A 229,641-nucleotide genomic window follows, 5' to 3' on the forward strand; every position below is an offset into this window, starting at 1 on the left:
CGCAGTACGCCGCGGGGATGTAGTATTCGCCTTCGTAAGCGTCCTCACAAGCGCGCAACTACGTAAGCCGGCTACGTATTACTACGTAGCCAACCGGCCGTTTTTTCAACGATGAAACTCAAAGCCAAGATTGTTCTGCTGGCGATCGTGCCTTTTCTCGCGGCTATTGCCAGCATCGAGATCGGTGTGCGCCGCGAAGCGACCGCGCTCGCGCAAACGCAGCACGCGACGACTCAGGCTGCGTACATGGCCAGCAAGGAAATCGAGCTCAAGCATTACGTGGAACTCGCTACTTCCGCAATCGCACCGCTTTATGAAGCGGGCGAGGACAATGCGCGCGACGATGCGCTGCGCCGCACACGAGCGCTCGACATCCTCGAAAAGATGGATTTCGGCAAAGACGGTTATTTCTTCGTCTACGACATGCACGGCCGTTCGCTGATGCATCCGCGCGAGCCGGATCTGGTGGGGCGCGATCTATCGGAGTTGCGCGATCCGCAAGGCGTGCCGACGATCCGGAAACTGCTCGCCGCGGCTTCGCAAGGCGGCGGCTATGTACGTTACCTGTGGCATCGTCCGTCGACGGGCAAGCTCGCGTCTAAACTCGGCTACGTCGTGCCGCTCGAGCGCTGGGGCTGGATGATCGGCACAGGCATTTATCTCGACGACGTCGACACGACGCTCGCGCATATCGACGAACGGGCAGCGATCAATATCGACCGCACGATGATGTGGATCGACGCGATCGCGCTGGCCGGGCTCGCCGCGATTGCATTGTGCGCGCTCGTGCTCAACGTCACCGAATATCGCAGCGCGGACGCAAAGCTGAAGCGGCTTGCGCAACAGGTAGTCGAGTCGCAGGAGAACGAACGCGCGCGGCTTTCGCGTGAATTGCACGACGGCATCAGCCAGATGATGGTGTCGGTGAAACTGCTGCTCGAGTCCGCGCTTGCTCGCTTCGAGCGCAGCGAAACCCGCGTGCCCGCCGCCGAAGCCGCACTCTCAACGAGCCTCACGCGTCTCGGCGATACCTTGCGTGAGGTGCGCCGCATTTCCCATGCGCTGCGCCCGTCGATGCTCGACGACCTGGGCGTCGCGGCAGCAATCGAACAACTCACCCGCGAACTGAGCGAACAGTCGGGCATTGAAATCGGCTTCACGCAGATTGCTCACACTCATGCACCGTCTTTACCCGATGCGGTCAACACGGTGCTGTTTCGCATCGCGCAGGAAGCGCTGACGAATATCGTGCGCCATGCGCACGCGTCGAGCGCGGCGCTCGCATTGGAAATCTCCCACGATGCAGTCACGCTGACAATCGCGGACAATGGCTCGGGTTTCGACGTCACGCACGCCTTCGTCGGCCGCCGCTCGGGCGTGGGCCTGCGCAACATGCGCGAGCGCGTGGAAGCGCTTAGCGGAACGCTTGCGCTCAGTTCCCAGCCCGGCCACACGCTGGTCACGGCGTACGTGCCGCTCGGCATCGGCACAACGGAGCTTCATACCAAGAGCCTGCAGGAGACCTCTTCATGAACGACATCTCGCGCGCACCGGCCCGCCTTATTCTGGTCGACGATCACCCACTCGTTCGCGACGGTCTGCGCGCGCGGCTCGAAGCTGTGCGCAACATCGAAGTCGTCGGCGAAGCGGGCAACGCGCAGGAAGCACTTGCGCTCGCGGCGAGTCATGAACCTCACCTCGTTTTGATGGACGTCGGCATGAACGGAATGAACGGCATTGCGCTCGCCGGCATGTTCCATGAGCGCTTTCCGGCAATTCGAGTGCTGATGCTGTCCATGCACGACAACCTCGAATACGTCACGCAGGCCGTGCGTGCAGGTGCGAGCGGTTATGTACTCAAGGATTCGCCGGCAACGGAAATCATTCAGGCGATCGGCGCGGTGCTCGACGGCAAGACGTATTTCAGCGCGGGACTCGGCGCGCGGCTGATTCATGCTTCGGCCATGCAATCGCCGGTCGAGCGGCTCACGCCGCGCGAACGCGATATTCTCGATGCACTCGCCGAGGGCTTGTCGAGCAAGCAGATCGCTCAACGCAACGATCTGTCGGTGCGCACGGTGGAGACGCATCGTCTGAATTTGAAGCGCAAGCTCGATATCGAAGGTCAGGCCGAATTGATCAAGTTCGCGGTTGAGAACCGGCGCGCGAGCCGCTAATACTAAACAATGTCTCGCTGTGCGCCGAGTGGAGACAAAGACAATGAGACGATTAATGCGGAGGCCGGCGAGTGCATTGCAATGCGCGGCTTTATGTTTGTGGGTGACGTTGGCTTCAGCGTTGCTTTCATTTTCACCTCGCGCTCACAGCGAGGAAGCGCGCATTAATCGCGGACACGATCCGTTCTTTCAGATATCTAAAGCGATTGACGGATGCCCCGTGCCGCTGGGACCGCTCGAAACAGAACAGGAATGGCTGGCCGATAGCCATTACCGCATTGAACGCGGCAACAGTTGCTGGATAGAAGGCCGCTGCCGTTTATCGAACGCCTATTTGTACGATGCCGAAATCGCAGAGGCCGTACAGCGGCGTCTGGCCAATATCAATACCGCGACGCATTGGCGCGAGCAGTCGACGCTGTGGCTCACGTTGCAACGCCGCTTTATCTATGTGCAGGGTTGCGTTGCGACGAGTTTCGACAAGCAGACGTTCCTCTCCGAACTCGCGAAAACCGCGGACGTTGACCGCGTGATCGACGACACGACCACTCATCCGCATGCCCCAAGGCTGCCGTATAAAACGCTTGCGGACCCGGACCGGCCTGTAACCAATCCGGGCAACTAGCGCGAAGAAAGGTGAGTCGCCCTGCACGCGACATAAGTGCAGCGGCTGATTGCCTACCGCACCAACGCAAATGCTTCGCGGCTGGCGATCTCTGCCGCGCCATACACGCCGACCACGGTGTAATCAGACGCAACGCATTCGAACGTTGATTCCTGAAACGTAATGACGAAATGGCGCCTCGTGAGTTCCGGCGACGAAACTGCGGAAAGCTCTTCAGCAAGAGACGAATTGATGACTTCGTGGACCGAATAAGCAGCCAGACCTTGCGACGCAAGCGGGTGAATTTGCATATCGTGCTCGCCCGGCGGCCCAAGTCGATGAAACAGGGTGTCGGGAAACAGCACCGCGCAGAAGGGATCGTCGCCCGGATCGAATGGACCAAACCGCTCGAAGTCGGATTCCGCAATGGGATAAGCGAGAATCACGCGGCGGTCGCTCGCGACAATGAACGGTTCGGCAGCGTCGGCTGCCGGATGAGGAACTGAGTCCAGCAGAAGAACCAGGTCCTCCTGCTGGGATGATTCAAGCGCGTTGGTCATGTACTTCGCTATTCCAGTACGCTTACGCGCCGGCTTGCACGGTGGAAGCGAGCGGTGCGGACGCGCTTACTGGGGCCGTTTCCGCTTTTGCCGCCCTCTTGCGGCCTGGCGCCTTGCTAGCGGCTTTCGTTGCAGCTTTCGTTGCGGCCTTCGCGGTTGCCTTTTTCGCGGTTGCCTTTCGCGCGGTAACTTTCTTTGCGGCGGACTTCACCGCGGCTTTCGTGGCCGTTACCGATTGCGCTCCCGCCTTCGCCTTTTTCGCCACGACTTTTTTCGCCGCGGCCTTTTTACTGATCGCGCCACTCGTGGCTGCTGACTTCACCTTGCCTGCCGTTTTCTGGCTGGCCGCGCTACCCGCGCTACCCGCCGGTGCTGCACTGCTGTCGATAAGGAACCTGGTGCGATCTTTGACCGATGCGAGCCATGCGGGCGCAGGACCGCGTCCGCTCCATGTCGCGCCGGTGGTCGGATGGCGATACTTGGGCGGTTGCGCGCCTTTGGGCTGACCTTTGCCTTTCGCGCCAGTAGCGACAAGCTTGGTGAATCCGTTCGATTCGCTTGCGCCGTCGATCAGAAACACGCTCCGGTCTTTCGCACTAACAATCCAGCCCGGCGCGCGACCGTGTCCAGTCCAGGTCGCGCCTGTTTTATGGTCGCGATACTTGGGTACTTTCTGGCCGGCTACGGCAAGCTTTGCATTGCCGCTTCCAGTAATGCCATTAAGACGATTGGCTGCGCGCCGTGCTTTTGCTTTGGCTTCGATATCCGCGGTGGTCAGGCCGTGCTTGAGCATCAGATCGCGAATCTGGTCGATTGCGACTTGTGCTTTCCTTGCAATCAGGATGTCAGCTTGCGCCTGGAGCTTCTTAAGCTTTGCCTGGATCTGCTCTAACGTGGGCATTGAATTGCTCCTTATGTGGTAATCGATCGAACTATGCCATGAATAGCGTCAGAAAGGCATAGTCGAGTGGCCGTAAAAACCCCAGTCTATTTCCGCTATGAGTGCCGGAGTACGAAACTTTTCTTTGATGCACTCCATAGACGCCTTTTTCCAGCCTTCGTTCTTTGCCCTCAACGTTTTTTCATCTCCCTATGGGCTTACTGTTTTTTGCTTATTCGCCTTATCTTTTATCTTTCCAATTGTTGCAGGACAGATCAGGTCGGCGTAAACACAACAACCTGGCGGTCGGCAATGTATCTGACGCCGCGCAAGAAGCGGTACTGCTGGTCGTCGGCGGTGATCCGGTTAAGCCCGATTCTCGTCAACGCCAGGATCTCGTCGGCCTGCTGGGCAGGTATGACGCCTTCGTCGCGCAGGTCCTCGAAAACGCCGGACGGATCGCCGACATAAACGCTGCGCACCTGCGTTCCGATCCGCATCAGGACCACGCTTTCGCCCTCGTCAAGCGCGAGTTCCAGGTAGCCCGCCAGCGTTCGCAACGACTCGGGCGTGCAGGTCTGCGGCTGATAGATCGCGGCATTCGATGGCGTCATGTCTGTACCCCGTCACCCATATAAAGAAAAAGCCGCCACTATGCGTCGCGGCAATACTCGCTTCTACCATAGGCAAGCATTGGAATATTCAAAGGCTTCCAGTCATTTTTTAACGCCGCTTTGGCCGGTAACCGTGCGTTAACTTGTCTTGCGGTGCCGTTTTACCGGCGTCCGGGGCCGGTAAGCCTGGCAAACGTGTGCTTTGCAAGTGCACGCGTCACGCAATCCGCAGGCCATAGGCGGGCAGAACTTCCTGGGTCGTCAAGAAACGGTGCTGTTTGACGGCGTCGTGAAAGAGCCGGTAATCGCTCTTCTCGAATGCCTCGGTCCATATCGGTTTGTCGCCGGAGTCGTCGTCAGAACGAAGACCGGTGGCTTTGTATTTCCATGAGCCGACGCCCTTGGCGATGTAGTCGGGAATGGGCTCTTTCAAGCCGGGAATGCCACCGTTTCTGACCACTTCGCACACAGCACGCAGGCGCTCGTTGTCGTCCATGATCCGGTTCGTATCGAGCAATTCCGTAACCGCCTCTTTCACATTTTCCGGCATCCCCGCCTCATTTTCGAAGTCTTCGCGCCCGGCCACATACGCACGCACCGCGCGGCACGCCATATCCGCGGCCGCGACGAAATCGGGCAGGTTATGCCTGTGTATCAGCGCGTTCCTGCCGTCGATGTAATGCCACTTTGCCCACGGCTGATCCGGATAGTGCAAGGCAGCACCGTGTCCGACGGGCAGTGCGAGGGTAAGCACATCTTCCTCGACGTGCTGGATCAGATGCTGCATAGCGAGCGTGAGGTTGGCAAGCCAGCCATTACGCGTGCAGTCCTGCGCCACGAGTGAATGAACCCGGTTCCCCGGACTTTCGATCCCGGCAAATCCCTGGTGCGCCCATGTATCGACATACGTATGAAGCGTGACTCCGAGACGATGCAAGCCCATTTCCGTGCCGCGCTCACGGATCGCTCGCCGCACGACTTCGCGCGCGACTGCGCTGTCCGCACGGCACACTGCTTTTTCCTCGAGTGTTGCGCCCTCTCCTGCCGGCAAAAAATGAAATGGCGCCCACACGAGCCGGTTCTGGTCGTTCTCGGTATTGGCGTAGTCGAACGTCTTATGGGCGGTGGCGAAGCGCTCGAACGTTTCTCCGCCCTGAAAACGGAGGATGCCTGGTGTGGTCGCGTCGTCGACATACTGGCACGCATGGGCGACGGTCAGCGCCTGGTCGGGCGTCATACCGCCAACTCGGGCAACGATATAGACCACGCCGTAGTGAAAGTCGATGTTCATGGCAGACGCTCCTCATGCACGATGAATCACAACAACAGCATTGGTAAACGAGCGAGTGGGCGGTGAGTTAAAAGCATGCCGCTGCTTGCTGGCGTTCTTGTTATTGTTTGAAGTTCTCTTCCTGTCTCGTCGCCCCGACTGGCATCGTCCAATGCCATGCCCATAAAAAAACCCCGCTGCGTTGTCCGTAGCGGGGTCCGTTTTTCAGCGCATTGTGCGCCGCCTTATTTGACTATGTCGACCAGCTCGACTTCGAACGTCAAGTCGCTGTTCGGCGGAATAACGCCCACGCCGCGGCTACCGTAAGCGGTGGCGGCTGGGCAGGTCAGTTTGGCCTTGCCGCCCACTTTCATGGTCTGAACGCCCTGCGTCCAGCACGGAATCACACGGTTGAGCGGGAATGTCGCGGTGCCGCCGTGCTTCGCGGAAGCGTCGAATTCAGTGCCGTTGGCAAGCGTGCCACGATAATTGACCTTGACGACATCGGTGGCCGCGGGCTGCGCGCCGGTACCCTGCACGAGGTGCTCGACGATCACGCCTGAAGGCAGCTTCTCCGTAGCCGGAGCGGCGGCCATTGCCGTGGATGAAAGTACAGTGGCAGCGAGCAGAGCAACGATAGATTTCAAAACGAATCTCCAGATGGGTAGTACAGCTCATTCTAGCGCAACGACTGTTGTGTGCCGTTAATCTATCCGTCTTATTGCATGGTCGCCCGCCGGCGCTTCCACATGCGCGACGAAGTCCGCAAGTGCTGTTTCGCGTTCGCGGACATCGGCAAGAACCGCGGGGTCGAGCAGAGCACTAATCACTTCTTCCCGTTCGCGGCCGGCTTCTGCAATCACGTCGCCATACGGACTCCAGATCGCGCTCGCGCCACACGTGTCCCAGCCGCCTGTGGTACCGATATGGTTGGACAAGAGAACATACATCGTGTTGTCGAACGCGCGTGCCGGGAACCAGATACGCGACTGGTGATAGCCGGACTTGACGCTGAATAGCCCGCTCACCAGATAGGCATGCGCACCGTTTACAGCCGCATGACGTGCATGCTCGGGAAAGCCCGAGTCGTAGCAGACACCGAGCGCGAGCCGCCATCCGTCCAGTTCGAGCATGCAGCCTCGCGTGCCTGGCCGGTAGATTTCCGCTTCGCTTTTATACAAATACTGCTTGTGGTAGGGCTCGGCGTCTTCGCCGCGACGATCGAACACGAGCGAAGAGATGCGCAGTCCACCGGCATCGCGCGTGGCCGCGCCCACAACCGCCGCAATGGCGTGGCGGTGGCACGCTTCGCGAATCGGGTCGAGGCGCGAATCTGATTGGTCGAACGCGTATTCCGACGGGTCGGCCGCGATCAGACCGGGTTCATATCCGCTCAGGAACTTCTCGGGAAAAACCACCAGTCCTGCGCCGCGGTCAGCGGCTAGACCGGTCAATTCGACCGTCTTCGCTATGTTCGCCGTCACGTCCCCGCAAACCGGTTGCGCCTGGGCAGCGGCAATTTGCAATGGCACATGAGGTAACGACGCGAGTTTGTTATCCACCGTAGACTCCGTTATGAAGGCACATGTAAAGCCACGGCATTTAATCACGGACGGCTACAAAGTGGGAGTGCGAGGATATGGTGAACCAGCACGGTACATGCACGGTCCACAGAGAACTTGCACTGCCAGAACCTGCACTGCGAACAATCGCCGCGATGCGAACCTGATGCTAATGAGCGCTCCCGATGAATGAACCGGTCGACCCCGACAACCGCGAAGTTCCTCCGCCAACGGCCATGCCGGAGCGGCGCCGCGCGCCCCGTCCGCGACGCATTCCGCGCAGCCGCGAGCAGCAGGCGCGGCTTGACGCGCGCGAGCCGGCATTCGAGCCGCTGCCGTTCGCCATCGACGAAGATGCGTTGCGCCGCCCTTTCGCCGACAAGCTTCACGCGTGGTTCGAGGCGCGCCGCTGGCAGCCTTTCGACTTTCAGCGCAAAGTCTGGCGCGAAATGGAACGAGGTGCGAGCGGATTGCTGCACGCGACCACCGGCGCGGGCAAAACGTGGGCCGTATGGTTCGGCGCGCTCGCCGCCTTCGCTCCGAGCGTGCCGTCCGCACCCGCGGTCACACGGAAACGAGCGGCAGGCACTCAACCGGAGCCGCTCACTGTTCTCTGGATCACGCCGATGCGCGCACTCGCGGCCGACACCGCGCGCGCATTGCAAAGCTCGGCGACCGAACTGGCCGTGCCATGGACAGTGGGCCTGCGAACCGGCGACACATCCACCGCAGAACGCGCGCGGCAAAACCGGCGCATGCCGTCGGCGCTGATTACCACGCCCGAGAGCCTGTCGCTCGTCCTCACGCGAGCTGACGCACGTGAAGTACTGTCGCACCTGAAACTCGTGATCGTCGACGAATGGCATGAGTTGCTCGGCAATAAGCGCGGCACGCAAACGCAACTCGCGCTTGCGCGGCTCGCGCGTTGGCGGCCGGAACTGCAGGTGTGGGGTTTGTCGGCGACACTCGGCAACCTTCGGTTCGCAGCCGAGGTACTGCTCGCGCCTGTCAGAACGCCGCGCGTGAGCGTGCACGGCAAGCTGCCCAAAGCATTGATAGTCGATACGGTTATTCCGGAGACCATCGAGCGATTTCCGTGGGGCGGTCATATGGGCATGCGGCAGGTCGAAGCGGTCGCCGACGCCATCGGCGAGGCGCATACGTCGCTCGTATTTACGAACACCCGCTCGCAATGCGAGGTCTGGTATCAGGCACTGCTCGAAGCGCGGCCCGAATGGGCGGGTGCAATTGCATTGCATCACGGTTCGCTCGATCAGGAAGTCCGCGAGTGGGTCGAGCGCGGCTTGAAGAGCGGCATGTTGAAAGTAGTTGTATGCACATCGAGCCTGGATCTCGGCGTGGACTTTCTGCCGGTGGAGCGTGTGTTCCAGATCGGCTCGCCCAAAGGCGTCGCGCGTTTGATGCAGCGTGCAGGCCGCTCCGGCCACGCGCCGGGGCGTCCGTCGCGCGTGACGATCGTGCCTACGCACGCGCTGGAACTCGTCGAAGCGGCCGCGGCGCGGGAAGCGGTTGAAAAGCGGCAAATAGAAGGCCGTGAAACGCCGGAGAAGCCGTTCGACGTCCTGGTTCAACACCTGGTGACCGTGGCGATCGGAGGCGGCTTCAACGCGCGCGAGCTTTACGACGAAATTCGCACCGCGTATGCGTACCGGCATCTCACGCAAAATGAATTCGATTGGGCATTAGGCTTCGTGGAGGGCGGCGGCACTGCGTTGCGCGCGTATCCGGACTACCATCGCGTGGTGCGCGAAAGCGACGGTTTATATCGCGTGCCACGCGAGGACCTTGTGCGGCGGCATCGCAACAACGTCGGCACTATCGTCGCAAACGGCACACTGAACGTCGCTTATCTGGCAGGCGGACGCATCGGCGCAATAGAAGAGTCCTTTGTTTCGCGGCTTAAACCGGGCGATATCTTTACCTTTGGCGGTCGCGCGCTGGAATTGATTCGTGTGCAGGACATGACCGCGTGGGTCAAGCGCGCGGCGTCGGGACGCGGTGCAATGCCGCAATGGGCGGGTAGCCGCATGCCGCTCTCTTCTGAACTCGCCGAGGCGACATTGACGATGCTCGCGCGCGCCGCGGTCGGCATCTATGACGAACCGGAAATGCGCGCGGTTCGGCCGCTGCTCGAACTGCAGCAGAAGTGGTCGGCGTTGCCGGAGCCCGGCGTGCTGGTCGCAGAAGTACTCAAATCGCGCGAAGGGCACCACTTTTTCTGTTATCCATTTGCAGGGCGCACCGCGCATATCGGTCTGGGCGCATTGCTCGCATGGCGAGTGGCGCGCGAGAAGCCGGGCACGTTCTCCATTTCAATGAACGACTACGGTTTCGAGCTGTTGTCCGCGCAACCATTCGATTGGGCTGCGGAACTGGAGAGCGGTTTGCTGTCCCTTGAAGAACTCGACCACGACATACTCGCGAGCCTCAATTCGTCGGAGCTCTCCAAACGGCGTTTCCGGGAAATCGCGCGGGTGTCGGGACTCGTGTTTCAGGGGCACCCCGGCCAGCAGAAAAGCGCGCGGCAATTGCAGGCTTCCAGTGGCCTGTTTTACGATATTTTCCGCAACCACGACAGCGGCAATTTATTACTCAATCAGGCGGACGCCGAAGTGCTATTGCAAGAACTCGACGCTAAACGCATTCGCTCCGCGCTCGAACGGATGAATGAAAGCCGCCTCGTTCTCACGCGCCCGAAAAAGCCGACGCCGTTCGCGTTCCCGCTCATTGTCGGACGCTTACGCGAAAAGGTCAGCACGGAGAAGCTTGCGGATCGCGTCGAGCGAATGCTCGCGGAACTGGAAAAGGCGGCTCGCGCATGAAGCCTGCTTCGTTGCCGGTCGAAATCGCCGGTCAGGCACTCGTGCTGTCGAGCTTGCGCGCGGCGTTCGATCCTGCGCTGCGCTGTCTTTTCGTTGCGGATGCGCATTTCGGCAAGGACGCGGTATTCCGTGCGCGCGGCGTTCCGGTGCCGGTCGGCTCGACTGCCGACAACCTGATGCGCCTCGACATTCTGATCGCCGAATTCGAACCGGCCACGCTCGTATTTCTCGGCGATCTGCTGCATGCGCGCGAGGCGCACGCCGACGAAACACTCAATGCGTTGCACGTCTGGCGCGCCCGGCATGCGGCGTTGCGGGTCGTGCTGGTTGAAGGCAATCACGATCGGCATGCGGGCGCCTTGCCCATTACGCTCAACGTCGACTATGTGCAGGAGCCCTGGCGCATGGGACCGTGGGCATTGTGTCATCACCCGCAGAACGTCGAAGGTGCTTACGCACTCGCCGGCCATTTGCATCCCGTCTATCGAATCGCAACGCGCAACGACTCCGTTCGCGTGCCGTGCTTTCGTTTCGGCCCGCAATATGGCGTATTGCCCGCGTTCGGCAGCTTTACCGGAGGTGCGCGCGACGACGGCCGCGTCAGCGGAGAAAGAGTCTTTCTAGTGGCTCACGAGAAGGTCATCGAGGTGCCTCGCTGATCATGCACGCAGCGCACTGCTGCGTCGCTTTTGTCATATGTGTCGTAGTGCAACGCTCGCACATCTGCCGACCCAACACTTTCAAACACGATCTTTTCCGCAAGCACATGCACCATTGACCGCGCAAGCGCCGCTGTAGTGCCGTCTTGGGTCCGCGGAAGCCCGCGCTACGGGCATCCGCGCGAGCGTTGAGCCGCACGCGGGTTTACGTGTGTTTGACTAAATCAGACAGCCCCGTTTACTGGACGCTGAACCAACCTGTCAAGAATCTTGCGATCTACCTGGTCAGTCAACGGTGCTCAACGAGCGCCCTCACCAAACCTTGGAGACAAACCATGGCTCAAGTGTCGAACAGCGCCATCGAGGAACTAAAAACCGCTGTACGTGGGCAGCTCCTGCTGCCCGACGATGCCGGTTTTGACGAAGCACGCAGCATCTGGAATGCAATGATCGACCGCCGCCCTGCGATGATCCTGCGCTGCGCCGGCGTCGCCGACGTACGGCGCGGCGTGGCCTTCGCGCGCGACAACGGTCTGCCGCTGGCGATTCGCGGCGGCGGTCATAACATTGCCGGCAGCGCCTTGTGCGACGATGGCCTTGTGCTGGATTTCTCGCTGATGAAATCGGTGCGAATCGACCCGTTCGCGAGACACGCGTACGTCGAACCGGGCGCGACGCTCGCTGACTTCGATCATGAAGCGCAGGCCTTCGGGCTTGCAACGCCGCTGGGCATCAATTCGACGACTGGCGTGGCAGGCTTGACGCTTGGTGGCGGTTTCGGCTGGCTTAGCCGCAAATACGGCATGACGGTGGACAACCTGATTTCAGCCGACGTGGTCACCGCCGATGGCGAATTGCTTCGCGCTAGCGCCGACTCGAATGAAGACCTGTTCTGGGCGATTCGCGGCGGCGGCGGCAACTTCGGCGTGGTCACGTCATTTGTGTTCGCGTTGCATCCGGTGGGACCGATGGTGTACAGCGGACTCGTCGTATTACCGCTCGATCAGGCGAGGGACGCCCTCGTCAAATATCGCGCGGCAGCCGCGGACATGCCGGACGAACTCAGTGTGTGGGCCGTTCTCCGGCTCGCACCGCCGCTGCCGTTCCTGCCCTCCGACGTGCACGGCCAGCCAGTCATCATCTTCGCGATGTGCTACACCGGGCCCACCGCGGACGGCCCTTCGGCGGTGGCGCAAGTGAAGACCTTCGGCACGCCGGTCGGCGAACATCTCGGCGAAATGCCGTTCGCAATGTGGCAAAAGGCGTTCGACCCGTTGCTCGCGCCGGGATCGCGCAATTACTGGAAGTCCCACAACCTCGCCGGCATCGACGATGGCCTGATCGAGGCACTGCTCCAGTCGATCCAGAATCTGCCGTCTCCGCAGTGTGAGATTTTCTTTGGACAGATTGGCGGACAAACGCAGCGCGTACCTGTGAACGCAACAGCCTATTCGAGTCGCGACACTCAATACGCCATGAACGTGCACGGCCGCTGGGAAGATCCCGCCGACGACGACCGTTGCATATCGTGGGCGCGCGCGTTTTTCGATGCATCGGCGCCGTTCTCGCTCGGTAGCGTCTACGTCAACTTCATGACGCAAGAAGAAGCGGGCCGCGTCGCCGACGCGTACGGTCCGAACTATGAACGGCTCGTCGCCGTAAAAAGCCGTTATGACCCGCACAATCTCTTCAGTCACAACCAGAACATTCGCCCGGCCGTGTAGCGCCGGAACGTGACAATTCGCCAGACCCGCGTGCGCAAACTCCTTGCCACGCGGGCCGCCATGCCGTCTTTGCGCGGGCGACATGCGCAGGCACGGGAAATGCTCCTTTATCATTGACATCGGTCTAACGGCCGACGTCACGGCATTACCGTTTCATCGATAAAGAAAAACCACCTCGATAACGTAAAAGGACAAATAACATGCGCAGACGACAATTCATCACGACGGCCGGCGCGGCTTTCGCTACCGCGAGTCTCGGCCTCGCCGGTTGCACCACCACGTCCTCGTCTTCGAACGGGTCGGCGTCCGCCAACGCCAGCAAGCGCGATACGATCAACGCGGGTGTCGACTCAACGCTTTCGCGTCTGTACGCGAACGTCAGTGGTTCGCGCGAACTCGTGGCGAAAGCGCGCGGCGTGCTGGTGTTTCCGTCGGTGATTTCCGCGGGCTTCTGGGTTGGCGGCCAATATGGCGAAGGCGCGCTGCGCGTGGGTGGCCGCACGAGCGGCTACTACAGCACGGTGGCCGGCTCGTTTGGCTTGCAGATCGGCGCACAGTCGAAAGCGCTCGTCTTCCTCTTCATGACGCAGGAAGCACTCGACAAATTCCTCAACAGCCAGGGCTGGGCAGCCGGCGCTGACGCGACCGTTGCCGTGCTGAAGGTCGGCGCGAATGGCGCGATCGATACGTCGACCGCGACGAGCCCGGTCGAAGCATTCGTTCTGACGAACGGCGGCCTGATGGCCGGCGTATCGCTCGAAGGCACTAAGGTCTCGCGCCTCATCATCTGATTGACGTCAGAAGCCACGCGGCCGCCTTGCGGACCGCGTGGCGATGGTTCTTGCGCTTCTCTGCGCGATCAAGCCAAGACGCTGCGGGCGCTGCCGGTCAAAACCACTGACCTGCTGTAAAATCCACCCCTTTCGCAAACGCCCGGCCCCCGAAACACCTCAGGCCAGGACGCTCACGTTGCCAGGCATCTGCATCTCCCGATGCAGCGTTCGCCGCGGCAAACCACCTCGCTCAAGATGAATACCGCTAGCCCTACTCACGGTTGGCCCGCAAGGCTTTCCGGCATCCGCGCCAATGTGCTCGCGGGTCTGACCTCGTCGTTCGCGCTCGTTCCCGAATGCATCGCGTTCGCGCTCGTCGCGCACCTCAATCCGCTCATGGGACTGTACGGCGCATTCTTCATCTGCACGATCACTGCGCTATTCGGCGGCCGCCCAGGGATGATTTCGGGCGCGGCCGGTTCGATGGCGGTTGTTATCGTGGCGCTGGTCGTTCAGCACGGCGCGCAGTATCTGCTCACTACCGTAATACTCAGCGGCGTTCTGATGGTGCTGTTCGGCGCATTGCGGCTCGGCAAGCTGATCCGCATGGTCCCGCATCCGGTGATGCTCGGCTTCGTCAACGGACTCGCAATTGTGATTGCCACCGCGCAGCTCGCGCATTTCCGGCAGAGCACGCCGCAAGGCGAAGCATGGCTGCACGGCAGCGCTCTCGCGATGATGTGCGGCCTCGTCGCGTTCACCATGCTGATCGTTTATGTACTGCCGCGTCTCACGCGGGCAGCGCCGCCCGCGCTGGTGGCGATCGTCGGCGTGGGCGTATTTGCGCAACTGCTGCATCTGCCTACGCGCACGCTGGGGGATTTGGCGCACATCGCGGGCGGGCTGCCGAGTTTCAATCTGCCTGACGTCCCGCTGAACGTGGAGACGCTGCAAGTCGTGCTGCCGTATGCGGTCCTGATCGCGATTGTCGGTCTGCTGGAGACGCTGCTGACCTTCAATCTGACCGATGAAATCACCGGGACGCGCGGCCAGCCGAATCGCGAGTGTCTCGCGTTGGGCGCGGCGAATATCGCCTCGGGTCTGTTCGGCGGCATGGGCGGTTGCGCGATGATCGGTCAGACGATGATCAATCTGAATTCGGGGGGACGCTCGCGGCTTTCGGGCATTGTCAGCGGCGTGATGATCCTGATGTACATCCTGTTCCTGTCGCCGCTCATCGAACGCATTCCTCTTGCCGCGCTGGTCGGCGTGATGTTCGTGGTCGCGCAGCAAACTTTCGCGTGGGGTTCGCTGCGCGTGCTCGGCAAGGTGCCGCGCAACGACGCACTCGTGATCGTCGCGGTCACGCTCATCACAGTGTTTTCCGATCTGGCGATTGCCGTGTTGTGCGGCATCGTGATTGCGGCGCTCAACTTCGCGTGGCAGCACGCGCGCGAAATTCACGCGCATGTCGAAGATCGTGCCGGCGACAGAATCTATGTGCCGCGCGGCACGCTGTTTTTCGCTTCCACCACCCGTTTTCACGAGTTGTTCGATCCGCAACAGGATCCGGCGGATGTCACGATCGACTGCAGTCATCTGCTGCTCGCGGATCATTCCGCGCTCGCGGCGCTGCAGGGTCTTTACGAGCGTTATCGCAAAGCCGGCAAGCAGCTTCGCGTAAAGAACCTTTCCGAGCGCAACCAGCGCTTGTTGAGCCGCGCGGGTGTCGGGTTCGCCTGAGGGGTGGCTTGAGGGTTCTGAAGGTTCTGAGGGTTCTCTGGCCCCCGCGCTCATGCGGCGTGCTCCTGAGCGGGCACGCCAACGACATTCACTCCGCGGGCAACGTCAGGTCAGCCACCTCGCAACGCGGCCACTGGCGCAACACGTCGGGTGCCAGCAAAAGCTTCGCCGCGCGGATGCCCGCTCCCATGACGATCTGCGCACGCTGCATCACGGCGGCATCGACGAGAATGCGCCAGTCCGCCGGCAACCCGAAAGTCGTAATGCCGCCGAACTCCATTCCGCTCAGTTCTACCGCGACCTCGCGCTTGGCGAACGAGAGCCGCTGCGCGCCGAGCGCCGCCTTCACCGCGCCATTGACGTCGAGTCGCAACGACCCTAGCGAAACGAGCGCCGCGTAATGCTCGCCGCCGTCTTTCTTATAGCGCACCACGATCGTATTTGCGCAGTCTTCGAGACCAAAGCCGTAGCGCGCGCTGAATGCGGCGGTGTCCGAAGCGTCGTCGGTCACGGAAAAAACCGTTACGCCTTGCAGCGGCAACTGCGCGAGAACATGCGCGGGCAAATGCGCGGCGAGTTCTTCCGCGGGAATCACGTCCAACTGCGTTAAGGCTTCGTGCGAATGCATGGCAGTCTATAAAAGTAGATGAGGTAAGCCATCGCATTCTAGCGGCAACACGCATGGGCGCGTGGCAGAGCCGCTCGCAAACTAACGCGCTTGCTATAGTCACAGGCACAAGGTTTGCGAAAGACAGCGATACGAGGCTGCGCCTCGCTGGCCGAGCGGCTCGCGCGTGCCGGCCGGCGCCCGTACCCATCGAGACTTCGACCATGGACATCGACACGCTTTCCGCCGAGAACCTCCAGCATGCGGCTCGCAAGCAGGCCAACTGGGCAATCGGAGCGCTCAAGCAGTTCTCCGAAGACCGCTGCACGGCAATGGCAGCGAGCATTGCGTTCTACGCCGCCTTTTCTCTCGCGCCGACGCTCGTGATGGTGATCGCAGTGGCCGGCTGGTTCTTCGGCGCCGAGGCCGCGCGCGGCGAACTGTTCGACCACATTCACGGGCTGCTCGGCGACCAGGCCGCGGCGGGCGTGCAGACCATCGTCGAGAACGCGCACCACAGCGGCAGCGCGGGCGGCGTCGCGGCCATCATCTCGTTTTCGATGCTGGCGATCGGCGCGTCAGCCACTTTCTCGTCGCTCAACAGCGCGCTCAACGTCGTATGGCCGAACACGGGTCCACGCACATCGAGTGTGATCGCACTGGTGCGCGTGCGGCTGATCTCGTTCGGGCTCGTGCTCGGCGTCGCCTTTCTGCTGATCGTCTCTCTCGTGCTCGATACGGTGATCACGTTCATCGGCAAATGGCTGTGGGGCGACTCGCCGTATGTCGTGATCGGCAATCTGCTGCAACTCGGCGTGGGTTTGCTGGTGCTCGCGTTTGCGTTCGCCGGCTTGCTCAAATTCCTGCCGGACGCGAAGGTGCGTTGGCGCGACGCGCTGGTCGGCGGGATCGTCGCGGCGGTGCTGTTTTCGGCCGGCAAGAAGCTGTTCGCGCTGTATCTCGCGCATGCCGGCATGGCAAGCTCGTTCGGCGCGGCGGGTTCTCTCGCCGTACTGCTGATGTGGCTGTATTTTTCGGCCGCCGTGCTGCTGCTCGGCGCTGAGTTTTCGGCCGCGCGGGGCCGACTTAGCGACCCGCGCGGCGGCTGGGGCATGCAAGGCGACTCGCCGCCGGGCAGCCGCGCGAAACTCGCGTCGGTGTTGGCGGCGTCGACGGTTCCGGCAAACGCGGCCTTGCACGCCGACGCCGATGCGTTCCGCAGCGACGCGCCGACGGCTGCCCTCGGCACCGCCCACGCGGAAACGGGAGCCGCAGGATCGGCGGCTTACGACCCACGGCGCTTGCAACTACGTAAAAAGGCGTCGGCGCGCGCGACCGCGCTGAACGTCGGACGCTCGGTGATATCGGCGGAAGCCCAGGCGACCCATCTCGCCGCGGTCACGTTACTCGGGGCTAGCCGCAAAGCGGTCCAGGCAGATCGCTACGTGCGCGAGCATCCGTGGAAATCGGTAGCACTGGCCGCGGCCGCCGGCCTCGCGGCGGCCACCATCGCGCGTCACAACCGTGACGACGACATCGCGCAAAAGTAGGCAACGGCTGCGGCCACCGTTTTGCCCCTCGATGGTGCGCGTTGATCACAATCGGCGGAACATGTCTAGTCCGCTTTTCGGCGGAGGCGCGCCTCGCCCGCCAGCACCCACTCCAAAACCCTTAGTCCGCGCTTAGACGACTTCATTACAGATTACTTACGCATAAATGCTGAAACGGCCCGTTCTGATTGGGTCTCAGTCAACAAAACAACAATAATGCGAATGCAACGAATCAATATTGCGAAAAAAGAAACAATCCCGAACCCGCTTTAAATACAAGGCTTTGCGACGATTGTCGGTTTTTGGCGACACTCTTTTTTTTCCAGTTCTTACCGATTGACGCCCTGAGCTATTCTCCTTTCCGCAACAAGTAAACTAATCATCTGCGTGGAGAAATGGATGAAACGAATCGCACTGTCTACCCTCTCGCTGGCGCTTCTTGGCGCCACCGGCGCCGCACATGCTCAAAGCAGCGTGACCCTGTATGGCTTGATCGATGAATCGATCCAGTTCGCGCACAACACTGTCGACGCGACGGGCAAAAACACGAACCAGGTGGGCCTGGTCGCTGGCAACCTGCAGGGCAGCCGTTGGGGCTTGAAGGGTACGGAAGATCTGGGCGGCGGTCTGAAGGCGATTTTCCAGTTGGAAAACGGCTTTGATCCGAACAACGGCCGTCTGAACCAGGGCGGTCGCCTGTTCGGTCGTCAGGCGTATGTCGGCTTGACCGGCGATCAGTGGGGTACGTTCACGTTGGGTCGCCAGTACGACCCGCTGGTCGATCTGGTTCAACCGCTGACGGGTGACAACTTCTTCGGTTCGACGTTCACGACGCCGGGCGACGTGGACAACAACGACAACTCGTCGCGTACGAACAGCGCCATCAAGTACACCTCGCCGGTGTGGGGCGGCTTCCAGTTCGAAGGTATGTACGCACTTGGCGGCGTCGCCGGTCAAACGGGTTCGGGCCAGTCCTGGGCGGGCGCTGCAACGTACGGAACGGGTCCGTTCAGCATTGCAGCCGGCTACTTCCACATGAGCAACGGCAACACGCTGGCTAGCCGCACGGCTGGCACGCCGCCGACGGCTGGCTGGAATGGCAGCACGTCGGACGGCACGTTCGACAACCAGGTCAACGGCGCATACGCCGCGGCCAAGTCGATCGGCATCGCTTCGGTTGCTGTTCAATACGTGGCAGGCCCGTTCACGGCCAACCTGCGCTACAGCAACGCACAGTACAAGCCGGACGCGTTCTCGGGCTTCGGTTCGACCCAGAAGTACAACGTCGGCGGCGCATACCTGGGCTACCAGGCAACGCCGGCACTGCTGGTTGGCGTTGGCTACATCTACACGAAGTCTAGCGGCGACGCGAGCGCAACGTACCACCAGGTTTCGCTGGGCGGCGACTACAACCTGTCGAAGCGCACGGACGTCTACCTGGTCGGTGCTTACCAGCACGCCAGCGGCGATCAGCGCGCTTCGAACGGTTCACTGGTCAGCGCAGGCGCGGCAATCGGTTCGTACGGCTACAACTCGGCTTCGAGCTCGCAAGAGATCGTCAGCCTGGGCATCCGCCACAAGTTCTAATCGAGCTTGACGGACTGCTGAAGCTTACGCAGTTCAAAACCAGCCACGGGCGAAAGCCGGTGGCTGGTTTTTTTTCGCCCGTTGCTTTTGGCCAAGGTCATCAAGGGTCGAGCGGCACACCAAAAAGAAAAGGCCGCCGACGCACCCGCAAAGCGAGCTTGTGACGACCTCTACTTCGATTAAATCGCCCGCTATGAGCCGCGCCGATTCCGGCACGCTGGCGTAAGCAAACGCTATATTCCTCGACGGCTACCTGCGCTGCGCCTTGCCCTTTTCCGCCTGCGCCAAAGTCTGCGCGGGCTTGACGTCGAGATCATGTTCGATGCCGTCGGCACCCACCGGCGCGCGGTGCATCACAAGCGCGCGCTCGCGCTGCAGCATCGGCACGTTGGGCGATTCCTGCCAGTCGGGATCGGGGATCTCGCCGAACACTTGACGCAGCCGCTCGCCCCACGTGCGATGAATCATCTCGAAGTAAGCGTTGTCGTGATCGATCGACACAAAACGCGTGACACGCAGCGAATCCTTCTCATAGACCAGCAGATCGAGCGGCAGTCCGACCGACAGGTTCGAGCGCAACGTCGAGTCCATTGAAATGAGCGCGCACTTTGCGGCTTCGTCGAGCGGCGTGGATGGCGTGAGCACCCGGTCGATAATCGGCTTGCCGTATTTCGCCTCGCCGATCTGAAAATACGGGTTGACCGCGGAGGCCTCGATGAAGTTGCCCGCCGCATAGATCATGAACAGCCGCGGCCGGTTGTCGGCAATCTGACCGCCGAGAATAAAGCTGCAATTGAAGTCGACGCCGAATTCCTGCAGCGCTTCCGCCTCCCGCTGATGCACGCAACGCACCGCGCGGCCGATCACACGCGCCGCGTCAGCCATGGTCGGCGCGCTCCAGAGCGTGGGCTGCGTCGGATCGCTCGGCTCCGACAGTTCGTGCAACACGGCCTGCGTAAGCGACAGATTGCCTGCGCCCAGCAGCACCAGCATGCGCTCACCCGGCTGCTCGAACACCGACATCTTGCGGGCGGTGCTGATGTGGTCGACGCCCGCATTGGTCCGCGTGTCCGAAAGGAACACGAGGCCCTCGTCGACGGACATCGCTACACAGTAAGTCATAAGAGAGGATACCCGCGAAAAACGACTGAACGGCGCTATTGTAATGCGGCGCGGATGCGCCTCTATACCGTATTACGGCCCCGGCGGGTTTGTTCTTGATAGTGGCGAACACTGGCACGAGCGGACAGCCGCGGTGGGCGCTACGCGAAACGTCACGCGTGAAAGCGCAGGCGCTCGACAAGCGCCCGCACAAAAGAGACTCGTGTACCCGGCAGTCGCGGACCTAACGCTAACGCGGGCGAATGCAGCCTACACCGCCAGCTTCCGCACGCTGCCGTGCCCTGCCGCAATCTACTGCGACATCTGCGCGCTGACCGTCACGGAAACTTCCAACTCTTCTTCCCTGCCGCCGATCCGCCGGCCGCGCACCGGCGCCGCGGCCTCGTAGTCGCGCGCGACCGCCAGCCGGCAGTAGATTTCGCTCGCGAAGGCCGCATGCGTGACGTCGATCGAGACCCAGCCCGTGCCGTCTAGCCACACGTCTACCCATGCATGGCTCGCCGCATGCGGCACGTCGCCAGGCTCGATATAGCCGCTCACGTAGCGCGCCGGAACGCCGCGCGCGCGGCAGCATGCGAGCATCAGATGCGCATGGTCCTGACAGACACCGTTGCCGAGCGCGAGCGCCTGCGCCGCCGTGCTGGTGACCTCGGTGATGCCGGGGTGGTACTGCACGCGCTCCACGATCCGCTCGGACAGCGCGATCAGACCCGCCGAACTGGTGAGGCTCGGGACTGCCCCCGCCAGTTCGCGGATCGCCGCGTCCGCTTCGGTCAGACGCGTCGCGCAGGTGAAGTGCTCGAGCGGAATCGGGCCGACGTCGTCGAGCAGGCGGCCGTCGAGCAGCGCAATCGTCTCGACCTCGCCCGACACCTGCAGCCGGATCTCGCTGTGCGGCTTGTTGATGACGAGCGTATGCAGCGCGTTGCCATAGGCGTCGAAGGTCGCGTCGAGCTTGCCCGGCGTGTCGATACTCCAGCGCCGCACCATCTGCGAAGCGCCGTTGGCCGGCGTCAGCCGCAATTGCTGGATCGAATAATGGACAGTCGCTTCGTAACGATAGGACGTGTCGTGGCGGATCGTCAGATACATAAGCACTCCGTCAGGCGACTGGCAGCATGAGATAAGTACGCGCGACGAGATTGCCCAGCTCGAACACGCGAGCGAGGAACTGCGTCAGGTAGGCGTGCAGGCCGGCTTCGAAGATCTGCCGGATGTCGGAGTACAGCAGTTCGGCACGCAGCTTGCCGGCAAAACGCTCGCACTGGTTCGAGCCGGACGTTCGCAGCATCGCCAGATTCGCGCAGACCCCTTCGAGCGAAGCCAGCAGCGAACGCGGCATCTGCTGGTTCAGGATCATCAGTTCGACCACGCGGGCCGGCGTGACGACATCGCGATACACCTTGCGGTAAATTTCCAGCGCGGACACAGAGCTCAGTATCGAAGTCCAGTAATAGAAGTCTTCGAGCTGACGCGCGGCGTCGCGTGAATTCGGCTCGACGTCGGCAAAGCGCACGTCGAGAATGCGCGCGGTGTTGTCGGCGCGCTCCAGAAAAGTACCCAGCTGCGTGAAGAAAAACGCGTCGTCCTGCAGCGCCGTGCCGATCGTCACGCCGCGCGAAAGATGCGAACGGAACTTCACCCACTCGAACAACGCGCCCGGATTGGCGGCCGCCTGGCCAGACGAAATGCGCTCGTGGAATTCGAGCCACGTATCGTTGATGGTCTCCCACCATTCGGTCGTCAACGTACCGCGCACGGCACGCGCGTTTTCGCGCGCCGCCTGCAGGCACGAGTGGATGCTCGAAGGGTTGTTCGCGTCCGCCACCATGAAGTCGAGCACGTGTTCGCGCGTCGGCTCGTCGTAGCGTTGCGCGAACGCCGTTTCGAGTTCGGAAATGCGCAGCACCGAACGTTGCGCGCGCGCCTCCTGCTCGGGTGTCTGCGGCAGCAGAAGCGCCTTCAGGTTGATGTCGAGCATGCGGGCGGTGTTCTCCGCGCGCTCCATGTAGCGGGCCATCCAGAAAAGGTGATCGGCGGTGCGGCTTAACATGACGGCGTTCCGTATCTGATGACGCGAAGCTATATGAAGTGAAAAGCTCGCGCTGGTTATCCGTATGCGCCGGCGGCTTCCTGATAAATGCCCCGGCGCGCTGGGTTGCGGGCGCGGTGGTTGCAGCCGCGCAGCAACTGCGTCAGTCGACCATCCACGTGTCCTTGGTCCCGCCTCCCTGCGACGAATTGACGACGAGCGAGCCTTCCTGCAACGCGACGCGAGTGAGTCCGCCCGCAACCATCGTGACGGTCTTGCCCGACAGCACGAAGGGACGCAGATCGATATGGCGCGGCGCGATGCCGGCCTCGACAAACGTGGGGCAAGCGGACAGCGCCAGCGTGGGTTGAGCGATATAGCCCGCTGGCCGCGCGATCAGACGCTCGCGAAACGCTTCGATTTCGGCCTTCGTCGAAGCAGGTCCGACAAGCATGCCGTAGCCACCCGCGCCGTGTACTTCCTTCACGACCAGTTCCGGCAGATGCGCAAGCGTGTACGCCAGATCGTCCGGCTTGCGGCACTGGAACGTGGGAACGTTGTTCAGAATCGGCTTCTCGCCCAGGTAGAACTCGATCATTTCCGGCACATACGGATAGATCGATTTGTCGTCGGCGATGCCCGTGCCCATCGCGTTCGCGAGCGCGACGCGTCCCGCGCGATACGCGGTCAAGAGGCCAGGCACGCCGAGCGCCGAATCGTTACGGAACGCTAGCGGGTCAAGAAAATCGTCGTCCACGCGGCGATAGATCACGTCCACACGCTTCGGTCCCTGCGTCGTGCGCATGAACACATAGTTGTCGTCGACGAAAAGATCTTTGCCTTCCACCAGTTCGACACCCATCTGCTGCGCGAGGAACGTGTGCTCGAAATACGCGGAGTTGTACATGCCCGGCGTGAGTACCACCACGACCGGATCGTCGACGCCTTCGGGCGCCACCGAGCGCAGCGTATCGAGCAGAAGATCGGGATAATGCGCGACCGGCGCAATGCGGTTCTGTACGAAAAGCTCGGGAAAAAGCCGCATCATCATCTTGCGGTTCTCGAGCATGTACGACACACCCGACGGCACCCGCAGATTGTCTTCGAGCACGTAGAACTCGCCTTCGTCGCCGGCGCGCACCACGTCGACACCGGCAATGTGCGCGTAAACACCGAGCGGCACATTCACGCCCTGCATTTCCGGCCGATATTGCGCGTTGGTATAAACCTGTTCAGCGGGAACGATGCCGGCGCGCACGATCTTGCGATCGTGGTACACGTCGTGGATGAACAGATTGAGCGCCCGGACCCGCTGACGCAGACCCGCTTCGAGCGTCTTCCATTCGCTGCGCGGAATGATGCGTGGAATCAGGTCGAAGGGAATTAGCCGCTCGGTTCCCGACAGGTCGCCGTTCACCGCAAACGTAATACCGACCCGGCGAAACAGCAGGTCCGCTTCGGCACGCTTGCGTGCGATCGCTTCGTTTCCCTGCTTCGAGAGCCACCGTTCGAAGCGCGCGTAGTGTGGCCGCACGGCATCGTCATGATGACGCATCTCGTCATAGCATCGCATGTCACGCCCCGCTCTTGTTGTCGGATAGAAGGCGAATGCGCTGCGCATTCGGTGTTCGATATTCGTTCAAGCAAGCGCTATGCCATTCGGCTTTTAGCGCGTGAAACCGCAGACGTGCACACGAACAGCGCATAGCGGGGCGGAGGGTCTCGTTGTCATCGTACTGCGGCAGCACACGATGCGCTAGTACAGTGCACGCACGCATTGCCGATGCACCGCGTCGCGCTTTCGGGCGCCTGCGGCGCGCAAAAACGGGCGCAAAAAAATCCCCGTGGATTTTCATCCACGGGGATTCATACGACTTGCAGAGCGGAATTGCAGTGCGCGAGGCCCGGAGGTCAACCAGGGCGAACTGTGGTCAACCGCCTCGCCGACGCACGATGCGCAATTAGCCTGCTGCAGCGTCCTTCAGCTTCTTCAGCGGGCGTGCCTTGATGCGCACGCTAGCCGGCTTGGCCGGGAACCAGCGCTCTTCGCCCGAGAACGGGTCTTTGCCGAAGCGCTTTTTCTTGGCCGGCACAGCTTGCACGACGATCTTCAGAAGACCCGACAGCGTGAATTCGCCAGCGCCCTTCTTGTGAACTGCGCCGAGGATCGTGTCTTCGAGCGCGGCCAGGACGGCCTTCGCAGCCTTCGGTTCCACAGCGGCGCGTTCAGCAACGTGTGCAGCCAGCGAGGCCTTCGTGAAGGTGTCCTTGATCGGCGACGGTGCGCTGGACGCCTTCACGGCGACCTTCTTAGCTGCGGCAGCTTTCTTCGCAGGGACTTTCTTTGCAGCAACCTTCTTGGTCGGTACCGGGGCAGCAGCCTTCTTGGCCACCTTTTTTGCGGAAGTCGGCATGTTTCTCCTACCTGTTGTGGTCAGTGAATTGCACGAAGCGCATACGGTATGTGCACGCTTCAACGCCGGATTCTACAAGCGCTAATGCGATTTGCGCGACTCTTTTATGTATAACAGCGCAGGTTTGTTGCGCGGCGCAGACTGCGCGACACGTTTTGATGCTTGTTTCAGGGGGTAAACTGGTTCAGCGGGTCCGGCAACACCGACACGTAAGTTGCGTTACAAGCGGTTTCAGTGCGTGTATAGCGGCACATTCTGCACGGCACGATGGATCGACGCGTGCCATCGCCTGGTCGTTTTTAGCGCCGCTCACACCGCGTTTCGATGTGCATTGGACGGCGCTGGCCTTATCTTCGATTCGCGACGTAACAGGCAACGGTGCTTCGGGTAACTCCGCATTGGCCGCGCCGCGTGAATCTTTGCAGCCATCGCGTCACATCCGCAGTCTCATTTCCCGGGCTATGAAGCGAGGCCCGCGAGGATGCCCGCAAGCTTCTTGAGCGACGTGTCGATATGTTGCTCGGCAATGTTGCCGTAGCCGAAAATCAGACCGGCCTGCGGTTTAACGCGCTGATAAAACGGCGCGAGTCCATAGAGACCGATTGACGCCTCGCGCGCGGCCATCACCACTGCCTGCTCCGTCAGCGGCGCTCGCAGGCGCGCCGCCATGTGGATGCCGGCGGTCGGCACGATCGGCTCGAACCAGGGTGAAAGACCTCCTTGCAGATGTTCGAGCAGTCGCGCGCGCCGCGCCGCGTAGGTCTTGTGCATGCGCCGCAAGTGCTTGGCGAAATCGCCGTTGAGCATGAACGACGCAAGCGCGGTTTGGGTGAGCGTGCAGCCGTGCCAATCCGCAATCTGCCGCGCCTTGTAAAGCGGCCCGTAAAGCGACGCGGGGGGCACCACGTAGCCGACCCGCAACTCGGGAAAGATAGTTTTCGAAAACGTGCCTACGTATGCAACCAGGCCGGCACGGTCGAGGCTTTTCAACGGCTCCATCGGCCGGCCTTCGAAACGGTACTCGCAGTCGTAATCGTCTTCGATGATTACGGCACCGCGCTTCTGCGCCCATTCGAGCAGTTCGACGCGACGCTCGAGACTCATCGGCATGCCCAGCGGAAACTGATGCGACGGCGTCACGTAGACCAGCCGCGCGTTCTCCGGCAGCTTGCCGACGATCAAACCTTCACGGTCGACGGGCACGTGCGCCACACGCGCACCGGTCGCCGTGAAGCACGCGTGCGCCGGCGGGTAACCGGGATCTTCGATGGCCGCGACTTCGCCCGGGCCGAGCGTCACACGCGCGAGCAGGTCGAGCGCGTGCTGCGCGCCTTGCGTGACGATCACCTCTTCCCAGTTGCTCGACACCGCCCGGTTGAACGCGAGGTAGCGTGCGATCGCGAGACGCAACTCCTGTTCGCCGGCCGCGTCGCGATAGGTCCCCTGTCCGCGCGCCTGCGCACGCAACGCGTGATTCACACAGCGGCGCCAGACGTCGAATGGAAACAGTGTCTTGTCGGTGGCGCCGCCGACGAAATCGTATGGCGACGGCACCGATGGCCGCGGCACCGGCAAGCTGTCGGGCATCCGCTCCCACAGCGGTTGTGCGCGCGCGGCGTCCCGCCTGTCCTTCGCACGTTCGCGCGACGAATCCGCCACGCGCGCATGCGGCGAGCGCTCCACCGGCAAGCGCTCAAGACCGTCGGCGACGAACGTGCCCGATCCGGCCCGCGCGGTGAGATAGCCTTCGGAGAGAAGCCGCTCGAACACGTCGAGCGTGGTCTTGCGCGACACGCCCAACTGCGTCGCGAGATCGCGCGTGGACGGCAAGCGCGTGCCGCCGGCAAGACGCCCTTCGAGTATGCCGGCTCGCAACTGTCGATAAATCTGTCCGGACAGATCGTGATGCCCTTCTACGGCGATGTGGATTTCCATTTGACCGGCTACCTGAGATGTCCGCGCCATGATACTTCGGCGAGGCCAAACGGCAGCCGCAAACTGAACCCATCGCGTTCCGGCGAGCTCGCTTATTCCGTCACCGCGCCGCCGGGCGTAGCAGACCGCGTTGCGCCGTCGCGCGCCTCGTCGCTGCATCGCTGATGTTCACGCGACAGTTTGCGCATCAGCGGCAACAGCAGTACCGCGACGAGCGCACCCGCGGCGGCAAGCCAGCCGAGACCGGTGAAGAGCTTCGTATAAAGCGGCAACGACACGAGCGGGTCCATGTCGCCGGCCGGCATCTGCGCGAAATTCGCGACCACGCTGCCCAGATACTGCGACACACCGGTTGCGACGAAGTACGCGCCCATCATGAAGCCGCTCATGCGAGCGGGTACGTAGCGGGCGATCATCGCGAGGCCCAGGCCGCTCACCAGCAGTTCGCCGAGCGAATACAGGCCGTAGCCGCCGACCATGAACCACGACGACACGCGTCCGTTCACAGCAGACTGACCGCTTGCCGCATAGACGAAGAAGCCGGCCGCCACCACCGCGAAGCCGAACGCGTATTTGACCGCGACCGGGACGTCGTTGCCGCTCTTCGCGAGCCGCGTATAAAGCAGCGCAAGCAACGGGCTCAGCAGCATGATCCAGATCGGATTGAGCGCCTGGAATTGCGCCGCGCTCCACGTAAAGAGCGTCATGCCGAACAGCGAGAACCGCGGATCGACATTGCGCAGCGCGAACAGCGTGAGCGACGTGGACATCTGCACATAGAACACGAAGAACAGAATCACCTGAGCCGTGAGGATCAACGCAGCCACGAGACCCGCACGCTCCGAGCGTTCGCACTTGAGCAGCATATAGCCGAAAATAGCCAGAATCGCGACGCCCGCCGCGTACACGCAGGCGACCGCGATCGCCTTGTGCTGCAGCACGAACATGGTCGCCGCGCCCAGTGCGATGCCACCAGCCGCGACCGCGCAGACGCGCCGCCAGCGTACCGGCTCGGCGTCCGGCGCGGAGCCGATATGCGCGAGCGTGCGAAACATCACGAAGTAGTTCGCCACCGACAACAGCATCCCCGCGCAGCAGACGCCAAAGGCCGTATGCCAGCCCCAATGATCCTTGATCCACGGTGTGGCGAGCATGGACACCGTCGAGCCGATATTGACCGCCATGTAGTAAATCGTGAACGCGCTGTCGATGCGCGCGTCGTCGCCTTCATAGATGCGCCGCACGAGATTGGCCGCGTTCGCCTTGAAAAGACCGTTGCCCACGACGATCACGCCAAGCGACGCGTACATGAACGCAAGCTGGTCGTTGGGCAGCGCCAGCATCAGATAACCGGCGGCCAGCACCACGGCGCCGAAAATCATCGTGCGGCGCGCGCCCAGAATCTTGTCGCCGATCCAGCCGCCTATAGACGGCGACGCGTAGACGAGCGCGGTGAACGCGCCCCACGTGAGCGTCGCGTGGCTGTCCGCAAAGTGCAGCTTGTCGATCATGAACAGCACGAGCAGCGCGGCCATGCCGTAGTAGCCGAAACGTTCCCACATCTCGATCAGGAAGACCGTCGAAAAGGAACGCGTCTGCGAAACATGCGCGCCAGCGCGTTTGGATAAATCCATCATTACCTCTTGCTTGAAACAGTTGTGTGCGGCGGCGAGAACTTGTTAGTCGCCGCGAACCATCGAATTGCGGAAAACGGCCCGACGGCCAGGAGTTATCGGCCCAGGCGTTTGGGCTTGCATCTCGCTAGCCCATACTTGGGGATTCGGGAGCGGCATCAACCTGGCTCGCGCGGTCGCGCGTGCGTGAGTGGATGCATGAGTCCGCGCCTGAGTACATGCCCAAGTACATGCCCATGTGCGTACGCGGAGATTGTCCTTCGTGTCATGCCTTTGTCGTCTTGATATTCAATTTGCATAGCGTTGCAAACGGCCGAAGCCTGGCGCGATCCTGGAGGAAGAGACGCTCGGCTTTCGCGGCGTCATCGGTCAAATTGGCCGGAGGTCGTGTGGCTTCTGGCAACATAGCGTGCTGTCTTGAAAAATGCGGCGCGTATCCAACCGGGGCTCCAGGCCCGCAGTCCCGGCAAGGCGTCATCAAACCATATTTGTATATATCAAACAAATTTTGACGGGCTAATTTCCTCCTGCTATGGTCACGACAATTCATAAGAGCAATGCGGCACTCGAAATAGGCAGCAAGATCCGCGCGTTGCGGCAACGACTCAAGCGAACGCTGGACGACACGGCAACCGCGGCGGGAATTTCCAAGCCGTTTTTGTCGCAGGTGGAGAGAGGTTTGGCGTCGCCCTCCATCACGTCGCTTGCCGGTATCGCTCACGCGCTGGGAGTGACGGTGCAGTATTTCGTCGACACGCCTAGCGAAGAGCGGTCCGTGAGCCGCGGCGATCAGTTGAAGTTTTTCGGTTTCGCGGACTCGGCCAATCTGTTTGCCCGATTGACCAATGTGACGGGCGGCCGTCAGCTCGAGGCGATCCTCGTGAGAATGCCGCCGGGGCAAAAGCGCTCGGAAGTCACGACGCATGCCGGTGAAGAGTTCATGTATGTGATCGACGGCGAAGTGTCGTTGACGCTGGAAGGCAAGACGTTTGTGCTGCGCGCGGGAGACCGCGCGCATTACGAATCGACGGTGCCGCACAGCTGGGTGAACACCGCTCGCGTGGAGTCGGTGGTTGTCTGGGTCGGCACACCGAGACTGTTTTAAAGAAGCGGGCTACTTTTCCGGTTCATCCGGCAGGGACAGCCTGCATTACCAAATGTAAGGATTCCTGCATGTCGGACAAACAACAAGGGCCGCCCCGGCCCGAATAAGACAGATAGCCGGGCGCTCCCGCGTCAGCGCGTTTCTCTCTCGACCTTTCCTGCGATTCTGAACCGATGAAAACCCCGTTTGCCTATGCGACGGCGCTGAGCGCGCTCGTCCTTACATTTGCCTCTTCCGCGTTTGCCGTCACGGTGCCGCCCGGCGTCACGCTCGCCGCCAGCCAGGAGATCACCCGCCAGGTGCCGGCGGAAACCGAATCGCTCGACCCCGCTCATATCGAATCGTGGACCGGCAACACCATTGCGCTCGACCTGTTCGAGGGCCTCACGCGCATCGACGCGGCCGGCGCGGTCGTCCCGGGCGTCGCGCAATCGTGGACGCGCACCGCGCCCGACACCTGGGTCTTCAAGCTGCGTCACGACGCGCGCTGGAGCAACGGCCAGCCGGTCACGGCGGCGGACTTCATTTACGCATGGCAACGCGTGCTCGATCCGAAAACCGGCTCGAAATATACGGTGTTGGTCGAATTCGTGAAGAACGCGAAGGCAATCCTCGCGGGCAAGGCACCGCTCGCGAGCCTCGGCGCGCGAGCCGTCGATCCGTACACGCTCGAAGTCACCACCGAAGTGCCTGCGGCCTTCTTCCCGCAACTCGCCGCGATGCCGACCATGGCGCCGGTCAACCGCGACGTCGTGGCGAAGTTCGGCGGCGAGTGGACGCGGCCGGGCAACTTCGTCGGCAACGGGCCTTATACGCTCGCCGACTGGCAACCCAACAACCGTCTCGTCGGCGCGAAGAGCAAAACCTACTGGAACGCGAGCAAGGTCGCGATCACGAAAGTGACCTATCTGCCGATCGAAAACGATGAAACGGCCATGCGCATGTATCAGGCCGGCCAGTTCGATTACACGTATTCGATTCCGTCGGGCATCTATGCACAAGTGAGCAAGCAGTTCGGCCCCGAGCTCAAGACCGGCCTGCAAATCGCGACTTACTACTACAGCCTGAACAACGAAGACCCGCTCTTCAAGGACAAGCGTGTGCGTCAGGCGCTTTCGATGGTGCTCGACCGCGATCTGCTGACGCAGCGCCTGACCGCCGACGGCGAGTTGCCGATGTACGGCCTCATCTCCAAGGGCACACAAGGCGCGGCTGTATTCAAGCCGGACTGGGCAGGCTGGCCGATGGCAAAGCGCGTCGACTACGCACGTAATCTGTTGAAGAGCGCCGGCTATTCCGACGCGAAGCCGCTCACTTTCACGCTTACGTACAACACGAACGACCTGCACAAGAAGGTTGCGCTTTTCGCGACGTCCGAATGGCGTACCAAGCTCGGCGTGACCACGAAGCTCGAAAACGTCGAATACAAGGTGTTGCTCAAGCAGCGGCATGACGGCAAGGTGCAGGCCTCGCGCGACGGCTGGTTCGTCGACTACAACGACGCGATGTCGTACTTCGACCTGATCCGCTGCAACAGCGTGCAGAACGATCAGCGCTACTGCAATCCGCAAGTGGACAAGATCGTCGACGAAGCCAACCAGCAACTCGACGACGCAAAGCGCACCGAGCTTCTCACGAAGGCGCATGACACGGCAATGAACGACTACCCGATGGTGCCGCTCTTCCAGTACTCGGCGGTACGGCTCGTGAAGCCGTATGTGGGCGGCTATACGTCGACCAACTACGTCGATCAGCGCGCCACGCAAGACATGTATCTGATCAAGCACTAAGCGCGGAGCACCGACATGCTGGCCTATACGCTGCGCCGCACGCTCTGGGCGATCCCGACGATTCTCGCCGTGATCACCGCGTGCTATCTGCTGCTGCATCTCACGCCGGGCGGGCCATTCGACACCGAGAAGCAACTCTCGGCAGCCGTACTCGCGAATCTCAACGCCAAGTATCACCTCGACGAACCGTTGTGGCTGCAGTACCTCCACTACCTCGGTTCGCTGCTGCACGGCGATCTCGGGCCGTCGTTCCGCTACGCCGACTGGTCGGTCAACGACCTCGTGTGGAAAGCGCTGCCGGTGAGCCTCGGCGTGGGCGGCGTGTCGGTGCCGATAGCAGTCGTAATCGGCGTCACGCTCGGCACGCTGGCGGCCGTGCGCCGCGACCGTTTCGTCGATCACGCGGTGATGGTGCTCGGCAATATCGGCAACGTCGTGCCGCCGTTCGTGCTCGGGCCCGTGCTCGTGTGGATCTTCGCGATTCTGCTGAAGACTTCGGAAGGCCATGGCTGGCTGCCCGCGGGCGGCTGGGGCGAAGGCGAATGGCGCTATCGCGTGCTGCCGATCGTGCTGCTCACGTTCATCAACGTAGCTGCGATTGCGCGGGTGATGCGCGGCAGCATGATCGAAGTGCTGTCGGGCAACTTCATTCGCACGGCGCGCGCGAAAGGCTTGCCGGGCCGCACGATCGTGTTGCGTCACGCGCTAAAGCCGGCGCTGATGCCTGTCGTGTCGCTGCTCGGCTCGGTCTGCATTTCGTCGATCACGGCGGCTGTCGTGACCGAGTCGGTATTCGCACTGCCGGGGCTCGGTCAACTGGTGGTGAACGGCGCGATCAATCGCGATTACACGCTCGTGCTCGGCCTCGTCGTGCTGACTACCGCCGTTGCGGTGCTTTTCAATCTGCTGGTCGACCTCGCATATGCGTGGCTCGATCCGCGCATCCGGTACTGATCATGGCCCGCTCCATTCAATCGACTGCCGCGGCGCTCGATCCGCTCGCGGCCATTGCCAGTGCGCCGCGTTCGCGCGGCCCGCTCGCTACCGCCGCCGCGCGCTTCGTGCGCAACCGGGCGGCATTCACCGGTTTTATCGTGCTGTTGTTGATCGTGGTCGCGTGCGTGGCCGGTCCGTGGCTGCTGCCCAACGGTCCTGTCGACAGCGACTGGTCCGCGATCAGCCTGCCGCCCACGTTGCAAAACATGCACTGGTTCGGCACCGACGAACTCGGCCGCGACCTGCTCGCGCGCACGCTGCAAGGCGGACGCGTTTCGCTCGAAGTCGGCCTGCTCGGCACGCTCGTGTCGGGACTGATCGGCGTTGCATATGGCGCGACCGCGGGTTATCTCGGCGGCCGCGTGGATGCGGTGATGATGCGCATCGTCGACATGATGTACGCGATTCCCTACATGCTGATCGCCATTCTGATGATGACGATGTTCGGCCGCGCGTTCTATCTCGTCGTGCTGACCATCAGCGCGTTTTCGTGGCTCGACATGGCGCGCGTGGTGCGCGGGCAGACGCTGTCGCTGCGCTCGCGCGAGTTCATCGACGCGGCCAGAGCCATCGGCGTGAGTTCGAGATCGATCATCGCGCGTCATATCGTGCCGAATCTGTTCGGCGTCGTGGTGGTGTACGCGAGCGTGACCGTGCCCAACATCGTGCTGACGGAGTCGGTTTTGTCGTTCCTCGGCCTCGGTGTGCAGGAGCCGATGACCAGCTGGGGCGTGCTGATTCAGGACGGCGCGCAGAAGCTCGAATCCATGCCCTGGCTTCTGCTATGCCCGGCCGTGATGCTATGCGTGACGCTCTACTGCGTGAATTTTGTCGGCGACGGTTTGCGCGACGCTTTCGATCCGAAGGACCGCTGACATGCCGCTACTCGAAGTCAAAGACCTGAGCGTGCGCTTCACGCGCCGCGAAGGCGCACCGGTCGACGCGGTGCAACGTGTGTCGTTTTCGCTCGAAGCGGGCCGCACCCTCGGCATTGTCGGCGAGTCCGGATCAGGCAAGAGCCAGACGGTAATGGCATTGCTCGGCCTCCTCGCTGGCAACGGCAAGGTGTCCGGCGAAGCGCTCTATCGCGGCGAAAACCTGCTTGCGATGAACGAAGCGGCGCTCAACAGAATCCGCGGCGACCGCATCGGCATGATCTTTCAGGACCCGATGACCTCGCTCAATCCGTTCCTGACCATCGAGCGGCAAATGACCGAGACGCTGCAACTGCATCGAAAGATGTCGCGCCGCGACGCGCGCCGCCGTGCAATCGAAGCGCTAGAAGCGGTGCGCATTCCCGATGCCGCGCGCCGCATCGGCATGTATCCGCACGAGTTTTCCGGCGGCATGCGGCAACGCGTGATGATCGCAATGGCGCTGCTCTCCGAGCCCGAAATCCTGATCGCCGACGAACCCACCACCGCGCTCGACGTGACCGTGCAGGCGCAGATCATCGAGTTGCTGCGCGAACTGAACCGGGAGCGCGGCACGGCGATCATCCTGATCACGCACGACATGGGCGTCGTCGCGGGCCTCTGCGACAACGTGATGGTGATGTACGCCGGCCAGACCGTCGAACAGGCGAGTGCCGCAGCGCTCTTCGCCGCGCCCACGCATCCGTACACGCGCGGGCTGCTCAACGCATTGCCGCGCCTCACCGACAGCCCGGACGACGACCGTCCGTTGCAAACCATTCCAGGCAATCCGCCGCTGCCAGGCGAAGTCGGCGCGGGTTGCGCGTTCGCGCCGCGCTGTGCGTATTGCAGCGATCAGTGCCGCGAGTCGCGTCCTGCGCTCATCGCGGCGGATGGCTATCCGGAAGCACTGCGCGCCTGCCATCGTCCGGTGGGAGAAATACTCGAGGCACAACACGTATGAACGCGACTTCCATTGCAAGCGGCGAAGCAACGACCTTGCTCTCGGTCGAGCAACTCAAGGTGCAATTCGGTGTGCCACGCGGCGGCTACCCGTGGTCGGGCAAGACGACACTGCGGGCCGTGGACGGCGTGTCGTTCAGCGTGCGGCGCGGTGAGACGGTCGGCCTCGTCGGCGAATCGGGTTGCGGCAAGTCGACGCTCGCGCGCGCGATCATCGGGCTCGCGCCGATCGCAAGCGGCAGCGTGCGCTGGCTCGGTAAAGAAACCGTGTTACCCGACGCGCGCCGCGATACGACGCTGTTGCGCCGTGACGTGCAAATGATTTTCCAGGACCCGCTCGCATCGCTCGATCCGCGCATGACGATCGAACAGATCGTCGCCGAACCGTTGCTCACGCACGGCAAGGACATCGCGCGCGCCGACGTGCAGCGCCGCGTACTGACCATGCTGGAGCGCGTCGGACTGAACGCGCAGCATCTGCGCCGCTATCCGCATGAGTTTTCGGGTGGCCAGTGTCAGCGTGTGGGCATTGCGCGCGCGTTGATCGGCGAGCCGCAACTCGTGATCTGCGACGAACCGGTATCCGCACTCGACGTGTCGATCCAGGCGCAGATCGTGAACCTGTTGCGCGATCTGCAACGCGAGTTGTCGCTGTCGCTACTGTTCGTCGCGCACGATCTCGCGGTCGTCAAGGCAATCAGCCATCGCGTGCTCGTGATGTACCTGGGACGCGTGATGGAGTTCGGCGACAAGCGCGATGTCTACGGCACGCCGCGCCATCCGTACACGCGCGCTTTGCTGTCCGCTGTGCCGGTGCCCGATCCGGCGATTGAGCGCGCGCGCCGCCATCTGCTGTTGCGCGGCGAAATCGCTTCGCCGCTGAACCCGCCGTCGGGCTGCGCGTTCCGCACACGGTGCCCGGACGCGATCGACGCTTGTGCGGCTCAGATTCCCGAACCCGTGACGCACGGCGCGAACGCGACACGTGTGGCGTGCATCCGCGTTAGCAACGACTAGATCCCGGACGCTTTAACCAGCGGCCCCACATTCACCGGCGCGGCGTTCACGCCACGCCGTGGGATTCGCTCGTCATGTCATCAGCATGACGAGCGATCAGCATGGACTGGCTAAGCGCCAGCCAAAGTTTCAATAACAACTGTCGAGACATTCCCAATGAAACATAACCCAACAAAAAACCGGTCAAAAAAGTCCGGACTCACTGCCGCGATTTGCTGTGCAATTACCCTCCCCGCCATGGCCGTTGCCGCGAATGCGTACGCTGACGACAGCGTAGCGCAGCCCTCGACCGGCACGGCTAACTCTCCGACTGCCGCGCAAACGTTGTCGTCGCCCGCGCAAGTGTCGCAGGCTCAGCCTGCGAACAAGCGGCGCGCGGATCAGGGCGGTCAGATTCGTAACGATCAACCGGACACGACGAACGCCATCGTCAACGCCGAGGCCTCGCAAACCGTCACACCGCCCACGCCGCCATCGAGCCAGGCGGCGAGCAAAGGCTTCATCGCGGATAGCCATCTGAACCTGCAATTCCGCAATTACGCCGACTACTTCGAGGCGCCGACCACGATCTACCGCCATGCGTGGGTGCAAGGCATGCAGGCCAACTATGAATCCGGCTTCACTCAGGGCCTGATTGGCTTCGGCGTCGACGCGTCGCTGTTCGCGGCGCTGAAACTCGACGGCGGCAACGGCGCGGGCAACATGGTGCACGTTGGGAAAAGCGGCGGCGGGTCGGAGCAACTTGCGTGGGCGTACCCGGGCATGTACGACATCAAAGGACGCATTTCAGAAACCGTCGTGAAATACGGTCTGCAGGACGTGACGAATCCGTTTCTCGAACCGCACGACAACCGCGCGCTGCCGCCGACCTTCCTCGGCGTATCGCTCGTCAGCAACGATCTTGCTCACACTACCCTCGAGGCCGGCAGCTTCACCAAGGTCAATGCGCGCGGTCACACGAATCTGAGTAATCTGACCACGTCGTATGGCGGCACGCGCATCGACCGGCTGACCTATCTCGGCGGCACCTGGCACTACGCGAAGAACGGCGAGATGGCCCTCTACGTCGATCAAGCCGACGACGTCTGGCGCCAGTACTACGGCTCGGTCGCGCAGTCGTTCGGCGATCCGACCACGATCAAATGGAGCGGGCTCGCCAATATCTACTCGACGCACGACACGGGCGCATCGCGTCAGGGGCACATCAACAGCAACGCGTACAGCGTGTCCGTGTCCGCGCAACACGGCCCGCATGCGCTGCTGCTCGGTTATCAGCAAATACTAGGCGACCAGTTCTTCGACTACGTGAACGAAACCAACGGCATCTACCTGACGAACTCGATGGACGTCGACTACAACGCGCCGCATGAACAATCGCTGCAATTGCGCTATACGTTCGACGGAAAGTACGCGGGCGTGCCGGGACTGAAGGCGATGTTCTGGGGCGCGTATGGTTGGGGCGCAGATGGGTCGGCGGGTGCTGCGGAAAACGCGTCGCCGTCAGCCGCGCTGCACGATCTCTACTGGAAGAACGGAGAGCCGGTGCACGGCCATCATCACGAGTTCGGTTTCATTCCGAGCTATACGCTGCAAAGCGGCCGCTTCAAGGACACCAAGGTCACGTTCATCGCGATGTGGCACAACGCCAGCTATCACTACTCGGACGGTAACAACATGGAATACCGTCTCGTCGTCAACGTGCCCGTGAAGGTCTTTTAGGCGCTGCGTTCGTGGCCAATGCAAAGGCGTCGCGTTGCGCGGTTCGCGAGCGACGCCTTTCATAGCGCGCCTGGGCCGCTTATTCCTGGTCCGAGCCCGCAATGCGCGCACTGGTCATGGCGCGCGAGAGGCCATGCATGGGCCGTCGCAGCGCGACATCGAACGGATTGGTTTGCGGGCCGATCGCTTCCGCCTGACGGCGCAGCAGTTCGACGACCATGGGTAAGCGGTCGTCGCTCAAACGCGCCGCCAGCGTGCCCACGCTCAATGCCGCGACCGCCACGCCGGCGCGGTCGAGAATCGGCACAGCCACGCCTGCCATGCCGTCGAGTACGCCGCTATTGCGGCCCGCGTATCCCAACTGCCGCACGCGTTCAATTTCGGTGCGCAAGTACACTTCGTCCAGCACGCCATAGCCGCGAATCCGCGGCACATTGAAGCGAATGATTTCCTCGCGCTCCGCCTCGGGCAGGAACGCGAGAATCGCGAGACTTCCCTGCCCCACGCCCAACGCCACGCGTCCGCCAATATCGCCAGTGAACGAGCGAATTGGAAACGGCCCCTCGCAGATGTCGAGACACACCGCGTCGAAACTGCTTTTGACGAGCAGGAAGATCGTGTCGCCAAGACTCGCGCAAAGCCTCAACAACGCGGGGCGGCATAACGTGCGCATGCCGCTCGGGTTTCCTGCTTGTGCCGCGAGCGCGAAAAAATTCACGCTAAGGCGGTAAAGCTTCGAATTTTCATCCTGTTCGACGATGCCTTCCGCGATCAGCGCATGCAGGATGCGATGCACCGTGCCCTGCGTCAGGCCTACCGCTTTCGCGAGACGCGTGACGCGACCGCCATCGGGCTGCGCTTCCGACAGCGCGCGAATCACGGCGAAAGCGCGTTCCAGCATGCCCGTGCCTGGCGCCGCGCCGGTTTCGGCGGTTTCCGGGGCCTTGCTCCTGGTATCTCGCCTGGCGGCAGCATTCATGTGTTTGGCCCGTTTGTATTTCAATGACCGGAATACTATAAAGCGTTTGGCCGGTTAGTGGAATCGCGCCCCGGTGCCCCTCTTTGCGACGCTACAGCCGCTTCATAGGGTTTTTCCCACTGTCACGCAGTGAAACACCTGGCGTAACAAGTGGGGGCGACGTTCCGTTCACCGGAATGTTTTGGAATCTTATATCGGCAAATGGAATTTCAATTTGACGCCACATAATTTGGCTGGCTAGAGTCAGCGTCATCGAGGCATCCAAAGGCCACATCATGTCGTTCCTCACACTCACAGACGTCACCAAATCGTTCGGCGACCTCCAGGCGGTCGCGGATGTCAATCTGTCGGTGGAAAAAGGCGAGTTTGTTTCGCTGCTCGGGCCCTCCGGTTGCGGCAAGACGACGACGCTGCAGATGATCGCCGGCTTCCTCGAAACGACACGTGGACGCATCACGCTCGACGGTCGCGACATCACGCATATGAAGCCGAACAAACGCGGCCTGGGCGTGGTGTTCCAGAGCTACGCGCTGTTCCCGCACATGAGCGTGGCGGAGAACGTCGGCTTCGGACTCGAAATGCGCAATGTCGACAAGGCGGAGCGCAACGAACGCGTGCGTGAAGCGTTGTCGCTCGTGCGACTCGATCAGCTCGCGCACCGCTTTCCGCGCGAGCTGTCGGGCGGGCAGCGGCAGCGCGTGGCGATTGCGCGTGCAATCGTGATCGCACCGCCCGTGCTACTGCTGGATGAACCGATGTCGAATCTCGACGCCAAGCTGCGTGAAGACATGCAGTTCGAACTGCGCGGCATTCAACGCAAGATCGGCACGACGACAATCATGGTCACACACGACCAGTCAGAGGCGCTGTCGATCAGCGACCGCGTGGTGGTGATGGAAGCCGGCCGCATTACGCAGATCGACACGCCGTACGAGGCGTACGAGCGGCCGGAGAATCGCTTCGTCTCGCAGTTCATCGGCAAGGCCAACATGCTGCCGGGCACGGTGATCGCGCGCGACGGCGACGCGATCCGCATCGACCTCGGACACGACCTGTGCGAGACCGGCCGAACCGCGCAATTGCCGATGCGCGAGCGCGTGGTCGGCGTAGGCGACGCGGTAACGCTGTGCATTCGCCCGGAAAAACTCCGCCTGTGTCCGCCGGACGCGGGACGTGTGCCGGCCACGGTAACCAGCCGCTTCTTTCTTGGAAGCCAGTGGCTGTATCGTCTCGACAGCCGGCTCGGCGAAGTACTGGTGTGCTGTCAGAACGAAGGCAATGAGCCGTTGCCCGAAGGCGCGGCGGTCGGCGTCGACTGGAACAGCGAAGCGATCCGCTTTATTCAACGGGATGCGCATCATGGATAGCACGCTGCCTGCAACGGAGAACGGCAAGACCGCATCCGCAGGCGCAAGGCGTGCGCCGTGGCGCGCGTTTCTGCCGCTGTGGCTAATGTGCCTGCCCGCGTTCCTGCTGTTCGTCGCGCTCGTGCTCGTGCCGCTTCTGATGACGCTCGTGTTGAGCTTCTATCGTTTCGATCCGGCCAGCGGCCCGCTCGCCGCGTTCCAGCTCGGCAATTACGCGGAAGTGCTGGGCTCATCGTATTTCCACACGATTTTTCTGCGCACGTTCGGCATTGCGTTTCTCGTCACGCTGCTGTGCGTCGTGATCGGCACGCCCGAGGCGTATGTGCTGTCGCGCATGCGCGATCCGTATCGTTCGATGTTCCTGCTGGTGATTCTCGCGCCGCTGCTTGTCTCGGTCGTAGTGCGCACGTTCGGCTGGAGCATGCTGCTCAACAGCAACGGTCTCGTGATTCAGGCGTTCGGGCTCGTCGGCCTCGGTCCTTACAAGCTCGAGTACACGACCTTCGCGATCGTCATCGCACTGGTGCACGTCATGCTGCCCTTCATGGTGATTCCCGTGTGGACCGCGTTGCAGAAACTCGACCCGCAAACGGAGAACGCAGCGCTGTCGTTGATGGCGTCGCCCGCAACGACGCTGCGCCGCATCGTGTTGCCGCAACTCACGCCCGGCATTCTGTCGGGCAGCCTGATGGTGTTCGGTTTGTCGGCAAGCGCATTCGCGATCCCCGGACTACTCGGCGGACGCCGGCTGAAGGTCGCCGCGACCGCCGTCTACGACGAATTCCTCGGCTCGCTGAACTGGCCGCTGGGCGCCACCATCGCGCTGCTGTTGCTGGTTGCGAATCTGATCGTGATGCTCACTTACTACCGGGTTCTGGAACGCAGGTACACCAGAAGCCTGGGTTGACACAGCGGTTCATCGCGCGAAAACATCATGAGAAAGAACGGTCCCATTGCGTTGATTTTCCACACGCTCGTCATTGCGTTCGTGCTCGCGCCGCTTGTCATCGTCGTGCTGGTCGCCTTCACGCCCGACGAAACGCTCACGCTGCCCACGCACGGTGTCTCGCTGCGCTGGTTTCGCGCGATTCTTAACTACCCCGACTTCATCTCGGCGTTTTTCAACAGCCTGAAGCTTGCGTTTGCATCGGCGACGCTCTCGCTGATCGTCGCACTGCCCGCCGCCCTCGCAATCGGCCGCGCGCGTTTTCCAGGCCGCGCTTTTCTGAACGGCTTGCTGCTCTCGCCGCTGGTCATTCCCGGTCTTGTACTCGGCATCGCACTGCTGCGGTTTTTCGCGCTGATCGGCGCGACCGGCTCGTTCGCGTGGCTGATCCTCGCGCACATGATCATCATTACGCCGTTCGTCATGCGGCTCGTGCTGGCCTCGGTAAGCGGACTCGACCGCAGCGTTGAACATGCGGCGCATTCACTCGGAGCCGATGCGTGGACCGCGTTTCGCCGCATCACCTTGCCGATGATTTTGCCCGGCATAACCGGCGGCTGGTTGCTGGCCTTTATCAACAGCTTCGACGAACTGACGATGTCGATCTTCGTGACGTCGCCGCAAACCGTCACGCTGCCCGTTCGCATGTATATGTACGCGACGGAATCCATCGATCCAATGATGGCCTCCGTCTCCGCGCTCGTGATCTTCATTACGGCGGGCGCAATGCTGCTGCTCGATCGCGTGTATGGCCTCAACCGCATTCTGATCGGCCAGCACTGATGTCTTCTTCTGTTCACGCCCTCATGCAATCCAATTCGTCGCCTTCGGACGCCGTCTCGCCCACGTGCGAGGCTCAGTTCGTCCGCATCGCCGAAACGCGGCGCGAACCGCTGCACTTTTATCTCGACGGTCGGAAAGTGTCCGCTCTGCAGGGCGATACATTGCTGACCGCCGTGCTGATGCAACAGCGCCGCGTGCGCGACAGCGAATTCAGCGGCGCGCCGCGCGCCGGCTTCTGCCTGATCGGCGCGTGTCAGGACTGCTGGATGCGCACCGAAGACGGCAAGCGTCTGCGCGCCTGCTCGACGCTCGTCACCGCGGGACTGCGTGTGCTCACGCGTATCGAACCCGCGACCGCGCCAGCGAAAAGCCACAGCGGAGACGCGCAATGAGCGACGATCGCCGCGTTGTGATTGTCGGCGCCGGACCGGCCGGCGTGCGCGCAGCCGAGACGCTGGTCGCGGCAGGCGTGCGTCCCATCGTTGTCGACGAAAATGCGCGCTGGGGTGGGCAGATCTATCGGCAGCCGCCGGAGCATGGCGGCTTTCAGCGCTCGAAGAAAACGCTCTACGGTTTCGAGGCGCGCAAGGCCGACGCGTTGCATACGACAATGCAAGCGCTCTTGCCTTACATCGACTATCGGCCCGACACACTCGCGTGGGCTTGCGAAACCGGTCGCCTCGACACTCTTCAGGCGGGACGCGAAATCAGCGTGCCGTTCTCGCATCTGATCATTGCGAGCGGCGCGACCGACCGGATTCTGCCTGTGCCCGGCTGGACCTTGCCCGGTGTCTATACACTCGGCGCGGCACAGGTCGCGTTAAAGGCGCAAGGCTGTGCAATCGGCCGACGCGTGGTGCTCACAGGCACAGGGCCTTTGCTGTATCTCGTCGCATATCAATACGTAAAAGCCGGCGCGCAGGTAATGGCCGTGCTCGACACGAGCCCGCTCTCGCAACAGATCTCAGCCGTTTCAAAGTTGGCGCGGCTTCCCTCGACATTCGCCAAGGGTTTGTATTACGTCGGCTGGCTCAAGGCGCATCGCATACGTATCGAACGAGGGGTGAAGCTCGTTGGTATTTGCGGCACGCGCAACGTCGAGGCAATCGAATGGCGCGCCCCTGATAATAGTTCGGTTACCGAATCAATTGCATGCGACGCGGTGGGCATCAGCTTCGGCCTGAAGCCCGAAACGCAGCTTGCGGATCTCGCCGGTTGCCGCTTCCGGTTCGACGCGCTCAACCGTTGCTGGCTGCCCGAACTCGACTCTGCCGGACGCAGCACCGTGCGCGGCCTCTATCTGGCCGGCGACGGCGCCGGCATTGCGGGCGCCGACGCTGCCGAACTCGCGGGACGCCGCGCCGCATTAGCCTTGCTCGACGACCTCGGCGTCCGTCACCCACGCGGACCCGGCATGCTCGATGCCGCATCGCTTGAACGCAAGCTGCAACATATCGCCGTTTTCCGTGCCGGAATCGAGACAGCTTTCGAACCGCCCCTGGAATGCGCCGCGCAATGGCCCGACGACATGACCGTCTGCCGCTGCGAGGAAGTCGACGCGGGCACGTTACGGCGTTGTATCCGCGGCAGCGAAGCGAACGAGATCAACCGTCTGAAAGCGCTCACTCGCGTCGGCATGGGTCGTTGCCAGGGACGCATGTGCGGCGAAGCTGCGCTTCTCTTGCTCGCCGAAGAAACCGGCCGCCCGCTCGAATCAGTTGGCCGCCTGCGCAGCCAGCCGCCGGTCAAACCCATCCCGCTGTCGCCCGCGATGTATGCCGGCGACGTCGCTGCGATTCCCGAGGAGGCCCGCGATGAGTGACCCGCTGCACTACGACGTGGCGATCGCAGGCGGTGGTCTCGTCGGTTCTTCGGCGGCACTCGCGCTTGCCACGCGCGGCTTGCGCGTGGGCCTCTTCGAGCGGCGCTTTTGCGGCGCGCAGGCGAGCGGCGTGAATTACGGCGGCGTACGCTGCCAGGGCCGCCCGGTCGAGCAGATGCCGCTCGCGATGCGCGCGCGCCGTATCTGGGACCGCTTGCCGGAACTGATCGGTATCGACGGCGAATTTACGGTGTCGGGACATTTGCGCCTTGCTCGCAGCGAGAGCGACCTTGCCGCGCTTCAGCAATGGGCGGACATGGCGCGCGATTACGGACTACATGCGCAGTTGCTCAGCGGCGCGCAGTTTCGCGAGCGCTATCCGTGGCTCGGCCCGGCGGCTGTCGGCGGATCGCTGTGCGCGAGCGACGGTCATGCCAACCCGCGTCTCGTGTCGCCCGCATTCGCACGCGCCGCGCGTGCCGCGGGCGCGGACGTGCGCGAGCAAACCGCATTGAGCGGCATTCATCACGACGGCAAGCGCTTCCACATGCGTGCGGGCGACACGCAGATCACCGCGGACTGGCTCATCAATTCCGCCGGCGCGTGGGCGAATACGGTCGCGGGCTACTTCGGCGAAAGCGCGCCGATGAAGCCGATCTATCCGAACATGTGGGTCACCGAGCCGCTGCCGCTTTTCATCACGCACAACCTGGGCGTGTATGGCGGCGGCATCTATGCGCGGCAAGTGGCGCGCGGCAATTGCGTGATTGGCGGCGGGCGCGGACATGGCGACGGCGAATACGGTCAACCGTCGACGGAAACCACGCGCGCCGTAATGCGCGACGCGTGCGCGCTGTTGCCCGCGTTGCGCGAGGCGCTACTGATTCGCACATGGAGCGGTGTGGAAGGCGAGACGCCCGACAGCAATCCGATCATCGGGCCGAGCCGCGCAGTGCCGCGTTTGTTGCATGCATTCGGCTTTTCGGGCGGGGGCTTTCTGCTCGCACCCGGAGTCGGCGAGGTGCTCGCCGATCTCGTTATCGACGGCGCCACGGCCACGCCTCTCGACGCTTTTTCGATTGACCGCTTCGCTCAGCTTGCTACTTCATCCGTCGCTTAGATCACGTTTATGAAACTCAGGAGCTCTTCAATGAAATTATTCAGGACGATCGCGGCACTGGCCGCATTGTGTGCATTCGGCGCGGCAGCACCCGCATGGTCGCAGACGAAGACGATTTACATCGGCATGAACGGCGGTCCGATGGAAAAGGCGTATACGAGCCAGGTGCTGCCCGACTTCGAGAAAGCGAACAATGTGAAAGTGGTCGTGGTGCCGGGCACGTCGTCGGATATTCTCGCGAAGCTGCTCGCAAACAAGGCGAGTCCGCAGATTCACGTGGTGTTTCTCGACGACGGCGTGATGGCGCGAGCCATCAGCATGGGCGTGTGCAAAAAACTCGATGACTCGCCGGTGCTCAAGGAACTCTATCCGTTCGCGCGCATGAAGGACGACATGGGCGCGGGCGTGCAGCTCGGCATGACCGGTATTGCGTACAACAAGAAGCTGTTCGCTGAAAAGGGCTGGGCGCCGCCTACGTCATGGATGGATTTCGCCGATCCGAAATACAAGGGCAAGGTGGTGTTCCAGTCCGCTTCGAGCAGCACGTTCGGCCTGCACGGCTTTCTCGCGATCAACCGTTTGATGGGCGGCACCGAGCAGAACGTCGAACCGGGCTTCACGAAATGGGCGAGCACGGTGGGCCCCAACGTCGTGGAGTATGTGCCGAACTCGGCGAAGATTTCGGAAATGGTGCAGACCGGCGAGGCCGGCCTCTTTCCGCTGACGCCGACCGCCGTCGGCGATCTGTCCGACAAGGGCATTCCGGTCGGCTATGTGAATCCGAAAGAAGGTCCTGTGCTGCTGCTCGTGGATCTGTGCGTGGTCAACAACAGCCCCGATCCGCAACTTGCGCAAAAGCTCGCGCAGTTCCTGCTGTCTGCGCCGGCGCAGACGAAAGCCGCTGAAGCCGGCCGCCAGATTCCGACCAACCGTCTCGCGAAAATGACGCCGCCGATGCAGCAAAGCCTCGGCAACGTGGAAGACCTCGTGCGCAAAGTCACGGTGGTGGATTGGGACACCATCAATGCGCATCGTGCGCAATGGGACACGCGCTGGAACCGCCAGATCGAACGCTAGGTTTCCTGGCTTCGCCTGAATGAAACGCGCGCCTGACTGCTACGAGGCGCGCGTTTTTACGTCATGTGAGTGGCGGCTCAGAAGATCACCGAGACCGCCACCGCGAGCCAGATTGCCATGACGCCCGCAAGAAACAGATGACGCGCAATGCGTATCCTGGCGTCGCTCGTCTCCGGCTCCACAGGGCTCGTGGCCATCCACGGTACAAGCCCGAGGCAACCAAAACCGATCAGCGCGAGTATGAACACAATGACATCGACAGCGCGCCATCCGGTCGGCTCATACATTCCCCAATAGCCGAGGAACGCGATACCGATCGAGAAGATCGTGGCCGATGCGGCGCTGAGGGCGGGCACTGATCCGATTGGAGCCGGCATGTTCACCTCCGGTCATTGAGCGGTTACGGCAACCTCTACTCACACGACTCGCAACTCACGACTTACGACGTGCGCGTTTGCCTCGCTTCATACGTCTTGAGATGGCTATAGGCGATGCGCAACAACGTCAAAGCGTGTTCGCCGTTTTGCGCTTCGCCGCCGCGCGAGATCAGATCGCCGAGAATGTGATCCGCCTCGGTATGCGAGTGATTCTCCACGTCGCGCAACATGGACGCAGTGAGCGGCGACGGTGTGAAGAGCGTTTGCGTTGCGCGCGCATCGAAGTCGGGCGCCATCGTAAAGCTGTTGTGTTCGGCAACCGCGCGGCACTCGCCGAGCAGGCTTTCGATCACGCGCTTGCCGTCAGGCGCGGACAGTATGTCGCCGATCGAACCGCGCATCAAACACGTGCTGGCCGCCAGCGTGGCCAGGAACACCCACTTTTCCCACATGCGCAACAGGATGTTCTCGCTAACGGTGACGTCGAAGTTCGCGCCGGCCATTGCATCGGCAATTGCTTGTACGCGTTCGGAGACGCCGCCCTCCAGTTCCCCGAAAGTAACCGCATGCATTTCGTTCAGGTGCACGATCTGCTGATCCGCGTTGAGCGTCGCCGCGATCACGCATTGGCCGCCGAGCACCCGCGATTCGCCGAATTTCTCCGTGAGCACGTCGATATGGCGCATGCCGTTGAGCATCGGCAATATCAGCGTGGATTCGCCCACGAGCGGAGCAAATGAATCGATTGCGTCGTCGAGACTGTATGCCTTGCAGCTTAGCAGCACGAGATCGAACGGCTCGGCGTTCACGCCGGCCAGAATCGTTTTGACGTCGCGCTGCGTGAGGTCGCCGCGCGGGCTCCTGATCACCAGTCCGTCGCGCTGGAGCTTGTCCGCCCGGCCCGCGCGCACGAGGAATGTGACGTCCTGCCCTGCTGCGGCGAGCCGTCCGCCGAAGTAGCCGCCCACCGCCCCCGCTCCCACCACTAGAATTCGCATCTCTGGCCTCTCGAGTGAATGTCGTCGCTCGAAGCAATGTAGCAAAGATTGACACAACGCATCGGACAAGCGCACGTGCCGGGCGTGGCGTGATCGCGCGTTCTTCGTCCGGTCAACGGCACAAACCTTTTAACGCTTTGCGCAAACGGTGCTCTCGTACAGCGCCAGCATGCCGGGCGCGTCGACGCCGACGCAGACCTGGCACTCCGGCCGCTCGTCCCAGTCCGGCGCGGGCACCGGCATCGTGGAAGGCTTCTGAATGGTTTGGCCGACCGCGATGCCGTCCGTCAGCACACGCACAGGACCGCTGCGCGTGGTGTACAGCTGCGGCGCCAGCACATAAGCGACGGCCGACGAATCGTGCACATAAATGCCCTGGAGCTGCGCGCTTTGCTGATGAAACGCCTCGTAATGCCGCGACACGTCCCATACAAACTGGCCTGCCGCGCCGCCACGATCGCGGATCGACGCCAGATAGTCCTGGCTCATGATGGTGCGCTCTGTAACGTCGAGCCCGACAATCGCGACGGGCCACGGCGCGCCGAACACAATGTCGGCGGCATCGGGGTCGCCGAGAATGTTGGCCTCGGCTGCGGGCGTGACGTTGCCGAGTACGCCGCCGGTGCCGAATGCGCCGCCCATGACCACCACCTGCTTGACGAGCGGCGCGATCTGCGGATCGTCCGCAAGCGCCAGCGCAAGGTTGGTCAGCGGGCCGACTGCAAGCAGCGTGACTTCGCCAGGATGCGCACGCACCGTGTCGACGATGAACCGGTGCGCGGGCCGTGCATCGAGCGGCGCATGTTCGGAGGCGCCAAGCGCGATGTTCCCGAGTCCGTTGTCACCGTGAATCCATGCGAGCGGCTGCGGCGCGGCGCGCTTGAGCGGCGCCGCCGCGCCACGCGCGACCGGCACGCCCGGCGCGAACCGCCCCGCAAGAAAGCGCGCGTTGTGCGTGGTGGTCTCGATTGTGGCGTTGCCGAATACGCTTGTCAGTCCGAGCAGTTCGATATCCGGATGCAGCGCCTGAAACACGAGCGCCATGGCATCGTCCACGCCGGGATCGGTGTCGTAGATCAGCTTATGCCTGCTCATAGATAGAACGCGTCCGGCAGTTGGTCGCGTGCGGTCGTGTCGCGTGTCGCGCCGTGCAGATTGCCGAGGCGAATCGGCAACTCGGGACCGCCCAGTTCGATGATCACCTGGCGGCACGCGCCGCATGGTGCAATCGGTCCCTCCGTATCGCCGATCACGGCGAGCGCGGCAAACTGGTCGCGCTGATAGCCCGCCGCAATCGCACTGAAAAACGCGGTACGTTCCGCGCAATTGCACAAACCGTATGAAGCATTCTCGACGTTGCAGCCGTCGAATACGCGGCCGTCTTTAGTCAGCAACGCCGCGCCGACCTTGAATTTCGAATATGGCGCGTAGGCCTTTTCTCGCGCCACACCCGCACGTTCCAACAGCTGTTCTATGTTCATGCAAGACATCCTCGATTCAATTGAGCGTAATGAACATGCCCGCGATGGTCGCGCTCATCAGATTGGAGAGCGTTGCCGCGAGCACGACACGCAACCCGTAGCGCGCGACCTCGGCGCGGCGTTCCGGCGCCACGGCGCTAAAGCCGCCGGTGAGCACCGCAATCGACGCAAAGTTCGCGAAGCCGCATAACGCAAACGACAGAATAGCAATGGTACGCGGATCGAGCGCTTGCATGCCCGCCGCGGTCACGCTCGCGGCATCCCTCAGATACGGCGACAACGATGCATACGCAACGAACTCGTTCAGAATGATCTTCTGCCCGAGGAAATTGCCGGCAATCGCCGCCTCGTTCCAGGGCACGCCGATCAGCCATGCGAGCGGCGCGAACACCATGCCGAGGATCGATTGCATCGACAGTTGCGGGTGGCCGAACCAGCCGCCTATGCCGCCAACGAGGCCGTTGAGCAACGCAATCAGACCGACGAAGGCGATCAGCATTGCGCCCACCATAACCGCGATCCTGAGGCCCACGGTCGCGCCCGAACTCGCGGCCTCGATCACATTCGCGGGACGCTTCTCGTCGAAGTTCAGGTTGTCGAGATGAACGCGGCTCGGCTCTGTTGACGGATGAATGATCTTCGCGAACAACAGCCCGCCCGGCACCGCCATGAACGACGCCGCAAGCAGATATTCGATCCGCACGCCAAGACCTGCATAACCCGCAAGCACCGAGCCGGCAACCGCGGCCATGCCGCTCGACATCACCGCGAACAGTTCGGCGCCCGTCATGTCGCGCGTAAACGGTTTGACGACCGCGGGCATTTCGCTTTGACCGAGAAAGATCGTTGTGACGGCGGAAAACGATTCGAGCTTCGACACGCCGAGCAACTTCTGAAACACCGTGCCAAGCACGATCACGATCCAGCGCATCACGCCCAAGTAGTACAGCACGGAAATCAGCGCGGTCACGAAGATAATGGCCGGCAGCACGCGCACAGCGAAGACGAAGCCACCGTTGCCGAACACCTGGAACATCTTGGCCTGCACGAGTCCGCCGAACAGAAACTCGATGCCGGCATTGCCGTAGCCGAGCACGTTATTCACGCCCGCGGCCGCCGCCGCGAGAATCGTCTTGCCAAGCGGCACGAAGAGAATAAAAGCGCCGATGCAAACTTGCGCGAGCAATGCGCTACTTACAGTCCGTAAGCGAATGGCGCGCCGGTTCGTCGAAAAGATGAAAGCAATGAAGAGCAGTACGGCAATGCCGAGTACGTTGCGTGCGATGAGTGCCATGTCTCGAGTTCTTCATATGAATGTGGCACTGATGCTAAACGAAACGGCTGCTGGAGAGAAATGTTTAAAGCAGGAATTAATGCGATTTGGAAAAGAACACGAGAGCGCCTTCCTCCGGTGTCAGGCCGAGACTGAAATAGCCTTCGAGCCGCTCGGCGTCAGCGTCGTTCAGCGCGAAGGGCGCGCGGATGAAGCCGGACACGACCGCATGGTCGTACCACACGCTCATCCACATGCGCAGCGCCAATACTTCCGGCGATCCGGAACCCCATTCGTCGTGGGTCATGATCCTGCCTCCGTCGCGCGTATTGCCGCCTAGGCGGCGGTGGTTACCCTCATGGCGGGCCGTTCGTCGGGCGGGAATACGTGCCACAAACCGTCGCCATGACGGAAGAAAAAGAGCGTCAGGATGCCCGTCTCACATTGTGCCTCGACACATATGCAGCGTCTGTTCCCCTGGCGCGCGCCGGGCTGCAACTGGATTCGGGCCGATGCCGCGCCGCTCGCGTCCAGCCACTTCTCGATAAGCTCGCGCAATGATCGCTCTGACGCCGCCATAACTCCTCCGCCCATTCGCATAGTGCATCGTAGAACGACGGTGGCAACGTCTCCATCGGCGGCGGCGGAATGTCAGATCAGGAATGCCTGCTTTAGGGTTCAGGTTTTCCTGACACGATCCCACGATCTATTCGGCGACCAGTCCGTGCCTTATCGCATAGCGAATCAGGTCCGCATTATTGGCAAGGCCAAGCTTCTGCATGAGCCGCATCTTGTGCGTGCTGATCGTTTTCGCGCTGAGCGCGAAAGCGTCGGCAATTTCATTCAGGCTCTTGCCGAGCGCGAGCATTTGCAGAACCTGAAACTCGCGGTCGGAAAGAATTTCGTGCGGCGGCGCATCGCCCGAGTAGGTTTCGAAAACGATTCCCTCGACCAGTTTCGGGTCGATGAAGCGTCCGCCTTCGGCGAGCTTGCGAATTGCAGCGAGCAGCACGTCGGGATTACTGTCCTTCGTGACATAACCGGTTGCGCCCGCACGCAGCGCGCGAGAGACGACCTGTGCCTCGTTATGGATGCTCAACACGAGCACCGGCAGCGACGGACGTTCCGCACGCACGCGCCGAATCAGATCGACACCGCTGATGCCCGGCATCGTCATGTCGAGCAGCAGCAAATCAACCTGACATGTGCGCAGTTTCTCGATTACTTCAGAACCTTGCGCCGCTTCGCCCGCCACCACGATGTCGGGCGTCGTTTCGATTATTTGCTTGAGACCTCCGCGCACCAGCGGATGGTCGTCGGCAATCAGAAGCCTGATCATGTCTGAACCCCGTCCTGAAGCGGTATATGGATCGAGACCGCGGTGCCCGTTCCCGGCGCACTGTCGATCAGCAGCGAGCCGCCTATCAGACGTGCCCGCTCGCTCATGCCGAGCAATCCGTACGAATAGTCGCGTCGCACCGCGTCCTGGTCGAAGCCGCAGCCGTCGTCGCTGACATGCAGGTCGAGTGCCGTCGACGTATTGGTCAACGTGACGTCCGCCCGCGTCGCGCATGCATGTCGCGCGACGTTCGTGAGCGAAGCCTGCACGATGCGAAACATCGCGGTTGCATGCGCATCGGAAAGCACCGGCTCGCTGCCGTTCAGACGAAACTGGCACGCGAGCCCGCTGCGCCGCCCGAAATCGTCGACGAGCCATTCGAGCGCCGACACGATACCGTAGTTGAGCGCTGCTGGCCTCAAATGGCTCGCGACATTGCGCACCATCCAGATGGTTCTTTCAACGAGTTCACGCATATCGTCGGTTCTTTTCGCGACTTCGAGATCGCCGGAAAGACGCATTTTAAGCAGTGACACGTCCATCTTTAGCGCTGTTAGCAACTGGCCCAATTCGTCGTGAATTTCCATCGCGATACGCTTTCTTTCCTCTTCGCGAATGGCCTCCATATATGCGGACAATTCGCGCAACTGCTCGCGCGACTCCACCAGTTCCTGCTCGATCCGCTTGCGCTCCGTAATGTCGTTGAGGCCGACGAAAATCGCGGGCGCATCGTCGTAGGTCGCGACACGCGCAGTCGCGATGGCCCAGAACGTCGAGCCGTCCGCACGCCTCAGCCGGACCTCGGTGTTGCGAAAACTTCCTTCATGGCGCAGTTGTTCGACGAGCCGGTCGCGATCCGCGATATCCGCGTACAACTCTGCGATGTTGGCGATATGCGTGGTCACGTAGTCGATGCCGAAGAGTTCGCGCAACGGCTTGTTCGTGTACAGGACGTGCCCTTCCGGCATGGACGTGATGCAAAGCGGCACGGGACTCGTCTCGACGATCGTGCGGAAACGGAACTCGCTCGCGACGAGCCGCGCCTCGGCACGCCTGCGTTCCTCGATCTGCGACTGCAGCGTCGCATTCGCGCGTCCGAGTTCGTCCGTGCGCTGCGCGACGCTTGCTTCGAGCCCGTCGCGCACACGCGACAACGCGGCCTCGGCTCGCTGACGCACGAGCACTTCGTCCTGCAATTGCCGGTTCTGCGCAATCAGTTTCTGATGCATGCCTCTGAGCGCAAGATGCGTGCTGATGCGTGCCATCATTTCGTCGACGTGGACGGGTTTCGTCAGGTAATCGACACCGCCCGCCGAGAAACCTTCCACCATGTCTTCGCTGCCGGTCAGCGACGTCATGAAGATCACGGCGATATTGCGCGTGCGCTCGTCGGACTTGAGGCGCCGGCAGGTCTCGAAGCCGTCGATGCCCGGCATCCTCACATCGAGAAGAATCAGGTCGGGCTGCGAGAATTGCGCGCGTTGGATCGCCTCCGGGCCATCTAGCGCGACGAGCACCTTGAAGCCGCGCGCCACCAGACTCTCGACGACTATCGCCAGATTGGCCGGGTTGTCGTCCGCGATCAGGACCGTGGGCGAGTCGTCGGCGGGAAGCGTCGCGCCGTTCATCTGACCGCCCTGCGTTCGAGTTGCTCCTCGACGAGCTGCAGTAATGCTTTCGATTGATAGCCTTTCGCGAGACTCAGAATCCGCGCGGCGAATGCGCGGTAATGGGGATCATGCGTCGCAACGCGTTCGGCCCACAGCCGTATCTCCTGCATATCGCCGCGGCGCGCGAGCAGATGCAATTCTTCCAGTTCCTCCTCGGGCACCGCGACAAGCGGCCCAGCGGGTGCATCCGGCACGCCGGCAGTAGCGCCGGCAGTAGCACCCGCAGGCGCGTAGATCCATTCGAGATCTAGCAGGCGCGCGACATGCGCGAGCAGTTTGCCGAAGTCGATCGGCTTGGAGAGGAACGCATTCGCGCCGGCTTCGAGGCTGCGCTGTTCGTCGGCGCCTGAAGGACTCGCGGAAGTCGCAATCACCGGCACGTGCGAAAAGCCCTGAATCTGCCTCAATCTGCGCGTCGCTTCGAGTCCATCCATATCAGCCATTACGATGTCGGTCACGATCAGCGCCGGTCGCTCGCTCAACGTTTTCGCGAGTCCCTGGCGGCCGCCTGTCGCTTCAACAATCTCGAACCCGAGCCGGCCGAGAAATTCGACCAGCACCGCGCGGTTCATCGCGACGTCGTCGGTCACCAGCACCTTGCGGCGCGCTCCCTTGTAACCCGTCGCCATGCGCGTATCGGCAATGACCGGCCCGGCGGGGAGCGCACCCGATGCCGCCGCCAGTTCGAACCAGAATACACTGCCGCGGCCAGGCTGGCTCTTCACGTGAATCTCGCTGCCCATTGCGCGAAGAAACTGCTGACTGATGGTCAGCCCGAGCCCTGTCCCGCCCGCGCCGCGTTCCGAATGCGCGATCTGTTCGAACGGCTCGAAAATGGTCTGGAGTTTGTCGGCGTCCATGCCGATGCCTGTATCGCGCACTTCAAAACACACTGTGTTCTCCGCACTCATTTCGACCAGCAGGCTCACACTGCCTTGATCCGTAAAGTTGAATGCGTTCACGAGCAGGTTCAGCAGCACCTGACGCAAGCGCCGTTCGTCCGCGCGAACGGCATCGGGCACGTCGGGCGCCACATGCCAGACAAACTCGACATGCTTCTGTGCGTTCTTCACTTCGATGATTTCGCGGATGGCATCGAGCGTGCCGGCAAGCGGCACGTCGCCCATCTCGACGCGCAGTCGGCCCGCCTCGATCCGTGCGAAATCGAGCGCATCTCCAATCAACGAGAGCAGGTGTTCGCCACTGCGTTGAATGACGCCGACGCCTTCGCGGTGTCTCTCGCTCAGGCTCGTGTCGCGCCGCAAGATCTGCGCATAGCCGAGAATGGCGTTCAGCGGCGTGCGCAACTCGTGACTCATATTGGCAAGGAACTCGCCCTTCGCGCGATTTGCCGCTTCGGCTGCGCGGCGCGCCTCGCGTTCGGCAGCGGCCTCGCGCTCGTCGAGATACGCGCGATGCAGCCGTGCGCCCATCGAATTGAAGGCCGTCACCACGCGTTCGAGTTCGTCCGGCTCGTGGGGCGCGCGCCGGTTTAGCTTCAAAGGTTTGGCGGGCTCACGAAAGTCGTAGCCGTCTACAGTACGAGCAAGCACCGCCAGATGGCGCGTTACGAGCCGCGTCAGAATAAAAACGATGAAGAGCGATACGAGGAAAATGTTGGCGGCTTGAGTGACGAGAATCAGCAGCGCCGTGTGCTTCAGATCGCCGTACAGATCGCTCAACGTCGCCTGCACGTACAGCGTGCCGATGCGCTGGTCGGTGCCGAGCACGCGATGCATGAGCGGGTATTCACGCGCCAGCGCCGGCCCGTTGACGGGTCTGCCCGCGCTCACGAGCGTGGGGGTCGCACCGCTGCCCGACTGGCGCACCTCAGCCACACTGATATCCGCCAGACGCACAATGCCGCCCAGTTCGAGCCGCAGTTGCGCCTCGTCGAGCCGCCACAGCGCCTCGCCGAGACTGTCGCGGTAACTTTTGTCGATGTCCGAGAGGCGGTTTTGTATGTGCGCGATGCCTTCGTTGTAATCGCGATGAATCTGCAGTGCGGTCAACAATAAGGTGAGCACGCAACTAAACAGTATCGCGATCGCAAGAAGCCGGAGCACGATACTGTGCCGCAACCGCCTGAGCGGATACCACCACTCCCCTATGAGGTTGACAGCCATATTGCCCCGCAAGCATGGTGATGTCGGTACTTGTTTCGTGCTGGCGCCGCGACTGCAGTTTTCTGGCGCCCGCGTGGAAGACGCGGTTGTTGCTGCGTTATGACGCCATGCGCGCGTTGCCCCGTTCTTTGCCCTGTTCTTTGCCCTATTGCCTACTCTATTGCTTATTCCGGTGCGCGCCAATCTCCCGCATTCGGCTCAGGATGACAGCCGGATTCCGATTACGCCTGGCGGCTCATGAACCGCACGAAGCAGCAGATCGTCGACGCATTCGGTCAGCTCGCGAAGCATTTCCGTCGCCTCGCCATCCAGTTCCATTGGATGCGATTGCCGTAGTTCACGCAGCGTTTCTCCGACTCGCCGGATCGCCTTCGGTCCGCTATCGACCAGCGGCCAGCAATGCATCAGATAACCCAACGGCGTGATGCTGCGTCGTTCGCACCAGATATCGAAAAGACGGAAGCAGATTGAGTTGATATGCTCCACCTCGTTTTCACGCTGCGACGGATAGGGGATCATCTCTGTTACCCGGTTAGGCCATTTTGATTCATCAATGATAGAACGATAGTCACCGTGGGACAGTCAGGCAGCGCGGATGATCCGCCAGGGGTATCCTGATTCGAGGGTAAGGAAATCCTGACCCCGCTCGCCGGTTCTCGTCAGCGACGCGGCGTTCCCTGCTCTCCCCGCTACGGAGCGCGCGCGTGCGGAGACTGGCCACTGCGCCCAATACTCTTCCGGAATCTTTCGGTCAGCAGCGGACAGATAGCGGTTGTCCAGTTCTATCACTTTCCTCTCGACCAAGTTGGCTTGCGCCAGCGCGCCCTGAATGTACGGGTGCGAATCGAAGAGCCGCATATACGAACCGTTTTTGTAAGCCGCTATGAAGCCGCGCTCTATCGCTATGGCCAGCTTAGGATCGCGGCGAGCCACATAAAAAAGAAAGTCCGACCGGTACTTGAGCAGCAAACGTTTTTCGACCGTCAGTTCGGGCTCCGCCTGCTTGCGCGCTTCGAGTTCAGGGAATGCCTCGATCACGCCTCGCGGGTAATAATCTATTCGTCCCGCGCGCGTCATTGCGAATAACGTGTCGGTGCTGGACGTTTCCACTTTCAGGCCGGCGTCGAGCAGGATATCCGTGTCGACCCAGCCGAGCCCCTGGCCCGCCGTCAACCGGCGCAGATCTGCCACGTTGTCGACCTTGTCGAAGTCGGCCTGCCGGTCTTTCCTTATGATAAACACGCGGTAGCCGATCAAGCCGCGGTTCACCGGAATATGGACCACGTTCAGCCCGCTTTCCGCGCGGCTATCCATGCTCGTCCAAAGAAGATTGATGGAGCCGCCGTCGACCAGTTCAGCCAGCGCGCGGCCGCGCTCCATGGCCAGATCGGCCTGACGAATCGTATACGTGACTCTGGCCGATCTCATCGCGAGGTCCAGCACCGCGAGGGCAAATGCCGCATGAACCTCGCCTCCAGTGCGGATTCGCGGATGCACAATGTCGAAATCGGCAGTCGACATGGCATGCGACCGGCCGAGCATGCCGGCTGTGCTCAATGCCGCGAGTACAAAGCTCCTGCGCTGCATGATCGTATCGACATATGGTGAAATCTGCTTTGGCGCCCCCGTTGGCGCCCGCTATGCAAGCATCCTGTCACTGTGATGAAAGCTTTGCAATTGGGGGAAGCAGGCCGAACTTGCGCGGTGGTTGCGGCGGCAACGTCGCTTGCCGGGCATTCGATTCTCATGGAAAACCCTCAACGCACGCCGATGTGCTGATTCCGAAAAAGGTCCGGATAGCTAACTGTAAATTAGCCGGGTCACTGTCAGGACGGCGTCGGGTCCCGCGACAGAATTCTTTCTCGCGGCACGAATGATGCTCGGTAAAAGGCATCCAGGTTGTTGCAAGGAGTCAACGCCATGACGCTCTGGAGCCTCTTGCGTTCGCCTGCGGAACAGCAGATCGCCGGCATGCCGATACCCTGCTCCGTGGCCCTGCCCGACGGTCAGCGCATCGGCGCGCGCGAGCCGCGTCTGTCGTTCGAAATACGCGACACGAGGGTGCTGCTGCATCTGACGCAGGGCGCGATCGGGCGACTGGCGGAAGACTATGTGGAAGGCCGTCTGGAAATAGACGGCAGCATGCACGACCTCATGGCTGCGGCGCCGGCTTTGCTGCGCAGCGATCCCACACAAGAAACGCATGGGTGGCTGCTGGAGCACGTGAACCGCGCGCGCCGCGCGATCTGGGAGCGCACGCATCATAGCCGCGCGAAAGACGCCGCTCAAATACAGCATCACTACGACGTATCCGACGATTTTTACGCGCTGTGGCTCGACCCGCTGCGCGTGTACTCATGCGCCTACTTTTCATCACCGGACATGTCGCTTGCCGACGCCCAGCAGGCCAAACTCGACCACATCTGCAGGAAACTAATGCTGCGCTCCGGCGAGCGCTTTCTCGATGTCGGCGCGGGTTGGGGCGCGCTGTTGCTGTGGGCCGCCGAACACTACGGGGTTGCTGCGACCGGCGTCACACTTTCCAGGAACCAGCACGCGTACGTCAACCGCATGATCGAGCAAAAAGGACTTGAGAGCCGCGTGAGAATGCTCCTGCAGGACTACCGGGACGTCGATGAATCCGCGCCGTTTGACAAGATCGCGTCGGTCGGCATGTGCGAACACGTCGGCCGTCCGAACCTGCCGGCGTACTTTGCGAAGATGCGGCGGCTGCTCAGACCCGGCGGTCTCATGATGAATCACAGCATTACCGCAGGCGGCACCGACAACGCGGAAGTCGGCGGCGGGATGGGCGACTTCATCGACAGATACATTTTTCCGGGCGGCCAACTGGTACACGTGAGCGTAGTGATGGATGCAATGACGCGCGGCGATCTCGAACCGGTGGACGCGGAATGCCTGCGCCCGCATTACGCACGAACGCTATGGCTTTGGGAGGATGCGCTCGAAGCGCATCTCGATGAAGCACGCGAAGTGCTCGGCAAGGACTCGGAGAAAATCATTCGTGCGTACCGGCTGTATCTGGCCGGATCGGCAATGGGCTTCGAGCACGGCTGGACGTCGCTGTTCCAGATTCTCGCCTCGCGCCCCGCGGAGTCCGTAAAGACCGATGATGGTTCCACCGGCCGCATGCCATGGGCTCGCAGCGACTATCCGTTCAATCGCAAGTACATGTATGCGCGCAACCCTGCTATTGATCGGGTCAACGAGGTCGAACGCGTGAACGGTGGTCACGGAGCACACTTTTGACCGAGCCACCGACCATGTCGCGGAGGCATGTTGCCCTTCCCGGGTTCCGTCGTAACAGAGAAGAATGCGGTTAAAGACCAACATGTCGTTCCCCCTTGCAACTGTTTTCGCAGACTCCGGGAAATGCGACTGACGCCTCCTGTAGCCATAGCCTGTTTGCGCGGACGCCCACGCACCGGCGTCCTTCACCCGTGTGGCCGGCGTTTTATATCATATTGAAATATAATAATGACCACACGGTATTCGCGGTGCCCGCGGTTTCCCGGGTATCTTTTGCAGCCCAGCACAATCGACTAACTCCCGTTCGCATCTTGTCCCGCTCCATCGTCCTGCGCTGGTTTTCCAGCTTCATTCCCGTTCCGGTCACCGTCAAATGGCAGGAGCGCGCGCGCTCATGTCTGGGCGCGCTGCTGGGTATCGCGTTCACCGGCGGCTCCATGTACCTGCTGTTGGGACCCGGCGCGAACGTTCCGCTGCTGGTTGCGCCGATGGGCGCTTCCGCCGTATTGCTGTTCGCCGTGCCTGCAAGTCCGCTTGCGCAGCCATGGTCGATCATCGGAGGAAATCTCGTTTCCGCGACGATCGGCGTGACCTGCGCGAACGTGATTGCCGATCCCACCCTGGCGGCCGCGCTGGCCGTCGCGCTTGCTATTTGCGGCATGTTCGCGCTTCGCTGCGTGCACCCGCCGTCGGGCGCAGTCGCGTTGACCGCCGTGCTCGGCGGCCCGGCCATTCATGCGCTCGGCTATCGTTTCGTGCTCGAGCCGATCGCGATACAGTCGGCCGCGCTGCTCGTGGCCGCGATCGCCTATCACGCCGCCACCGGCCACCGTTATCCGCATTCGGCACGCGCGGCGCGCGGCGCGGCGGGCAGTGCCGCGGACTCCGCCTCGCGCGCCGGCTTCACGCGCGCCGATCTCGAAGCCGTGCTGAAGCGCCGCAGCGAAATGCTCGACATCGACCCGGACGACCTCGAATCGCTGCTGCGTGAAACCCAGCTTCAGGCCTTCTCACGCAGTTTCAACGAATTGACCTGCGAGAACATCATGTCGCGTCATGTGGTGTCGGTGTCGGCCACCACGCGCGCGGTCGCCGCATGGGCGCTGTTGAAACGCAACAAGGTGAAAGCGCTTCCGGTAATCGACGCAAGCCACGGTCTGATCGGCATCGTCACGCGTGCAGATCTCGTGGATAAAAGAATCTTTGGCCAGTTCGTGCCGTTCATTGCTTATATAGACGGCTGGCTGCGCGGCGATGCACTGCGTGCGCCAACCGTGGGCAGCGTAATGACCACCGACGTCTGCACCGTCAAGACCAGTGCGCCGATTACCGACCTCGTGCCGATGTTCGCGAACTACGGTCACCACCATATTCCTGTGCTGGATACGGCTGGACACGTGGTCGGCATGATCACGCAAGTGGATCTGATTTCCGGGCTCTATCGGCAGACCGTGGTCAAGGCGCAGCAGGCCGCATGATCGCGGCATCGCATTCCGCGTGATTGCGCGTGATCGGGCGGCGAACCGCAACGGGCAATGTCTGCCCAAGCGTTGCGCCCGCACATTACATCATCTTGTGATATAATTTTTGCTTATTTACATGGCGGATGAGCAATGAAAGAACGGGCTTCAGGACTGCGTAAAGCCGACTTTGAGCAACTGTCGGAGTTTCGCTATCAGATGCGGCGCTTCGAGCGGTTCTCGGAACAAGCCGCGCAGAGCGAAGGCATCACGCCGCTGCAGTATCTGTTGCTGCTGCATATCAAGGGATATCCGGAGCGCGACTGGGCGACTGTCGGCGAGCTGGCGGAGCGGCTTCAGGCTCAGCACCATGGCGTCGTCGCGCTGGTATCGCGCTGCGAAGCACTCAGTCTGGTGCGCCGTCAGACAAGCGAGACCGACCGTCGCCAGGTCGAAGTACACATTGAAAAAGCCGGCGAACGGGTGCTTGCAAGACTTGCCGAGCTTCATCGCGCCGAACTGAAATCGCTCAAGGGCGCCTTCCAGGTTCCGCAGATCGACCTCGACTAATCATGAACATTGACTCCCACAAGCGGGACTTCTCCGCGAACGCGCGACTACCGGGCATTTTCGCGCTCGCCGCGTGCATCGGCGCGGTCAGCACGCTCGCAGCCGTCGTGTTGCTGAACCTGATTCATCTGTTCACGAACCTGTTTTTCTTCGGCACATTGTCGTTCGTCGAACATTCGCCCGCCCATAACAACCTCGGCATCTGGGTCATTGGCGTGCCGATAATCGGCGGATTGATAGTCGGCTTGATGGCGCGGTTTGGCTCGGAAAAGATTCGCGGGCATGGCATTCCCGAGGCGATCGAGGCGATCCTGTTCGGCAAAAGCCGGATGTCGCCCAAGGTGGCTGTGCTCAAGCCGCTGTCGTCGGGCATCGTGATCGGCAGCGGCGGCCCGTTCGGCGCCGAGGGGCCCATCATCATGACGGGCGGCGCGCTCGGATCGCTGATCGCGCAATGCTTCAAGGTCACGTCCGCGGAACGGAAGACGCTGCTCGTGGCGGGCGCCGCCGCCGGCATGACCGCCGTGTTCGGCACGCCCGTGGCGGCGGTGCTGCTGGCCGTGGAATTGCTGCTCTTCGAATGGCGGCCGCGCAGTTTTCTGCCCGTGGCCGTAGCCTGCGCGGTAGCCGGTTTTGCTCGCGCGGCGTTCTTCGGCACGGGTCCGCTGTTTCCGCTCGAAACAGCCGCGCCAGATGGATGGTCGCTGTTTTCTTGCCTGATTGCAGGGCTTTTGTCCGGCGCGCTCGCGTCGGGGCTTTCCGCCGCGCTTTACAAAACCGAAGATCTGTTCGGCAAGCTGCCCATTCACTGGATGTGGTGGCCCGCGCTCGGTGGCGTTGTAGTGGGTATCGGCGGATGGCTGGAGCCGCGAGCGCTCGGCGTAGGCTACGACGTGATCGGCGACCTGCTGCATCAACACATTGCATTGCAGATCGCCATTGTGCTGCTCGCGGTGAAAGCCATCATGTGGGTCGTCGCGCTCGGGTCGGGTACATCGGGTGGCGTGCTCGCCCCGCTGCTGATGCTCGGCGCGGGACTCGGCACCGTCCTCTCACACTGGCTGCCGGGCAATCAACCCGCACTGTGGCCGCTCGTCTGCATGGCCGCAACGCTCGGCGCGACACTCGGTGCGCCGTTGACCGCCATCGTCTTTGCGTTCGGCCTCACGCACGACAGCAATGCGCTGTTGCCCTTGCTCACTGCTACGCTGGTCGCTCACGGCTTTGCCACGGTCACCATGCGCCGCTCGATCATGACCGAAAAAATCGCGCGACGCGGCTATCACATCTACCGCGAATACGGCGTGGATCCTCTTGAGCGCCATCATGTGGATGAGGTGATGACAGCCTCCGTCGAGTCGATCGAAGCCGACATGACGGTCGGCACGGCGCTCGACAGATTTTTCGGCGCAAAGCAGACCCGTCGCGCGTACCCGGTGGTGCGTGGCGCCGTGGTAATCGGCGTGGCCGATCGCGCGTTGCTCGAACAGTTTCGCGACGAGGACCCGAACCTGCGGCCCGCCATGAGCGTCGCAGACGTCTTCGCTCAGCGCTCACTGGCGTTCGCCTTGCCCTCCGAGACCTGCCGTCTGGTAGCGACGAGACTGGCGGTGCACGGCCTCGAACGATTGCCCGTTGTGGCCGATGCAATGTCGATGCGTCTCGTCGGCATCGTCTCGCGCAGCGATCTCGTCAAGCCGTCGCTCAGTCACTTCGAAGAAGAGCACAAGAAAGAGCGGTTCCGCCGTCTGACGCCGGCGCGCGGCAAACGGCGATTTGCGCCCATAGGCAAAGCGGGCTAATTGAGGCCGGTCCGCTTCAATGTGAAGCGGACTGCGCCGGATAGACGAGCAAACCATCGGGCTGCGCGTTTGCGCCCGGCGTGATGGTCGCCGGGTTCACGTGGTGCGCATCCATGATGTGCATTACCGTTTCGCCGTGCATCAACAGGTAATCCGTAATGATGCGCCTGTGACAACGCCACCACACTGCTTCCGAGCACATGATCGCGCAACGCCTGCGATGTCCCAGTTCACGAAGTTCTGCCAGACCCTTTTGAAAAGGGTCCGTCATGGCGTAATCAGCGTAGTTACGAAACGCGGGATGCGTCCAGTACCCGTTCACGGATGGACCCTCATCTTTGCGACGGCCACGGCGCCCGCCGAGTTCCGCCAGATGAACGTAGTCGATATGTGCCAGTGCCAGCGAGTCCGGCAGCGTATCGCGGTTGAACTGCGGGTTGGTACGAGAACGCGGAATGCTGCGCACGTCGACTAATGTTTCGACCTCCGAATTATTGAGCAACTCAATCAGTTCGGACAGCGTGCGCGTGGAGTGCCCGATCGTGAAGAATGGCCGTGCCATCATGACCTCGTCGGCTTCGTCGTGTCATCGGATTGTATCGCCAGTAAGGCGTCAACCAACCGCCCCCCGCCTGCACTTTCGCCACGCATTCTGCATGCCCGCACGATCCGCCACCCGCAGCGCATCGGTCACATAGCAGATCAATTGTTCGCCGAGACCGCTGTCACCGCTTCAGGAACATCCCAGCCGCCGCCCAGCGAACGATACAAGGCAACGGCAGCAAGCGCATGCTCGCGCCTTGCCTGGTTCAGCGATTCAGCGTCGCGCAAGTACGCCTCCTGCGCTGCGAGCACATCGAGGAAACTGGACGCACCACCTTTGTACAGTTCACTCGACAAACGCAACGCATGATTCGACGCATCCAGCGCGCCGCCAAGCCGCTCCACTTGTACGGCGCCGTTCACCAGCTCGCTGCGAGAGTCTTCGATCTCCTTTAGCGCCTGCAGCATCGTCTGCTGCAAGCCGAGTTGCGATTCACGCATGCGGCTCTCGCTCGCATCGATATCCGCGGTGATTCGGCCGGCGTTGAAGATCGGGCTCGTCGCGCTCAACGCGGCGCTAAACAGGTTGTCGGTCAGCGTCGGCAGCCCGAGATACGAAGAGGCCAGCAAACCATCGGCGAGACTCAACTTGAACTTGGGATAACGCTCCGCCTTCGAGACGCCCACTTCCGCCGCGCGCCGCTCGACGGTGGCATACGCTGTGCGCACGTCGGGCCGCTGCAATAGTGCTTCCGAAGGCAGCACTTGCGGCACACGCTGTGCCGGCACGGGAATGTCGCGCGCATCCGCGAGCAGCAGGCTATCGACGCTCTCCGGCGTGCGCCCCGAATACACCGCGATCAAACTGAGTTGATGCTGCACGGCGGTCTGCATGCGCGGAATCTGCGACTGCAAGTCCTGCAACTGATTCTGCGCGCGCGCGACATCGAGTTGTGACGACAGGCCGTAATGCAGACGCTGCTGCGTGAGTTTCAGCGCGCGAGCGCGTATCTGTTCGTTCTCGCTGAGGATCTGCAACTGCTCCTGTGCCCAGCGCAAATCGATATAGGCCGCTGCAGCATTGGCGGCGAGCGCAAGCCGCACCTCGTTCAACGCGGATTGCCGGCCCGACACTTGTGCTTGCGCCGCCAGAACGGCCAGACGTTCGCCGCCGAATACATCCGGCGCCCAGCTGGCCGTGAGGCCGGCACCCGCTTGACGCACGTATCCGAGCGGCGGCGGTGTGTTTTGCCGCGAATACGATGCGTTGGCGCCGGCATTCAGCTCAGGGAGCAAGGCAGCGCGATTCTGCGTAACCAGGTCCTGCGCCTGCCTGACGCGCTCTACTGCCGCCTGCACGTCGAGATTGCCGGTCAGTACCGACTCGACCAGCCGATGCATGACAGGGTCGCCAAACTGATCCCACCACACATTGGCGCTCACGCTGTCTTGCGGCGCGTCCACGCTCCATGCTTGTGGCGCGAGTGTGCTCACCGTCTGCGGCAGATCCGCGTGTGTCGCCGGCTGCACGGCGCACGCAGCAAGCGCCAGCGCTAGAGCGCTGGTCAGTACTTTGAGAGCGGTCGTTTTCATCATCAGGTCCTCAATGAGCATCGGGCGGCGGCGCGGTATTTCCGAATGGGCGCGAGAAAAGCACGCTCAGCAAGCCCACCACGAAACACAGCGACACGGCGAGAAAAGTGTCGGAGAAAGTGAGCACCAGGGCTTCACGCGTCAGAACCGTATGCAATGCGCCAAGTCCCGCATTGGCTGCATTGAGCGCGTTTCCACCGAGTGCCGCGAAATGCGCGGCTTGCTGCTGCAAGATCGATTCGACTACCGGACGGCCCGCCGTCAAATGTTCATCGAGCCGCTCGTAGTGCAGATTGAGCCGGTCGTTCAGCATCGTGCTGCTCACTGCAATGCCGATTGCGCCGCCCAGATTACGCATCAGATTGAAGAGGCCGCTCGCGGACCGAAGTCGAGACGGTGGTAGTGAACCGAGCGCCATCGTGACGATTGGGGGAATGCAGAACTGTTGACCGATGCCCCGCAGCGCCTGCGGAATCAGCAACTCCTGCCAGCCCCATTCATGAGTGAGGGGCACATACAGATAACAGCCAACGCCGAACAACGCGAGGCCAAACACCATCAAGAGGCGCATATCGACAAAGCGTGCAAGCGTCGAATACGCGACGAGCGCCAGTAACTGGAAACAGCCTACCGACAACAACGCAAGGCCGATCTGCAACGAGTCGAAACCGCGCACGCGAGACAGGAATACCGGCGTCAGGAAAACCGTGCAGAAGATCCCAATGCCTGTGATAAACGACAGCAAACTGCCGATGCCGAAATTGCGAACCGCCAGCGCGCGCAAGTCGACAATCGGTTCCTTCGCGGTAAACGCATGCACCAGGAAAAGAAATCCGCAAATAGCCGATATCCAGGTGCACAGCACGATCACGTCGTCGCCGAACCAGTTCTTGCGCGGCCCTTCTTCGAGCACATATTCAAGGCAGCCGAGAAAGCCCGACATGAGCGCAATGCCCAGGTAGTCGCCTTTTTTCAACAGCGACAAATCAGCTTTGTCCACATGCACGTACTTCGGCACCGTCAACGCGACGGCAAGACCAGGCGCCAGGTTCAGATAGAACAGCCAGTGCCAAGACCATTGCGACGTAATCCAGCCGCCGATTACAGGCCCCACGGTCGGCGCGAGCGACGCGAGCGCACCGATCGTGGTCGACGCGATCAGGCGTTGCTTGCCCGGAAACAACACGAACGCCGTGGTAAACACGGTCGGAATCATCGCGGCGCCGAGCGCGCCTTGCAGGCCGCGAAACAGGATCATCGAATTGATGTCCCATGCGAGTCCGCACAACATGCTCGTGACGGTAAAGCCAAGTGCCGAGAACGCGAACAGCCAGCGCGTGGAAAACACGCGAGTAAGCCAGCCGGACATCGGAATCACGAGGATCTCAGCGATCAGATACGAGGTCTGCACCCACGACAACTCGTCCTGACTAGCGGACAAGCCGCCGCCGATATCTTTGAGCGACGACGCGACGATCTGGATATCGAGCGTCGCCATGAAAAAGCCGAGGCACATCAGCGAGAATGCGAAGACCTTCGTGCGCGTCGGCTGATCGGCGGGATTGGCGAAAATGTCGGTCATGATGGTTTATCCGCGAGCCGGCGCGGTTTGAGCGCCGACTTGGCCGACGTGATCGAGGTGAACCTTTACTGTCGCCGAGAGACCGGGGCGCAGCACGCCTTGCATGTCCTCAGGCACATTCAGGCGCACGCGCACCGGCACGCGCTGCACGATCTTCGTAAAGTTGCCGGTCGCGTTTTCGGCGGGCAGGACACTGAATGTTGCGCCGGTTGCCGGAGCGAGGCTCTCCACCACGCCGTGAATGCGTGCGCTCGAAGCATCCAGATCCACGTCGACGGTGTCGCCGACGCGCATCTTCTTCAACTGGTCTTCCTTGAAGTTCGCGTCGATCCACAAACCGCTCGCTGGCACCACCGTCAGCAGCGAAACGCCGGTGTTCGCAAGCAGTCCGACCCGCGCGGTGCGGTTGCCCACGTAGCCGTCGATCGGGGAACGAATGGTGGTGTATTCGACGTTCAGCGCCGCCACGCGCTGCGCCGCCTCCGCGGTGGCAATGCGGGCCAGTGCGTCGCCGATCTGCGCGTCGAGCACGGCTATTTGCCGCTGCGCCGCGATCAATGACGCGCCGCTGCGATCCACCGCGGCATGCGCCTTCGTGAGATCGGCATTGGCACGCTCCACGACCTGATTCGATACTGCGTCGTCTTTCACGAGCTCGCGATAGCGTGCCTGATCCGCTGCGCTGCGTGTCAGTTCGGCGCCGGTGGCGCGAACTTCTGCGGCCTGTTCGTTGATCGTTGCAAGCTGCAACGATTTCTTAGCCTGCAATTCGGTCACTGCGGCTTGCGCGCTGCGCACCTCGGCTGCGGCTTGCGCGAGGCGTGCGTCGTAGTCCCGCGAGTCCAACCTGACGAGTACTTGGCCCGCGTGCACGAACTGGTTGTCCTTCACCAGCACGTCAGCCACGAAGCCATTCACCTTCGGCGCCATGACCGTGACATCGCCACCCACGTAGGCATCGTCCGTCGTTTCGACGAAGCGTCCCGCGAAGAACCAGTACGACGCGGCGAGCGCCAGCACGGCAAGCACCGTGATGATCGCGAGCAGCATCCACGGAACGCGCCTGGCCGGTTTGCCGGCCTGCGCGGCGCCCGCTGGCGCAACAGTCGAAGGTGTAGTGGACATGATGTTTGTATGTGTGCGTATGCACTGGTGAAGTTGAAAAAATAGCGCCGATTGATGGCGCCCGTTCATTGCGTAATTTGCTACCAGTCTGTCATTGCCTCGCGCTCAATTCACAAGTGCCCGGTGATTGCGAACAACTCGCCGCGCAACGCTTGCGCACGTTGCCCGCCAAAGCTGTGCTCGAATTCGGCCTGCGCGGCATGCCAGTGCTTGCGCCCCGCCTCGAGCCGCGCTTCGCCTTCTGTTGTAAGCGTGACTGACAGCGCTCGTGCATCCGCGCCGTGCGCCTCGCTCAACAGGAGCCCGCTGCGGCGCAGCGGCTGGATCGTGCGGACGAGCGTGGTGCGCTGCATGCGCATGGCGTCAGCCAGTTGCTTCATTGTCATTGGGCCAGTGCGTTTGAGGCGGCCAAGCAGGGAGAATTGTGTGATCGTCAAACCGACACCCGCCAGATGGCGGTCGTAGATCTGCGAGACATAACGCGCCGCCTGGCGGATGGCAAAACAATCGTCGTCGAAGGGCTCTTCCATTGCTGCGACTCCTCATGAGTGCATACGCACACACGTAGATATAAAAAAGCTCGCAAACGAAACTATTCGCGAGCTCATGCGCCGGCGTTAGCCGGTAATAGTGAACAACTCAGCGCGTAACGCCTTGGCACGCCCGCGTCCGAACTTCTCTTCGAACTCGTTTTGCGCGGCACGCCATGCGATAGCTGCCTGGTCGAAAGTCTTCTCGCCCTTCTCCGTCAGGCTGAACAGATAGGTTCTGCCGTCGTGTTCAGCCGATTCTGCGACCACCAGACCGTCGCGTTGCAACGGTTTCATGGCGCGCACGAGCGTGGTGCGCTCCATCACCATTGCGTCTGCGAGATCCAGGATCGGCAAATTGGGCGTGCGCGCGAGTTTGGCGAGAATCGTGAATTGCGCTGCCGTGACCCCCACCGTGCTGAGATGGCGCTCATACAGCTGCGTGATGTGCCGCGCCGCCTGGCGCAGCGCAAAGCAGTTGCATTCGTCGTAGGAGAGAGGACGGTTCATGCTTCGCAGTTTATGTGTGCATATGCACTTCGTCAAGTATTTTTACGCAGCAAACGCTCAGCGCTAAAGCGCGAGAACCGTCACGCCCACTTCCACGCGATGCGCGCCCCCACCGAGGATCATGCCGCGCAACAAAGACACGTCGCTGTAATCGCGGCCGATTGCGAGCGTAACGTGGTCGGTATCGGCGAGCACGTCGTTGGTTGGGTCGAGGTCGATCCAGCCGCTGCCCGGACAATACACAGACACCCACGCATGCGACGCGTCCGCGCCGATCAGACGCGGCTGCCCCGCTGGCGGATCATTACGCAGATAGCCGCTCACGTAGCGCGCGGGCAAACCAAGCGAGCGCAAGCAGCCGATCATCACCTGCGCGAAGTCCTGGCACACGCCGCTCTTGAGTTCGAACGCACGCTCGGCAGGCGTATCGAACATCGTCGCCGACGGTTTGTACGCGAAGTCTTCGTGAATGCGGTGCATCAGATCGATCGCACCAGCGGCAACCGGCATGCCGGGCGGAAAACTCGGCAGCGCATAAGCGCGCAACGACGGCCACGGCGCGATATTCGGCGACGCGAAGCAGAACTCGGCCTCGGCCCGGAACTGCCCGCCCACGCGAAACTCGAGCGCGTCGGCCACTTCTTCCCACGCCGGTGTGGCTTGGGGATCGAGATTAGTCCAGCGCGGCGTGAGCGCCACGGTCGTTTCGCTGACCAGTTGCAGCCGCTCATGCGGCGCGTCGAGCGCGAAATAGAGGACGTCGTTGCCGAACGCATCGATACGACTATTCAGATACGAGGGCTGCGGCTCGATGCGTTCGTCGTGCGACACGACCCGCTGCCACTCACAGACGATAGGCCGGATAGTTGCAAGATGCTGCGCGGTCTCCACATACGTCGAGTAGTGGTACGTGGTGCGGTGCGAAACCGACAGCACGACAGGCGGGGTTTTCATGACCACACCTGCGATGCGACCGTGCTCGCGTGGCTGAAATAGCGCGCACTGATTTCATGCGCCGCAGCGCCGGCAAAACCGCCAATCTGATCGCATACCGCAGCCAGATTGCAATACGCGCCTTGCCCGTCGACGTCGCATAGCGACGCAAGCGTGGGCAACGACGCGGCAGGCGGCATCAATTCCGCAAACGGACGATGCCGCGTGCTGCCCGCAGCCACCGCGATTTCATCGAGCTTCTTGCGCAAACGCTCATACACACCATAAATTCCGCGCGGATTGGTCGGCTCGATCACCAGCAGATCGAGCAGAGCCGGCACTTCGAAACGTCCCGGATAAAGCGAGCGATACGTAAGCGTGCTGTCGAACAATTGCAGCAGCAGGTCGAAACCGGCCGGCGTTGCAAGCTGGCCTTTGTCGGCGGCCACACGCACAAACGTGCTCATGGCCGACACGCGTTCGATATGCCGGCCGACGAACAGGAGCCGCCACGCCTCGTCGCGCGTCATGCGATCGCCTTGCGCGCCGCTGATCGCCGACAATTGCACCGACAGCCGTTCAAGCGCGTTCATCAGCGTGACACGGTCGTAACGGCTGCCGCCATTCGTAGCACGGCCGTTCACCGCTGCCGGTGGCGAAGCATCGTTCGAACCGGCAGCCGGCATCAGCGTCTGCAACGCGTCGCGGAAGTCGTTGCGCGCGGCAAGAATGATGCGCCAGTGATCGTTCGACAACCGCCCGCGCACTTCGCCATTCGAGCGAGCCTGACAGGTCAGGTTCTGACCGATGCTCGCGGCGCCCGTGCTCTCGCTCAGATTGGCGACCAGCGCGCGTTCGAACGCTTGCGGCGTGTGCGACACGGACATGTCCCCCGACTGCAGGAGCCCGCAGTGCAGCGCAAGTTCGACAAGCGTCGGGAACATCGTGTCGGCATCGTTGCCTTCGAGCGAGCCCAGAATGAAGCGCAGCAGACGCACGTTGTTTTCCGCGCGTTCGCCGTAACGTCCGGCCCAGAAAAGGTTCTCCGCAGCGCGGCTCGACACGGTGCGATGTTTTCGCGCGAGGTCCGCAGGCTGCATCGGCGAAGGCAGTAGCGTAAAGGTCGACGTGGGCTGGCTCGACAGCACCCACGTGTCGACGCTGCTGCCGCCGTACTGCATGGATACCGTTGCCTGCCGCTCGGCGCCCATGCGCGTGAAGCCGCCGGGCATGACGTGCCAGCCGCCGTTCACATCGGCGATCGCATACGCGCGCAACACGGACGGACGCCCGCCGATCGTGCCGTCTTCGTAACGCGGCGTGCAGGAAAGACGCTGGGCCTGCTGGATCGTATAGTTGCCGGGCGTCGCCTCGATACGCTCGCGCCACGCCGACAGCCGCTGTCTGCCCTGCTCGACGCCCGGCGGCGCGTCGCGGGCCGCAACCGGCCACGTGGGCACGATAAAGGCTTCGTCCATGCGCGCGAACGCGTGCTCGCGCGCCGCCTGCTCGCCGCACCACCAGGTGGCCACGCTCGGCAAAATAAGGTCTTCGTCGAACAGCACTTCGGCTATGCCGGGCAAAAACCCGTGCAAAGCGGGCGACTCGACAAAGCCGGACCCTGGCACGTTCGAAACGATCACATTGCCGGCACGCATGACCTGCAGCAGGCCCGGCACGCCGATGGTCGAATCGGCTCGTAATTCCACGGGATCGCAGAACGCATCGTCCAGTCGCCGCAGCACGACATGCACGCGCTCCAGACCGGCGAGCGTCTTCAGATAAAGCATGTCGCCGCGCACCGTGAGGTCCTTGCCTTCCACCAGTGTCACGCCCAGATAACGCGCGAGGAACACGTGCTCGAAGTAAGTCTCGCTGAACGGCCCCGGCGTAAGCAACGCAATATGCGGCGAAGCATCGGCGCGAGGCGAATCGTGGCGCATGGTCGCCTGCGCCGCCTGAACCAGCGTCGAAATCAGTTGCGAATAGGTCGGCGCGAGGCGGCTTACGTGCATCGAACGAAACAGATCGGCAAATAACGCCGAAACGATCAGCCGGTTTTCCAGCGCATAGCCGAGGCCGGAAGGCGCTTCCGTGCGGTGCGCCATCACCGTCCACTCGCCGTTCGGCGCACGCGCGAGGTCGACCGCGACCACTTGCAGAAACTGCCCGCCAGGCGGCGCATAGCCCTTTACGGGGCGCAGATAGCCGGGATGACCGAACACCAGCGCGGGAGGCAACTGTCCGCGTTGGAGCAAGGTTTGCGACCCATAGACGTCGGCGACGATTGCATTGAGCAGATGCGCGCGCTGCGTGACGCCGCGCTCGATATGCGCCCACTCGGCTTCGCTGATCAGGAACGGCAGCAGATCGAGCGCCCACGCGCGCGGCTCGCCGTTATCCGCGTACACGTTGTAGCTGATGTCGTTGTCGCGGATCTGCTGCGCGACCGAAGCGCGGTGACCTTCCAGCCGCGCGATGCCGTCTTCGCCGAGCCGCTCGAAGAACTGCCGCCAGGGGGCGCGCAGTGCGCCGGAGGCGTCGCGCAACTCGTCCCAGTGTCCCTCGTGAGCGGGCAAAAGCCGCAACAGGGACGAAGCGTCCGCACGGGTCGCGGACGTTTCGAAGGGAAAAGTCGATTGAAAAGCCAAGGTCGTGTCGTTATTGAAGGTGAGCTGTCTTACCAGTAGCGCAGATCGAGCGTGAACGGAAACTCGAGGCTACGTTGCGGCGCATCGGCTGCAAGCGGCCCCGGTGTATGGCCCGACGCGAAAAAGCGTGCGCGCCGCCGGCTTTCGGCTTCGTAGGCGTTCACCGGGAACGTCTCGTAGTTGCGCCCGCCCGGATGTGCGACATGATACTGGCATCCGCCCACCGAACGGCCATTCCATGTATCGACCAGATCGAACGTGAGCGGCGCGTCGACGCCAATGGTCGGATGCAACGCCGAAGGCTGCGACCACGCACGAAACCGCACGCCCGCCACATATTCGCTGACGCGGCCTGTCGGCTGCAACGGCACGGGCACGCCATTGACCGTCAGCACATGGCGGTTTTCGTTCAAGCCGAGCGCGCGCACCTCGAGCCGCTCCACCGACGAATCCACATAACGCACGGTTCCGCCCGGCGAGCCCTCCTCACCCATCACATGCCATGGTTCGAGCGCATTGCGAATGGTCAGCGATACTCCGCTCACCGTGGTTTCGCCGACCAGCGGAAAGCGGAACTCGAAGTGCGGTGCGAACCAGCTGCTGTCGAACGCGAAACCCGCGCGGTTCAGTTCGTCCAGCACGTCGTCGAAATCCATCTTCACGAAGGTGCCGAGCAGGAAACGGTCGTGCAGTTCCGTGCCCCAGCGCGTGAGCCGCTGCGTGTACGGCGTATGCCAGAAACGGGCGACCAGCGCGCGCAGCAGCAACTGCTGCACGAGGCTCATGCGCGAGTGCGGCGGCATTTCGAAACCGCGCAATTCGAGCAGGCCGAGGCGCCCCGTCGGTCCATCGGGCGAATACAGCTTGTCGACGCAAAATTCCGCGCGATGCGTATTGCCCGTCACGTCGATCAGAATGTTGCGCAACGAGCGGTCGATCATCCACGCAGGCAGGTTCGCACTATCGCGTCCGCCAAGAAGGTCGATCTGCCGCTGCAATTCGCGCAACGCCACTTCGAGTTCGTAGACCTGATCGTTGCGTGCTTCGTCGATGCGCGGCGCCTGGCTCGTCGGCCCGATAAAGAGCCCTGAAAACAGATACGAAAGCGAAGGATGGTTATGCCAGTACGCGCTCAGACTGGCGAGCAGATCCGGACGCCGCAGGAACGGACTGTCGGCGGGCGTCGCGCCGCCAAGCACGAGGTGATTGCCGCCGCCGGTGCCGGTATGGCGTCCGTCGGTCATGAACTTCTCGCTGCTCAGATAGCTCTGCGCCGCCGACTGATATAGATACTCGGTGTGATCGACCAGTTGCTCCCAGTTCGCTGCCGGATGAATGTTCACCTCGATCACGCCGGGGTCGGGCGTGACCTGCAACATCTTCAGACGCGCATCGCGCGGCGGCGGATAGCCTTCGAGCACGACCTGCATGCGCAACTCGGCGGCCGTCGCTTCGACGGCGGCCAGCAGATCGAGATAGTCGTCGAGTTCGGTGAGCGGCGGCATGAACACGTGCAGGAGCGTTCGGCCGCCGCCAAGCCCGTCGGCTTCCGCTTTGGGACCGGCCGCGCGCTTCGGATCACGCGCCTCGACGCAAATGGCCGTGCGAAGCGTTTCCTTCGACGACTCGCCGCGCGCGGGCGCAACCGCGGCTTCCGTTTCACCACGCTGCGGCGCATACGCCAACACCGCACTGCCGGGCATGCCGCTCAACAGATCGCCTGCCGACGACGACAACGCCGCAGCGCGCCGTGCGTCCGGGCCGGTCATTTCGTGCTGCTCGCCGTCGTACTGCATGCGCAACTGCGCGGCCGAACGCAACGGCACCGGCGGCGCGAACGGATCGTGTGCATGCTGATACGGATAGTCGGTCTTCGACACCCACGGCAGCGAATCGAGCGGCAGGCGATAACCCATCGGCGAGTCGCCGGGAATCAGGTACATGCGTTCGTCGCGAAAGAACCAGCGGCCGCTGACCCACTTCGGCGCCTCCTGCGGCACATCGCGCTCGCGCGCAAGCGGCAGCACGTAGCCGGTCGCGCCGCCGAGTCCTGCGTCGAACACGCGGCGCAAACGCACGCGCTCGAGTTCGTCGTCGAGGCGCGCGTCGAGCGGATCGACGTTGACGGGCAGACGCCGCTCGCGCCACAGGTAGTACCAGACGTCTTCGAAACCGGGCAGGATGCAGCCTTCATCGAGCGAAAGTTTGGTGGCCAGGTGCGTGAGGAAGCGTTGCGCGTCGGCGGCCGTGTAGGTGCCGGGCTCGCGTTCGTCGGCGAACAATTCGGGGTTCTGCCAGCACGGCTCGCCGTCGGCGCGCCAGTACAACGACATCGCCCAGCGCGGCAACTGCTCGCCCGGATACCATTTGCCCTGGCCGATATGCAGGAAGCCGTTCGCGCCGTAGCGTGAGCGCAGCTTGTCCATCAGCGCGACGGCGTAGCCGCGTTTGGTCGGGCCGAGCGCGTCCGTGTTCCATTCGGCGGCGTCGCGGTCGCGCACCGACACGAAGGTCGGCTCGCCGCCCATCGTCAGGCGCACGTCCATGTCCGTGAGTCGACGGTCGACGTGCGCGCCCATCGCGAGGACGTCGTTCCAGACCTCTTCGCTATAAGGCTTCGTGACGCGCGGCGTTTCTAGCACGCGGCTGATCGACATGGTGTGGCTGAACTCGACCTCGGATTCGTCCACCGCGCCCGATATCGGCGCGGCGCTGCCGGGTTCCGGTGTGCAGGCGACCGGAATGTGACCTTCGCCGGCAAGCAGGCCCGAAGTCGGGTCGAGGCCGATCCAACCGGCGCCCGGCAGATAGACTTCGCACCAGGCGTGCAGGTCGGTGAAGTCGACTTCAGTGCCGCTCGGGCCGTCGATAGATTTGATATCGGGCGCAAGCTGCAGCAGATAGCCGGACACGAAGCGCGCTGCAAGGCCCAACTGGCGCAACGTCTCGACCAGCAGCCAGCCCGAATCGCGGCACGATCCGGCGCCGCTCGCGAGCGTTTCCTCGGGCGTCTGGACGCCCGGCTCCATCCGAATCAGATAGCGAATCTCGCGTTGCAGCCGCTGATTCAACGCGACGAGAAAGTCCGCGGTCACAGTCGGCGTGAGGTCAATACTTTTCACGAACTCGGCGAAGCGCGGCGTCATGGGACGCTTCACGCGATACGGCGCGAGTTCGAGCGCGAGGTCCGGTGAATAGTCGAACGGAAATTTTTCGGCCGACGGCTCAAGAAAGAAATCGAACGGATTGTAGACGGCCATTTCGGCGACCAGATCGACGGTCACCTTAAATTCACGCGTCTTCTCCGGGAAAACGAGCCGCGCCTGATAGTTGGCGAACGCATCCTGCTGCCAGTTGATGAAGTGTTGAGCCGGCTCGACCCGCATCGAATAAGAGAGGATCGGAGTCCGGCAATGCGGTGCGGGCCTCAAACGCACGACCTGGGGCGACAGCGCAACCAGCCTGTCGTAACGGTAATGTGTGACGTGGTTCAACGCGACGCGTATGGACACACCGGACTCCTGGTCTATGGTTGGCAGCCCGCCAAAAGCAAGCTTCATGCCGTTCATCTGAAAGCCGCATGCGGCCACGGTACTGCCGTTGGCAGGGCCGTGCACCAAACAGAGGCGGCGCCCATGCACGATCATGCCCATACTGTGCGTTAAAGCGGTGACGTCTGGCAAATGCGGCATGAACATTGCGCGACCGACGCTTCTCACTGTCACTCACCGCTCGGGTTTCGTCCATGAAAACGTTCCACTGCAATCGCTGCTCGCACCTCGTGTTCTTCGAGAACGTCCGGTGCGAGCGCTGCGAGGCGCTACTCGGCTATGTGCCGGAACTGCGTGAGATCAGCGCCTTTGAAGACGCGGGCGAAGAGCGCTGGCGCAGCCTGCACCCGGAAGCGGACGGCGCGCTTTACCGGCAATGCCATAACTACTCCGTCGAAAACGTCTGCAACTGGATGATCCCCGCCGATTCGGACGCCACGCTGTGCCAGTCATGCCAGTTGACACATACCATTCCCAATCTCGGCGCGCCCGAGAACCGGCTTTACTGGTACCGCCTGGAAGTGGCGAAACGCCGGCTGCTGTATACGCTCGGCGAATTCGGCCTCGACATCAAATCGCGCCAGGAAGACCCCGAGCACGGTCTCGCCTTCGAATTTCTCGAGGACGGCGGCGACGGTTCGCGTGTGATGACCGGGCATGACAACGGGCTCATCACGCTGAACATTGCGGAGGCCGACGACGCTCACCGCGAGAAAGTGCGCACCGCGATGGGCGAGCCGTACCGCACACTGCTCGGCCACTTCCGCCACGAAACCGGCCACTACTACTTCAGTCAACTGGTGGAGAATAGCCCGCGTTGGCTCGAACCGTTCCGCAAACTTTTTGGCGACGAGCGCGCCGATTATGGCGAAGCGCTCGACGCGTACTATCGCGACGGCGCGCCCGCCGACTGGCAGGCGTCGTACATCAGCGCGTATGCGACGATGCATCCGTGGGAAGACTGGGCCGAGACGTGGGCGCACTACATGTTGATCGTCGACGTGCTGGACACGTCGACCTCGTACGGCGTAGCGCTGCTGCCCGACGATCCGAGCGAACCGACGCTGACCGACCGCACGCCCGTTGAAGACGCAAGCTTCGATAATCTGATGAAGCGCTGGTATCCGCTCACGTACGCATTGAACAGCCTGAACCGCAGCCTCGGCATGCCGGACGGTTATCCGTTCACATTGGCCGTGCCGGTGGTGGACAAATTGCGCTTCGTGCATCGCGTGATTGCGGAGGCGGGGAATAAATCGTCGGCTTCGCAAAGCTCGAAAGGTCCTGCGAAACAGCCCACGTCGAAGCAGGCAACGAAAAGCGTACGCTGACGCACATTGGGCCGCATCCGGGCGGCCTTACACATGAAAAAGCCGCGAACGGTTCGACTAGATTCGACGACCATTCGCGGCATTGGCTTCGGGCAACATCTGTCGCCGGGAAGCGATTCAGCACCTTAGCGCGCTTACTTCTTCGGCTGTTGCTGTTGCAAAAGCGAGCGCAATTCCTGCACGTTTTCTTCCACACGTTTGGCGATCACCGCATACGACTCGGCTTGCGTCTGATACGCCGCCTGCGCGAGTTGCTGCATATCCGCGAGCGACTTGTGCAAGCTCTGCTGGATCAGCTCGGCTGTCTTCGCGGAAGGCGTGGACCCGCTCGCCGATAGCTGCCCCGTGAGCGACTGCAATTCGGTGAGCGTCGTGCGCAGCATCTCCGCCTGTTTCTGCGCGAGCGACTGCATGCCCTGGAACGCTGTCTGATTCGCCTGAACCAGTGCTTCGACGTCCTTGCGCCGTGCTTCCATGATGGCGGGCACGTCGAAACCGGGCAGCTTGAACTGCTCCAGCATTTTGGTGAAATCGCCAAACGGATTGGCGGTATCAGGTCGGTCCATGCGAAATCCTCCTTTACGGTTGAACAATCGCCACCGGCGCCTCGCCGCAAGATTCACGCGATGCAGGCACCCGCGGTCTCCGGTGCGCCGCGCCCCGCGAGAGCGTTGCGCGGTTGTGGGGTCGGACGGCACATTGCGTCAATCATGCGCCATCCCACGCTATTGCGCCAGCGCATGCGCCATTCCCGAACGCGACGCGACCCCGTAGCTCGCTACGCGACAGGCTTCGGCGCAAGACTTCGTAAGCGTGGAGAAGCGTGTCCGTAACCCGGCACAACGGGGTCTCGTCTATCGTTAGGATGAGCCGGCGCACTGTCGCGCCGGCGCTGTGTCGATGGGAGCGACCTCATGAAAAAACAGATCTTTGGCGCGGCGGTGGCCGCCGTGCTGACCATGTCCGCAACGGCCGCATTTGCGGAAGACGGCTTGCCGACGCCGCCTACCTCTCACCATCGCGAAGCGCCGCAAATCGACGGCGCACGAGGAACGCATGACGCGATGGGTCCGATGGGTCCGATGTTTCCGGCTGGTCCGCTGGCTCCGATGGGTCCCATCGGCCCCGGCTTCGCCGTGATCAACGATCTCGAACAGTTGCGCCGACTGTACGCACTGAGCGGACGCCCGGGCGACATCGTCGCGGTGTACCACGACGTGCTCAACAGGACGCAGGACCCGATGCTGCGTCACTACGTGTACGACTCACTCGCCCGCGAACAGTTGAAGCCCGCCAATCCCGACCAGGCGATCGCCACGTTGCGCACGAGCCTGTCGGAAGACCTCGCCGCGGCTAACAAACCGCCGCGCACGCCATTCGATAATGCGCCGCAGGCGAAGCCGCAGTAACACTATTCCCCTGGAAGCGCTGCCGCCAACAGGCCCCGCCGACGTTCGTCGCGCAGCGTTAGTTCTCGCACATTGCCGTTCACTGGCCGCTTTTTCGTCTTCCGTCTGTTGATTACGATAAAGGCTGTCAAAACGCCCGTGCGAGTGAAGCATGCGTTATCCAGTCGATGTGGCCGTTGCCGCCGCTTTGCTCGTGTTCGTGCTTTGCTGCATCGTGACGCTTGCGTTGAACTGATCCCTCCTGCATGTTGCGCCGCTCGCACTCGCGCGGCGTTCTTCTATCTATCCACGGTGCAGCACTCCCACGCAAAACGCCCTCTCGGCGCGTGACATTGCGCGAAATAATTGTTCGATGGAGTCGGACAAGCGCCTCCGCCATACTTCGTTTCGCTGCCGGTGCGTACGAAACAGAACGCAAGAGATCAAGAGTGCTTTATGTGCGACACCTGTCGCCGATGATCACGATCCCCCGGTTGCCGGTCATCGGAAGATACGTTCGAACACTACGGCACCGCGTGCCGACAACGAGACAACCATGCTCAATTCAATCAAGCTCATCAAAAAGAACACTGCCCGTGTTGCCTGCATCGCACTTGTCAGCGTCAGCGCGTTGCTGACCGGTTGCGCAGGCGGCAGCGTCACCAATACGAGCGCGGCGACCGCGCAGCCGACCGTGCGTCCGGACAACATCTACGTCTACACCTTCGATACTCATGCGGACCAGGTGAAGCTCGACGGCGGCATGCTGCAGAAACTGAAGGCGCATATCGACGGTTCGTCGGCAGCACAGAAGCAGTCCGACGACGCCACCGAAGTCCGCGAGCAGGTCGCAAACGAAATCGTGCATCAGTTGCAGTCGATGGGTCTGCGCGCGATCCGCTCGGACATACCCGCGCCCGCCGATCAAAACGTGCTGATGGTGCGAGGCAGCTTCGATACGATCGACGCGGGAAACCGCAGCCGTCGGACACTGATCGGTCTCGGCGCCGGCAAGAGCGTGGTGAGCAGTTCGGTGCAGATCTTCTATAAGCCCGCAGGCGGCGCACCGCAGCTAGTGCAAACCTTCGACGCAAGCGCCGACAGCGGCAAGACGCCGGGCATCGCGGAGACGGCCGGCGTGGGCGCGGCGGCGGGAGGTATCGTGACCGCGGCGGCCGTGGGTGGCGGTTTGCACGCGGTCTCCGAAACGAAGCGCGCTGGAGTGTCCGCCGACGCAACGCGGCTGGGCGATGCCGTGGCGAAGCAGATCGCGCAAATCGGCGTGAGCGGCGGCTGGCTCTCGAGCAGCCACATCAAGGGCTGACGACGGCCGTGCGACTCGGGCGTGAGCCGGGCCGCACGAACTGCATGCAGACCGCCGTGCTTTTCGCAGTCGCGCGTCGCCAGCAACCGCCGCCACGACAATCAGTTTGTCTCGCGCCAGAGATTGCGCATGAGCTCAAGCAAAGCGGTCGGCGCGGTACCCTTCTGGCAATAGCCGTCGAAGTTATGCCGGCCACGACCGGTTTCCCGCACATGGTCTTCGTCGAGCGAGGTAAACGCGACAATGCCAAGACTCGGCGTGGGCAGATAACTGCGCAGTGCGCTCGCCGTTTCGTAGCCGTCGCGCTCCGGCATCATGATGTCGAGCACCACCACGTCGGGCACCCAATCTTTCACGCAGCGCAGCGCCTCGTTACAACCGATCGCCGCGCGAGCTTCCACACCCTCGTACGAGAGATAGGTAGCGAGCGCTTCCGCAGCGCCCGCGTTGTCGTCGACCACGAGGACGCGCGGCACCTCGTGCAAGACCCGCACCTGGCGGGCGCTCCATCTCTGGCAGCTACTCGTTGTTTGGGGCATATCACGATTCGCGATAAAAAACTATCGCAGCGCAGCAAGTGGCATACCACGCCGCGCCTGCAGGAACGTCATCGCGTCGCTCTCCCGCGTCGCGCCGGGCAGGCAGGATTGGAATACCGCACTTGCCTTTCCCGGCCGGCTCCGCACGCGAGCTCCGGTTGTGCTAGCCGAATGTAAATGCGTACGCACTCACCCCTGAATCGAGAAACTGGATCTCGAACGTTCGGTCCTGCACCGGCCCGCTTTGCCGCACGAGCTGATAAAGCCGCTCTTTATCGACAAGGCCCACTCCGTTCGCGTCCGTGTCCGCGCCATGCGAAGCGCCCGGCGGCTTGCCGTCGATCGTCACTTTGAACCTCACCGGCTTGCCGTCCGCCATCGGACCGAGCACCAGATGCAGGTCGCGCGCGTGGAACCGGTAAGCGATCTTTCCACCGCTTTTGCCCAATTGCGCGCGCTCGCCGGCGACATTCCACTCGCCGTCGAGGCTCCAGTTTCCTGCGGGCAGTCGGGCGGGCGAGCTGTAAGTGCGAAGCGCGTCTGGCGCGAGCGCTTCCGGCGACGCAAAACCCTCCGCCTGGCGATAACCGACGTAGGTCTCGCCCGAGCGCAAATCCTGCGGGTCGGCGGCGGCTTCAATTCCCGTCGCTTTCGCGGCACCCGCGGGCGCCGGCAGCTTCGAATGCCCCGCGTCCGCCAGCAATTGACGGATGACTTCTTCCGATTGCTCGTACCCGCCCTCTCCAAAGTGGTGATAGCGAATGTCGCCGTGCGCATCGACGATATAAAAGGCCGGCCAATACTGATTGTCGAACGCCTGCCACACGGCGAGCTTGTTATCGATGGCGATCGGATAGTCGACACCGAGATCCGCCGCGGCCCGCTTCACGTTGGCAATGTTGTGTTCGAATGCGAATTCCGGTGCGTGCACACCGATTACCACGAGCCCCTGATCGCGATAGCGGCTCGACCACGTCTTCAGATACGGCAACGTACGCAGACAGTTGATGCACGAGTACGTCCAGAAATTGACGATCACCACTTTGCCACGCAGATCGCCCGTTTTCAGAGGTGGCGAATTCAACCAGTCGACCGCGCCCGACAGCGACGGCATTGCGCCTTCCACGGGCAGCGCAAGCGGCGCGGCAACACGCATGGGATTAGATATTTCGCCGCCCTCCGCGCTCGCGCTGACCTTCAGCAACGCGCCGGCGTTCGGCCGCTGCGCATTCGCCCTCGGCGACCAGCGCTGAACGAGTTTTCCTTCGATGCCGGTGGTATTCAACGAAGGCACATAGGCCAACGCACGCGTATCCACGCCGAGCGCGATTGCCCCAGCGGAAACGAGTACCGCCACGCCGAGCACCTGGCGCAGGCGCTCGCTCACTCCGTACCCGCGCTTGAGCATGGCAAGCAGCCGCCCGCCGATTGCGAGGACGATGGCAAGCGAAGCCGCCGCGCCCGCTGCGAACGCGAGCAACGGCAACACACTCGCACTGCCAGGGCGATGCAGAATCACGCCCGTCATCACGAGACCGAGGATCGGGCCCGCGCACGGGGCCCACAGCAGCCCGGTCGCGACGCCGAGCAGCACCGACGACATCACGCGAGGTTGGCCGCCGTCGCGGCGCAACGCGCCATCGAGACGATTGCCGGCACTGACGAGCGGATGCGTGAGCCGCTCTGCCATCGACGGAAAAAGCAGTGCCGCGCCGAATACGCCGAAGAACGCGAGCGCGATCCACCGGCCGTATTCGTTGACGTGGGCGACCCAGCTGCCGCCGGCCACGGCGAGACTCGCGACAGCCGCGAACGTCAGCGCCATGCCGGCCAACAGCGGCAAGCCGTGCCGGACGAATGACTGATCGACGCGCGCAAACACGAGCGGCACGACCGGGAGAATGCACGGACTGAGAATGGTGAGCATGCCGCCGGCAAAGGCGAGAAGTATGAGCAGCATAACGATGTCCTTTCGTTCAATGAGTTCGTCGACCAGATCGATAGAGCGGAGCCGAACGCTTACATGCATTGAACTACCGGCACGTATCGGGCTTGTGTCGGTGCACGCGGCGAAGTGCAAGTTCATGTATCGGCGGCTGCCTGGATACAGTGCGACACAAAAGTCGTTGAGCCTCGCGGGCCGGGCATGACTTTGTATCTCAGCGTATCGAGCGGCCATGCCGACACAAAACATTGCGCGCGAGCTCGGGCAGCGACATATGCCAGATACGTCGAGAGCGTCCAATGACGTCATGTCTACCGATCAACCCTTGCGCGCAGCCCACGTCTTCTGAAAGGACAATCGATCATGTACGCCCGACTCAAAACCATCGCCACTATCGGCTCATTCATCGCGCTTGCGTTGCTTGTCAGTCTGCTTGCCACGCGCGGCAGCGCGCTTACCGCCGCCGAGCGCAATACGCCGGCCGCGCCCCAGATAACCGGCATCGACACGTGGCTCAACAGCCCGCCGCTCACACTGCCGCAACTGCGCGGCAAGGTCGTGCTGGTCGACTTCTGGACGTATTCATGTGTCAACTGTGTCAACACGCTGCCGTACGTCAAGGGCTGGTACAAGCAATATGGCAATCAGGGACTGGAAGTGATCGGGGTTCATACGCCGGAGTACCCGTTCGAACGCGACGTCGGGCACGTGAGCGCGGCACTCAAGAAGTTCGACATTCGCTACCCGGTGGCGCTCGACAATCAGTACGCGACGTGGAACGCGTTCAATAACCAGTACTGGCCCGCGCTGTATCTGTTCGACAAGGCAGGCCACGTCGTCTACAGCCACTTCGGCGAAGGCGACTATGCACAGACGGAGGCAAAGATTCGCGAGCTGCTGGCGCAACCGGGTTGATGTCGTGCGGCAGCGCCGCATTTCGGTATTGACGACGCCAGGTCCGCCTGCGAGCATGCGTCAATCGAAATTAACCAGGCTTTGCGACGGCCCATGCGAGCACCCAATCATCTGAATGCACTGCGCGCTTTCGAGGCGGTCGGTCGGCATCTGAGTTATGTCGCCGCTGCGGAAGAACTGCACGTCACTCCCGCCGCGATCGGCCAGATGATTCGCGGGCTGGAGGAAACGCTGGAGATGGAGCTATTTCATCGCTCGACGTCGGGCGCGTCGCGGCTCATGCTGACCGACGCGGCCCGCGCGGCCATGCCCGAACTGCAAGCGGGTTTCGAATTGCTCGCGACGGCGGTCGAGCGTCTGAAGGCCAGCAAGGAGCGCATCACGGTGACTGTCACCGTGCCGCCTGCTCTCGCTGACAAGTGGTTTTTGTATCGGGTCGAACGATTTCAGCGCAACCATCCGCGCTACGATCTGCGCATCGACCTGTCGCTAAAACTCGTCGACTTCACCGCTGACAGAGTGGATGCCGGCATCCGTTACGGCACGGGCCAGTGGCCGGAGCTTACTGCGACGTTCCTGATGCGCGACGAGTTCTTCCCCGTGTGCAGCCCCGAGCTACTCGAGGGCGAACATCCGCTGAAGACGCCCGCCGATCTGAACTACCATCCGTTGATACACGACATATCGATGCGCACGGCCCCCACCTTTCCCACCTGGCGGTCGTGGGTGCAAAAGACGGGTAACGCGGGCGTCGTCGACTGCGACCGCGGGCTGCAAATCAACGACTCCGCCGCCGCGATCCACACAGCAATATCAGGGAACGGCGTGGCACTCGGCAGAACCTGTCTGGTGGAGCGCGACATCGCGGAAGGCCGCCTGGTGCGGCCATTTGCGGAGGCGCAGACTTGCGAACTCGCCTACTACGTGGTCCACAGAAAAGACAACGGCAACGAGCCCGCCGTGGTCGCATTCAAGGAGTGGCTCCTTGCGGAAGCCAGCGCGCGGTAGCCGTGTAGCTCAATCGGTCTTGCCGCTCTCAACGCTTTTCAGCGCTTTCTGCTTGCGGTATTCCTGAACCGGCAAGCCGCCCCAACCCCAGTTTTCCATGTCCACTTCTTCGATCACGACAAACGTGGCTTCGAGCGGCTTTTTCAGTACGTCGAGCAACACGTGGCTGACACCGCTGATCAAGCGCGCTTTCTCATCGGCAGTGACCGATGATGCGCCGGGTTTCGTTCCCTCGCGCGTAACCTGAATCGTGACGATTGGCATGTCGTTCTCCATGGCAAAGCGGGCGCCGCCAATCGGCGCCCGAATATTTTCGATGGTTTAGTGACCGGCGCTCTGGCCGCCGTCTACGTGCAGGATTTCGCCCGTCACGAACGGTGCCGAGTCGAGATACAGCACAGCCTGCACGATGTCGTCCATTTCGCCCATGTGACCCATCGGGTGCAGTGCACCAAGCGCCGCGTGCGTTTCCACCGCATGCATCGGCGATTTGATGATGCCAGGCGACACCGCGTTGGCGCGAATCCCGGTTTTTGCATATTCAATAGCGATCGACTTCGTCGCCGCGTTCAGGCCGCCCTTGGTCAACGAGGCAAGCACCGAAGGCACGCCGTTGATCGCGTGATCCGTGAGGCTCGTCGTAATGGTGACGATGTGCCCGCTTTGGTGCTTCTCCATCTCGGCAATCGCAAGCTGGGTGATGTTGAAAAAGCCGTCGAGGTTCACGCCTTTCACCAATGCGTAGTCTTCGGCCGTATAGCTGGTGAAAGGCTTCGCGAGAAAGACGCCTGCGTTGTTGACGAGCGTATCGATGCGGCCGAAACGTGCGACGCCTTCCGCAATCACACGCCGCGCGGTGGCCGGATCGGCGATGTCGCCGGCGACCGTGGCGATGTCCGGGTCGTCGAACGGGGTAATGCCGCGCGCCGTTGCGATCACACGATAACCGCGTTGACGGAACGCCTTGACCAATTCGGCGCCGATGCCTTGCGATGCACCCGTCACGACCGCGACTTTTTCCGACGTATTCATGTTGTGCTCCAAAGTATTTAGATTCAGATATGAGAGCGCGCTGCCTGGCGTGCTGCTTGGCCGTCTGCCGCTTGCTGAAGTGGCTTTTGCAGTGCGTCCTCGGTGACTGAACTATCGGCTTTGCGCCGCCATTGGACAAACGAGAAGATCTGCTGCGGCGGGAAAGAAAAGCTACGGCGGCCGCGCGTGTTGCGACGAGCAGCTAGTCGATATCGGACAGCGTGGAGCGGCAGCGGCGGTTGCTAGTGCCCATACCCGACGCTGGCAGGCGCGGCGCGCATGGCGGGCAGGCACAGTGCATGCGCAGTGCAATCCAGCGCTGCGGCCCGCCGGGCGGGCTCAGGCATCGGCTAATCGAGAGCCGCGGCGCGCATCATGTTCAACGGCGAGGCGTATATGAACAAGCTCTCATCCCCCGCGGCGGCGTCGAAAAAACACGGACGGTTGCGTAACGCTTTCACCATCGGCGTCAACGCAGGCAAGCGTTTCATGTCGGACCGCTGCCCGATGATGGCCGCCAGCGTCGGCTTCTATTCGGCTTTCTCGCTGGCGCCCACGCTCTTGATGGTGCTCGCCGTCGCCGGCTGGTTCTTCGGCGAAGATGCGGCACGCGGACGTCTGTTCGATCAGATGCGCGGCATTCTCGGCAAAGACGCGGCCGAGGCGATGCAGACCATCGTCGAGCACGCGCATCGGTCGAGCGGCAGCGGCATCGCCGCAGTGGTGTCAGTCGTGCTGCTGATCGTCGGCGCATCCGCGACTTTTACTTCACTGAACACCGCGCTCGATGTCGTCCTCGAAGCCTCGAAAGACGCTAAAAGCAAGGGCAGCATCACTTGGCTCGTGCGGACCCGGCTGGTGTCGGTCGGCATGGTGCTCGGCCTCGGCTTTCTGCTCGTCGTGTCCCTCGTGCTCGACACCGCGATCACTTATGCGGGCCACGTGATGTTCGGCGATTCGCCATTAGTCATCGTCACCACGATCTTGCAAACGCTAATAGGACTTATCGTGCTGGGCGCCGCGTTCACCGCGCTCCTCAGGTGGATGTCGGATGCACGCGTTAGTCTCATGCACGCCGCGATTGGCGGGATGACAGCGGCAATACTGTTTTCGGTCGGCCGGCATTTGTTCGGCCTTTACCTCACGCATGCGGGCACAGCCAGTTCGTTCGGCGCAGCCGGCTCGCTCGCGGTGTTGATGATGTGGCTGTACTTCTCCGCAGCGGTGTTTCTGTTCGGCGCGGAGACGACGGCGGAACTCGCAGGACGCAACGAAGTGAAGGACGAACAGAAGGATCGGCCGTTGTCGGTGGGGGCGGCACGCTCACGCGGTTGACCGCGCGGTTGCGTGACTTTCCCACCTTGGTCCATTGAGTCGCCTTCGAAGCAACTGGCACGATCCATCTTTACCTCCTTTTTATTTTTAAACGCACTATCCGCCACTGAGCTATGCGAGTCCAATTAGCTGTGCGCGGCGCGAATACCAGCGCCACCCGTCTTTCTAAGAGTCACAGATGAAGCGCGGCCTTGGTCGATTGCCACCCGTCTTCAACCGTCTGCATGCCACTGTCAATAGCCCTGCCGGTTGCATTGGCGGCTGAACGGGCGCCCTGCCGCACCTGTTGGGTTACGCTGGCTGCTTTCTGTTTCAATGCGTCCAGAGCCGAAGAGGCTTCCTTCTGCACCATATCTACTGAATCAATGACGACCCGCTGACCTTCGTCGATTTTTGTGATCACCACTTTCCTGCTGGTCTGATAGACCTCGACAGCGTATTTCTGACCCGCGGCCACGGTGTCCACTACAAATGTTTCCCCGACCTTGTACGTCTTCGTCGCAATCATCTCACCCGCCTGCCAGGTTTCCACCACGATATGTCCGGCGGCGTTGTAGACCTTGATGACCGCCTCCCTGGCGGCGTTCGCGTTGGCGTCGAGCCACTGCAAGCCTTCAGCCAGCACATTGTGGCTGCACTCGGTCATACCGCGCGGCCGGAAATAGCTGAAGGGTTCAACTCCGCACAAAAAGCCCGCCTTCGAATCATGCACATACTTGCTGATCAGGCCCAGCACGTCGTCGCTCGCTGTGGTATCCCAGGCCTGAAGACGCCACGCCTCGGGCTTCACTAGCTGGCCGTAGACTGATCCAATGACCTGAAGAGGACTCTCTTCCCCTAACACCAGACCCGCTGCCGCCCGACGGCTGCGCAGTGCCTTTACTTCCTGCGCCATGCTCGCATGGCCGAGGAGTCTGTGGCCGATATCAGAATTATTGTCGGGTGTCCTGACGCCTCGCCGGGACATCGTTCCATACGCCGAATACAGCGCCTTCATATGTGCGTTGACCACGTCCTCAATGGAGCCGCGGGTTGGCACTGCGCGCATGTAACGTGCGAACGCGGTTTCAGCTTCGGGGGTGACGGCGAAACGTTGGTTGAACAGCGCTTTCATTTTGGAATCCTTTGCCATGTCGCTATACGACAGCAAACGGGCTCCAGCCCTTAGCGCCTCGCTCATCATGTCCCTTAAGGGTATGCGGGCGTAATTGTTGGAGATCCTTTGGTCGACTGGTTCGTAACCGCCGCCGACATCGGAGTGCACACCGGGATAGACGGTCTCGCTCCAGTTTGGCATAAGCTTCCCGTGCTGGCGGATCAGATCGACGGGGAAAGAAAAACGCATTTCGTGAGCCGCGACATAATGAACACACCGTTCGACCGCACCGGGGACTTTCAGATTTTTTTCCGTAAAGAACGAATCCATATTGACCGCGGGCCCGCCGAAGGACGCCACGGTGTCAAATAGGCCCATGAAATGAATGCGAATCGGAAAGCCCTGATAGGTTAGTTGCCCTTGTGTGTGGGTTTTGCAGTCCTTTAGAAAGTCATTCGCGAAGGCTCGCGCCAGCGCCGCTCCACGCGAAAAACCGAATACCGACAGATTGATCATCTTGATCAGACGATGTGCGGCGAGTGCCTTGCTCAGTTCACCCAGGCTTTCGCCCTTGCTTTTCTCGGCATAGGCTTTTGTCGTCGCGTTCAGCTTCTTCGCATTGTCGAGCAGGACAATTCGCAGTTTGTCATTAACGTTGTTCTTTCCAAACTCGGTCCGGCGGGTCCCACCTGCGCCACCGAACCCACCGCCTACCTTGTCCTGAGTTGTTGTCCACGCCTCGTCCAACCAGTCGGTCGCCGTGCCATTGAAAGCCGTACCTACTCCTGATATGTAGATGGGGTAATCCGGTCCTCCTTTTTCTGCGATTAGAAACGCTGCCTGCCACATTTTTGCGGGATTGGCCCACTTCTTCGAAGCCTCATCAGCGTCCTTGTTATTGCCTGTGCCATCAAAAAACAAACTGATGTTGACCACGTCAGAACAGTCTTGCTTCGGACTGGGCGGACTATTCGGAATATCACGGTTGCCGGAAACAGCGGATTGCAACTGTTCATTTGCCATGCTTTCTCCTCTCGTCGAGGATCTTTCCACGAGGCGTCGGATCGGGTATGGACTCGTCAAAAACGAATTCGGCTGTGTCATCCGGATAGATGTTCACCGCCAGGTAACGGGCGTCTGCAGGAATCCGCTCCTCGGTGAGAGTGATGGTATCTCTGATGGAGATCGTTTTCCCCGACCCGGCATCGCGCCACGTTAAAGCCTGCTTTCCGAATGGCACCCGGATGCCGGTAATCATGCCGTTGGTTCCATGGGAGTTGGCGCCGCCGATCCCAGAGCCATTGAGCATGACATCGAATATCGGGTAATCCAGGTAGCTGTACAGCACAACGGAGAGCACAATGTCATTTTTCATAAACAGTCTCACTTTGTGGTTTTCATCACTGCACGCAACCAAGGGGTAAGCAAGGCCGAGCGCAAGACATCGGATCAACGTTCGACGGGTTGGATTAAAAAGCATGAGTTCTGCATTCCAGGTTCAAGGTTGAATTCGTGAGTGGGGATTTTTTGGTGCAAGGTATTACGTTCACGGAAATTGCTCTAGCGCTTCTGCCAGGCTGATCTGACTCTCTCGAACACCTTCCACCAAGCCTACGATCACGCGGTTCTCATACACCTGGTTACCGTAAATCAGCGCAGCGCAGATGTAGTTAATGATGTCCCTCACCTGCGCCTGCAATTCGCCCGGCGTGTCATCCGCGACGAACTGGTTCGACGCGCTTCCCTTCAGATCGCGGCTGCGCATCCCCGAGGGCATGTGGTTACCCTGTAGCGGCCACGGCGGCAGGCTCAGCTCCCTTGCTGCTTTGCTTTGCGCCAATTATGAGGAAGCCAGGTTCACGGGGGTATCAGACCAGCGTTGGATTTCTGCAGGATTGATAGGAAAAAGCATGCAGAAAATTCAGATTGCGATGTGGCATCGCGACCGTCGGCCCAGAGCATCGCCCAGCGGGCAGTTGCGTATGTCCGGCGCAAGAAAAAGCCCGCGCGGGGCGGGCAAAAGCAGTCGTGCGCTAATCGCGGAAAGTCGATGAAGGTTATTGGACAACGTCCCGAGAGCGGGCGAGCAGGACATCAGTCCGCGATATGGGCCGCGGAAGCGGAGCCATCCGCCAACCCTGAGGAAAGAAATGATCCGCGAAAAAGGGCAACCCGAAGTCGCCCAAAAGGCTCCTCACCGGTGCGCGGTGCAGGCTTGCACCTTGGCCCATTGACGGCAGCACCGCGCGCCAGAGAATCTCGACAACTGCCGTACCTACTGCTGCACCCCCCAGCGCCGCACCGTAACCCGCTCCAGCGTATCGAACACCAGGTGCTCGACCAGCAGGCCGATCACGATCACCGCAGCGAGTCCCGCGAAAACGCGGTCTGTGTACAACTCATTGCGGTTCTGAAAGATGTACCAGCCAAGTCCGCCGTTGCCCGAACTCGCGCCGAACACCAGTTCTGCTGCAATCAGTGTGCGCCACGCAAACGCCCAACCCACACGCAAGCCCGCGAGAATAGACGGCAATGCGGCCGGCACGAGAATCAGCAATACATGGCGCATTCCCGTCAGGCCATAATTGCGTCCGGTCATGCGCAGCGTGGCCGGCACCGATTGAAAGCCGGAATACGTGTTGAGCGCAAGCGGCCACAGCACGGAGTGCACGAGCACGAACAACAGGCTGCCCGTGCCGAGGCCGAACCATAGCAACGCAATCGGCAACAGCGCGATGGAAGGCAAGGGGTTGAACATCGCGGTCAGCATCGACAGTAAATCGCGGCCCACGCGCGTGGACACCGCAAGCGATGTCAGCACGAACGCAAGCGCCGCGCCGAGCAGATAACCGCGCAGCAGTACCGACATCGACACGGCCGTCTTCTGCAGCAATTCTCCGGACCACACGCCCTGCACGAATGCGCTGAACGTCGCGCCGAACGTGGGCAGCAGCAGATCGTTATCTACCACGCGCGCCGCAATTTCCCATGCAGCGATCAGCACCAGCGCAATCAGCGTTTTGCGCAACCAGGTTTGCGCGAAAATGCGCCTGGCGAGCGGCAACGGTGCCTCAATGACGAGCTCGCCGAGCGGTTCCAAAGGACGTTCATATTCGTCGCGAACCGGCGGCAACAAGGTGGCGGGCGAACTCATTGCACGGCCTCCGTCTCTTCGAACAACAGATGATGAATACGTGCGACGCTGCGCTGGAAATCGCTGCGCCCAAAGCTGTCCTGCGAATACTGATGACTGTTCAACTCCGCACGCACGCGGCCTGGATGAGGCGACAGCAACAGAATGCGGTTGCCCACCACGAGCGCCTCCTCGATTGAATGCGTGACGAAGAGCAGCGTGAAATTCACTTCTTCCCACAGGCGCAGCAGTTCCTCCTGCATCTTGCGGCGCGTCAATGCGTCGAGCGCGGCAAACGGTTCGTCCATCAGCAGCACGCGCGGCTGCATGGCGAGTGCCCGCGCGATGGCCACGCGCTGCTTCATTCCGCCCGACAACGTATGCGGATAAGCGTTCGCAAACCCGGCGAGGCCGACTTTCTCCAGATAATGCAGAGCACGCTCGTTGGCCTCCGCGCGAGAGAGCTTCTTCGCGACGCGCAGCGGAAAGGCTACGTTTTGCAGCACTGTCTTCCACGGCGGCAACTGGTCGAACTCCTGGAACACGACAATGCGGTCGGCGCCGGGGCCGCGCACGATCTGGCCGTCGAGCGAAATGGTGCCCGAGGCCGGCTCGATGAAGCCGCCCACCGCCTTGAGCAGCGTCGACTTGCCGCAACCCGACGGTCCGAGCAGCACGAAGCGGTCGCCGCCGTAGACGTCGAAGCTGACGTCGTGCGTCGCGCGGACGATGCGCCCGCGCGTCCGGTATTCCAGGCTGACGTTCTCCACCGCGAGCAGCTTTTCGCTGACTGCGGGGCCGCTGCGCCCAGTGCGCCCAGTGCGCTCGGCGCGGTCTGGAAAGAGAAGCGTAGGATTAGCCACCATCGGATCGCCCCCAAGATGTGGATTGCGCGGAACCGTCAGGCACTCGCTGCACTCCGTCGATGTTAAAAACGCGGCGCGTCATGTTCAGCTGCCTGCGGCCGTTGCGGGGTCGTCGAAGAAATAGTCTTTCCACGACTTCGGTTCGTTTTTGATCGCACCCACGCGATACATGAATTGCGCGAGCCCCAATGTGTTTTGCGGCGCGATCTTGAACTCCACTTGCGGATTTCTGATGATCTTCAGCAGCAGCGCACGGTCGATTTTCGATTTGTTCGTGCGCACATAGATGTCGGCCGCAGCCTCCGGGTTCGCGGCGATGAATCGAGACGCGTCGCCCAGTGCATCGACAAAAGCGCGGTAAGTCTTCGGACTGCCGTCGCGGAATTTTTCCGTTGCATAAAGCACCGTTGCCGAACTCGGCCCGCCGAGCACATCGTACGAATTCAGCACGATATGCGCCTTCGGGTTCGCTGCGAGTTCCTGATCCTGAAACGGCGGATTGCCGAAATGCCCGCTGATTTCCGTGCCGCCCGCGATGATCGCCGCCGCCGCGTCAGGATGCGGCAGTGCCTGAGTGTATTTGTCGAGGCGGTTGTATTCCTTGTCGCCCCAACGCTTCGCCGCAGCGTATTGCAACACGCGCGACTGCACCGACACATTCACTGCGGGAACGGCGATGCGGTCTTTAGCGCTGAAATCGGCGATGGTCTTGACGTCAGGATTGTTACTCACCAGGTAGTACGGCAGATTGCCGAGCGAAGCCACGCCCTTCACATTCTGCTTGCCGTGCGTGCGATCCCAGATGGTCAGCAACGGGCCCACACCCGCGCCTGCAATGTCCACCGCGCCCGACAGCAATGCGTCGTTGACGGCTGCCCCGCCAGAGAGCTGCACCCAATCCACCTTGATATCTAGGCCCTGCTTGCGGCCCTCCTTCTCGACGAACTGCTGATCGCGCGCAACGTTCAACAGCAGATAGACAATGCCGAATTGCTCGGCGATACGGATCTGCCCTTCGGCTCGAGCAGGCGCGGCTGCGCTCATGCCAGCCGCGCCGACAGACACGGCGAGCAACGTTGCAGCGAAACGACGGGCAAGCGACGACCGCGAGGCGGTCGAGTGAAACCTGGCAAACATCGGAACTCCGGTCGGCGAGAGATGTAAATTGTTTGAGTTGTCTGCGATAGCGCTACGCTCGGCGCGCCGGGTGTTATCAAAACGGCACATCGCCTTCAATCGTCGTGCGATAAAGCTTGCGGCGCAGATGGTCAGGCGTGCCCGCCGCGAGGTGCATCAACGAGCGGTTGTCCCAGAACACCATGTCGTGCTCGGCCCAGCGGTGCCGGTACACATGCTCGGCACGCACGCTATGCGCGAAGATTTCGTCGAGTAATTGCCTGCTCTCGTCTTCCGGTAAGCCAATCACGCGCGTCGTGAAATGTTCGCTGACGAACAGCGCTTTGCGCCCGGTCTCAGGGTGCGTGCGCACGATCGGATGGACCACCGGCTTCACTTGCGCGATCTGCTCGGCGGAGAGATTCGGCCGCCACGGGCTGCGTTTTTGCAACTCGGCGTATTTCGCGAGATACGTGTGCTCTGCGGAGCGGCCTTCCACCGCGCTGCGCAAATGCGCGGGCAACGTGTCCCACGCAAGGTGCATGTTGGCGAACAGCGTGTCGCCGCCTTCGGCCGGCAATTCCTGTGCGTGCAACAACGAGCCGAGGCTCGGTTTTTCCTTGTACGACAGGTCCGAATGCCAGTAGTGGCCGGCGTCGCCAAGACCGATTGGCTGCCCGTTTTCGACGATGTTCGACACCACCAGTACTTCCGGATAACCAGGCAACTGGAACTGGTGCAGCACGTGAATCTGCAACGGACCGAAGCGGCGGCTAAATGCAATCTGCTCGTCGGGTGTGATCCGCTGATCGCGGAACACCAGCACATGATGGTCGAGATGCGCGCGGTGAATGCGTGCGAAGTTCTGCGCGCTGAGCGGCTTGCTGAGATCGAGCCCGAGCACTTCGGCTCCGACGGGGCCGTCGAAAGCGCGAATCTCGATGTGCTGATCGGCGATGGCGCCGCCGGCGTCGTGCGCGGCGGTGGGAGCAAAGGCTGTCGTCACGGGAAACTCTTCGTCTTATCTGTTCGCGGAACGCCGTACAGGCGCAGTCAGATGAATGTACCGGCGCACACGCGCGAGGACAACGAAGCAAATCCGATACGGTTATCTGCTGAAGTGATAAACCCGATGTTTTAACGCGCGAGAGCCCCGCGCGAGCGTGTGTTTGCGCTGTGCGTCACAGTCGTCCGGGACGCGGATCGGGCACGAAACCGTCGCGATTGGGCATCGCGACGCGCGGCAGCGAAGCCGCGTCCAGCCGCGTATCGGCGGGAACGATGCCGTTGCGGTTCAGCAGGAATGCACTGAGCGCATAGACCTCGTCGGCGGAAAGGGATTCGGGCGCGTTGTAGGGCATCGCACGGCGGATATAGTCGAAGAGTGTCGTTGCGTAAGGCCAGTAGCTGCCTATGGTGCGCCTTGGCTTTGCGCTCGCCAACGTGCCCTGGCCGCCCACCAGCGGATCGCCGAGACCGCCTTCGCCCTGCGCACCGTGGCACGCCGCACATTTCGCGGCGAACACATGCGCGCCGGTCGCAACGTCTCCGCTGCCCGCGGGCAGGCCGCGGCCGTCGGGTGCCACGTCGATGTTCCATGCGGCGATAGCCTGCTCAGTGAGCGGCGTGCCGACATCGTGCGTTTCGCTTACATTGCGAGCATCGGGAGCAACCGATGAGCATGCAGCGAGCGCCATGATCGACACCAGCGCGACGTACGCTGAACGTACCGAAGTACCCGTTGAACGGCGCTCACGCATTGCGCACCTCGCCGCTGGCATCGACACGCCATTGCTGGATCGCGTTGTAGTGGTACTGCGAATTCAGGCCGCGCGCGGCGACCAGTTCCGCGCGCGTGGGCTGCACGTAGCCCGTCGAATCGGTGGCGCGAGAAAGGATCGCGGACGGCGTGCCGTCCCAGCGCCAATCCGCCTCGAAGCGCGTCAGCGCGCGATCGCGTGCGACGCTGTCCAGACGCGCGAGCCGCCAGGACGCGCCGCCGTCGGTCGATACTTCGACCTTGCGAATGGTGCCGCGCCCCGACCACGCAATGCCGCTGATCGGGTAATAACCCTGCGTGGTGAGGCGATGCCCCGGCGACGGCCGCGTAATGACCGACTTCGCATCCATCTCGAACACGAATTGGCGCGCGCTGCCGTCCGCCAGCAGATTCGTGTATTTCGACGTCTCCTCGCGGGTTTGCAGCGGCGCGTCGACCACTTTTAGCCGCCGCAACCATTTGACGTTGGTGTTGCCCTCGAATCCGGGAACGATCAACCGCAGCGGATAGCCGTTTTCGGGCCGCAAGCGTTCGCCGTTTTGCGCGTAGACCACGAGCGCGCGATCGAGTATGCGGTGAAGCGGCAGGCTGCGCGTCATGGCGGCGGCGTCCGCGCCTTCAGCGAGGAGCCATGGGCCGTCGCCAGTCTTGCCTTGCGTCGACACGCCGCCTACCTCTTCCAGCAATGTGGAAAGACGCACGCCCGTCCATTCGCAGCACGACAACAGACCGTGTGTCAGTTGCACGGGCAGACCGCTCGGACCGTTCCACTCGCTGCCGGTGTTGCCGGAACATTCGAGAAAGTGGATTCGCGACTCCGCGGGCAGCCGCAGCAGATCGTCGATTGTGAACAGCTTCGGCGTGCGCACGAGGCCATGAATCGCGAGGCGGTGTTGATCGGGATCGATGTCGGGCACGCCACCATGATGACGTTCGTAGACGAGCCCGTTCGGCGTAATGGTGCCGAAAAGATCCGCGAGCGGCGTCATCGACGAGGCCGCGCCAGGCAGCGGCCATGCGCGTGCGCTGCGGCGCACCACATCGGCCTCGCGCGGCGACGGCACGCCGTACGGATGATCGAGTACCGGCGCGCCGGGCGTGCGGCTCGACGGTGCAACTTCGAGCGGCCGCAGCAGCTCGCCTGCGGCCGCAGCTTGCGACGCAACCAGACCGCCCGCGGCGAGACGGCCCAGCAGCCGGCGGCGGCTACGCGATGGCGGCAGATCGGGCGGCGTTTTGCTTGGGGTCATTGCGGCAGCGGCGCTTCATGGAGAAGTCGACGATGCTAGCAATGCGCGCCGCCGCGGCCAAACGATCAATCGTGATATGCATTGCAGCGAACGCAGGCGTGTCCGCTCTACGCCACCGCCGCAGGCGACGCCTTCACGAGATTGCGCAACGTGAGCCTCGCCTCCAACCCGCCGCCGGCGCGATTACGGAGTTCGAGCGTTGCATCCATGGCGAGCGCCAGTTGCCGCGCAATCGCGAGACCAAGCCCGGTTCCGCCGGTCTGACGGTTACGCGACGCTTCGAGCCGGTAGAACGGCTGGAACACTTCTTCGAGCGAATCGGCCGGAATCCCGGGGCCGCGGTCGAGCACGGCGACGCTCGCCTGTCCATCGGGCAACATGGCAATGTCGATCTCCGCGCTGCCGCCGAACTTCAGAGCGTTATCCACCAGATTGCCGACGATGCGCCGCAACGCCTGCGGGCGCGTCATTAGCGGCATGCCGAAGCGCCCCTGCAATGACACCGCCTGACCAGCATCTACATAATCGCAAACCAGACTGTCGAACAGCGCATCCGGGTCGATACGGCACGGCAATTCCGTTGCGCCGTGCAAGGTGCGCGCATACGTGACGCCCTCTTTCACGAGCGCTTCCATTTCCTGCAAATCCTGGCGCAGTTTGATGCCTTCAGATTCGGCGTCCATCATGTCGACGCGCAAACGCATGCGCGTAATCGGCGTTTGCAGGTCGTGCGAGATGGCCGCGAGAATCTGCATGCGTTCGGTGACGTACATCGCAATGCGTTCCTGCATCGCATTGAATGCACGCGCGGCGCGCGCGACCTCGGAAGGTCCGTTTTCACTCAGGCGCGCTGCCTTGAGATCCGGGCCGAGCGCGTCGGCGGCGACCGCCAGATCGTGCAGCGGGCGCGTGGCCGTGCGCACGGCCAGCCAGCAGCAGCCGAGCAGCACGACGAGTTGCAGCAGCAGCACGAGCGGCAACCAGCGCGATAACGGCGCCCCGGACATAGGGCGCATGTCGATGGTGAGCGGCGTGCCGTCGGTGAGCTTCAGGTGAACCTGCAGCCGTTCACGGTCGCCCGGGACCGCATTCACCGTGAGCGGATAGTTCGTGCCTATGCCCTCGTCAATAGAGCGAGCGACGCGCGCCGACAGATTAGCGTCCACCGGCCCGCCGCTCACGCCCGGCCCGAGCATGAATTCGTAGCTGCGCCGCGCGAGACGCGGCAGCCACTGCGCACGTTCGTTAGCGGGCAGGTGGTCGAGCAGCGCGACGGAACTCGCAACCTCACGCTCGATGTAGCCCATCATCACGTTCGTCATGGTCTGGTCGCGCTCGGTCATGGTGAGCCAGAACGACAACGCCTGCGCGGAGGCGAGCCCAACGAACAGGATCACCGTCAACCTTGCGAAGAGCGTACGCGGCCAGTGCAGCGACGAAATGAGGTTCATTGCTGGTCCTCGATCGCACTGACGGACGCGGAGAACACATAGCCCTCGCTGCGCAGCGTCTTGATGTAACGAGGTTCGCGCGCGACGTCGCGCAAGCGCTGACGCAGGCGGCTCACCATCAGGTCGATAGAGCGGTCGAATTGATCCGCTTGACGGCCTTGTGTCAGATTGAGCAGTTGGTCGCGTGTCAACACGCGCTGCGGATTATCCAGAAACACGCGCAGCAGACGGTATTCGGCGCCGCTTAGCGCGACCATCGTTCCTTCGGAGTCGAGCAGATGGCGCGCCGTGGTATCGAGCCGCCAATCGCCGAATTCCAGCATTTGCGCAGTCTCCGTTACCTGCATGCCGGGCGGCAGCATGCGCGCGCGGCGCAGCACGGCGCGAATGCGCGCGAGCAGTTCGCGCACGGCAAAGGGCTTTGGCAGATAGTCGTCGGCGCCCATTTCAAGACCGAGAATGCGGTCGGCTTCCTCGTTGCGCGCTGTCAGCATCAGCACGGGCACCGCGCGGAACTTGCTCGCGCGCAACTCGCGGCATAGCACGAGACCATCTTCGCCGGGCATCATCAGATCGAGCACGATCAGGTCGGGCGCGCCTTGATCCAGAACGGCGCGCATCTGTCGTCCGTTGGCGGCGAGCGAAACGCGCATGCCGTTCTTTTCGAGGTAGCCGGCGATCAGTTCGCGGATCCCGCGATCGTCGTCGACGATCAGTACGTGGTCGATCGTGTCCATCAATGGATCATCTCTTTTGACGTTTCACCTGCACCCGGCTCGTACACAGCATTGAACACTGCACCGGATGCGCCCATTCCGCAGCCACGCCGCCCGCGATGAACGCGATGATTGCCAGCAGCCGCCTCATGCGTCCTCCACGACGGAAAGACTGGCGCCGTCGGAAAGACCGGCATCCAGCGTATACGGATCGATGCCCTCCAGGCAACCGATATTGACGCGCCAGAGCTTCGGATCCTTGCGCGTTTGATGAAACGGATAAATACCGCAGTGCTTGCAGAAGAAGTGCTTCGCCACGCGCGTGTTGAACTGGTATAGCGTGAGCGCATCCTCGCCTTGCGTGATCGTCAACTGATCCGCCGTGAACGGCGGGCTCATCAGCGCGCCCTTGCGGCGGCACAAGCTGCAATTGCAGCGCGCCGCGGGAGCGACAGGCGTGTTCACTTCGAATTTGACGGCCCCGCAGTGGCAGCTTCCTGTCAGTCGATCGGTGTTCATGCGGACTCTCCTGATTGTGCAATGCCTGCTTTATAGCGCGTGGCCGGCGGCGATTTATGTCGCAATGTATCCGGGCTTGCGCCTGACACATAACATTGCACCGACGCGCATGCAGTGGCCTCACGGCGCATTCAGAATGCCGGCCGATGGACGCGTCGCGGTTCGGTCAGACAAAAGCTCAAAGACGGGCGGCATCGACGATCGCATCCGCGAATGCTTTCGGCGTATGCATCTGCCGATGCGATCAGGCGAGCCAACGTCCGGCACCGCACAGGCGGCGGCTTTGTATCGCAATGTATATGCGGCTTCACGCGATACACAGCATTGCAATAGGCCGCTTCGCTGACACAAGCCAGATACCCGCCGCCGTTCTAATGCATCAACGACGGAATACGGGCAGCGCTCCTAACGCAGTCTTGCCGGCATTGCTGCAACTGCGGCGTGCTCCCCGGCCACCGGACGCCTTTTTACTTTATCCCTTATGGAGCACGACATGAAAGTATCCACGATCGCTTTGGCTTTGGCTCTTTCCGCTACCACTCTTTCCGCTTTTGCCGCGAACCCTTCCGCGGTTGCGATGAGCAATGTGGACGCGCAGCAAACGCACCAATGGGCGCCGACGCAAAGCGCGGCGAAAAGCCGCGCCGAAGTGCGTCAGGAACTGGCTCGCGCGACGAAAAGCGGCGAGATTGCGTCACTGAACAAGCTTTATCAGGGCAGCTAAGCGTCAGACTCGAGATCAACCTGTTCCCACTCAACTATTAATCGAACTTCGATCATGAACTCATCAAACAAGGTGCTGTACACCGGAAAAACCCACACCACGGGCGGACGGGATGGCGCATCGCGCAGCTCGGACGGCAGGCTCGACGTCAAGCTCGGCTCGCCCGGCGCGTCGGCGACCGGCACGAATCCGGAACAGATGCTGGCCGCGGGATGGTCCGCGTGCTTCATCGGCGCAATGGGGCTCGCCGCGAAGAAGCTGCAAGTCGCACTGCCCGCTGACACCGCCGTCGACGCGGAAATCGATCTGGCGATGAACGACAGCGGCTATTTTCTGCAGGCGCGGCTGAATGTCAGCCTGCCCGGAATCGACCGCGAAACCGCGCAGACGATTACCGATATCGCCCATCAAACGTGTCCGTATTCGAAGGCGACGCGCGGCAATATCGATGTCGTAATCGCAGTTGTTTGAAACTGCCCGCAGTAATGTAGCGTCGCGACGCCGCCACTCTTTCCGGGTGCGGCGTCGTTATATTTGCGCGGTCGTTGAAGCGATAATGCTTGCACCATCACCCTGGTCGAGCATGAGGGAATCGCCATGGACCGAATCGACGCGATGAAAGTTTTCATCGCCACGCTGGACGAAGGCAGCCTTGCGGGCGCGGCCCGCCGGCTAGGCCGCTCGCCCGCAGCAGTGAGCCGTGCGATTGCGTTTCTCGAAGCACATACGGACACTGCGCTGCTCCATCGTACGACGCGCAGCATCAAGCTCAGCGAAGCGGGCAAGCGTTACGCGTCCGCCTGCCGGCGCATCCTGACCGACCTGGAAGAAGCTGACATGCTCGTCGCGCACGAACGCTCGGCGCCGCGCGGTCTGCTGACCGTGACAGCGCCCGTTGCCGCCGGCGAAGACCTGCTGCGGCCAATCGTCGACGAGTTCATCGAACGCTTTCCCGCTGTTTCAATCCGCCTGCAATTGCTCGACCGGCCCGTGAGCCTGATCGACGAAGGTATCGACGTGGCGCTGCGCATCGCGCATCTCGCCGATTCGACGCTCGTCGCAGTCCCCGTGGGCGAAGTCAGGCGCGTCGTTGCGGCTTCCCCCAGGTACCTTGCAAGGCATCCACGCATCAAGGCTCCCGCAGATCTCGCACAGCACCAGATCATTTCAATGACGCACTTCGGCGTCGACTCATGGACCTTTCCCACGTCGAGCGGCTCGCCGATACCTCAGGTCGTTCAGTTCACGCCGCGCTTCATGGTCAACACGATTCGTGCGGCCGTCGCCTCCGCAGTGGCCGGTCACGGCGTCACGCGCATGTTCCTGTATCACGTCGCCGAGGAGGTCAAAAAGGGATCGCTGAAAATCGTCCTGCCCGACAGTGAGCAGGCGCCGCTGCCAGTTCATCTGCTCACGCCCCACGGACGGCTTTCGGTTCCCAAAGTGCGCGCGTTCGTCGACTTTGCCGCGCCTCGCCTGCGCAAGCACTTCAAAATTCTCGGCAGTGTCACCGGCGCGAATTGAACCGCTTCGCGGAAGAATATCTTCCGGGTGCCGTGGATTCTCGCGCGATACGACTCAATCTAGACTGACTGGAATCAGAACCGTCGCATCATCGCGCGGAGGACCACATGAACCAGACAGCCCGCTCCCCATTCCCTTCCGGACTGCAGTCCGTGCGGCCAGGCTACGCCGAACGCAACGAAAACTACTGGCGGCGCAATCTGGTTGTCTGCGTGTTCGGATCATTCACCACGCTGGTGAGCCTGAGCATGTTGCTGCCGTTCCTGCCGCTGTATGTGCAGCAGCTCGGCGTGTCATCGCAGTCGGCCGTTATTGAATGGTCGGGCATTGCGTTCGGCGCGACGTTCCTCGGAACCGCCGTTACCGCACCGCTGTGGGGGCGGCTTGCGGACCGCTACGGCCGCAAGCCCATGCTGGTCCGCGCCGCCGTTGGCATGGCCGTGGTCATGTCGCTGATCGGCGTTGCGCATACAGTGCATCAACTCGTCGCGCTGAGGCTGATTGCGGGACTAGTTGGCGGTTATGCGTCGGCTTCCACGGTTATGGTCGGCACTCAGGTGCCGCGCGAGCGCGCGGGCTGGGCGCTGGGGATTTTGTCGACCGGCGCGCTGGCGGGCAGTCTGATCGGCCCCCTGGTCGGCGGCGTCTTGCCGGCGTGGCTCGGCATTCGCGGCACGTTTTTCGCCGGAGGAGCCATGATCGCGGTCGCGGCCCTGCTGACCATCTTCGTCGTCAAAGAAGATTTTCATCCCGCCGACGCCGACGCCCGCAAGGCCACCAGCGCGATGCCGTCAGCCCGCCGCACGAACTACGCGATCGTCTCGGCGCTCCTCGCCACCGCGATGATGGTGCTCCTCGCCAACATGTCGATCGAACCGATTATCACCGTCTACATTGGCGGGCTCGGCGTGGCGCCCGAGCACATTACGCGTATCGCCGGTGTGGTGATGGCGTGTTCCGCGCTGGGCAGCATGTTGACGGCGGCCCGGCTTGGCGCACTCGCCGACCGCATCGGCAGTTGGAACGTGATTGTCGCGTGCCTGGTCGTGACCGGCATCGCGATGATTCCACAAGCTTTCGTCACGGAATGGTGGCAACTCGGCGGCTTGCGAATGTTGATGGGCATGAGCCTCGCCGGTCTTCTGCCGGCTATCTCGAAGCTTGCAAGGCACTCCGTCGACGAAAGCAAAACCGGTCAGATGCTCGGCTATCTGCAATCCGCGCAATTTAGCGGTCAGGTCATCGGGCCGGTGATCGGCGGGCAGATCGGTGTGTACCTGGGATTGCATTCGGTATTCTTCGTGACGGGCAGCTTGCTGATTGCCTGCGCCGGTCTCGCGCAATGGGCTCGCAAGCAGCAAGACGGCGGAATGCAAGCGCGTTAGCCAGACGGCGAACATTCGTTTCGACAAATTCGCGCGAGCCGCGGCATCGCTTTGTCGCGAGCAGTGCGGCTTCCTAATGTGCAACTCCGCCAGTGTTGTCGTCTCCAATTACTCCGAATTCCACGGCTGTCTTCACATAGAACAGATGCACGCCCTCGGCGCGCAAGCGCTCGAACAATCTGCCGGATTCTTCGCTCGTCACCGCCATCACGATCGACAAGGGCTGATCCCCCAGTTCGAAAAAGTGTGAAGAGTGCACACGGCGATGGTGGCCGATACCCTCGCTCGCCGGTATCACGGTCGCGCCGCGCAGGCCGAGTTCGCCGGCCAGATGGATGAGCCAGTCGGCAAGCGGCTTGCCGCGATGACGGCGATCGTGCTGGGTGAAAAACGTGATCTGGTAGCCGTTCATGTCGATGTCTCCCCGGCGTTGTGCGATGCCGTTCAAGCCACTGCGAGGAAGCGATGCCGGCTGGCGGGCTCGCCGGCGCTCATCGGGCACGGACGCCGGTCGTCCGCGCCGCCTGTGCCGACTGAGCCTCCAGGGTCGCACTGCGCTGCATCCGGTGACGGCCACGCGTCCGCGCCGACCAGCGGCACGAAACTTACTTCGCCGAGCGAGCAACTGCGATAGTCGTCTTCACCGCGGCGGACCAGTTTGACGAGCCGCTGATAATGCCGCTCACGGCCAACCGGCATGACGATCCTGCCGCCGATAGCCAGCTGTTTGCGCCAAGCTGCGGGAATATGCGGCCCGCCCGCCGCCGCAATGATCGCGTTGTACGGCGCGTGTTCCGCAAGGCCTGTCGTGGCGTCGCCAAGATGAACGGTGACGTTGGATATATTCAGCCGCGCGAGGATGTCGCGGGCCGTGGCGACGAGCTCCGGGTGACGCTCGATTGAATAAACATGCGCGGCAATGGCCGCCGCGACGGCAGCCGCGTAGCCGGAACCGGTGCCCACGTCGAGCACGATGTCGCCGGACTGCAGTTCCGCAGCCTCGATCATCGTCGCGACAATGGCTGGCTGGGATATGGTCTGCTCGTTGCCGATGGGCAGGGGTCTGTCCTCGTACGCCAGAGCGCGAAGATAGTCGGGCACGAAAGCCTCGCGCGGCACGCGCCGCATCGCGGCCAACACCTGCGGATCGCGAATACCGCGCCGGACGATCTGCCGCTCGACCATCCGCTCGCGGGCCTCGTTGAAATCGGTCATCGCCACCTCCGTCTTGAGCCGGCGCCCGCCTGGTCGCGTGCCGCGTTGCAGCAGATCGCCGATCTGCAGCACATCGTCCGGCTGCAAGCTAGGTTAAATTGCAGGCGAATGCGGGACCTGTATTCAGTCTACGCGCAGAACGCGCCGGACAAAATCGGGTGGCGTCCTGCGCTCAGTCGACGATCTCGGGTTCGACCAGTTTCGCTAGCTGCATCAGCGATTCCTGCCAGCCGAGGTAGCACATTTCGACCGGTATGACCTCGGGCACGCCTTCCTGAAGAATCGAGACTTCAGTTCCGCACGACACCCGGCGGAACGTGATCGTCGCGGACATCTGGCCCGGCAGGTTGGGGTCGTCGAAGTGATCCGTATAGCGGATCTTCTCGGATGGTACGAGTTCGAGATACTCGCCGCCGAACGAGTGGCTATTGCCGCTACCGAAGTTGCGGAACGACATCTTGTAGGTGCCGCCCACACGCGCTTCAAAATGGTGGACCTGGCAAGTAAAGCCATACGGAGGCAGCCATTTCGCCAGCGCGTCGGGTTCGAGGAACGCGCGGTATACCCGTTCAGCAGGCGCGCGCAATACACGGTGGAGTTTGATGGTTCCGGTAGTCATGGTCAGCCTTTCAGTTGAGAAGTTGGACACACTGTTACGACGATCCGACTACAGTGGAATCGACATGGCTCGATAGAGAAAACATGCAGTGGGCACGCGGCGTGGCTGCCGGCGTCGGCCTTGTCCGCACCGTGCGAGAGGCGCGCTGGTTTTTTCGACATTATGTCCAGGCCACAAGTGACGCGCGGTATTTATGAGACGCACCTTCGTCGCGGAAGATGTCCAGCCACGCGTGGCACGCTGCAAGTGGGCCCGCACAGCCAATCGTCGGACCATCGGCCGATGTGGCTTGAACTGCGCTAGCCGGCAAAGCGCAACGGAAGCGAACAGCGCGCGCTAGATGCGCGGCAGGTCGTCAATGCATTTTTCGATGTGGCCATCGGGAACGTCCGTGTCGATCCCGTCGTGCCCGTTGGTATGAGCGACGGCGACGATTTTCGGCCCGAGAAAGCGCGTGCCGCCGAGCGTGAAGAGGGACCAGACGGCGTCGCCGCGACGGATCGCGGCCACGACCTGCGGCACCTCGACGATCGAAGTGGGCGACAACCAGCTACGCGTGGCCGGATCGACAGCCGCCCAGCGCACGTGCGTGATCCGGTCGGTCGAAGGGTCGATACGCACAGCGTCGATACCGAATGTAGCCATGATATTTACCCCCAAGCACCTTGGCGAAGGCCATCGCACCATGATCTTCCAACGCGCTGACCGACGCAAGCGGCAGCGCGCCGACGCTTTCGCCGTGTGCTGAATATCGACGCATGACATGTGCAAAGCGTCGGGACTCGCACCCGTCTGCCGGTAGGTGAGCATGACTCGCTGTGGGTTGAGGCCGTACCCGGCTATCCGGCTATTCTGCTATCCGGCTATCCGGCTATCCGGCTATTCTGCTATCGCTATCCGGCGCGACTGGAACGATCGTTGCGTGCGCCCTCGCATCCAAGCATAAGATTAGATGATTCCGCCGGTCGCGAAAGGCTCACGTGTCCAGCAAGCATGCATTCATTCAGTGTCAGCTTGACGCGGAGTATCTGGAAGGGCCGCGACGAGCTCTTTACGCCTGGGGAGGCCTCTCCAGGCCGGGCGCACTAATGGCGGTGGCGGTGATGAATATCGGGGAAATGGGCATGAGAATGCGTGACCGGCAGATGAACATGCGAGTGCGTATGCGGTTCGTCGCCGGAATACGGAAAGTCGTGTTCGTGTTGATGATGTTCGTCATGACGATGCCGGTGCGTGTGTTCGAGTTGCTCATGACTATGTCGATGCTCGTGTCTTTCCCGCACGTGCAGCCAGATTCCGAGCGCCATCAGAAGAGCGGCGGCTGAGAAAGACAGATCGGGCAGCGCGGGCCAGATGACGAGTGAAAGCATCACGCCGAACAGCGGCGCAACCGAAAAGTAAGCGCCGGTACGCGCCGTACCAAGATGGCGAAGAGCGACGACGAACAACACGAGGCTAACGCCGTAACCGGCCAGCCCGGTCAGCATTGCCGCCGCCACGGTTCCAGTAGACGGAAGCGAAGCGCCGGCGGCGAGCGCAATCGCGAGATTCACCGGACCGGCCACGAGGCCCTTAACGCACGCAATCACCATTGCGTCGTTCGCGGCGACCTTGCGCGTGAGATTGTTGTCGATGGCCCAGCACAGACACGCGCCGACAATCAGCAGTGCCCCGACAGGCATGCCCGTCGATCCCGGATGCCACGACAGAATCATGCCCCCCGCGACGATCGCCACCATGCCGAGGAAGACCTGAATGTCGACATTCTCGCGAAAAATCGCCCAGGCAATGACAGCGGTTAATACCCCTTCGAGATTCAGTAACAACGAACTCGTGGCCGCCGGCGTGCTCGACAGCCCTAGCATCAGCAACGCCGGACCCGCGACGCCGCCCGTTGCAATTGCCCCGAGAAGCCATGGCAACTCGCCTTTATTGATGCGATGCCCGGTGCTGGATCGCGAGCCGGGCGAGATCAGCAAACGCCATGCGATACCTAAACCGAGCCCGGCTCCACTGCCCAGATAAAACAGTCCCGCAAGCATGAACGGATCGACGGATCCGAGCAACGCTTTGGCCAACGGCGTGGCGGCGCCGAATAGCGCAGCGGCGGTGAGAGAGACGCATATCGCGCCTTGTCCGGATTTCACGATCTAACCTTGACTCGTTGCAAAGGGCTGATGGGCTGTTGGGCTGGTATGCATTCGGTGCCCCCGTGCGCCCGATTATGCTGCGCTTCTGGTTGGGCAACCAGGATCGGGCAGCCGCGCGCCCGCGTGGCAGTTGAGTTTTTCTCAAGCTCACAAAAAAATCGTCAATTTCGCTAACCAGAGCCGCATGGCTAAATCGGCGTTCCTGTTGTTTCGTTTCATCATGCCAAGGAACGCACACGCGATGACCACCCTCCTTCACATCAACGCCAGCGCGCGCAATGGCCGTTCGCTCAGCCGCAAGCTGTCGGGCGCATTCATCGACGCCTGGCAGCAGATCGAGCCCGCGGCTCGAATCATTACCCGCGACGTGGGAGCCAATCCGCCGCCGGTCATCACCGAGGACTGGATCGCCGCCGTCTTCACGCCTGCACAGAACGTCACGCCGGAGCAACGCGAGGCATTGCGACTGTCCGACGAACTGATCGACGAACTCGACCGCGCGGATCTGATCGTGATCGGCACGCCGATGTATAACTATGGGATGCCGGCCGCGTTGAAGTCGTGGTTCGACATGGTTATCCGGATCGGCAAGACGTTCACGTTCGATCTCGCACGCGGAGACTTTCCGCTTGAGCCAGTTATGAGCGGCAAGAAGCTCGTCATTCTGAGTTCGCACGGCGAATTTGGATTTGGCCCCGGCGGCGTGCGCGAAAAGATGAATCACCTCGAAACGCACATCCTGACCTGCGCGCATTATCTTGGCGTCGAACAAAGCCACGCTATCAGCATCAGCTACCAGGATTTCGGCGACGCGCGACACGAGGCATCGGTCGCGGATGCTTTTGCTGCGGTACCGGTACTGGTCAGCCGACTCGCGGGATGTCACAGCGTCAACGGGTGATGCACATACGCCCACTATCCGTGAGCGCTAAAGGCGCTTTTTTTGACGAGAGAGCCGCGACGAGCGCTGAGGGCGCACACGGCTCCTTTCGGTAGAATGCATTCACCGTAACCGGCCCGCCTTCGCATGAAGGTATATCGCCATGCGCAAGTTGCCACCGCTCAATTCGATCCGCGCATTCGAGGCCGCAGCCCGGCATCAGAGCTTTACTGCGGCCGCCGCTGAGCTGTCCGTGACCATTACGGCGGTGAGCCATCAGATCCGGCAACTCGAGGCGCGCATCGGTCACAAACTGTTCGAAAGAACAGGCGGTGCGGTTGCGCTCACGCCGGTGGGAAAAACAATCTATCCGCTGCTGAGAGACGGCTTCGACCAGATCGCTCAGGCATTCGAGGCTGTCAATTCCCACATCGACGAAGATTCGATCCGGATCTCGGCCACCCGTGCATTCGCGCAGCGCTGGCTGATGCCCAGGCTGGCGCGGTTCAATGCGATTCACCCGGACGTCATGGTACATATCCATGGCTCCGAAAAATCCGTCGATCTGCGCGCGGAAGATATCGACCTAGCGATTCGCTATGGTCCCGTCGGCGCGGACGAGCAGAGTTCCGTGATTCTGGAGGACTGCTATATCGCGGTCGCCGATCGCAGCATGTGTCCCGAAGATCGTCCGCCGATCATCGAGGACTTCCGCAAACTTCCGTTTCTCGCGTACAGGTGGGAAAACGGCGCGCTGAATGCGCCGGACTGGTCCGCATGGCTTGCGCTCGTCGAACACGATCAGACGGTGGAGTCCCGCATTTCCTGGTACAGCGACGAAATGCTCGCGCTCTACGCCGCGGAATGTGGCCTGGGTCCGTTGCTGTGCAGCAACGTGTTGATCGACGAAGAACTACGCACCGGGCGCCTGCGCCGGATCGAAGGCCCGTCGCTGCCAGGGTTTTCGTATCGCCTCGTGCAAACGGCGTCGACGCGTCCTAAGAAAGGACTTCGGCTTTTCACGAAATGGCTTTGTGAAGAGGCTCAGTCGTTTAGGGACAGGTCCGCTGTGACCAGCTGAGCGGTCCGCTCCCGGGCAGTGGAAGAACCGATTCCCGATCGAACTTTGAAGTCTGGTACCCTGCGCCCTTTGCAACAGCTTGCATTCAAATCTCGATGGAAAACCCTTTCAACGATCGCGGCGTGTCGGTCACGCGCAACGCGCTCTCATCCGCTGGCCAGGTCTTTCCGCTGCGTGACATTGTCAGCGTGCAGGTCGTCACCGTGCAGAAGAACAAGGTAATACCCATCACCATCTCGCTGCTGGGGCTCGTCGGCGGGATTGTTGGCGGCGTATTGCACGCGCCCGTGGGCATCGTGTGCGGCGTGATGTTGGCGGTTGTCGGCTGGCTGACCTGGGCGACGCAGGACATCACGCATCGTCTGATGGTGCAAACGGCCAACGGGGAACGCGAGGCGCTTTCGAGCGTCGATCGCGAGTTCGTCGAGCGCGTCGGCGCGGCCGTCAACGAAGCTAAAGGCACAGCCGCTTCTGCAGCGCAGAAAGTTTAAGTAAGTCGAGTGAGCCCGCGCTCGCGGGCTCATGCAACCGCCGCCGGCAATGCTCGCGTCGATATCGCCGTCGACGCAAACGGGACGCCGCTGCCGCACGTCGAGCCGCGCTCCAGCGCCTTCACACATCTTTGCAAGTGCGCGCCGGTGCGCAGGTAGAGTCGCCGCTTCTGTTATCGTGCGTTCCCTTCCGCAGGCTTGGCGATGCGGCGCATGCCGCCGCATCGCGGCATTTCCGCTCGCACTGTTGGCAACCGGTAAGAGCTGGTGCATTTTGCTGGCGCATTTTTATCGCGCCATCGCCACCGCTCTTAACGCGTAGCGGCCGTATGCATTGCCTTCGCCAGGGACCGCGCTTTTGCGAGCGTGCCCCATGTCCCTGCTTATTGTCGATGCCGCGCGCCGGCACCTGCACCGTCACTTTTCCCGTTTCACCGCTGCCGCGCTGGTGGCCGCCGGCGCGCTGCCGACGTTGAGCGGCTGCTCGGTCACTTTCCCGACTCCCACGCCGCCGGCACCGGCTGTTTCGCTGATCAACGGCGGCAAGGACGGCGTGCTGATTCCTCTCCATGTGGAACGCGCCGACGAGGATCACGCGCGTCTCGGCCTGCCGGTCGAACTGGACGGCAAACCCGTCTACGTCGCGCTCGATACCGGCACGCAAGGTGTGCGTGTACTGAAATCGGTGCTGCCGGGTTCCGACTATGCGAGCGCCGCGCCGGCCAGCACGCTGCTGCTCGCGAACGGCGCGCAGGTTTCCGGCGCGGCCGTGAAATTGCCGCTGAGCGTCGCCGGATCGAAGGCGGTACAGATCGGCGCGCAAGCGGTCGACACCGTCAGTTGCCAGGCTGCCTCAAAACACTGCGTTGCGATGGACGGCTACAGCGGCGAATTCGGCTGGGCCTTTTCGGGACTTTTCGGCGTGGGCGCCGCGCAACCGGACGACACCTGTTGCACACAGCCGCTGCGCGCATTGGCCGGCCGCATCGGCGAGCGGTATCTCGTGCACTCGAACTTCGCGAAGCCGTATCTGCTATTGAGCCCGTCGAGCGCAATCACGAAGGACTACACGATAGTGCCGATGACCATATCGAAAGACGGCACGATGCAATGGCCGCGAGGCTGCATCAATGTCGGCGACAAGATGACGTTCTGCGCACCGCTGGTGTTCGCCACGGCCACCACCGGCATGATCCGCATTGAAACGGACACCGCGCCGAACTGGACCGGCGACGACAGCGTGGGCAAAGTGCTGATACAGGGTAACTACAACGCGGCCGTCGGCTCGGGTAACTGGGTGCACCGCTACGATGACGCGCAAGTCACCATCGTCAAGGCGCAGCCCGGCGCGAACCGCATCGTGATCGGTCTGATGGGCATGCAGAATATCGACGTGCTGTTCGATTTCCCGCGCGCCCAGTTGGGTCTCTATGCGAGCCGGGCGGTCGAGAAGCTCACGCCTTAAATAAAGCCTCGACAAAGCCTCAACAACGCCTCAACACGAAAAGGCCGCGCATCGTTCAACAGACGCCCGGCCTTTTTTCTCGCCGCTGCGGAAGTCACGCCATCCGCAGCGAAACGACGCAAAAGCTCAACCTAGACTGAGCGGATCCACATGCCAGATCTCGCGTGCATACTCGCTGATCGTTCGATCCGACGAAAACTGCCCCATGCCCGCCACATTCTCGATCGCGCTCTCGGTCCACGCGCGCTTGTCGACGAAACGCGCGTCCACTTCATTCTGCGCCTTCGCAAACGCGGCGAAATCGGCAAGCACCATGTAGTGATCGCCCCAGTCCACCAGCGTGTGGAAAATATCCGAGAAGCGCAAAGGATCGTCGGGCGAAAAATAGCCGCTGCGGATCTGATCGAGCGCCATGCGCAGTTCGGCGTTCTCCTCGTACACTTGCCGCGGCCGGTAGCCGCTCGCGCGCAGGTCGTCCACTTCGTCCGCCGTGTGGCCGAAGATGAAGATGTTCTCGCGGCCCACGGCGTCGCAGATTTCGATGTTCGCGCCGTCCATCGTGCCAATCGTCAACGCACCGTTGAGCGCGAGCTTCATGTTGCCCGTGCCGGACGCTTCGGTGCCTGCCATTGAAATCTGCTCGGACAGATCGGCAGCGGGAATGATCAGTTCCGCCACGCTCACGCCGTAGTTGGGCACGAACACCACTTTGAGGCGGTCGCCGATCAGCGGATCGTGATTGACCTTCTGACTCACATCGCCGATGAGCTTGATGATCGTCTTCGCCATCCGGTAAGCGGATGCTGCCTTGCCGGCGAACATCACGACACGCGGTACCCAGTCGCGCTCCGGATTCGCGCGAATCTGGTTATAGCGCACGATTACGTGCAGCACGTTGAGCAACTGCCGCTTGTATTCGTGTATGCGCTTCACCTGCAGATCGAACAGCGCATCGGGATCGAAATGCAGCTTCGTGTGATGCGCGAGCCGCTGCACGAGCCGCAACTTGTTCTGCCGCTTCGCTTCACGGAATGCTTCGACGAAGCTGCTATCGCTGCGTAGCTCGCGCAGCTGCTCGAGCTCGAACAGATTGCCGCGCCAATGCGTGCCGATCCGCTGATCGATGAGCGACGACAGCGACGGGCTCGCCTGCGACAGCCAGCGCCGCGGCGTAATGCCGTTGGTCACATTCGTAAAGCGATCCGGGTAAATACGCGCGAAGTCGGCGAAGATGTCGCGCGTCATGAGTTGCGAATGCAGCTTCGACACGCCGTTCACCTTGTGGCTCGCGACAATCGCCAGATACGCCATGCGCACACGCCGCTGACCGTATTCGTCGACGAGAGAAATACGGCGGATCATCTCGGCGTCATGCCCCGAATGTTCGCTCACATGCTTCAGAAATCCGGCATTGATCTCGAAGATGATCTCGAGATGCCGCGGCAGCAGCCTCGACAGCATCTCGACGTCCCACGTCTCGAGCGCCTCAGGCATCAGCGTGTGATTCGTGTACGAGAAAATCTGCGTGACGTGTTTCCACGCCTTGTCCCACGGCAAGTGATGCACGTCCACGAGCAGACGCATGAGTTCCGGAATCGCCAGTACGGGGTGCGTATCGTTCAGATGCACCGCGACCTTTTCGGAGAAGCGCCCGAACGTGCTGTGCGTGCGCTGATAGCGGCGAATCAGATCCTGCATGGTCGCCGAGACGAAGAAGTACTCCTGACGCAGCCGCAGCTCGCGGCCCGCCGGCGTCGAGTCGTCCGGATAGAGAAGGCGCGACACGTTCTCGGACATGTTCTTCGTGTCCACCGCATTGCGGTAGTCGCCGCGGTTGAACGCGCCGAGGTCCAGTTCATCGGTGGCACGCGCGGACCACAGCCGCAGCGTGTTGGTCGCGTCGGTCGCGTAGCCTGGAATCACCGTGTCGTAAGCGGTTGCGTTCACATGCTCGGTGTCGATCCATTCGACCTGATCGCCGCGCTGCACGGTGCGGCCGCCGAAATGCACGGTGTACTTGATCTCGGGCCGCGGAAACTCCCACGGATTACCCGCGCGCAACCAGTAGTCGGGCGCCTCGACCTGCTCGCCGTTGACGATCTCCTGACGGAACATGCCGTATTCATAACGGATGCCGTAGCCGAAGCCGGGAATGCCGAGCGTCGCCATCGAATCGAGAAAACATGCGGCCAGCCGGCCCAGACCGCCATTGCCCAGCGCGGCGTCGGGCTCTATGTCGATGAGCGCGTCCATGTCGACGCCGAGGCTCGCCAACGCTTCCTTCATCTGATCGTGAATGCCCAACGCGAGCAACGCGTTGGTAAAGGTCCGGCCGATCAGGAACTCCATCGACAGGTAGTAGACGCGCTTCACGTCCTGCTCGTATTGCAGGCGGGTGGTTTTCATCCAGCGTGCGACGAGCCGGTCGCGCACGGCGAGCGCCGCGGCGTGCAGCCAGTCATGCGGATGCGCAGTGACGGCGTCCTTGCCGACGCCGTACATCATGCGATTGGAAATTGAGCGCCGTAGCGCGTCGACGGTACTGTTGAGCTGGTCGAATTCCAGGTCGACGGCTGTCATCGAAGCCTCCGGGAAAAAACGCTGCCGCATGCGCGAACCGCACAGATGACGGACGGGAGGCGCGTGCCGGTCAGGCGGGTTAAGAATCAGAGTAGGACATTTTACGACTCCCGGATGCCGGCGAGCGCGGGTGCTGGTCACGCACATGCCATGCCCGCTTGTCTGCGCGGCCACGTACACAGCCGACCACTTTTGCGCACGCGTACGGTGCAAGGCGCGCGTAGCCGGGCACTGCACGCGTGCATCGGGTTGATCGGAGCAGTGATGCCAAAGTGTGAAGGTGCTCGCCGCAAGCGTGACAGGATGCGACGCAAATCACGTGACATATGCAATTATTTTTGGCTCGTCACGTTCAGACGGCCAGAGAGGCGATTGAATCTGAAGCTTCATCTGCCCGGTGCTGACGACGTGCGCATCGAGCGAGTGAGGGCAACCGGCGACGGCGCACGTCGACTCGAGCACGCGTCGCGGGACTGACAGTTAGTTGCATACACATGCGATTTCATACACCTTACAGCGCACGCGTGCGCTGCAGGATTTCCGCGCCTCTGTAACAATCGCTACATTCGCCGCGCGGCGGCCTTGGGCGTTCGCCCAACAAGCGCGCGCCCTTGCAGTTTGCACAACCTTGCCACTCGCGCGCCGCGTGTTCAGATACGTGCCGCGTCGACGCGCACACCCGACGAGCCACGCCTTGTCCGACAAGCTGAGCGCGGCATCCGCGCCGCCCTTTCCCCCGGATGCTCCGATGTCCGCCGCCAACCGCCGTGCGATGGCGGCGATCATGCTCGCCGTCGCGCTCGCGACGCTCGACACGGCGATCGCCAACACTGCATTGCCCGCCATCGCCGCCGATCTGCACGCGGCGCCCGCTGCGTCGGTGTGGATCATCAACGCTTATCAGCTCGCGATGGTGGCCACGCTGCTCCCGCTTGCCGCGCTGGGCGACATCATTGGGCATCGGCGGATTTACATTGGCGGCATTGCGCTCTTTACGCTCGCGTCGCTCGCCTGTTCGATGGCGCCCACCCTGCCGATGCTCGCCGGCGCACGCGTGCTGCAAGGCTTGGGTGCGAGCGCGATCATGAGCGTCAATACCGCGCTGATCCGCTTCCTGTATCCGCCGCACCGGCTCGGACGCGGGCTCGGCACGAATGCGCTGATCGTCGGCGTGTCGTTTGCGGTGGGCCCGACGGTCGCGTCGCTGATTCTGTCGGTCGCTTCCTGGCCGTGGCTGTTCGCCGTCAACGTGCCGCTCGGCGTGCTGGCGCTGGCTTTCGCATGGCCCGCGTTGCCGCACACCGAGCGCGGCACGCACAACTTCGATCCGCTCGCCGCGCTGCTCAACGTGGTGACGTTCGCCGCGCTGATTTTTGCGCTCGGCGAAGCGGCCCAGCGCGCATCGACGCAACTCGTGCTGAGCGCCGCTGCCGTTGCCGTGATCTTCGGCCTGCTGCTGATTCGCCGTGAAGCCGGGCACCCGGCGCCTATGCTGCCGGTCGATCTCTTCAAGCGGCCCGTGTTCGCGCTGTCGGCGGTGACCGCCGTGTGTTCGTTCGCCGCACAAGGCCTGGCGTTCGTCTCGCTGCCCTTTTATTTCGAGGATGTACTGCACCGCAGCCAGGTTGAAACCGGCTTTCTGATGACGCCTTGGCCGGTCGTCGTCGCGTTGGCAGCGCCGCTCGCGGGCAGCTTGTCGGACCGCTATCCGCCCGGCCTGCTCGGCGCCGTCGGGCTCGCGGTAATGTCGGCGGGCATGGCCTCGCTCGCGCTACTGCCGGTGCATCCGCATGTGCTCGATATCGGCATCCGCATGGCGATCTGCGGCGCGGGTTTCGGCTTCTTCCAATCGCCGAATCTGAAGGCGCTGATGGCGAGCGCGCCGCCCGAGCGCAGCGGCGGAGCGAGCGGCATCGTCGCGACGGCGCGGCTGCTCGGCCAGACTACCGGCGCGGCGCTGGTCGCGTTGAGTTTCGGGATTGCGGGCCGGCATGGGCCGACGCTCGCGCTCGGCACCGGCGCCTTCTTCGCAGGCGCGGCGAGCCTGGCGAGCGGATTGCGGCTCCTCGCGCCGTCGCATCGGGCAGGCGTGCATGTGAAAGCGTCGGGGAAATAAAAATGGGCGCGCTATTGGGCAGCGCGCCCGTTCCCGTCAATTGATTACAGATTGATAGTCACTTGATGGCCAGTGTGGGCACGGCCGGACCGGCACCGCGCGATGCCGCTTCGCTGCCGCGTTCTGCATGCCGCGGCCCTCTTCGTCTTCGCGTGCGACGTCCCGCTCGATAGCCGCCTGATCCGCACGCAGTTAACGCGCGGCAAAGTACCCCTTCACGGCCGCGATAAAAGTGTCGATGTCCTCACGCGACACATCCTTATGCGTGACGAACCGCGACGCGTACAACATCTGCGTGAGAATGCCGCGCTCCTTGAGCCAGGCTTCGAGCGGCGCGCAGTGCTGTTGGGGGAACTGGGCGAACACCATGTTGGTTGCAACAGACTGCACCTTCACCTGTTCGATGGCTTCCAGACCCGCCGCCAGATGCGCGGCGTTTGCGTGGTCGTCGGCGAGACGCTCGACGTTGTGCTCCAGCGCATAAAGGCAGGCCGCCGCAAGCACGCCCGCCTGGCGCATGCCGCCGCCAAGCACCTTGCGCCAACGGTGCGCCACGTCGATCAGCGCCCGGCTGCCGACCAGAACCGAGCCGACCGGCGCGCCGAGGCCCTTCGAAAAGCAGATCGAAACCGAATCGAACGGCTCGCACAGCGCCGCAACCGGCTTGCCCGACGCGACCGACGCGTTGAAGACGCGCGCGCCGTCCAGATGCGCCGACAAACCGCGTTCTCGCGCAAGCCGAACAGCTTCGGCGACATAACCCTCCGGCAGCACTTTCCCGCCGATGGTGTTTTCCAGCGCCAGCAGACGCGTGCGCGCAAAGTGGTTGTCGATCGGTTTGATCGCGGCCGCGATCTTGTCGAGCGGGATCGAACCGTCAGCGGCATTTTCGAGCGGTTGCGGCTGGATGCTGCCGAGCACCGCCGCACCGCCGCCTTCGTATTTGTACGTGTGGGCCAACTGCCCGACGATGTATTCGTCGCCGCGTGCGCAATGCGCCATCAACGCCGCAAGGTTGCTTTGCGTGCCGCTCGGGAAGAACAGGCCGGCCTCCTTGCCGGTGCGTTCGGCAAGCGTCGACTGCAGACGCAACACGGTCGGGTCGTCGCCCCAGACGTCGTCGCCGACTTCGGCGGCCGTCATGGCCGCGAGCATCGCCGGAGTCGGACGGGTTACGGTATCGCTGCGCAAATCGATCATTGTGTGTCCCTGTGCGTCTTTCGTGTGAGAGGCCATGACGGTCGGCCGGACTGCCGCGTCTGCTTGCAACGATTGCAACAGTTGCAACGGCAAGACCGGCGCCGGCTTGTGAGCCACACAGTGTATTCAATTCACGCGGCACTCGCATGGCCGCGTGAAAGTCGGTAGGTCGATCCAAGCGGACGGGACTCAGCCCGCGCACACGTCGGACTGAAGCCCGGCCCAACTGCGCTTACCCGCCGGGCTTAGGCAGCCACGCGAGCGGATCGACCGGCTGGCCGTTCTGACGAACCTCGAACTGGATTGACGCGACGCCGCGGCTATCCACGCCGACTTCGCTGATGGTCTGCCCTTGCGCAACCGCATCGCCTTCCTTGACGAGCAGCGTGCTGTTCTGGCCGTAAGCGGTGATCAGCGAGTCGTCGTGCTTGATGATGATGAGCGGGCCGTATGCCTCGATGCCCGAACCCGCGTAGACCACACGGCCGGTGGCGGCTGCCTTGACGGGATCGCCGGGTCGTCCGCCGATCACGATACCGTTCGACTTGCCTGTGGCGAAGGTCTTCAGGATGGGCCCCCGCAACGGCCATTGCAGCACGCCCTGCTGTGGCGCGGCCGCCGCCGTGGGCGCGGCGGGTGCCGCGGGAGTGCTCGGCGCCGCGGCGGCGGGGGGCGGCACGACACTGCCGGACGCCATCGGCGGAGCAACGCGCAGCACCTGTCCGGGCGCGACAGCCGCATTCACCGGCAGACCGTTCCACGTCGCGATGTCCTGCGGCCTATGCCCATAAGCCGATGCAACTCCGGCAAGCGTATCGCCGGGATTGACGCGGTAGAAGCCTGCCGGCACGGGCACCGTGCTGAGCGTGGTGGGTCGGGATTGTGTGTTGCCGTAGAACGGCGTGTTGTCCCACGGCGCGCTCACGCAGCCGTTGAGTATCACGCCTAGCGCGGCAGTCGCCAGCAAACGGGTCCCCGTCAGTTGCCATGGTCTCATCATGTGATTTGTCCTCGACATTTTTTGGATTCAAGCTTTTGATCGATCGTCTTGACCGTTGCCCGTAGCATTTGCCGTGCCGCTTGCGGATTAGCGCGGCAGCCGCGCACATTACCGCGCTTGCGCAAACTTAAACACTGCCCTCAGCTTCCACCACGAGAATGCGCGCCGCGCCGATCGGATGCGCCACGTGCTCGGTGCCCGCCGACGCATAGAACACATCGCCCGTTTCCAGAATAGCCGCCTGCTCGACGCCGTCCTGGCGATAGCGCATCTCGACGCGGCCGTCGAGCACGGCGAACACTTCTTCGCCGTCGTTCACATGCCACTTGTAAGGCTGATCCGTCCAATGCAGACGTGTAGTGATGCCGCCCATGTTGGCAATGTCGAGCGCGCCCCAGGGGCGCGTCGCGGTGAAGCTCTTGCTGCGAATGATCTTCATGGTCGCTAAGGCACTCGGTAGAGAAGGCGCCGCTTTGCGCCGGTCGCAATCCGCCATGGACACGGCGCACACCGGGAGCTGCCGGCCAGCGTTTGGAGCGTCCATTATAAGTCGCGTGGCGCGCGCGCCACGCTCTGTCAGCGAGTGCCGGCCGCAATGGTGTGAGCATTGAAACCTTTGGACCCTCGCCTATACTCAACCTTGCTGCGCCGACGCGGCGTGGACTGAAACGACCGCATCCCGCATGGAGTCGACGATGAACAAAGCCACATTTCTCGCCGTGCAACTCAACGTCGACGACGTGGCCGCGTCGCCGGGACTGGCCGAATTGTTGAACACGCATCTGATTTTTGCCGCCGATGTGGCGGAGGCCGCCGACGCACTCGTGCAGCTCGCGAGCATCGCGGGACTGTCGGGCGGCGTCGAGGCGCGCGTCGAGATTCCCGCGCTGGCCATCGAGCGTCTGCGCGAGGCGCTCGACATTCTGAGCGGCTACGACGAATCGTGGCTGCTTGCGCTTGAACCGAGCCACGCGCTATTCGCGGACATAGGCCGGCAACGCACCCTGCATTGAGGCTGCGCTCGCGGACGACATCCGCAGGCAGTGCAGCCCCCGGCGCGAGCGCGGCAACCGCTCACTCGCGCCGTTGCGCCATCGCTTTTCGCTCACCGCCCAATCCGCCAGTTAGCCGGAACGCTTTATTGCCGGCGCCGTCTGGCCTTCGGGCGAGTCAACTGGAGGAACCGCCGTGAAAAGTCTCCTGAACCGCCGTAGCGTGCTGGCAGGCCCATCGCATGTCGTCAGGGTCGCGCAGGACAATGCCACCGCGCCCGTCTCGCCCGACGATGCCGATGAGGCGTCGCCGGAGATGGCGTCCGACGCGTCGCGTGCGCTTGGGTCTACTCTTGCGTCCGATGCTTCGCCCGGGCTCGCATCCGACCCGGCGCACGCGGCGGTGGCCCGCGGCGCCGCTCGTCCGGTGCTGACATTGCGGCCCGTTCAGACCGTGCCGTCGCAGGTGAGCGCGCGTGGCGTGCAGATTGCGAATACCGCCGAAGTCGAATGGCTCGCCGAAGAAGAGGCGCTTATGCCGTTTCGCGTGTTCCGCAGCTTCGCGTATTCGGTGAGCCTGCTGTTTCACGCGAAGGAGCTGACCTACTACGTCGCCCTCTATCAGGATGGTGCGCTGTGGCGCGCGTTGAAGGCCGCCGACCTCGAAGCCGCCGAAGCGGCCTTCCATCATTTCGAAGACCAGGCGACCCGGCTCGCGGACTGCGAAACTCGCCGCGCGCAACTGGAGGCGCAAAACGAGCAGTTGGCCCGCATGATCGCGCGCTCCGAAGCGCAAGCCGAACGTCTGCGCAGCGATTTGCAGCGGCGTAGCGCGCAGGAACAGGCGGCGTCGAGCCGGCAGCATCAGGTGCGCAAGGAAGTGTCGCAGCTCGAGGCTCAACGCGTGGCCGCGCAGGCGCATCTGAACAAGGCACATCGGCAGATGCAGCAACTCAATCTGACGAGCAACGAAGCGATTCCGCATTTGCCAACTCGTTGATTCGCCGGATTCCGGTACGAAGACGGTGCGCTGTGCAGCACGCCTGCCCCGCGCGAGACGTCGTCAAAGCGGTAAACGGCAAAACGCCGTCAAGGCAAAAACCTTGACGGCGTTTTTTCTATCCGCGGCCACCTGTCAGTCAGGCGGCGCTTCTGCTCGGCTTCCGCGCGAACGGCTGCCCGATGGGACGCCGCCCGACTGCCGAATTAGTTGCCGAAATAAACCGAGCTACGATCGGTCGTGACCGCACGGCCTGCTTGCGAGCTGCCGGCGATCGGTGCGCCGTAACCGCTGTTCGCCACTTGAGCTGCGGCTTGCGTGGTGCCGTTCTGTGCGTCGACACGCGCTTGGGCGGCTTGCAGGTTTGCGGGGTAGTCGACATGGTCGCCGACCGGGTTGTAGCCTGCCTTCTCGAGCTGGACCAGTTCAGCGCGGACTTGAGCGCGCGTGACCGGCTGGTTCGATTGAGCAAACGAAGCAACAGGGGCAGCGAAAGCAGCGGCGGCGACGACTACGGCAGAGATAAGGGTCTTCATGATGTGTAACCTCCAGAACTTGTTGTAATTCGCTTCGGGCTTTGTTGTCCCTAGCGCTTGAACAGAAGTTTAGGAGCGAGAGCATCTAGGGGAAACCCCTAAAACGACGAAACTCTATTCCGTAAATTGCAATAGTCGGTGTCTGAATTAGGTCAGACTCGGAAACGCCGCTACTCGCAGCAACAATACTTCAACAAGCGTTTCAATCACCGCAGCGCCGCGCGCGCCTTGCTGCACGCGCGCCGCAGTGCGGTTCAAACGCTTCAGCCCCAGTTCGCGTGGAAGCTGCCGGGCTTGTCGATACGCTCGAACGTATGCGCGCCGAAGAAGTCGCGCTGTGCCTGCACGAGGTTTGCCGGCAGCCGCTCTGAGCGGTAAGCGTCGAAATACGCGACCGCCGACGCGAACGCCGGCACCGGCACGCCGGCATTGATCGCGGCGACCACCACTTCGCGCAACGCCGACTGGTAGTTGCTCGCAATATCGCGGAAGTACGGGTCCAGCAGCAAGTTCGCGATCGTCTTGTCTTTCGTGTAGGCGTCGGTGATCTTCTGCAGGAAACGCGCGCGGATGATACAGCCGGCACGGAAGATCTTTGCGATGGTGCCGAAATCCAGATCCCACTTGTACTCTTCCGAGGCCGCGCGCAATTGCGCGAAACCTTGCGCGTACGAGATCACCTTGCTGAAGTACAGCGCGCGGCGCACCGACTCAATGAACGCTTCGCGCTCGGCCGATAGCGGCTTCGCGCTCGGCCCATCCAGCACCTTGCTCGCGGCCACGCGCTGGTCCTTCAGCGACGACAGCACGCGCGCGAACACGGCCTCGGTAATCAGCGGCAGCGGCGCGCCGAGGTCCAGCGCATTCTGGCTCGTCCACTTGCCGGTGCCCTTCTGCGCCGCGCGATCGAGGATCACGTCGACCAGATCCTTGCCGGTTTCGTCGTCTTTCTTGCTGAAGATCTTCGAGGTAATTTCGATCAGATAGCTGTCGAGCTCGCCCTGATTCCACTCGGTGTAGACCTTGCCGAGTTCCTCGTTCGACAGGCCGACAACTTGCTTCAGCACCGCATAGCTCTCGGCGATCAGTTGCATGTCGCCGTATTCGATGCCGTTATGCACCATCTTCACGAAATGGCCTGCGCCGTCCGGACCCATGTAGGCGACGCACGGCTCGCCGTCCGGCGCCTTTGCGGCGATCTCGGTGAGGATCGGCGCAACCAGGTCGTACGCGTCGCGCTGCCCGCCCGGCATGATCGACGGACCTTTCAGCGCGCCTTCTTCGCCGCCCGACACGCCGGTGCCGATAAAGTGCAGGCCGGCCTTCGCGAGTTCCTGATTGCGGCGGATCGTGTCGGTGAAATGCGTGTTGCCGCCGTCGATCAGAATGTCGCCCTTCTCCAGTAGCGGCTTGAGCGATGCGATGGTCGCGTCGGTCGGCTCGCCGGCCTTGACCATGAGCAGAATGCGGCGCGGCTTTTCCAACGACTCCACGAACTCTTCCAGCGTGAACGCCGGCACCAGCTTCTTGTCCGGATATTCGGCGATGAGTTCGTCGGTCTTTGCGCGGCTACGGTTGTAGACCGACACCGCGTGGCCGCGGCTCTCGATGTTGAGCGCCAGATTGCGGCCCATGACCGCCAGCCCCACCACGCCGATTGCCTGTTTGCCCATGTGAATTCTCCAGTGTCCAAAAGTGTCGTGACGCCGCGCCGGAAAGAACGTCGGCCGGACGTCGAGGGTGAAAGCATAAAAGAAATGCCGGTTTGCCGCTCGTTATCCGGCAAGCAACACGGCTTTGCGCCCGTTCCGCGCGGTCACTGCGCCATTGCTTCGCGCTTTCGGAACACGAGGCTGAAATTGTTGGCCGGCATCGCGACCGGCTCGTCGCACGCGAATCCCTCCGATGCCGCGAGCGCCATGACCGCTTCCATGTCGCGCACGCCCCACGAGGGATCGCGGCTTTGCAATTGCCGGTCGAAAGCCTCGTTGCTCGGCGCCGTATGCGCGCCGCCGCGTTTGTAAGGGCCGTACAGATACAGTACACCGCCCTGCGCGAGATGGCGGCTCGCGCCCGCGAACAGCGCTTGCGCCGCGCTCCACGGCGCAATGTGAATCATGTTGATGCAGACCACCGCATCGAGCGCGCCCACGCCCCAGTCGGCCTGATGCACGTCGAGCGCAAGCGGCGCACGCACGTTCGGCGGCGCGTCGTGCGCGATCCATGCGGCAATCGACTCGCGCGCTTGCGGGTCGGCGTCGCTCGGTTGCCAGTCCAGTCCGGGCATGGCGCTCGCGAAGCACATCGCGTGCTGACCCGTGCCGCTCGCAATTTCGAGTACCCGGCCAGTGGCCGGCAACACGGCGCGCAAGACGGCGAGGATCGGTTCGCGATTGCGTTCGGCGGAGGGCGAATGTTGCCGCATCGACGGAACAGGTTCGGTCATTGGATGTAGTGTGGATTGTTTGCGTTGAACTGGGTTGAACCGGGTTGGATCGGCACGGAGCCGCCGTTCAATCTACCGCCAGACGGCCGGCCAAAGCGGTCAGCATATCGGCGCATGGCGCCGCGATTTTCAGCGACAACAGCGGATCGGCGCGCGTGCGCCCGAGATTGATCGCGGCGATTGGTTTGCGCTGCTTTTGCGCCCACACGCAGAAGCGATAGCCGGAATAGACCATCAGCGACGAGCCGACCACCAGCACGGCGTCCGCGGCATCGAGCGCATGCGACGCCGCCTCGACACGCTCGCGCGGCACGCTTTCGCCGAAAAACACCACCGCCGGCTTCAGCAGGCCGCCGCAATTCGTGCACGCCGGAACGCGAAACGCTTCGAGTGCGTGCCATTCGAGATGCGCATCGCCGTCGGCGGCGGTTTCGGCGGTCACGCTGAGCAACGCGGGATTTTCTGCCTCGAGCGTCTGCTGGATCGACGCACGCGAATGCTGTGTGCCGCAATCGAGACAAACGCCCCCGTCAATTCCGCCGTGCAATTCAATTACGTCGCGGCTACCCGCACGCTGATGCAAACCGTCGACGTTCTGCGTGACGAGCGTCGGCACATGACCGGCGGCCTGGAGGCGCGCAAGCGCTATATGCGCCGCGTTTGGCTGCGCCTGTGCGACGACCGGCCAGCCGACCATGCTGCGCGCCCAGTAGCGCCTGCGCATTGCGTCCGTCCCGAGAAATTCCTGCAGCGTGATGGGCGGCGAGCGCTTCCATTCGCCGTTGTGGTCGCGATAGCCGGGAATGCCGGAATCTGTGCTGATGCCCGCGCCGGTCAGCACGAAGAGACGCGGATACCGCTGTACGAAGTCGTGCAGATCGTCGAGCGTGTGCGATTCGTTGAAGGGTTCGACTTGCGCGGAATGAAGGTCGGTCATGACGGGATGAATGATGGCTGCGGCGCCGGGCAAGAAGCGCGCGACGGTGCTTCAGCGGCGCTTACGCGCGTCGCCCCTGGTCGCCGCAGCCGCGGCCGCCGCACGTTGCGCTTGCCGCGCTTCCCATTCGGTCAGCGCGATGCGGTAGCGCTCCAGCGCCTCGTCATAAAGATCGAACACGCACGGACTACAGCCGCTATGGCAACAATCCTCGAGATCGGGCTGCACCGGCGGCGCGGGCCTTGGATCGTCCACGGAGCTGGCTTGGGGCACGGCTGATGACTTCACGTGAACACGCTGGGAACACACGCAATGCGAGGCCGCGAAAGCGAAGAAGGAAAGCGCTCAGTATATGTTGATCTCCCGCGCCGCGCTTGGCGCGGGTGGCCTTCAACCGCGTCCGACGAACGGCATCTTGCTTGCCATGATGGTCATGAACTGGACGTTCGCCGACAGCGGCAATTGCGCCATGTGCAGTATGGCGTCCGCGACATGCTGCACGTCCATCAGCGGTTCGACCGCGATCTCGCCGTTCGCCTGCGGCACGCCGCGCGCCATGCGCTCGGCCATCTCGGTGGCCGCGTTGCCAATATCGATCTGTCCGCACACGATGTCGTATTTCCGTCCGTCGAGCGACACGGCTTTCGTGAGGCCGGTGATCGCGTGCTTGGTCGCTGTGTAGGCAATGCTGTTCGGCCGCGGCGCGTGCGCCGAAATCGAGCCGTTATTAATGATGCGTCCGCCGCGCGGATTTTGCGTTTTCATCAGACCGAATGCCGCGCGCGTGCAGAGGAACACGCCGGTGAGATTGGTGTCGACCACCGAGCGCCATTCGTTTATATCGAGTTCGTCGATGTCGACCGGCGAGCCACTGCGCCCCGCATTGTTGAACAGCAAGTCGAGCCGGCCATAGCGCTCGCGAATCGTTTTGAACAGCGCGTCGACGCTGGCCGCGTCCGTCACGTCGCAAGGCACGGCAGCCGCTTCTCCGCCAACGGCGCGCGCCTGTTCGACAACGGCATCGAGCGCCGCCTGGCGACGGCCCGCCAGCACCACGCTAAACCCATGCTCCGCGAGACGCACCGCACTCGCACGGCCGATGCCGCTGCCCGCGCCCGTTACCAAAGCCACCTTTCTGATTCCCGTCACCGTCACCGCGTGTCTCCCTGTTCCATGTATAAAGCGCCGCCCTGCAGCATCGTTCGGCAGCGTCGTTCGGCACCTGTTTCGAACCATACCGCAGCGGACCGTCGATCACAAATGCCGCCTGCTTGAGCTTTCATCATGCAGTCGTCGCGCTTTCATTGCGGTTCCTGTCCACGAGCGTGCCGGCCCGCGCATCAATGGTATCGTTCGACGTTGCGCGCGGCGCCTTGCTTGCCCGCGCAATTACCGGAAGCACGCTTTTATGAACCAACTCTCCACGCCCCACGACGCAGGAGCGCCACCGCTGCGCCGCTGGCCTCAAACCGGCTATCCCGCGATGCTCACCGCCACCGCCGCATGGCACCTGTCCGTGCTGGCCGCCTGGCTGCTGGCGCCCCGCGCATGGCCGTGGTGGCTCGCCGCGATCTTCGCGAATCACGTTGTGTTCACCGTGGCCGGTCTGCTGCCGCGCACGTCGCTGCTGGGTCCGAACTGGACACGCCTGCCCGCCGGCGCGCGCAACGCGGATGCAATCGCATTGACTATCGACGACGGTCCGGATCCTGTCGTCACGCCGCAAGTGCTCGACCTGCTCGATGCCCTGCACGTGCGCGCCACGTTCTTCTGCATAGGAGAGAAGGCCCGGCGTTATCCGCAACTCGTACGCGAGATCGTCGCGCGCGGTCATGCGCTCGAAAACCATTCGCAGGTTCACGTGCATACGTTTTCGGTGACGTTTCCGGGCGCCCTTTTACGCGAGATAGATGCCGCGCAACGCACGCTCGAAGAACTCAGCGGCGAGCGGCCAATGTTCTTCCGCGCGCCGGCCGGCCTGCGCAATATTTTCCTTGAGCCCGTGCTGCGCAAGCTCGATCTGCGGCTAGCGGCGTGGACACGGCGCGGCTACGACACACGCGAGCGCGATCCGCAAGTCGTCACGCGAAGGCTGCTCGACGGTCTCGCGCCGCGCGACATACTGCTGCTGCACGACGGCAACGCCGCGCTGACCGTCGACGGAAAGCCGCTGATTCTCGCCGTGCTGCCACGTGTCATCGAAGCGGCTCGCAAAAGAAACTTGCGCTTTGTGACGCTGCGCGAGGCGAGGGTCGACGGCTTGCACCGCTGATTGACGCCGCGCCTCTCACTGCTTGTCTCACTGCTTCTGTCACCGCTACTCCACACCGTGGGCTCAACCTGTCACATGCGAAAATCCGCCGCCATGTCTTCGTCCGAGCGCGCCTCGATAACACCGCTGCGGCATGCCTTGACGAAGACATCGTAGTCGCGCTCCACCTGGTCGGCGTAACTCGCCGCGTAAGCTGTAAGCGCCTCGGCGAACTGATCGCCGCGCCCGATATACGCGCTCACTTCGACCGCCTGGCCGCCCGCTTTTGCATGGGCACGCGCCATCGCCCAGCCGCATAGCCTCGCGTAACCGTCCAGCAGATCGCTATCGAACAACTCGATGCTGGCCGACAGCTTCATGTCACGCAATTGCCGGAAGTAGTAATGCCGGCCGAGCGAACTCGTCGCCCAGCCTAAAAAAATGTCGCTGGCGGCCTGCAACATGCGCTGCCCCTGCACCACGCGCTCTCCCTGATGCTTGACCGGTGGCGACTTGTAATAGCGGGCAATCACCGACGGCCTCGCTTCCTTGATCTGCACGAAGAGCGGCTTGCCTATGGGGTCGACGAGCAGCACCGCCATGCAGCGGGTACCCACGCTGCCCACGCCCACCACCTTGAACACGGTGTCCTGCACGCTGAAGTGACCAAGCAGTTCGCGCCGGTCATGCGACATCGTCTTCAAGTACTCGCTCCACATGCCGTCCAGCATCTGGTGTCCGTGCGAGCCCTTCAGTTCATCGGTCTCGTCGGGGGTGAAGAGCGTGTTCGAGCCGAGCACGTGGAAGAGCGCAGGCGGTGCATCGCGAATCACCCAGCGTTCGCCGTCATGCTCGGCCATCTTCTCGAACAGACTTTCGTGCGTGCGGCTCGCGGCCTTTTCCATGCCGCGGCGCACGGCGCGGCGGCGTTCCGGTGTAAGCGCCGTCTCAGCCATTCGGTCGAAGGTGATGCGCTCATACCAGAGCTCCAGCGCGCCGCATTGCGCGTATTGCGCCATGCGATTGCGATATTCGCTCATGGCGGTCATCACCAGATTCTCCGCTGCGCCGCGACTCAGGCGCATGTGACGCGCGGCAATCACGAGGCTTGCGGCAAGGCGCTTCAGGTCCCATTCGAATGGACCGACCGACACTTCGTCGAAATCGTTCAGGTCGAAAACGAGCTGGCGCTCGGGCGTCGCGAAGCCGCCGAAGTTCATCAGATGCCCGTCTCCGCAGATCGGCATGGTCAGGCCGCTGTCGTGAACCTTGCTCAGATCGTGAGCCTGCAGGTTCGCGGTGCCGCGAAAGAACGTGAACGGCGACACGGCCATGCGCCCGTAGCGCAGCGGCACGAGCTTCTGCACGCGACCTTCGCTGCTTTGCTTAAGAAGCTCGATTGGATCGCGCTCCAACGTGCCCACCGTTTTATGACTCGATCGCTTCGATTTGTCGCGGGCGGCACGGCCGCGGGCCTCACGCTCCGCAATGGTGCTGGCTTTCATGCTCATCTCCGTTCGTCTTGAGAGTTCCCCGTCGGGGAGACCTGACGCCGGTCGCACTGCATGCTAGCAGAGCGACCGGTAAAAAGGTGCGGGCGCTTTTACCGATGCTGAATGAATGCACCGGCGAGCCAAGCAATTTTTGAGTAACCGATGGATCACGCTCTTCAGCAATCACCCTTACGAGCCGTTTACCAGTACATGCGGAAATTCAGTGGCGCACGCAAAAGGCTTTGACCAAGGCCTCATTCTCACGACGTGCGGCGCGCAAGATAATGGAGAAAGTATGTTTGTTGCGATTGGCTGGCTGTTGGTGATCGGCTCCGTCATTGGGAGCTTTATTGGCGTGGGCGGCCATTTGCCGGCGCTCCTTCAACCGTTCGAATTGCTGTGCATTTTCGGCGCGGCAATCGGCGCGTTCGTAGTAAGCAATCCGACTTCGACGCTGAAGAAAACCCTCAAGGCGATTCCTTCATGCTTCAAGGGCGGCGGCTACACGAAAGAAAAATATCTGGAACTGATCGCGCTGCTTTACGAGCTGCTTCAGAAGGCACGCAAGGAAGGCATGATGTCGCTCGAAGCCGACGTCTTTGCGCCGGAAGAAAGCGTGATTTTCCAGAAGTATCCGCACGTTCTCGCCGACCATCATCTGCTGGATTTTATCGTCGACTATTTGCGCATGATGTCGGGCGGCAACGTCAACGTGCTCGAAGTGCAGGACCTGATGGATGAAGAGCTGGCCACGCATCACGCGGAAGCATCAGTGGCGGCCAATGCAATTCAGAAGATGGCTGACGGCTTGCCCGCATTCGGCATCGTCGCCGCCGTGATGGGCGTGGTTCACACCATGGGCTCGGTCGGCGCGCCGCCCGCCGTGCTCGGCGAGATGATCGCCGGTGCACTGGTCGGCACGTTCCTCGGCATTCTGCTCGCGTATGGCTTTATCGGCCCGCTCGCCGATCTGCTGACCGCAAAGGGCCGTGCCGAAGCGAAGCCGTTCCAATGCGTGAAGGCGGTGCTGCTCGCCTCGCTGTCGGGCTATGCGCCGCCCATCGCGGTGGAGTTCGGCCGCAAGGTGCTGTTCACCGCCGATCGCCCGAGCTTCCAGGAACTCGACGACGCCGTGCGCGCGACCAAATCGCCGAAGCCGGCCACCGAGGGAGCCGCATCATGACGCAAAGAAGGTCACGCGGCTCGCAGGACGATGGGCCGCCGCCGATCATCGTGCGCCGCTCGAAAAAAGGCGGCGACCACGCTGCGCATCATGGCGGCGCGTGGAAGATCGCGTATGCGGACTTCGTCACTGCGATGATGGCGTTCTTCCTGCTGATGTGGCTGCTCGGCTCCACGTCGAAGTTCGAAAAGCAAGGCATCGAGGACTACTTCAACACGCCGTTATCCAGTCTGTTCGGCGGCAGTGAAGGCACGGCCTCCGCACGGCCGAGCATCGTGCAAGGCGGCGGCCGCGACATCTCGGACACACGCCCCGGCGACGGCAAGAAGACCCAGATCGAACCGGCCATACCTGTGAACGTGGTGCCGACCGTCGCGCCCGCAGACGCGGCCCGCTTGCAGCAACTGAAAGAGAAGCTGGTCTCGTTGATCGAACAGAGTCCAGCGTTGAAATCCTTCAAGGACCAGATCCGCATTTCGATCACGAACGAAGGACTGCGCATCGAGATCGTCGATTCACAGAATCGCCCGATGTTCGCATCGGGCAGCCCGAGGCTGCAGACCTACGCGATCGCGATACTCACGCAGATCGGTGCCGCTCTCAACGACGTCGAGAACCGCATTTCAATCGCGGGGCACACCGATGCCGTCGCGTACACAGGCGGACCTGTCGGTTATTCGAACTGGGAGCTCTCGTCCGAGCGCGCCAATGCCGCGCGGCGCGCGCTGGTTGCCGGCGGCATGCACGTCGAAAAGCTGTTGCAGGTGCGCGGTCTTGCGGATGTACTGCCGCTCAACAGCAATGTCATCGACGAACCGACCAATCGCCGTATCAGCATTCTCGTGATGAACAAGGCCGCGGAACAGGCGTTCTTTCACGACGGCGGACGTACGTCGATCGATGAAAGCGTGCCTGCCAGCTCGGCTATCCCGGCTGTCGCGGCGCGCATGCATCCGGCTCCGGGCTCGACGATAGTTCGCTAGCGCTTACCCGCGCATTGCTGCTCTACTGCCAGTCGCAACACGCGTCGTGCTTCAGCCACGCGTCTTGCGACGCGCCGCGCCCATGTCCAACTCGACCCATGTCGGCGCATGATCGCTTGCGTGCGGCTCGCCGCGCACCCAGCGGTCCACGCCCGCGTCGCGCAAGCGAGGCGCGAGGTCCGGGCTCAGCAGAATATGGTCGATGCGCAAGCCGGAGTTGGTGTCCCAATGACGGCGGAAATAATCCCAGAAGGTGTAGACCCGCTCCTCGCCGAAATGCGTGCGGAGTGAATCCGTCCATCCCTGCGCGAGTAGACGCCGGTAGCGTTCGCGGGTCTCGGGCTGCAGCAGCGCGTCTTTCAGCCATGAACGCGGGTTGTAGATATCTTCGTCGGTAGGCACGACGTTGAAGTCGCCGGCCAGCACGACCGGATGTCCGCTCTTGAGCAGCTTCGCCGTATGGTCGATCAGATGGTCGAACCACTTGAGCTTGTACTCGAACTTCGGACCAGGCTGTGGATTGCCGTTGGGCAGATACAGGCAGCACACCAGCACGCCGTCGACGGCCGCTTCCAGATAGCGGCTATGCGTGTCGTCCTCGAAACCCGGCAAGCCGCGGCGGCTTTCGAGCGGCGGCTCGCCTTTGGATAGAATCGCTACGCCGTTCCACGCGCTCTGGCCATGCCAGAGGGCGTGGTAGCCCGCTTCGCGCAATGCGTCGGCGGGAAACGCGCTATCGGCGGCCTTCAGCTCCTGCAAGCACACAATGTCCGGCGCTTCGCGCTCGAGCCATTGCAGCAGCGCGGCCTGGCGCGAACGGATTCCGTTGATGTTGAATGTCGCAATGCGCAGCCTCGCCACGGCGGTTCCTCCTGCAAAGCAAGTTATTTCGACCCCGTTCCCGACACTGCTTCGGCAGCCTCATCGCACCATTCGATCGCCCACGACCTCGCACAGGCGATCGCATCGGCTTCGTTCGAGAAGGCGTCGATGTCGCCGGAATCGTGCGACCGGAAATGCTCGTTTTTACGCGGTATGCGAGTGATTCTGGCCCGCGCGTAGTAGACGCCTTCGTCGGCGTGGCGTGCGCGGCAGTCGATGTGGAAATGCTTGTAGTCGAACTGCATCGGTTGTCCTCTGAACGCGCTTGATCCAGAGCATAGGTAGCATCGTTCATACCCGCCCCTCGCATGCGACATAGCGGCCACGCGCGCGATCAGGCACCGCGCGCGTGGTCCGCTATCGGCACTCACCGCATCAGTTCGGCACGTTCAGCGCCCCGTTCGACACGGTGATGGCATTGCCGCCAGGGTTCGTCGCAATCGCCGGCAAGTTAGCGACGCTCAATGGGAGCGCAGCGCCCGGTGCGCCGCCGCGCGGCAACGTATGAACCACTTGCGACGGCGGCAACGGCGTGCCGCTCTTCAGATGACTCCACATCAGATTGAGCGCCTGAATGTTGTAGTAATGCAGCGGCACGAAGCGCGTGTCGAAGCCCGCCACGCTGAGGAACGCGTCGAAGTGCTGGCCGTTCGTAATCTCGTAGAACGAGAGCTTGCTCGCGCCGCCCTCCAGAAGCTGGTTCGTTGCAACATAGGGCCGCGAAGCGTGATTGATCGGCACTAATGCATCGGCCCGGCCTTGCACGATGATGGTCGGCTTGCCATGCAGATTCGCATTCACCTTGATCGCTTCAACGCTCGTTGTGAGCCCTCCGTTGGTCCACAGCGTGCGCAGGCAGGCTGCGCCCGTATAGCTTGCGTCGACCGTTGCGAGCCGGTGGTCGAATGCGCCCGCCGTGCCCGCGTTATAGACGAGGTTGATACCGTTGGTGGGCGGCACACCGTTGCCATTGCCAAACACAGTGAGCATCGGCGACACAGCCGGCGTCACGCCCGCCGCGCCTGTCGAATTCGTCGTGCCGAAGCTGAAGTTGCACAGGTTGGCGCTCACGCTCGCCCTAGCATAAGCGTTCGCGTAAGTCACGGCGACAGCGGGCACCGCTTGCGAATCCCACATCGGCGCATGGAGCACGTCGGAGTCGGTCTCGTAGCCGTTCTGATGCAACAGCGCAAGCGCATTGGTCGCCTGGGTGACGGTGTCCGTTCCCGCGATCACACCGTTAGCCGCGAGCGCCGCGCACCGCGCGGTGCGAATCGCGGTGGTCGTGGCAAGCGGCAACGCCGTCAGATACGGCGCGCCGGTTGCGGCAGGCGCGAGCGCAGCGCAAGGCTCCAGCAGATTTGCGAGCGTCATGTAATCCGCGAGCGGCTTGCCGAATGCGCCGACGGGCACACCGCCCTGAGACACCGACACCTGCGAGGGCACCCGCACGTTGATCTGCGGCTCGCCGACCACCACCGCGGTAATGAGGCCGGAGGTATCCTGCTCGGCGGCTGCGAGCGACGCGCCGCCGCCATTGCTCACCGATGCCGCGATCGTCGTGATGCTGCCCGGCTTATAGCGTACGGTGCGCGTCGAGCCGTCCAACGTTCCATACGAATCGTTGAGCGCCCAATACGCGAATTGGATCGCTTGCAACGTGTTCTTGCCCCAGTCCTGCTCCGGGTTCTGCTGCGAATGTGCATGCTTGAACGCGTAGCGGTTAGGGAACTGGCTGTTGTAGGTGCCGAGATTCGTGTTGCCCAGGTTGGCCGTGAAGATGCTCGCATTGCCCGCCGCGCTCGCGTCCTGCAAGGTGCCGTCAATCAGCGTCACGCGGTTCGTCGACAGTTCGTGTGCGCCGTTGCCCGAGCCTTTGTCCGTGTATGCAACTGCGCAGCCGCGCTTGAGACCCCACTCGCCGGCCGCGGAGATCGCGCCATACACGCCGCGAGAACCCGATGACGTTGCCGTGACGATGCACGGTTGATCCGCATTGAAGCTCGCTGGTATTTGCACGAGTACGCTGACGTTCTGCTTACCGCTGCCGTCGTCCGCGAAAGCCAGGTATTCCTTGCCCGCTATCTTGCCTTCGCCCAACGTGTCATTGCCGTTCACATCGACATTGGGACCCCAGAAGCGCCCATAGCCGCCATTGCTCGTCATGTCGACCAGCGCGCGATAGTTCGACCAGATCGCGAGTCGACGCAGCTCTGCGGCTGTCGGTTGCGCAGCGTTGGCAATCGCCGGGGCAGTGGCTGCCGCGAGGCCGGTTTTACCGAGTCCCGCCGTGAGCAGGTCGTCACTATTGCCGTCATATGACTGCGTCTTGACGGTGCCCGCGATGAAGCTGGGCAGAACGTTGGCTTGCGGCGGCGGCGGCCCGTCGTCGTCGCCGCCGTGGCAGGCGCTCACGCCGAGAGCGACGACGATTGCAATGGAAAGCGCGGGCCCGACTCCAATGGGTGATCTCATCTGTGCTGTCTCCGTTATTTTCGCAATACCGTTTTGTGTCAGCGTTGTTCTCGTAACTGCGCCGGATTTGTTACCCTCGGTTGTTGGACCGCGAAGCTTCGGATACCGACGCGTCGTCAGCCTGCATTGACCTTTCAGCGGAGTCAATAGAACGTTATGGCAACAGATAACGAATGTCATGATCCGGGTGACGAAGCCGCCGCCTTGCATCAACCTTCGCGTCGCCGGTTTCTACAATCGGCTGCGGCAGCGGCGACTGTCGGTGCGGCACCGAACCTTCGCGCACAAGGGCAAACCCCTGTTGCGCCACCTGCGCAAACTCCCGCCCCCGTGCCGCCACGCCCCGTCGAATTGAATGTCAACGGCCGCGCCTATACGTTGCAGCTCGAACCACGCGTGACCTTGCTCGATGCATTGCGTGAGTACGCCGGCCTGATGGGCACGAAGAAAGGTTGTGACCGCGGACAATGCGGCGCATGCACGGTGATCGCCAACGGACGCCGCATCAATTCATGCCTGACTCTCGCCGTGATGCATGAAGGCGAGACCATCACCACGGTCGAAGGGCTCGCGAGCAATGGCGCATTGAACCCGCTACAACGCGCGTTCATCGAACACGATGCGTTTCAGTGCGGCTACTGCACGCCGGGGCAGTTATGCTCGGCGACCGCTTTGCTCCAGGAGTATCGCAACGGCACTGCAAGCGTCGCGACTGCCGATGTGCGCAAACGTCCCGGCAAACTTTCTGACGACGAGATTCGCGAACGCATGAGCGGCAACCTTTGCCGTTGCGGCGCCTATGCAAATATTGTTGCCGCAATACGGGCGGCGCATGAAGGCAGTGGCCAGAACGCGAGCGCGGCTGGCGCCCACCATCACGACAACCACGAGAACCACGACAACGCGTAACGGAGCGACGGCATGGATGCGATTACCTACGAACGCGCCGCCGATGTCGCCGACGCAGTGCGTGCCGTGCAGCAACCGGGCGCGGTGTTTATCGGCGGCGGCACGAATCTGCTCGATCTGATGAAGGGCGGTGTCGAGCGGCCGGTGCGGCTTATCGACATCACGCATATCGGCGGACTCGACGGCTTTACGACGCTGCCCGACGGCGGCATTCGCATCGGCGCACTAGTGCGCAATAGCGACGCCGCGAACCATGCGTTGGTGCGCGAACAGTATCCGTTGTTATCGCAAGCGTTTTTGTCGGGCGCGTCGGCGCAATTGCGCAATATGGCGACGGTCGGCGGGAATCTGCTGCAACGTACCCGCTGCGCATACTTCTACGACACCGCATTTTCCCAGTGCAACAAACGCGTGTTGGGCAGCGGCTGCGCGGCGCTCGAAGGGCATAACCGCATGCACGCGATTCTTGGCGCGAGCCCGCAGTGCGTCGCGGTGAATCCCTCGGACATGAGCGTGGCGCTCGCCGCGCTCGATGCGGTGGTTCGCGTGAGTGGCCCCGCCGGCGAGCGAAGCATTCCGTTCGCCGAATTTCACCGGCTTCCGGGGGACAGGCCCGATGTCGACACCACGCTGCGTCCGGGCGAACTGATTACCGCGATCGACCTGCCACCACCGCTTTTCAGCGCGCATTCGCACTACCTGAAAGTGCGTGACCGCGCCAGTTACGCATTCTCCCTGGTCTCGGTGGCCGCTGCATTGCAGATGGACGGCGAGCGCGTGCAGACCGCGCGCATTGCATTGGGCGGCATCGCGCACAAACCGTGGCGCGCCAGCGCAGCGGAACAGATGCTCAACGGACAGCCGCTGACGCAAACCGCGCTGAACAACGCCGCTGCCGCCGCATTGCGCGATGCCCGGCCGCTCGCCGGCAACCGCTTCAAGGTGCAGCTAGCGCAACGCGCGATCGTGCGCGCAGTGAATCAGGCCGCCGGCCGCACGGGAGGTGTCGCATGACTCTGATCGGTCAACCGTTCGACCGCACCGACGGTCTGCTCAAAGTGACCGGCGAAGCACGCTATGCCGCGGAATTTCCGGAAGCGCGTCTTGCCCATGCGGTGCTCGTGACGAGCACGATTGCACGCGGCACGATAGCCTCGATCGATGCAAGCCGCGCGCAGGCCGTCCCCGGCGTGCTGCTCGTCATGACGCATCAGAACGCGCCGCGTCTGCCGAACGGCGGCAAGGCGCAATTGGCGCCGCCTGCGGGGCGTCGACTGTCGCTGCTACAGGACAACGAAGTGCATTACAACAACGAGCCGGTGGCGGTAGTCGTCGCCGATACGCTCGAACATGCGACCGACGCCGCGCGCCGGTTGCGCATCACGTATCGAAGCACGCCGGCCACGCTCGACTTCGCACAGGCGAAGGCAAACGCACATGCGCCGGACAAACCGCAAGGGCGTCAAACGGATACGCAGCGTGGCAGCTTCGAAGACGGCATGCAGAACAGCGCGGTGCATATCGACGCAACGTATACGACGCCCATCGAGCATCACAATCCGATGGAGCCACACGCGACAATGGCGCGCTGGGACGGCCCTCACCTCACGCTCTACGATTCGACCCAGGGCGTGAGCGGCGAAGCGCAGGCGGTGGCCCGAACGCTCGGCATTTCGCCCGGCGACGTACGCGTGATCTCGCCGTTCGTCGGCGGCGGGTTTGGTTGCAAGGGCTCGTCGTGGTCGCATGTGTCGTTGTGCGCGATGGCCGCGAAACAGACGGGGCGTCCGGTGCGGCTCGTGCTCGAGCGGCCGCAAATGTTCGGTCCGGTCGGCGCACGTCCGCGCACCGAACAGCGCCTCGTGCTGGCCGCGCGGCGCGACGGCACGCTGAGCGCCATGCGTCACGACAGCATCTCGAACACTTCGATGATCGAAGACTGGACCGAGACCTGCTGCATGGTCACGCGTATGTTGTACGCGGTGCCGAACCAGGTGACCACGCACCGGCTCGTGCCGCTCAACGTCGGCACGCCGACCTTCATGCGCGCGCCGGGCGAGACGACCGGCTCGTTCGCGCTGGAATCCGCAATGGACGAGCTCGCGGCTGCCCTCAAGATGGACCCGCTCGCGTTGCGCCTGAAGAACTACGCGGAAGCCGATCCGCAGGAAAACAAGCCCTGGTCGAGCAAGTCGTTGCGCGAGTGCTATCAGACCGGCGCCGAGAAATTCGGCTGGTCGCGGCGCAATCCCGCACCGCGTTCCATGCGTGACGGCAATACGCTAATCGGCATGGGCATGGCGACCGCGACCTACCCGGCCAATCGCAGCGAAGCCAGCGCCATCGCGCGGATTTTGCCCGACGGCACCGCGATGGTGGCCTCGGGCACGCAGGACATCGGCACTGGAACGTACACGGTGATGACCCAGGTCGCCGCCGATGCGCTCGGCTTCGCGCCGGAAAACATCCACTTTGCGCTCGGCGATTCGTCGCTGCCGAAGGCGCCGGTGTCGGGCGGCTCGCAATCGGCGGCGAGCGTTTCGCCGGCCGTGCGCGAAGCCGCGAACGAGGCACGCGCGCGGCTGATCGCGCTGGCATTGGCGGACCCGGCGTCGCCCGTGCATGGCATCGCGCTCGACGACATCACCGTGGAGAACGGCTGGGTGACGAGCCGCTCGCAACCGGCGAAGCGCGACCCCGCGGCGGCGATCATCGCGCGCTCGGGCGGCAAACCGATCGAGGCGACGTCCACCGTCAAGCCGGGCGACGAGAAGCAGAAGTACTCGTTTCACTCGTTTGGCGCGGTGTTCGTCGAAGTGCATGTGGATGCGGACCTCGGCACGATCCGCGTGCCGCGCGTGGTCGGCGTGTACGACGTGGGGCGCGTGCTCAACGAGAAGACCGCGCGCAGCCAGATGCTCGGCGGCATTGTATGGGGCGTGGGCGCAGCGTTGCAGGAGGAAACCTCGCTGGATACGCGCTATGGGCGTTTCACGAATGCGAATCTCGCCGAATACCACGTGCCGGTGAATGCCGACATCGGCGCGCTCGATATTACGTTTCTCGACCGGCCGGACCCCTATATCAATTCGCTGGGTGTGCGCGGCATCGGCGAGATCGGCATTACGGGCGTGTGCGCCGCGCTTGCCAACGCGGTGTATCACGCAACCGGCGTGCGCGTGCGCGATCTTCCGATTACGCTGGATAAGGTGATGGCAACGACGCAAGCCTGAGCGCGCTGCGCGGGCCGCTTGCCTCGCCGCGCGTTGCGCCGCACAATCGGTGGCATCTTACTAAACGGTGCCCGTTCATGGCTTACGCGTCGCTCGCCACTGGCATTTTGCTCGCGGCCGGGGTCGGCTCCCGCTTCGATCCGCACGGCCTGCAAAACAAGCTGCTTGCGCGCCTGCCCGACGGCACGCCGGTCGCGCAGGAAGCCGCGCACCGGCTCCTGATGGTCGTGCCGCACGTGCTGGCCGTGGTGCGGCCGGGCGCCGAAGCGCTTGCACGTCTTTTGAACGATGCGGGCTGCGACGTGGCGTTCGCGCCCGGCGCCGAACGCGGAATGGGCGCAAGCCTCGCTGCCGGTATTCAGGCGAGCGAGGACGCCGAGGGCTGGATCGTCGCGCTCGCGGACATGCCGCGCATCCAGATTGCGACGATCGAAGCGGTGGCGCGCGCGCTCGACGGCGGCGCGCCGATCGTGGCGCCGTATTACAACGGGCAGCGCGGGCATCCCGTGGGATTTGGCGCCGAACACCGCGACGCCCTGCTGTCACTCGACGGCGACAGCGGCGCGCGCTCGTTGCTCGACTCACAACGCGTGATGAGGCTCGATGTCGACGACGCCGGAATCTTGCGCGATATCGACACGCCTGAGGATTTGCGGGCTTTGAGCTGACCAGTCACTGAAAGCGCAAGCGCGTCAGGCATGGCGCTTGCGCGAAATGCCATCAATAAACGCCATTAATGCTCGATGCAATCGGGAACTCCGAATCGACTGCGAATCAGCCGCGCAACTCGCTCCAATTCCGCCTAAGCTGATGTGACGCCGCGATTGTCACGCAACGTTACGCCGCTCACGCGGCGCACGTTTCGAAACCACCCGACTTCCCATGAGCGAAACCAGTCCGCGCCTTTTCATCGTGTCACCACATTTCGACGACGCCGTCTTCAGTTGCGGCGCATTGCTCGCTGCGCATCCTGACGCTGCGGTCTGTACGGTCTTCGCCGCGCCGCCCGAGCATACGATGCATACCGAATGGGATGAGAAGTCGGGCTTCAGCAACGCCCATGAGGCGATGCACGAGCGCACGCTCGAAGACAACCGCGCGCTTGAATTGCTGGATGCGATTCCGCTGCGCATGCCGTTTCGCGACAGTCAGTATTCCGACTCGCCGTCGATCAGCAAAATGGCTGCGGCACTGGAGGAAACCATTTACCGAACCACGGCGAACACGTTGCTGATGCCGCTCGGCCTGTTTCACGACGACCACGTGCGCGTGTTTGAAGCCTGCTGCGAGATCCTGCCGCGCCTGTCGCATCTCGAATGGTTCGGCTACGAAGAAGCGATTCACCGGCGCACGCCGGGTGTCGTGCAGGCACGGCTTGCCGATCTCGCGCAGCGCGGCATCGTGGCGACGCCGGCCAATCCGAGCGCCGGACACACGATCGACGCACAGCGCCGCGGGCAGATCAAGCGCGAAGCAGTCAATGCGTATCAGAGCCAGTTGCGCGCATTCGGCGCCGGCAACTACGAGGACGTCTTCGCCGCCGAGCGCTACTGGCACCTCACCGTGGGCCGTCGCGTGAAAAAGTAACAAGACGATCAGCGCAGGAACTATGGCGGTCAAGCCTGACAAGAAGCGTCTACTCTTGAAGAGAAAGCGCGCCGACCCGCTATCGCAGAGTTTTCAACCACAGGTGATGCAATGAGCTACGACATGCATACAAGTCCGATCCCCGACCCTAACGCCGATCCGACGCGCGATCCGGAAGGCGATCCGCTGACGCCGCCATCGCCCGGTCATCACACCGAGGAGCCGCAGCGCCCGGAAGGACCGCCAGACAAAGACCCGGTGTAAGCTCGCAGCGGACCGCCCACGACCGCTGGTTTGCGTGTGCCCACTCGCGGCGCGGCCGGCGTGCGCCGCGATCAGCTCGTCAGTTCGGTAAAGCCCTGCAACAGCCGGTCGATGTCAGCGGCGTGGATATTGCCCATTGTCGAAATTCGGAACAGCTCGGCTGACAGCCCGCCCTGTCCCGCATAGATGACAAAGCCACGAGCCTTCAGCGCGTCGTGCAATTGCGGATACGTGACGCCGTTCGGCAGCCGGTACGCGCGCAACACCACCGACGATTCCGCCGGCGCCAACACGCTGCCGATGCCGCGCTCGGCCAGCCCCGCGCGCGCCTGTTCCGCGAGCGCAGCGTAACGCGCATGACGCGCGCGCCAGCCGCCTTCGTCGGCGATCTCGCGCAGTGCTTCGACGAGCGCGTAGTACGCATGAACCGAGGGCGTGAACGGCGTATTGCGCTGATCCTGCAAGCGCGCGAGCCGCCCGAGATCGAGGTAGTACGTGCGGCTCGCCGCCTGCGCGAGTGCGGCGCGGCGCACCAGCACGAACGACGCGCCCGGCACGCCGTGCAAACATTTGTTGGCCGTCGCGGCGACCGCGTCGAGGCTCGTGTCGGCGAAATTGATCGCTTCGGCGCCGAAGCTGCTGACGCCGTCCACCAGCAAACGCAAGCCCCGCGCACGGCACAACGCGCCCAACGCGGCGAGGTCGTTCAGGCGCCCCGTCGTGGTCTCGTGATGGATCACGGCAACATGCGTGAACGCTTTGTCCGCGTCCAGACGTTCGGCGATTTTCGCGAGGTCCGGCTCCTGCATCCAATCATGCTTGAGCGACTCATGCGCGATGCCGTACTGCGCGGCGATCTGCGAAATGCGCTCGCCGTACACGCCGTTTTCCACCACTAGCAGCTTGCCGTTTTGCGGCACCAGCGCGGCGGTCATGCTTTCGACAGCGGCCGTGCCGGAGCCTGTCATCAGCACCGCTTGCCATTCGCTTGCGTCGAGACCGTACAGGTCGACAAGACGCGTGCGCGCCTCTTCCTGCAAATCGAAAAACTCGCTTTCGCGATGGCACAGGTCCGTCTGCAACAGGCTGTTGCGAACGCGTTCGGTGAGCGTCACCGGACCAGGATTGAGCAGCAGCATGGGCGCTCCTTTACTTTGACTTCACGCGGCGCCGATGTGGCGCATCAGGCGCGTTTTCACATCGGGCGGAGTGATGGTGGGACGCGGCAAGCCGTCAGGCGTGCCGCGGCGAATCATGAGGCGCGCAAAGCGTGGGCCGTCGAGCGGAGCCGATTCGAACAACTGGTCGAGCACGGCCGGATCGTCGCTTTCGACCGCCGACGCATAACCGCACGCCGCCGCCACGCCCGCGAACGAGACTTGCGACGACACCGTCGCCTGCCCCCCCGTCGAGTCGTGCGCGCCGTTGTCGAGCAGCACGTGCGTGAGATTGGACGGACCGTATGCGCCGAGCGTCGCAAACGCGCCCATTCGCATCAGCGCGGCGCCGTCGCCGTCGAGCGCGACGACATGCAGGTCCGGGCGCGCGAGCGCGAGACCGAGCGCGAACGGCGTCACGCAGCCCATCGAGCCGACCATGTACAACTGATTCGGACGATCGTCGATTGCGTAAAGCTCGCGTCCGCAAAAACCGGTCGACGCCAGCACCACGGTCGATTCGATCGGCGTATGCGCGATCACCTTCTTCAGCGCGTCATGGCGCGACGCGAGTTCGCTCGCGGCCACGTTGGCGAACTGCGAACGCGCGGCCGCCGGCACACGGCGCGCGCCGGCGGCGCTGCCTTTCAACTCGTACGGCGCGACGCTGCCCTTTTGCATGACGAGCGCGTACGGGCGGCCCGTTTCGTCCATATGGGCGATGGCGCGATCCAACGCCGGGCCGATCGCGTCGGCTTCCGTGGGGAAGGTCTCCCAGGGAATCTCCATCGTGTCGAGCATCGCGGGCGTGACGGGGCCCATCAACGCGTGCTGCGGTTCGTCGGCGACGCCCGGCTGGCCGCGCCATGTGACGATCAGCAATTGCGGCAAACGGAAGGTCCACGTGAGCGACGTCAGCGGGCTCACAGCGTTGCCGAGCCCGGAGTTCTGCATCATCGTGATGCCGCGGCGGCGCGTACCTGCACCACGCGCATCATGCGCGCCGAGCGCGACACCGGCGATCAGCGCGACCGCGTCGCCCTCATTCGCCGCCGACACGTAGTGCAGCGACTCGTCCTGCAACACGTAGTTGATGAACGGCGTCAGGTACGAGCACGGCACGCCCGCGTACCAGTCGAAGCCGCGTTCGCGCGCCGCCTCGACGAACTGTGCCGCCTCGATCATTGCGCGGCTCCGTTCGCGGCACCAGTTGCCGGAGTGTCGACCGACGCCGCGAGCGGCGTCTGGCCATGCGCGAAGTCGCCGGCGCGGCGGAAGTCTTCGAGATCGTTCACACCGCGCCAGTGGCCGTGCACGTATTGCACCTCGATCGATTCACCGGCTTCGATCAGCGCGTTCAGCAACGCGGGCATGTCGAGCGACGCGAAATCGGCACGCGCCTGCAACTGCTGCATGACCGCCCGAAGACGCTCGCAGCCTTCGCCGCGCACGTTCAGGAGACCGACCCAGCGGCCATGCGGCGTTTGCGCGGCAATCTCCGACGACGCCTGCTGCCCGCTCGAGACGTGACGCAACAGCACCTTGTTGCCGAAGAGACCGCGGTCGTCGGCCGACGAGCACCATGCGAAGTCGCGCACGCTCGCGTTTTCCGCATCGGTCAGCGACGAATCCACCACCACGCTGAACGCCGCCTCGCTCTCCACCAGATCGCGCAGAATATAGCTGCGGAACAGCAGATCGCCGTACGAGATCAGCGTGTCGCCTGCGAGTTTGTCGAGTGCGCAGGCGAGCGATGCGAGTTCGCCGGTTTCCGCATGCTTTTCGTTGACCACGAGTTTGATACCGGCCGTATCGATTGCATCGGCGCGATAACCGCCGACCACTGTGATGTCGTTGACGCCCTGCTTCTTGAACGCGTCGACGAGCCAGCGCAAGAGCGGTTTGCCGGCGATCGGCAGCATGACCTTCGGGCGGTCCTGGGTGACCGCTTCGAGGCCCTTGCCGCGGCTCGCTGCCAGCACGACAGCGGCGCTCGCCGCGCGGCCGCTCGACAGATAGCGGTCTTCTGCTTCCGAGTATTCGTCGGCGTCCTGCAAGCGGAAAATTTCGTTGACGCCGGCAATGCGGTCTTCGACATTGACGAGCGTTTGGCTCGTGTGAATTTCTTGCGCGACCGCCTGCATGGCCGAGGTCGCCGCGCGAATCAGATGGTTCGCCCAGATCACCGTGCTGATGCCGGCTTCGCGGAACACTTCGGTCGGCGTGCTGTAGTACTTGGTGGGCACGATGACGAGCGGCCCACGGCCCGCCCACTCGCGCGCGAACTCGAGAATCTCGTCGGGACGCGAGAGCTTGCTGTGAATCAGAATCGCGTCCGCGCCGGCACGGCGGTAGGCTTCCGCGCGACGCAGCGCCTCGTCCATGCCCCAGCCTGCGATCAGCGCTTCCACGCGCGCCACAATCGAAAAATTCTCGTCCGACTGCGAGTCCTTGCCGGCCTTGATCTTGCCGCAGAATTCGTCCATATCGGCAAGCGGCTGCGCTTCGCCGTTAATGAAGCTATTCGTTTTCGGGAACTGCTTGTCTTCGATACATACGCCGGCAATGCCGCGCTGTTCGAGCTTGCGCACGAGGCGGCGCACGTTGTTGAAGTTGCCGTAGCCGGTGTCGCCGTCGAGCAGAATCGGCAGATCGCTTGCGTCGGCCATGAATTCGAGGTTGTCGACCACTTGCGTCCAGCTTGCTTCGTTGTTGTCGCGCACGCCGAATTGCGCGGAAATCGCGAGGCCCGAGCCCCAGATCGCCTTGAAGCCGGCTTCGCGCACGATGCGGGCGGACAGGCCGTTATGGGCCTCCATCATGAATTCGAGTTCGTTGCTGACAAGCATCTGGCGCAGACGTGCGCTACGGGAAGCGGAGACGAAGGCGGGTTCGCGGGCATTCATTTTCTGTACTCCTTGTGGCGGGCTTATGGGCGCTCTTTTTGCCCGGCTTGCGACTGGAAAATGGCGACTATAACGGAATTTTCATTTATTGGTCATTTAGACGCCTATGCTTTTCCGGCCTTGCTGTTAAGTGGAAAAATGTGTCGATTTTTGCAGTGAACCGCAGCCAGGCGGCGCTTGGAGTTAAATGGCGTTTTGTGGAATCTTGACAGGAATACTCGTCTGCGTGCGAACGGCGTGAAGCCCGCGTGTTGCGGGCTTTCAAAACCGTTTGCACATTCCAATTAAGCGTACTTTCCAATTTGAATTCGGATTAACCGGAAAATCATCGATAAATATTCACTCCAACATTCGTTGATTACCAGATTCAAATTCCATTGCATTTAAATAAATAACCGGCGCGTGCCTGCGCAAAAGCAGCAGAGGCCATTTAGTCAGACGAAACACCTACCGACACAGCGGGTTTCCCCTGCCTCAGGAGAAAACTTATAGCTGCCGTAAACACAGTCAGCGAAAAGCAAACAGCCAATCCGATCGACCCCTTGTAAAAGCACGACCCATTGCTATGACTCTGAACAAAAAACTGGCCTCAATGATCGCTATTCTGTGGTTCGGCCTGATCCTGATCGGCGGATTCGGTGCATGGCAAAACCGTGCGTCGATGATCGCCGACCGGCGCGATCAACTCAGGTCGCTGATCGATCAGGCGGATCACGTCGTGAGCCGTTACTACACGCTGGCGCAACAGCACGTCATGACCGAGGACGAAGCCAGGAAGCAGGCGCTCGCAACGATCGAGTCCATGCGCTATGGCAAGGACGGCTACATCTCGGTGAACGATTCGCAGCCGGTCATGCTGATGCATCCGTTCAAGAAAGAGATGGTCGGCAAGAACCTGGCGCAATTCACCGATCCGGCGGGCAACCATCTGTTCGTGGACATCGTCAACGCGGGCAATCGCGAAGGCGGCGGCTTTGTCGACTATCTGTGGGCCAAGCCCGGCAGCGAAAAACCCGTGGCCAAGACGAGCTATGCGACGCACTTCCAGCCGTGGGACTGGTATCTCGTCACCGGCATGTACATGGACGACGTGCAGCGCGCGTTCTACTCAAGCCTCTTGCGCTGGCTCGCCATCACCGTCGCGCTCGGCGCTGTTGCTACGGTCATCATGCTGGTCGTGTTGCGCAGCATCCGCCGCTCGCTCGGCGGCGATCTGGAAGTGGCCGTCGAACATGCGCAACTGATGGCGCGCGGTAACCTCGCGACGCGCGTGCCGGTCAAGGACAACGACGCCGGCAGCCTGCTGCATGCGTTGCAGACCATGCAGGCCGGTCTCGTCGACACCGTTTCGCGCGTGCGTACCGGGACCGAAAACATCAACATCGGCGCGACCGAAATCGCCGCGGGCAACACCGATCTGTCGCAGCGCACCGAGGAACAGGCGGCCGCGCTGGTGCAGACGGCGTCGAGCATGGATCAGATGACGGTCAACGTGAAGCAGAACGCCGACAGCGCGCTGCAAGCCGCGCAACTCGCGGGTCAGGCCGCGGACGTCGCCACGCGCGGCAGCCGCGTCGTGGACGACGTGGTCCGTACGATGGGCGAGATCACGACGAGCTCGCGGCAGATCGGCGACATCATCGGCGTGATCGACGGCATCGCGTTTCAGACCAACATTCTGGCGTTGAACGCAGCCGTCGAGGCGGCCCGCGCGGGCGAACAGGGCCGCGGCTTCGCGGTGGTCGCCGCCGAAGTGCGCAGCCTCGCGCAACGCTCGGCCACGGCCGCCAAGGAGATCAAGGCGTTGATCGAGACGTCGACGAATACTGTTGAAGCGGGCGCATCGCTCGTGTCCAACGCGGGTTCGACGATGGGCGAGATCGTGCAATCTGTGCGTCGCGTGAACGAGATTCTCGAGGAAATCAGCAACGCGTCGCGCGAGCAGAGCGCGGGCATCGAGCAGGTGAATCGCGCAGTCGGCGAAATGGATCAGGTCACGCAGCAGAACGCGGCGCTCGTGGAAGAGGCCGCTGCCGCCGCGCACTCGCTGAAGGACCAGGTGGGCGTTCTGCGCGAAGCGATTTCCAGCTTTGCGCTGCCGGCCTGACGATCACAAGCGTGACAAGCGCGAGAGACCGCGACGGGAAGCTACGAGAAACAACGGAAAACTAGACAACGCGACGGAAAGAAGGACTTGAATACGAGCCGCACGGATTTCAAATCCGCGCGGTTTTTTTTCGCCTGTCGCGCGAGTTGACTTGCAGTAATCGCCCATAAAGATTACGTTCTCATTACAATGAGCCGCGCCGCCTTTGAGCGATGCAAGTCAATCCGCTGTTTATCCGCATCCATGATCCAGAAGAAAAAGTCTCAACCGCTCGATCCGTACGCGCCGGTCGCGAAGAACCAGTTGCTCGTTGCGCGCCTCCCAATGTGGCGCTCGAAGTTCATCGTCGTGCTGGTGTTCGGCGCCTTTGCCGCACTCGCCGGCCGCGCGTTCTGGGTTCAGGTGGTGAATCGCGACTTCTACGTCGATCAAGGGCAAAAGCGCTATCAACGCACGATCGAACTGGACGCAACGCGCGGCCGCATTGTCGACCGCAATGGCTCGATGCTCGCCGTCAGTCTCGCGACCTACGAGATCTGGGCGTCCCCGAAACTGCTCGACGAAGCCGCGTTGCCGCCGCTTTCGAAGCTGCTCGACCTGCCGCTGGCGGAACTGCGTCGTCGTTTGAGCGGCGACAAGACGTTTGTGCTGCTAAAGCGCCAGGTAGATGCGGATACCGCCGGCCATCTTTCGAAGCTCGGACTCGCGGGCATCACGCAAATTGCGGATTCCAAGCGTTTTTATCCGGAAGGCGAGTCGGCGGCGCACGTGGTCGGCTTTACGGACATCGAGGACAACGGCCAGGAAGGCGTCGAACTGGCGGCCAACGAGCAATTGCTCGGCGTGCCCGGCCATCGCGAAGTAATCCGTGACCGGCTCGGCCGCGTCGTGTCCGAGACGCGCCCGCTCGTGCCGGCGCAAAACGGCGAGACCATCCATCTGACCATCGACCGGCGCATTCAGCAACTCGCATACGGGCAGTTGAAGGAAGCGATTGCCAGACATCGCGCGGAAGCCGGCAGCGTAGTGGTGCTCGACGCGCGCAACGGCGAGATTCTCGCGCTCGCCAATTATCCGAGCTTCGATCCGAACGACCGCGCGCGACTGACCGGCCGGCAACTGCGCAATCGCGCGGTGGTCGACACCTTCGAGCCGGGTTCGACGATCAAGCCGGTGGTCGTTGCGCTTTCCATCGACGAAGGCAAGGTGCGGCCGCAAAGCGTCATCGACACGGCGCCGGGCTGGTACAAGATCGGTCCCGCAGTGATCCACGACACGTCGAATCATGGCGCGATGACCGTCGCGGAAGCCGTGCAGAAGTCGAGCAACATTGCGCTCGCCAAGCTCGCGCTCAATTTGCCGGCTGAGAAAATCTGGGCGAAGTACCAGGAATACGGGCTCGGCTTGCGGCCCGATCTGACGTTTCCGGGCGTGGCATCTGGCAAGGTGCGTCCGTACAAACGGTGGCGCCCTATCGAGCAGGCGACCATGGCATATGGTTACGGACTCTCCGCTTCGCTATTGCAGATCGCGCAGATTTACACCGCCTATGCCGGCGACGGAACGATGCACCGCGTGCGGTTGCTGCGCGACAGCCCCGAGGCGGGCGGCAACGCCGCGGGCGCTTCTGCTCATACACGCCACGCGGTCACCACGCCGGGCACCACACGCGCGATCCGCTCGATGCTGGAGATGGCCACAGGCGATGGCGGCACGGGGCGGGCCGCGACGGTGGAAGGCTACCGTGTGGGCGGCAAGACCGGGACTGCGCGCAAACAGGTCGGCGCGACTTACGCGAAGAATCGCTACCGCGCGCTCTTCGTCGGAATGGCGCCCATGAGCGACCCGAGGCTGATCGTCGCCGTGATGATCGACGACCCGGCCGGCAAAGCGTTCTATGGCGGTACTGTCGCCGGGCCGGTGTTCAGCGCGGTAACGGGCGGCGCACTGCAATTGCTCGGCGTGCCGCCGGATGCGTGACGCGTGATCTGGCGCGTGACGCTTGACTTGACCGCGACGCGCACGCGCACGGTTTTGCGCAATCTTAAGTCTCGCTTAATACTTTGCTGCAACCATGTGCTCAACATCCCCTGTTGAGCCGCCAGATCACCGGCGGCGTTTTTTTCAGCGATGTTTGCCGACGCGCCAAAGACAGGCTGCCTGCCTGCGAAAAAGAAAGAGGTCAAACCATGGTTGAGAACACGGTATTCGAGCATCTGCGCGCCATGCCTGACAACGAATGGGTCCGGCAGATTCACTCATGCAAGGTCTCTGACCCGCTGCAACCGCCTTGGGGACGTTCGTACCGGCTCGTCGAATGGACCATGAAGCACACGCCCGAAGCAAGTCGCCGCGTGGTGCCCGCCGAAAGTACACCGCTCGAAATTGCGCAGGCCGTCGTATCGCATGTGCCTGGCCGGCGCTTCTGTCAGCGCGGCGACGAATAGCAGAAGTCCAACGCGTCTTCAAGCCGGTCATTGCCCCAGAACATTTCGTCGCCGACGAAGAAAGTAGGTGCGCCGAAAATGCCTTTCGACGCGGCAACTTCCGTCTGTTCACGCAGACGCAGCTTGTTCGCGTCGGTCTGCGCTTCGGCGATGATCTGTTGCGCGGGCAAACCGAGTTTCGCGAGCGCTTCGCTCACGACTTCAACCGAACCGATATCGCGGTCATGCACGAAATTCTGCTGCATGATCTCGCGACAGTAAGCGGCGATCCATTCGCGCTGCGCGCCGAGCAGCGCCACGCGCAGCGCGAGTAGTGCGGCACGCGGGAAAACGCTCGGACGTGTCAACGCAATGCCGTATTTGCGGCACTGTCGTTCCATATCCTTCCACACGTAGGCGCCCTTCTCCTTTTGCAGCACGAACGGAGAATTGTCGAAACCCAGCGCGCGAAAAATCGGCCCGAGCAGAAACGGTCGCCAATCAATGCTCACGCCTCGCGCCGCGGCCTCTGCCTCGATGCGCATGACGCTCAGGTAGCTATAGTTGCTGCCGAAGTCGAACCAGAACTCGATCTGGCGTGCTGGCGTGGCTGCGGAAGCTGCGATGTGGTTCATCTCTTCTCTCGTGCAATGCAGGACAGTTGAACGGGAAAGCGTTGCCTATGACGAGAGTCTTCACCGTTCGCATAGATGGCAATAGGGCGCTTGCCAAGACAGCGCCGCAGCGTCTAACGGTGGCGAGGCGCAGGCGCTCAGCGCGTTTGCGTCGCCACGCGCAGTCCAAGCGAAATAAACAGTACACCGATGATCTTGTTCTGCCACCGGCGCAGCCACGTCAAGCGCTTGATGAGCTTGCCGAGCGGGCGAATCGTCAACACGATCAGCGTGGTGTAAAGCGCGCTCATGCCGACGAAAATCAGCCCCAGCGTCGTGAACTGCACAAACGTGGAGCCATGTTCGGGGTGAACGAATTGCGGAAGAAACGCGAGAAAGAAAAGCGCGGTCTTCGGGTTCAGCACTTCGGCGGGAATCGCCTGAAAGAACGCTTTCGATGCGGACACCGGCGCGCTCGCGGGCACATTCGCGCTGCTCTGCTTTTCACGCAATGCCCGAATGCCCAGATAAACCAGATAAGCGGCTCCGATCCATTTGACCGCGTTGAACGCGAGCGCCGACGTCATCAGCAAGGCAGACAGGCCAACGGCCGCGCCCAGCGTATGGATGAAGTCGCCCACTGCAATGCCGAGGCCGGTGAAGATGCCCGCCTTGCGTCCTCCGTGAACCGTGCGTGTCAAAACCAGCAGCACGGCGGGCCCGGGAATCAGAAAGAGGCCGAGTACAACGGCAATGAAAGTCCCTAACGCGGATAACTCGAGCATGTCGTCTCCAGGTTGTTTGCGCCCGTCCAGTCTAAGCGGACTGTTCGGATAGTGTACTTGCGCCGCACGTACCGCGCTTACCGGCGCGATATCCTGCTACGTCCGCGTCTTTCGGCGCGGATAGCGGAACAGATCCGATCGCCTCGTGCCGCGATTCTGCGCGGCGACTTCACCTCGCGCGGGTTCTCGCGCATTCGCGGCAAACACCGCAAACTAGCTATGATTCGAGTCTCGGGCTTTAACTGGCTAACGAGTTCTCTTGATTATCGCTATTGATTGGAATCACCAGGTGACTTACACGCTGTCCACGCGGCACATTCACGAACTCGAGATTCGCAAGAGCCGGTTCATTGCGTACGCCGTGCCAGTCGAGGATCGCGACGCCGCGATGGACGAATTGCGCCGTCTGCGCGACGAGCACCCCACCGCAACGCACGTGTGCTGGGCGCTGCTGGCAGGCGGCCAATCCGGCATGTCCGACGACGGCGAGCCGTCCGGCACCGCTGGCCGGCCAATTCTCGACGTGCTGCGGCATCACGATCTGGACGGCGTGCTGGGTGCCGTCGTTCGATATTACGGCGGCGTGAAACTCGGCGCGGGCGGCCTCGTGCGTGCATACACCGACGCGATCGCCTCGGCGCTGCTGGACGCGCCGCGAGTCGAACGGATCGCTCTGGGATCGCTGACGGTCGAAGTCGGTTACGCCGACGAAGCCAAAGTGCGGCGATGGATCGAAGCCCAAGGCTACGCACTCGCCGATACCGCGCACGCAATGCTCGTGAAGATGACCATCCGTTTGCCGGTCAACGCGATCGACGACGCAAAGCGCACGCTGGTCGATATGACGCAGGGCAAAGCCGGTTTCTTCTGACGGCGGCGCCCCGGCGCATTTTATTTAGAAGATGGCTTGCAGGTGGCCGCTGTTACCATGCTGTTCTCCAACGGCATGTCTCACCACTAAAAGGGCCACTTCTCTGATCTCGACCGCCGCTTGTTCCAGCACAGCGCCCGAATCGGCGCGGCATGGTTCGCTTTCGCGTCATCTGGCGCGCCCGGCAGCGGGCACGCCGGCGACTTTGGGAAATATCGTGCTCAAGGGCTGCGGCGTGATCGCGCTGCCCCTGATGCTGTCCGCCTGCTCATGGTCATGGTTTGGGCTGAATAGCCCGCCTCGCGCCCCGGCGCACGCTACCGGTTCGCTCAGCGTCGCGCCCGCCCGCGATTTCGCCTACATGCCGGCTGTCGAAGGACGCATGTCGCCGAACCGCATCGAAAACACGGCGATGACCGCCATGGTGCTGAAGAACGATATCAACCAGGCCGTGCGCGAGAGCATCGCGAATCGCCTGAAGGTCGTCGGCTTCCATCTCGACGATGGCAGGAGAGTGCTGAGCGGCAACATCGAAAAATTCACTGTCGACGACGTCCGTTCGCCCGCGCTGTGGACACTGAAGATGCGCTACGTGGTAACCGACACCGCCACGCAAAAGGTCGTGTTCTCGACCACCAAGACCGTAAAACGGAAATCGCCGAAATTCACGAGCAGCTCCATTGCGATCGAGGACACAGTCAGGCTTAGCGTCGACGCGTTGGTGGGAGATAGCGGGTTCATCAATGCAGTGAACTGAGAGCCCTGCCAGAGGGTTCCGCAGGAGGCGTCTGCCGGCGACACCTGCAAACGCGCGTCAGCGCGAACGCGCCGCCGGTTTCGCTACAATCAGAACCAGCTCGACCTGCTTTTCGGCTGCCCGTTTGCGCAAAGCTCGCGCCCGCGCGTTCATTCCCTGCGAGGCTCCATGTCCACCACCGCCTGGCTGTTCTTCCTTCCCGCCTGTTTCGCCATCAATCTCGCGCCAGGACCGAACAACCTTCTCTCAATCAACGTGGCCGCCCGGCACGGCTTCATGACCGCGTTTCTCGGCGGTACCGGGCGGCTGGTCGCGTTTGCAGCCATGATTGCGCTCGCCGCCACCGGTCTCGCGGTCGTGCTGCATGCATCGGAGTGGTTTTTTCTCGCGATCAAACTTGCGGGCGCCGCTTACCTCATCTGGCTCGCCATTCAACTGTGGCGCAGCGACGCACCTGCGGTCGACACCACGCAAGAGCAGCTCGCATCGCTCGCGAGGATCGCACGCCAGGAATTCCTCGTGGCAGCCGGCAATCCCAAGGCGATACTCGTCTTCACCGCGTTTCTACCGCAATTCGTCGACATTGGGAGACCGATGCTGCCGCAATTCGCTGCGCTCGGCATGAGCTTTCTCGTGCTGGAATGCGTGGCCATCGCGTTGTATTCGTGGGCGGGTATGCATCTCGGCAAGTGGCTCGTGCGCGCACGCGTCAGGCGCTGGTTCAATCGCTGCTGCGGCGCGTTCCTCGCAGCCATCGGACTCAGTTTCCTGCTGGTCAGACGTGCCTGACCTTCGCGATATCCAGCCACGAGGCCTGCGCCGACCATAACCTATCCCTAATGCTTGCGCCGAGAAAGTTTAACTATCTGTATTGACTGCGCGCCCCTATGCTCAACAAGTGACCCGCCGCCGTGCTCGGCGAGAGGCGGCATGGGCAAGCGACTTCTCATAGTCACAGGAGCGGCATCATGAAGATCTGCATCTTCGGAGCGGGAGCGATAGGCGGCTTGATGGGCGTGCAGTTGGCACGCGCCGGCGCCGACGTCAGTTTCATCGCGCGCGGCGCGCATCTCGCGGCAATGCGCGAGCACGGCGCGCGTCTGATTATCGACGGCGAGACGGTCAGCGCGCCGGTTCGCTGCACGTCCGACCCGAGCGAGCTCGGCGTGCAGGACTTTGTGATCATCACGTTGAAAGCGCACTCGTTACCCGGCGTGGTCGACGCGATGCAGCCGCTGCTCGGCAAGCACACGGCCATCGTGACCGGTGTGAACGGCATTCCGTATTGGTACTTCTATCAGCACGGCGGCAAGTTTGCCGGCACGCGGCTCGCGAGCGTGGATCCGGACGGCAGTCAATGGACGAAGCTCGGCCCGGAACGGGCGATCGGATGCGTGCTCTATCCGGCCGCCGAGATCGTGGAACCGGGCCTCATCAAGCATGTGTACGGCAAGAAGTTTCCGATCGGCGAGCCGAGCGGCGAGCGCACGCCGCGCATCCAGCAATTGCACGAGATCATGCAGGCGGCGGGTTTCGAGGCGCCGATCCGCGACAACATCCGCGACGAAATCTGGCTCAAGCTGTGGGGCAATCTGTGCTTCAACCCGATCAGCGCGTTGACGCACGCAACACTCGACGTGCTCACGAGCGACCCCGGCACACGCGCGGTTTCGCGCACGATGATGCTCGAGGCAAAGCGCATTGCCGATCAGTTCGGCGTGCACTTTCGGGTCGACGTGGAAAAGCGCATTGACGGCGCAGGCGCGGTCGGCGCACATAAAACGTCGACGCTCGTGGATCTGGAGAACCGGCGGCCCATGGAGATCGATCCGCTTCTGACCGTGGTGCAGGAAATGGGACGCCTCGTCAACGAGCCGACGCCTACCATCGACGTCGTGCTGGCGCTCGTCAAACTGCGCGAGCGCATGGCGTTGCAAGGCGCTTGATCCGATAGGACTTGTCTGCGCCTCTTTGCGTTTATCGCCGGTAAGTTGAAAAAGGATCGGACGTCGCTGGGCGTCCGATCCTTTTTATTGCGCGGCGACTTCAGTTGCTATTGATCGATTGCAAGCCAGACCGCTTTCGGCTCGGTGAAGTTTTCGATCGCCACATCGCCGTGCTCCCGGCCGAAGCCCGAATCGCCGGAGCCGCCCCAAGGCAGGCGCACGTCGGTGTAGCCGTAGGTGTTGATCCAGACGGTCCCCGCTCTCAGGTCTCGCGCCACGCGATGCACGCGACCAATGTCCGCGCTCCACACGCCCGCCGCGAGGCTGTACAACGTGCCGTTGGCGATACGTATCGCGTCGGCTTCGTCGTTGAAACGAATCACGCTCGCCACGGGCCCGAAAATCTCCTCCTGCGAAATGCGCATTTCGTGCTCGACGTTGGCAAACACCGTGGGCTCCACGAAGAAGCCGCGCTCGCCGATGCGCGCGCCGCCCGTTACGAGCGACGCGCCTTCAGAGCGCCCGGCATCGACATAGCCGAGCACGGTCTTCATTTGCGCGGCGGAGATAAGCGGACCCATGGACGTTTCGCGCAATGACGGATCGCCGACCTTGATCGACTTTGCGCGAGCGGCGAGGCGCTCAACCACCTCGTCGTAGACATCGCGATGCGCGAGAATGCGCGAGCCCGCCGAGCACACCTGTCCCGTGTTGAAGAAGATGCCCGACGCTGCGGCTCGCACTGCGTTGTCGAGATTCGCATCGGCGAAAATGAGATTTGCCGACTTGCCGCCGAGTTCCAGCGTGACGCGTTTGAAGTTGCCGGCCGCGCCCTGCAGAATGCCGCGCCCCACCGACGGCGATCCGGTGAACGTAACCTTGTCCACGCCTGGATGCGCGACGAGCGCGTCGCCGACCACGCGGCCCTTGCCCGTGACGATATTCAGTACTCCGGGCGGCACGCCCGCTTCGAGCGCGAGTTCGCCGATGCGCAACGCGCTGAGCGGCGTGATCTCCGCGGGCTTTACGATCAGCGTGCAACCGCACGCGAGCGCCGGCGCGATTTTCCACATGCCGATCATCAGCGGGAAGTTCCAAGGCACGATCGCAGCGACCACGCCGACCGGTTCACGCAACGTGTACGTCAATGCGTCCGGGCGAACCGGCACCACCTGGCCGTTGATCTTGTCACACCAGCCTGCGTAGTACTCGAGCGTATCGATTGCGGCCGGAACGTCCTGGCGCATGACGGCGGCAATCGGCTTGCCCGCGTCGAGACTTTCGAGCGCGGCCAGTTCGTCGAGATTGGCGCGCATCAGCCCGGCAAGCCGGGACAGAATGCGGCCCCGCTCCGCCGCCTTGATTCCGTTCCACACCTTCAATGCAGCACGCGCCGCGTGCACGGCCGTGTCGACGTCGGCGGCGCTACCTTGCGCAACGTGCGCAATCGGCTCCTCGGTAGCCGGATTGATATTGACGGAATATTCGCCCGTGCCCGGCGGCAACCGCTTGCCGTCGATCAACAGGTCATGGCGCCTGAGGCCGGTGTCAGTGTCCATCATGAAGCTCCTTGCATTGAAATGTTGCTTGGGCTGATTGCTGCTAACCGGCCTTGGGGCGAAGACCGGTATTGGCGGGTCGATGCAGCGCTACGGCTCGTGAAGTGCCGCGCCGCTGCGCGCGGCCGCAGGCCAGGAAGGGTCGCGAGCTGCTGCGCTCGGCGATGTGTGCGCGGTCGTGTGCGCGATTGTGTGCGCGGTCGTGTGCGCGGTCTCGTCCGAACCGTCGTCCGGACTCGCGTTCGTAGACGACGCACCGGCATGCGCCGCGAACTGCGCCCAGGCAGCCGCGGCATTGGGCCTTAGCGAGCGATTGCGGCGATGCACGAGCAGCGTCGTCAGTGCTATTTCAGGAACGAGCGGCCGGCTCACCAGCGACTCGCCGACGGCGGGCCAATGCGCGTCGACGGGCAGAACGCCGACACCCAGCCCGAGTTCCACCATGCGCAGCACCGCCGCCACATGTCCGAATTCCTGCACCGGGCGCCGCTTCAGGCCGTTCGCATTGAAGGCGAGATCGAGCGCCGCGCGCACGCCCGCGTCTGCGTTCAACGTGACAAGCGCCCAGTCATGCAGAGCCTCCCACGCGACGCTCGCGTGGCGCGCGAGCGGATGCGTCGACGGCATCACCGCGTGCAGCGGCGTCGTGAAAATCACCTGCGCGTGCAACTGGTCGTTGGCAAGAGGGCCGGTCAGCGAGACCACGCCGAAATCGACCTCGCCGTGCTCGACGCTTGCGAGTACGCCGCTTTGGGGTTGATCCTCGATAGTGACTAGCAGCTCCGGAAATGCCGCCGCGCAACGCGCGAGTCCCTGCGCGACCCATCCCGACGACAACACCGGATTGCTCGCTACTGCCACCACGCCACGGTGCCCTTCGTAAGCGGCCCGCTCTTCGCGCAACGTCAGATCGATTTCATCGAGCAGGCGGCCAATCCTTCGTTCGAGACTTGCGCCCGCGTGCGTCAGTTGAACCTGGCGCGTCGTGCGGTCGAACAGTTTGAGATCGACCGCATCTTCGAGCTCCCGCACACACCGGCTCACTGCCGACTGCGTCAGATCGAACTCGCGCGCCGCGCGCGTGAAGCTCCGTTCACGCGCGACGGCGACAAACACCTTGAGTTGCTGCAACGAAACATTCATGAGGTCATGGCCGGCCGCGAACGGCCCGGCAGCCTATTCGCCGGTTTGCTCGGGCCAGTGGCTTAGCCGCGAGGCTTTGCCGTTGCCGTTACCCGCGACGGCGAGCACGCCCGGCTGGGGTTCGTCCTGCGAGTGGATCCAGCGCGAGCGCATCGGCGCGAGAATGAATTTCGCGGACACGCCGGCGGCAATCGTAATCACAGCCGAAACGGTGAACACCAGGCTCCATCCACCCGTTGCCGACAACACCGACGCTACCGGTACCAGCAGCGAAGCCGTGCCCTTCGCGGTGTACAGCGTGCCCGCATTGGCCGCCGCGTACTTGCTGCCGAACGTGTCCGCGCAGATTGCCGGGAAGATCGAGAAAATCTCGCCCCAGAAGAGGAAGATCAACGCCGCAAACGTCATGAACGCATACGGGTTCGTGCCGTACTCCATCATGCCGAGCAACGCGAGCCCCTCGCCGATAAAGATCGCGAACATGGTGTTTTCACGGCCTATCTTGTCGGAGATGAAACCACACAGCGGACGCGTGAAGCCGTTGCAGACGTTGTCGATAGAAAGCGTGGCTGTGAGCAGCGGCAGCGTTACGCCGAAGATCGTCATGGGAATGCGTGCAAGGCCCCAGTCTTTCGCGATCGGGCCAATCTGCGCGGTTGCCATCAGACCGCCGGCCGCTACCGCCACGAACGAGACATAGATCACCCAGAACACCGGCGTCTTGATCATCTGGCCAGGCGTGAGGTCGACCTTCGACACCGCGAACTTCTTCTTTGCCGGCGTGTGCTTGCGCAGGACGGGCTTCACCAGCAGCATGGCGAGCAGCAGAATCGCGACGCCCTGCAAAACACCGAAGAAGAAGAACGTGTGCTCGTAGCCCGAGCGCGTGATCATGTTCGCAATCGGAATCACCGTCACCGCTGCGCCCGCGCCGAAGCCGGCCGCGGTGAGACCCGCAGCGAGACCGCGGCGGTCGGGAAACCATTTCAACGCATTGCCCACGCAGGTGCCATACACGCCGCCCGCGCCGATCCCGGCGATAACCGCGGAGACGTAAAGCATCGGCAAGGTCGTCGCGTACGAATTCATGACCCATGCAATGCCCGCGCACACCGCGCCGCCCGCCACCACTGGCCGTGGACCGAATTTGTCGACGAGCCAGCCTTCCAGTGGAACGAGCCAGGTTTCAGTGAGGATAAAGATCGCGAACGCCATTTGAATCGAGGCCTGGCCCCAGTGATGCCGCGCGTCCATCGGCGCGACGAACAGCGTCCACGCGTACTGCAGGTTCGCCACCAACGCCATGCACACCATGCCGATGACGAGCTGCCACCAACGGTTCGCCCAGAATACGCGGGCCGTGGTCTGTTGAGTGATATCGTCCATGTGCCTTGTCTCCGCAATTATTTAGTGCAGCCGGCCAACGCGCCGTGCTGTATGTGTCCCGCCTTATCGTTATGACCCGAAAAGCCTTGCGATTCGGGAATTTTTAATATCTGCGTCTTTAAATCGCTTCCTTTAAAAAGCCAATTTAATCATCGCCTTTTAGGAAGTTCTTAATTCCGACTAATTCATTTTTGCTGTTTTCTGCCGATCCCCGTCGGTCCCGCCACGCCTGAATCCAAGCGTTAACCCGAGTGTGAGGCCGGCAGCTTCGTCTTTCTTTACAAACTCATGCTAGGGTCATTGCTGAATTACTAATAATTAAAGTTTGTTATTATGTTGATTCACGTTTGCTTATACATCGGCCATGACGATGCGCAATGCCACGCTCCGGCAGTTGAAGGTATTCGAGACCGTGGCGCGCCACCTGAGCTTTTCGCGCGCCGCCGAGGAGTTGCACCTCACGCAACCCGCCGTCTCCACACAGGTTCGTCAGCTTGAAGAGCATGCCGGCTTGCCGCTCTTCGAACAGCTCGGCAAAAAGATTTACCTCACGCCAGCCGGCACCGAAATGCTGCACTACAGCCGCGCCATCATTCAGCAGTTTCACGAAGTCGACGAGGCCATGAGCCAGTTGAAGGGCGTCTCCGGCGGCAAACTGAATGTGGCGGTCATCAGCGCCGGCGACTACTTCTTCCCGCGGCTGCTCGCCGAGTTCACGCGGCGCTATGCGGGCGTCGTGCTGAACCTTGCAGTGCACAATCGCGAGGAGCTGTTGCATCAGCTCGCGACCAACCAGACCGATCTCGCGGTGATGGTGCGCCCGCCGCATGAAATGGACGCCACGAATGAGCCGTTCGCGCCTCACCCGTACGTGATCGTGGCCGCGCCTACGCATCCGCTCGCGCAGAAGCGCAACATCAGGATGAGCCAGCTGGCGAACGAGGCATTCATCGTACGGGAGCGCGGCTCGGACACGTGGAACTCCATGGAAGAAGGCTTCGCCGGTCGCCTGTCCAATCTGAAGATCGCGATGGAGATCAAGAGCACCGAGACAATCAAGCAGGCGGTCATTGCCGGCATGGGTATCGCGTTTCTGTCCGCGCATACGATCAGCCTCGAGTTGCAGTTGGGCCACCTGGTGGTGCTCGATGTCGAGAGCTTCCCGGTCATGCTCAACTGGTACGTCGTTCATCGGAAGAACAAGCGTCTGCCGCCCGTTGCCGTGGCGTTCAAGCGCTTCCTGATGGAAGAAGGCGCGAGCCTCATCGAGAAGATCACTCGTGTGAAGGAACTGAGCGTGTATAAGCAATAGGCTATGGAAATCCAATAAAACTTTAACTATTGCAAATCGATCAGTACTTCTATGCTGCAAGCGAGTTCCATCACTTGTCAGCCCAGGAGGCCGATCATGAACCACGCTTCGGTTGCGACTCATGCCAACGCACGGACAGCCCGCGTTACCGCCGACCATCCCAACGACCCGCATCTGAGCGCCTACAACGCCGCGTTCAGCGATCTGGGCCTGCGTTTTCGCTGGGACCACGCCACGCTCGACATTCTCAGCGAATTCAACAGCGAAGCCGCTCGCATCACCGCTTTTATCGAGCGCTTTCACGCGCATCTTCACCGCGCTTATGACGCCGACTTCCTCGCTCAACTGATCCTGCAGAAGAAAGCGCAGTACTACAGCGAATTCGCCGCGTCCGGCGAATGAGCGGCACGGCGGGAACATGTTCCCGCCGTGCGCAGTCTCGCTGGCTCCTGTTGCTTCTACTGACCGATAGGCCGGCGAGGTCTGTGCTTTCATCGTGGCGGCCTTCATGGCTGTCGGCTTACCGAGGATCGGTTGGGCACTCGGCGCGCTGCATATGCGCGAGTTTGCGATTGCCCGTTGCCGCTGTTATGCCAGCCTCGACGGTGACGGTATGCTGCCGCGCGCACCATGCCGACCTCCCACGCCTCGCGCATGTCTCCCGGTTCTGCGTCATGTCGCCAGTCCATCGCGCCAGCAATGCTGCGGACGCCGCCCGCGGCGCGAGCATGCGCATACACCTTCGGACGCCCGCAACACTCGGAATACTCGCGGCTGAGCATCACATGCACGCCTATAGAAGATGCAAGCGCACTGATTGCGAGCAGCGCGCCGAGTCCGAACGGCTGCGCCGCTTCGGTCACGAAGCCAAAGCCCAGCCATGCACATAACAGAAACGCAGCGACGTTGACAATGTCGTGGCCCGGACGCGCCGCCGCACGAAGCGGCAGCACACCGCGCAATTTGCAGAATGCAATTGCCGATGTTGCGAAAATCAACGCCCCGGCGAACACGGCCGTGCAAAGTTCGATTCGCTCGAAAATCGCCTCGATCGTCGACGGTGATGACGATGGCGGAAACAGATAACGCGCGACGCCGACGGACACGATTGATAGGCCCATGCCGCTCGCCACCAGCGCGACGAGCGCGGGCCGCCGGGCGAGATTGCGCCGACGCACGAGCCGCGCACCGGCAACGGAGCCTGCAACTGCCGCACATATGTCGGCGGCGCCAGCACCGAGACCCGCGGCGAACACGCCGGAAACCGTGGCGGCCAGCGCGGCGGCACGCCAGCAAGGCTGACTTCCTCGCGCCGCATTCGAGCACCGCTGTGAGCGCGAGTTATGAATCAGCATCCGCTGCAAGGGCCGCGGCATCAAAGGCAGTCCGTGCATCGGCAATTGCCCGACCGCCGCAAGCACCGAGCCGAGCGCACAAGCCAACAGCGCGGCGAACGTTGCCGTCAACGGTACGAACATTCCCAGCCACACGGTACTGTCTGACGCTTGCGACACGCGTGCTCCTTCGTGTTCTTGATGCAACTCCGCGCGCTCGTGGCCCGCGGACCGACCCATCGTTCAAACGAGTCCCGCGACGACGCCTGGTTTAGACGCTTGCGACCCGGTCGCTTGTGCCGCGTTCAGCGTGTTGCGCAGCGTGCCGATCCCGTCGATGGAAATCGACACCGTCGCCCCGTCCTTGATCGACCCCACTCCCACGGACGTACCGCATGCGATCACGTCGCCGGGTTCGAGCGTGAGGTCTTGCGAAATCAGGCTCACCTGCTCGGCCGGCGAAAACACCATGTCGGAGAGCGGATAGTTCTGCCGCTCGACGCCGTCGAGCATCGTCACCAGATTCGCGCTTTGCCAATCGAAACCCGAGACGATAGCCGGGCCAATGCAGCAGAAAGTATCGAAGCCCTTGGCGCGGCACCATTGCGGAAAATGCGGATTCTCGTTGAGCAGATCGGCAGCTGTCACGTCGTTGACGAGCGTGTAGCCGAAAATCGCCTGAGCGGCCTCCTCGACGTCCGCATCGCGGCAACGCCGGCCGATCACAATGCCCAGCTCACCTTCATAGACGATCTTGCCCGCGTAGCTGGCCGGGCGGCGGATCGGCTCATCGGAGCCGATCACCGAGCCCGCCGGTTTCAGCAGAAAGAGCGGGTGCGTCGGCACCGGCTTGTCGAGCTTTGCGGCAAGCGCGTGATAGTTGTTCCAGAGTGCGACGACCTTGCCGGGCGCACAAGGTGCGAGCGGCGTCAGTGCGCGCGTCGACAACACCACGCCGGTCGGCACCGGCTGATCAAGACTTTCGTACTCGTGCAGGTAGGCACCTTCGACGCGGCCGAACACCACACCGCCATCGTTCGACATGAAACGCATCCACGTATCCATACGCCGCTCCTTGAGCGCTTCGGCACGATCTTCATCGCTCGTCGCGATGAAAACCGTGCCGCCTTACGTTTTACGCGTCAGGTCAGATCAACCCGGCACCGCGCGCCCACTGATACTTCGCACCCAGCACCGCGACGGGAATCTCCGTCGAATAGGCGTACGCCGGAACACCATGCGCGTACAGATATTCGGCGGCCTCTTCCACCTGTACGTCGCCCGCGAGCGATGCGACGATCGGCTTCTCGATGCCGCGCGCTTTCATTTCTTCCTTCACCTCGACAACGAGTCGCGCGAACACCATCGGCGGCGTGATGATCGTGTGCCAGTAGCCGAGAATGATCGCGTGAATGCGCGGATCTTCGAGGCCGAGGCGTATCGTGTTCTGATACGTGGACGGCGGCTCGCCGCCTGTAATGTCGACAGGATTGCCTGCGGCTCCGAACGGAGGAATGAACTTGCGGAATGCGGCGTCGAGATCGGCGGGCATGGTCATGAGCGACAGGCGGTTGTCCACGCAAGCATCGGACAACAGCACGCCCGAGCCGCCCGCCCCGGTGATGATCACCACGTTCTCGCCCTTCGGCGTGGGCAGTTTCGGAATGCCGCGCGCAAATTCCAGCAGGTCGCGCAAAGAGCGCGCGCGGATCACGCCGCATTGTTTGAACACGTCTTCGTAGATGCGGTCGTTGCCCGCAAGTGCGCCCGTGTGCGAGCTGGCAGCGCGCGCACCGAGACTCGTGCGACCCGCTTTCAACACTACCACCGGCTTTTTCTTTGAAACGCGCGCCGCCGTCTCCGCGAATGCGCGACCGTCTTTCAGATCTTCGCAATGCTGCGCGATGATGTCGGTGTTCTCGTCCTGTTCGAAGAATGTCAGCAGATCGTCTTCGTCGATATCGGACTTGTTGCCGAGACCCACGATTGCCGACACGCCCATCTTCGCCGAACGCGAGAAGCCGATGATCGCCATGCCGATACCGCCGGACTGCGACGACAACGCCGCCTTGCCCTGCACATCGTACGGTGTGCAAAACGTCGCGCACAGGTTCTTCGGCGTGTAGTAGAAACCGTAAATGTTCGGGCCCATCAGGCGAATGTCGTATTCGCGTGCAATCGCAACGATTTCCTGCTGGCCTTCCACATTGCCGGTTTCCGCAAAACCCGAAGGAATCAGCACCGCACCGGGAATGCCCTTCTTGCCGACTTCCGTCAGCGCGCCGGCGACGAACTTTGCCGGAATGGCGAACACGGCGACGTCGATATCGCCCGGCACGTCCAGCACGCTTTTATAAGCCTTGCGTCCCATGATCTCGTCGGCCTTAGGGTGGATCGGATAGATCTCTCCCTGATAGCCGCCGTTGATCAGATTCTTCATGACCGAGTTGCCGATCTTGCCGTCTTCCGCCGACGCGCCAATGACAGCGACGCGATCCGGCTTCATGATGCGGTTCATCTGCCGCACGATGTCTTCCTGACTCGGCCGGTAGCGCTCGACTGGCGGCTCGAAGTCGAGCACGATTCGTACGTCGGCGGCGATCGCGCCACGCTTGCTCGCAAACACCGGGTTCAGATCGAGCTCCGATATTTCCGGGAAGTCGGATACGAGCCGCGACACGTTTTCGATCAATCCGGCGAGCGCCTCGCGATCGACCGGCTCACCGCCGCGCACGCCTTTGAGCATTTCGGCTGCCGCAATGCCGTCTAGCATCGAACGCGCGTCGTCGCGTGTAGCCGGGGCGAGGCGGAACGTAATGTCCTTCAGCACTTCGACGAGTACGCCGCCAAGGCCGAACGCCACCAGCTTGCCGAACGACGGATCGGTGACTGCGCCGACAATCACTTCCTGGCCGCCGCCGATCATCTGCTGCACCTGCACGCCGAGCAGGTTGGCCTGTGCGTTATAGCGCTTCGCGTTCTCCATGATCGTCGCGAAACCCTGCACCACGTCGGCAGCATTCTTTACGCCGACGAGTACGCCACCCGCCTCCGTCTTGTGCAGAATTTCCGGTGAAACGATCTTCAGCACGACCGGGAAGCCGATCTCGGTAGCAAATTGCGCGGCTTCGGCCGCGGTCGTGGCGAGCGCTTCTTTCGGGACCGAAATGCCGTACACGTCGCACACCAGCTTGCCTTCCGGCGCGGTGAGCGAGGTGCGGCCCTCCGCCTTGGCGTGATCGAGAATATGCCGCACGACGTCCTTGTTGGCGACCTGCGCGTGGTCGTCGGGCGTGTGGGCGGTGCCGCGTTCCTTCAGTGAGAGCGTGTCTTCGTATGCCATGTCCTGCCGTCTCCAATGCGGGTTCGAAAGGCGCCGCCCGGCACCGCGCTCGCCTGAATGGCGAGCGGCGGGCGGCTTGCACTACGGTTTTTCTAATGCGCCTAGATGGCGCCGGCGGTACGCAATGCGCTGATCTGTTCGGGTGAATAACCCAGCTCAGCCATGACTTCGTCGGTATGTTCGCCAAGCAGCGGCGAGCGCTTGACTTCGGTGGGGCTGTCGGACAGCTTGATAGGATTGCCAACTGTCAGATATTTGCCGCGCGTCGGATGATCGACTTCGACGATCGTGCCGGTTTGACGCAGCGAGGGCTCTTCCGCGATCTCCTTCATCGACAGAATCGGCCCGCACGGAATGTCGTACTTGTTGAGGATCTGCATGGCCTCGAACTTGGTCTTGGTCATGGTCCAGCGTTCGATCTCCGCGAAAATATCTTTCAGGCGCGGCAGGCGCGCGGCGGGCGTCGCGTAGTCAGGGTCGGTGGCCCACTCTTCCTTACCGATCACGTTGCAGATCTTCGCCCACACCGGAGCCTGCGTGATGAAGTAGATGTATGCGTTCGGATCGGTCTCCCAGCCTTTGCACTTCAGAATCCAGCCGGGCTGACCGCCGCCAGACGCATTGCCTGCGCGCGGCACCGCTTCGCCGAACTTGCCGTTCGGATACTGCGGATACTCTTTCATCACACCGGTGCGTTCAAGCCGTTGCTGATCGCGCAACTTCACGCGACACAGATTGAGCACGCCGTCCTGCATCGCGGCAAGTACGCGCTGGCCACGGCCGGTTTGCGTGCGCTGATAGAGCGCGGTGACGATGCCGAGCGCGAGATGCAACCCCGTGCCGCTGTCGCCAATCTGCGCGCCGGTCACGACAGGCGGACCGTCGTCGAAGCCCGTCGTGGATGCCGCGCCGCCCGCGCACTGCGCGACGTTCTCGTAGACCTTGCAGTCTTCATACGGGCCAGGGCCGAAACCCTTCACCGACGCTACGATCATGCGCGGGTTCAATTCCTGAATGCGCTCCCACGTAAAACCCATGCGATCCAGCGCGCCCGGCGCAAAGTTCTCCACCAGCACGTCGCATTTCTGGATCAGCGCTTCGAGAACCTGCTTGCCCTCGGGGTTCTTCGTATCGATCGTGACCGAACGCTTGTTATGGTTGAGCATCGTGAAGTACAGGCTATCCACGTCCGGAATGTCACGCAGTTGTTCTCGCGTGATGTCGCCCGCTCCCGCCCGCTCCACCTTGATCACGTCCGCGCCGAACCACGCCAGCAATTGCGTGCATGTCGGGCCCGATTGCACATGCGTGAAATCGAGAATGCGCACGCCGTCGAGTGCTTTGCCCATGTCGTGTCTCCTAAGGTATCCGTATTACTTGTACATGGTCTGGTTCTTCGTGCCCGGTGCATACTCGCGCGGGTCGACCCAGATGTTGACGACAGCCGAGCGCCCCGTGCGATGAATCGCTTCGCGTGCACGCTGCAATGCGCCTGCGATCTGGGCGGGGTCGCGCACCTCTTCGCCATGGCCGCCGAGCATTTCGGCGAACTTGCTGAAGGGTACGTCGCTCAGCAGATTGCCTACATTGCCGCGCTCGTCGCCATATTTGGCGAGCTGGCCGTAGCGAATCTGATTCATCGCCGAGTTATTACCGATCACCGCGAGGTACGGTGCACCGAAGCGGTTGGCCGTTTCCATGTCGAACGCGGTCATGCCGAACGAGCCGTCGCCGTAGTAGCACAGCACTTCTTTCTGCGGATGCGCGATCTTGGCCGCAAGCGCGAAGCCGGTACCGACACCGAGCGAGCCGAGCGCGCCCGGGTCCATCCATTGGCCAGGACGGCGCGGACGAACGGCTTGCGCGGAGATCGTCACTACGTCGCCGCCGTCGCCGATATAAACGGTGTCGTCGGAGAGAAACTCATTGAGTTCGTAGGCCACGCGATACGGATGGATCGGCGTGCTGTTCGACTTGAAGAGCGGCATGAGTTTTTCCGTCGCCGTGGCTTCGGCGTCCTGCAACTGCGCCATCCACTTGCGGCGTGCCTGGCGCTTGTCGTCCTTCAGGCGGCCGCTTGCGGCTTGCAATACAGCGGCGAGGATCGCACCCGGATCGCCAACCAGACCGAGGTCGATATCGCGGTTCTTGCCGACAGTCCGGTAGTCCATGTCGATCTGCACAAGCGTCAGCTCCTTGCTGATGCGCTTGCCATACCCCATGCGGAAATCGAACGGCGTGCCGACGACGATCAGAACGTCCGCATTGGCAAACGCCTGTGAACGCGTGCGGTCGAAGTGATGCGGATCGCCCGGCGGCAGCAGCCCGCGGCTCGCGCCATTGAAATAGCCGGGAATGTCGAGGCCGCGTAGCAGCGCGATCGCTTCCTCATGACCGCGCGCGGTCCATACCTGCTGGCCGTACAGAATCGCGGGGCGCTCGGAATTGACGAGAATGTCCGCGAGTTTCTCGATATCGCGCGGGTCGCCAATCGATTTGGTCGACGCACGATAGTTACCCGGCTGCGGCACGACCGCGCGCGTGAGGTCGACTTCGCGGTCGAGCACGTCGCGCGGAATTTCCAGGTAAGCCGGACCGGGCGCGCCGTTGAAACACTCGCGCGCGGCCATCGAGATCATGTCGGCGACCCGCTCAGTGCTCGACACGCTGGCGGCGAACTTCGTGATAGGCGCCATGATGTCGACGTGCGGCAGGTCTTGCAGCGAACCCATCTTGTGTTGCGTCAGCGCCCCCTGTCCACCGATATGCAGGACCGGGCTCTCGGAGCGGAACGCGGTCGCAATGCCCGTCACCGCGTTCGTGCAGCCGGGACCGGCTGTCGTGACCACGCAGCCGAGCTTGCCGGTCTGCCGCGCATAGCCGTCTGCCGCGTGCGCCGCGACCTGCTCATGGCGCACGTCGATGATGCGAATCCCTTCGTCCACACAACCGTCGTAAATGTCGATGATGTGGCCGCCGCACAGCGTGAAGATCGTATCGACGCCTTCGTTTTTCAGCGCCTTCGCGACCAGATGGCCGCCCGAGACGACGCCCGCATTGCGCGTCTTCTGCTTGAGCGTGTCTTCGGCGGTGGTGTTGGCTGTGGTTGGGTTCAGGGATGAAACAACTGCAGACATGGTCGTCTCCTGTGTGTCGACCGGAGCCGGCGCTCTAGCGCTCAGTCCGGTCCCATGCTTTGGCATCGATGGAGGTCCGCGCTTGGGCGCTTACTCCGGTCCCATGAAAGACTGCTGCTTGGTGGTTCTATAACGGTTATTGACTGACGCCCCGCTTCGGGACTCGCCTCCGCGTCTGACGCTGGCCTCTCCACATACGGTATGTGATATATCAAGAAGAGGCAAGAGCTATCCAACGGCTTTCCCAACTCTTGTATTCCCTCGAAGAGCCTTACCGGACGGGGCATCGCCGCTTTACACGGTTTGTCCAGCCACCCCTTCAAGGGAAAACACTGAGCAGATTTCACATGCGCTCACTGTTGATATATCACATACCACATTTCACGAGACGTCAAGCGCGGTGTTTCCCTACGAGCCGAGCGGCAATGAAAAAGCCCGCGGTGTGCGAACACCGCGGGCTTCTTGCCGGCCGGATCTTGTGGCCGCTGGCAGCGGCCTCGGCTTACTCAGTCATTAGTCGAGAAAGTCGCAATTCTTCTCCACGAACGCCGCCAAATCGAGCGAATGCTGGCGCGTGAGACGCTCGGCCAGTTCCGTGTCCCGCTTTTCCAGCGCCTCGATAATGCGTAAGTGGTCGACGATCGACCGCGAAGCGCGATCGCTCTGCGAAATGGTCATGCGCCGGATCGCGCGCACGTGGATAAAAATATTCTTGATGGTGTCGAGAATGATCTGCGACTTCGACAACTCGACGATGGCCTGGTGAAACGCGATGTTCGCGTCGGAATACTCGGCGATGTGCTCGGCCGGCGTGCCGTCGCGGAAATTGTCGAACATGTGCCGCAGGCGGGCGATTTCCCCGTCCGTGGCGCGCTGCGTCGCGAGACGCGCCGCCATGCTTTCAAGCGCGGCCCACATGTGGATCATTTCGACGATCTCGCGCTTGCTCTTGCGCACGATGTAAATACCGCGGCGAGGGACCATACGCAGAAAGCCCTCCTGCTCGAGCAGCGTCATCGCCTCGCGCACCGGCGTACGGCTTACTCCGAGCGTTTCGCTCAGCACACGCTCGTCCAGACGGATTTCATCACGCGTCTGGTAGATGTCCGCGTCGGCAATAGCCTGACGCAACATTGCGTAAGCCTGATCGCGCAAGCTCGCGCTTGCGCCGATAGGCTGCAACGACAATGTCAAAGGTGTTGCCACTGCTTCAGTTTGAAGTTCCGACGACATTCATCGCCTCTTGTTGAACATGCATACGATAAGGCACCGCCGCTTCCACGCGTTGCTCATCAAGGCCGATGAAGCGGCCATGTTGCGCTGCGAGTTGCGCGACCGGCTGCGGAATCCAGCGGGCCAGCAGAACGGTGGCGGAACAGCCTAAGCCAACAACAGCGGCAGCCAGCAGCGAGAGAGGAACAAATTCCATTTGTAGCTCCAAACGATTGAGTGAACGAATGACTCAATCATATGCTGCATCGCCGCAAAAATCAATATTCGGTATGTAGTATATCAGTGACTGTTGTTTTCACATCATCTCGTACGGTAGCACGCACCGCTCCGTCCCGCCTGCCCCTTCGATTAAACTCGCGACGCTCCGTGTATACGCGGAAAACGCGCGCTATGCGCGCAGCAGCGTCCGATGATCGCGCAATTCTCCCGAACTGCGGATTGTGCGGCGCCCGCCTCGTCATTAATCTTCCGCACATCCTGCAACCGACCAGCCGCGCCAGCGTAAGCCGCCAGGGCGCCGCGCCGGTCACGCAGTCGTTTCGAGAATCCAGGGAGACCGTCATGAGCACCACCATCTCGCCGGCCGCAGCGGCCGACAATCGCACGGCGCGCAGCCGGGCACGCAAAGCGGCGCTGGGCAGCTTTGTCGGCGCCGTCGTCGACTGGTACGACTTTCTGCTGTACGGGATTGTTGCGGCACTGGTCTTCAACGCGGAGTTCTTTCCGAAAGTAAGCCCGGCGATGGGCACGCTGGCCGCCTTCGCCACATTCGGCGTCGGCTTTCTGTTCCGCCCGCTCGGCGGCTTCGTGTTCGGCCATTTCGGCGATAGGCTCGGCCGCAAGCGCATGCTGGTGCTCACCGTGATGATGATGGGCCTTTCCACCGCCGCAATTGGCCTGCTGCCATCGTTCTCGACGATCGGCTGGCTTGCGCCGGTGCTGCTCGTTACGCTACGCGCGATCCAGGGCTTCGCGGTCGGCGGCGAATGGGGCGGCGCGGCGTTGATGGCCGTCGAAAGCGCGCCGGACAAGAAAAAGGCTTTTTACAGCAGCGGCGTTCAGGTCGGCTACGGCGTGGGCCTCGTGCTGGCGACGGGCCTCGTCGCGCTGATCAGCCGTTCGATGGATAACGCATCGTTCATGAGCTGGGGCTGGCGCCTGCCGTTTCTCTTCAGCGTGGTGCTGGTGCTGATCGCGATGTGGATTCGCTCGAGCATGGAAGAGTCGCAAGAGTTCGTCGAAAAAGTCGGCGCGCGCGGCGAGCGCAGTGTGCGGCTGCCGATCGTTGAAGCGCTGCTGCGTCATCCGAAGGCGTTCCTCCTGATCATTGCGCTGCGTCTTGCCGAGCTGTTCACGATGTATATCGTGACCGCGTTCGCGCTCAACTACTCGACGGCGAATCTTCACATGCCGCGCGAATTCTTTCTCACAATCGGCCTGCTGGTCGGCGCGGTGAGCTGCGTGACCATTCCACTCTTTGCAATGCTCGCCGACCGTTTCGGCCGCCGCCGCGTGTATATCGTCGGCGCGCTCGTCGGCATGTTCAGCGCGGTGCCGTTTTTTCTCGCTCTCGAAGCACGCTCGACCGTGTGGATCGTCGTGTTCGCCGTGATGCTCGCGAACATCGCCCACGACATGGTGGTAAGCGTTCAGCAGCCGATGTTCACCGAACTCTTCGGCACCGAATACCGCTATAGCGGCGCGGGTGTCGGCTACCAGGTGGCAAGTGTGGTTGGCGGCGGCTTCACGCCGTTCATCGCGGTCGCGCTGGTCAGTTTTGCCGGCGGTTCGTGGCACCCTGTGGCGGGTTATCTGGCGATCGGCTGCCTGATCTCAGTGCTGGTCGCCGCGAAAATGAAGACCGGACGCACCGTCTGAATGATTGATCGTGGTTGAAAAAGCCGGCGTGGCGTTATTGCCACCGCCGGCTTTTTTACTTTATGCCCCCTTGCTTTACGGCTTGCGCTGGTAGGTCGCACCTCGAATGGCGTTATCGCTGCCGGGATATGGCCGATTGTCGTCGCATTTCCTCGGGCAATGCCTTATGCATTTCTATCTCATATTGCCAACCCGAGCCTACCGCCCTATCGTTCGACGAAGCAAATTTCCAGCGGAATTTGCGCACGTTCATATGAAGCTCAGCCGCATATATGAACCGGCATCGAGAAGCAATTATTACGCCGCAAACACTAAAGCATTCGGTCTGATGCGCCGATAACAAAGACTTCGCTTTCCGGGAGACCGACCATGAGTAGCATCACCGAGCCGCAGCCTAATTCAGGCTCCGCGCCATTCTTTTCAAAAGAAGCCACCATCGCAAAACCTGGTTTTTCGCGCTGGATGGTTCCACCCGCGGCACTCGCCGTTCATCTCTGTATCGGCCAGGCGTATGCGTTTTCCGTGTTCAACGGCCCGCTGACCAAGGTTATCGGCATCACGCAATCCGCTCCGGATGACTGGTCGCTGACCTCTCTCGGCTGGATTTTCTCGCTGGCGATCGTATTCCTCGGTCTGTCGGCAGCCTTCGCCGGCAAGTGGCTCGAACACGTCGGCCCGCGCCGCACGATGTTCACCGCCGCCTGCTGCTTCGGCGGCGGCTTCCTGATTTCCGCGCTGGGCGTGTACATGCACCACATCGCGCTGCTGTATCTCGGCTACGGCGTGATCGGCGGGATCGGGCTCGGCTTGGGCTACGTTTCGCCGGTGTCGACGCTGATCCGCTGGTTTCCGGACCGCCGCGGCATGGCGACCGGCATGGCGATCATGGGCTTCGGCGGCGGCGCTATGATCGCGGCGCCGTTGTCGGTCGCGCTGATGAATCATTTCCGCAGCGCCACGAGCATCGGCGTAGCTGAAACGTTTATCGTGCTCGGCATTGTGTACTTCATCTCCATGTCGATCGGCGCTTTGGCCATTCGCGTTCCGCCGGCGGACTGGAAACCGGCAGGCTGGACCCCGCCGCAAACCTCGCAGCAGAAGATGATCACGCGTAACCACGTGCACATCGACGAAGCCCTGAAGACGCCGCAGTTCTATCTGATCTGGCTCGTGCTGTTCCTGAACGTGACCGCAGGCATCGGCATTCTCGGCCAGGCTTCGGTGATGATCCAGGAAAGCTTCAAGGGCACCGTGACGGCGGCCGCCGCAGCCGGCTTCGTCGGCCTGCTGTCGCTGTTCAACATGGGTGGCCGCTTCGTGTGGGCATCGGCTTCGGACTGGATCGGCCGCAAGAACACCTACTTCATCTTTTTCGTGCTCGGCGCGGTGCTGTACTTCCTGGTACCGAGTTTCGCCGCGTCCGGTCACATGGCGCTCTTCGTGCTGTCCTACTGCATCATCCTCACGATGTACGGCGGCGGCTTTGCGACGGTGCCCGCCTATCTCGCCGACATGTTCGGCACGGCATTCGTCGGCGGCATTCATGGACGTTTGCTGACAGCGTGGGCCGCGGCTGGCGTTGCGGGCCCGGTGCTGGTCAACTACATCCGCGCCTATGAAGTCGCGCACGGCGTGGCAAAAGCCGACGCCTACACGATGACGGTTCACATCATGGCCGTGCTGCTGGTGATCGGCTTCATCTGCAATCTGTTGGTCAAGCGTGTGGACGACAAGCATCACATGACCGACGCACAAGTCGCCAAGGGCGCATAAGGAGACTCGCATGTCGACCGTTCAACCCGTACACCCGACCAACAAGGTCAAGCTCGCCGTTTTCTGGCTGTATGTGATGGTTCCTCTCGCGTGGGGCGTGTACAACACGCTCGCGCAAGCGATGAAGCTCTTCCAGTAAGCGCACCCGCACCCCGCCGTTCCCGCGGTGGGGTGCCCGCCACCGGCACGTCTCGCCGGCTGGCTTCTCCTCCTACCACTGATACGCTGCGCCGGCGCCCACCGAGGTCGTCACCGAACTGATGCCCGCGCTCAACTTCACCTTGAAGTTTTGCGCGACGCGCGCCGACAGGCCCACCGCCACCGCCTGATAACCCATGTAGCCCGCCGTGCCCACGCCGATTGCGAGGTTCTTCGTCGCATCCACGTCGGGAACCATGTTCATCGCCATCGCCGACGCCGTTCCCGCATAGGCGCGCCGCGCGAGATCGCCCATGCCGCTGTTGAACTGCTGCATGTTGACGGCGTCGCCCGCCGCCTGCCCGGGCGCGAGGTTGGTGATACGGCGTTCGTTGCCCGACGAGCCCACGGAGACCGTATCCGGCTGATCCGCGACCGACCCTTCGCCAAGCGCAACCGTGTTCGCGGCCGACGCTTTCGCGCCGCCGCCTAAGGCCAGCGAACCATTGCCGGTCGCCTGCGGAGCTTCTGCCGAACTGTTGACGGCCATGTAGGCATTGCCATTGGCCGTATAGTTCTTGACGGTCTTGTCGATGCTGCTGATCTGCTGGTTGGTTTGCCACAGCTGCGCGCCGGTGACCGCGTCGCTGCTGGTTGCCGAGACTTCGCCGTTCTTCAGGTTGGTCAACTGCACTGTCGGCGCATTAGCCGATGTGCCGCCGAGCGTCACCTTGTCATGCGCCGAACTGTCGTACTGAAGCGCGTTCGCAACCGTTCCGCCGATGCGGCCGACCGCGCTTTGCAAGCCGGCGATATCGCCGCTGTTCTGCGTGACGCGGCCATCGAGATTGCTGAGCGCGCCGCCGACGGTGTTCACTATCTGGCCGCCCACCCTGTATGACGGCGCGCTAACCGAGGCGTCGGCATTCACCGTCGAGCCGCCGCCTAGCGCCGTGGCCGTGCTCGCTGCCTGCGCGAAGAGTTGTGAACCGTTGACCGCGTCGGTGCTCGCCGCGTTCAGCAGCCGCGCCCGACGCCCGTGACCACACGGTTGCCCAGCGTGCCCGCCACGCTGATCGCCCGGCCGTCCGTGGACGCGCCAATCTGGATGACGCGCGAGGCCGGATCTTGCGTCACGAGGCCAATGCCGCCCTTCTCGACTTTCTGCTGCAAGGTGGTCAACCCGTTGTCGAGCGAGCCGAGCGCATCGCCGACATTGCTCTGCGTGCTGCCTTGCACGTGATACGACGGAGCGGTCACCGAGCCGTCGATACCGATCTGGGCGCCGCCGCCGAGTCCGGCCACAACCGGACTGAACTGCGCGAAATTGATCGCCGACGTGTCCGTGCGGCCCGCCGCGACGCCGGTCAATTGGCGCGCGCCGCCGGTGCCCGCAAAATCGACGCGTGCGCCGTTCGTATTCTGCCCAACGCTGATGATGCGCGAAGCCAGGTCTTGCTGGACAACCCCGATCTCGCCGTTCGTGATCTGGTTCGCAACGTTCGTGAGGTTGCCCTCGAGAGTGGTGGTGCGTGTGTCGAGCCCGGCGATCTTCGTTGTGTTCACGCTCACGCGCTGATCGAGGTTGGCGATGTTCGTCGTGTTGGCGCCGACGCGCTCGTCGAGGGTCGCGATGTTATCGCTGTTCAACGCTATCGCCCGATTGGTCGCGAACAGTTGCCCGCCGTTCACTGCGTCCACGCTGTCACTCGTGAGATTCGCAGCGCTTACGTTGGTCACGCGAACCGGCGCGCCAGCGTTGCCAAGCGTCATGCTGTCGTGCACGGAAGAGTCGTATTGCACCGAATTGGCCGTGGCCGCCGCAATCGCACTCGCGCCCGTAGCCGCACTCGTCGCGGTACTGGTTGCAACGCTCGTGGTGACGGCTGCTGCAAGCGCCGATCCGACGTCGCCGTATGTAACTCCGCCGATGTTGTAGACCGGTGCCTTTGCCGTGCCATCCACATTCACAGCCGACCCGCCGCCCAGCGCCGCGGCCACGCTCGCCGCGCTGCCGTACAGTTGCGCGCCGTTCACGGCGTCGGTGCTGGATGCGCCGATCGTGCCGCGCGACAAGCCGGTAACCGTGCGGTTGCCGTTCAAGCCGGCTACGTTGACCCGAATACCGGTAGACGACGGCGCAACCAGAATGTCGCGCGTACCGAGATCCTGTTTGACGAGGCCGATGCTGCCCGACACGATTTGCGACTGCAGCGACGTAATGCCCGTGTCCAACGAAGTGAGCGCGTTGCCCACGGTGGTTTGCGTCCCCGACTGCACGTAGTACCTCGGGCCGACGGTCGAGCCGCTCGCACTGACCGAGGCGCCGCCGCCCAGTGTCGACACGACCTGCTTGAGTTGCGTCAGATTGACCGCCGACTGCGCTCCCGTGCCCGCCGCAACACCGAGAAGCTCGCGCGGCCCGCCGAGTCCGGTGAAGTCCACGGAACGGCCATCAGTGCCTGCGCCAACGGTGAGATTGGTCGTACCGAGGTCCTGCCGAACCAACCCCACCTGACCATTGTCGAGGTTGTTGACGAGGCTGGAAAGGCTTGCCGAATTCTGCGAGACCGCGTCGTTCGTCGCGTGGAGTTGCGCGCCTGTTACCGCGTCGGAACTGTCCGCGGTCAGTGCAGCTTGCGCCAGGTTGGTCAGCTTGACGGGAGTGCCGGAGTTGCCGAGCGTTGCTATGTCGTGCGCTCCGCTATCGTAGAACAACGCGTCGGCGACATTTGCGCAGCCGGCCGGCGGGCACACCTGTGCGCCGGCCGGCTGCGCAAACACCAGCGCGCCGAGCAGGCCAGCGCTCGCAGCAGCCACGGCCCGGCACACTGAAGCGCATTTCGCGCCCGCGCTTTTGGCTGCTTCGGACGCCGCCACGTAGACGCGTCTTGCTTCGTTCCATACGGTTTTATAGGTTTTGTTCAACATTCCTCCCACTCGGAATCGATTAACTTTTGCCAATATTTTCTTATGTCATCCTAAGTATTATTTCCAATCGACGGACTTAGGACGCACCGGGCCAATCCGGCAAACAAGGCTCAAACGCCGAGTGTGCAACCGCTTCCGCAGTTCGCGAATACGATTAATCCTAAAAGCTAATTTTTACCGTGAATTAGCTAAAAGGCATAATGCGATTCAGACTAAAACTACCAAATGTCTTAATCCGGAATGTGGATGATTAAGCGGCTTTAAGTCGAATGCTGAGAGTGGCCGAGAACCGGCATAGAAGAAATGCGAGCCAGTCAGTGCTGGCTCGTAAGTCGAAAACCGTGACGCTGCGAACGTCGCGGCGTGGTGCCGAATGGTGAGCGCCCTCAGATCTTTTCGAACAGTATGTCTTGCGCGCCTTCCCACAGCACCTTGACGCCTACTTCGCGCAACTTCTCCTTGCCTTCGACGATGGTCAAGAAATGGTTGCCCGCAAGCTGCCCCATCTTGCTCGCGAAGCAGCACGAGCCATAGGCGATGAGGAGTTCCGTTTCGCTGTAGCCGCCCGGATAAAACAGAATGTCGCCGACCGACGGATGGCTCGTGTGATTCTCGAAACCGACCGCCGCGCCGTCGTTCTCCAGCTTGAACTCGCCGAGCGGCACCCAGCAGCCTTCGCCACTCCAGCGCACATGGATGATCTTCTGGCGGTACGGCAGCAGCTTCAGGAAGGCGGCCACGGTTTGCGGCGCGTCGGGGTTCGTTTCGGCGATAAAGACGTGGCCGCAGGAGGTGATTCGAAGTCGGGTCATCGCTGGGTATCCGGTATGTCGTGAGTGAGGATGAGGATGGTCGGTCGGATGCGGTTTGGGCCAAGCCGTGGGCCGGTCATTCTGTCGTCCCGTGCAAGGCTTAGACAGATACAGTTCGCAACCCGCCTGTCAGGCCAGTTCGACCCGCCACGTGCGACGCCAATCGCAGCTTGCGCAAGTGAAGGCGGCACCCCCATGCCAGCTTCGCCCTCCGTTGCGCCACGAATGTTCGTAGTTTGCAAGCCGCGCAATGCACAGCACACTTCGAAAGGTGCGTGATTCCTACAGACGGCATTCCGGCTACGTCTTTCCTTGCATGGCGCAGTCAACCGGCCGCGAATCCAGAGCGCGAACGAAAGGCGCAGCGCCGCCAGGCTTCGAAGGGCACCGCTCGCAACTGCGAACGCAGTGGTCACCGTTTCTCACCGGCCGTTGCCGGAACCCGCCTGCGGCTAAACTGCCCACTTGCCCGCCGTTGCCGACGCGCGTGCGCCTGTCAGCCGCGCAGCCGGTAGCCAAGCGGTGTCACGCCGTAATCGCGCTTGAACTGCACGGAGAAATGACTGGCATTCTCGTAACCAACCGCAATTGCAATCTGCAGCACCGTCTGATCGGTTGAACGCAGCAGCCTCGCCGCTTGCTCGAGCCGCAAGCGCGTCACGTACTGATGCGGCGTTTCGCCAGTTTCACGGCGAAACACGCGAGCAAAATGGAAGCTGCTCAAACCGGCCTGCGCGGCGAGATCGTCAATTGCCAGATCCGCGCCAAGGTTCGCGCGTATGTAGTCGGTCACGCGCCGGATGCGGCGCGGTACCAGCCGTTCGGGTTGCGCGAGCCGCGCCGTCCCTGCTTGCCGGCCGCCCGAATAATGTTGAAGAAGATGCGCGGCAAGCGCGTGGACCAGCGCATCGACATACAGGCGCGAGTCGGCCGGATCGCTGGCGGCTCGATGCAATGCAGTCAGCATGGCGGCGACCAGCGGGTCGTGGAACCGCATTGCGTCGCTGAGCGACAGTTCGCGGCGTGATCCGTCGAGTTCCATCTGATCGGCTACGCTGTCGATCAGGCTGCGCTCAATATGTAAATGGACGGTCGACAGCGGCTCGTCGCTGATCGAACGCCACCGCCAGGAGACCGGCGCGGGCGGCACGTACCAGACGTCGCCCACCCGAAGGTCGGAGCTTTCCCAGCGCCCGTTCAGATTGCGTTCGAGATGCTCGGCGCCGCTCGCGAGTGTCATCAGCGTGAGGTCTTGCAGACCGGGTGCTTCCAGCAGTTCCTGCTCGTCCGGTTCGAGATAGGAGCGCAACACCAGGTGCCGCCACGGGCGATCCACGCTCGACACCAGTTTTTGGCCCGCCATATAGCGGTCGTAGGCAAGCGTCGTTGTCAGCTTTGGAATTCGTGTCATCACGTCCATTCCCAAGGAGGTGCCGTATGCATATGAGAGAACCCAGTCACACCCGCGTTGCCGGTCGGCTGTCAGCGCAAGATCGCAAAAATGATAGCAAGGAACCGGCTACCGCAATTTTTGGAAATAGCTAATCATTAGGGTGTCGTCTTTCACGCGTTTCGAACGCCGGAGCTACCGTTTCATGGAACACGAATGCGATACGCTGCCGCATTGGCTGACCGGTTCGCCGCAGGGCGAATCCGGCCATGCATCGGCAGCATACAACCCGGCGGTCACCGCACAACCGGCCTACCCGGCCGGCACGCGGCAGCCCGCCAAGTCAGCCCACGCGGCTGAAGCATCGATGGTATCGAGCCGCGCGGCAACAGGCGCGGCGCCCGCTGGTTTCCTCACGCTCTTCACCGAGGAGGAGATCGGCACGCCCGCGCCCGCCGCACGGCGCGCGCCCGTCATCAGTCCGCTGGTGCGTTTTGGCAGTGCGCAGGACCGCATCGAATTCGTGCGGCAACGCATCAGGCAGTTGGGCTTCAACTCGTTCAGCTATACGGCCACGCGCACGTCGGCACATCGCAAGACAATGTTCGTGCTGACGAGCTACGAGTCGCAAAGCTGGCTGACGCGCTATTTCCGAGAGCGTTATTTCGAGCTCGATCCGCGCGTGGCGCTGGCCTCGCCGACCGGCATGCCGTTCCTCTGGAACACGGTCGACATGCGCGCCGATCTGCCGCGCGCGCAAATGCGCAGCGAGCGGCTCGGCGGCCTGATCGACATGCTGGAGGAGACCGGCCGGAAGAGCGGCATTCTCACGCAGATGCCGCTGCCCGAGCCGGAACTGAGCGCGAGCCTGTGCTTTAACTCGGAGATCGGCAATCCACGCTGGATGACCGAATCGATCGTCGCGGAAACGCTGATGTTCGCGCACACGATTCATGAATTCATCTGGACGCACGCGAAAAGCGTGATCGGCATGACGCCCGCGCAGCAGCAGCGCGTCACGTTGAGCGAGTTGCAGCACGCGGTGCTGAAGGCCGTGGTTCAAGGGCAGCGCGACAAGGAAATTGCGTATTTCCTCGGGCTGTCGCCGCATAACGTCGACTATCACTTGCGGCGTCTGCGGCAATTGTTCAACGTGCGCAACCGCGTGCAGCTGATCAACGTTGCGAAAGCCTACGTGTCGTAGACCGGGTCGGTGTCGCAGTAATCCATGCGAACGGCATGACGGCGAGCGCCGTCATGCCGTTCTCTTATCAGCAGAAGCAATCAGCTCTTGAGCCGATAACCCGTCTTGAAGATCCACGCGACGATCGCGAGAAACACGGCCAGAAAGAGAGCCGTCATACCTAGACTCACCTCGACGTTGACATCCGCGAGTCCATAGAAGCTCCAACGGAATCCGCTCACAAGGTAGACGATCGGATTGAACAGCGTCACGACTTTCCAGAACGGCGGCAGCATGTTCACCGCATAGAAGCTCCCGCCGAGAAACGTGAGCGGCGTAATGATCAGCAGCGGCACCAGTTGCAGCTTCTCGAAACTATCCGCCCATATGCCGATAATGAACCCGAGCAGGCTGAAGGTAACCGCCGTCAGCACGAGGAACAGGATCATCCAGAATGGATGCTGCACTTGCAGCGGCACGAACAGGCCCGCCGTCGCGAGAATGATGAGCCCGAGCAGAATAGACTTGGTGGCCGCCGCACCCACGTAACTCACGACGATTTCCAGATACGAAACCGGCGCCGACAACAACTCGTAGATCGTGCCGGTGAAACGCGGAAAGTAAATGCCGAACGACGCGTTCGAAATGCTCTGCGACAGCAACGACAACATGATCAGTCCCGGCACGATGAACGCGCCGTAGCTGATGCCGTCCACTTCCTTGATACGCGAGCCGATGGCCGCGCCGAACACGACAAAGTAGAGCGATGTGGAGATCACTGGCGCGATGATGCTTTGCATCAGCGTGCGCCAGGTGCGCGCCATCTCGAACTTGTAGATAGCGCGAATGGCGTAGATATTCATTGGTTACCTCGAAGCAGACTCACGAAGATGTCTTCAAGCGAACTCTGCGTAGTGTGCAGGTCCCTGAAACGGATGCTGGCGTCGTCGAGCGCCTTGAGCAGCGCAATGATGTCGGTGCGGCCGCCGTCGCCTTCATACGTGTAGACCAACTCGTTGCCGCCCTTCGCGACATCGAGTCCGTAGCCTGCGAGCGCCGCCGGCAACGCGGCGAGCGGACTTTCCAGCTGCAGCGTCAACTGCTTTTTGCCGAGCTTGCGCATCAACTCCGTTTTCTCTTCGACGAGCATGATTTCGCCGCCGTTGATCACGCCGATGCGGTCAGCCATTTCCTCAGCTTCGTCGATGTAATGCGTAGTGAGGATGATCGTCACGCCGCTTGCCGCGAGCGAGCGCACGAGCTTCCACATGTCGCGGCGCAATTCGACGTCGACGCCCGCCGTGGGTTCGTCGAGGAACAGCACGCGCGGTTCGTGCGACAGCGCCTTCGCGATCAGCACGCGGCGCTTCATGCCGCCCGACAGCGTGATGATCTTGCTATCGCGCTTTTCCCACAGCGACAGGTCGCGCAATACCTTTTCGACATACGCGGGGTTCTTCGGCTTGCCGAACAGGCCACGGCTGAACGACACAGTCGCCCATACGGTTTCGAACGAATCGGTGGTGAGCTCCTGTGGCACGAGGCCGATTAGCGAGCGCGCGCCGCGATAGTCGGCGGCGATATCGCGGCCGTCGACCGTCACGCTGCCTTCGCTCGCGTTGACAATGCCGCAGACGATGCTGATGAGCGTGGTCTTGCCCGCCCCGTTCGGCCCCAGAAGGGCGAAGATTTCTCCCCGGTTGATCGCCAGATTGATGTTTTTTAGCGCCTGAAAACCGCTGGCATAGGTTTTCGACAGATTCGTGACTGAGACGATTGGCTGCATGGATTCGACGATGGCAGACACCGCTGTGAAAGTGGATGAAATGACGCGCAAGCGCGACCGCACCCGCAATGTAATGGAATCTGCGAAAGCGTGCAGCGGACAGGATGGGAGCCGCAGCGAACCGGGAGCGACGGTGCGTGCTGCAATGCTCATCGCCGACGCCTTCGCTGCACTGCAAGAAAGTTCGGTTTCCGTAGCGATATTGGCTGGCGCAATGGCGACGCGCGCCGTCCCAGGAACGCGCCATGCTCGACTGATCGCCGTGCTGCTGCGCCTGTGCGTTCAGCGCCGGCAACCAAGGCACAGTGCTTGCGGCAGTCTTGGCATGTGGGTGCGACGCGCTCGCGTGACATCAATCGACTCTATGGAGATGAACCATGAAACGCTTTACCAAGACGATTTTTGCTTCGGCGCTTGTGATGGCACTCTCGGGCGCAGCCGTTGCGCAAGCGGGCGGCGGCGCTGGTGCGGGTGCAGGCGCGGGCGGTTCGGGCGGTAACGGCGTGGGCGCCGGCGGCGGCACCACGGGCGGCGCAGGCGGAACCGCAACCCCGGGCGTGGGTACCGGAACGATGAAGCACCCGGGCGACTCGGGCTATGGCTCGCCGGGCGTGACCGGCACGGGCGGCGGCATGGGCACGGGTACCGGCGCGTCGCCGAATAGCGCTACCACCAATCGGTCGAGTAACGGCATGAGCAACGGTACGGGCGGTACAAACAGTACAAACGGTACGGGCGGCACGATGAAGAACGGCCAGTAACGAAGGTCGGTATTCAAGCGGGTTTTGACGCTGCAAAAGCGGCGCTGAAAAGGGACGGCGGTGCCGCTGCGCGGCATCGCCGTCCTTCTGTTTTCGAGCCGCGTTACGACGCAGGAAACCGGATGGTGGATTTTGCAACGACTCCAATGTAAAGAAGTCGCGCGTTGCATCGAAGCAGAATCGCAGCACAAGGTCAGGGTTCCGAGCACACGAAGCTGCTTGCGAGATTCACATTGCCCTTACCCATATAACGTGGAAACAGCGGATAGCGGCACAGTGGGCGCGAGCGTCCATTGGTCGCCGCGGCGATGTCGGTGGCGATCAACGTTTCCGGCGACGCGCCGCGCGTCACCCAGTTATCGAGCGCACCGAGCAGATCCACCGACGGAATGAATGCGCCGCTACCGTGCTGAAAACCCGGCACCATGTACAGGCGCATGAAACGATTGACCTCGTCCACACCGTAGCGATCGACCAATGCCTGATGGTAGGCAATCGTCTGATTCGGGCTGATGACTTCGTCGGCGAGACCTTGCAGCGTAATGAGCTTGCCGCCGCGCGCAATGTAGCGCGCAAGATCCGTATTCATCGCGCCGATGGTTTCGGAAAGCGCGATCAACTGTGCGCGATATTTACCAGGGCGCTGCGGATCGAATCTGAGCGAGTCGAACTCCGCGTCCCGCGCAACGAAGTAGCGTACGTAGCCGTCGCCTTGCGCGAACAGATAACCGTTGGCGTAAAACCTGGGCACCACGAGACGCTCCGCTTGATGTCCCAACCCGAGCGAGCCTGTCAGGTGCGTACCCTGAAAGACGTTGTAGCCGCGATAGCCGGCGACGTCCCAAGCCAGTTTGTACGGCAGGGACAAGCCGTCGCGCAGCACCATCAACGTGGCGAGTTGCGGCTCGCTCAGACATTGCTCGTGCGACGGCATGCGTCCCGCGCAACGCAACGACTCGATGATTTCCGCTTCATGCTCGCGGCATGCGGAAACGTCGCTCACGATGCCGTCCGCGGCGCCGTCCAGCCGGTCGCAAACGCCGAGCGTCCGTTGATAGACCTGCTCCAGCAGCAACGGGGGAACATAGCCGCCCGGCGTTGCATATTCGGCCTGGCCGAGCTTGACGCCGATCAGGCGCACGCCCGAGAAGTTGAGTGCGGGCGAATTGGCGATCACGCCGTCGTAGTCGTCGGGAAAGCGCTGTATCACCGTGTAGCCTTCGCGGCCACCCGTCGAGCCGCCGCCAAAGTACATTCGCTGCGGCGGCCGGCCGTATGCGCGCGCAATCAGTGCAAGCGCGGCGTCGTGTGTCTTCTTGAGATGCGCATAGCCGAAGTTCGTCACGGCTTCGTCGACGAGACCGAACACCGCGAGCGAGGAATCGCCGACATGGCCGGAATCGTCGCCGAAAGTCGCATAGCCTTGCGCGAGCGGCGCGCGATCCGGCGAGAACGGCATCACGCCGGTGCCGCTCACCACGACGCCGTTATAGCCGCCTCCGCCGATTTGCAGCGCGCGGCCGTTCCAGCGGCGCGGCAGATTCAGGTCGAAGCGGATGTCGGGTGTGGTCGCTTTGAGCGCCTTGATGCGGCCCGTGATGCGGCAATACTCGCCGCCTTGCTGATTGCCCGGCGCGGTCGCGCCGACCATCGATGCGCTCTCGATCTGCGCGCCGGCCGTCGGCAACGCGATGAGTTCCGGCGGCAACACGGCGCCCGCGAACTCTGCGCAACGCATCGAGAGCGGCGCATCTTTCTGCACGGCGAACACCGTATGAGCGCCGGGCCCCAGCAATGTACCGGCAATGGTGGCCGCGACCGCCCATGCGCGGGCACTCACAGTTCGCATTAAACGCATGCGGCGCGACCGCGCCTTCATCCGCAACGCGCGCCGCTCGCAGCCGCACGCAACTGCTGTCCCTTCCAGCCGTGCCAGCCGCGCGCAAGAATCAGCAGCGCACCAATGGCGACGAAGTCTCCGGCCAGTCCGATCAACACGCCGCGCAAGCCGTGAAACGTATGCGGCGTCGCTGTGTCCACAATCAACGACACCAGCGTGCCGCCGACAAAACATACGAGCCCGGTCCGGCCCACGGTGACCACGGCGGGCAAGCGCTGCGCGAGCCGCGCGATGGTGCCCATGCGCACGAGCCGCGCGGCAAGCCAGGCAATGACGATGAAGTTGATCACGCGATCCACGGAAAGATTCTGTTTAAGGGTGCCGGCCAACGGCTGCGTCAGCACGAACAGTTTGACGGCGGCAAACGCGAGCACCGCGACAACAGCGGCTCGCGTGAACCAGCGCGCCGCCTCGCCGGCATGAAACCGTTCGCTGATGGGCGCGAGCCGGCAGACCATGCCGAGCACGAACATCAGTTGCCATGCAAACGGATTAAAAGCCCAGTCGGCCATATCGTCAATGCTAAATAGCACGGCCAGCGGCCGCGCGAGCCACCACACAGCGGCGCTAAGCAGGAGCGCCATGACGCGCGAGCGCAGCGCCACCGGCACCACAAGGGGCACGCAGAGCGCGAAGAAGAGGTACATCGGCAACACGCTCGACAGGTAAGGCTGCCGCCGCAACACCGCGATCTCGACCGCCTGATGCAGCGGTTGCATGGCGAAAGGCGGCCAGCCGGTAAGCTCGACCATCGCGTGATTCAGCCGCAGAAACGCGAGAATCGCGCCCGAGAGCAGCGTGAGCACCGCCGTCAATAGATACGCGCGGTAGATTTCCCAGCAGCGTCGCACGAAGCGCAGCTTGGCGGCCCTCTCTCCGCGGGCGGCAAACACCGCCGTGTACGCCGCCGCCGACGCATAGCCGCCGAGGAACACGAACACCTCAGCCGAATCGCACAATGCATACGCGTGCAGCATCAGATGAGAAAGCGTGCTGCTGGCCATGTGATCCAGCACGATGACGATCAGCACGACGCCGCGAAAGAAGTCCACTTCGAGGGAGCGTCCGCGGCGAATTTCCATTCGTGTTCTCGCAGGAGAGTTATCCGGCAACACGTCAAGATATAGCGTTCCTGCAGATGCCGTGCGGTCACGTCGTGGGTGCTGACAAGCAGCCTGTCATTCGATGCGTCGCGCTGGCAATCTGAAATCCGCTTGTCGGCATGCGGTAAGAGTGATTCGCCGCGCATTGGATTTGCAGCAAGTTTTGCGGCTTTCATGTGGAACGAGCAAAGACGGCAGACCCATATCGTAGAAAAAAATCGACGCATCGCAGCATGCGATTTTTTTCGCTTTTTTTCATCGTAGGATGAATTCATGCATGACCGTCGGAGTTCGCGCATCCCGCGCGAAAGCTTCTCCGCACGGCGGCCACTCATGTGGACCGGACACGCTTGCCCGCCGACCTGCGTTCGGCGGGAGCGTTGAGCGTCACTGCGACGCCTTCTTTTTGCCGCTGCTCGTTTGCGTGACAGAGCTGTCATTCGCGGGGCACCGGTCCTTCCATTACCGACCTGAACGGTCGCGCACCGCGCACCGCCTTCGCATTGGAAGACACTCACATGAACAACAGGATTGCCGGCTTCGACGGACTGCGCGCCATTGCAGTCCTGATGGTCTTTCTGCAACACCGGCTATTCGGCGACATCGGCGAGATAGGCCATCTGGGCGTGTGGATCTTCTTCGCGCTGAGCGGCTTTCTGATCATCGGCATTCTGTCGGCCCAGCGGCAGCGCATCGAGCAAAGCGGCAGCCGTTTCGGAGCAGAGCTCAAGCGCTTCCTGTTTCGCCGGACGCTGCGGATCTTTCCGATCTACTACTCGATGCTGACGGTGATGGGCGCGCTGATGCTCTTCGGCATGGCGAGTCCCGAACTCGCGAGCGGCATGCCGTATCACTTCGCCTACCTGTCGAACTTCTGGATCGGCTCGGTGCTGCACTACTGGCCGGGGCGCTACTCGCATTTGTGGAGTCTTGCCATCGAGGAGCAGTTCTATCTCGTGTTCGCACCACTCTTGTTACTGCTCGCGGCGCGGCGGCATCTGGCGGTATGCGTGCTGATCGTCGTGACGGGACTGGTTGCGCTTCTGGCGATGCGTGCCGCGCATTGGCAGGAGATCACGATCTACACGCATCCGTTAAGCAACTTCTGGTTATTGGCGCTCGGCGGAATGGGCGGCTTGATGATCGCTGGGAACGCCGGCGGTGCAGGCGGCGTGCGCGCCAGGCTGGGGCACGGCGCGACGCTGTTTGTTTTGAGCCTTTGTCTCGTGGGCTTTTGTGCAACCGAGCCGGCGTGGAGCGACATCGAAAATCCCCTGCTTTTTACCGGCGTCAGCGGCGCGTATGGGCTGTGCATAGCGGCGCTGGTGTGTTCGATTGCGTGCTGCCGCAACACGGTCGTGATAGGTCTGCTCGAAGCGCGCTGGCTTGCGGGTCTCGGCCGCATCAGCTATGGCTTTTATCTGTATCACAACCTCATTCCGGACCTGACGCGCAATCATCATACGCAAGCGCTGTTCGGCGGTGTGGTGCCGCTGTGGGCTCATGCGGTCGGGATTGCGGCGTCGTTTGCGATTTCGCTCGGAATGGCGGTGCTGTCGTGGCGAATCATCGAAGAACCCATACTTCGTTTGAAGACGCGGCGTGCTGCCTCGAACAACGTAAGTTCTGCATCGACGCGCGCGGCAACGCTCACGGCAAGTTCAACGGGGAAGCAGCGGAGCCCGCGCGGGTCGCAGGACGAGGGTACCGCTTCAGACGCCGCTTGACGTCGCACTCGTGGCACAGGCGTTGCTGGAAGGTGATATGACAGTTACCAACTGGAGATGCGCCGTGGCCACTCAGCCCAATAGCCCGAACGAGCACGACCAGCACAAATCGGAAGATCCGGGCGGTCCGCCCACCGAGGTCTCGAAACCCATTGGCGATGCAATCCCGACACCGGTCGAACCGGGGCTCGACCAGCCGCTGCCGGAAAAGGGCGCAGACGCGCTACCTGCCGATGACGCCGAGGCCAAGCGCGATCCGTTGGGCGAGACAGAGACGCCCCCGGGCGTTCCGCCGCCCGGACCGTCGGACTTCGCGTAGCGTGGTGGTGGCTGGCCGCTCAAGCCGCCTCGGGCTCGTGCACGATCTTCAGCGTGCTCTTGTGCTCCTTGATCAGGCGATACACCGTTTCGCCCGGCACGGTTTCCTGCTCGAGAAGTTCATCGGCGATAGAGCGCAGCACAGGTTCATATGCATGCAGCAGGCTGTAACACTGCTCGTTCAGCTCCTTGAGCAGCACGTTTGCCTGCTCTATCGCGCCCTTCATCTGCAGACCCGCGTATTGCGAGGGCAATGCGGCGAGGCTAAACAGATTGCCGTCGCTGTTGAAGCCGAACTTCGACACCATGTCGAGGCTGATGCGCGACGCTTCCTGCAGATCGGAGGCGGCACCGCTCGACGCTTCGGAGAACGCCAGAATTTCCGCGTTACGGCCGCCGAGCAAGACCTTCACTTCGTTGCGAATCTCGGTCTCGCGATAAAGATGCTTGTCCTGCGCCTTGGTGATGAGCGCGACGCCCAGCGCGCCCCCACGCGGCAGAATCGTGACCTCCTCGAGCACGCCGGTGTTCAGCAGCGCCGCAACCAGGCCATGCCCGGCTTCATGCACGGCAATTCGCGTGCGTTCGTCCTCGGTCAATGCGCGTTCCGCGCCGCTCACGTCGCCGATACGCGCGATCTTGATCGCCTCGATGAAATGCTTTGCCGCGATCTCGGTGTCGCCGGCTTTGCGTGCGACGAGCCCAGCCTGATTCACGACCATAGCGACGGTCGCCGGCGACAAGCCGGTGGTCAGGCGCGCGAGCTGATCGTAGTCGATGTCCGCGGCCTTCGACTTCAGCCTCTCCGCATAGAAACGGAAAATCTTCGCGCGGTCCTCGCGATCGGGCAGGCGAACCTGCACGGTGCGATCGAAACGGCCAGGCCGGCGCAAGGCCTCGTCGAGATTATCCGGATGATTGGTGGCCGCGACGATAATCACGCCTTCGTTCGAAGCAAAGCCGTCCATTTCCGCCAGCAACTGATTGATGATGCGGTTGCTCTCCGCTTCGACCGGACCGCCGCCCGTGTCGGTGCGCTTCGCGAGGCCGTCGGCTTCGTCGATGAAGATCACCGTGGGCGCATTCTTGCGCGCCATTTCAAACAGATGCTTGACCTTCTGAATGCCGACGCCGTAATACTTCGCGCTGAAATAGCTGCCGGTGATCGAGATGAAGCTCGCGCCGCATTCTCCGGCCAGCGCCTGTGCGAGCCGCGTTTTGCCCACGCCGGGGCCGCCCACCATCAGGATGCCGCACGGTGCTCGTACGCCCATCGACGTGAATTGCTTCGGGTTCGACAGATAGCCGCGAATGTCCGCGAGCGCCGCCTTCGCTTCACCGGCGCCGATCACGTCGTCGAAGCGCAGCGTGGGCGCCTTGCCGAGCAGCGTCGCGCCGCCGCGCATCTCGCGGCGCATGAACCACACCATGCCGCCGACCAGCAGCAACGGCAGCAGCAGGCTGATTACGTCGCGCGTCTGGTCGAACGCCTGGACCCAGTTCGAGCCGCCCGTGCGGATGTCCGCGTCGGGCAGCCACACCAGTTGGTATGAAGCCGCGTCGCCGTTCTTCGGCTCACCGAGTAACAGCGCGTGTGAGAAGGTCGCGTTGTGGTCGGTCACGAAGTATTTCGAGCCGTCGCGCTTCGACACGAGAATCGCACTGGGACTCACACCGATTGCGGCGACCTTCGCATCATGAATGTCGCGCAGCATTTGCGACGCGTCTTTCTCCTCGCGCGTCCACGCCGACGTGTCGTGGCGCATCTGGTTGGCAACGCCGGTTAGCGCGGGCGCGACCTGCGACGAGCGCTGCTGGTAATGCCAGAAACTGAATGCGAGCGTCAGTGCGATGAGCGCCGCTGCCGCCGCCATGGCGAATTTGCGCGCGCGTGTTTTTCCAAGCGAATTCTTTCCCGGCTTCATGAGTCACTTCCAAAAACGGGCTCAAGCGAGCCCCGATACATATCGAATCAGAGAGGATGAGCGGTTGGGAGAGGAATCGGCAATTGCGACGCCATGCCTGCCCGGAAGAAAGGACACCCAACCATGCGTCCCTTTTTCACCAGCCGCGTATGAGCCAGTATGCAGTGCGGCTGCTTCTTCCAAATCGCAGAAAAGGCCTGTTTCTACCGCTTATCCCGCGGGTTGATGCTGGCGGAAATTAGGGGCGCGAGCGGCGCATGAATGCGGGAGAACACTGCTCCGGCGCACAGTTTAGCAGCGTAAAAAAGGCCGCGTATTCTGTAGACCTATCATTTTCACCCCGCCCCATTTTCGTGGCGCCCGTGCAGTTTGCCGCTCTGGGCGCGCGGTTCGGCGTTACCGCCGCCAACGCGCGGTATATCGGAGCGATCGTCCGGTTTTTGTTAGGCTTCGCCATCCGTCTCGATTCCGCCCGCGCTCGGCTCAAATGGGTGGTGCGCGGCGACCCACACCACACGTCACACTCACACTCATGCTTCGATTTGAGAACCTCAGCAAGCGCTATGGCGACCGCGTCATCTTTCAGCGACTTTGGCACGACTCTGCTGCAGGCTGCGTCGCGCTCAACGACGAGTCCGGCAGCGGCAAGTCCACCTTGCTCGGCATGCTTGCCGGCGTGATCGAGGCTGATGAAGGGGAAATCTGGCTGGGCGGCCATTCACTGCGCGCGGCGCGTAAGGCCGCGCAATCGCTGCTGACGTACGTGCCCGAGGATTGCATGCCGTCGCCTGATCCAACCGGCCGCGAATATCTGCAGCGCGTGGCGTCGGCGAGAGACGCGGTGGTCAATGAGGCGACGCTGGCGCTCGCCGACCGCTTCGGCCTCACGCCGCATCTGGAAAAGCGCTTTGAACAGATGTCGTTCGGCACGCGCAAGAAGTTTTTTTTGACGGCCGCGGTGATTGGCGAAACGAAGGTGCTGATTGCGGACGAGCCCGTCGGCGGACTCGACGCCGCGGCGCGCACGGTGCTGGTGGATCTGTTCACGACGCTCGCGCAAACCCGCACCGTGTTCTTCTCCAGTTACGACGAAGCGTTCACCGAAGCATGCGCGGCCAAAAGCATCACGTTCGCAGATCTCGCGCAGCGCGGTTGAGCCTCACCGCGCTGCGCAGACGCTCAACCGCGTAGCGCTCAGATCGATACGCAAATCTTGCCGAAGTGTGCGCCCGCCGCTTCATGCCTGAACGCGTCGCCGAGCTTCGCGAGTTCGAACGTCCTGTCGATTACCGGCTTGATGCCGGTCACTTCGAGCGCGCGGGTCATATCGCGCTGATCCTGCCGGCTGCCGACAATCAAGCCTTGCAGCCGCTGCTGCCGTGCCATCAGCGCCGCGGTGGGCACCGGGCCCGCGCGTCCGGTCAGTACGCCGATCAGCGCGATGTGGCCGCCTATCCGGCAGGCGGTGATCGACTGCGGCAACGTGCCCGGACCGCCCACTTCGATCACATGATCGACGCCCCGGCCCCCGGTCAACGAGCGCACCTCTTTGCCCCACTCGGGATTCTCGCGGTAGTTGATCGTATGATCGGCGCCGAGCGCGCGCAGCTTTTCGAGCTTCGCATCCGACGAGGATGTCGCGATCACCGAGGCGCCCATGGCCTTGGCAAGCTGTAAGCCGAAGATCGACACGCCGCCGGTTCCGAGCACGAGCACCGTGGCACCCGGTTTCAGCTGACCGTCGACGACCAGCGCACGCCACGCCGTGAGTCCGGCCGTGGTAAGCGTTGCGGCCTCGGCGTGGCTGTAGCCCTTCGGCGCATGCGTAAAGTAGTGGCTCGGCAGCACGACGACTTCGCGCGCGTAGCCGTCGATGCCGTCGCCGGGTGTGGTTTTGAAGTCGCCAATCGTGGGCGCACCGTTCTCCCACCACGGGAAGAAGCACGACACCACATGGTCGCCAGCCTTGAATTCGCCGACGCCTTCGCCGACCGCCTCGACGACACCCGCGCCGTCCGCCATCGGAATCCGTCCGGCGTCGGCGGGCAATACGCCGCTTACAACACCGTAGTCGTGAAAGTTCAACGAGCTGGCGTGGATACGCACGCGGACTTGTCCCGGGCCCGGCTGTCCCGGATCGTCGATATCGACCAACTGGAGACTATCAACGCTGGCAGGTGTTCCGATCTTGACGGCTTTCATGTTGCGAGTCCTTTTGTGATGTGCCTGGGCGCTCGGCGCGCGCCTTGTCACAAAAGCATATCGCAAGCCGCTGGAGCGTGTCGCCGGGTCAGGCAGTCGCGCGGCTTGAACGACGCTGCATTCAAGCCGCTTTGTCGTGCGCCGCCTGCTCGAGCCACAGCCGGCTGTCGGGAAACCAGAACGCGTCTGGCCGCGGTGGAGCGACGAGCTTGACGGGCAACGCCGGGTTGAAAATTCGCGACCACGCGGACAGATAAGACGGCGTTTTGACCAGATAGCCGCAGCGCGACAACAGCAGACTGGAGACCAGCGCTTCACGACCGACTTCCAGACCTGGAAAGCCGCTGAAATGAACCGGCGTCGCGCCGTTCGCGAGCAACCTCGCCGGCGCGACGCTCACCGGCTTGCTGAACGGCCACGCGACGAAGTAGTCGACAAAGGCCTGTTCGTCGCTCGAAATGAACACGTGAGTCAAACGCGGATTCTCGGCTAGCGTCGTTTCGACGTGGCGGCAAAAGTCCTTCCACGAAACGGGAATCGCTTCGAGCGTCTTGTCGGTGCCTCTGAAGTGCACGCCCAGCGTGAAAGCGCCGATCCCAAGCTGCTCGCAGATTGCATCGACCTCGCGAAGGATATGCTGCGCCGGGCGATAGTATGCAAAGAACAGTTCGCTCGCGCTGCCGAGTTCCAGCAGGTGCTCGTAACGTTGCCGGAAGCCTAGCTGCACCAGGTCACGAACCGTCGAAGTCCTGAGCTTGCGCGCGAGCGGCAAAGGAGCTTGAGCGCGTACCGGTTCGAAGAACGCGGAGAACCAGTCGACCTTTCCATCGGCATCGCCATACAGGCCGCCGCGAGCGCTAATGCGCGGCGTCAGGCATTTTTCCTCGCAAAACATGAGGATGAACAACACCATTTGCATGACGGAGAAAAAGCCGGAGTTCTCCTTGATCTCGATCGCAAAGACGCCCCGGTTGAGGCGCTGTGTCGCATGAAGCGATATGCGGCGAGGCGTAGCGACGGAATGCTTGAATCGCTCGCTCCGACGGATCTGTTTTGCCCTGTCGACGACTTTTCTCAACATGCCCGGCCCCTGTTGATCATTTATTTTGTCAAACGGCACACGCCTCACCGGCGATGGAAACCACAACGCGACAGCGCCCGAGCTTAGCACCCCGAACTCACTCGTCAGTAAATCTGGCGTGACGTTGAGTTAGCTAGCGCACAAAAGAACGGTAAGTTATGCCCGGTTCATAACGCTGCTTCAATTGCGCCGCGACGCGCTCGATTACTTCGTCCCAATTGCCCCGTTGCGGTTGCGTGAAGATGCGCACCGTCGGATACCACGGGCTGTCGTCGCGATTGCGCAGCCACCGCCAGCAACCGGCAAAACGATTTAGCAGCCAGACCGGCTTGCCCATGGCCGCTGCCAGATGAGCGACCGACGTATCGACCGAAATGACGAGGTCCAGGTTGTCGATGATCGCGGCAGTGTCTGCAAAGTCCGACACATCGTCCATCCAGTCGGTGAGATACGCTTTCGTCGAGGCGCTCGCGCGCTTGGCCAGGTCGTCGGCTTTCTGCAAGCTGATCCAGCGAATTCGCGACAAAGAAAACAATGGCGCAAATTGCGCACATGTCAGGCTGCGCGCGCGATCTTCGGTGAGCCCGGAGTGGCCGCCGGCCCACACCACGCCGACGCGCGGCAGGTCCGGCCGTGCCAACGCGCCGAGTTTTGCCCGCCACCCGGCGGAACGCCGCGGCTCTGCGCGCAGGTGCGCCGGGGTCGGGATGTTGTCGAGGCGCGTGCCGAATGCCAGCGGCAACGACATCAACGGACATTGCCAGTCCCACTCTTTCACATCAGGCAGGACGTCGTCGAGCATGACGAGGCCGGGCCAGCGCGCACACAACGACTCTTCATAAAGACGCCGCAGCGACGGCGGGCAGATATAGCCCACCTGGGCAAAACGTTCGAGGGCGAGCGGCAGGTAACGCACGAATTGCAAGCTGTCGCCGTGACCTTGCTCCGGCAGAACGAGCAGACGCGCGCCGCCCTCGACGTTGGGATGCTCGCCGTGCGCGCCGCCCCTGACGTCGGGATGCTCGCCCTTCCACTGCGGCCATGGGAGTTCCGGCCGCTGGGACACGGGTTGCCCGTCGGCATCGACGAAATTGGCCCAACGGTCTTCAAAGTACGGCCACGCTTCTTGATATCGGCCCGCCGCCAGCAGGACCTGACTGAGACTTGCGCGCGCGCCGCGATTTGACGGGTCTAACGTCATGGCGCGCCTGAGGTGCTGCTCGGCCTTGCTCAACGAGCCCAGGTCTTTCACGACGACGCCCAGGTTCGCGTGCGCTTGCGCATAGTCCGGCTTGAGTTCGATCAACGTGCGATAGACTGCTGCCGCCTCTTCCGCACGCCCTTGCAACTGCAGCGCGACGCCCAGGTAATAGTGAAGCGCAAGCGAATCCGGCTGATATGCGAGCCCCGCTCTGGCAGTGTGCACAATGCTCGCGAACGCGCGCAGCTTGATCTGGACAAGGCACAGCATGTCGAAGAACGGCGGCTGCGGCTCGACTTCTACTGCACGCTCGATCCAGCGTTGCGCCAATGGCAGTTGGTCCAGCGCGAGAGCCACCAGTCCGCGCGAGTAGAGCGCGGCCGCGTGCGCCGAATCATGCACAATGATTCGATCGAGAAGCGCCTGCGCCGTGTCGAAGCGACCTGCGAGGCGTGCTTCTTCCGCTTCGTTGAACCAGAGCGAAATGGCTTGGGGTGATACCGGGGACTGGTTTTGCATGATCGCGCGAATGAGTCTGCGTGGATAAACCGTGAGGCTCGACTGGCGCAGGCTGCGAACGCTACTCTGCGCTTGGGGGTCACGTCGATTATCGACTTCACAGGCGGGCGCCTGTGTAGGACCGTTCCCAATGGCAGGCACACATTGGCGTCAGCGGTAAAAGTAAAGACGCATGCATGCAGACTTGACCTTACCGCCGTGGGAAGGTCCAAGATCGTCTTGAGACTTCTCTCAGGAGATTGGGAATGAAATTGGAATTAACCGTTCAGGATATGTCTTGCGGTGGATGCGCCAACGCGATTGCTCGCGCGATCGCCGGTCTTGATCCGGCTGCGGCGGTTGACATTGACGTGTCCACAAAGATCGTCAAGATAGCGTCGACGCTGGCACCAACGCAATTCATCGAGGCAATCGCGGCAGCGGGGTTTCATCCGTCGGTGAGAGACTGATGAGCCACGCGTCGCTTGAACAACTTTTTAACGGGAATCGACTATGAAGAAACTTCGCGCCCTTCGTGCATTGTGCCTGTTCGGCGGTGTGGCATGCGCCGTCGCCACTGCGCCTGTCCACGCGCAGCACACGGCGTCCATGCCCGGCATGGACATGTCCTCAGCCGATGCGGGTTCCGGCGACTCGACGCCGGCATTCAAAGCCGCCGACGAAAAGATGATGAAGGACATGAGCGCGCCGGCCTACACGGGGGACGCCGATAAAGACTTCGTCGCGCACATGATCCCGCACCACCAGGGCGCGATAGACATGGCGCAGGTCGAACTCAAGTACGGCAAGGACCCGGAGTTGAAGCGCCTGGCGAGAAACATCATCAAGGCGCAGCATGACGAAATCGGCTTCATGCAACGCTGGCAGGCCAAGCACGGGGCGAAGTAAGGCTGTAAGGGCGACGTGTGCTAGACGGATACGAGCACGGAGAACGGCACGGAGAACGGCGGCCTTCGGTCGCCGGCTACGCTGCGTGTGTGTTCAGTGTTGCGTGACGCCGGGTCCAGGCCCGGCTTCCACGTCGTCGCTTGACGTTTCGTCGACGCAAGCCGTTTCGTGCGGGCCGGTGCTCATGTCCGGCGCCTGCGCCGCCGCCATCTCTTTTGCCTCCTGAAGCAGACGCGCCGCCCGGCTCGCCGTGATGCGCTTCTTCGCGACTCCCTTGGCATCGAGTGCGATCACCTGGAAGAGTTCGCGGTCGCACGCAAGCTCCTGCTGATATTGCTCGCCGGTGCTGACGAGCAATTCGAGCATGGTCTGCTGCCGGTGGCGCTCGTCAATCGTGACAGCAGGATTCCTACATATCGTGGACGCAAGCGTAATCAACGTATCGAATTTGCTCATCTGCCGGTCACAGAGATGGAAAGCCGAGAGCGCAAGCTTTTCGTACTGGAGAGCGTCGACAGGTGGGCGAGAATCGGCTTGCGATTGGCGTTTATTCTTACTCATTGTGCGATCTCCCTAAGACTTCAGTGGGTCGCCCGGCATTCGGTTGAGGTGGGTGAGCGGGCACGACGGGCCTGGAAGACCGGGATACTAACCGACCGGAGAGCCTCGCGGCTCGCCCGCCACTGGCCGCCCCTCGAAACACGGACACGCAGAGGCAGACGCATGCCCCATGTGGGCGGGTGCGCGGTTACGATCACAGGCTTCCAGATCTGACCGTTGAGTGTTTCTCGATGGCCCGGGGATTATAACCAGTGCGAAGCCGCGCAAGTTCAACCGGGCGGGCTAAATGTCCGTGTCGGACGGCACGCATCGGGCCAGCACCGGAGCGTTTCTGCCAGCCACTACACCCTAACCCACCCCTCCATCAAAACCCTCGCACTGCGACTCATCACCGCCTTCCTGACCACCCACTCGCCACCGACAACTGCAGCCTCCGCCCCCACCCGCAGCGTCCCTGACGGATGCCCGAACCTCACTGCTTCACGCTCACCGCCGCCAGCCGCCAGATTCACCAACGTCCCCGGAATCGCCGCCGCGGTACCGATCGCCACTGCGGCCGTGCCCATCATCGCGTGATGCAGCTTGCCCATCGACATTGCGCGAACCAGCAAATCCACGTCGTCCGAGCCGATCTGCTTGCCGCTCGACGACACATAGTCGGCCGGCTTTGCAACGAACGCGATCTTCGGCGTGTGCTGTCGCTTCGCGATCTCGTCCAGATGCTTGATCAGCCCCATGCGCAGCGCGCCGTGTGCGCGAATCGTCTCGAACATTGCGAGCGCCTTTTCATCGCTATTAATGGCGTCTTGCAACTCCGTGCCCTTGTAGCCGATCGCTTCGGCATTCACGAAAATCGTCGGGATTCCGGCGTTGATCATGGTCGCCTTCAGCGTGCCGACGCCCGGCACCTCGAGATCATCCACGAGATTGCCGGTCGGGAACATCGAGCCGCCCGCGCCGTCTTCGTCCGCTGCCGGGTCCATGAATTCGAGCTGCACTTCCGCCGCGGGAAATGTCACGCCGTCGAGTTCGAAGTCGCCCGTTTCCTGCACTGCGCCACCGGTCATCGGCACGTGCGCGATGATCGTCTTGCCGATGTTCGCCTGCCAGATGCGCACGGTCGCCACGCCATCGCGCGGAATCCGGTTTGCCTCGACCAACCCCGCGCTGATCGCGAAAGGACCCACCGCGGCAGAGAGATTGCCGCAATTGCCGCTCCAGTCGACAAACGGCTTGTCTATCGACACCTGTCCGAACAGGTAATCCACATCGTGATCGGGCTTGCTGCTTTTATCGATGATCACGGTCTTGCTCGTGCTCGATGTCGCGCCGCCCATGCCGTCGATCTGCTTGCCGTACGGGTCGGGGCTGCCGATCACGCGCAGCAGCAGCGCGTCGCGCGCCGCGCCGGGCATTTGCGCCGCATCGGGCAAATCCTGCAAGCGGAAGAACACGCCTTTGCTCGTGCCGCCACGCATGTAAGTGGCCGGAATCCTGATCTGCGGTTTGTGCGCCATGAAACAGTGTCCTGAACGATATTGATTAAGCCGCCGCCTTAGACGACTCCAGAAAGTCCTGCGCAAAACGCTGCAGCACGCCGCCGGCCTCGTAGATGGAAAGCTCTTCGGCCGTGTCGAGCCGGCAGGTCACCGGCACCTCGACCCGCTCACCGCTTCTGCGATGAATCACCAGCGTCAGATCCGCGCGCGGCTTGCGCTCGCCGAGTACGTCGAAGGTTTCGGTGCCGTCGATCGCCAGCGTGATGCGGTTCACACCAGGCTTGAATTCGAGCGGCAACACGCCCATGCCAACAAGGTTTGTGCGGTGAATCCGTTCGAATCCTTCGGCGACAATCGCTTCCGCGCCGGCAAGACGCACGCCCTTGGCCGCCCAGTCACGCGACGACCCCTGGCCATAGTCGGCTCCGGCAATCACGATCAGCGGCTGTTTGCGCTCCATATACGTTTCGATCGCTTCCCACATACGCGTGATCTTGCCCTCCGGTTCGATGCGAGCAAAAGAACCGGCCTTCACCTTGCCGTCTTCGATAACCATCTCGTTCCTGAGCGTCGGGTTCGCGAACGTGGCGCGCTGCGCCGTCAGGTGATCGCCGCGATGCGTCGCATACGAATTGAAATCTTCTTCGGGCAAGCCCATTTTCGTCAGGTATTCGCCTGCTGCGCTGTCCGGCAAGATTGCATTCGATGGCGACAGGTGATCGGTCGTGATGTTGTCGCCGAGCACGGCGAGAGCACGCATGCCCTGCAACGTGCGCTCGCCCGCAAGCGCGCCTTCCCAATACGGCGGACGGCGAATGTATGTGCTCATCGGCCGCCAGTCGTAGAGCGGGTTCGCTTTCTCCTGTGTGTCCACCGAAACCGCGAACATCGGCTCGTACACTTTGCGGAATTGCTCGGGCTTGACGCTCGAAGCCACGATTGCATCGATTTCTTCGTCAGACGGCCAGATGTCTTTGAGCGTCACGTTATTGCCTTCGGCATCGACACCGAGCACATCCTTCTCGATGTCGAAGCGAATCGTGCCCGCAATCGCATAAGCCACCACCAGCGGCGGCGATGCAAGAAACGCCTGCTTCGCGAACGGATGAATGCGGCCGTCGAAATTGCGGTTGCCCGACAGCACGGCAGTCGCATACAGGTCGCGCTCCACGATTTCCTTCTGGATCGCCGGGTCGAGCGCGCCGGACATGCCGTTGCACGACGTGCACGCATACGCGACTACGCCAAAACCAAGCTGTTCGAGCTCGGGCAGCAAGCCGGCTTCTTCCAGATACAACGTGACGGCTTTCGAGCCCGGCGCGAGCGATGTCTTCGCCCACGGCTTGCGCGTGAGTCCGCGCCGGTTCGCGTTACGCGCGAGCAGGCCGGCGGCGATCATGTTGCGCGGATTGTTGGTATTCGTGCAGCTCGTGATCGCCGCGATAATCACCGCGCCGTCCGGCATCAAGCCCGGCTCGTTCTCGACCTTGCCGCTAATGCCGCGCGCCGCCAGTTCGGAAACCGGCAGGCGCCGATGGGGATTCGAAGGCCCGGCAAGCGTGCGCACGACCGTGGACAGATCGAACTTCAGCACGCGCTCGTACGCGGCATGCGTGAGGCTGTCGGCCCATAGGCCGGTTTCTTTCGCGTACGTTTCGACGAGCTTCACCAGTTCGTCGTCGCGGCCAGTGAGCTTCAGGTACTTGATGGTCTGCTCGTCGATATAGAACATCGCGGCCGTCGCGCCGAATTCGGGCGCCATGTTCGCAATCGTCGCGCGGTCGCCGAGCGTGAGCTTCGCCGTACCCTCGCCGAAGAATTCAAGGTACGCGCCGACCACTTTTTCCTTGCGCAGAAATTCGGTCAGCGAGAGCACGACGTCGGTTGCGGTAATGCCTTCAGCGGGCTTACCCGTCAACTCCACACCGACGATATCCGGCAGACGCATATACGACGCGCGGCCCAACATCACACTTTCCGCTTCGAGTCCGCCTACGCCGATCGCGATCACGCCGAGCGCGTCGACCATCGGCGTATGCGAGTCCGTGCCCACCAGCGTATCGGGAAACGCGACGCCGTCGCTCACCTGCACGACCGGACTCATGCGTTCGAGGTTGATCTGATGCAGGATGCCGTTGCCCGGCGGAATCACGTCGACGTTCCTGAATGCGCGCTTCGTCCAGTTGATGAAATCGAAGCGGTCTTCATTGCGACGGTCTTCAATAGCCCGGTTCTTCGCGAACGCGTCCGGATCGAAGCCGCCGCACTCCACGGCAAGCGAGTGATCCACGACGAGTTGCGTCGGCACCACCGGATTGACCATCGCCGGGTCGCCGCCTTGCGCGGCGATCGCGTCGCGCAATCCGGCGAGATCGACCAGCGCGGTCTGGCCGAGAATGTCGTGACATACCACGCGCGCCGGAAACCACGGGAAATCCAGCTCGCGCTTGCGTTCCACGATCTGTTTCAGCGACGCGACGAGCGTCACCGGATCGCAGCGCCGCACGAGATTTTCGGCGAGCACACGCGACGTGTACGGCAGCTTGTCGTATGCGCCGGCCTGGATTGCGTCGACGGCGGCGCGCGCATCGAAGAAATCGAGCTGGGTGCCGGGAAGGCGTTTGCGGTAAGCAGTATTCATGGCGTGGGACTAACAGTAATGATGCGGGAACAAGGGCGGCGGCCATCGCATTGAGCGGGCGTTTTTAACGGCGCGTTCCTGCTTTGGTGAAGCAATCGGTCTAGTGTAGCTCGCGTCGGCAAAAAGCGGCCTTGGCTCGGGGTATCAGCGAGCCAAGGCCGAGGTCCGTCGCGTCCGCTCTCTCCGGACGCGATGCGAAACAACCCTTTCAGCTTGCGCGACTGCTTTGACGATCTCAGCCGCGCTTCGCGAGCGGCACGAACGGCAGATCGTCGGGACCGGTGTAATTCGCGCTCGGGCGAATGATCTTGTTGTCGATCCGCTGCTCGATGATGTGCGCGCTCCAGCCAGCCGTGCGTGCAATGACGAAAAGCGGTGTGAACATCGCCGTCGGCACGCCCATCATGTGATACGAAACGGCGCTGAACCAGTCCAGGTTGGGGAACATCTTCTTCGCTTCCCACATCACCGATTCGAGCCTCTCCGCGATGTTGAAAAGCTTGTTGTTGCCCGCTTCCTTCGAAAGCTTCTTCGCCACTTCCTTGATGACCTTGTTGCGCGGGTCCGAGATCGTGTAGACCGGGTGACCGAAACCGATCACCACTTCCTTGTTCTCGACGCGCCGGCGGATATCGCTTTCCGCTTCGTCCGGCGTCTGGTAGCGCGACTGGATCTCGAACGCGACTTCGTTTGCGCCGCCGTGCTTCGGTCCGCGCAGCGCGCCGATCGCGCCCGTGATCGCCGAGTAGATGTCAGAACCGGTGCCCGCGATCACGCGGCCCGTGAACGTCGACGCGTTGAACTCGTGCTCGGCATACAGGTTCAGCGACACATGCATTGCATCGACCCACGACTTCGACGGCTCGACACCATGCAGCAGATGCAGGAAGTGGCCGCCGATCGAATCGTCGTCGGTTTCCACTTCAATGCGTTTGCCGTTGTGCGAATAGTGGTACCAGTACAGCAGCATCGAGCCGAGCGACGCCATCAGCTTGTCGGCGATATCGCGCGCGCCGGGCAGGTTGTGATCGTCCTTCTCCGGCAGCACGGTGCCGAGCACCGAGACGCCGGTGCGCATCACGTCCATTGGATGTGCGGCGGCGGGAATCCATTCGAGCGCGGCCTTCACATTTGCGGGCAGGCCGCGCAGCGCCTTCAGCTTCGTCTTGTAGGCGGTGAGTTCGGCTTGGGTCGGCAGCTTTTCGTGCACGAGCAGATACGCGATCTCCTCGAACTCGCAATTGCCCGCGATGTCGAGAATGTCGTAGCCGCGATAGTGCAGGTCGTTGCCGGTCTTGCCGACCGTGCAAAGCGCCGTGTTGCCCGCGGTCACGCCGGACAGCGCGACGGATTTCTTCGGTTTGAATGCGCCCGCGTTCGGCGTGCTGTTGTCTGCTTCGCTCATCAGTTTGTCTCCAGTTGCCATGGTGCGTTTTTGAACGGGTCGTTAAACGCAAAGATCGGGCCATGTCTTGCAGCACACGCTAAGTGCCTGTTTCGGCGAAGATCCCGCAATCTGCGAAACATCTGTCATTTCACTCATGAAAGGTCGGCGTTTCATTTTTGAAATGGATGCGAGCATAATGACTGGATCTTGCCAATCGGGAGCGCACCGCGCGCCACTGCCGTGAGCACACCTCCTTTCGACACCGTCCAGCGCCCGCGCATCTGGGCGCTCAGCATCAGCCGCCTGCGCGATCTGTTTTTCGACATCGCCGGCGAATACGTGGAGCGCGCCGACCTGCGCATCGTCGCGCAAGGTTTCGAAGACGCCGTTCGCGAGATCGAGGCTGCCGGAGCGTCGCGTCCCGATGTCGTCATTGCCGGCGGCTCGAACGGCGCATATCTGAAAACGCGCGTCGCCGTGCCGGTCGTGATGATCACGCCAACGGGCTTCGACGTCATGCACGCGCTCGCGCGCGCTCGCCGCGAAGGCGCGAAAGTCGCGCTCGTCACGCATGGCAATACGCCCGACGAGGTGCGCCGCTTCGTCACCGCATTCGGGCTAGATGTGACGTTCGCCTCGCATCAGTCCGCGCAAGACGCGGAAAGCGTCGTGCTCGATCTGCGCGATCGGGGCGTGGACGTGGTGGTCGGCCCAGGCCTCGTGACCGACCTGGCCGCGAACGCCGGCATGGGCGCCGTGTTTCTCTACTCGCGCGCGTCGGTGCGCGCCGGTTTCGACACGGCGCTCGAAGTCGCGCAGGCCACGCGGCGTGAAACGATACGCCGTCAACGGCTCGACAACCTGCTGCAACACTTGCGCGACGGCGTCGTCGCGCTCGACTCGCAAGGCCGCGTAGAAGCGATGAACCAGCGTCTTGCCGCCGTGCTCGGCATCGACCCGGCAAAAGCAGTGGGGCGCGCGTTGCTCGACCTTGCACCGGATCTCGCGGGCAGCCTGCCCGATTCGGACGGCGATGCGTTCTGCACGGTGCGCGGCGCGAGCTATGTCGTGCATCGCGGGCCGCTCGCGACGAGCGGCGCGGCGGCGGGCACGGTGCTGACGTTCCAGGAATCGCGCGCGGTTGAGCGGCTCGACCGCACATTGCGCTCGCGTCAGCGTGTGCAGCAGTTCAGCGCGCGGTACCGGCTTGAAGACATGGTGGGCGCATCGGAATCCATGCAGCGGGTGCGCGCGCTCGTGCAGCGTTATGCAAGGTCGGACGCCACCGTGCTGATTCTCGGCGAGAGCGGCACCGGCAAGGAAATGGTCGCGCAAAGCATGCATCACCTGAGCGCGCGGCGCGACTTCGCGTTCGTCGCAATCAATTGCGGCGCTTTTCCCGAAGCCTTGCTGGAAAGTGAACTGTTCGGTTACGAGGAAGGCGCGTTCACCGGCGCGCGCAAAGGCGGCAAGGCGGGGCTCATTGAAGTCGCGCATCGCGGCACGCTGTTTCTCGATGAAATCGGCGAAATGCCGCTCTCGTTGCAAAGCCGGTTGTTGCGCGTGCTGCAGGAGCGGGAGGTCGTGCGGCTCGGTTCGACGGAGCCCACGCGCGTCGACATTCGTGTTGTCGCGGCGACGCATCGGGCGTTGACCGCAGGCATCGAAGCGGGCACTTTCCGCGCCGATCTGTACTACCGGCTCAACATTCTCAGCATCGCGCTGCCGCCGCTGCGCGAGCGTCCAACGGACCTGATTCCGCTCGCCGTCGAGTTGCTATTGCAAGCAGCATCGCGTGAGCCGAGGCTCGCCGCGCGCCTGCCCGACGCCGCTGCCGCTGGTCGCGTTCTGGCCGGGCTCGCGGAGCCGTTGCAGCGCTATGCGTGGCCTGGCAACGTGCGGGAATTGCAGAACGTGGTGGAGCGAATCGCGGTCGAGCTTGCCGAGATGGAGACTCAGACGCACGTGGATCTGCACGCACAAGCCGGCGCACAAACCAACGCGAGGAGGAACGGCGCAATTGCGCAACCGCTCATCACACGCGACATGCTGCGCACCATCGCGCCCGAGATCATGGAGCCGCACCACACGCGTTCGAAGAAAGCCGCGCTTACGTTGCGCGAACGCAGCCGTCATGTGGAAGCCGACGAAATCCGCGCCGCCCTTGCCGCGCACGGCGGCGATCGCGACGCGGTTTGCGCCGCGCTCGGCATCAGCAAGACGACCTTATGGCGGAAGTTGAACGCACCGCGCTAGCTTTCGCGCTCACATTGCCATGCTTGCCCGCATTGCCAGTATTGGCCGCCGCGCGTTGAATGAACATGCTGGGTGTCATGCCGCAGCATCGTTTGAAATGCCGGCCAAAATGGCTTTGATCGAAAAAGCCGACCTCGGTGGCGACCACCGATCCGGGCACGCCTTCAAGCAGCATCGTCTGCGCCCGCTGAATCCGCACGCCGCACAGGTAGCGATACGGCGACGATCCGTATTGCTGCCGGAACACCGTCGCGAAGCGCGACACGCTCAGTGCGGACAGTGCCGCGAGTTGCGCGAGCGTCACCGGCTCGTTGAAATGCGCTTCGATAAAAGCCCGCGCGGCATTGAGGCTGAGGGACTGTTTCATGACATCACGATGCTCGAACGAGGCGCCGGCTCTTTTGCGAAACGCCGAATGGAGAACTTGTCCAGCGGAATGGGCGTGCTGCCCGTATCCACGAGTTCCGCCATTGTCTCGCCGACGCCCGGGCCAATCTGAAACCCGGCGCCGTTAAAGCCGAATGCATAGAAGAGACCGTCGACCTTGCTGCTCGGACCGATCACCGGCTCGCCGTCGGGCAGATAACTTTCGACGCCGCTCCACACGCGAATCACATGCAGCGGCGCAAGCGCGGGCACGAGCCGCCGCATCTGCGCGAGCTGACGCACCGTGTTCTGAGGCAAGACCGACGCGCGGCTCGTTACCGGATCGGCCGGCCCTGCGGGGCCGCCGCCGACGATGATGTTGCCGCGCGGAATCTGCCGGAAGTAAATGCCTTCCTGCTTGATGGACGTGAACACGCCCATCGACGATTTGAACACGTAGGGCACCGGCTCCGTCACGCACATTTGCGGGCCGCTCACCGTAAGCGGAGCGCCCTCGCCGAATTGTTCGGTAAGACGCGTCGCCCAGGCGCCCGCACAAATGACCAGTTGCGCGGCGCGGTACACGTCGCCCCGCGCGCTTTCCACGCGAAAGCGCTCGCCGTCTTTTTCGACGCGCACGATCTCCGTGTTCTCGATCACCTGCGCGCCGAGCCGCGCCGCTGCGCGTCCGAATGCGGGCGCGGCCAGTCGCGGGTTCGCGTGGCCGTCGAGCGGCGAGATGGACGCAGCCAGCACTTCACGTCCAAGAAAGGGAAAGCGCCGGAACATCGCTTCGCCGTGCAACACTTCGAGTTCTAGTCCGTGAGCGCGAGCGTCGATCGCGTACTGATCGAAATTCTCGACGTCTTTCTGGTGATAGCACACGCGCGTATGGCCGACCGGCAGAAACTCGACATCGTCGCCGAGCAATTCAGCCGAGCGCTGCCAGGTACGCAACGCGCGATTGGCCATTGCCAGTTGCGGCAATGCGCGGCCTTGCCGCCGGATGCCGCCAAAGTTCACGCCGCTCGCCTGCTGCCCGGTCAGACCGCGTTCCAGCAGAATCACCGAGCGATTGCGCCGGCTCAGAAAGAACGCCGTCGTGGTGCCCATGATGCCGCCGCCGATCACGATGACATCCGCTTCGTTGCGAGTTGCCGCGCTCATTGCGTCACCTCCTCGGTGAGTGTCTCGGTGAGCGCCTCGGTGAGTGCAACAGGCAGCGGCTTGACGGGCGCCTGGCCGCGCAACCGTCCCACCGACGACAACGGCACGCAAGCGGCCGCCGCAATGATCTCCGCGCCCGCGTGAGCGCAATAGCGGCCTTGGCAACGGCCCATGCCGACGCGCGAAAACGCCTTCGCGCGATTGGCTTCCCGCGCGCCCGCCTCGCATACGACGCTGCGCAACTCGCCGGCCGTAATCGCTTCGCAGCGGCAAACAATGGTCTCGTCCGGCAGCGACGCGGCGAACTTCGCCGGCCACGGAAACGCTTCGCGCAACCCCGCGGCAAAGCGTGTAAAGCGCGCGAGTTCAGCGCGCAAGCCTTCCATGTCCTTCATGCCCCCGGTCTGCATGCCGTGGTCGTGCATGGCGGCGAGCGCCGCGAGGCGGCCGGAACGCTCCGCTGCGTCCGCGCCGCGCACGCGCGCGCCATCGCCCGCGAGATAGACGCCTTTGATGCTGCTACGGCCGTCGTTGTCCACTTGCGCGAGCCACTGCTGCGCATCGTCGTCGAAGACGAAGCGGCAACCGGCAAGATCCGCGAGTTGCGTTTCTGGGCGCAGGTGATAGCCGAGCGCGACCGCATCGCATGCGAACTCCATGCGCTTGCCGCCCGGCAGCGCCGCTTCCACACCGCTCACGCCCGTTTGCGGGGAACCTTTGATCTCAAGAGGCTGCACGCCGCGATAAACCGGCACGCGCGCTTTCGACAACACGCGCGTCAACGCAATGCCCTTTTTGAGCGCGGCGGGAATCGCGAGCAAGCGCGGCAAAGCGGCCATGCGCTGCATGAAGGTCGACGTGTCGAGCACTGCCGCGATCTGCGCGCCCGCCTTCACGTATTGTGCGGACACGAGATACAGCAGCGGCCCGCTGCCCATCATCACGATGCGCGAGCCGATTGCGCAACCTTGCGATTTCAATGCGACCTGCGCGCCGCCAAGACTGTATGTGCCCGCCTGATGCCAGCCTTTGACGGGCATGAGCCGGTCAGTTGCACCGCTGCAAATGATCAGCGCGTCGAACGGCAGCGAGCCGTAACGCGTGCCGCTCACTGTGTGCACCGCATTCGCCGAGATATTCCACACCAGCGTTTCGGGCAGATAGTCGAGCCTGCCTCTCAGAGAATCGAAGCTCTGATGCAACGAAGCGGCGCGCTCCGCCTCCGTGCCATAGAGCGTGTCATAGCTGCGGGAAAAGCCTTCCGGCTGACGCCGGTATATCTGTCCGCCGTCGCGCCGGCCTTCGTCGATAACGGTTGGACGAAGCCCGGCTTCAACAAGCGCCTGAGCCGCACGCACCCCCGCCGGGCCCGCACCGATGATGACTACACGCGGGGCCATACGCCCTCCCCGGCTTCGGCCAGTTTCGTGACGATCGACATGCCGGGCGCCGCCGGCGTGCTGCACGCGCGCACGCGCTCGCCTTGCGCGGTCCATACCCAGCAGTCCTGACACGCGCCCATCAGACAGAAGCCGGCGCGACGGCCATCGCCGAATTCGGAATCGCGCAGCGTGCTTCCGCTCGTGAGCAATGCGACCATCAGCGTGTCGCCTTCGGCGGCTTCGCGTATCACGCCGTCGACGGTAATCGGGAAGGTCTTGCGACCGGTTTCCGCGAGCCGCACAAATCGCTGATTCATGCCGGGATCGTCTCCAGGGTTTGCAAACGGCTGAGCTCGGCCGCCGAATGGTGGCAAAGAATTTCCGCGCCGGAAGGAAGCTTCTTGAGCGACGGCGGCGTCATGTTGCATCTACCGTCGATACGCACGGGACAGCGTGAACGGAACGAACACAGTTCGGGCACCTCGGCGCTCTCGCCCATCGCGGGCAATGCGCAAGCAGCCACGTGACGGCGCGCGTCGAGCCAGCCGGGCCTCAGTTCGGGCACCGAATCGACGAGCAACTCCGTGTACGGGTGATACGGCGGCGCGGCGAGCACGTCGCGCTGTCCCGCTTCGACGCGCTGCCCCGCGTACAACACGATCACTTCGTCGCAGATCGCGCGCACGGTGGAAATGTCGTGGCTGATGAACATGTACGACACTCCAAGCTCGCGCCGCAACTCGGCGAGCAGATCGAGGATCGCGGCGCCGACCACCGTGTCGAGCGCGGATGTCACTTCGTCGCAGAGAATCAGCGCGGGATCGGCAGCGAGCGCGCGCGCCAGATTGACGCGTTGCTTCTGGCCGCCGGATAAACCGGCAGGCGTGCGAGCCGCGATCGAAGCCGGCAGCTTCACCAGATCGAGCAGCGCGAGCATGCGTTTCTTAGCAGCAGCGCCACGCAGATGGTGATAGAACGCGAGCGGCCGGCCCAGAATGTCCGCAATCGAATGGCTCGGGTTCAGCGCGGTGTCCGCGTTCTGGAACACGATCTGGATCTGCCGGTACTGCTCGGGCGTGCGGCGCGACAGTTGCGCCGGCAGCGCCTCGCCGTTGAACAGCACGTCGCCGCGTGCGCGGTCGACGAGACCCGCGACCACGCGCGCGAGCGTCGTCTTGCCCGAACCCGATTCGCCGATCACGCCGAGCGCGCTGCCGCGGGCAATGGTGAGGCTCACGTCATCGAGCACCCGCACGGCGGGCACGCCGAAACGGTCGATGCGGCCATAACCCGCCGACAGTCCGCGGATTTCCAGCAGCGGCGGCACGCGCTTCGCGCCTTCCGTCGTGTCGAATGACGCTTCCGGGCGGCGCGTCGCGGCGAGCAACTGGCGCGTGTAGGCATCGACGGGGGCGTCGAGCACTTGCGCGACCGCACCGTTCTCCTTGACCGCACCGCCGTTCAGCACGACGATGCGATCGGCCATCTGCGCGACCACGGCAAGATCGTGCGACACATACACAGCAGTCGTGCCGAGTTCGCGTACCACCTTCTTGAAAGCCGCGAGCACTTCGATTTGCGTGGTGACGTCGAGCGCGGTAGTCGGTTCGTCGAACACGACGACAGCCGGATCGGTAATCAACGCCATCGCGGCCATCAAGCGCTGCAACTGCCCGCCGGACACCTGATGCGGATAGCGATCGCCGATCGTCTCCGGCGCGGGCAACGCGAGCGCGCGAAAGAGCCCAATTGCCTTGGTCCGCGCGGCGTCTTTAGTCATCAACTGATGCAGCAGCGCCGGCTCGGTGACCTGATCCATGATCGTGCGCGCCGGATTGAAGCCAGCCGCCGCGCTCTGCGCGACATACGCGACGGTGCGCGCGCGCAACGCGCGGCGTCCCCTGGCGTCGAGCGACAGCACGTCGACCTCGCCGATGCGCACCGCGCCGCCGCTGATCGAGCAGCCCGCGCGAGCATAGCCGAGCAGCGCCAACGCAATGGTCGTCTTGCCCGAACCCGACTCGCCGATCAGCGCAAGCACCTCGCCCTTCTTCACCGAAAAGTCGACGCCTTTGACGATCTCCGTCACCGGCCCGTGCGCCGTGCCGGCGACGACACGCAGCCCCTTCACTTCAATCATGTCCCGGTCGGCCATCATGCGTCTCCGTGGCTACGGCTGCGACGCCGCAAGTTGTCGATCAGCAAATTCATGCCGATGGTCAGCGTGGCAATCGCCACCGCCGGCATCAGGACCGCGGGCGCGCCTTCCGACAAGCCGCCGATGTTCTCGCGCACGAGCGAACCCCAGTCGGCGTTGGGCGGCTGCACGCCGAGGCCGAGGAAGCTCAGGCCGCTCAACAGCAGCACGATGAACACGAAGCGCAGCCCGAAATCCGCGAGCATGGGATGGATCATGTTCGGCAGTACCTCGACGCGCGCGATATACAACAGACCTTCGCCGCGCGCGCGGGCCACCTGCACGTATTCCAGGCCCATCAGGTTCAACGCGAGCGAACGCGAGATACGAAACGCGCCGGGAATGTACGCAAGCGCGGCAACAGTGGTGAGCATCGTGATCGACGATCCGAAAGCCGCGATCACGACGAGCGCGAGCACCTTGCTCGGAATCGAAATCAGCGCATCGAACAGGCGGCTCAACACTTCATCGACCCATTTGCCCGACACCGCCGCGAGCAGGCCGAAGAACGTGCCGATTACGCTCGCGAGCAACGCGGCCGCGAGCGCGAGGCCCACCGTATAGCGCGCGCCGTACAGAATGCGGCTCAGCATGTCGCGGCCGAGATAATCGGTGCCGAGCGGATAGGCCGCGCTATAGCGGCCGAAAATTTCCGTCGACGTCAGCGCGCCGCCTTTGTACGGCGCGACCAGCGGTCCGATGAAAGCGACCAGCAGCCAGAACAGCACCATCAGCAGGCCAAGCAGGCCGAGCACCGAAAAGCGCTGCACGAGGCGTTGCAGCACGTTGTACTTCGGGCTCGCCACTTCGACGGGCGTCGTCTCGGCGACGAGTTCATCGCGGCTGACGTCGTATAGCTCGGTGCCGGCGTGAGGAACGTGGGGATTGGTAGGTCGGGTCATCATCGACGCAGCCTCGGGTTGGATACGATCTGACACAGATCCGCGATCAGCACGAGCGCGAGATACGCGGCGCAAAACACCATCACGCAGCCTTGTACGAGCGGCATGTCGCGATTCGTCACGGCGTCGACCATCAGGCTCGCAAGGCCCGGATAGTTGAAGATCGACTCGACGATCACCACGCCGCCGAACAGATACGACAGGCTCAGCGCGACGGCATTGGCAATCGGCCCAATGGTGTTCGGGAGCACATGCCGCAACACCACGCGCCCTGGCGAAGCGCCCTTGAGCAGCGCCATTTCCACATACGACGAGTTGAGCTGATCGAGCACGGCGGCGCGCGTCATGCGCGCCATCTGCGCGACGATCACGCAGCACAGCGTCATGACCGGCATCGCGTAGATGCGCAGCAGCGCGCCGAACGAATTCACTTCGGACAGATACGACAGCGCGGGCAGCCAGCGCAGCTTCACGGCGAAAATCAGCACCGCGACCGTCGCGACGAGAAACTCGGGAACGGCAACGGTCGACAGCGTCAGCACATTCAGCACACGGTCGAGCAGCGAGCCGCGAAACATCGCCGACGCGATGCCGATTACCAGCGCGACCGGCACCGACACCACCGCGGTCAAGCCGGCGAGCACGAGGGAGTTCGGCAGGCGCGTCGCGATCAACTGGCTAACGGGCAGATTGTTCGACAACGACGTGCCGAAGTTGCCAGTCACAATATGAAGAAGCCACTCGAAGTAGCGTTGCAGCGCGGGCTGATCGAGCCCGAACTGATGCCGCAATGCGGCGACGGCCTCCGGCGTGGCCGCCTGGCCGAGCGCCTGTTGCGCGGCGTCGCCGGGAAGCAGCCCCGTGACGCCGAACACGATTGCCGAAACCAGCAGGAGCGTGAGCAGCGCGAGGCCGAGGCGCGCGGCGATGAGTCGTTGCGCGTGTGCTTTCATTGAAAGTCGCCTCCTTTTTTGCAGCATGCGCGCCGCGTCGCAGCGGCGCGCCGGTGCACGTATTGCGCGTATTGCGGGGAAACGGCGCCCCGGTTCACAGAACCGGAACGCCTTTACATTACGCCTCTAGCCAGACGTTTTCGGCAAATGCAAAACCCATCAGACCTGCGAGCGGAATCGAGCCGAGGCCCTTGAGCTTGCTCGTATAGGCGTCGAGCGAACTCTGAAACAACGGAATGCCGATGCCGCCGTTTTCATGTACCAGTACCTGGATGTCGCCGTAAATCTGCTTACGCTTGGCGTCGTCCGGCTCGCCGCGCGCCGCGACCAGCAACTGGTCGAATTTCGCGCTCTTCCAGTTCGCCTCGTTCCATGGCGCGTCCGACTTGAAGAACTGCGTGAGCAGCACGTCGGCGCTCGGGCGCGCGTTGACGGAACCGTAACCGAGCGGATGCTTCATCCAGTGGTTCGACCAGTAGCCGTCCGCCGGCACTCGCGTTACCTGCAGGTTCAAGCCCGCTTGCGGCGCGACCTGCTGAAGCAGCATCGCCATCTCGACCGAACCTTCAGCCGCCGGCGAAGCGAAAATCTGGACCGGCGTGCTGCCGACCTTGGCCTTCTGGAAGTGATACTTCGCCTTGTCCAGGTCGAACTTGCGCTGCGGCAAACCGGCCAGGTAGTACTTGTTGGTCGGATCGATCGGCTGATCGTTGCCGATCGCGCCGTAGCCCTGAAAGATCGCGCGGCGAATCTGCTCGCGATCCTGCAGGTACATCATGCCTCGCCGAAAATCGTCGGTGCCGGTAATGCCGCCTTCGTCGCGAACGACCAGGTCCGTGTACTGGCCGGTTTTCGTTTCCAGCACGGAGAAGCCGCCCGTGCCCTTGATGCGCGGCGCCGAGCGCGGACTGACCGCGTTGATCAGCTGCACGTCGCCGGAAAGCAGCGCGTTCACGCGTGCCGATTCGTCGCCGATGCCGATCAGTTCGACCTCGTCCAGATGCGGCAGACCCGGCTTCCAGTATTTCTCGTTCTTCACGCCGACCGTGCGCACGCCCGGCGAGAACTCCTTGACCTTGAACGGACCCGTGCCCACAGCCGTCTTGAAGTCCTTGGTGCCGTCCTTGATGATGAGGAAGTGCGACGTCGCGAGAATCACCGGCAGGTCGGCGTTCGCGCCTTCGAGCGTGATCGTCACCTCGTCCGGACCCGTGGCCTTCACTTCCTTGATCTGATCGGCGAGCGTCTTGGCCTTCGACGCCGTCGCCGGGTCCTTGTGACGCATGATCGAATAGACCACGTCGGCGGGCGCGAGCGACTTGCCGTCGTGAAACTGCACGCCGCTGCGCAGCTTGACGATCCACACGGTCGCGTCTTTCGTATCGAGCGACGTGGCCAGTGCCATCTTCGCGCCGAGATGCGAGTCGAGTTCGGTCAGGCCGTTGTAGAACATGTTGCAACGGACGTAGTCGGTGGCGAGCGCCCCCTTCGCGGGATCGAGCGTGTCAGCCGCTGACGCGGACTGTGTCGCCACGCGAATCTTGCCGCCCTGCCTGGGCGTCGACTGCGCGAGAGCCGCGCCGCTCGCGCTCAGCAGCCCGGCGCCCGTCATCGACATCATCCCGGCCGCGGCCATCGCGCGCAGCACATCGCGCCGCGAGGCGCCCCGGGCTGTCAATTGCTCCAACCCGTTACCGAGGTCATGAGCGCCATGTTTCGAGTTTTCCTTATTCATCGAACTTCTCCGCAAGTGTGGGCAGTTGTGATGGCTGCGTGGGGTTCACTAACAAACACAACAACAGGACTTCAATAAAAGATGTCTTTGATACGGTAATACGTCCCCACGAGCGGCAGGAACCAGGGCTTGCCGGTGTGGCCCGGAATCGCGGCCCATTCGGACTCACCCCAAGGGTTGCGGTCTTCGCGGCCGTCCATGACGTCCGCCATCACCTGACCCATGTGTGTGGACATCTGCGTGCCGTGGCCGCTGTAACCCATCGAAAAATAAATGCCGTCGTGTTGCCCGGCGTGCGGCAGGCGGTCGACGCTCATGTCCACCAGACCGCCCCAGCAATAGTCGATGCGTGCGTTCGCCAGCATCGGAAACATCGCGGCGAGACCTTGTTGCAGGATGCGTCCGCTCTTCGCATCGGACGGACGCTCCGAAGCCGTGAATCGCGCGCGGCCGCCGAACAGCAGACGCGAGTCGGGCGTCACGCGGAAGTAGTTGTGCATCAGGCGCGTGGTCGTATACGCGCGCCGGTTGGGCAACACCTTCGCCAATAGTTCCGGCGCCAAAGGCTCGGTCACCACGATGAACGACCCGACCGGAGCAAGACGCCGCCGATACCAGCCAAACGGCCCATGCCGCGACGGGCCGGTTGCGATTAACACCTGCTTCGCACGCACTTCGCCGCGCGCGGTGACGACGCGATGTCCGCCGCCGTCTTTCGTGATCGACGTGACCGCCGCGTTTTCATACAGCTTCGCGCCGTAACGAACCGCAGCTTCGGCGAGCCCGACCGTGAACTTGCCCATATGCATCTGACCGCCGTGACGTTGCAGCAATCCGCCATGGAAACTGTCGGAATGAACCTCGCTGCGAATACGTTCGCCGTCGATCAGTTCAATGTCGGTGTCCACCGTGCGGCGAATCAGATCGGCGGTCTTCTCCAGGTGCGCGAGATGATGCGGCTTCGATGCGAGCTTCAGCTTGCCGGTCGCAATGTAGTTGCAGTCGATCTGCTCTTCGCGGATCAGACGCTCGACCGTATCGACCGCATCCGCAAACGCGCGGTAACACGCGCTCGCGCGCTCGATACCGAGTTGCGCGGCGAGCGCGACGAAGTCTTGCGCGACGCCCGTATTCACCTGCCCGCCGTTGCGGCCGGATGCACCGCCGCCCACGCGCCCAGCGTCCACCACCGTTACCGACGCGCCGCGCTTACCCAGCGCCTGCGCCGCCGACAAGCCGGTGAAGCCCGCGCCGATCACCACCACATCGGCGAGGCCGTCGACCGGGCCTTCACACGCCGTGACGAACGGCGGCGCGGTGTCGAGCCAATAGGAATCGAGCTTCATCCGGAGTGTCCTTTGTTCGGCAGATGCTTACAGGCCGAGTTCGGCAGCCAGTTGCGGAATGCCGTCGACTTCGTAGTACTGGTAATACGGCGTCGACGGTTCATGACCGCGGTTGATGAACGCCTTATGCTTGACGCCCATGTCGTGAACGGTCATGAGGTCGTAGCGCAGGCTCGACGACACGTGCAACACGTCTTCCGGATTGCAGTTGAGCTTGTCGAACATGTACTCGAAGCCTTGCATGCGCGGCTTGTACGATTGCGCCTGCTCGGCCGTGAACACTGCATGGAACGGCGCGCCGAGCTTGTCGACGTTGCTTTGGATCTGGTCGTTCGACGCGTTCGACAGAATCACGAGCTTGTACTTTTTTGCAAGGCGCGACAGACCTTCGGGCACGTCCGGATGCGGGCCCCACGTCGGCACCGCCTCATAGATCTTCTGCGCACCGGCTTCATTGAATTCGACGTTCATGCGCGCGCACGCACGGCGCAGCGCATTCACCACGACATCGCGATACGGCTTCCATGCGCCCAGCACTTCGTCGCGGCGATAGCCAGCGTAGAACGCGACCAGCTTTTCGAGGTCATCGGCCTTCAGAAGGTGGCCGTACAGTTCGCGCGTCATGTCGGCCATGCGGAATTTGGTCAGCGTGCCGTAGCAGTCGAAGGTAATGTATTTAGGTTCGAATTCGATCATGGTGCAGTCCTATCGTGATGGTGAACTCGCGTCGAGCTCATTGGCGAAAACAGGGAAAGCTCATTCCTGTAAAAGATTTAATCAGCGCAAAAACATAGATGTTCCTGATTCGCGCGCTGCTTGTGACACAAACCATGCGTTTTGAGGCCGTTGCGCAGCAGAGTCTGCGGTTAGCGGCTGGAAGCCTTGCCAGGCTTGGGTCGCGTGGGGCCGAGCGTGGCGTGGCGTTGAGCCGGGCATCGACGGCGCATGGCGCCGAAGTCATGCTTTGACGCGGTGCACGCGGCCGCCCCCGTCATTGCCGCAGATCGATCAGCACGCTCTTGAAACGCAGGTTGGCCTCGTAAGCCTGGCGTCCCAGATCCTTGCCGATGCCCGAGCGCTTGTAGCCGCCCGTGGGAATCATGAAGTCGGACGTGCGGCCATACCGGTTGACCCACACGGTGCCCGCTTCGAGTCCGCGCACGAAGCGCAGCGCCCGGCCGAGGTCTGCCGTATGCACGCCGGCCGCGAGCCCGTACTCCGGATGCTGTGCGAGCGCGAGCGCTTCTTCTTCGGTGTCGAAGGTCTGCAGCGTGAGCACCGGGCCGAATACTTCTTCACGCACGGCATCGGAGTTGGCGGTGACATCGGTCAGCAAGGTCGGCGTGTAGAACGCGCCGAAAGAAGCGCCGCCCGCCTGGGCACGCACGCCGCCGTAGCGCAGCGTTGCGCCTGCGTTGACCGTGCGGCCCACGATGCTTTCGATGCGCGCCGCCTGCGGCTCGGAGATGATCGGCGAGAGCGTCGTGCCCGCCGCCCAGGTCGCACCCGGTTTCAATTCGGCGAAGATCCTGCCGATGCGCTCGGCAAGCGGTTCAGCGAGGCTGCGCTCGACGAGCAGCCGCGAACCGGCCACGCACACCTGCCCCGCGTTACCGGTGATCGCGCCGGCGATACGGCGCGCCACGTCGTCAAGCCGCGGCGCATCGGCGAATACGATTTGCGGACTTTTGCCGCCCAGCTCCAAGGTCACGGGCTTGGTGCCGCTCATCGCGCACGCCGCCATGATCGACGCGCCGGTGCGCGTCGAGCCGGTGAACGTGACCTTGCTGATCTTCGGGTGACGCACCAGCTCGTCGCCGGTCGAGCGTCCGTCGCCCTGAATCACATTGAACATGCCCGCAGGCACACCCGCCTGCACCGCGAGTTCGGCGAGACGCAGCACCGAGAACGGCGTCATTTCCGATGGTTTCAGCACGACGGCATTACCTGCGGCAAGCGCGGGCGCAATCTTCCACGAAGCCATCACGAGCGGGAAATTCCACGGCGCGATTGCGCCGATTACGCCGTATGGCTCGGCGATCGTCATGCCGAGATGATCGTGGTCGGTAGCCGCGACATCGCCGCCAAGCTTATCGGCGAACTCCGCGTAGAAGCGGATGCCTTCCGCGGTAAAGGGCACATCCCACGAAACAGCTTGCGCGACCGGACGGGTCGAGCCGAGCGCTTCCAGGCGGCCAAGCGCGGGCGCGTCGGCTTCGACCAGATCGGCAAAACGGCGCATGATTTTCGCGCGCTCGCGCGGCGCCATGCGCGCCCAGCCGCTCGTGCGAAACGCCTGCCATGCGTTCTCGACCGCGCGGTCCACCATGTCGGCATCGGCCACCGGCACGCTCGCGTAGACCACACCGTCGGACGGCCGCGCTACGTCCATGCGGCGCGCGCCGTGCTGCCCGCCTTCCACGTACTCACCGCCGATGAAATGGCCGCTGCGAATCGCGACATCGTCCGGATTGAAGCTGTCCATGAGAAAGTGTCCTGAGTGGTGACTGGATAAAGACGCGTGCGATGCGTTCGTAGCAAGTCATCGCAATGACAAAATCGTAGAGCCGCGCGCCCGGCATATGTCGCCGACAAAATTCCCCGCGCAGCAGAACCCGCCTGTAATGCATGTCCAGACTTGGTGTTTTGCGTCGAATTGCAATGCGGCCCTCTGAAGCGCGCCACATAAAAAGATCGTCCTAGTCACACCGCGCCCCGAATGACAAAGTGACGCGTAAGCCTTTAGCCATTCAGGGAGTGCGGCGTGCCCGATTCGATTACCTATAGACGCTTTACCCTCGACGACATAGACGCCGCCCATGCGTTGACGGTCGAACTCAAATGGCCGCATCGCGCGGATGACTGGCGATTCGTCGCGCAACTCGGCGTGGGTTTCGTCGCGGAAGACGCGAGCGGCGTGATCGGCACGGCGCTCTGCTGGAAGTATGGCGCGGACCGTGCGTCGCTCGGCATGGTGATCGTGTCGCCGGCGCGGCAGGGACGCGGCGTCGGCAGAAAGCTGATGGAGCTTCTGCTGGAAGAACTCGGCGGCCGGATTACGTTCCTGCACGCAACCACCGCCGGTCAGCCGCTCTACGAAAAGCTCGGCTTTCGCGCGGCCGGCACGCTCGACCAACATCAGGGCGCGGCATTTCAGCCGCCGCTCGTGTCGTTGCCGCCCGGCGAGCGTCTGCGTCCGTTAGGTTCGAGCGATACCGCGCGGCTCGTGGAACTGGCTTCGCAGGCAAGCGGCCTCGATCGCGGCGAGGTGCTGCCCGCGCTGCTCGAGAACGCCGACGGCATTGCGCTCGACCGTGACGGCGAACTCGTCGGCTTTGCGCTCTTTCGGCGCTTCGGCCGCGGCTTTGCGATAGGCCCGGTCATCGCGCCGGCGTCTGAGGACTCGAGCCGCGCAAAGGCGCTCATCAGCCACTGGCTCGCGCTCAATGCAGGCGTGTTCGTGCGCGTCGATACGCCGGGCGATAGCGGTCTGACCGAATGGCTGGAACAGCTCGGCCTGCCGCGCGTGGACACCGTCGTCCGAATGGTGCGCAACGCAGCGCCCGAGAGCGTGGCGGCCGAGGCGACCCGTTGTGTGCAGTACGGCATCATCAATCAGGCGATTTTCTGACCCGTCATGGCTTTTCTCTATAAAGCAGACCCGGCGCGCGGCGCGCAATGGGCGAAACTCTTCGCCGAGAAGGCGCCCGATCTACCGTTTCATATCTGGCCTGATCACGGCGATCCCGCAGCGATTCGCTATCTCGCCGCCTGGCAACCGCCGGCAAATCCCACGCTCACGTTTCCCAATCTGGAAGTCGTGTTCTCAGTGGGCGCGGGTATCGATCAATTCGATCTGTCGGGCGTGCCGGCGCATGTGCCGGTCGTGCGGATGATCGAACCAGGCATTGTCGAAGGCATGGTGGAATACGTCACGCAGGCCGCGCTGACGATTCACCGCGATCTGTTCGACTACGGTCTTCAGCAACAACAGCAGGTGTGGCGCGAACTGCCGCTGAAGCCGGCTGCGCAACGGCGCATCGGCGTGCTCGGACTCGGCGTGCTCGGCACCGCGGTTCTGGAACGGCTGCGCCTCTTCGGTTTTGCATGCGCGGGCTGGAGCCGCTCGCCGCGTGAAATAGAAGGCGTCGAATGTTATGCGGGCGAAGGCTCGCTCGACGCGTTTCTCGCGCGCACCGACATACTCGTTTGCCTGTTGCCGCTCACGTCCGCCACGCGCGGCCTGCTCGACGCGAGCCTGTTCGCCAGGTTGCCGCGCGGCGCATCGCTGATTCAAACCGGGCGCGGCCCGCAACTGAATCAGCCGGATTTGCTGGCAGCGCTCGACAGCGGTCAACTCCTCAACGCGATTCTCGATGTGACGGATCCCGAGCCTTTGCCGCCCGGCCATCCGTTGTGGACGCATCCGCGCGTGCGCATCACGCCGCATATCGCCAGCGCCACGCGGCCCGATACCGCCGTCGACGTAGTGCTCGACAACTTGCGCCGTCATCGCGAAGGTCTGCCGATGCTCGGTCAGATCGACCGCACGCGCGGCTATTGAGCGGCACACATGTCATCGAATACATGCCCGGCGGCACTTTTCAACGTCCGCAGCACAAAATGCTAAGGGCATGCATCAAAACGCGTCGTGCGCGCTTTTCAGGCAATTGTTTAGGCAAGCGGGAGATCGCCTCGGATCAGTAGTATGGAACGGTCAACAGCCCTTTCCCGCGACGAGAACCCACCATGCCGATTCAATCGCTCATTGAAGCCGACCGCCAGCATCTGATTCACCCTGTCATCAACTATCGTGCGCACGAGGCTCGCGGCGTCACGGTTCTCGAATCCGCCAGCGGCGCGTTTCTGCGCGACGCGGCCGGCAATGAACTGCTCGACGCCTTCTCCGGCTTGTGGTGCGTGAACGTGGGCTACGGCCAGCAGAGCATTGTCGAAGCCGCCACCGCGCAAATGAAAAAGCTGCCCTACGCGACCAGCTATTTCCATTTTGGCTCTGAGCCCGCGATCGAACTCGCGCAGAAACTGGCGAGCGTAGCACCCGCGTCGCTGCAACATGTGTACTTCACACTCGGCGGCTCGGACGCGGTCGACTCGGCAATCCGCTTCATCACGCATTACTTCAACGCGACGGGCCGCCCGTCGAAGAAGCACATCATCGCGCTGCAACGCGGCTATCACGGCTCGTCGAGCATGGGCGCGGGGCTCACTGCATTGCCCGCGTTCCACCGCAATTTCGATCTGCCGTTGCCAAACCAGCATCACCTGCCGTCGCCGTATGCATACCGCAGCAATTTCGCCGACGACGCCGCGCTGATCGCCGCCTCGGTCGACGCGCTCGAAGCGAAGGTCGTGGAACTCGGCGCGGACAACGTCGCCGCGTTCTTCTGCGAGCCGATTCAAGGCTCGGGCGGCGTGATCGTGCCGCCGGTCGGCTGGCTCAAGGCGATGCGCGAACGCTGCCGCAAGCTCGGCATTCTCTTCGTCGCGGACGAAGTGATCACGGGCTTCGGCCGCACGGGTCCGCTCTTCGCATGCCAAGGCGAGAATGTCGAGCCGGACCTGATGACTGTCGCGAAGGGTTTGACCGCCGGTTACGCACCGATGGGCGCCGTGCTGATGTCTGACGAAATCTATCAAGGCATTGCCGATGGCGACGCCGAAGCGATTGTCGGCCACGGTCACACGTATTCGGCCCATCCGGTGAGCGCGGCAATCGGTCTTGAAGTGCTGCGGCTTTATCACGAAGGCGGGCTGCTTGCGAACGGCGTAGCGCGCGCACCGCGTTTTGCGCGCGGTCTCGACGCGTTGCTGGAGCATCCTCTAGTGGGCGACTCGCGTCACCGCGGCTTGCTCGGCGCGTTGGAACTCGTCACCAATAAGGACAGCAAGGCGCAATTCGACCCGGCACTGAAACTGTCGGAGCGCATTGCCACTGCCGCGTATGAAAACCGCCTGATCTTCCGCGCGTTCGGCGACAACATTCTCGGCTTTGCGCCGGCGCTCTCGTACACCGAATCGGACTTCGACATGATGTTCGAGCGGCTCGAAAAAACCCTGGACGACGTGCTCGCGCAAGCCGACGTTCGGGCGGCGCTAAGCGGCAAGAACGCGGCCAACAGCCAGGTCAAAAGTACTGCCGCTGCATGCTAGAGTAGAGGGCACCCTGAGCCCCTTACCCCAACCGCCGGAGCCACAACGTTACGATGAGCAGCGACTGCAAGCTGGACCGTATTGACCTGCGCATACTTTCGCAGTTGCAGAAGAAAGGCCGCATAACCAACGTCGAGCTTGCCGACGCGGTTGGCCTTTCGCCCAGCCCTTGCCTGATTCGCGTCAAGCGCCTGGAGAAAGCCGGCTACATCATCGGCTATGGTGCGCAAATCCAGCTCGAAAAGCTGGGCGACGTGCAGATCGTTTTCACCGAAGTCACGCTCGCCGATCACCGGCGTGAAGACTTCACGAAGTTCGTGAATGCGATTCGCGACGTCGATGAGATCGTCGAATGCCATCTTGCTAGCGGCGGTTACGATTACCTGTTGAAGTTCGTCACGCGCAGCGTGAGCCATTACCAGAGCATTATTGAAGGCTTACTGGAACGCGACATCGGCATTGAAAAATACTTCAGCTACGTGATTATCAAGTCGCCGTTCGTGAAGAGCCACTATCCGCTCGAAACGTTGTTCTCGCAGAATCATCACTAGGCAATATCAGGCGCTGTGATCCGGCGGGCTCCATTGGGCAAACTCCTCGCTGAGGAAGTCCACGCAGACCCGCACTTTCGCCGACTGCGCGAGCCGCGCCGGATACACCGCCCACAAGTTCGCCGGCTGCGTCACCTCCGGCAACACCTGCTGCAACTGGCCGCTTTCCAGCAGCGGCCGCACGTCCCACATCGAACGCAATACGATGCCGCGCCCGGCCAGCGCCCATTGCACCGCCACCTCGCCATGATTGGTCGACAACGGTCCCGTGACCTTGATCGACGCCGCTTCGCCGCGCACGGTCAAGCGCCACAACCCGAATGGATGATCGCGTTCCTTGATCGCGAGGCACGCATGCGACGACAGGTCGGCTAGCTGACGCGGCGCGCCATGCCGCGCGAGGTAGTCGGGAGATGCACAAAGCACGCGATGATTGGACGCAAGCCGCCGCGCGATCAGATGCGGCGCGATGTCGTCGCCGATACGGATGTCCAGATCGAAGCCTTCGCCGGCCACATCGACGAGCCGGTCGAACAGGTCGAGGCGCACGCTCAACTGCGGATAACGCTCCGAAAACCCCGCGAGCGCGGGTGCGACGAAGCGCCGGCCGAAACCAAAGCTGCTCGAAATACGCAGCTTGCCGCCGGGAATACGGCGCGTGGTCGAAACGTCTTCCACCAGCTGGTCGACGTCGTCGAGAATTTTTTCGGCCCACGTATAGACACGCTCGCCGGCTTCCGTGATCGCCACGCGCCGCGTGGACCGGTGCAACAAACGCGTGCCGAGCGTAGTCTCCAGAACATTGATCCGCTTGCTCACATAAGCCGCGGACACGGACAACGCCTCTGCCGCCGCGCTGAAACTGGCTTTGCGCGCGACTTCGCAAAACACGCGCAAATCGCCGAGATCGGGTGACGGCACGGCGTTCATAGGTCGCTCACTGGCGTTGAGGTTTGTACACGAATCGTGCACAGTGGCTTAACTAAAGCGACCATTTTAGAGCCAAACTGCAGGAATAAAATAACCGTTATCGAATCAGTACTAGCCCTAATGGAGGAGCACAACATGTCGAAGAAATATCGGATCGCTGTCATTCCCGGCGACGGCATCGGCGTCGAAGTCATGCCCGAAGCGCTTCGCGTGCTGGACACGGTGAAGAGTCGCTTTGGCATCGAGCTTGAGTATCAGCACATCGAATGGGCGAGCTGCGACTACTACGCGAAGCACGGCCAGATGATGCCCGACGACTGGAAGGCGCAACTGCAATCGGCGGACGCGGTTCTGTTCGGCGCGGTGGGCTGGCCCGACACGGTGCCCGACCACATTTCGCTGTGGGGCTCGCTGCTCAAGTTTCGCCGCGAATTCGACCAGTACATCAATCTGCGCCCGGCGCGTCTTTTCGCCGGCGTGCCGTCGCCGCTCGCGGGGCGCAAGGCCGGCGACATCGACTTCTGGATCGTGCGTGAAAACACCGAAGGCGAGTATTCGTCGGTAGGCGGCGTGATGTTCGAGGGCACGGAGCGTGAGTTCGTACTGCAGGAATCGGTATTCACGCGGCACGGCAGCGAACGCGTGTTGAAGTTCGCGTTCGATCTCGCGCAACGCCGCGAGCGCAAGAAGATCACCGTCGCAACCAAGAGCAACGGCATCGCGATCAGCATGCCGTGGTGGGACAAATGCGCGGCGGGCATCGCGGCGCAGTACCCGGACGTCTCGTGGGACAAGCAGCACATCGACATTCTCTGCGCGCGCTTCGTGTTGAATCCGGACCGCTTCGACGTGGTGGTGGCCACCAATCTGTTCGGCGACATCCTGTCCGATCTCGGTCCCGCATGCACCGGCACGATTGGGCTCGCGCCGTCGGGCAATCTGAACCCGGACCGCAAGTTTCCTTCGCTGTTCGAGCCGGTGCATGGCTCGGCGCCGGACATCGCCGGCAAGAACATCGCCAATCCGATTGCAATGATCTGGTCCGCGGCGATGATGCTCGACTTCCTCGGCAATCACGAGGGCAAGGAGCGCGAGGCGCACGACGCGATTCTGGCTGCGATCGAAGCGACACTGGTTGAAGGCCCGCATACCGGCGACCTTGGCGGCAAGGCGAACACAACCGAAGTCGGCCAGGCCATTGCCGCGAAACTCGGCTGAAGCTGATTCAATCTTTTTGCCAGGACACTCTCGCATGAGCATGGAAACCTATCCCATCGAAGTCGAGTTCCCCGACATCTCGGCACACGAACAATCGCCGTCGGGCATTGCATACGTTCATACGTTCGACTCCGGCGTGCCGGGCCCACACGTAATGATCAACGCGCTCACGCACGGCAACGAGGTGTGCGGTGCAATTGTCGTGGATGACCTGCTGCGCCGCGCGTTGCGCCCCCGGCGCGGGCGCCTCACGCTCGCGTTCGCGAACGTCGCGGCTTACCTGAGCTTCGATCCCGCGAAGCCGGACGCCGCTCGATTCGTCGATCAGGATTTCAACCGCGTTTGGACCGCCGCCGTGCTCGACGATGCGTCGCTAACTTCCAGCGAACTGGCCCGAGCGCGGGCAATGCGGCCGGTTATCGACAGCGTCGACGCGTTGCTCGATCTGCATTCTATGCACGAGAAAAGCAAGCCGCTGATCGTGGCCGGGCCGCTGCAAAAAGGCATCGAACTCGCTGTGCGACTCGGCACACCCGCCACCGTGATCTGCGACGAAGGCCATCCGGAAGGCCGCCGCATGCGCGACTATGAAGGCTTCGGCGACGCAGCCAGCACGAAGAACGCCTTGCTGATCGAATGCGGGCAACACTGGGAAAAGAGTGCCGTGGCGGTGGCGCGCGACACGACCGCGCGTTTCCTGCTGCTCGCCGGTGTGGTCGACGAAAGCGATCTGCCGCCTGACTGGCTCGCGCCGTTGCCGCCTGTACAGCACATTGTGCGAGTAACGGAACCGGTCGTCGCAACGAGCATGGACTTTCGTTTTGCCGGGCCGTACACCGGCCTCGAAATCTTCCCTGAAGCCGGCGCCGTGATCGGCTGGTCCAACGGCGAAGCCGTCACCACGCCTTACGACAACTGCATGCTCGTCATGCCTTCCCTGCGCCAACTGCGCCCCGGTGTGACGGTCGTGCGCCTCGGCAAGATCGAACAAACCATTGCCAACACTTCAACCAGCGGCCTGTGAGCGGGCGCGTGCATTTATATAAAGGCAGCTAAAGCCATGAAGGTTCAACAAATCAAACAAAGCGTAAATCTGCAGAATCTGGAGGACTGGGGCACGGCTGGCCTGCCCGGCACCACGCCGATCCGCGTCTCGGGCGTGCAGCGGGTGATCAAGGGTACGGAAGCCATCGACACCGGCATCTTCGAATGCTCGGCCGGCACTTACCGCCGCTCGGTCAAGCAGGCCGAGGTCATGCACATCATCGCCGGGCATGGGCGCTTTACGCCCGACAATGAGGAGACGGTCCACTTTGCTAGCGGCGACACGCTGTTCTTCGAAGCCAATACCGAAGGTCTTTGGGAAGTGGACGAGACCATGCGCAAGATCTATGTGATTCTCTGATCGACTCTTCCAGTTTCTACCCGGCGCGCGCACGCGCGCCGCGGCCTCCGCACTATTCGCTGCTTCCTCACCGCCCTTTCCTTTCGACGTGAACCGGCAGCAGTGTCGGGTAATCCCGCGTTGACCTGCCGTTATCAAATTACTTACAGTGGCGCTTGTTCGCTAAAAGAATCGTAGTTCTATATACGAACAAATAAAATTGATAGCGACGGCCACCCTGTCCGCATACCATGCATGGATGAAGCGGACAGAGTCGCAGGCGCAGGCATTGCGCGCCGCCCAACGGCGCGCGATCGTAAAGTAAGACGAGGCTCGCTGCGACGAGCCTTTTTGCAGTCAGGAGACGCATCATGAATCGCAGCAACGCTGTGAACGTTCAGACCTTCCTCAACGAGCATCCGTTTTCACCGTTCCAGTGGCTGGTCTTTTTCATGTGTTTCGTGATCGTCCTGCTGGACGGTTTCGACACGGCCGCCATCGGCTTCATTGCACCATCGCTGCTCGCGGAATGGGGCATCGCCAAACCGGCGCTCGCACCCGTACTGAGCGCGGCGCTGTTCGGCCTTGCGTGCGGCGCGCTGGTCTCGGGGCCGTTGTCCGACCGGCTCGGACGGCGGGGAATGCTGCTGGGTTCGGTGCTGCTGTTCGGTGCCGCCTGCCTCGGCTCGGCATTTTCGACGAGCATCGAATATCTGACGGTGCTGCGCTTCATCACCGGCGTCGGCCTCGGTGCGGCCATGCCGAACGCCGTCACGATGATGGGCGAGTACTGCCCGGATAGCCGTCGCGCGACCGTGATCAATCTGATGTTTTGCGGCTTCCCGCTCGGCGCGGCATTCGGCGGCTTTCTCGCCGCGTGGATGATTCCGCATTTCGGCTGGCGCAGCGTGCTGCTGCTCGGCGGTATCGCTCCGCTTCTGTTGCTGGTTCTGTTGGTGATCAAGATGCCGGAGTCGGTTCGCTACATGGTCGCCAACAATCAGCCGGTCGCGCGGATTCGCGCCGCCCTATCGCGCATTTCGAGCGAGGCGGCGCAGGCCGACTCGTTCATGATGACGGAAACCGCGCCGCAAACTGGCGGCAAGGGCGCGGGCGTAGTGCTGTCGCGCGCGTACATCGTCGGCTCGCTGATGCTGTGGATCACCTACTTCATGGGCCTGGTAATCTTCTACGCGTCGATCAACTGGATGCCGATTCTGCTGAAGGACGCCGGCCTCACGCCGCAACGCGCGACGCTGATTTCCGCGCTGTTCCCGCTAGGCGGCGTAGGCGCGGTTGTGTGTGGCGTGCTGATGGACCGCTTCAACGCGAACCGCATTATCGCGGCCTGCTACGCGTTGACCGCCGTGAGCGTGTATTTCATCGGCCAGGCGGTGGGCAATGTCGGCGCGCTCGTGTTCATCGTGTTCGTTGCGGGGGTGCTGATGAATACCGCGCAATCGTCGATGCCCGCGCTCGCCGCCGCGTTCTACCCGACGCAAGGCCGCGGCACCGGCGTCGCGTGGATGCTTGGCATTGGACGCTTTGGCGGCATTGCCGGCTCGTTCCTCGTGGCAGAACTCACGCGCCGTCACTTCACGTTCGCCGGCATCTTCGCAACGATCGCGGTGGCCGGTGTGATCGCGTGCATTGCGCTGCTGATCAAGCAGGCGGCGCGGCCGCATGTGGCGAATGCGTCGGTGCCTAAAGCGGAGTCGTTCGGACACTGAGCGCATCTCACGGAGATCGCCTTGCTGATCCAAGTAAGCCGCCTTTCGAGGCGGCTTTTTCTTTTGAAGCTGCGCAGAAGCAACAGCAAAAGCGGCACCGACACCGAAGCCGAGCCCGGCAAGAAATAGTCGCCCGCAGCGACGAATCGACGCGGGCAGCGAGGGTCCGGTACCGCGTTAAACTGCGGCCTTTGCGCCCAACAGGATTCGTCGTGATGAAACGCGTGATGATATCGGCATTGCTTGCGGGATGCCTCGCCCAAACGGCCGTTCAGGCCGTGGCACAAACGGTCAGCAATCAATGTTTTGCGATCGGCGATATTGCCGGCCAGGTCGCTTCCTGGCGCGCGCACAAGAAGACCAAAGAGCAGGCGCTCGATCAGGCCGCAAAGTACTATCGCGACGATGCGGACCGGCAGACGTTTGCCGACATCATCGAGAAAATTTACGCGCCCAACGCGCCGCGCATGACACCGGACCAGGCCAGCATGGCGTTCACGTCCGACTGCGCGCAAGCGCGGAAGGATTAGGCGTTAGCGCGCTAACGCCTGCTTCGCGATGGTCTATTTCATGCCGCGCGAAGTGTTATTGCAGACGTTACAAGTTGCGAAACGCGTCCAGGGAACTCGACGCGTTGCCGTGGAAATCGAACAACGTGTTGTTCGGATCGGCTCACCAGTCGCTGTGTATGTGCCTGGGTTACGCAACTGAGAACGGCCAGTCCAGCAATACTGGACCACTTCACCACACAAGAATGCATCCTGTTCATGTGGATAACTCGTATACGTGGAAGACCAGTCGTCTTCTCTTATCCCTTCAACGAAATGCCCTTCCAGACGGTGCCGGTTTCCTCATTGACACTGCATAGCCAGAACCACTGGCCTGGAACCATCGGACATGAGCCCCCCTGTTCCAGCGATACGGTACGCACAGCGTCAAACTGTTGCCCGCGTTCGAACCGCATCACGTCAGTGGGGCCGTCCTTTGTCCAGCCTTCCCACACGCCGGATTCCGGGCACGTCGCGCCCGTGCACAGGTCCATGTACCCGTATGTCTGCCGCTTTTTCTGGTTCTGTTCCTCGCGCTTTTTCTTGCGCATCGCGGGCGTGAGATAGGAGTAGTCGCGATCGATTGTGATTCGATCAAGGCGCACTTTCCCGGATGGATTATTGGGCGCGGGGTCAAGGAAGAATAGTTCAACGTCCACGGGAAAGCGTCCGTTCTCGCCGGCATTCGCCCGGTAGCGGTAAGAATGCAGCAGGTTAGCGGGCGGCAGACCAGGCCCCATGTCGTTTTTTTCGTACCTGATTCCATCGCTGTCTACCCAGTAGCCTGCAAGATCGAGGCGCTGTTCAAGCAGGCGGCGACTAACGCCGGCAAGAGCGTTATGGAGCCATAGTTCAAAGGAAACCGGCACGACTCGCACTTTCAACCTGTCGTCTGAATAGTCGAGCGGATCAGGTCGGGTTGACAGATTCATCCTCGCCTCAGGAAAGGCTCCATTCGTGAACACGTATTGTTTGCCTCCCCCTTCAGGCATATGGAATTCGGAGGATTTGAGTGTCCCGAAAGCCGGGTCGTCGGGATTAAATGGCCTGTCATCCCGCATCACTTCCATGACCTTATCCAGCAGTCGGAGTAGCGCCCGCTCCTGCGACGGCGTAATGTCGTAGCTCATTTCAGTGCGCTCCGATTGACTGGACGACGTGGGCGTAGGCGCTTGTGCATGTGCCTGGATTGCGCAACTGAGAACGGCCAGTCCAGCAATACTGGACCACTTCACCACACAAGAATGCATCCTGTTCATGTAGATAACTCGCATACGTGGAAGACCAGTCGCCTTCTCTTAGCCCTTCAGCGCAATGCCCTTCCAGACGGTGCCGGTTTCCTCATTGACACTGCATAGCCAGAACCACTGGCCGTGAACCATCGGACATGAGCCGCCCTGTTCCAGCGACACACTACGCACAGCGTCAAACTGTTGCCCGCGTTCGAACCGCATCACGTCAGTCGGGCCTTCCTTTGTCCAGCCTTCCCATACGCCGGATTCCGGGCACGTCGCGCCCGTGCACAGGTTCATGTAGCCATAGGTCTGCCGCTTTTTCTGGTTCTGTTCCTCGCGCTTTTTCTTGCGCATCGCGGGCGTGAGATAGGGGTAGTAGCGAGTGATGGTAATTTGATCGAGCCGCGCCTTCCCGGATGGATTATTGGGCGCGGGGTCGATAAAAAAGAATTCGACGTTGACAGGAAAGCGTCCTTTCTCGCCCGCATTCGCCCGGTAGCGGTAACGATGCTCGCGCGTAAAGGGCGGCAGACTGTGCCCGAGGTCGTTCCCTTCTTCTCGCACCCCGTCTCCGCCTACCCAGTAACCCGCGAGATCGAGGCGCTGTTCTAGCAGGCGGCGATTGATGCCGGCAAGAGCGTTATGGAACGCTAGTTCAAAGTAGGCGGGGACCGCTTGCACGCGCGTCCTGTCGTCAGAATAGTCGAGTGGGTCGGTCCACATCGAGAAATCCACTTTTGCATCAGGAAAAGCACTATTCGCAAACGAGTAATGTATTCCAGCTTCTCCCGGCTTTATGAAATAGGACGATTCGAGCGTCCCGAAAGCAGGGTCGCCCGGGTTGAACGGCCTGTCGTCGCGCATCACCTCCATGACCTTATCAAGTAGCGCGTATAGCGCCCGTTCCTGCGACGGCGTAATGTCGTCACCCATTTCAGCGCGCTCCGATTGACTGGATGACGTGGGCGTAGGCGCTTGTGCATGTGCCTGGATTACGCAACTGAGAACGACCAGTCCAGCAATACTGGACCACTTCACCACACAAGAATGCATCCTGTTCATGTAGATAACTCGTATACGTGACTGCCATTGTTCGGGCCTGTTCCGGTGTAACGTTTCTCACCTTGCAGACTTCGGTCTCGACTTTTTCCAGATCGGCCTGAATGAATTTCCAGTACTCGACTCCCTTCATCTGGGTAATCACCCAGTAGTAATAGAACACCACCATCGCATGGATGCCTGCGCGGGCGAGACTGTCATCTGGGAAGGGTGTGGCGCAGGCCAGATCGAATATGCTGTCTCCGACGAGTTTTCTGAAACACTTCTGCATACCGGAGAATGCGCTGTAATCGGCGGGAAAGGCATTGAGCAGCGCAATCTGCCAGAAGAGCTGCTGGCAGTGCCGCGCTTCGTGATAAACCGTGTCGGCGAAATCAATCAGCACGGCATTTTTTGCCGGATCGCCTTTCATGGTCGTGATAATTCCATCGACGTCCCATCTCGACAGACAAAGTACCCATTTTGAGCCTTGAAAAACCCCATGCGCGCCAATTGGAAAGCTAAACTCTGCCGCGTTGCTAGCCGACACAATCACGATGTTGGGCATTGCACCGCCGTCCGTTGCGATACCCTCTGGCATGCCGAACGGACCCGCCTGGAGTGCATTCCAGATCTGCGTCTGGACCGCTGGCAGGATGACCGCCGCTAGCTCTTTGTCCGACTTTCCCGCAAGACTCGCCCAGTCGATTTTGCAAAGACTTTCCTTCACAGCGGCCGTGTAGCTCTTTGCAACCGGGTACTCGATATCACTCCGGTACTGGAACGCTGGCGGCGCATCCGCAGCTTTCGCATTCCTGAGAAGGTGATATGTGCGCAATCCCCAGTTCATCGGATCACACCCAACGAACACAGGCGGCTTGCCATCGCCCGTCAATCCGTCGCCCGGCGTTTCAGCTGACTTGCCGCCCACCTTCGTCGTGCGCTTTTCCGGCATCTCCACCGTTTCCGGCGTTGGGAGGCTGTCATCGCGCCATACCGTTGTCGTGCTCGCCGATATCACCTTATCCGGCTCGCTCTGCGACATGAGTTCCACAAGGCCGAACGACACAACGTTGCTCGTCGCCAGTTGCATCTCGCCGCGCCCGTTCGTGACGCCTTCGATCACCTGACCATCGTCCAGCGTGATGCGATAGGGCTGCCCCGCCAGAATGAACCCGCCGCCGTCCTCGACCAGCACATGATGCGCAGCCAGCCGGCCCGGACTCTCCTGCGTGACCGGCAACGCCACCGGAACAGCCTGTGGGTCATCCGTCGCATGGCTCGCTGCGTGAACGAGGTAGTGCCCGTTCGTGTGAACTGTGACGCCTTCCGGCGTCAGCCGCAGCAGGGTTCCGCCCGCGTTGATTTCGATACCCTTCAGCGCGGCCAGCCGCAGCCACCCGTTCTGGCTGGTCACCGTCACGTCCTCCCGCGCGATGGCCTGGAGTCCATCGGCACGCGCTTCGAGGTGTATGCGCCCGGTTGCGGCAATCATCGTTATCGACTTGCTGGCATAAAGTGCAATCGCTTCGCGCACGGAAGCAAACAGCGATTTGAGCGCAGCAATCGCGACGTTGCCGCCCGCCGTCAACGCCGTATGTTTCCCACTCACGATATGCGCATTGTCCTGTGCCGCCGCATGCAGATTCGCCGCGCTGGACACCGCAATATCAGGCTGCCCGAACTCGGGAAAGTCATGGGCACCGCCCGATGCCTTGCCACGTAGCGCGGCGTTTGCATCGCTGAGCGCCTTCGCAACATCCCGCTGCGCCCCGGTGGCATCCTGAGCGCCGTGCTGCTGTGCGGACAGCGCAAGTTCTTCGTGGATACTGCGCGCTTCCGTTAGCTGCGCGTGCGTCTCGCCCATTTCCTTGACCTTGCCCGCCGCGCCGGTACGTGCAAAAGTCGTCACGATCATGCCGAGCGCAGCCCTTAGCGCACCATGCTTGTCGGTACGAAGCTCGAAGCCTTCACCCCGTTCGTCCTGCCGCCCCCGGTTGCCGTCGATACGCGTGATATAGCCGAGACTCAGGCTCGACTTTGCATGATCGCTGGCAAGCTGCGCCTGCTGCCTGTCGTGCGTATCGTCCAGCGCAAGATGGTTTGACGAAAAGCCTTTCTCCATTCTGGAGCGCAGGCCCGAAACCCACCGATTGTGCGGCAGTGCCCACGCGGGCGGATTGTCTGCGTTGACAGCGCTTCCCGCGATATACGGCATGTCGGGATTGCCGTTGATATAGCCAACCAGAATTTCGCTCCGGATGCGCGGGACGAGCGCCGCCCCCATCTGCCCGTTCTGCCAGGGCTGCGTAACACGCAGCCAGATAAACGAATTCTCGTCGTAGCGCCCGGCGCGGTCGGGAACCAACTGGCACTTCACGCGGCCGAGCGCATCGGTCCACAGCTGCTGGTCGTCGGGACCACTGACAATGGCAATCTCGGTGCCCGCGACGGGCCACGGCGTGACTATAGGCAGACGGAAATACCCTGCAAGTACCGGACAAAGCTCGAATGCGGTATCGCAGCGAAATGCCTGATCCGTGCCGCTTGCCTGGGCATTTGCCTCCATCGTCAAGGTGGTGGACACGACGATGTATTCCTGGTTTGCCTTGTCGAGCGGATGTTCAGCCAGATGAAACGTTTTGCCGGGTATCAGTGCGCGGAGGTGGCCGTGTCCCGTCGCGCGCAGTCCCTGGCAGCGCAGCGACTGCATACGGACCATCGCGGCCTGTCGCGCCTGTTCGCGCGCATCGAGCGGTTCAGCATTCAGACCCATCGCCCCCTGTAGCGGCTGGCTTGTGTTCCCGTACTCGTAGAACTCCTGGTCAGCGCGCGCCGTGTCGCGCGGATCTTCACTGGATACGCGCAGTGGAATGTTTGCCCGTCGCATGCGCGGTTCGGTGTAGTCGTGATCGACGCCTGTCGCGTTACCTGCTGTCTGTCGGCTCGCAAACTCAAGTCGGGCGATGGTTTCCTCATCAGTCCGGCTTTCATCCGGGGCGTACCGGATCGTTCGGTAAGCCTCACCGTGCCGATGAAACGCGCCCATGGTGTCGGCAATAACGAGCGTGTGCGCATCGTCATGGTCGAACCAGAAGAACAGCCCGGCCCGCTCGCACCAGCGCTTGAAACAGATGTAGTCGGATTCGTAGTACTGCCGTTGCAGGTCGCGCCTTGGATAATGCGACCCGTGAAGCGGCCCGGCAATGCGCCAGTCAATCTTTACCGCATACCCGCGTAGAAGTTCGCTGATGGCCTCTATCACGGTGCAGTTCTGGAAGATGCGCCAGTTCTGGCCGAGCGTGGCCTTTTTCAGCGCGGGTTCAATCTCGAACTCGTAAACCATGGAGCGATCATCACGCCGTACAAACCGCGCAACGCTCACGTACCCCGAAATCTTCCGCACATGGAAGCCGATATTTCCGTCCCCCGTGTCGCCTGGCATGCCAGACACAAATGTACCTTTGCCGGGAACGTCGATTGATACCGTGACTTCCGTCCCAACGATGCTGTCCAGATCGAGCGCTTCCACGTAGGTGTCGATGTCGGTCATGACCCGGACCGTGTAGTGGAACAGTTCGCCGATGGCTTCCGTGCCGTGCAGGTGGACCGGAATCAGGACCGGCTTCGACATGTCCTCGACCGGTAGCGATCTGGCCTTGCGATAGTAGTATTCGGGCGTCAGCGGCGGCGTCCACCGGGGCAAGGCCGCGCCGTCTATCATCATGGGCCGTTCCGGCGCGCTATATATGTCGCTGTAATTGCGAAAATGATTCTTCATGCGCCGTTTCCTACGCCCTGATGAGCGTAGCCCCGCACGCCGTCCGGTCACCTATGAAAGCGACACGCACGCCGCGATGAGTCCTCCTTCCGGTCGCCTCGATGGGGAACCTGCCGCCGCATGCCGGGCACTCGACCAGATGGCCTTCCAGCGCGACGCGGACATTCCTGTGTGTCAGATCGTGCGACGCCTCTACAATCCTGCCGCCGTGGTCCGTCGAGTCCCCAAGGCGGGCCATGTCCCTACCGGTTGCTGCATCCTTCATCCGTGACTCCTGTTTTATTAAGCGATCCACAGTCGGAAGCGGCATGTTCTTCCGCTGCGTGAAGATGGATTGTCTGACTGGACAGAGCCCGCTTTAAGACCCGCGTACCGGGATCAATGGCCCCGGTCGCAGTCATTTTTAACGCAGTAGTGGCCCACGAATATCGGACAAGGATTAAATAGGTGCGGAACATATGCGCGCCGCATATTCCTGTCGGGAATGCGTCACGGGCGCTGTTGTGAACGATACTGGCCTGCTCCGGGGAAGCGCCCGAAGGGCATCCACTGGGGAAAGCGCATGCGGCAGGATTTGAGCCGCTTGCCGCATGCGTCTTTTGCCGGGTTGGCTGTCGGGTCGTCGTAGACGTCCGCGACCGGCTCACCCGCGCGTACAGGCGCGATCCGTCATCGAGCAGGTCGTCATAGGCGATGCTCAACGCGCCGACCGATGCGTTGCTGCCGCCGGTGCTCCCGCCGCCAGTCGGAGCCGGCGCACCGCGCACCACCGCAACTTGTCGTGTGCGCGTCGACAGGTCCATGCCGCAGGCGCTAACTTTGCAATGCAATCAGCAGAATATGCTGTAGGCGCCCGAAAAAAACCGTCTGCACACCGTAGGCCGCTTTTTGAGGCGATTCATTGACTGTCGGACGCGCGTAGCATCGGCCTATGGAACGAGATTCGCGCGGCTCTCTCCACACCGCTGCGCGCTCACAGAAACCGTACGCCTGATCCTGTCAAAAGGGCAACCCAAGGAGCAACGCAATGTCCCTCGCATTGACGCGCAATGAGCTGATTCGCCCGCTCAATTTCATCGGTGGCCAATGGATCGCCGCCGCGAACGGCGCGCGCTTTCCCGTCACCAATCCCGCGACCGGCGAGACGATCGTCGAAGTGGCGAACAGCAGTACCGCGGACGCACGCGCCGCCACCGACGCCGCGGCCCGCGCGTTGCCCGCATGGCGCGGCAAGCTCCCGCGCGAACGTGCTGAGATTCTGCGCCGCTGGCATGCGCTGATCGTCGCGAACACCGAAGATCTCGCCAGGCTGATGTCGACGGAACAAGGCAAGCCTCTTGCGGAAAGCCGCGGCGAAGTCGCGTATGGCGCGTCATACGTCGCGTGGTTCGCAGACGAGGCGACGCGCATCTACGGCGACATCATTCCGCAGCAGCAACGCGGCAAGCGCATGAGCGCGGTGAAGGAAGCCATAGGCATCGTGGCCGCGATCACGCCGTGGAACTTCCCGCTCGCGATGATCGCCCGCAAGATCGCGCCGGCCCTCGCGGCCGGCTGCACGGTCGTCGCCAAGCCCGCCGAAGACACGCCGCTCACAGCACTGGCACTCGCCGCCCTCGCACAGGAAGCCGGCGTGCCGGACGGTGTGCTGAACATGCTGTCGGCTTCGCGCGACCAGGGCATTGAAGCGGTGGCCGATTGGCTCGCCGATGCTCGCGTTCGCAAAATCACGTTCACCGGTTCGACGCCGGTCGGCAAGCATCTTGCGCGCGAGTCCGCCGCCACGTTGAAGAAGCTGTCGCTTGAATTGGGCGGCAATGCGCCCTTCATCGTATTCGACGACGCCGATCTCGACGCCGCCGTCGCCGGTCTGATCGCAGCGAAGTTTCGCAATGGCGGGCAAACCTGCGTATGCCCGAATCGCGTGTATGTGCAAGCCGGTGTCTATGAGCGTTTCGCCGATCTTCTCGCGAAACGCGTGGCGGCCCTGAAGGTTGCACCCGCAACGGACCCGAGCGCGCAGATCGGCCCGATGATCAACGAACGCGCCATCGACAAGATCGCGCGTCACGTCGAAGACGCCTTAAAACAAGGGGCAAAAGTGTTGACAGGAGGCAAGCGCCTCACGGAACTCGGCCCGAACTACTATGCGCCGACTGTGCTGACCGACGCGCAGGACGGCATGCTGGTGTGCTGCGAAGAAACCTTCGGACCGGTCGCGCCGCTGTTCCGCTTCAGCGACGAAGCCGAAGCGCTGCGTCTCGCGAACGATACGCCGTTCGGCCTCGCCGCTTACTTCTATACGCAGGACGTGCGGCGTATAGACCGTGTCGCCGCTCAACTGGAAGCAGGCGTAATCGGTATCAATGAAGGCGCGGTGTCGAGTGAAGCGGCGCCGTTTGGAGGCGTGAAAGAATCGGGCTACGGCCGCGAAGGCTCGAAGTACGGACTCGACGATTATCTGTCGATCAAATACCTGTGCCAGGGCGGCTTCGACCAATAAATAATCGGCTC

General features: G+C 62.4%; 201 protein-coding genes and 1 pseudogene. 84 read left to right on the forward strand and 118 right to left on the reverse strand.

Annotation, left to right across the window (positions count from 1 at the left end; genetic code table 11):
• The first annotated feature begins 111 nt into the window (after positions 1-111).
• The 3 genes from JMY24_RS11625 to JMY24_RS11635 are packed head-to-tail and all read left to right on the forward strand — an operon-like array spanning position 112 to position 2,802.
• Complete coding sequence (locus tag JMY24_RS11625) at positions 112-1,533, forward strand: cache domain-containing protein (protein ID WP_128596417.1); 1,422 nt, start codon at positions 112-114, stop codon at positions 1,531-1,533.
• Positions 1,530-2,177, forward strand: coding sequence for a response regulator (locus JMY24_RS11630; RefSeq protein WP_128596416.1), 648 nt, complete (start codon positions 1,530-1,532; stop codon positions 2,175-2,177). Before JMY24_RS11625 ends, JMY24_RS11630 begins: the two co-directional genes overlap by 4 nt.
• 43 nt (positions 2,178-2,220) lie before the next feature.
• Positions 2,221-2,802, forward strand: coding sequence for a hypothetical protein (locus JMY24_RS11635; protein ID WP_236597387.1), 582 nt, complete (start codon positions 2,221-2,223; stop codon positions 2,800-2,802).
• A gap of 53 nt (positions 2,803-2,855) precedes the next feature.
• Here JMY24_RS11635 and JMY24_RS11640 read toward each other — a convergent pair whose 3' ends face one another.
• The 6 genes from JMY24_RS11640 to JMY24_RS11665 form a co-directional block, all read right to left on the reverse strand.
• Positions 2,856-3,341, reverse strand: coding sequence for a hypothetical protein (locus JMY24_RS11640; RefSeq protein ID WP_128596414.1), 486 nt, complete (start codon positions 3,339-3,341; stop codon positions 2,856-2,858).
• Positions 3,342-3,363: 22 nt separating this feature from the next.
• Positions 3,364-4,242, reverse strand: coding sequence for an H-NS family nucleoid-associated regulatory protein (locus JMY24_RS11645; RefSeq protein WP_128596413.1), 879 nt, complete (start codon positions 4,240-4,242; stop codon positions 3,364-3,366).
• Positions 4,243-4,496: 254 nt separating this feature from the next.
• Positions 4,497-4,835: a hypothetical protein gene (locus JMY24_RS11650; RefSeq protein ID WP_128596412.1), complete on the reverse strand. Its 339-nt coding sequence runs from the start codon at positions 4,833-4,835 to the stop codon at positions 4,497-4,499.
• 217 nt (positions 4,836-5,052) lie between these two features.
• Positions 5,053-6,126 (reverse strand): DUF6765 family protein, encoded by a 1,074-nt coding sequence (locus JMY24_RS11655; RefSeq protein WP_201702077.1) that lies wholly within the window; start codon positions 6,124-6,126, stop codon positions 5,053-5,055.
• A 224-nt stretch (positions 6,127-6,350) separates the two neighbouring features.
• Positions 6,351-6,752: an FKBP-type peptidyl-prolyl cis-trans isomerase gene (locus tag JMY24_RS11660; protein ID WP_128596411.1), complete on the reverse strand. Its 402-nt coding sequence runs from the start codon at positions 6,750-6,752 to the stop codon at positions 6,351-6,353.
• Between the two features lie 57 nt (positions 6,753-6,809).
• Positions 6,810-7,667, reverse strand: a complete 858-nt coding sequence (locus tag JMY24_RS11665; RefSeq protein WP_128596410.1) for a carbon-nitrogen hydrolase family protein — start codon at positions 7,665-7,667, stop codon at positions 6,810-6,812.
• A 185-nt stretch (positions 7,668-7,852) separates the two neighbouring features.
• Here JMY24_RS11665 and JMY24_RS11670 point away from each other — a divergent pair, with 185 nt between their 5' ends.
• The 5 genes from JMY24_RS11670 (at position 7,853) to JMY24_RS11690 (ending at position 15,409) form a co-directional block, all read left to right on the forward strand.
• Positions 7,853-10,510: a ligase-associated DNA damage response DEXH box helicase gene (locus JMY24_RS11670; protein ID WP_201702078.1), complete on the forward strand. Its 2,658-nt coding sequence runs from the start codon at positions 7,853-7,855 to the stop codon at positions 10,508-10,510.
• Complete coding sequence (pdeM, locus tag JMY24_RS11675) at positions 10,507-11,169, forward strand: ligase-associated DNA damage response endonuclease PdeM (protein ID WP_128596409.1); 663 nt, start codon at positions 10,507-10,509, stop codon at positions 11,167-11,169. Before JMY24_RS11670 ends, pdeM begins: the two co-directional genes overlap by 4 nt.
• Before the next feature lie 335 nt (positions 11,170-11,504).
• Positions 11,505-12,893 carry an FAD-binding oxidoreductase gene (locus tag JMY24_RS11680; protein WP_128587891.1) on the forward strand — a complete coding sequence of 463 codons (1,389 nt, stop codon included), beginning with the start codon at positions 11,505-11,507 and terminating at the stop codon, positions 12,891-12,893.
• A 200-nt stretch (positions 12,894-13,093) separates the two neighbouring features.
• Positions 13,094-13,684: a BPSL1445 family SYLF domain-containing lipoprotein gene (locus JMY24_RS11685; protein WP_128596408.1), complete on the forward strand. Its 591-nt coding sequence runs from the start codon at positions 13,094-13,096 to the stop codon at positions 13,682-13,684.
• Between the two features lie 237 nt (positions 13,685-13,921).
• Entirely contained in the window at positions 13,922-15,409 is a 1,488-nt protein-coding gene (locus JMY24_RS11690) for a SulP family inorganic anion transporter (protein ID WP_201702172.1), read from the forward strand.
• 88 nt (positions 15,410-15,497) lie between these two features.
• Here the strand turns inward: JMY24_RS11690 and JMY24_RS11695 are convergent, their stop codons facing one another.
• Positions 15,498-16,037, reverse strand: coding sequence for a YbaK/EbsC family protein (locus JMY24_RS11695; RefSeq protein ID WP_128596407.1), 540 nt, complete (start codon positions 16,035-16,037; stop codon positions 15,498-15,500).
• Between the two features lie 203 nt (positions 16,038-16,240).
• On the opposite strand from JMY24_RS11695, the gene JMY24_RS11700 reads away from it, so the two are divergent.
• On the forward strand, positions 16,241-17,566 hold the full coding sequence (locus JMY24_RS11700) for a YihY/virulence factor BrkB family protein (RefSeq protein ID WP_201702079.1): 1,326 nt from the start codon (positions 16,241-16,243) through the stop codon (positions 17,564-17,566).
• A gap of 399 nt (positions 17,567-17,965) precedes the next feature.
• Positions 17,966-19,153, forward strand: coding sequence for a porin (locus tag JMY24_RS11705; protein WP_128587883.1), 1,188 nt, complete (start codon positions 17,966-17,968; stop codon positions 19,151-19,153).
• Between the two features lie 249 nt (positions 19,154-19,402).
• Here the strand turns inward: JMY24_RS11705 and JMY24_RS11710 are convergent, their stop codons facing one another.
• The 7 genes from JMY24_RS11710 to JMY24_RS11740 all read right to left on the reverse strand — a co-directional run bounded on the left by JMY24_RS11710 (position 19,403) and on the right by JMY24_RS11740 (position 28,293).
• Positions 19,403-20,275, reverse strand: coding sequence for a proteasome-type protease (locus JMY24_RS11710; RefSeq protein WP_128596406.1), 873 nt, complete (start codon positions 20,273-20,275; stop codon positions 19,403-19,405).
• Positions 20,276-20,566: 291 nt separating this feature from the next.
• Positions 20,567-21,367, reverse strand: coding sequence for a transglutaminase family protein (locus JMY24_RS11715; RefSeq protein ID WP_201702080.1), 801 nt, complete (start codon positions 21,365-21,367; stop codon positions 20,567-20,569).
• 10 nt (positions 21,368-21,377) lie between these two features.
• The gene (locus tag JMY24_RS11720) at positions 21,378-22,328 is read right to left on the reverse strand and encodes an alpha-E domain-containing protein (protein ID WP_128590836.1); all 951 of its coding nucleotides are present in this window, start codon (positions 22,326-22,328) and stop codon (positions 21,378-21,380) included.
• Positions 22,329-22,470: 142 nt separating this feature from the next.
• Positions 22,471-23,880 carry a circularly permuted type 2 ATP-grasp protein gene (locus JMY24_RS11725; RefSeq protein ID WP_128590837.1) on the reverse strand — a complete coding sequence of 470 codons (1,410 nt, stop codon included), beginning with the start codon at positions 23,878-23,880 and terminating at the stop codon, positions 22,471-22,473.
• Positions 23,881-24,268: 388 nt separating this feature from the next.
• Positions 24,269-24,721 (reverse strand): HU family DNA-binding protein, encoded by a 453-nt coding sequence (locus JMY24_RS11730; protein ID WP_128590839.1) that lies wholly within the window; start codon positions 24,719-24,721, stop codon positions 24,269-24,271.
• A gap of 459 nt (positions 24,722-25,180) precedes the next feature.
• A complete protein-coding gene (gene pdxR / locus JMY24_RS11735) occupies positions 25,181-26,656 on the reverse strand; it encodes a MocR-like pyridoxine biosynthesis transcription factor PdxR (RefSeq protein WP_128596405.1) in 1,476 nt (491 codons plus the stop codon).
• A 92-nt stretch (positions 26,657-26,748) separates the two neighbouring features.
• Positions 26,749-28,293, reverse strand: a complete 1,545-nt coding sequence (locus tag JMY24_RS11740; protein WP_413231244.1) for a peptide MFS transporter — start codon at positions 28,291-28,293, stop codon at positions 26,749-26,751.
• A 529-nt stretch (positions 28,294-28,822) separates the two neighbouring features.
• Between JMY24_RS11740 and JMY24_RS11745 the strand changes: the two genes are divergently transcribed.
• The 7 genes from JMY24_RS11745 to JMY24_RS11775 all read left to right on the forward strand — a co-directional run bounded on the left by JMY24_RS11745 (position 28,823) and on the right by JMY24_RS11775 (position 36,794).
• Positions 28,823-29,395, forward strand: coding sequence for a helix-turn-helix domain-containing protein (locus JMY24_RS11745; RefSeq protein WP_201702081.1), 573 nt, complete (start codon positions 28,823-28,825; stop codon positions 29,393-29,395).
• Positions 29,396-29,568: 173 nt separating this feature from the next.
• On the forward strand, positions 29,569-31,185 hold the full coding sequence (locus JMY24_RS11750; RefSeq protein ID WP_128596402.1) for a peptide ABC transporter substrate-binding protein: 1,617 nt from the start codon (positions 29,569-29,571) through the stop codon (positions 31,183-31,185).
• Positions 31,186-31,200: 15 nt separating this feature from the next.
• A complete protein-coding gene (locus tag JMY24_RS11755; protein WP_128596401.1) occupies positions 31,201-32,139 on the forward strand; it encodes an ABC transporter permease subunit in 939 nt (312 codons plus the stop codon).
• 2 nt (positions 32,140-32,141) lie between these two features.
• Entirely contained in the window at positions 32,142-33,056 is a 915-nt protein-coding gene (locus tag JMY24_RS11760; RefSeq protein ID WP_201702083.1) for an ABC transporter permease, read from the forward strand.
• A gap of 1 nt (position 33,057) precedes the next feature.
• Positions 33,058-34,059: an ABC transporter ATP-binding protein gene (locus JMY24_RS11765; RefSeq protein ID WP_128596399.1), complete on the forward strand. Its 1,002-nt coding sequence runs from the start codon at positions 33,058-33,060 to the stop codon at positions 34,057-34,059.
• Complete coding sequence (locus JMY24_RS11770; RefSeq protein ID WP_128596398.1) at positions 34,056-35,075, forward strand: ABC transporter ATP-binding protein; 1,020 nt, start codon at positions 34,056-34,058, stop codon at positions 35,073-35,075. The genes JMY24_RS11765 and JMY24_RS11770 overlap by 4 nt, the downstream gene beginning before the upstream one ends.
• 156 nt (positions 35,076-35,231) lie before the next feature.
• Positions 35,232-36,794: an OprD family outer membrane porin gene (locus tag JMY24_RS11775; RefSeq protein ID WP_128596397.1), complete on the forward strand. Its 1,563-nt coding sequence runs from the start codon at positions 35,232-35,234 to the stop codon at positions 36,792-36,794.
• Between the two features lie 79 nt (positions 36,795-36,873).
• Here JMY24_RS11775 and JMY24_RS11780 read toward each other — a convergent pair whose 3' ends face one another.
• On the reverse strand, positions 36,874-37,773 hold the full coding sequence (locus JMY24_RS11780; protein WP_201702085.1) for an IclR family transcriptional regulator: 900 nt from the start codon (positions 37,771-37,773) through the stop codon (positions 36,874-36,876).
• Between the two features lie 275 nt (positions 37,774-38,048).
• Between JMY24_RS11780 and JMY24_RS11785 the strand changes: the two genes are divergently transcribed.
• Genes JMY24_RS11785 through JMY24_RS11815 form a run of 7 tightly spaced genes read left to right on the forward strand, consistent with a single transcriptional unit; the run spans position 38,049 to position 44,888 of the window.
• Entirely contained in the window at positions 38,049-39,140 is a 1,092-nt protein-coding gene (locus JMY24_RS11785) for an ABC transporter ATP-binding protein (protein ID WP_128596396.1), read from the forward strand.
• Positions 39,133-40,047 (forward strand): ABC transporter permease, encoded by a 915-nt coding sequence (locus JMY24_RS11790; protein ID WP_128596395.1) that lies wholly within the window; start codon positions 39,133-39,135, stop codon positions 40,045-40,047. Before JMY24_RS11785 ends, JMY24_RS11790 begins: the two co-directional genes overlap by 8 nt.
• A gap of 27 nt (positions 40,048-40,074) precedes the next feature.
• Entirely contained in the window at positions 40,075-40,869 is a 795-nt protein-coding gene (locus JMY24_RS11795; protein WP_128596394.1) for an ABC transporter permease, read from the forward strand.
• A 23-nt stretch (positions 40,870-40,892) separates the two neighbouring features.
• Positions 40,893-41,261 carry a (2Fe-2S)-binding protein gene (locus JMY24_RS11800; RefSeq protein WP_128586656.1) on the forward strand — a complete coding sequence of 123 codons (369 nt, stop codon included), beginning with the start codon at positions 40,893-40,895 and terminating at the stop codon, positions 41,259-41,261.
• Positions 41,258-42,691 carry an FAD/NAD(P)-dependent oxidoreductase gene (locus JMY24_RS11805; protein WP_201702087.1) on the forward strand — a complete coding sequence of 478 codons (1,434 nt, stop codon included), beginning with the start codon at positions 41,258-41,260 and terminating at the stop codon, positions 42,689-42,691. Before JMY24_RS11800 ends, JMY24_RS11805 begins: the two co-directional genes overlap by 4 nt.
• Positions 42,684-43,811, forward strand: a complete 1,128-nt coding sequence (locus JMY24_RS11810) for an NAD(P)/FAD-dependent oxidoreductase (protein WP_128596386.1) — start codon at positions 42,684-42,686, stop codon at positions 43,809-43,811. The genes JMY24_RS11805 and JMY24_RS11810 overlap by 8 nt, the downstream gene beginning before the upstream one ends.
• Positions 43,812-43,841: 30 nt before the next feature.
• On the forward strand, positions 43,842-44,888 hold the full coding sequence (locus JMY24_RS11815) for an ABC transporter substrate-binding protein (protein WP_128591971.1): 1,047 nt from the start codon (positions 43,842-43,844) through the stop codon (positions 44,886-44,888).
• Positions 44,889-44,965: 77 nt separating this feature from the next.
• On the opposite strand, the gene JMY24_RS11820 is transcribed toward JMY24_RS11815, so the two are convergent.
• The 11 genes from JMY24_RS11820 to JMY24_RS11870 all read right to left on the reverse strand — a co-directional run bounded on the left by JMY24_RS11820 (position 44,966) and on the right by JMY24_RS11870 (position 55,739).
• On the reverse strand, positions 44,966-45,265 hold the full coding sequence (locus JMY24_RS11820) for a hypothetical protein (protein ID WP_128591969.1): 300 nt from the start codon (positions 45,263-45,265) through the stop codon (positions 44,966-44,968).
• 62 nt (positions 45,266-45,327) lie between these two features.
• The gene (gene panE / locus JMY24_RS11825; RefSeq protein WP_201702089.1) at positions 45,328-46,263 is read right to left on the reverse strand and encodes a 2-dehydropantoate 2-reductase; all 936 of its coding nucleotides are present in this window, start codon (positions 46,261-46,263) and stop codon (positions 45,328-45,330) included.
• 129 nt (positions 46,264-46,392) lie between these two features.
• Positions 46,393-47,358 carry a nucleoside hydrolase gene (locus tag JMY24_RS11830; RefSeq protein WP_201702091.1) on the reverse strand — a complete coding sequence of 322 codons (966 nt, stop codon included), beginning with the start codon at positions 47,356-47,358 and terminating at the stop codon, positions 46,393-46,395.
• On the reverse strand, positions 47,355-47,744 hold the full coding sequence (locus JMY24_RS11835) for a cytidine deaminase (RefSeq protein WP_128596393.1): 390 nt from the start codon (positions 47,742-47,744) through the stop codon (positions 47,355-47,357). The genes JMY24_RS11830 and JMY24_RS11835 overlap by 4 nt, the downstream gene beginning before the upstream one ends.
• Before the next feature lie 16 nt (positions 47,745-47,760).
• Positions 47,761-49,038: a NupC/NupG family nucleoside CNT transporter gene (locus JMY24_RS11840; protein WP_128596392.1), complete on the reverse strand. Its 1,278-nt coding sequence runs from the start codon at positions 49,036-49,038 to the stop codon at positions 47,761-47,763.
• Between the two features lie 76 nt (positions 49,039-49,114).
• Positions 49,115-49,324 (reverse strand): hypothetical protein, encoded by a 210-nt coding sequence (locus JMY24_RS11845; RefSeq protein WP_128596391.1) that lies wholly within the window; start codon positions 49,322-49,324, stop codon positions 49,115-49,117.
• Positions 49,325-49,723: 399 nt separating this feature from the next.
• Positions 49,724-50,356 carry a response regulator gene (locus JMY24_RS11850; protein ID WP_128588589.1) on the reverse strand — a complete coding sequence of 211 codons (633 nt, stop codon included), beginning with the start codon at positions 50,354-50,356 and terminating at the stop codon, positions 49,724-49,726.
• Positions 50,353-51,984, reverse strand: coding sequence for a hybrid sensor histidine kinase/response regulator (locus tag JMY24_RS11855; RefSeq protein WP_128588587.1), 1,632 nt, complete (start codon positions 51,982-51,984; stop codon positions 50,353-50,355). Before JMY24_RS11855 ends, JMY24_RS11850 begins: the two co-directional genes overlap by 4 nt.
• Positions 51,981-54,152, reverse strand: coding sequence for a hybrid sensor histidine kinase/response regulator (locus JMY24_RS11860; RefSeq protein WP_128596389.1), 2,172 nt, complete (start codon positions 54,150-54,152; stop codon positions 51,981-51,983). Before JMY24_RS11860 ends, JMY24_RS11855 begins: the two co-directional genes overlap by 4 nt.
• 198 nt (positions 54,153-54,350) lie before the next feature.
• Complete coding sequence (locus tag JMY24_RS11865) at positions 54,351-54,671, reverse strand: hypothetical protein (RefSeq protein ID WP_128596388.1); 321 nt, start codon at positions 54,669-54,671, stop codon at positions 54,351-54,353.
• A 63-nt stretch (positions 54,672-54,734) separates the two neighbouring features.
• Positions 54,735-55,739 carry a type 2 periplasmic-binding domain-containing protein gene (locus JMY24_RS11870; protein ID WP_236597388.1) on the reverse strand — a complete coding sequence of 335 codons (1,005 nt, stop codon included), beginning with the start codon at positions 55,737-55,739 and terminating at the stop codon, positions 54,735-54,737.
• A 333-nt stretch (positions 55,740-56,072) separates the two neighbouring features.
• Between JMY24_RS11870 and JMY24_RS11875 the strand changes: the two genes are divergently transcribed.
• From JMY24_RS11875 to JMY24_RS11890, 4 genes are all read left to right on the forward strand, one after another.
• A complete protein-coding gene (locus tag JMY24_RS11875) occupies positions 56,073-57,422 on the forward strand; it encodes a class I SAM-dependent methyltransferase (protein WP_128596387.1) in 1,350 nt (449 codons plus the stop codon).
• 311 nt (positions 57,423-57,733) lie between these two features.
• On the forward strand, positions 57,734-58,900 hold the full coding sequence (locus tag JMY24_RS11880) for an HPP family protein (RefSeq protein ID WP_201702093.1): 1,167 nt from the start codon (positions 57,734-57,736) through the stop codon (positions 58,898-58,900).
• A gap of 135 nt (positions 58,901-59,035) precedes the next feature.
• A complete protein-coding gene (locus JMY24_RS11885; RefSeq protein ID WP_128596379.1) occupies positions 59,036-59,452 on the forward strand; it encodes a MarR family winged helix-turn-helix transcriptional regulator in 417 nt (138 codons plus the stop codon).
• Positions 59,453-59,454: 2 nt separating this feature from the next.
• Positions 59,455-61,254 carry a chloride channel protein gene (locus tag JMY24_RS11890; RefSeq protein WP_201702095.1) on the forward strand — a complete coding sequence of 600 codons (1,800 nt, stop codon included), beginning with the start codon at positions 59,455-59,457 and terminating at the stop codon, positions 61,252-61,254.
• Between the two features lie 16 nt (positions 61,255-61,270).
• On the opposite strand, the gene JMY24_RS11895 is transcribed toward JMY24_RS11890, so the two are convergent.
• The 9 genes from JMY24_RS11895 to JMY24_RS11935 form a co-directional block, all read right to left on the reverse strand.
• Positions 61,271-61,816: a DUF488 domain-containing protein gene (locus JMY24_RS11895; protein WP_128596378.1), complete on the reverse strand. Its 546-nt coding sequence runs from the start codon at positions 61,814-61,816 to the stop codon at positions 61,271-61,273.
• Between the two features lie 140 nt (positions 61,817-61,956).
• Positions 61,957-63,390 carry an efflux transporter outer membrane subunit gene (locus JMY24_RS11900; RefSeq protein WP_128596377.1) on the reverse strand — a complete coding sequence of 478 codons (1,434 nt, stop codon included), beginning with the start codon at positions 63,388-63,390 and terminating at the stop codon, positions 61,957-61,959.
• Between the two features lie 10 nt (positions 63,391-63,400).
• A complete protein-coding gene (locus JMY24_RS11905) occupies positions 63,401-64,972 on the reverse strand; it encodes a DHA2 family efflux MFS transporter permease subunit (protein WP_201702097.1) in 1,572 nt (523 codons plus the stop codon).
• Between the two features lie 6 nt (positions 64,973-64,978).
• Positions 64,979-66,097, reverse strand: a complete 1,119-nt coding sequence (locus JMY24_RS11910; protein ID WP_128596376.1) for an HlyD family secretion protein — start codon at positions 66,095-66,097, stop codon at positions 64,979-64,981.
• Positions 66,098-66,207: 110 nt separating this feature from the next.
• Positions 66,208-66,627: a MarR family winged helix-turn-helix transcriptional regulator gene (locus JMY24_RS11915; protein ID WP_128596375.1), complete on the reverse strand. Its 420-nt coding sequence runs from the start codon at positions 66,625-66,627 to the stop codon at positions 66,208-66,210.
• Between the two features lie 87 nt (positions 66,628-66,714).
• The gene (locus JMY24_RS11920) at positions 66,715-67,137 is read right to left on the reverse strand and encodes a MarR family winged helix-turn-helix transcriptional regulator (protein WP_128596374.1); all 423 of its coding nucleotides are present in this window, start codon (positions 67,135-67,137) and stop codon (positions 66,715-66,717) included.
• A gap of 63 nt (positions 67,138-67,200) precedes the next feature.
• Entirely contained in the window at positions 67,201-68,091 is an 891-nt protein-coding gene (locus JMY24_RS11925; protein WP_128596373.1) for a transglutaminase family protein, read from the reverse strand.
• Entirely contained in the window at positions 68,088-70,721 is a 2,634-nt protein-coding gene (locus tag JMY24_RS11930) for a circularly permuted type 2 ATP-grasp protein (RefSeq protein WP_128596372.1), read from the reverse strand. Before JMY24_RS11930 ends, JMY24_RS11925 begins: the two co-directional genes overlap by 4 nt.
• A gap of 29 nt (positions 70,722-70,750) precedes the next feature.
• Complete coding sequence (locus tag JMY24_RS11935) at positions 70,751-74,233, reverse strand: transglutaminase family protein (RefSeq protein ID WP_128596371.1); 3,483 nt, start codon at positions 74,231-74,233, stop codon at positions 70,751-70,753.
• A 233-nt stretch (positions 74,234-74,466) separates the two neighbouring features.
• Here JMY24_RS11935 and JMY24_RS11940 point away from each other — a divergent pair, with 233 nt between their 5' ends.
• Entirely contained in the window at positions 74,467-75,603 is a 1,137-nt protein-coding gene (locus JMY24_RS11940; RefSeq protein ID WP_128596370.1) for a zinc-binding metallopeptidase family protein, read from the forward strand.
• 134 nt (positions 75,604-75,737) lie between these two features.
• Here JMY24_RS11940 and JMY24_RS11945 read toward each other — a convergent pair whose 3' ends face one another.
• Positions 75,738-76,169, reverse strand: a complete 432-nt coding sequence (locus JMY24_RS11945) for a phasin family protein (protein WP_027777497.1) — start codon at positions 76,167-76,169, stop codon at positions 75,738-75,740.
• Between the two features lie 348 nt (positions 76,170-76,517).
• Here JMY24_RS11945 and JMY24_RS11950 point away from each other — a divergent pair, with 348 nt between their 5' ends.
• Both JMY24_RS11950 and JMY24_RS11955 read left to right on the forward strand, forming a co-directional pair.
• Entirely contained in the window at positions 76,518-77,012 is a 495-nt protein-coding gene (locus tag JMY24_RS11950) for a hypothetical protein (RefSeq protein ID WP_128596369.1), read from the forward strand.
• A gap of 535 nt (positions 77,013-77,547) precedes the next feature.
• Positions 77,548-78,315, forward strand: a complete 768-nt coding sequence (locus JMY24_RS11955; RefSeq protein WP_201702099.1) for a DUF4410 domain-containing protein — start codon at positions 77,548-77,550, stop codon at positions 78,313-78,315.
• Between the two features lie 101 nt (positions 78,316-78,416).
• Here JMY24_RS11955 and JMY24_RS11960 read toward each other — a convergent pair whose 3' ends face one another.
• Positions 78,417-78,809: a response regulator gene (locus JMY24_RS11960; protein ID WP_128586342.1), complete on the reverse strand. Its 393-nt coding sequence runs from the start codon at positions 78,807-78,809 to the stop codon at positions 78,417-78,419.
• Positions 78,810-79,017: 208 nt separating this feature from the next.
• Entirely contained in the window at positions 79,018-80,814 is a 1,797-nt protein-coding gene (locus JMY24_RS11965) for a cytochrome c biogenesis protein DipZ (RefSeq protein ID WP_128596367.1), read from the reverse strand.
• 348 nt (positions 80,815-81,162) lie between these two features.
• On the opposite strand from JMY24_RS11965, the gene JMY24_RS11970 reads away from it, so the two are divergent.
• Both JMY24_RS11970 and JMY24_RS11975 read left to right on the forward strand, forming a co-directional pair.
• Positions 81,163-81,714, forward strand: coding sequence for a thioredoxin family protein (locus tag JMY24_RS11970; RefSeq protein WP_128596366.1), 552 nt, complete (start codon positions 81,163-81,165; stop codon positions 81,712-81,714).
• Between the two features lie 93 nt (positions 81,715-81,807).
• The gene (locus JMY24_RS11975) at positions 81,808-82,722 is read left to right on the forward strand and encodes a LysR substrate-binding domain-containing protein (RefSeq protein ID WP_128596365.1); all 915 of its coding nucleotides are present in this window, start codon (positions 81,808-81,810) and stop codon (positions 82,720-82,722) included.
• Positions 82,723-82,731: 9 nt separating this feature from the next.
• Here the strand turns inward: JMY24_RS11975 and JMY24_RS11980 are convergent, their stop codons facing one another.
• The gene (locus tag JMY24_RS11980) at positions 82,732-82,986 is read right to left on the reverse strand and encodes a tautomerase family protein (protein ID WP_128596364.1); all 255 of its coding nucleotides are present in this window, start codon (positions 82,984-82,986) and stop codon (positions 82,732-82,734) included.
• 57 nt (positions 82,987-83,043) lie between these two features.
• Complete coding sequence (locus tag JMY24_RS11985; RefSeq protein ID WP_128596363.1) at positions 83,044-83,754, reverse strand: SDR family NAD(P)-dependent oxidoreductase; 711 nt, start codon at positions 83,752-83,754, stop codon at positions 83,044-83,046.
• 396 nt (positions 83,755-84,150) lie between these two features.
• On the opposite strand from JMY24_RS11985, the gene JMY24_RS11990 reads away from it, so the two are divergent.
• Complete coding sequence (locus JMY24_RS11990) at positions 84,151-85,089, forward strand: YihY/virulence factor BrkB family protein (RefSeq protein ID WP_201702101.1); 939 nt, start codon at positions 84,151-84,153, stop codon at positions 85,087-85,089.
• A gap of 172 nt (positions 85,090-85,261) precedes the next feature.
• Here JMY24_RS11990 and JMY24_RS11995 read toward each other — a convergent pair whose 3' ends face one another.
• The 12 genes from JMY24_RS11995 to JMY24_RS12050 all read right to left on the reverse strand — a co-directional run bounded on the left by JMY24_RS11995 (position 85,262) and on the right by JMY24_RS12050 (position 97,016).
• On the reverse strand, positions 85,262-87,208 hold the full coding sequence (locus tag JMY24_RS11995) for a T6SS phospholipase effector Tle1-like catalytic domain-containing protein (protein WP_201702103.1): 1,947 nt from the start codon (positions 87,206-87,208) through the stop codon (positions 85,262-85,264).
• Positions 87,198-87,560 (reverse strand): hypothetical protein, encoded by a 363-nt coding sequence (locus tag JMY24_RS12000; RefSeq protein ID WP_164853884.1) that lies wholly within the window; start codon positions 87,558-87,560, stop codon positions 87,198-87,200. The genes JMY24_RS11995 and JMY24_RS12000 overlap by 11 nt, the downstream gene beginning before the upstream one ends.
• Before the next feature lie 171 nt (positions 87,561-87,731).
• Positions 87,732-88,025: a hypothetical protein gene (locus JMY24_RS12005; RefSeq protein ID WP_201702104.1), complete on the reverse strand. Its 294-nt coding sequence runs from the start codon at positions 88,023-88,025 to the stop codon at positions 87,732-87,734.
• Positions 88,026-88,460: 435 nt separating this feature from the next.
• Positions 88,461-89,339, reverse strand: a complete 879-nt coding sequence (locus JMY24_RS12010; RefSeq protein ID WP_201702105.1) for an ABC transporter permease — start codon at positions 89,337-89,339, stop codon at positions 88,461-88,463.
• Positions 89,336-90,184 (reverse strand): ABC transporter ATP-binding protein, encoded by an 849-nt coding sequence (locus tag JMY24_RS12015; RefSeq protein WP_128598607.1) that lies wholly within the window; start codon positions 90,182-90,184, stop codon positions 89,336-89,338. Before JMY24_RS12015 ends, JMY24_RS12010 begins: the two co-directional genes overlap by 4 nt.
• An 84-nt stretch (positions 90,185-90,268) precedes the next feature.
• Positions 90,269-91,321 (reverse strand): ABC transporter substrate-binding protein, encoded by a 1,053-nt coding sequence (locus tag JMY24_RS12020; RefSeq protein WP_128598608.1) that lies wholly within the window; start codon positions 91,319-91,321, stop codon positions 90,269-90,271.
• Between the two features lie 76 nt (positions 91,322-91,397).
• Entirely contained in the window at positions 91,398-92,306 is a 909-nt protein-coding gene (locus tag JMY24_RS12025) for a TauD/TfdA dioxygenase family protein (RefSeq protein ID WP_128598609.1), read from the reverse strand.
• A 175-nt stretch (positions 92,307-92,481) separates the two neighbouring features.
• Positions 92,482-93,060, reverse strand: a complete 579-nt coding sequence (locus tag JMY24_RS12030) for a c-type cytochrome (protein WP_128598610.1) — start codon at positions 93,058-93,060, stop codon at positions 92,482-92,484.
• Positions 93,053-94,330: a sulfite dehydrogenase gene (soxC, locus tag JMY24_RS12035; RefSeq protein ID WP_201702106.1), complete on the reverse strand. Its 1,278-nt coding sequence runs from the start codon at positions 94,328-94,330 to the stop codon at positions 93,053-93,055. Before soxC ends, JMY24_RS12030 begins: the two co-directional genes overlap by 8 nt.
• Before the next feature lie 107 nt (positions 94,331-94,437).
• Positions 94,438-95,781, reverse strand: coding sequence for an ATP-binding protein (locus JMY24_RS12040; RefSeq protein WP_201702107.1), 1,344 nt, complete (start codon positions 95,779-95,781; stop codon positions 94,438-94,440).
• Positions 95,778-96,518 (reverse strand): response regulator, encoded by a 741-nt coding sequence (locus tag JMY24_RS12045; protein ID WP_128591602.1) that lies wholly within the window; start codon positions 96,516-96,518, stop codon positions 95,778-95,780. The genes JMY24_RS12040 and JMY24_RS12045 overlap by 4 nt, the downstream gene beginning before the upstream one ends.
• A gap of 126 nt (positions 96,519-96,644) precedes the next feature.
• Positions 96,645-97,016 (reverse strand): GFA family protein, encoded by a 372-nt coding sequence (locus tag JMY24_RS12050; RefSeq protein WP_128591604.1) that lies wholly within the window; start codon positions 97,014-97,016, stop codon positions 96,645-96,647.
• A 493-nt stretch (positions 97,017-97,509) separates the two neighbouring features.
• Between JMY24_RS12050 and JMY24_RS12055 the strand changes: the two genes are divergently transcribed.
• The 4 genes from JMY24_RS12055 (at position 97,510) to JMY24_RS12070 (ending at position 100,649) form a co-directional block, all read left to right on the forward strand.
• The gene (locus JMY24_RS12055) at positions 97,510-97,740 is read left to right on the forward strand and encodes a DUF4148 domain-containing protein (protein WP_128597623.1); all 231 of its coding nucleotides are present in this window, start codon (positions 97,510-97,512) and stop codon (positions 97,738-97,740) included.
• A 54-nt stretch (positions 97,741-97,794) separates the two neighbouring features.
• Positions 97,795-98,211, forward strand: a complete 417-nt coding sequence (locus JMY24_RS12060) for an organic hydroperoxide resistance protein (RefSeq protein ID WP_128591608.1) — start codon at positions 97,795-97,797, stop codon at positions 98,209-98,211.
• 126 nt (positions 98,212-98,337) lie between these two features.
• Positions 98,338-99,264 carry a LysR family transcriptional regulator gene (locus JMY24_RS12065; RefSeq protein ID WP_128597622.1) on the forward strand — a complete coding sequence of 309 codons (927 nt, stop codon included), beginning with the start codon at positions 98,338-98,340 and terminating at the stop codon, positions 99,262-99,264.
• 107 nt (positions 99,265-99,371) lie between these two features.
• On the forward strand, positions 99,372-100,649 hold the full coding sequence (locus tag JMY24_RS12070; protein ID WP_201702108.1) for an MFS transporter: 1,278 nt from the start codon (positions 99,372-99,374) through the stop codon (positions 100,647-100,649).
• 73 nt (positions 100,650-100,722) lie between these two features.
• Here the strand turns inward: JMY24_RS12070 and JMY24_RS12075 are convergent, their stop codons facing one another.
• The 5 genes from JMY24_RS12075 to JMY24_RS12095 form a co-directional block, all read right to left on the reverse strand.
• Positions 100,723-101,061 (reverse strand): DUF190 domain-containing protein, encoded by a 339-nt coding sequence (locus tag JMY24_RS12075; protein ID WP_128597614.1) that lies wholly within the window; start codon positions 101,059-101,061, stop codon positions 100,723-100,725.
• 32 nt (positions 101,062-101,093) lie between these two features.
• Positions 101,094-101,864, reverse strand: coding sequence for a protein-L-isoaspartate(D-aspartate) O-methyltransferase (locus tag JMY24_RS12080; protein ID WP_128597621.1), 771 nt, complete (start codon positions 101,862-101,864; stop codon positions 101,094-101,096).
• Between the two features lie 172 nt (positions 101,865-102,036).
• Positions 102,037-102,483, reverse strand: a complete 447-nt coding sequence (locus JMY24_RS12085; protein ID WP_128587772.1) for an SRPBCC family protein — start codon at positions 102,481-102,483, stop codon at positions 102,037-102,039.
• 336 nt (positions 102,484-102,819) lie between these two features.
• Positions 102,820-103,128, reverse strand: coding sequence for a hypothetical protein (locus JMY24_RS12090; RefSeq protein WP_128587774.1), 309 nt, complete (start codon positions 103,126-103,128; stop codon positions 102,820-102,822).
• 440 nt (positions 103,129-103,568) lie between these two features.
• On the reverse strand, positions 103,569-104,630 hold the full coding sequence (locus tag JMY24_RS12095; protein ID WP_128597615.1) for a DMT family transporter: 1,062 nt from the start codon (positions 104,628-104,630) through the stop codon (positions 103,569-103,571).
• Positions 104,631-104,874: 244 nt separating this feature from the next.
• Here JMY24_RS12095 and JMY24_RS12100 point away from each other — a divergent pair, with 244 nt between their 5' ends.
• The 4 genes from JMY24_RS12100 to JMY24_RS12115 all read left to right on the forward strand — a co-directional run bounded on the left by JMY24_RS12100 (position 104,875) and on the right by JMY24_RS12115 (position 108,550).
• Complete coding sequence (locus JMY24_RS12100; RefSeq protein ID WP_128597616.1) at positions 104,875-105,534, forward strand: FMN-dependent NADH-azoreductase; 660 nt, start codon at positions 104,875-104,877, stop codon at positions 105,532-105,534.
• Between the two features lie 142 nt (positions 105,535-105,676).
• On the forward strand, positions 105,677-106,594 hold the full coding sequence (locus tag JMY24_RS12105) for a LysR substrate-binding domain-containing protein (RefSeq protein ID WP_128597617.1): 918 nt from the start codon (positions 105,677-105,679) through the stop codon (positions 106,592-106,594).
• A gap of 95 nt (positions 106,595-106,689) precedes the next feature.
• A complete protein-coding gene (locus tag JMY24_RS12110; protein WP_128597618.1) occupies positions 106,690-107,085 on the forward strand; it encodes a DUF6232 family protein in 396 nt (131 codons plus the stop codon).
• Positions 107,086-107,458: 373 nt separating this feature from the next.
• Entirely contained in the window at positions 107,459-108,550 is a 1,092-nt protein-coding gene (locus JMY24_RS12115) for a hypothetical protein (RefSeq protein WP_128597619.1), read from the forward strand.
• Between the two features lie 126 nt (positions 108,551-108,676).
• Here the strand turns inward: JMY24_RS12115 and JMY24_RS12120 are convergent, their stop codons facing one another.
• Positions 108,677-111,130: a glycogen/starch/alpha-glucan phosphorylase gene (locus tag JMY24_RS12120; RefSeq protein ID WP_128597620.1), complete on the reverse strand. Its 2,454-nt coding sequence runs from the start codon at positions 111,128-111,130 to the stop codon at positions 108,677-108,679.
• Between the two features lie 748 nt (positions 111,131-111,878).
• On the opposite strand from JMY24_RS12120, the gene JMY24_RS12125 reads away from it, so the two are divergent.
• Positions 111,879-113,246: an MFS transporter gene (locus JMY24_RS12125; protein WP_201702109.1), complete on the forward strand. Its 1,368-nt coding sequence runs from the start codon at positions 111,879-111,881 to the stop codon at positions 113,244-113,246.
• 192 nt (positions 113,247-113,438) lie between these two features.
• Here the strand turns inward: JMY24_RS12125 and ltaE are convergent, their stop codons facing one another.
• From ltaE to JMY24_RS12140, 3 genes are all read right to left on the reverse strand, one after another.
• Entirely contained in the window at positions 113,439-114,446 is a 1,008-nt protein-coding gene (ltaE, locus tag JMY24_RS12130) for a low-specificity L-threonine aldolase (RefSeq protein WP_128597624.1), read from the reverse strand.
• 232 nt (positions 114,447-114,678) lie between these two features.
• A complete protein-coding gene (locus JMY24_RS12135) occupies positions 114,679-115,446 on the reverse strand; it encodes a peptidoglycan DD-metalloendopeptidase family protein (protein WP_201702110.1) in 768 nt (255 codons plus the stop codon).
• 127 nt (positions 115,447-115,573) lie between these two features.
• Positions 115,574-115,885, reverse strand: coding sequence for a cupin domain-containing protein (locus JMY24_RS12140; RefSeq protein WP_128597625.1), 312 nt, complete (start codon positions 115,883-115,885; stop codon positions 115,574-115,576).
• Between the two features lie 256 nt (positions 115,886-116,141).
• On the opposite strand from JMY24_RS12140, the gene JMY24_RS12145 reads away from it, so the two are divergent.
• Together JMY24_RS12145 and JMY24_RS12150 are read left to right on the forward strand one after the other, a co-directional pair.
• Entirely contained in the window at positions 116,142-116,459 is a 318-nt protein-coding gene (locus JMY24_RS12145; RefSeq protein ID WP_128592540.1) for a hypothetical protein, read from the forward strand.
• Between the two features lie 175 nt (positions 116,460-116,634).
• On the forward strand, positions 116,635-117,438 hold the full coding sequence (locus tag JMY24_RS12150) for a DUF2968 domain-containing protein (RefSeq protein ID WP_128597626.1): 804 nt from the start codon (positions 116,635-116,637) through the stop codon (positions 117,436-117,438).
• Between the two features lie 206 nt (positions 117,439-117,644).
• On the opposite strand, the gene JMY24_RS12155 is transcribed toward JMY24_RS12150, so the two are convergent.
• The 6 genes from JMY24_RS12155 to JMY24_RS12180 all read right to left on the reverse strand — a co-directional run bounded on the left by JMY24_RS12155 (position 117,645) and on the right by JMY24_RS12180 (position 122,512).
• Positions 117,645-117,974, reverse strand: a complete 330-nt coding sequence (locus tag JMY24_RS12155; RefSeq protein WP_128586034.1) for a DUF4148 domain-containing protein — start codon at positions 117,972-117,974, stop codon at positions 117,645-117,647.
• 263 nt (positions 117,975-118,237) lie between these two features.
• Positions 118,238-119,647, reverse strand: coding sequence for an NADP-dependent phosphogluconate dehydrogenase (gene gndA / locus JMY24_RS12160; protein ID WP_128597627.1), 1,410 nt, complete (start codon positions 119,645-119,647; stop codon positions 118,238-118,240).
• 143 nt (positions 119,648-119,790) lie between these two features.
• The gene (locus tag JMY24_RS12165) at positions 119,791-120,420 is read right to left on the reverse strand and encodes a DUF938 domain-containing protein (protein ID WP_128597628.1); all 630 of its coding nucleotides are present in this window, start codon (positions 120,418-120,420) and stop codon (positions 119,791-119,793) included.
• A 67-nt stretch (positions 120,421-120,487) separates the two neighbouring features.
• Positions 120,488-121,357, reverse strand: a complete 870-nt coding sequence (locus JMY24_RS12170; RefSeq protein WP_128597629.1) for an NAD-dependent protein deacetylase — start codon at positions 121,355-121,357, stop codon at positions 120,488-120,490.
• A gap of 51 nt (positions 121,358-121,408) precedes the next feature.
• Positions 121,409-121,612: an oxidoreductase-like domain-containing protein gene (locus JMY24_RS12175; protein ID WP_236597389.1), complete on the reverse strand. Its 204-nt coding sequence runs from the start codon at positions 121,610-121,612 to the stop codon at positions 121,409-121,411.
• A gap of 135 nt (positions 121,613-121,747) precedes the next feature.
• Positions 121,748-122,512: an SDR family oxidoreductase gene (locus JMY24_RS12180; RefSeq protein WP_201702113.1), complete on the reverse strand. Its 765-nt coding sequence runs from the start codon at positions 122,510-122,512 to the stop codon at positions 121,748-121,750.
• Between the two features lie 253 nt (positions 122,513-122,765).
• On the opposite strand from JMY24_RS12180, the gene JMY24_RS12185 reads away from it, so the two are divergent.
• Positions 122,766-123,629, forward strand: coding sequence for a polysaccharide deacetylase family protein (locus JMY24_RS12185; RefSeq protein ID WP_128597632.1), 864 nt, complete (start codon positions 122,766-122,768; stop codon positions 123,627-123,629).
• A gap of 71 nt (positions 123,630-123,700) precedes the next feature.
• On the opposite strand, the gene JMY24_RS12190 is transcribed toward JMY24_RS12185, so the two are convergent.
• Complete coding sequence (locus JMY24_RS12190) at positions 123,701-125,113, reverse strand: DUF2252 domain-containing protein (protein ID WP_201702115.1); 1,413 nt, start codon at positions 125,111-125,113, stop codon at positions 123,701-123,703.
• A gap of 283 nt (positions 125,114-125,396) precedes the next feature.
• Between JMY24_RS12190 and motA the strand changes: the two genes are divergently transcribed.
• Together motA and motB are read left to right on the forward strand one after the other, a co-directional pair.
• Entirely contained in the window at positions 125,397-126,284 is an 888-nt protein-coding gene (gene motA, locus JMY24_RS12195; protein ID WP_128586029.1) for a flagellar motor stator protein MotA, read from the forward strand.
• The gene (motB, locus tag JMY24_RS12200) at positions 126,281-127,267 is read left to right on the forward strand and encodes a flagellar motor protein MotB (RefSeq protein ID WP_128597634.1); all 987 of its coding nucleotides are present in this window, start codon (positions 126,281-126,283) and stop codon (positions 127,265-127,267) included. The genes motA and motB overlap by 4 nt, the downstream gene beginning before the upstream one ends.
• Before the next feature lie 51 nt (positions 127,268-127,318).
• On the opposite strand, the gene JMY24_RS12205 is transcribed toward motB, so the two are convergent.
• The 3 genes from JMY24_RS12205 to JMY24_RS12215 form a co-directional block, all read right to left on the reverse strand.
• Complete coding sequence (locus JMY24_RS12205; RefSeq protein WP_128597635.1) at positions 127,319-128,128, reverse strand: exodeoxyribonuclease III; 810 nt, start codon at positions 128,126-128,128, stop codon at positions 127,319-127,321.
• Positions 128,129-128,151: 23 nt separating this feature from the next.
• On the reverse strand, positions 128,152-128,394 hold the full coding sequence (locus tag JMY24_RS12210; RefSeq protein WP_128597636.1) for a hypothetical protein: 243 nt from the start codon (positions 128,392-128,394) through the stop codon (positions 128,152-128,154).
• 130 nt (positions 128,395-128,524) lie between these two features.
• Positions 128,525-130,624 carry a D-(-)-3-hydroxybutyrate oligomer hydrolase gene (locus JMY24_RS12215; RefSeq protein WP_128597637.1) on the reverse strand — a complete coding sequence of 700 codons (2,100 nt, stop codon included), beginning with the start codon at positions 130,622-130,624 and terminating at the stop codon, positions 128,525-128,527.
• A gap of 156 nt (positions 130,625-130,780) precedes the next feature.
• Between JMY24_RS12215 and JMY24_RS12220 the strand changes: the two genes are divergently transcribed.
• The 6 genes from JMY24_RS12220 (at position 130,781) to JMY24_RS12245 (ending at position 136,617) form a co-directional block, all read left to right on the forward strand.
• Positions 130,781-131,533 (forward strand): (2Fe-2S)-binding protein, encoded by a 753-nt coding sequence (locus tag JMY24_RS12220; protein ID WP_128597638.1) that lies wholly within the window; start codon positions 130,781-130,783, stop codon positions 131,531-131,533.
• A gap of 12 nt (positions 131,534-131,545) precedes the next feature.
• Entirely contained in the window at positions 131,546-132,547 is a 1,002-nt protein-coding gene (locus JMY24_RS12225; RefSeq protein ID WP_128597639.1) for an FAD binding domain-containing protein, read from the forward strand.
• Entirely contained in the window at positions 132,544-134,766 is a 2,223-nt protein-coding gene (locus JMY24_RS12230; RefSeq protein ID WP_201702116.1) for a xanthine dehydrogenase family protein molybdopterin-binding subunit, read from the forward strand. The genes JMY24_RS12225 and JMY24_RS12230 overlap by 4 nt, the downstream gene beginning before the upstream one ends.
• 77 nt (positions 134,767-134,843) lie before the next feature.
• Positions 134,844-135,434, forward strand: a complete 591-nt coding sequence (locus tag JMY24_RS12235; protein WP_201702118.1) for a nucleotidyltransferase family protein — start codon at positions 134,844-134,846, stop codon at positions 135,432-135,434.
• 214 nt (positions 135,435-135,648) lie between these two features.
• Entirely contained in the window at positions 135,649-136,353 is a 705-nt protein-coding gene (locus JMY24_RS12240) for a PIG-L family deacetylase (protein ID WP_128586023.1), read from the forward strand.
• Between the two features lie 111 nt (positions 136,354-136,464).
• Positions 136,465-136,617 (forward strand): hypothetical protein, encoded by a 153-nt coding sequence (locus JMY24_RS12245; RefSeq protein WP_164701897.1) that lies wholly within the window; start codon positions 136,465-136,467, stop codon positions 136,615-136,617.
• A gap of 71 nt (positions 136,618-136,688) precedes the next feature.
• On the opposite strand, the gene JMY24_RS12250 is transcribed toward JMY24_RS12245, so the two are convergent.
• The 3 genes from JMY24_RS12250 to aepX are packed head-to-tail and all read right to left on the reverse strand — an operon-like array spanning position 136,689 to position 140,680.
• Positions 136,689-137,756, reverse strand: coding sequence for a 2-aminoethylphosphonate aminotransferase (locus JMY24_RS12250; RefSeq protein ID WP_201702120.1), 1,068 nt, complete (start codon positions 137,754-137,756; stop codon positions 136,689-136,691).
• A 21-nt stretch (positions 137,757-137,777) separates the two neighbouring features.
• Entirely contained in the window at positions 137,778-138,959 is a 1,182-nt protein-coding gene (aepY, locus tag JMY24_RS12255; protein WP_201702128.1) for a phosphonopyruvate decarboxylase, read from the reverse strand.
• The gene (gene aepX, locus JMY24_RS12260) at positions 138,956-140,680 is read right to left on the reverse strand and encodes a phosphoenolpyruvate mutase (protein WP_128597641.1); all 1,725 of its coding nucleotides are present in this window, start codon (positions 140,678-140,680) and stop codon (positions 138,956-138,958) included. The genes aepY and aepX overlap by 4 nt, the downstream gene beginning before the upstream one ends.
• Before the next feature lie 565 nt (positions 140,681-141,245).
• Here aepX and JMY24_RS12265 point away from each other — a divergent pair.
• The 3 genes from JMY24_RS12265 (at position 141,246) to JMY24_RS12275 (ending at position 145,234) form a co-directional block, all read left to right on the forward strand.
• Positions 141,246-142,787, forward strand: coding sequence for a methyl-accepting chemotaxis protein (locus tag JMY24_RS12265; protein ID WP_201702130.1), 1,542 nt, complete (start codon positions 141,246-141,248; stop codon positions 142,785-142,787).
• 243 nt (positions 142,788-143,030) lie between these two features.
• The gene (locus JMY24_RS12270; RefSeq protein ID WP_128597643.1) at positions 143,031-144,767 is read left to right on the forward strand and encodes a peptidoglycan D,D-transpeptidase FtsI family protein; all 1,737 of its coding nucleotides are present in this window, start codon (positions 143,031-143,033) and stop codon (positions 144,765-144,767) included.
• 209 nt (positions 144,768-144,976) lie between these two features.
• Positions 144,977-145,234, forward strand: a complete 258-nt coding sequence (locus tag JMY24_RS12275; protein ID WP_128587118.1) for a DUF2866 domain-containing protein — start codon at positions 144,977-144,979, stop codon at positions 145,232-145,234.
• Here the strand turns inward: JMY24_RS12275 and JMY24_RS12280 are convergent.
• Complete coding sequence (locus tag JMY24_RS12280; RefSeq protein WP_128597644.1) at positions 145,216-145,848, reverse strand: 2-hydroxychromene-2-carboxylate isomerase; 633 nt, start codon at positions 145,846-145,848, stop codon at positions 145,216-145,218. The two genes, JMY24_RS12275 and JMY24_RS12280, sit on opposite strands and share 19 nt — an antisense overlap.
• A 137-nt stretch (positions 145,849-145,985) precedes the next feature.
• Positions 145,986-146,612: a LysE family translocator gene (locus JMY24_RS12285; RefSeq protein ID WP_128597645.1), complete on the reverse strand. Its 627-nt coding sequence runs from the start codon at positions 146,610-146,612 to the stop codon at positions 145,986-145,988.
• A gap of 289 nt (positions 146,613-146,901) precedes the next feature.
• Between JMY24_RS12285 and JMY24_RS12290 the strand changes: the two genes are divergently transcribed.
• The 4 genes from JMY24_RS12290 (at position 146,902) to JMY24_RS12305 (ending at position 150,186) form a co-directional block, all read left to right on the forward strand.
• Positions 146,902-147,483, forward strand: coding sequence for an IMPACT family protein (locus JMY24_RS12290; RefSeq protein ID WP_128597659.1), 582 nt, complete (start codon positions 146,902-146,904; stop codon positions 147,481-147,483).
• Positions 147,484-147,700: 217 nt separating this feature from the next.
• Positions 147,701-148,240, forward strand: a complete 540-nt coding sequence (locus tag JMY24_RS12295; protein WP_128597646.1) for a hypothetical protein — start codon at positions 147,701-147,703, stop codon at positions 148,238-148,240.
• Positions 148,241-148,408: 168 nt separating this feature from the next.
• On the forward strand, positions 148,409-149,029 hold the full coding sequence (locus JMY24_RS12300; RefSeq protein ID WP_201702132.1) for a LysE family translocator: 621 nt from the start codon (positions 148,409-148,411) through the stop codon (positions 149,027-149,029).
• A 179-nt stretch (positions 149,030-149,208) separates the two neighbouring features.
• Positions 149,209-150,186, forward strand: coding sequence for a 2-dehydropantoate 2-reductase (locus JMY24_RS12305; protein ID WP_128587109.1), 978 nt, complete (start codon positions 149,209-149,211; stop codon positions 150,184-150,186).
• Between the two features lie 107 nt (positions 150,187-150,293).
• Here the strand turns inward: JMY24_RS12305 and JMY24_RS12310 are convergent, their stop codons facing one another.
• The 3 genes from JMY24_RS12310 to oxlT form a co-directional block, all read right to left on the reverse strand.
• Positions 150,294-151,745, reverse strand: coding sequence for an aldehyde dehydrogenase family protein (locus JMY24_RS12310; RefSeq protein WP_128597648.1), 1,452 nt, complete (start codon positions 151,743-151,745; stop codon positions 150,294-150,296).
• Positions 151,746-151,835: 90 nt separating this feature from the next.
• Entirely contained in the window at positions 151,836-152,888 is a 1,053-nt protein-coding gene (locus tag JMY24_RS12315) for a LysR family transcriptional regulator (protein ID WP_201702133.1), read from the reverse strand.
• A 33-nt stretch (positions 152,889-152,921) separates the two neighbouring features.
• Positions 152,922-154,274, reverse strand: coding sequence for an oxalate/formate MFS antiporter (gene oxlT / locus JMY24_RS12320; protein ID WP_128587105.1), 1,353 nt, complete (start codon positions 154,272-154,274; stop codon positions 152,922-152,924).
• A 364-nt stretch (positions 154,275-154,638) separates the two neighbouring features.
• Here oxlT and JMY24_RS12325 point away from each other — a divergent pair, with 364 nt between their 5' ends.
• Together JMY24_RS12325 and JMY24_RS12330 are read left to right on the forward strand one after the other, a co-directional pair.
• On the forward strand, positions 154,639-155,586 hold the full coding sequence (locus tag JMY24_RS12325; RefSeq protein WP_027777430.1) for a LysR family transcriptional regulator: 948 nt from the start codon (positions 154,639-154,641) through the stop codon (positions 155,584-155,586).
• A 96-nt stretch (positions 155,587-155,682) separates the two neighbouring features.
• Positions 155,683-155,988: a hypothetical protein gene (locus JMY24_RS12330; RefSeq protein WP_128587103.1), complete on the forward strand. Its 306-nt coding sequence runs from the start codon at positions 155,683-155,685 to the stop codon at positions 155,986-155,988.
• Positions 155,989-156,092: 104 nt separating this feature from the next.
• Here the strand turns inward: JMY24_RS12330 and JMY24_RS12335 are convergent, their stop codons facing one another.
• From JMY24_RS12335 to JMY24_RS12365, 7 genes are all read right to left on the reverse strand, one after another.
• Positions 156,093-157,100 carry an NAD(P)(+) transhydrogenase (Re/Si-specific) subunit beta gene (locus JMY24_RS12335; protein ID WP_128597649.1) on the reverse strand — a complete coding sequence of 336 codons (1,008 nt, stop codon included), beginning with the start codon at positions 157,098-157,100 and terminating at the stop codon, positions 156,093-156,095.
• 63 nt (positions 157,101-157,163) lie between these two features.
• Positions 157,164-157,985, reverse strand: coding sequence for a fumarylacetoacetate hydrolase family protein (locus JMY24_RS12340; RefSeq protein WP_128586058.1), 822 nt, complete (start codon positions 157,983-157,985; stop codon positions 157,164-157,166).
• An 82-nt stretch (positions 157,986-158,067) separates the two neighbouring features.
• Positions 158,068-160,263, reverse strand: a complete 2,196-nt coding sequence (locus JMY24_RS12345; protein WP_128597650.1) for an acetate--CoA ligase family protein — start codon at positions 160,261-160,263, stop codon at positions 158,068-158,070.
• A gap of 101 nt (positions 160,264-160,364) precedes the next feature.
• Positions 160,365-161,612: a formyl-CoA transferase gene (gene frc, locus JMY24_RS12350; RefSeq protein WP_020068045.1), complete on the reverse strand. Its 1,248-nt coding sequence runs from the start codon at positions 161,610-161,612 to the stop codon at positions 160,365-160,367.
• A 24-nt stretch (positions 161,613-161,636) separates the two neighbouring features.
• A complete protein-coding gene (locus JMY24_RS12355) occupies positions 161,637-163,400 on the reverse strand; it encodes a thiamine pyrophosphate-binding protein (protein ID WP_128597651.1) in 1,764 nt (587 codons plus the stop codon).
• Positions 163,401-163,913: 513 nt separating this feature from the next.
• Positions 163,914-164,633 (reverse strand): GntR family transcriptional regulator, encoded by a 720-nt coding sequence (locus tag JMY24_RS12360; RefSeq protein WP_128597652.1) that lies wholly within the window; start codon positions 164,631-164,633, stop codon positions 163,914-163,916.
• On the reverse strand, positions 164,611-164,829 hold the full coding sequence (locus JMY24_RS12365) for a hypothetical protein (protein WP_128597653.1): 219 nt from the start codon (positions 164,827-164,829) through the stop codon (positions 164,611-164,613). Before JMY24_RS12365 ends, JMY24_RS12360 begins: the two co-directional genes overlap by 23 nt.
• A gap of 365 nt (positions 164,830-165,194) precedes the next feature.
• On the opposite strand from JMY24_RS12365, the gene shiA reads away from it, so the two are divergent.
• The 3 genes from shiA (at position 165,195) to JMY24_RS12380 (ending at position 168,423) form a co-directional block, all read left to right on the forward strand.
• Positions 165,195-166,511, forward strand: a complete 1,317-nt coding sequence (shiA, locus tag JMY24_RS12370) for a shikimate transporter (RefSeq protein WP_201702134.1) — start codon at positions 165,195-165,197, stop codon at positions 166,509-166,511.
• A gap of 369 nt (positions 166,512-166,880) precedes the next feature.
• Entirely contained in the window at positions 166,881-168,284 is a 1,404-nt protein-coding gene (locus JMY24_RS12375; RefSeq protein ID WP_128597654.1) for an L-lactate MFS transporter, read from the forward strand.
• A gap of 10 nt (positions 168,285-168,294) precedes the next feature.
• Positions 168,295-168,423: an MFS transporter small subunit gene (locus tag JMY24_RS12380; RefSeq protein ID WP_020068039.1), complete on the forward strand. Its 129-nt coding sequence runs from the start codon at positions 168,295-168,297 to the stop codon at positions 168,421-168,423.
• 72 nt (positions 168,424-168,495) lie between these two features.
• Here the strand turns inward: JMY24_RS12380 and JMY24_RS12385 are convergent.
• The 3 genes and pseudogenes from JMY24_RS12385 to JMY24_RS12395 form a co-directional block, all read right to left on the reverse strand.
• Positions 168,496-171,353 (reverse strand): annotated as a pseudogene (locus tag JMY24_RS12385) (YadA-like family protein).
• Positions 171,354-171,739: 386 nt separating this feature from the next.
• Positions 171,740-172,165: a DUF3830 family protein gene (locus JMY24_RS12390; protein WP_128597655.1), complete on the reverse strand. Its 426-nt coding sequence runs from the start codon at positions 172,163-172,165 to the stop codon at positions 171,740-171,742.
• A 496-nt stretch (positions 172,166-172,661) separates the two neighbouring features.
• Positions 172,662-173,585 carry a helix-turn-helix domain-containing protein gene (locus JMY24_RS12395; protein WP_193425350.1) on the reverse strand — a complete coding sequence of 308 codons (924 nt, stop codon included), beginning with the start codon at positions 173,583-173,585 and terminating at the stop codon, positions 172,662-172,664.
• A gap of 175 nt (positions 173,586-173,760) precedes the next feature.
• Between JMY24_RS12395 and JMY24_RS12400 the strand changes: the two genes are divergently transcribed.
• On the forward strand, positions 173,761-174,759 hold the full coding sequence (locus JMY24_RS12400; protein ID WP_128597657.1) for a helix-turn-helix transcriptional regulator: 999 nt from the start codon (positions 173,761-173,763) through the stop codon (positions 174,757-174,759).
• 80 nt (positions 174,760-174,839) lie between these two features.
• On the opposite strand, the gene JMY24_RS12405 is transcribed toward JMY24_RS12400, so the two are convergent.
• Together JMY24_RS12405 and JMY24_RS12410 are read right to left on the reverse strand one after the other, a co-directional pair.
• Positions 174,840-175,601, reverse strand: coding sequence for an ABC transporter permease (locus JMY24_RS12405; RefSeq protein WP_128597658.1), 762 nt, complete (start codon positions 175,599-175,601; stop codon positions 174,840-174,842).
• Complete coding sequence (locus JMY24_RS12410; protein WP_201702173.1) at positions 175,598-176,524, reverse strand: ABC transporter ATP-binding protein; 927 nt, start codon at positions 176,522-176,524, stop codon at positions 175,598-175,600. Before JMY24_RS12410 ends, JMY24_RS12405 begins: the two co-directional genes overlap by 4 nt.
• Positions 176,525-176,901: 377 nt before the next feature.
• On the opposite strand from JMY24_RS12410, the gene JMY24_RS12415 reads away from it, so the two are divergent.
• Entirely contained in the window at positions 176,902-177,285 is a 384-nt protein-coding gene (locus JMY24_RS12415; RefSeq protein ID WP_201702135.1) for a hypothetical protein, read from the forward strand.
• 193 nt (positions 177,286-177,478) lie between these two features.
• Here JMY24_RS12415 and JMY24_RS12420 read toward each other — a convergent pair whose 3' ends face one another.
• Both JMY24_RS12420 and JMY24_RS12425 read right to left on the reverse strand, forming a co-directional pair.
• Entirely contained in the window at positions 177,479-179,134 is a 1,656-nt protein-coding gene (locus JMY24_RS12420) for a tannase/feruloyl esterase family alpha/beta hydrolase (protein WP_413231245.1), read from the reverse strand.
• 26 nt (positions 179,135-179,160) lie between these two features.
• Complete coding sequence (locus JMY24_RS12425) at positions 179,161-180,267, reverse strand: OpgC domain-containing protein (RefSeq protein WP_128597661.1); 1,107 nt, start codon at positions 180,265-180,267, stop codon at positions 179,161-179,163.
• Positions 180,268-180,806: 539 nt separating this feature from the next.
• Between JMY24_RS12425 and JMY24_RS12430 the strand changes: the two genes are divergently transcribed.
• Positions 180,807-182,015, forward strand: a complete 1,209-nt coding sequence (locus JMY24_RS12430) for an acyltransferase family protein (protein ID WP_128597662.1) — start codon at positions 180,807-180,809, stop codon at positions 182,013-182,015.
• A 64-nt stretch (positions 182,016-182,079) separates the two neighbouring features.
• Positions 182,080-182,334 carry a hypothetical protein gene (locus tag JMY24_RS12435; protein WP_128588530.1) on the forward strand — a complete coding sequence of 85 codons (255 nt, stop codon included), beginning with the start codon at positions 182,080-182,082 and terminating at the stop codon, positions 182,332-182,334.
• A gap of 19 nt (positions 182,335-182,353) precedes the next feature.
• On the opposite strand, the gene JMY24_RS12440 is transcribed toward JMY24_RS12435, so the two are convergent.
• The gene (locus JMY24_RS12440) at positions 182,354-184,258 is read right to left on the reverse strand and encodes an AAA family ATPase (RefSeq protein WP_128597663.1); all 1,905 of its coding nucleotides are present in this window, start codon (positions 184,256-184,258) and stop codon (positions 182,354-182,356) included.
• A gap of 532 nt (positions 184,259-184,790) precedes the next feature.
• Between JMY24_RS12440 and JMY24_RS12445 the strand changes: the two genes are divergently transcribed.
• On the forward strand, positions 184,791-185,414 hold the full coding sequence (locus tag JMY24_RS12445; RefSeq protein WP_201702137.1) for an ABC transporter ATP-binding protein: 624 nt from the start codon (positions 184,791-184,793) through the stop codon (positions 185,412-185,414).
• 38 nt (positions 185,415-185,452) lie between these two features.
• Here the strand turns inward: JMY24_RS12445 and JMY24_RS12450 are convergent, their stop codons facing one another.
• From JMY24_RS12450 to JMY24_RS12460, 3 genes are all read right to left on the reverse strand, one after another.
• Positions 185,453-186,460 carry a zinc-dependent alcohol dehydrogenase family protein gene (locus tag JMY24_RS12450; protein ID WP_201702138.1) on the reverse strand — a complete coding sequence of 336 codons (1,008 nt, stop codon included), beginning with the start codon at positions 186,458-186,460 and terminating at the stop codon, positions 185,453-185,455.
• Positions 186,461-186,581: 121 nt separating this feature from the next.
• Positions 186,582-187,541: an O-fucosyltransferase family protein gene (locus JMY24_RS12455; RefSeq protein ID WP_128597664.1), complete on the reverse strand. Its 960-nt coding sequence runs from the start codon at positions 187,539-187,541 to the stop codon at positions 186,582-186,584.
• Between the two features lie 133 nt (positions 187,542-187,674).
• On the reverse strand, positions 187,675-189,261 hold the full coding sequence (locus tag JMY24_RS12460) for a tetratricopeptide repeat protein (protein WP_201702139.1): 1,587 nt from the start codon (positions 189,259-189,261) through the stop codon (positions 187,675-187,677).
• Positions 189,262-189,512: 251 nt separating this feature from the next.
• Here JMY24_RS12460 and JMY24_RS12465 point away from each other — a divergent pair, with 251 nt between their 5' ends.
• Together JMY24_RS12465 and copM are read left to right on the forward strand one after the other, a co-directional pair.
• Positions 189,513-189,710 (forward strand): heavy-metal-associated domain-containing protein, encoded by a 198-nt coding sequence (locus JMY24_RS12465; RefSeq protein WP_128590625.1) that lies wholly within the window; start codon positions 189,513-189,515, stop codon positions 189,708-189,710.
• 43 nt (positions 189,711-189,753) lie between these two features.
• Positions 189,754-190,149 (forward strand): CopM family metallochaperone, encoded by a 396-nt coding sequence (gene copM, locus JMY24_RS12470; protein ID WP_128597666.1) that lies wholly within the window; start codon positions 189,754-189,756, stop codon positions 190,147-190,149.
• 93 nt (positions 190,150-190,242) lie between these two features.
• Here the strand turns inward: copM and JMY24_RS12475 are convergent, their stop codons facing one another.
• The 4 genes from JMY24_RS12475 to prpC form a co-directional block, all read right to left on the reverse strand.
• The gene (locus tag JMY24_RS12475) at positions 190,243-190,710 is read right to left on the reverse strand and encodes a hypothetical protein (protein WP_128597667.1); all 468 of its coding nucleotides are present in this window, start codon (positions 190,708-190,710) and stop codon (positions 190,243-190,245) included.
• A 341-nt stretch (positions 190,711-191,051) separates the two neighbouring features.
• Positions 191,052-192,227: a 2-methylaconitate cis-trans isomerase PrpF gene (prpF, locus tag JMY24_RS12480; RefSeq protein ID WP_201702141.1), complete on the reverse strand. Its 1,176-nt coding sequence runs from the start codon at positions 192,225-192,227 to the stop codon at positions 191,052-191,054.
• 25 nt (positions 192,228-192,252) lie between these two features.
• On the reverse strand, positions 192,253-194,850 hold the full coding sequence (acnD, locus tag JMY24_RS12485) for a Fe/S-dependent 2-methylisocitrate dehydratase AcnD (protein WP_128597668.1): 2,598 nt from the start codon (positions 194,848-194,850) through the stop codon (positions 192,253-192,255).
• 235 nt (positions 194,851-195,085) lie between these two features.
• Positions 195,086-196,255, reverse strand: coding sequence for a bifunctional 2-methylcitrate synthase/citrate synthase (gene prpC, locus JMY24_RS12490; protein ID WP_201702142.1), 1,170 nt, complete (start codon positions 196,253-196,255; stop codon positions 195,086-195,088).
• 222 nt (positions 196,256-196,477) lie between these two features.
• On the opposite strand from prpC, the gene prpR reads away from it, so the two are divergent.
• Positions 196,478-198,493, forward strand: a complete 2,016-nt coding sequence (prpR, locus tag JMY24_RS12495; protein WP_128597710.1) for a propionate catabolism operon regulatory protein PrpR — start codon at positions 196,478-196,480, stop codon at positions 198,491-198,493.
• Here prpR and JMY24_RS12500 read toward each other — a convergent pair.
• From JMY24_RS12500 to JMY24_RS12550, 11 genes are all read right to left on the reverse strand, one after another.
• The gene (locus JMY24_RS12500; RefSeq protein WP_128592264.1) at positions 198,450-198,860 is read right to left on the reverse strand and encodes a helix-turn-helix domain-containing protein; all 411 of its coding nucleotides are present in this window, start codon (positions 198,858-198,860) and stop codon (positions 198,450-198,452) included. The genes prpR and JMY24_RS12500 overlap by 44 nt on opposite strands.
• A complete protein-coding gene (locus JMY24_RS12505) occupies positions 198,857-200,026 on the reverse strand; it encodes an NAD(P)/FAD-dependent oxidoreductase (RefSeq protein WP_201702143.1) in 1,170 nt (389 codons plus the stop codon). Before JMY24_RS12505 ends, JMY24_RS12500 begins: the two co-directional genes overlap by 4 nt.
• The gene (locus JMY24_RS12510; RefSeq protein WP_128597712.1) at positions 200,023-201,426 is read right to left on the reverse strand and encodes an FAD/NAD(P)-dependent oxidoreductase; all 1,404 of its coding nucleotides are present in this window, start codon (positions 201,424-201,426) and stop codon (positions 200,023-200,025) included. The genes JMY24_RS12505 and JMY24_RS12510 overlap by 4 nt, the downstream gene beginning before the upstream one ends.
• Positions 201,411-201,725 (reverse strand): (2Fe-2S)-binding protein, encoded by a 315-nt coding sequence (locus JMY24_RS12515; protein ID WP_128597713.1) that lies wholly within the window; start codon positions 201,723-201,725, stop codon positions 201,411-201,413. Before JMY24_RS12515 ends, JMY24_RS12510 begins: the two co-directional genes overlap by 16 nt.
• Complete coding sequence (locus JMY24_RS12520; protein WP_201702174.1) at positions 201,722-203,563, reverse strand: ABC transporter ATP-binding protein; 1,842 nt, start codon at positions 203,561-203,563, stop codon at positions 201,722-201,724. The genes JMY24_RS12515 and JMY24_RS12520 overlap by 4 nt, the downstream gene beginning before the upstream one ends.
• Positions 203,563-204,510 carry an ABC transporter permease gene (locus tag JMY24_RS12525; RefSeq protein WP_128597715.1) on the reverse strand — a complete coding sequence of 316 codons (948 nt, stop codon included), beginning with the start codon at positions 204,508-204,510 and terminating at the stop codon, positions 203,563-203,565. Before JMY24_RS12525 ends, JMY24_RS12520 begins: the two co-directional genes overlap by 1 nt.
• Positions 204,507-205,460: an ABC transporter permease gene (locus JMY24_RS12530; RefSeq protein ID WP_128589310.1), complete on the reverse strand. Its 954-nt coding sequence runs from the start codon at positions 205,458-205,460 to the stop codon at positions 204,507-204,509. The genes JMY24_RS12525 and JMY24_RS12530 overlap by 4 nt, the downstream gene beginning before the upstream one ends.
• Positions 205,461-205,578: 118 nt before the next feature.
• A complete protein-coding gene (locus JMY24_RS12535; protein ID WP_128589312.1) occupies positions 205,579-207,195 on the reverse strand; it encodes an ABC transporter substrate-binding protein in 1,617 nt (538 codons plus the stop codon).
• 71 nt (positions 207,196-207,266) lie between these two features.
• On the reverse strand, positions 207,267-208,541 hold the full coding sequence (locus tag JMY24_RS12540; RefSeq protein WP_201702144.1) for an NAD(P)/FAD-dependent oxidoreductase: 1,275 nt from the start codon (positions 208,539-208,541) through the stop codon (positions 207,267-207,269).
• Positions 208,542-208,568: 27 nt separating this feature from the next.
• Positions 208,569-209,237 carry a haloacid dehalogenase type II gene (locus tag JMY24_RS12545; RefSeq protein ID WP_201702146.1) on the reverse strand — a complete coding sequence of 223 codons (669 nt, stop codon included), beginning with the start codon at positions 209,235-209,237 and terminating at the stop codon, positions 208,569-208,571.
• A 295-nt stretch (positions 209,238-209,532) separates the two neighbouring features.
• On the reverse strand, positions 209,533-211,026 hold the full coding sequence (locus JMY24_RS12550; protein ID WP_201702147.1) for an aldehyde dehydrogenase family protein: 1,494 nt from the start codon (positions 211,024-211,026) through the stop codon (positions 209,533-209,535).
• A gap of 279 nt (positions 211,027-211,305) precedes the next feature.
• On the opposite strand from JMY24_RS12550, the gene JMY24_RS12555 reads away from it, so the two are divergent.
• The 4 genes from JMY24_RS12555 to JMY24_RS12570 all read left to right on the forward strand — a co-directional run bounded on the left by JMY24_RS12555 (position 211,306) and on the right by JMY24_RS12570 (position 215,263).
• Positions 211,306-212,172 carry a GNAT family N-acetyltransferase gene (locus tag JMY24_RS12555; protein WP_128597859.1) on the forward strand — a complete coding sequence of 289 codons (867 nt, stop codon included), beginning with the start codon at positions 211,306-211,308 and terminating at the stop codon, positions 212,170-212,172.
• 6 nt (positions 212,173-212,178) lie between these two features.
• Entirely contained in the window at positions 212,179-213,105 is a 927-nt protein-coding gene (locus JMY24_RS12560) for a 2-hydroxyacid dehydrogenase (RefSeq protein WP_128597860.1), read from the forward strand.
• Positions 213,106-213,290: 185 nt separating this feature from the next.
• The gene (locus JMY24_RS12565; protein ID WP_128597861.1) at positions 213,291-214,712 is read left to right on the forward strand and encodes an aspartate aminotransferase family protein; all 1,422 of its coding nucleotides are present in this window, start codon (positions 213,291-213,293) and stop codon (positions 214,710-214,712) included.
• Between the two features lie 53 nt (positions 214,713-214,765).
• Positions 214,766-215,263, forward strand: a complete 498-nt coding sequence (locus JMY24_RS12570; protein WP_020071324.1) for an Lrp/AsnC family transcriptional regulator — start codon at positions 214,766-214,768, stop codon at positions 215,261-215,263.
• Positions 215,264-215,269: 6 nt separating this feature from the next.
• Here JMY24_RS12570 and JMY24_RS12575 read toward each other — a convergent pair whose 3' ends face one another.
• Entirely contained in the window at positions 215,270-216,193 is a 924-nt protein-coding gene (locus JMY24_RS12575; RefSeq protein WP_087753017.1) for a LysR substrate-binding domain-containing protein, read from the reverse strand.
• A 135-nt stretch (positions 216,194-216,328) separates the two neighbouring features.
• On the opposite strand from JMY24_RS12575, the gene JMY24_RS12580 reads away from it, so the two are divergent.
• From JMY24_RS12580 to JMY24_RS12600, 5 genes are all read left to right on the forward strand, one after another.
• Complete coding sequence (locus JMY24_RS12580; protein WP_128597862.1) at positions 216,329-217,411, forward strand: tartrate dehydrogenase; 1,083 nt, start codon at positions 216,329-216,331, stop codon at positions 217,409-217,411.
• A 34-nt stretch (positions 217,412-217,445) separates the two neighbouring features.
• The gene (locus JMY24_RS12585; RefSeq protein ID WP_128597863.1) at positions 217,446-218,435 is read left to right on the forward strand and encodes a M14 family metallopeptidase; all 990 of its coding nucleotides are present in this window, start codon (positions 217,446-217,448) and stop codon (positions 218,433-218,435) included.
• Between the two features lie 36 nt (positions 218,436-218,471).
• Positions 218,472-218,816, forward strand: coding sequence for a cupin domain-containing protein (locus JMY24_RS12590; RefSeq protein ID WP_128597864.1), 345 nt, complete (start codon positions 218,472-218,474; stop codon positions 218,814-218,816).
• Positions 218,817-219,166: 350 nt separating this feature from the next.
• Positions 219,167-220,525 (forward strand): MFS transporter, encoded by a 1,359-nt coding sequence (locus tag JMY24_RS12595; RefSeq protein ID WP_201702148.1) that lies wholly within the window; start codon positions 219,167-219,169, stop codon positions 220,523-220,525.
• A gap of 215 nt (positions 220,526-220,740) precedes the next feature.
• Positions 220,741-221,055 (forward strand): hypothetical protein, encoded by a 315-nt coding sequence (locus JMY24_RS12600; RefSeq protein WP_128597865.1) that lies wholly within the window; start codon positions 220,741-220,743, stop codon positions 221,053-221,055.
• A gap of 278 nt (positions 221,056-221,333) precedes the next feature.
• Here the strand turns inward: JMY24_RS12600 and JMY24_RS12605 are convergent, their stop codons facing one another.
• The 5 genes from JMY24_RS12605 to JMY24_RS12625 all read right to left on the reverse strand — a co-directional run bounded on the left by JMY24_RS12605 (position 221,334) and on the right by JMY24_RS12625 (position 227,793).
• The gene (locus JMY24_RS12605) at positions 221,334-222,203 is read right to left on the reverse strand and encodes a hypothetical protein (RefSeq protein WP_201702149.1); all 870 of its coding nucleotides are present in this window, start codon (positions 222,201-222,203) and stop codon (positions 221,334-221,336) included.
• Positions 222,204-222,371: 168 nt separating this feature from the next.
• Positions 222,372-223,181 (reverse strand): hypothetical protein, encoded by an 810-nt coding sequence (locus tag JMY24_RS12610; protein ID WP_236597390.1) that lies wholly within the window; start codon positions 223,179-223,181, stop codon positions 222,372-222,374.
• 61 nt (positions 223,182-223,242) lie between these two features.
• A complete protein-coding gene (locus JMY24_RS12615) occupies positions 223,243-227,127 on the reverse strand; it encodes a type VI secretion system Vgr family protein (RefSeq protein WP_128597867.1) in 3,885 nt (1,294 codons plus the stop codon).
• A gap of 10 nt (positions 227,128-227,137) precedes the next feature.
• Entirely contained in the window at positions 227,138-227,392 is a 255-nt protein-coding gene (locus JMY24_RS12620; RefSeq protein WP_128597868.1) for a PAAR domain-containing protein, read from the reverse strand.
• Between the two features lie 224 nt (positions 227,393-227,616).
• On the reverse strand, positions 227,617-227,793 hold the full coding sequence (locus tag JMY24_RS12625; RefSeq protein ID WP_128597882.1) for a phage minor tail protein L: 177 nt from the start codon (positions 227,791-227,793) through the stop codon (positions 227,617-227,619).
• Positions 227,794-228,154: 361 nt separating this feature from the next.
• Here JMY24_RS12625 and JMY24_RS12630 point away from each other — a divergent pair, with 361 nt between their 5' ends.
• A complete protein-coding gene (locus JMY24_RS12630; protein WP_128597869.1) occupies positions 228,155-229,630 on the forward strand; it encodes an NAD-dependent succinate-semialdehyde dehydrogenase in 1,476 nt (491 codons plus the stop codon).
• Positions 229,631-229,641 lie beyond the last annotated feature (11 nt).

This window comes from Paraburkholderia kirstenboschensis (assembly GCF_904848585.1).
Classification (GTDB): Bacteria; Pseudomonadota; Gammaproteobacteria; order Burkholderiales; family Burkholderiaceae; genus Paraburkholderia; species Paraburkholderia kirstenboschensis.

What these genes read in the sequence shown, in the direction of transcription:
- JMY24_RS11625 (WP_128596417.1), top strand. Translation starts at nt 112, where the DNA reads ATGAAACTCAAAGCCAAGATTGTTCTGCTGGCGATCGTGCCTTTTCTC.
- JMY24_RS11630 (WP_128596416.1), top strand. Translation starts at nt 1,530, where the DNA reads ATGAACGACATCTCGCGCGCACCGGCCCGCCTTATTCTGGTCGACGAT.
- JMY24_RS11635 (WP_236597387.1), top strand. Translation starts at nt 2,221, where the DNA reads ATGAGACGATTAATGCGGAGGCCGGCGAGTGCATTGCAATGCGCGGCT.
- JMY24_RS11640 (WP_128596414.1), bottom strand. Translation starts at nt 3,341, where the DNA reads ATGACCAACGCGCTTGAATCATCCCAGCAGGAGGACCTGGTTCTTCTG.
- JMY24_RS11645 (WP_128596413.1), bottom strand. Translation starts at nt 4,242, where the DNA reads ATGCCCACGTTAGAGCAGATCCAGGCAAAGCTTAAGAAGCTCCAGGCG.
- JMY24_RS11650 (WP_128596412.1), bottom strand. Translation starts at nt 4,835, where the DNA reads ATGACGCCATCGAATGCCGCGATCTATCAGCCGCAGACCTGCACGCCC.
- JMY24_RS11655 (WP_201702077.1), bottom strand. Translation starts at nt 6,126, where the DNA reads ATGAACATCGACTTTCACTACGGCGTGGTCTATATCGTTGCCCGAGTT.
- JMY24_RS11670 (WP_201702078.1), top strand. Translation starts at nt 7,853, where the DNA reads ATGAATGAACCGGTCGACCCCGACAACCGCGAAGTTCCTCCGCCAACG.
- pdeM (WP_128596409.1), top strand. Translation starts at nt 10,507, where the DNA reads ATGAAGCCTGCTTCGTTGCCGGTCGAAATCGCCGGTCAGGCACTCGTG.
- JMY24_RS11680 (WP_128587891.1), top strand. Translation starts at nt 11,505, where the DNA reads ATGGCTCAAGTGTCGAACAGCGCCATCGAGGAACTAAAAACCGCTGTA.
- JMY24_RS11685 (WP_128596408.1), top strand. Translation starts at nt 13,094, where the DNA reads ATGCGCAGACGACAATTCATCACGACGGCCGGCGCGGCTTTCGCTACC.
- JMY24_RS11690 (WP_201702172.1), top strand. Translation starts at nt 13,922, where the DNA reads ATGAATACCGCTAGCCCTACTCACGGTTGGCCCGCAAGGCTTTCCGGC.
- JMY24_RS11695 (WP_128596407.1), bottom strand. Translation starts at nt 16,037, where the DNA reads ATGCATTCGCACGAAGCCTTAACGCAGTTGGACGTGATTCCCGCGGAA.
- JMY24_RS11700 (WP_201702079.1), top strand. Translation starts at nt 16,241, where the DNA reads ATGGACATCGACACGCTTTCCGCCGAGAACCTCCAGCATGCGGCTCGC.
- JMY24_RS11705 (WP_128587883.1), top strand. Translation starts at nt 17,966, where the DNA reads ATGAAACGAATCGCACTGTCTACCCTCTCGCTGGCGCTTCTTGGCGCC.
- JMY24_RS11710 (WP_128596406.1), bottom strand. Translation starts at nt 20,275, where the DNA reads ATGACTTACTGTGTAGCGATGTCCGTCGACGAGGGCCTCGTGTTCCTT.
- JMY24_RS11715 (WP_201702080.1), bottom strand. Translation starts at nt 21,367, where the DNA reads ATGTATCTGACGATCCGCCACGACACGTCCTATCGTTACGAAGCGACT.
- JMY24_RS11720 (WP_128590836.1), bottom strand. Translation starts at nt 22,328, where the DNA reads ATGTTAAGCCGCACCGCCGATCACCTTTTCTGGATGGCCCGCTACATG.
- JMY24_RS11725 (WP_128590837.1), bottom strand. Translation starts at nt 23,880, where the DNA reads ATGCGATGCTATGACGAGATGCGTCATCATGACGATGCCGTGCGGCCA.
- JMY24_RS11730 (WP_128590839.1), bottom strand. Translation starts at nt 24,721, where the DNA reads ATGCCGACTTCCGCAAAAAAGGTGGCCAAGAAGGCTGCTGCCCCGGTA.
- pdxR (WP_128596405.1), bottom strand. Translation starts at nt 26,656, where the DNA reads ATGGAAATCCACATCGCCGTAGAAGGGCATCACGATCTGTCCGGACAG.
- JMY24_RS11740 (WP_413231244.1), bottom strand. Translation starts at nt 28,293, where the DNA reads ATGATGGATTTATCCAAACGCGCTGGCGCGCATGTTTCGCAGACGCGT.
- JMY24_RS11745 (WP_201702081.1), top strand. Translation starts at nt 28,823, where the DNA reads ATGGTCACGACAATTCATAAGAGCAATGCGGCACTCGAAATAGGCAGC.
- JMY24_RS11750 (WP_128596402.1), top strand. Translation starts at nt 29,569, where the DNA reads ATGAAAACCCCGTTTGCCTATGCGACGGCGCTGAGCGCGCTCGTCCTT.
- JMY24_RS11755 (WP_128596401.1), top strand. Translation starts at nt 31,201, where the DNA reads ATGCTGGCCTATACGCTGCGCCGCACGCTCTGGGCGATCCCGACGATT.
- JMY24_RS11760 (WP_201702083.1), top strand. Translation starts at nt 32,142, where the DNA reads ATGGCCCGCTCCATTCAATCGACTGCCGCGGCGCTCGATCCGCTCGCG.
- JMY24_RS11765 (WP_128596399.1), top strand. Translation starts at nt 33,058, where the DNA reads ATGCCGCTACTCGAAGTCAAAGACCTGAGCGTGCGCTTCACGCGCCGC.
- JMY24_RS11770 (WP_128596398.1), top strand. Translation starts at nt 34,056, where the DNA reads ATGAACGCGACTTCCATTGCAAGCGGCGAAGCAACGACCTTGCTCTCG.
- JMY24_RS11775 (WP_128596397.1), top strand. Translation starts at nt 35,232, where the DNA reads ATGAAACATAACCCAACAAAAAACCGGTCAAAAAAGTCCGGACTCACT.
- JMY24_RS11780 (WP_201702085.1), bottom strand. Translation starts at nt 37,773, where the DNA reads ATGAATGCTGCCGCCAGGCGAGATACCAGGAGCAAGGCCCCGGAAACC.
- JMY24_RS11785 (WP_128596396.1), top strand. Translation starts at nt 38,049, where the DNA reads ATGTCGTTCCTCACACTCACAGACGTCACCAAATCGTTCGGCGACCTC.
- JMY24_RS11790 (WP_128596395.1), top strand. Translation starts at nt 39,133, where the DNA reads ATGGATAGCACGCTGCCTGCAACGGAGAACGGCAAGACCGCATCCGCA.
- JMY24_RS11795 (WP_128596394.1), top strand. Translation starts at nt 40,075, where the DNA reads ATGAGAAAGAACGGTCCCATTGCGTTGATTTTCCACACGCTCGTCATT.
- JMY24_RS11800 (WP_128586656.1), top strand. Translation starts at nt 40,893, where the DNA reads ATGCAATCCAATTCGTCGCCTTCGGACGCCGTCTCGCCCACGTGCGAG.
- JMY24_RS11805 (WP_201702087.1), top strand. Translation starts at nt 41,258, where the DNA reads ATGAGCGACGATCGCCGCGTTGTGATTGTCGGCGCCGGACCGGCCGGC.
- JMY24_RS11810 (WP_128596386.1), top strand. Translation starts at nt 42,684, where the DNA reads ATGAGTGACCCGCTGCACTACGACGTGGCGATCGCAGGCGGTGGTCTC.
- JMY24_RS11815 (WP_128591971.1), top strand. Translation starts at nt 43,842, where the DNA reads ATGAAATTATTCAGGACGATCGCGGCACTGGCCGCATTGTGTGCATTC.
- JMY24_RS11820 (WP_128591969.1), bottom strand. Translation starts at nt 45,265, where the DNA reads ATGCCGGCTCCAATCGGATCAGTGCCCGCCCTCAGCGCCGCATCGGCC.
- panE (WP_201702089.1), bottom strand. Translation starts at nt 46,263, where the DNA reads ATGCGAATTCTAGTGGTGGGAGCGGGGGCGGTGGGCGGCTACTTCGGC.
- JMY24_RS11830 (WP_201702091.1), bottom strand. Translation starts at nt 47,358, where the DNA reads ATGAGCAGGCATAAGCTGATCTACGACACCGATCCCGGCGTGGACGAT.
- JMY24_RS11835 (WP_128596393.1), bottom strand. Translation starts at nt 47,744, where the DNA reads ATGAACATAGAACAGCTGTTGGAACGTGCGGGTGTGGCGCGAGAAAAG.
- JMY24_RS11840 (WP_128596392.1), bottom strand. Translation starts at nt 49,038, where the DNA reads ATGGCACTCATCGCACGCAACGTACTCGGCATTGCCGTACTGCTCTTC.
- JMY24_RS11845 (WP_128596391.1), bottom strand. Translation starts at nt 49,324, where the DNA reads ATGACCCACGACGAATGGGGTTCCGGATCGCCGGAAGTATTGGCGCTG.
- JMY24_RS11850 (WP_128588589.1), bottom strand. Translation starts at nt 50,356, where the DNA reads ATGATCAGGCTTCTGATTGCCGACGACCATCCGCTGGTGCGCGGAGGT.
- JMY24_RS11855 (WP_128588587.1), bottom strand. Translation starts at nt 51,984, where the DNA reads ATGAACGGCGCGACGCTTCCCGCCGACGACTCGCCCACGGTCCTGATC.
- JMY24_RS11860 (WP_128596389.1), bottom strand. Translation starts at nt 54,152, where the DNA reads ATGGCTGTCAACCTCATAGGGGAGTGGTGGTATCCGCTCAGGCGGTTG.
- JMY24_RS11865 (WP_128596388.1), bottom strand. Translation starts at nt 54,671, where the DNA reads ATGATCCCCTATCCGTCGCAGCGTGAAAACGAGGTGGAGCATATCAAC.
- JMY24_RS11870 (WP_236597388.1), bottom strand. Translation starts at nt 55,739, where the DNA reads ATGCAGCGCAGGAGCTTTGTACTCGCGGCATTGAGCACAGCCGGCATG.
- JMY24_RS11875 (WP_128596387.1), top strand. Translation starts at nt 56,073, where the DNA reads ATGACGCTCTGGAGCCTCTTGCGTTCGCCTGCGGAACAGCAGATCGCC.
- JMY24_RS11885 (WP_128596379.1), top strand. Translation starts at nt 59,036, where the DNA reads ATGAAAGAACGGGCTTCAGGACTGCGTAAAGCCGACTTTGAGCAACTG.
- JMY24_RS11890 (WP_201702095.1), top strand. Translation starts at nt 59,455, where the DNA reads ATGAACATTGACTCCCACAAGCGGGACTTCTCCGCGAACGCGCGACTA.
- JMY24_RS11895 (WP_128596378.1), bottom strand. Translation starts at nt 61,816, where the DNA reads ATGGCACGGCCATTCTTCACGATCGGGCACTCCACGCGCACGCTGTCC.
- JMY24_RS11900 (WP_128596377.1), bottom strand. Translation starts at nt 63,390, where the DNA reads ATGAAAACGACCGCTCTCAAAGTACTGACCAGCGCTCTAGCGCTGGCG.
- JMY24_RS11905 (WP_201702097.1), bottom strand. Translation starts at nt 64,972, where the DNA reads ATGACCGACATTTTCGCCAATCCCGCCGATCAGCCGACGCGCACGAAG.
- JMY24_RS11910 (WP_128596376.1), bottom strand. Translation starts at nt 66,097, where the DNA reads ATGTCCACTACACCTTCGACTGTTGCGCCAGCGGGCGCCGCGCAGGCC.
- JMY24_RS11915 (WP_128596375.1), bottom strand. Translation starts at nt 66,627, where the DNA reads ATGGAAGAGCCCTTCGACGACGATTGTTTTGCCATCCGCCAGGCGGCG.
- JMY24_RS11920 (WP_128596374.1), bottom strand. Translation starts at nt 67,137, where the DNA reads ATGAACCGTCCTCTCTCCTACGACGAATGCAACTGCTTTGCGCTGCGC.
- JMY24_RS11925 (WP_128596373.1), bottom strand. Translation starts at nt 68,091, where the DNA reads ATGAAAACCCCGCCTGTCGTGCTGTCGGTTTCGCACCGCACCACGTAC.
- JMY24_RS11940 (WP_128596370.1), top strand. Translation starts at nt 74,467, where the DNA reads ATGAAAACGTTCCACTGCAATCGCTGCTCGCACCTCGTGTTCTTCGAG.
- JMY24_RS11945 (WP_027777497.1), bottom strand. Translation starts at nt 76,169, where the DNA reads ATGGACCGACCTGATACCGCCAATCCGTTTGGCGATTTCACCAAAATG.
- JMY24_RS11950 (WP_128596369.1), top strand. Translation starts at nt 76,518, where the DNA reads ATGAAAAAACAGATCTTTGGCGCGGCGGTGGCCGCCGTGCTGACCATG.
- JMY24_RS11955 (WP_201702099.1), top strand. Translation starts at nt 77,548, where the DNA reads ATGCTCAATTCAATCAAGCTCATCAAAAAGAACACTGCCCGTGTTGCC.
- JMY24_RS11965 (WP_128596367.1), bottom strand. Translation starts at nt 80,814, where the DNA reads ATGCTGCTCATACTTCTCGCCTTTGCCGGCGGCATGCTCACCATTCTC.
- JMY24_RS11970 (WP_128596366.1), top strand. Translation starts at nt 81,163, where the DNA reads ATGTACGCCCGACTCAAAACCATCGCCACTATCGGCTCATTCATCGCG.
- JMY24_RS11975 (WP_128596365.1), top strand. Translation starts at nt 81,808, where the DNA reads ATGCGAGCACCCAATCATCTGAATGCACTGCGCGCTTTCGAGGCGGTC.
- JMY24_RS11980 (WP_128596364.1), bottom strand. Translation starts at nt 82,986, where the DNA reads ATGCCAATCGTCACGATTCAGGTTACGCGCGAGGGAACGAAACCCGGC.
- JMY24_RS11985 (WP_128596363.1), bottom strand. Translation starts at nt 83,754, where the DNA reads ATGAATACGTCGGAAAAAGTCGCGGTCGTGACGGGTGCATCGCAAGGC.
- JMY24_RS11990 (WP_201702101.1), top strand. Translation starts at nt 84,151, where the DNA reads ATGAACAAGCTCTCATCCCCCGCGGCGGCGTCGAAAAAACACGGACGG.
- JMY24_RS11995 (WP_201702103.1), bottom strand. Translation starts at nt 87,208, where the DNA reads ATGGCAAATGAACAGTTGCAATCCGCTGTTTCCGGCAACCGTGATATT.
- JMY24_RS12000 (WP_164853884.1), bottom strand. Translation starts at nt 87,560, where the DNA reads ATGAAAAATGACATTGTGCTCTCCGTTGTGCTGTACAGCTACCTGGAT.
- JMY24_RS12010 (WP_201702105.1), bottom strand. Translation starts at nt 89,339, where the DNA reads ATGAGTTCGCCCGCCACCTTGTTGCCGCCGGTTCGCGACGAATATGAA.
- JMY24_RS12015 (WP_128598607.1), bottom strand. Translation starts at nt 90,184, where the DNA reads ATGGTGGCTAATCCTACGCTTCTCTTTCCAGACCGCGCCGAGCGCACT.
- JMY24_RS12020 (WP_128598608.1), bottom strand. Translation starts at nt 91,321, where the DNA reads ATGTTTGCCAGGTTTCACTCGACCGCCTCGCGGTCGTCGCTTGCCCGT.
- JMY24_RS12030 (WP_128598610.1), bottom strand. Translation starts at nt 93,060, where the DNA reads ATGCGTGAGCGCCGTTCAACGGGTACTTCGGTACGTTCAGCGTACGTC.
- soxC (WP_201702106.1), bottom strand. Translation starts at nt 94,330, where the DNA reads ATGACCCCAAGCAAAACGCCGCCCGATCTGCCGCCATCGCGTAGCCGC.
- JMY24_RS12040 (WP_201702107.1), bottom strand. Translation starts at nt 95,781, where the DNA reads ATGAACCTCATTTCGTCGCTGCACTGGCCGCGTACGCTCTTCGCAAGG.
- JMY24_RS12045 (WP_128591602.1), bottom strand. Translation starts at nt 96,518, where the DNA reads ATGGACACGATCGACCACGTACTGATCGTCGACGACGATCGCGGGATC.
- JMY24_RS12050 (WP_128591604.1), bottom strand. Translation starts at nt 97,016, where the DNA reads ATGAACACCGATCGACTGACAGGAAGCTGCCACTGCGGGGCCGTCAAA.
- JMY24_RS12055 (WP_128597623.1), top strand. Translation starts at nt 97,510, where the DNA reads ATGAAAGTATCCACGATCGCTTTGGCTTTGGCTCTTTCCGCTACCACT.
- JMY24_RS12060 (WP_128591608.1), top strand. Translation starts at nt 97,795, where the DNA reads ATGAACTCATCAAACAAGGTGCTGTACACCGGAAAAACCCACACCACG.
- JMY24_RS12065 (WP_128597622.1), top strand. Translation starts at nt 98,338, where the DNA reads ATGGACCGAATCGACGCGATGAAAGTTTTCATCGCCACGCTGGACGAA.
- JMY24_RS12070 (WP_201702108.1), top strand. Translation starts at nt 99,372, where the DNA reads ATGAACCAGACAGCCCGCTCCCCATTCCCTTCCGGACTGCAGTCCGTG.
- JMY24_RS12075 (WP_128597614.1), bottom strand. Translation starts at nt 101,061, where the DNA reads ATGAACGGCTACCAGATCACGTTTTTCACCCAGCACGATCGCCGTCAT.
- JMY24_RS12080 (WP_128597621.1), bottom strand. Translation starts at nt 101,864, where the DNA reads ATGACCGATTTCAACGAGGCCCGCGAGCGGATGGTCGAGCGGCAGATC.
- JMY24_RS12085 (WP_128587772.1), bottom strand. Translation starts at nt 102,483, where the DNA reads ATGACTACCGGAACCATCAAACTCCACCGTGTATTGCGCGCGCCTGCT.
- JMY24_RS12090 (WP_128587774.1), bottom strand. Translation starts at nt 103,128, where the DNA reads ATGGCTACATTCGGTATCGACGCTGTGCGTATCGACCCTTCGACCGAC.
- JMY24_RS12100 (WP_128597616.1), top strand. Translation starts at nt 104,875, where the DNA reads ATGACCACCCTCCTTCACATCAACGCCAGCGCGCGCAATGGCCGTTCG.
- JMY24_RS12105 (WP_128597617.1), top strand. Translation starts at nt 105,677, where the DNA reads ATGCGCAAGTTGCCACCGCTCAATTCGATCCGCGCATTCGAGGCCGCA.
- JMY24_RS12110 (WP_128597618.1), top strand. Translation starts at nt 106,690, where the DNA reads ATGGAAAACCCTTTCAACGATCGCGGCGTGTCGGTCACGCGCAACGCG.
- JMY24_RS12115 (WP_128597619.1), top strand. Translation starts at nt 107,459, where the DNA reads ATGTCCCTGCTTATTGTCGATGCCGCGCGCCGGCACCTGCACCGTCAC.
- JMY24_RS12120 (WP_128597620.1), bottom strand. Translation starts at nt 111,130, where the DNA reads ATGACAGCCGTCGACCTGGAATTCGACCAGCTCAACAGTACCGTCGAC.
- JMY24_RS12125 (WP_201702109.1), top strand. Translation starts at nt 111,879, where the DNA reads ATGTCCGCCGCCAACCGCCGTGCGATGGCGGCGATCATGCTCGCCGTC.
- ltaE (WP_128597624.1), bottom strand. Translation starts at nt 114,446, where the DNA reads ATGATCGATTTGCGCAGCGATACCGTAACCCGTCCGACTCCGGCGATG.
- JMY24_RS12135 (WP_201702110.1), bottom strand. Translation starts at nt 115,446, where the DNA reads ATGATGAGACCATGGCAACTGACGGGGACCCGTTTGCTGGCGACTGCC.
- JMY24_RS12140 (WP_128597625.1), bottom strand. Translation starts at nt 115,885, where the DNA reads ATGAAGATCATTCGCAGCAAGAGCTTCACCGCGACGCGCCCCTGGGGC.
- JMY24_RS12145 (WP_128592540.1), top strand. Translation starts at nt 116,142, where the DNA reads ATGAACAAAGCCACATTTCTCGCCGTGCAACTCAACGTCGACGACGTG.
- JMY24_RS12155 (WP_128586034.1), bottom strand. Translation starts at nt 117,974, where the DNA reads ATGAAGACCCTTATCTCTGCCGTAGTCGTCGCCGCCGCTGCTTTCGCT.
- gndA (WP_128597627.1), bottom strand. Translation starts at nt 119,647, where the DNA reads ATGGGCAAACAGGCAATCGGCGTGGTGGGGCTGGCGGTCATGGGCCGC.
- JMY24_RS12165 (WP_128597628.1), bottom strand. Translation starts at nt 120,420, where the DNA reads ATGACCGAACCTGTTCCGTCGATGCGGCAACATTCGCCCTCCGCCGAA.
- JMY24_RS12170 (WP_128597629.1), bottom strand. Translation starts at nt 121,357, where the DNA reads ATGACCGACCTTCATTCCGCGCAAGTCGAACCCTTCAACGAATCGCAC.
- JMY24_RS12185 (WP_128597632.1), top strand. Translation starts at nt 122,766, where the DNA reads ATGAACCAACTCTCCACGCCCCACGACGCAGGAGCGCCACCGCTGCGC.
- JMY24_RS12190 (WP_201702115.1), bottom strand. Translation starts at nt 125,113, where the DNA reads ATGAAAGCCAGCACCATTGCGGAGCGTGAGGCCCGCGGCCGTGCCGCC.
- motA (WP_128586029.1), top strand. Translation starts at nt 125,397, where the DNA reads ATGTTTGTTGCGATTGGCTGGCTGTTGGTGATCGGCTCCGTCATTGGG.
- motB (WP_128597634.1), top strand. Translation starts at nt 126,281, where the DNA reads ATGACGCAAAGAAGGTCACGCGGCTCGCAGGACGATGGGCCGCCGCCG.
- JMY24_RS12210 (WP_128597636.1), bottom strand. Translation starts at nt 128,394, where the DNA reads ATGCAGTTCGACTACAAGCATTTCCACATCGACTGCCGCGCACGCCAC.
- JMY24_RS12215 (WP_128597637.1), bottom strand. Translation starts at nt 130,624, where the DNA reads ATGAGATCACCCATTGGAGTCGGGCCCGCGCTTTCCATTGCAATCGTC.
- JMY24_RS12220 (WP_128597638.1), top strand. Translation starts at nt 130,781, where the DNA reads ATGGCAACAGATAACGAATGTCATGATCCGGGTGACGAAGCCGCCGCC.
- JMY24_RS12225 (WP_128597639.1), top strand. Translation starts at nt 131,546, where the DNA reads ATGGATGCGATTACCTACGAACGCGCCGCCGATGTCGCCGACGCAGTG.
- JMY24_RS12230 (WP_201702116.1), top strand. Translation starts at nt 132,544, where the DNA reads ATGACTCTGATCGGTCAACCGTTCGACCGCACCGACGGTCTGCTCAAA.
- JMY24_RS12235 (WP_201702118.1), top strand. Translation starts at nt 134,844, where the DNA reads ATGGCTTACGCGTCGCTCGCCACTGGCATTTTGCTCGCGGCCGGGGTC.
- JMY24_RS12240 (WP_128586023.1), top strand. Translation starts at nt 135,649, where the DNA reads ATGAGCGAAACCAGTCCGCGCCTTTTCATCGTGTCACCACATTTCGAC.
- JMY24_RS12245 (WP_164701897.1), top strand. Translation starts at nt 136,465, where the DNA reads ATGAGCTACGACATGCATACAAGTCCGATCCCCGACCCTAACGCCGAT.
- JMY24_RS12250 (WP_201702120.1), bottom strand. Translation starts at nt 137,756, where the DNA reads ATGCTGCTGCTCAATCCTGGTCCGGTGACGCTCACCGAACGCGTTCGC.
- aepY (WP_201702128.1), bottom strand. Translation starts at nt 138,959, where the DNA reads ATGATCGAGGCGGCACAGTTCGTCGAGGCGGCGCGCGAACGCGGCTTC.
- aepX (WP_128597641.1), bottom strand. Translation starts at nt 140,680, where the DNA reads ATGAATGCCCGCGAACCCGCCTTCGTCTCCGCTTCCCGTAGCGCACGT.
- JMY24_RS12265 (WP_201702130.1), top strand. Translation starts at nt 141,246, where the DNA reads ATGACTCTGAACAAAAAACTGGCCTCAATGATCGCTATTCTGTGGTTC.
- JMY24_RS12270 (WP_128597643.1), top strand. Translation starts at nt 143,031, where the DNA reads ATGATCCAGAAGAAAAAGTCTCAACCGCTCGATCCGTACGCGCCGGTC.
- JMY24_RS12275 (WP_128587118.1), top strand. Translation starts at nt 144,977, where the DNA reads ATGGTTGAGAACACGGTATTCGAGCATCTGCGCGCCATGCCTGACAAC.
- JMY24_RS12280 (WP_128597644.1), bottom strand. Translation starts at nt 145,848, where the DNA reads ATGAACCACATCGCAGCTTCCGCAGCCACGCCAGCACGCCAGATCGAG.
- JMY24_RS12285 (WP_128597645.1), bottom strand. Translation starts at nt 146,612, where the DNA reads ATGCTCGAGTTATCCGCGTTAGGGACTTTCATTGCCGTTGTACTCGGC.
- JMY24_RS12300 (WP_201702132.1), top strand. Translation starts at nt 148,409, where the DNA reads ATGTCCACCACCGCCTGGCTGTTCTTCCTTCCCGCCTGTTTCGCCATC.
- JMY24_RS12305 (WP_128587109.1), top strand. Translation starts at nt 149,209, where the DNA reads ATGAAGATCTGCATCTTCGGAGCGGGAGCGATAGGCGGCTTGATGGGC.
- JMY24_RS12310 (WP_128597648.1), bottom strand. Translation starts at nt 151,745, where the DNA reads ATGGACACTGACACCGGCCTCAGGCGCCATGACCTGTTGATCGACGGC.
- JMY24_RS12315 (WP_201702133.1), bottom strand. Translation starts at nt 152,888, where the DNA reads ATGAATGTTTCGTTGCAGCAACTCAAGGTGTTTGTCGCCGTCGCGCGT.
- oxlT (WP_128587105.1), bottom strand. Translation starts at nt 154,274, where the DNA reads ATGGACGATATCACTCAACAGACCACGGCCCGCGTATTCTGGGCGAAC.
- JMY24_RS12325 (WP_027777430.1), top strand. Translation starts at nt 154,639, where the DNA reads ATGACGATGCGCAATGCCACGCTCCGGCAGTTGAAGGTATTCGAGACC.
- JMY24_RS12330 (WP_128587103.1), top strand. Translation starts at nt 155,683, where the DNA reads ATGAACCACGCTTCGGTTGCGACTCATGCCAACGCACGGACAGCCCGC.
- JMY24_RS12340 (WP_128586058.1), bottom strand. Translation starts at nt 157,985, where the DNA reads ATGGATACGTGGATGCGTTTCATGTCGAACGATGGCGGTGTGGTGTTC.
- JMY24_RS12345 (WP_128597650.1), bottom strand. Translation starts at nt 160,263, where the DNA reads ATGGCATACGAAGACACGCTCTCACTGAAGGAACGCGGCACCGCCCAC.
- frc (WP_020068045.1), bottom strand. Translation starts at nt 161,612, where the DNA reads ATGGGCAAAGCACTCGACGGCGTGCGCATTCTCGATTTCACGCATGTG.
- JMY24_RS12355 (WP_128597651.1), bottom strand. Translation starts at nt 163,400, where the DNA reads ATGTCTGCAGTTGTTTCATCCCTGAACCCAACCACAGCCAACACCACC.
- JMY24_RS12360 (WP_128597652.1), bottom strand. Translation starts at nt 164,633, where the DNA reads ATGTCGTCGGAACTTCAAACTGAAGCAGTGGCAACACCTTTGACATTG.
- JMY24_RS12365 (WP_128597653.1), bottom strand. Translation starts at nt 164,829, where the DNA reads ATGGAATTTGTTCCTCTCTCGCTGCTGGCTGCCGCTGTTGTTGGCTTA.
- shiA (WP_201702134.1), top strand. Translation starts at nt 165,195, where the DNA reads ATGAGCACCACCATCTCGCCGGCCGCAGCGGCCGACAATCGCACGGCG.
- JMY24_RS12375 (WP_128597654.1), top strand. Translation starts at nt 166,881, where the DNA reads ATGAGTAGCATCACCGAGCCGCAGCCTAATTCAGGCTCCGCGCCATTC.
- JMY24_RS12380 (WP_020068039.1), top strand. Translation starts at nt 168,295, where the DNA reads ATGTCGACCGTTCAACCCGTACACCCGACCAACAAGGTCAAGCTCGCC.
- JMY24_RS12390 (WP_128597655.1), bottom strand. Translation starts at nt 172,165, where the DNA reads ATGACCCGACTTCGAATCACCTCCTGCGGCCACGTCTTTATCGCCGAA.
- JMY24_RS12395 (WP_193425350.1), bottom strand. Translation starts at nt 173,585, where the DNA reads ATGGACGTGATGACACGAATTCCAAAGCTGACAACGACGCTTGCCTAC.
- JMY24_RS12400 (WP_128597657.1), top strand. Translation starts at nt 173,761, where the DNA reads ATGGAACACGAATGCGATACGCTGCCGCATTGGCTGACCGGTTCGCCG.
- JMY24_RS12405 (WP_128597658.1), bottom strand. Translation starts at nt 175,601, where the DNA reads ATGAATATCTACGCCATTCGCGCTATCTACAAGTTCGAGATGGCGCGC.
- JMY24_RS12410 (WP_201702173.1), bottom strand. Translation starts at nt 176,524, where the DNA reads ATGCAGCCAATCGTCTCAGTCACGAATCTGTCGAAAACCTATGCCAGC.
- JMY24_RS12415 (WP_201702135.1), top strand. Translation starts at nt 176,902, where the DNA reads ATGAAACGCTTTACCAAGACGATTTTTGCTTCGGCGCTTGTGATGGCA.
- JMY24_RS12420 (WP_413231245.1), bottom strand. Translation starts at nt 179,134, where the DNA reads ATGCGAACTGTGAGTGCCCGCGCATGGGCGGTCGCGGCCACCATTGCC.
- JMY24_RS12425 (WP_128597661.1), bottom strand. Translation starts at nt 180,267, where the DNA reads ATGGAAATTCGCCGCGGACGCTCCCTCGAAGTGGACTTCTTTCGCGGC.
- JMY24_RS12430 (WP_128597662.1), top strand. Translation starts at nt 180,807, where the DNA reads ATGAACAACAGGATTGCCGGCTTCGACGGACTGCGCGCCATTGCAGTC.
- JMY24_RS12440 (WP_128597663.1), bottom strand. Translation starts at nt 184,258, where the DNA reads ATGAAGCCGGGAAAGAATTCGCTTGGAAAAACACGCGCGCGCAAATTC.
- JMY24_RS12445 (WP_201702137.1), top strand. Translation starts at nt 184,791, where the DNA reads ATGCTTCGATTTGAGAACCTCAGCAAGCGCTATGGCGACCGCGTCATC.
- JMY24_RS12450 (WP_201702138.1), bottom strand. Translation starts at nt 186,460, where the DNA reads ATGAAAGCCGTCAAGATCGGAACACCTGCCAGCGTTGATAGTCTCCAG.
- JMY24_RS12455 (WP_128597664.1), bottom strand. Translation starts at nt 187,541, where the DNA reads ATGTTGAGAAAAGTCGTCGACAGGGCAAAACAGATCCGTCGGAGCGAG.
- JMY24_RS12460 (WP_201702139.1), bottom strand. Translation starts at nt 189,261, where the DNA reads ATGCAAAACCAGTCCCCGGTATCACCCCAAGCCATTTCGCTCTGGTTC.
- copM (WP_128597666.1), top strand. Translation starts at nt 189,754, where the DNA reads ATGAAGAAACTTCGCGCCCTTCGTGCATTGTGCCTGTTCGGCGGTGTG.
- JMY24_RS12475 (WP_128597667.1), bottom strand. Translation starts at nt 190,710, where the DNA reads ATGAGTAAGAATAAACGCCAATCGCAAGCCGATTCTCGCCCACCTGTC.
- prpF (WP_201702141.1), bottom strand. Translation starts at nt 192,227, where the DNA reads ATGGCGCACAAACCGCAGATCAGGATTCCGGCCACTTACATGCGTGGC.
- acnD (WP_128597668.1), bottom strand. Translation starts at nt 194,850, where the DNA reads ATGAATACTGCTTACCGCAAACGCCTTCCCGGCACCCAGCTCGATTTC.
- prpC (WP_201702142.1), bottom strand. Translation starts at nt 196,255, where the DNA reads ATGAGCGAAGCAGACAACAGCACGCCGAACGCGGGCGCATTCAAACCG.
- JMY24_RS12500 (WP_128592264.1), bottom strand. Translation starts at nt 198,860, where the DNA reads ATGAAACAGTCCCTCAGCCTCAATGCCGCGCGGGCTTTTATCGAAGCG.
- JMY24_RS12505 (WP_201702143.1), bottom strand. Translation starts at nt 200,026, where the DNA reads ATGAGCGCGGCAACTCGCAACGAAGCGGATGTCATCGTGATCGGCGGC.
- JMY24_RS12510 (WP_128597712.1), bottom strand. Translation starts at nt 201,426, where the DNA reads ATGGCCCCGCGTGTAGTCATCATCGGTGCGGGCCCGGCGGGGGTGCGT.
- JMY24_RS12515 (WP_128597713.1), bottom strand. Translation starts at nt 201,725, where the DNA reads ATGAATCAGCGATTTGTGCGGCTCGCGGAAACCGGTCGCAAGACCTTC.
- JMY24_RS12520 (WP_201702174.1), bottom strand. Translation starts at nt 203,563, where the DNA reads ATGGCCGACCGGGACATGATTGAAGTGAAGGGGCTGCGTGTCGTCGCC.
- JMY24_RS12525 (WP_128597715.1), bottom strand. Translation starts at nt 204,510, where the DNA reads ATGATGACCCGACCTACCAATCCCCACGTTCCTCACGCCGGCACCGAG.
- JMY24_RS12530 (WP_128589310.1), bottom strand. Translation starts at nt 205,460, where the DNA reads ATGAAAGCACACGCGCAACGACTCATCGCCGCGCGCCTCGGCCTCGCG.
- JMY24_RS12535 (WP_128589312.1), bottom strand. Translation starts at nt 207,195, where the DNA reads ATGAATAAGGAAAACTCGAAACATGGCGCTCATGACCTCGGTAACGGG.
- JMY24_RS12540 (WP_201702144.1), bottom strand. Translation starts at nt 208,541, where the DNA reads ATGAAGCTCGATTCCTATTGGCTCGACACCGCGCCGCCGTTCGTCACG.
- JMY24_RS12545 (WP_201702146.1), bottom strand. Translation starts at nt 209,237, where the DNA reads ATGATCGAATTCGAACCTAAATACATTACCTTCGACTGCTACGGCACG.
- JMY24_RS12550 (WP_201702147.1), bottom strand. Translation starts at nt 211,026, where the DNA reads ATGGACAGCTTCAATCCGGACGATGTCGCGATTCGCAGCGGCCATTTC.
- JMY24_RS12560 (WP_128597860.1), top strand. Translation starts at nt 212,179, where the DNA reads ATGGCTTTTCTCTATAAAGCAGACCCGGCGCGCGGCGCGCAATGGGCG.
- JMY24_RS12565 (WP_128597861.1), top strand. Translation starts at nt 213,291, where the DNA reads ATGCCGATTCAATCGCTCATTGAAGCCGACCGCCAGCATCTGATTCAC.
- JMY24_RS12570 (WP_020071324.1), top strand. Translation starts at nt 214,766, where the DNA reads ATGAGCAGCGACTGCAAGCTGGACCGTATTGACCTGCGCATACTTTCG.
- JMY24_RS12575 (WP_087753017.1), bottom strand. Translation starts at nt 216,193, where the DNA reads ATGAACGCCGTGCCGTCACCCGATCTCGGCGATTTGCGCGTGTTTTGC.
- JMY24_RS12580 (WP_128597862.1), top strand. Translation starts at nt 216,329, where the DNA reads ATGTCGAAGAAATATCGGATCGCTGTCATTCCCGGCGACGGCATCGGC.
- JMY24_RS12585 (WP_128597863.1), top strand. Translation starts at nt 217,446, where the DNA reads ATGAGCATGGAAACCTATCCCATCGAAGTCGAGTTCCCCGACATCTCG.
- JMY24_RS12590 (WP_128597864.1), top strand. Translation starts at nt 218,472, where the DNA reads ATGAAGGTTCAACAAATCAAACAAAGCGTAAATCTGCAGAATCTGGAG.
- JMY24_RS12595 (WP_201702148.1), top strand. Translation starts at nt 219,167, where the DNA reads ATGAATCGCAGCAACGCTGTGAACGTTCAGACCTTCCTCAACGAGCAT.
- JMY24_RS12600 (WP_128597865.1), top strand. Translation starts at nt 220,741, where the DNA reads ATGAAACGCGTGATGATATCGGCATTGCTTGCGGGATGCCTCGCCCAA.
- JMY24_RS12605 (WP_201702149.1), bottom strand. Translation starts at nt 222,203, where the DNA reads ATGAGCTACGACATTACGCCGTCGCAGGAGCGGGCGCTACTCCGACTG.
- JMY24_RS12610 (WP_236597390.1), bottom strand. Translation starts at nt 223,181, where the DNA reads ATGGAGGTGATGCGCGACGACAGGCCGTTCAACCCGGGCGACCCTGCT.
- JMY24_RS12615 (WP_128597867.1), bottom strand. Translation starts at nt 227,127, where the DNA reads ATGAAGAATCATTTTCGCAATTACAGCGACATATATAGCGCGCCGGAA.
- JMY24_RS12620 (WP_128597868.1), bottom strand. Translation starts at nt 227,392, where the DNA reads ATGAAGGATGCAGCAACCGGTAGGGACATGGCCCGCCTTGGGGACTCG.
- JMY24_RS12630 (WP_128597869.1), top strand. Translation starts at nt 228,155, where the DNA reads ATGTCCCTCGCATTGACGCGCAATGAGCTGATTCGCCCGCTCAATTTC.